This window comes from Flavimobilis soli (genome assembly GCF_002564025.1).
GTDB lineage: Bacteria > Actinomycetota > Actinomycetes > Actinomycetales > Cellulomonadaceae > Flavimobilis > Flavimobilis soli.
The window spans coordinates 1713188-1941812 of the sequence record NZ_PDJH01000001.1 but is presented as its reverse complement, the minus strand read 5'-3'; the positions used below and the strand labels follow the sequence as shown (position 1 = coordinate 1941812).

205 protein-coding genes, 3 tRNA genes, 2 rRNA genes, 1 pseudogene and 1 riboswitch (2 of these 212 cut by a window edge) are annotated in these 228625 nt (G+C 71.5%); of the genes and pseudogenes, 102 read left to right on the top strand and 109 right to left on the bottom strand.

Annotated features, from left to right (window positions below):
• From ATL41_RS08845 to ATL41_RS08835, 3 genes are all read right to left on the bottom strand, one after another.
• Positions 1-1781: ribosomal RNA gene (locus ATL41_RS08845) — 23S ribosomal RNA — on the bottom strand (it extends 1334 nt beyond the left edge of the window).
• Positions 1782-2228: 447 nt separating this feature from the next.
• A 16S ribosomal RNA gene (locus tag ATL41_RS08840) occupies positions 2229-3750 on the bottom strand.
• Together the 16S and 23S rRNA genes form the textbook arrangement of a ribosomal RNA operon.
• A 610-nt stretch (positions 3751-4360) precedes the next feature.
• Positions 4361-6127: an alpha-glucosidase gene (locus ATL41_RS08835; protein ID WP_098458153.1), complete on the bottom strand. Its 1767-nt coding sequence runs from the start codon at positions 6125-6127 to the stop codon at positions 4361-4363.
• A 161-nt stretch (positions 6128-6288) separates the two neighbouring features.
• Between ATL41_RS08835 and ATL41_RS08830 the strand changes: the two genes are divergently transcribed.
• The gene (locus ATL41_RS08830) at positions 6289-6921 is read left to right on the top strand and encodes a hypothetical protein (protein WP_098458152.1); all 633 of its coding nucleotides are present in this window, start codon (positions 6289-6291) and stop codon (positions 6919-6921) included.
• 166 nt (positions 6922-7087) lie between these two features.
• Here the strand turns inward: ATL41_RS08830 and ATL41_RS08825 are convergent, their stop codons facing one another.
• The 4 genes from ATL41_RS08825 to hisC form a co-directional block, all read right to left on the bottom strand.
• Positions 7088-8503, bottom strand: coding sequence for a dihydrolipoamide acetyltransferase family protein (locus tag ATL41_RS08825; protein ID WP_098458151.1), 1416 nt, complete (start codon positions 8501-8503; stop codon positions 7088-7090).
• Between the two features lie 10 nt (positions 8504-8513).
• Complete coding sequence (locus ATL41_RS08820; protein ID WP_098458150.1) at positions 8514-9584, bottom strand: alpha-ketoacid dehydrogenase subunit beta; 1071 nt, start codon at positions 9582-9584, stop codon at positions 8514-8516.
• Positions 9581-10711 (bottom strand): pyruvate dehydrogenase (acetyl-transferring) E1 component subunit alpha, encoded by a 1131-nt coding sequence (gene pdhA / locus ATL41_RS08815; RefSeq protein WP_245854713.1) that lies wholly within the window; start codon positions 10709-10711, stop codon positions 9581-9583. The genes ATL41_RS08820 and pdhA overlap by 4 nt, the downstream gene beginning before the upstream one ends.
• A gap of 215 nt (positions 10712-10926) precedes the next feature.
• On the bottom strand, positions 10927-12021 hold the full coding sequence (gene hisC / locus ATL41_RS08810; protein ID WP_098458148.1) for a histidinol-phosphate transaminase: 1095 nt from the start codon (positions 12019-12021) through the stop codon (positions 10927-10929).
• 39 nt (positions 12022-12060) lie between these two features.
• Between hisC and ATL41_RS08805 the strand changes: the two genes are divergently transcribed.
• On the top strand, positions 12061-12444 hold the full coding sequence (locus ATL41_RS08805) for a phage holin family protein (RefSeq protein ID WP_098458147.1): 384 nt from the start codon (positions 12061-12063) through the stop codon (positions 12442-12444).
• A gap of 6 nt (positions 12445-12450) precedes the next feature.
• Here ATL41_RS08805 and ATL41_RS08800 read toward each other — a convergent pair whose 3' ends face one another.
• Together ATL41_RS08800 and ATL41_RS08795 are read right to left on the bottom strand one after the other, a co-directional pair.
• The gene (locus ATL41_RS08800) at positions 12451-14190 is read right to left on the bottom strand and encodes an alpha/beta hydrolase family protein (protein WP_098458146.1); all 1740 of its coding nucleotides are present in this window, start codon (positions 14188-14190) and stop codon (positions 12451-12453) included.
• Positions 14187-14519, bottom strand: a complete 333-nt coding sequence (locus tag ATL41_RS08795; protein WP_098458145.1) for a hypothetical protein — start codon at positions 14517-14519, stop codon at positions 14187-14189. Before ATL41_RS08795 ends, ATL41_RS08800 begins: the two co-directional genes overlap by 4 nt.
• A gap of 150 nt (positions 14520-14669) precedes the next feature.
• On the opposite strand from ATL41_RS08795, the gene purB reads away from it, so the two are divergent.
• Positions 14670-16124 carry an adenylosuccinate lyase gene (purB, locus tag ATL41_RS08790; RefSeq protein ID WP_098458144.1) on the top strand — a complete coding sequence of 485 codons (1455 nt, stop codon included), beginning with the start codon at positions 14670-14672 and terminating at the stop codon, positions 16122-16124.
• 303 nt (positions 16125-16427) lie between these two features.
• Positions 16428-17900, top strand: coding sequence for a hypothetical protein (locus ATL41_RS08785; RefSeq protein WP_098458143.1), 1473 nt, complete (start codon positions 16428-16430; stop codon positions 17898-17900).
• A 77-nt stretch (positions 17901-17977) separates the two neighbouring features.
• On the opposite strand, the gene ATL41_RS08780 is transcribed toward ATL41_RS08785, so the two are convergent.
• Positions 17978-18901 (bottom strand): Ppx/GppA family phosphatase, encoded by a 924-nt coding sequence (locus ATL41_RS08780; RefSeq protein WP_098458142.1) that lies wholly within the window; start codon positions 18899-18901, stop codon positions 17978-17980.
• A gap of 177 nt (positions 18902-19078) precedes the next feature.
• On the opposite strand from ATL41_RS08780, the gene ATL41_RS08775 reads away from it, so the two are divergent.
• Positions 19079-20869 carry an Ig-like domain repeat protein gene (locus ATL41_RS08775; protein WP_098458141.1) on the top strand — a complete coding sequence of 597 codons (1791 nt, stop codon included), beginning with the start codon at positions 19079-19081 and terminating at the stop codon, positions 20867-20869.
• Positions 20870-20946: 77 nt separating this feature from the next.
• Here ATL41_RS08775 and ATL41_RS08770 read toward each other — a convergent pair whose 3' ends face one another.
• Complete coding sequence (locus ATL41_RS08770; RefSeq protein ID WP_098458140.1) at positions 20947-22689, bottom strand: LGFP repeat-containing protein; 1743 nt, start codon at positions 22687-22689, stop codon at positions 20947-20949.
• Positions 22690-22794: 105 nt separating this feature from the next.
• A complete protein-coding gene (locus ATL41_RS08765) occupies positions 22795-24066 on the bottom strand; it encodes a glutamyl-tRNA reductase (protein WP_169924534.1) in 1272 nt (423 codons plus the stop codon).
• Positions 24067-24105: 39 nt separating this feature from the next.
• Here ATL41_RS08765 and hemE point away from each other — a divergent pair, with 39 nt between their 5' ends.
• Together hemE and ATL41_RS08755 are read left to right on the top strand one after the other, a co-directional pair.
• Positions 24106-25218, top strand: coding sequence for a uroporphyrinogen decarboxylase (gene hemE, locus ATL41_RS08760; RefSeq protein ID WP_098458138.1), 1113 nt, complete (start codon positions 24106-24108; stop codon positions 25216-25218).
• Positions 25215-26705, top strand: coding sequence for a protoporphyrinogen/coproporphyrinogen oxidase (locus ATL41_RS08755; RefSeq protein ID WP_098458137.1), 1491 nt, complete (start codon positions 25215-25217; stop codon positions 26703-26705). Before hemE ends, ATL41_RS08755 begins: the two co-directional genes overlap by 4 nt.
• On the opposite strand, the gene ATL41_RS08750 is transcribed toward ATL41_RS08755, so the two are convergent.
• Both ATL41_RS08750 and ATL41_RS08745 read right to left on the bottom strand, forming a co-directional pair.
• On the bottom strand, positions 26702-27184 hold the full coding sequence (locus ATL41_RS08750) for a hypothetical protein (RefSeq protein ID WP_098458136.1): 483 nt from the start codon (positions 27182-27184) through the stop codon (positions 26702-26704). The genes ATL41_RS08755 and ATL41_RS08750 overlap by 4 nt on opposite strands.
• Positions 27181-27645, bottom strand: coding sequence for a hypothetical protein (locus tag ATL41_RS08745; protein ID WP_098458135.1), 465 nt, complete (start codon positions 27643-27645; stop codon positions 27181-27183). The genes ATL41_RS08750 and ATL41_RS08745 overlap by 4 nt, the downstream gene beginning before the upstream one ends.
• A 263-nt stretch (positions 27646-27908) precedes the next feature.
• Here ATL41_RS08745 and hemQ point away from each other — a divergent pair, with 263 nt between their 5' ends.
• Genes hemQ through ATL41_RS08710 form a run of 7 tightly spaced genes read left to right on the top strand, consistent with a single transcriptional unit; the run spans position 27909 to position 37369 of the window.
• Positions 27909-28646 (top strand): hydrogen peroxide-dependent heme synthase, encoded by a 738-nt coding sequence (hemQ, locus tag ATL41_RS08740; RefSeq protein ID WP_098458134.1) that lies wholly within the window; start codon positions 27909-27911, stop codon positions 28644-28646.
• The gene (locus ATL41_RS08735) at positions 28643-30028 is read left to right on the top strand and encodes a ferrochelatase (protein ID WP_098458133.1); all 1386 of its coding nucleotides are present in this window, start codon (positions 28643-28645) and stop codon (positions 30026-30028) included. Before hemQ ends, ATL41_RS08735 begins: the two co-directional genes overlap by 4 nt.
• A complete protein-coding gene (gene hemC, locus ATL41_RS08730; RefSeq protein ID WP_098458132.1) occupies positions 30025-31032 on the top strand; it encodes a hydroxymethylbilane synthase in 1008 nt (335 codons plus the stop codon). The genes ATL41_RS08735 and hemC overlap by 4 nt, the downstream gene beginning before the upstream one ends.
• Positions 31029-31859, top strand: a complete 831-nt coding sequence (locus ATL41_RS08725; protein ID WP_098458131.1) for a uroporphyrinogen-III synthase — start codon at positions 31029-31031, stop codon at positions 31857-31859. The genes hemC and ATL41_RS08725 overlap by 4 nt, the downstream gene beginning before the upstream one ends.
• On the top strand, positions 31856-32854 hold the full coding sequence (gene hemB, locus ATL41_RS08720) for a porphobilinogen synthase (RefSeq protein ID WP_098458130.1): 999 nt from the start codon (positions 31856-31858) through the stop codon (positions 32852-32854). Before ATL41_RS08725 ends, hemB begins: the two co-directional genes overlap by 4 nt.
• Entirely contained in the window at positions 32851-34203 is a 1353-nt protein-coding gene (gene hemL / locus ATL41_RS08715; RefSeq protein ID WP_098458129.1) for a glutamate-1-semialdehyde 2,1-aminomutase, read from the top strand. Before hemB ends, hemL begins: the two co-directional genes overlap by 4 nt.
• 40 nt (positions 34204-34243) lie before the next feature.
• A complete protein-coding gene (locus tag ATL41_RS08710; RefSeq protein WP_098458128.1) occupies positions 34244-37369 on the top strand; it encodes a glycoside hydrolase family 2 TIM barrel-domain containing protein in 3126 nt (1041 codons plus the stop codon).
• A gap of 212 nt (positions 37370-37581) precedes the next feature.
• Here the strand turns inward: ATL41_RS08710 and ATL41_RS08705 are convergent, their stop codons facing one another.
• The 3 genes from ATL41_RS08705 to ATL41_RS08695 form a co-directional block, all read right to left on the bottom strand.
• Positions 37582-38499 (bottom strand): glycine betaine ABC transporter substrate-binding protein, encoded by a 918-nt coding sequence (locus ATL41_RS08705; RefSeq protein WP_098458127.1) that lies wholly within the window; start codon positions 38497-38499, stop codon positions 37582-37584.
• A 111-nt stretch (positions 38500-38610) separates the two neighbouring features.
• Entirely contained in the window at positions 38611-39474 is an 864-nt protein-coding gene (locus ATL41_RS08700) for an ABC transporter permease (protein ID WP_098458126.1), read from the bottom strand.
• Positions 39471-40832 carry a quaternary amine ABC transporter ATP-binding protein gene (locus tag ATL41_RS08695; RefSeq protein WP_098459010.1) on the bottom strand — a complete coding sequence of 454 codons (1362 nt, stop codon included), beginning with the start codon at positions 40830-40832 and terminating at the stop codon, positions 39471-39473. The genes ATL41_RS08700 and ATL41_RS08695 overlap by 4 nt, the downstream gene beginning before the upstream one ends.
• A gap of 401 nt (positions 40833-41233) precedes the next feature.
• On the opposite strand from ATL41_RS08695, the gene ATL41_RS08690 reads away from it, so the two are divergent.
• The 6 genes from ATL41_RS08690 to ATL41_RS08665 all read left to right on the top strand — a co-directional run bounded on the left by ATL41_RS08690 (position 41234) and on the right by ATL41_RS08665 (position 50148).
• Positions 41234-41536: a metal-sensitive transcriptional regulator gene (locus ATL41_RS08690; RefSeq protein WP_098458125.1), complete on the top strand. Its 303-nt coding sequence runs from the start codon at positions 41234-41236 to the stop codon at positions 41534-41536.
• Positions 41533-44241, top strand: a complete 2709-nt coding sequence (locus ATL41_RS08685; RefSeq protein WP_098458124.1) for a heavy metal translocating P-type ATPase — start codon at positions 41533-41535, stop codon at positions 44239-44241. The genes ATL41_RS08690 and ATL41_RS08685 overlap by 4 nt, the downstream gene beginning before the upstream one ends.
• A gap of 164 nt (positions 44242-44405) precedes the next feature.
• Positions 44406-45533 carry a LacI family DNA-binding transcriptional regulator gene (locus ATL41_RS08680; RefSeq protein ID WP_098458123.1) on the top strand — a complete coding sequence of 376 codons (1128 nt, stop codon included), beginning with the start codon at positions 44406-44408 and terminating at the stop codon, positions 45531-45533.
• Positions 45530-46492: a ribokinase gene (locus ATL41_RS08675; RefSeq protein WP_169924533.1), complete on the top strand. Its 963-nt coding sequence runs from the start codon at positions 45530-45532 to the stop codon at positions 46490-46492. Before ATL41_RS08680 ends, ATL41_RS08675 begins: the two co-directional genes overlap by 4 nt.
• Positions 46493-46543: 51 nt before the next feature.
• Entirely contained in the window at positions 46544-47344 is an 801-nt protein-coding gene (locus tag ATL41_RS08670; RefSeq protein ID WP_098458122.1) for a CPBP family intramembrane glutamic endopeptidase, read from the top strand.
• A 128-nt stretch (positions 47345-47472) separates the two neighbouring features.
• Entirely contained in the window at positions 47473-50148 is a 2676-nt protein-coding gene (locus tag ATL41_RS08665) for a lysylphosphatidylglycerol synthase transmembrane domain-containing protein (protein ID WP_098458121.1), read from the top strand.
• A 116-nt stretch (positions 50149-50264) separates the two neighbouring features.
• Here ATL41_RS08665 and rpmF read toward each other — a convergent pair whose 3' ends face one another.
• Positions 50265-50435 carry a 50S ribosomal protein L32 gene (gene rpmF / locus ATL41_RS08660; RefSeq protein ID WP_098458120.1) on the bottom strand — a complete coding sequence of 57 codons (171 nt, stop codon included), beginning with the start codon at positions 50433-50435 and terminating at the stop codon, positions 50265-50267.
• A 199-nt stretch (positions 50436-50634) separates the two neighbouring features.
• Positions 50635-50916, bottom strand: a complete 282-nt coding sequence (locus tag ATL41_RS08655; RefSeq protein ID WP_098458119.1) for an HU family DNA-binding protein — start codon at positions 50914-50916, stop codon at positions 50635-50637.
• A gap of 340 nt (positions 50917-51256) precedes the next feature.
• On the opposite strand from ATL41_RS08655, the gene ATL41_RS08650 reads away from it, so the two are divergent.
• Positions 51257-51634: an ATP-binding protein gene (locus tag ATL41_RS08650; RefSeq protein ID WP_098458118.1), complete on the top strand. Its 378-nt coding sequence runs from the start codon at positions 51257-51259 to the stop codon at positions 51632-51634.
• 129 nt (positions 51635-51763) lie between these two features.
• On the opposite strand, the gene ATL41_RS08645 is transcribed toward ATL41_RS08650, so the two are convergent.
• From ATL41_RS08645 to ATL41_RS08630, 4 genes are all read right to left on the bottom strand, one after another.
• Positions 51764-52336 carry a TetR/AcrR family transcriptional regulator gene (locus ATL41_RS08645; RefSeq protein WP_098458117.1) on the bottom strand — a complete coding sequence of 191 codons (573 nt, stop codon included), beginning with the start codon at positions 52334-52336 and terminating at the stop codon, positions 51764-51766.
• A gap of 115 nt (positions 52337-52451) precedes the next feature.
• Complete coding sequence (locus ATL41_RS08640) at positions 52452-53159, bottom strand: ABC transporter ATP-binding protein (protein ID WP_098458116.1); 708 nt, start codon at positions 53157-53159, stop codon at positions 52452-52454.
• Entirely contained in the window at positions 53156-54286 is a 1131-nt protein-coding gene (locus ATL41_RS08635; RefSeq protein WP_098458115.1) for an ABC transporter permease, read from the bottom strand. The genes ATL41_RS08640 and ATL41_RS08635 overlap by 4 nt, the downstream gene beginning before the upstream one ends.
• A 117-nt stretch (positions 54287-54403) precedes the next feature.
• Positions 54404-55582: a MalY/PatB family protein gene (locus ATL41_RS08630; protein WP_098458114.1), complete on the bottom strand. Its 1179-nt coding sequence runs from the start codon at positions 55580-55582 to the stop codon at positions 54404-54406.
• Positions 55583-55637: 55 nt separating this feature from the next.
• On the opposite strand from ATL41_RS08630, the gene ATL41_RS08625 reads away from it, so the two are divergent.
• The 6 genes from ATL41_RS08625 to ATL41_RS08600 all read left to right on the top strand — a co-directional run bounded on the left by ATL41_RS08625 (position 55638) and on the right by ATL41_RS08600 (position 59229).
• Complete coding sequence (locus ATL41_RS08625) at positions 55638-56486, top strand: Cof-type HAD-IIB family hydrolase (protein WP_098458113.1); 849 nt, start codon at positions 55638-55640, stop codon at positions 56484-56486.
• A gap of 52 nt (positions 56487-56538) precedes the next feature.
• The gene (locus ATL41_RS08620) at positions 56539-56883 is read left to right on the top strand and encodes a PadR family transcriptional regulator (RefSeq protein ID WP_098458112.1); all 345 of its coding nucleotides are present in this window, start codon (positions 56539-56541) and stop codon (positions 56881-56883) included.
• Positions 56880-57467 carry an HAAS signaling domain-containing protein gene (locus ATL41_RS08615; RefSeq protein ID WP_098458111.1) on the top strand — a complete coding sequence of 196 codons (588 nt, stop codon included), beginning with the start codon at positions 56880-56882 and terminating at the stop codon, positions 57465-57467. The genes ATL41_RS08620 and ATL41_RS08615 overlap by 4 nt, the downstream gene beginning before the upstream one ends.
• 46 nt (positions 57468-57513) lie before the next feature.
• Entirely contained in the window at positions 57514-57798 is a 285-nt protein-coding gene (locus tag ATL41_RS08610) for a hypothetical protein (RefSeq protein ID WP_098458110.1), read from the top strand.
• A gap of 68 nt (positions 57799-57866) precedes the next feature.
• Complete coding sequence (locus ATL41_RS08605; protein WP_098458109.1) at positions 57867-58445, top strand: MarR family winged helix-turn-helix transcriptional regulator; 579 nt, start codon at positions 57867-57869, stop codon at positions 58443-58445.
• 124 nt (positions 58446-58569) lie between these two features.
• Positions 58570-59229 (top strand): IMPACT family protein, encoded by a 660-nt coding sequence (locus ATL41_RS08600; protein WP_098458108.1) that lies wholly within the window; start codon positions 58570-58572, stop codon positions 59227-59229.
• A 220-nt stretch (positions 59230-59449) separates the two neighbouring features.
• Here the strand turns inward: ATL41_RS08600 and ATL41_RS08595 are convergent, their stop codons facing one another.
• Positions 59450-59758 carry a hypothetical protein gene (locus tag ATL41_RS08595; RefSeq protein ID WP_098458107.1) on the bottom strand — a complete coding sequence of 103 codons (309 nt, stop codon included), beginning with the start codon at positions 59756-59758 and terminating at the stop codon, positions 59450-59452.
• 63 nt (positions 59759-59821) lie between these two features.
• Here ATL41_RS08595 and ATL41_RS08590 point away from each other — a divergent pair, with 63 nt between their 5' ends.
• Both ATL41_RS08590 and ATL41_RS08585 read left to right on the top strand, forming a co-directional pair.
• Positions 59822-60526: an AzlC family ABC transporter permease gene (locus ATL41_RS08590; RefSeq protein ID WP_098458106.1), complete on the top strand. Its 705-nt coding sequence runs from the start codon at positions 59822-59824 to the stop codon at positions 60524-60526.
• The gene (locus tag ATL41_RS08585) at positions 60519-60845 is read left to right on the top strand and encodes a branched-chain amino acid transporter permease (protein ID WP_098458105.1); all 327 of its coding nucleotides are present in this window, start codon (positions 60519-60521) and stop codon (positions 60843-60845) included. The genes ATL41_RS08590 and ATL41_RS08585 overlap by 8 nt, the downstream gene beginning before the upstream one ends.
• A gap of 64 nt (positions 60846-60909) precedes the next feature.
• On the opposite strand, the gene ATL41_RS08580 is transcribed toward ATL41_RS08585, so the two are convergent.
• Entirely contained in the window at positions 60910-61485 is a 576-nt protein-coding gene (locus tag ATL41_RS08580) for a YdeI/OmpD-associated family protein (protein WP_098458104.1), read from the bottom strand.
• A gap of 106 nt (positions 61486-61591) precedes the next feature.
• On the opposite strand from ATL41_RS08580, the gene ATL41_RS08575 reads away from it, so the two are divergent.
• Complete coding sequence (locus ATL41_RS08575) at positions 61592-62386, top strand: VOC family protein (RefSeq protein ID WP_098458103.1); 795 nt, start codon at positions 61592-61594, stop codon at positions 62384-62386.
• Positions 62387-62390: 4 nt separating this feature from the next.
• On the opposite strand, the gene ATL41_RS08570 is transcribed toward ATL41_RS08575, so the two are convergent.
• The 3 genes from ATL41_RS08570 to ATL41_RS08560 all read right to left on the bottom strand — a co-directional run bounded on the left by ATL41_RS08570 (position 62391) and on the right by ATL41_RS08560 (position 67251).
• Positions 62391-63416 carry an asparaginase gene (locus ATL41_RS08570; RefSeq protein ID WP_098458102.1) on the bottom strand — a complete coding sequence of 342 codons (1026 nt, stop codon included), beginning with the start codon at positions 63414-63416 and terminating at the stop codon, positions 62391-62393.
• 34 nt (positions 63417-63450) lie between these two features.
• The gene (locus tag ATL41_RS08565) at positions 63451-65988 is read right to left on the bottom strand and encodes a glycoside hydrolase family 31 protein (RefSeq protein WP_098458101.1); all 2538 of its coding nucleotides are present in this window, start codon (positions 65986-65988) and stop codon (positions 63451-63453) included.
• Between the two features lie 72 nt (positions 65989-66060).
• Positions 66061-67251 (bottom strand): acetyl-CoA C-acetyltransferase, encoded by a 1191-nt coding sequence (locus ATL41_RS08560; protein WP_098458100.1) that lies wholly within the window; start codon positions 67249-67251, stop codon positions 66061-66063.
• An 83-nt stretch (positions 67252-67334) separates the two neighbouring features.
• On the opposite strand from ATL41_RS08560, the gene ATL41_RS08555 reads away from it, so the two are divergent.
• The 3 genes from ATL41_RS08555 (at position 67335) to ATL41_RS08545 (ending at position 70543) form a co-directional block, all read left to right on the top strand.
• Complete coding sequence (locus ATL41_RS08555; RefSeq protein ID WP_098458099.1) at positions 67335-67886, top strand: GNAT family N-acetyltransferase; 552 nt, start codon at positions 67335-67337, stop codon at positions 67884-67886.
• An 80-nt stretch (positions 67887-67966) separates the two neighbouring features.
• Positions 67967-69250 (top strand): M18 family aminopeptidase, encoded by a 1284-nt coding sequence (locus tag ATL41_RS08550; protein ID WP_098458098.1) that lies wholly within the window; start codon positions 67967-67969, stop codon positions 69248-69250.
• A 546-nt stretch (positions 69251-69796) separates the two neighbouring features.
• On the top strand, positions 69797-70543 hold the full coding sequence (locus ATL41_RS08545; protein WP_098458097.1) for a hypothetical protein: 747 nt from the start codon (positions 69797-69799) through the stop codon (positions 70541-70543).
• 90 nt (positions 70544-70633) lie between these two features.
• Here the strand turns inward: ATL41_RS08545 and ATL41_RS08540 are convergent, their stop codons facing one another.
• From ATL41_RS08540 to ATL41_RS08530, 3 genes are all read right to left on the bottom strand, one after another.
• Positions 70634-71050: an NUDIX hydrolase gene (locus ATL41_RS08540; RefSeq protein ID WP_181010237.1), complete on the bottom strand. Its 417-nt coding sequence runs from the start codon at positions 71048-71050 to the stop codon at positions 70634-70636.
• Positions 71051-71516: 466 nt separating this feature from the next.
• On the bottom strand, positions 71517-72323 hold the full coding sequence (locus tag ATL41_RS08535; protein ID WP_098458096.1) for a hypothetical protein: 807 nt from the start codon (positions 72321-72323) through the stop codon (positions 71517-71519).
• A complete protein-coding gene (locus tag ATL41_RS08530) occupies positions 72320-73219 on the bottom strand; it encodes an ABC transporter ATP-binding protein (protein ID WP_098458095.1) in 900 nt (299 codons plus the stop codon). Before ATL41_RS08530 ends, ATL41_RS08535 begins: the two co-directional genes overlap by 4 nt.
• Positions 73220-73375: 156 nt before the next feature.
• Between ATL41_RS08530 and ATL41_RS08525 the strand changes: the two genes are divergently transcribed.
• On the top strand, positions 73376-74632 hold the full coding sequence (locus ATL41_RS08525; RefSeq protein ID WP_098458094.1) for a sensor histidine kinase: 1257 nt from the start codon (positions 73376-73378) through the stop codon (positions 74630-74632).
• A gap of 47 nt (positions 74633-74679) precedes the next feature.
• On the opposite strand, the gene ATL41_RS08520 is transcribed toward ATL41_RS08525, so the two are convergent.
• Complete coding sequence (locus ATL41_RS08520; RefSeq protein ID WP_098458093.1) at positions 74680-75330, bottom strand: TetR-like C-terminal domain-containing protein; 651 nt, start codon at positions 75328-75330, stop codon at positions 74680-74682.
• 83 nt (positions 75331-75413) lie between these two features.
• Between ATL41_RS08520 and ATL41_RS08515 the strand changes: the two genes are divergently transcribed.
• The gene (locus tag ATL41_RS08515; protein ID WP_098458092.1) at positions 75414-76127 is read left to right on the top strand and encodes a response regulator; all 714 of its coding nucleotides are present in this window, start codon (positions 75414-75416) and stop codon (positions 76125-76127) included.
• 33 nt (positions 76128-76160) lie between these two features.
• On the opposite strand, the gene ATL41_RS08510 is transcribed toward ATL41_RS08515, so the two are convergent.
• The 4 genes from ATL41_RS08510 to ATL41_RS08495 all read right to left on the bottom strand — a co-directional run bounded on the left by ATL41_RS08510 (position 76161) and on the right by ATL41_RS08495 (position 77960).
• On the bottom strand, positions 76161-76643 hold the full coding sequence (locus ATL41_RS08510) for a DUF421 domain-containing protein (protein ID WP_098458091.1): 483 nt from the start codon (positions 76641-76643) through the stop codon (positions 76161-76163).
• A 48-nt stretch (positions 76644-76691) separates the two neighbouring features.
• Entirely contained in the window at positions 76692-77204 is a 513-nt protein-coding gene (locus ATL41_RS08505) for a hypothetical protein (RefSeq protein WP_098458090.1), read from the bottom strand.
• Between the two features lie 7 nt (positions 77205-77211).
• The gene (locus ATL41_RS08500) at positions 77212-77385 is read right to left on the bottom strand and encodes a CsbD family protein (protein WP_098458089.1); all 174 of its coding nucleotides are present in this window, start codon (positions 77383-77385) and stop codon (positions 77212-77214) included.
• A gap of 74 nt (positions 77386-77459) precedes the next feature.
• Complete coding sequence (locus ATL41_RS08495) at positions 77460-77960, bottom strand: GNAT family N-acetyltransferase (RefSeq protein ID WP_098458088.1); 501 nt, start codon at positions 77958-77960, stop codon at positions 77460-77462.
• Positions 77961-78038: 78 nt separating this feature from the next.
• On the opposite strand from ATL41_RS08495, the gene ATL41_RS08490 reads away from it, so the two are divergent.
• The 4 genes from ATL41_RS08490 (at position 78039) to ATL41_RS08475 (ending at position 82027) form a co-directional block, all read left to right on the top strand.
• Positions 78039-78659 carry a 1-acyl-sn-glycerol-3-phosphate acyltransferase gene (locus ATL41_RS08490; protein WP_098458087.1) on the top strand — a complete coding sequence of 207 codons (621 nt, stop codon included), beginning with the start codon at positions 78039-78041 and terminating at the stop codon, positions 78657-78659.
• Positions 78660-78784: 125 nt separating this feature from the next.
• Positions 78785-80194, top strand: coding sequence for a glucuronate isomerase (gene uxaC, locus ATL41_RS08485; protein ID WP_098458086.1), 1410 nt, complete (start codon positions 78785-78787; stop codon positions 80192-80194).
• Positions 80191-81309, top strand: a complete 1119-nt coding sequence (locus ATL41_RS08480) for a mannitol dehydrogenase family protein (RefSeq protein ID WP_219810377.1) — start codon at positions 80191-80193, stop codon at positions 81307-81309. Before uxaC ends, ATL41_RS08480 begins: the two co-directional genes overlap by 4 nt.
• 148 nt (positions 81310-81457) lie before the next feature.
• Positions 81458-82027, top strand: a complete 570-nt coding sequence (locus tag ATL41_RS08475; protein WP_098458085.1) for an NADPH-dependent FMN reductase — start codon at positions 81458-81460, stop codon at positions 82025-82027.
• A gap of 177 nt (positions 82028-82204) precedes the next feature.
• Here ATL41_RS08475 and ATL41_RS08470 read toward each other — a convergent pair whose 3' ends face one another.
• From ATL41_RS08470 to ATL41_RS08460, 3 genes are all read right to left on the bottom strand, one after another.
• Positions 82205-82969, bottom strand: coding sequence for a PKD domain-containing protein (locus ATL41_RS08470; protein WP_169924532.1), 765 nt, complete (start codon positions 82967-82969; stop codon positions 82205-82207).
• Positions 82970-83139: 170 nt separating this feature from the next.
• Complete coding sequence (locus ATL41_RS08465) at positions 83140-83787, bottom strand: DUF6318 family protein (protein WP_143556595.1); 648 nt, start codon at positions 83785-83787, stop codon at positions 83140-83142.
• A gap of 240 nt (positions 83788-84027) precedes the next feature.
• Positions 84028-84855, bottom strand: coding sequence for a LacI family DNA-binding transcriptional regulator (locus tag ATL41_RS08460; RefSeq protein ID WP_098458082.1), 828 nt, complete (start codon positions 84853-84855; stop codon positions 84028-84030).
• Between the two features lie 17 nt (positions 84856-84872).
• Here ATL41_RS08460 and ATL41_RS08455 point away from each other — a divergent pair.
• A pseudogene (locus ATL41_RS08455) lies at positions 84873-85085 on the top strand (bifunctional D-altronate/D-mannonate dehydratase); the annotation flags it as partial.
• 79 nt (positions 85086-85164) lie between these two features.
• Here the strand turns inward: ATL41_RS08455 and ATL41_RS08450 are convergent.
• Positions 85165-85932: a hypothetical protein gene (locus tag ATL41_RS08450; RefSeq protein WP_143556594.1), complete on the bottom strand. Its 768-nt coding sequence runs from the start codon at positions 85930-85932 to the stop codon at positions 85165-85167.
• Positions 85933-86096: 164 nt separating this feature from the next.
• On the opposite strand from ATL41_RS08450, the gene ATL41_RS08445 reads away from it, so the two are divergent.
• From ATL41_RS08445 to ATL41_RS08435, 3 genes are all read left to right on the top strand, one after another.
• On the top strand, positions 86097-86405 hold the full coding sequence (locus ATL41_RS08445; RefSeq protein WP_143556593.1) for a hypothetical protein: 309 nt from the start codon (positions 86097-86099) through the stop codon (positions 86403-86405).
• Positions 86406-86472: 67 nt separating this feature from the next.
• Entirely contained in the window at positions 86473-87720 is a 1248-nt protein-coding gene (locus ATL41_RS08440) for an MFS transporter (protein WP_219810376.1), read from the top strand.
• 20 nt (positions 87721-87740) lie between these two features.
• Positions 87741-88724, top strand: a complete 984-nt coding sequence (locus ATL41_RS08435; RefSeq protein ID WP_169924531.1) for a glycerate kinase — start codon at positions 87741-87743, stop codon at positions 88722-88724.
• 256 nt (positions 88725-88980) lie between these two features.
• Here ATL41_RS08435 and gtfA read toward each other — a convergent pair whose 3' ends face one another.
• Positions 88981-90465 carry a sucrose phosphorylase gene (gene gtfA / locus ATL41_RS08430; RefSeq protein ID WP_098458078.1) on the bottom strand — a complete coding sequence of 495 codons (1485 nt, stop codon included), beginning with the start codon at positions 90463-90465 and terminating at the stop codon, positions 88981-88983.
• A 92-nt stretch (positions 90466-90557) separates the two neighbouring features.
• Between gtfA and ATL41_RS08425 the strand changes: the two genes are divergently transcribed.
• Positions 90558-91589 carry a LacI family DNA-binding transcriptional regulator gene (locus ATL41_RS08425; protein ID WP_098458077.1) on the top strand — a complete coding sequence of 344 codons (1032 nt, stop codon included), beginning with the start codon at positions 90558-90560 and terminating at the stop codon, positions 91587-91589.
• A 216-nt stretch (positions 91590-91805) separates the two neighbouring features.
• Here the strand turns inward: ATL41_RS08425 and ATL41_RS08420 are convergent, their stop codons facing one another.
• Together ATL41_RS08420 and ATL41_RS08415 are read right to left on the bottom strand one after the other, a co-directional pair.
• The gene (locus ATL41_RS08420) at positions 91806-92522 is read right to left on the bottom strand and encodes a hypothetical protein (protein ID WP_098458076.1); all 717 of its coding nucleotides are present in this window, start codon (positions 92520-92522) and stop codon (positions 91806-91808) included.
• 269 nt (positions 92523-92791) lie between these two features.
• Complete coding sequence (locus ATL41_RS08415) at positions 92792-93313, bottom strand: ASCH domain-containing protein (RefSeq protein ID WP_245854711.1); 522 nt, start codon at positions 93311-93313, stop codon at positions 92792-92794.
• A 62-nt stretch (positions 93314-93375) separates the two neighbouring features.
• Between ATL41_RS08415 and ATL41_RS08410 the strand changes: the two genes are divergently transcribed.
• The 3 genes from ATL41_RS08410 to ATL41_RS08400 all read left to right on the top strand — a co-directional run bounded on the left by ATL41_RS08410 (position 93376) and on the right by ATL41_RS08400 (position 97849).
• The gene (locus tag ATL41_RS08410; RefSeq protein WP_098458075.1) at positions 93376-94278 is read left to right on the top strand and encodes an EamA family transporter; all 903 of its coding nucleotides are present in this window, start codon (positions 93376-93378) and stop codon (positions 94276-94278) included.
• A 354-nt stretch (positions 94279-94632) separates the two neighbouring features.
• Complete coding sequence (locus ATL41_RS08405) at positions 94633-96912, top strand: exo-beta-d-1,3/1,6-glucosidase (protein ID WP_245854709.1); 2280 nt, start codon at positions 94633-94635, stop codon at positions 96910-96912.
• Positions 96913-97162: 250 nt separating this feature from the next.
• Positions 97163-97849 (top strand): DNA alkylation repair protein, encoded by a 687-nt coding sequence (locus tag ATL41_RS08400; protein WP_098458074.1) that lies wholly within the window; start codon positions 97163-97165, stop codon positions 97847-97849.
• Between the two features lie 177 nt (positions 97850-98026).
• On the opposite strand, the gene ATL41_RS08395 is transcribed toward ATL41_RS08400, so the two are convergent.
• Positions 98027-98389, bottom strand: coding sequence for a winged helix-turn-helix transcriptional regulator (locus ATL41_RS08395; RefSeq protein ID WP_098458073.1), 363 nt, complete (start codon positions 98387-98389; stop codon positions 98027-98029).
• 105 nt (positions 98390-98494) lie between these two features.
• Here ATL41_RS08395 and ATL41_RS08390 point away from each other — a divergent pair, with 105 nt between their 5' ends.
• The gene (locus ATL41_RS08390) at positions 98495-99139 is read left to right on the top strand and encodes an NAD(P)-dependent oxidoreductase (RefSeq protein WP_098458072.1); all 645 of its coding nucleotides are present in this window, start codon (positions 98495-98497) and stop codon (positions 99137-99139) included.
• A 159-nt stretch (positions 99140-99298) separates the two neighbouring features.
• Here ATL41_RS08390 and ATL41_RS08385 read toward each other — a convergent pair whose 3' ends face one another.
• From ATL41_RS08385 to ATL41_RS08345, 9 genes are all read right to left on the bottom strand, one after another.
• Positions 99299-99958 carry a pentapeptide repeat-containing protein gene (locus ATL41_RS08385; RefSeq protein ID WP_169924530.1) on the bottom strand — a complete coding sequence of 220 codons (660 nt, stop codon included), beginning with the start codon at positions 99956-99958 and terminating at the stop codon, positions 99299-99301.
• Positions 99959-99981: 23 nt separating this feature from the next.
• Entirely contained in the window at positions 99982-100317 is a 336-nt protein-coding gene (locus ATL41_RS08380) for a YnfA family protein (protein ID WP_098458070.1), read from the bottom strand.
• A gap of 137 nt (positions 100318-100454) precedes the next feature.
• Entirely contained in the window at positions 100455-102476 is a 2022-nt protein-coding gene (locus ATL41_RS08375) for an FtsX-like permease family protein (RefSeq protein ID WP_098458069.1), read from the bottom strand.
• On the bottom strand, positions 102473-103165 hold the full coding sequence (locus ATL41_RS08370; protein ID WP_098458068.1) for an ABC transporter ATP-binding protein: 693 nt from the start codon (positions 103163-103165) through the stop codon (positions 102473-102475). The genes ATL41_RS08375 and ATL41_RS08370 overlap by 4 nt, the downstream gene beginning before the upstream one ends.
• Positions 103162-103734: a PadR family transcriptional regulator gene (locus tag ATL41_RS08365; protein ID WP_098458067.1), complete on the bottom strand. Its 573-nt coding sequence runs from the start codon at positions 103732-103734 to the stop codon at positions 103162-103164. Before ATL41_RS08365 ends, ATL41_RS08370 begins: the two co-directional genes overlap by 4 nt.
• A gap of 58 nt (positions 103735-103792) precedes the next feature.
• Positions 103793-104623, bottom strand: a complete 831-nt coding sequence (locus ATL41_RS08360) for an ABC transporter ATP-binding protein (protein WP_098458066.1) — start codon at positions 104621-104623, stop codon at positions 103793-103795.
• Positions 104620-105684 carry a FecCD family ABC transporter permease gene (locus ATL41_RS08355; RefSeq protein ID WP_098458065.1) on the bottom strand — a complete coding sequence of 355 codons (1065 nt, stop codon included), beginning with the start codon at positions 105682-105684 and terminating at the stop codon, positions 104620-104622. The genes ATL41_RS08360 and ATL41_RS08355 overlap by 4 nt, the downstream gene beginning before the upstream one ends.
• A complete protein-coding gene (locus ATL41_RS08350) occupies positions 105681-106721 on the bottom strand; it encodes a FecCD family ABC transporter permease (protein ID WP_169924529.1) in 1041 nt (346 codons plus the stop codon). Before ATL41_RS08350 ends, ATL41_RS08355 begins: the two co-directional genes overlap by 4 nt.
• On the bottom strand, positions 106718-107776 hold the full coding sequence (locus ATL41_RS08345) for an iron-siderophore ABC transporter substrate-binding protein (RefSeq protein WP_098458063.1): 1059 nt from the start codon (positions 107774-107776) through the stop codon (positions 106718-106720). The genes ATL41_RS08350 and ATL41_RS08345 overlap by 4 nt, the downstream gene beginning before the upstream one ends.
• Before the next feature lie 216 nt (positions 107777-107992).
• On the opposite strand from ATL41_RS08345, the gene ATL41_RS08340 reads away from it, so the two are divergent.
• A complete protein-coding gene (locus ATL41_RS08340) occupies positions 107993-108442 on the top strand; it encodes a DoxX family protein (protein WP_098458062.1) in 450 nt (149 codons plus the stop codon).
• Positions 108443-108557: 115 nt separating this feature from the next.
• Here the strand turns inward: ATL41_RS08340 and ATL41_RS08335 are convergent, their stop codons facing one another.
• The 15 genes from ATL41_RS08335 to ATL41_RS08260 all read right to left on the bottom strand — a co-directional run bounded on the left by ATL41_RS08335 (position 108558) and on the right by ATL41_RS08260 (position 126597).
• Entirely contained in the window at positions 108558-109601 is a 1044-nt protein-coding gene (locus ATL41_RS08335) for a zinc-binding dehydrogenase (protein ID WP_245854706.1), read from the bottom strand.
• An 82-nt stretch (positions 109602-109683) separates the two neighbouring features.
• Complete coding sequence (locus tag ATL41_RS08330) at positions 109684-110259, bottom strand: hypothetical protein (protein WP_098458060.1); 576 nt, start codon at positions 110257-110259, stop codon at positions 109684-109686.
• 26 nt (positions 110260-110285) lie between these two features.
• Positions 110286-112199: a PfkB family carbohydrate kinase gene (locus tag ATL41_RS13670; RefSeq protein ID WP_342744430.1), complete on the bottom strand. Its 1914-nt coding sequence runs from the start codon at positions 112197-112199 to the stop codon at positions 110286-110288.
• The gene (locus tag ATL41_RS08315) at positions 112196-113431 is read right to left on the bottom strand and encodes an AGE family epimerase/isomerase (protein WP_098458059.1); all 1236 of its coding nucleotides are present in this window, start codon (positions 113429-113431) and stop codon (positions 112196-112198) included. Before ATL41_RS08315 ends, ATL41_RS13670 begins: the two co-directional genes overlap by 4 nt.
• Positions 113431-115938: a glycoside hydrolase family 2 protein gene (locus ATL41_RS08310; RefSeq protein ID WP_098458058.1), complete on the bottom strand. Its 2508-nt coding sequence runs from the start codon at positions 115936-115938 to the stop codon at positions 113431-113433. The genes ATL41_RS08315 and ATL41_RS08310 overlap by 1 nt, the downstream gene beginning before the upstream one ends.
• Complete coding sequence (locus tag ATL41_RS08305) at positions 115935-116696, bottom strand: carbohydrate ABC transporter permease (protein WP_245854913.1); 762 nt, start codon at positions 116694-116696, stop codon at positions 115935-115937. Before ATL41_RS08305 ends, ATL41_RS08310 begins: the two co-directional genes overlap by 4 nt.
• Positions 116697-116809: 113 nt before the next feature.
• Positions 116810-117586 (bottom strand): carbohydrate ABC transporter permease, encoded by a 777-nt coding sequence (locus ATL41_RS08300; protein ID WP_342744429.1) that lies wholly within the window; start codon positions 117584-117586, stop codon positions 116810-116812.
• A 230-nt stretch (positions 117587-117816) separates the two neighbouring features.
• A complete protein-coding gene (locus tag ATL41_RS08295; RefSeq protein WP_098458055.1) occupies positions 117817-119130 on the bottom strand; it encodes an ABC transporter substrate-binding protein in 1314 nt (437 codons plus the stop codon).
• A gap of 157 nt (positions 119131-119287) precedes the next feature.
• Entirely contained in the window at positions 119288-120301 is a 1014-nt protein-coding gene (locus ATL41_RS08290) for a LacI family DNA-binding transcriptional regulator (protein ID WP_098458054.1), read from the bottom strand.
• A 124-nt stretch (positions 120302-120425) separates the two neighbouring features.
• Positions 120426-120959: a methylated-DNA--[protein]-cysteine S-methyltransferase gene (locus ATL41_RS08285; RefSeq protein WP_098458053.1), complete on the bottom strand. Its 534-nt coding sequence runs from the start codon at positions 120957-120959 to the stop codon at positions 120426-120428.
• On the bottom strand, positions 120956-122590 hold the full coding sequence (locus ATL41_RS08280; RefSeq protein WP_098459002.1) for an AlkA N-terminal domain-containing protein: 1635 nt from the start codon (positions 122588-122590) through the stop codon (positions 120956-120958). Before ATL41_RS08280 ends, ATL41_RS08285 begins: the two co-directional genes overlap by 4 nt.
• Positions 122591-122714: 124 nt before the next feature.
• Positions 122715-123470 carry an iron ABC transporter ATP-binding protein gene (locus ATL41_RS08275; RefSeq protein WP_098458052.1) on the bottom strand — a complete coding sequence of 252 codons (756 nt, stop codon included), beginning with the start codon at positions 123468-123470 and terminating at the stop codon, positions 122715-122717.
• Positions 123467-124561, bottom strand: a complete 1095-nt coding sequence (locus ATL41_RS08270; RefSeq protein WP_245854704.1) for an iron chelate uptake ABC transporter family permease subunit — start codon at positions 124559-124561, stop codon at positions 123467-123469. Before ATL41_RS08270 ends, ATL41_RS08275 begins: the two co-directional genes overlap by 4 nt.
• A complete protein-coding gene (locus tag ATL41_RS08265) occupies positions 124554-125561 on the bottom strand; it encodes an ABC transporter permease (protein WP_098458051.1) in 1008 nt (335 codons plus the stop codon). Before ATL41_RS08265 ends, ATL41_RS08270 begins: the two co-directional genes overlap by 8 nt.
• A 49-nt stretch (positions 125562-125610) precedes the next feature.
• Positions 125611-126597 carry a siderophore ABC transporter substrate-binding protein gene (locus ATL41_RS08260; RefSeq protein ID WP_098458050.1) on the bottom strand — a complete coding sequence of 329 codons (987 nt, stop codon included), beginning with the start codon at positions 126595-126597 and terminating at the stop codon, positions 125611-125613.
• Positions 126598-126847: 250 nt separating this feature from the next.
• Between ATL41_RS08260 and ATL41_RS08255 the strand changes: the two genes are divergently transcribed.
• A complete protein-coding gene (locus ATL41_RS08255; protein WP_098458049.1) occupies positions 126848-128071 on the top strand; it encodes an MFS transporter in 1224 nt (407 codons plus the stop codon).
• Between the two features lie 231 nt (positions 128072-128302).
• The gene (locus tag ATL41_RS08250) at positions 128303-129391 is read left to right on the top strand and encodes a magnesium and cobalt transport protein CorA (RefSeq protein ID WP_098458048.1); all 1089 of its coding nucleotides are present in this window, start codon (positions 128303-128305) and stop codon (positions 129389-129391) included.
• 21 nt (positions 129392-129412) lie between these two features.
• On the opposite strand, the gene dnaB is transcribed toward ATL41_RS08250, so the two are convergent.
• Positions 129413-130777, bottom strand: coding sequence for a replicative DNA helicase (dnaB, locus tag ATL41_RS08245; RefSeq protein WP_098458047.1), 1365 nt, complete (start codon positions 130775-130777; stop codon positions 129413-129415).
• A 325-nt stretch (positions 130778-131102) separates the two neighbouring features.
• On the opposite strand from dnaB, the gene ATL41_RS08240 reads away from it, so the two are divergent.
• Positions 131103-132443, top strand: a complete 1341-nt coding sequence (locus tag ATL41_RS08240) for an MATE family efflux transporter (protein WP_098458046.1) — start codon at positions 131103-131105, stop codon at positions 132441-132443.
• A gap of 203 nt (positions 132444-132646) precedes the next feature.
• On the opposite strand, the gene rplI is transcribed toward ATL41_RS08240, so the two are convergent.
• From rplI to ATL41_RS08215, 5 genes are all read right to left on the bottom strand, one after another.
• Positions 132647-133096, bottom strand: a complete 450-nt coding sequence (gene rplI, locus ATL41_RS08235) for a 50S ribosomal protein L9 (protein ID WP_098458045.1) — start codon at positions 133094-133096, stop codon at positions 132647-132649.
• A 28-nt stretch (positions 133097-133124) separates the two neighbouring features.
• Positions 133125-133361 (bottom strand): 30S ribosomal protein S18, encoded by a 237-nt coding sequence (rpsR, locus tag ATL41_RS08230; protein ID WP_098458044.1) that lies wholly within the window; start codon positions 133359-133361, stop codon positions 133125-133127.
• 83 nt (positions 133362-133444) lie between these two features.
• Complete coding sequence (locus ATL41_RS08225; protein WP_098458043.1) at positions 133445-133942, bottom strand: single-stranded DNA-binding protein; 498 nt, start codon at positions 133940-133942, stop codon at positions 133445-133447.
• A gap of 70 nt (positions 133943-134012) precedes the next feature.
• Complete coding sequence (gene rpsF, locus ATL41_RS08220) at positions 134013-134369, bottom strand: 30S ribosomal protein S6 (protein WP_098458042.1); 357 nt, start codon at positions 134367-134369, stop codon at positions 134013-134015.
• A gap of 228 nt (positions 134370-134597) precedes the next feature.
• A complete protein-coding gene (locus ATL41_RS08215; RefSeq protein ID WP_098458041.1) occupies positions 134598-136958 on the bottom strand; it encodes a penicillin-binding protein in 2361 nt (786 codons plus the stop codon).
• 243 nt (positions 136959-137201) lie between these two features.
• Here ATL41_RS08215 and ATL41_RS08210 point away from each other — a divergent pair, with 243 nt between their 5' ends.
• The 3 genes from ATL41_RS08210 to ATL41_RS08200 all read left to right on the top strand — a co-directional run bounded on the left by ATL41_RS08210 (position 137202) and on the right by ATL41_RS08200 (position 140358).
• Positions 137202-137870 (top strand): PadR family transcriptional regulator, encoded by a 669-nt coding sequence (locus ATL41_RS08210; RefSeq protein WP_098458040.1) that lies wholly within the window; start codon positions 137202-137204, stop codon positions 137868-137870.
• Positions 137867-138961, top strand: coding sequence for an inositol-3-phosphate synthase (locus ATL41_RS08205; protein WP_098458039.1), 1095 nt, complete (start codon positions 137867-137869; stop codon positions 138959-138961). The genes ATL41_RS08210 and ATL41_RS08205 overlap by 4 nt, the downstream gene beginning before the upstream one ends.
• Before the next feature lie 86 nt (positions 138962-139047).
• Positions 139048-140358, top strand: coding sequence for an MFS transporter (locus tag ATL41_RS08200; protein WP_098458038.1), 1311 nt, complete (start codon positions 139048-139050; stop codon positions 140356-140358).
• A 124-nt stretch (positions 140359-140482) separates the two neighbouring features.
• On the opposite strand, the gene ATL41_RS08195 is transcribed toward ATL41_RS08200, so the two are convergent.
• Positions 140483-141925, bottom strand: coding sequence for a CCA tRNA nucleotidyltransferase (locus tag ATL41_RS08195; protein ID WP_245854912.1), 1443 nt, complete (start codon positions 141923-141925; stop codon positions 140483-140485).
• A gap of 147 nt (positions 141926-142072) precedes the next feature.
• Here ATL41_RS08195 and ATL41_RS08190 point away from each other — a divergent pair, with 147 nt between their 5' ends.
• The 6 genes from ATL41_RS08190 to trxA all read left to right on the top strand — a co-directional run bounded on the left by ATL41_RS08190 (position 142073) and on the right by trxA (position 149914).
• Complete coding sequence (locus tag ATL41_RS08190) at positions 142073-142666, top strand: NUDIX hydrolase (protein ID WP_098458036.1); 594 nt, start codon at positions 142073-142075, stop codon at positions 142664-142666.
• On the top strand, positions 142663-144756 hold the full coding sequence (locus ATL41_RS08185) for a DUF6049 family protein (protein ID WP_098458035.1): 2094 nt from the start codon (positions 142663-142665) through the stop codon (positions 144754-144756). Before ATL41_RS08190 ends, ATL41_RS08185 begins: the two co-directional genes overlap by 4 nt.
• Positions 144753-146405, top strand: coding sequence for a murein biosynthesis integral membrane protein MurJ (gene murJ, locus ATL41_RS08180; RefSeq protein ID WP_098458034.1), 1653 nt, complete (start codon positions 144753-144755; stop codon positions 146403-146405). The genes ATL41_RS08185 and murJ overlap by 4 nt, the downstream gene beginning before the upstream one ends.
• 176 nt (positions 146406-146581) lie before the next feature.
• Positions 146582-148534, top strand: coding sequence for a protein kinase family protein (locus tag ATL41_RS08175; RefSeq protein WP_098458033.1), 1953 nt, complete (start codon positions 146582-146584; stop codon positions 148532-148534).
• Positions 148535-148613: 79 nt separating this feature from the next.
• A complete protein-coding gene (gene trxB, locus ATL41_RS08170) occupies positions 148614-149591 on the top strand; it encodes a thioredoxin-disulfide reductase (RefSeq protein WP_098458032.1) in 978 nt (325 codons plus the stop codon).
• The gene (trxA, locus tag ATL41_RS08165; protein ID WP_098458031.1) at positions 149591-149914 is read left to right on the top strand and encodes a thioredoxin; all 324 of its coding nucleotides are present in this window, start codon (positions 149591-149593) and stop codon (positions 149912-149914) included. Before trxB ends, trxA begins: the two co-directional genes overlap by 1 nt.
• Positions 149915-149975: 61 nt before the next feature.
• On the opposite strand, the gene ATL41_RS08160 is transcribed toward trxA, so the two are convergent.
• From ATL41_RS08160 to rpmH, 8 genes are all read right to left on the bottom strand, one after another.
• Positions 149976-151106, bottom strand: a complete 1131-nt coding sequence (locus tag ATL41_RS08160) for a ParB/RepB/Spo0J family partition protein (protein ID WP_098458030.1) — start codon at positions 151104-151106, stop codon at positions 149976-149978.
• Positions 151103-152134, bottom strand: coding sequence for a ParA family protein (locus ATL41_RS08155; RefSeq protein WP_425432666.1), 1032 nt, complete (start codon positions 152132-152134; stop codon positions 151103-151105). Before ATL41_RS08155 ends, ATL41_RS08160 begins: the two co-directional genes overlap by 4 nt.
• Before the next feature lie 82 nt (positions 152135-152216).
• Positions 152217-152927, bottom strand: a complete 711-nt coding sequence (gene rsmG, locus ATL41_RS08150) for a 16S rRNA (guanine(527)-N(7))-methyltransferase RsmG (RefSeq protein ID WP_342744428.1) — start codon at positions 152925-152927, stop codon at positions 152217-152219.
• Positions 152928-154280: 1353 nt separating this feature from the next.
• Positions 154281-154784 (bottom strand): Jag family protein, encoded by a 504-nt coding sequence (locus tag ATL41_RS08145; protein ID WP_169924527.1) that lies wholly within the window; start codon positions 154782-154784, stop codon positions 154281-154283.
• A 42-nt stretch (positions 154785-154826) separates the two neighbouring features.
• Positions 154827-155777: a membrane protein insertase YidC gene (gene yidC / locus ATL41_RS08140; RefSeq protein ID WP_098458028.1), complete on the bottom strand. Its 951-nt coding sequence runs from the start codon at positions 155775-155777 to the stop codon at positions 154827-154829.
• A gap of 54 nt (positions 155778-155831) precedes the next feature.
• Positions 155832-156152, bottom strand: coding sequence for a membrane protein insertion efficiency factor YidD (gene yidD / locus ATL41_RS08135; protein ID WP_098458998.1), 321 nt, complete (start codon positions 156150-156152; stop codon positions 155832-155834).
• A complete protein-coding gene (gene rnpA, locus ATL41_RS08130) occupies positions 156149-156505 on the bottom strand; it encodes a ribonuclease P protein component (RefSeq protein WP_098458027.1) in 357 nt (118 codons plus the stop codon). The genes yidD and rnpA overlap by 4 nt, the downstream gene beginning before the upstream one ends.
• Position 156506: 1 nt before the next feature.
• Entirely contained in the window at positions 156507-156644 is a 138-nt protein-coding gene (gene rpmH, locus ATL41_RS08125; protein WP_050347370.1) for a 50S ribosomal protein L34, read from the bottom strand.
• Positions 156645-157136: 492 nt separating this feature from the next.
• Between rpmH and dnaA the strand changes: the two genes are divergently transcribed.
• The 12 genes from dnaA to ATL41_RS08070 all read left to right on the top strand — a co-directional run bounded on the left by dnaA (position 157137) and on the right by ATL41_RS08070 (position 169956).
• On the top strand, positions 157137-158612 hold the full coding sequence (gene dnaA, locus ATL41_RS08120) for a chromosomal replication initiator protein DnaA (RefSeq protein WP_098458025.1): 1476 nt from the start codon (positions 157137-157139) through the stop codon (positions 158610-158612).
• Positions 158613-159191: 579 nt separating this feature from the next.
• Positions 159192-160322, top strand: coding sequence for a DNA polymerase III subunit beta (dnaN, locus tag ATL41_RS08115; RefSeq protein WP_098458024.1), 1131 nt, complete (start codon positions 159192-159194; stop codon positions 160320-160322).
• A 19-nt stretch (positions 160323-160341) separates the two neighbouring features.
• Complete coding sequence (gene recF, locus ATL41_RS08110; protein ID WP_098458023.1) at positions 160342-161559, top strand: DNA replication/repair protein RecF; 1218 nt, start codon at positions 160342-160344, stop codon at positions 161557-161559.
• Positions 161549-162301, top strand: a complete 753-nt coding sequence (locus ATL41_RS13530; protein WP_245854702.1) for a DciA family protein — start codon at positions 161549-161551, stop codon at positions 162299-162301. The genes recF and ATL41_RS13530 overlap by 11 nt, the downstream gene beginning before the upstream one ends.
• 340 nt (positions 162302-162641) lie before the next feature.
• Positions 162642-164672, top strand: a complete 2031-nt coding sequence (gene gyrB / locus ATL41_RS08100) for a DNA topoisomerase (ATP-hydrolyzing) subunit B (RefSeq protein WP_098458022.1) — start codon at positions 162642-162644, stop codon at positions 164670-164672.
• An 82-nt stretch (positions 164673-164754) separates the two neighbouring features.
• Entirely contained in the window at positions 164755-167436 is a 2682-nt protein-coding gene (gene gyrA, locus ATL41_RS08095) for a DNA gyrase subunit A (protein WP_098458021.1), read from the top strand.
• Positions 167433-168146, top strand: coding sequence for a DUF3566 domain-containing protein (locus ATL41_RS08090; RefSeq protein ID WP_098458020.1), 714 nt, complete (start codon positions 167433-167435; stop codon positions 168144-168146). The genes gyrA and ATL41_RS08090 overlap by 4 nt, the downstream gene beginning before the upstream one ends.
• Before the next feature lie 123 nt (positions 168147-168269).
• Positions 168270-168343: transfer RNA gene (locus ATL41_RS08085), tRNA-Ile, on the top strand.
• 27 nt (positions 168344-168370) lie between these two features.
• Positions 168371-168490 carry a DLW-39 family protein gene (locus ATL41_RS13380; protein ID WP_219810375.1) on the top strand — a complete coding sequence of 40 codons (120 nt, stop codon included), beginning with the start codon at positions 168371-168373 and terminating at the stop codon, positions 168488-168490.
• 25 nt (positions 168491-168515) lie between these two features.
• A tRNA-Ala gene (locus ATL41_RS08080) sits at positions 168516-168591 on the top strand.
• 76 nt (positions 168592-168667) lie between these two features.
• Positions 168668-169423: an HAD-IIB family hydrolase gene (locus ATL41_RS08075; protein WP_098458019.1), complete on the top strand. Its 756-nt coding sequence runs from the start codon at positions 168668-168670 to the stop codon at positions 169421-169423.
• A gap of 44 nt (positions 169424-169467) precedes the next feature.
• Entirely contained in the window at positions 169468-169956 is a 489-nt protein-coding gene (locus ATL41_RS08070; RefSeq protein ID WP_098458018.1) for a hypothetical protein, read from the top strand.
• Positions 169957-170002: 46 nt separating this feature from the next.
• Here the strand turns inward: ATL41_RS08070 and ATL41_RS08065 are convergent, their stop codons facing one another.
• Positions 170003-170923 (bottom strand): carbohydrate kinase family protein, encoded by a 921-nt coding sequence (locus ATL41_RS08065; RefSeq protein WP_098458017.1) that lies wholly within the window; start codon positions 170921-170923, stop codon positions 170003-170005.
• A 161-nt stretch (positions 170924-171084) separates the two neighbouring features.
• Between ATL41_RS08065 and ATL41_RS08060 the strand changes: the two genes are divergently transcribed.
• The 3 genes from ATL41_RS08060 to ATL41_RS08050 are packed head-to-tail and all read left to right on the top strand — an operon-like array spanning position 171085 to position 173776.
• Complete coding sequence (locus tag ATL41_RS08060) at positions 171085-172080, top strand: ABC transporter ATP-binding protein (protein WP_098458016.1); 996 nt, start codon at positions 171085-171087, stop codon at positions 172078-172080.
• The gene (locus tag ATL41_RS08055) at positions 172077-172943 is read left to right on the top strand and encodes an ABC-2 family transporter protein (protein ID WP_098458015.1); all 867 of its coding nucleotides are present in this window, start codon (positions 172077-172079) and stop codon (positions 172941-172943) included. The genes ATL41_RS08060 and ATL41_RS08055 overlap by 4 nt, the downstream gene beginning before the upstream one ends.
• On the top strand, positions 172940-173776 hold the full coding sequence (locus ATL41_RS08050) for an ABC-2 family transporter protein (protein ID WP_169924526.1): 837 nt from the start codon (positions 172940-172942) through the stop codon (positions 173774-173776). Before ATL41_RS08055 ends, ATL41_RS08050 begins: the two co-directional genes overlap by 4 nt.
• 73 nt (positions 173777-173849) lie before the next feature.
• Here the strand turns inward: ATL41_RS08050 and ATL41_RS08045 are convergent, their stop codons facing one another.
• Positions 173850-174941, bottom strand: a complete 1092-nt coding sequence (locus tag ATL41_RS08045) for a hypothetical protein (RefSeq protein ID WP_181010236.1) — start codon at positions 174939-174941, stop codon at positions 173850-173852.
• Positions 174942-175052: 111 nt separating this feature from the next.
• On the opposite strand from ATL41_RS08045, the gene ATL41_RS08040 reads away from it, so the two are divergent.
• Both ATL41_RS08040 and ATL41_RS08035 read left to right on the top strand, forming a co-directional pair.
• Positions 175053-175592: a peptidylprolyl isomerase gene (locus tag ATL41_RS08040; RefSeq protein ID WP_098458996.1), complete on the top strand. Its 540-nt coding sequence runs from the start codon at positions 175053-175055 to the stop codon at positions 175590-175592.
• 202 nt (positions 175593-175794) lie between these two features.
• Positions 175795-176493, top strand: a complete 699-nt coding sequence (locus ATL41_RS08035) for a rhomboid family intramembrane serine protease (protein ID WP_245854700.1) — start codon at positions 175795-175797, stop codon at positions 176491-176493.
• 236 nt (positions 176494-176729) lie between these two features.
• Here the strand turns inward: ATL41_RS08035 and ATL41_RS08030 are convergent, their stop codons facing one another.
• Positions 176730-177035: a cell division protein CrgA gene (locus ATL41_RS08030; protein WP_245854699.1), complete on the bottom strand. Its 306-nt coding sequence runs from the start codon at positions 177033-177035 to the stop codon at positions 176730-176732.
• A gap of 126 nt (positions 177036-177161) precedes the next feature.
• Here ATL41_RS08030 and ATL41_RS08025 point away from each other — a divergent pair, with 126 nt between their 5' ends.
• Genes ATL41_RS08025 through ATL41_RS08010 form a run of 4 tightly spaced genes read left to right on the top strand, consistent with a single transcriptional unit; the run spans position 177162 to position 179507 of the window.
• The gene (locus ATL41_RS08025) at positions 177162-177914 is read left to right on the top strand and encodes a DUF881 domain-containing protein (protein ID WP_098458012.1); all 753 of its coding nucleotides are present in this window, start codon (positions 177162-177164) and stop codon (positions 177912-177914) included.
• Entirely contained in the window at positions 177911-178660 is a 750-nt protein-coding gene (locus tag ATL41_RS08020) for a class E sortase (protein ID WP_098458011.1), read from the top strand. The genes ATL41_RS08025 and ATL41_RS08020 overlap by 4 nt, the downstream gene beginning before the upstream one ends.
• Positions 178657-178845, top strand: a complete 189-nt coding sequence (locus ATL41_RS08015) for a hypothetical protein (protein ID WP_342744427.1) — start codon at positions 178657-178659, stop codon at positions 178843-178845. Before ATL41_RS08020 ends, ATL41_RS08015 begins: the two co-directional genes overlap by 4 nt.
• A gap of 35 nt (positions 178846-178880) precedes the next feature.
• On the top strand, positions 178881-179507 hold the full coding sequence (locus ATL41_RS08010; RefSeq protein WP_098458010.1) for an aminodeoxychorismate/anthranilate synthase component II: 627 nt from the start codon (positions 178881-178883) through the stop codon (positions 179505-179507).
• An 81-nt stretch (positions 179508-179588) separates the two neighbouring features.
• Here ATL41_RS08010 and pknB read toward each other — a convergent pair whose 3' ends face one another.
• Genes pknB through ATL41_RS07975 form a run of 7 tightly spaced genes read right to left on the bottom strand, consistent with a single transcriptional unit; the run spans position 179589 to position 189134 of the window.
• Positions 179589-181685: a Stk1 family PASTA domain-containing Ser/Thr kinase gene (pknB, locus tag ATL41_RS08005; protein WP_098458009.1), complete on the bottom strand. Its 2097-nt coding sequence runs from the start codon at positions 181683-181685 to the stop codon at positions 179589-179591.
• Positions 181685-183574 carry a serine/threonine-protein kinase gene (locus tag ATL41_RS13375; RefSeq protein ID WP_098458008.1) on the bottom strand — a complete coding sequence of 630 codons (1890 nt, stop codon included), beginning with the start codon at positions 183572-183574 and terminating at the stop codon, positions 181685-181687. The genes pknB and ATL41_RS13375 overlap by 1 nt, the downstream gene beginning before the upstream one ends.
• Complete coding sequence (locus ATL41_RS07995) at positions 183571-185019, bottom strand: peptidoglycan D,D-transpeptidase FtsI family protein (RefSeq protein WP_098458007.1); 1449 nt, start codon at positions 185017-185019, stop codon at positions 183571-183573. The genes ATL41_RS13375 and ATL41_RS07995 overlap by 4 nt, the downstream gene beginning before the upstream one ends.
• Complete coding sequence (locus ATL41_RS07990) at positions 185016-186554, bottom strand: FtsW/RodA/SpoVE family cell cycle protein (RefSeq protein ID WP_098458006.1); 1539 nt, start codon at positions 186552-186554, stop codon at positions 185016-185018. Before ATL41_RS07990 ends, ATL41_RS07995 begins: the two co-directional genes overlap by 4 nt.
• A gap of 16 nt (positions 186555-186570) precedes the next feature.
• Positions 186571-187935 (bottom strand): PP2C family protein-serine/threonine phosphatase, encoded by a 1365-nt coding sequence (locus ATL41_RS07985; RefSeq protein ID WP_098458005.1) that lies wholly within the window; start codon positions 187933-187935, stop codon positions 186571-186573.
• A 7-nt stretch (positions 187936-187942) separates the two neighbouring features.
• A complete protein-coding gene (locus ATL41_RS07980; protein ID WP_098458004.1) occupies positions 187943-188413 on the bottom strand; it encodes an FHA domain-containing protein FhaB/FipA in 471 nt (156 codons plus the stop codon).
• Positions 188414-188423: 10 nt separating this feature from the next.
• Entirely contained in the window at positions 188424-189134 is a 711-nt protein-coding gene (locus tag ATL41_RS07975) for an FHA domain-containing protein (protein ID WP_098458003.1), read from the bottom strand.
• Positions 189135-189350: 216 nt separating this feature from the next.
• On the opposite strand from ATL41_RS07975, the gene ATL41_RS07970 reads away from it, so the two are divergent.
• The 7 genes from ATL41_RS07970 (at position 189351) to ATL41_RS07940 (ending at position 197174) form a co-directional block, all read left to right on the top strand.
• Positions 189351-189433: transfer RNA gene (locus tag ATL41_RS07970), tRNA-Leu, on the top strand.
• Positions 189434-189522: 89 nt separating this feature from the next.
• Entirely contained in the window at positions 189523-190455 is a 933-nt protein-coding gene (locus ATL41_RS07965; RefSeq protein WP_098458002.1) for a hypothetical protein, read from the top strand.
• 369 nt (positions 190456-190824) lie between these two features.
• Positions 190825-191529, top strand: a complete 705-nt coding sequence (locus ATL41_RS07960) for a succinate dehydrogenase cytochrome b subunit (RefSeq protein WP_245854696.1) — start codon at positions 190825-190827, stop codon at positions 191527-191529.
• A complete protein-coding gene (locus ATL41_RS07955; protein WP_098458001.1) occupies positions 191526-193484 on the top strand; it encodes a fumarate reductase/succinate dehydrogenase flavoprotein subunit in 1959 nt (652 codons plus the stop codon). The genes ATL41_RS07960 and ATL41_RS07955 overlap by 4 nt, the downstream gene beginning before the upstream one ends.
• On the top strand, positions 193481-194230 hold the full coding sequence (locus ATL41_RS07950) for a succinate dehydrogenase/fumarate reductase iron-sulfur subunit (protein WP_098458000.1): 750 nt from the start codon (positions 193481-193483) through the stop codon (positions 194228-194230). The genes ATL41_RS07955 and ATL41_RS07950 overlap by 4 nt, the downstream gene beginning before the upstream one ends.
• Positions 194231-194394: 164 nt before the next feature.
• Entirely contained in the window at positions 194395-195852 is a 1458-nt protein-coding gene (gene aspA / locus ATL41_RS07945; protein ID WP_098457999.1) for an aspartate ammonia-lyase, read from the top strand.
• On the top strand, positions 195849-197174 hold the full coding sequence (locus ATL41_RS07940; RefSeq protein ID WP_281253863.1) for an anaerobic C4-dicarboxylate transporter: 1326 nt from the start codon (positions 195849-195851) through the stop codon (positions 197172-197174). Before aspA ends, ATL41_RS07940 begins: the two co-directional genes overlap by 4 nt.
• Positions 197175-197724: 550 nt before the next feature.
• On the opposite strand, the gene ATL41_RS07935 is transcribed toward ATL41_RS07940, so the two are convergent.
• Complete coding sequence (locus tag ATL41_RS07935) at positions 197725-199302, bottom strand: aspartate:alanine exchanger family transporter (protein WP_245854695.1); 1578 nt, start codon at positions 199300-199302, stop codon at positions 197725-197727.
• Between the two features lie 164 nt (positions 199303-199466).
• On the opposite strand from ATL41_RS07935, the gene ATL41_RS07930 reads away from it, so the two are divergent.
• Positions 199467-200288 (top strand): YwiC-like family protein, encoded by an 822-nt coding sequence (locus tag ATL41_RS07930; RefSeq protein WP_245854692.1) that lies wholly within the window; start codon positions 199467-199469, stop codon positions 200286-200288.
• 1 nt (position 200289) lies between these two features.
• The gene (locus tag ATL41_RS07925; protein ID WP_098457997.1) at positions 200290-201435 is read left to right on the top strand and encodes an FAD-dependent oxidoreductase; all 1146 of its coding nucleotides are present in this window, start codon (positions 200290-200292) and stop codon (positions 201433-201435) included.
• Positions 201436-201796: 361 nt separating this feature from the next.
• On the opposite strand, the gene ATL41_RS13180 is transcribed toward ATL41_RS07925, so the two are convergent.
• On the bottom strand, positions 201797-201946 hold the full coding sequence (locus ATL41_RS13180; RefSeq protein WP_169924525.1) for a hypothetical protein: 150 nt from the start codon (positions 201944-201946) through the stop codon (positions 201797-201799).
• 109 nt (positions 201947-202055) lie between these two features.
• Between ATL41_RS13180 and ATL41_RS07920 the strand changes: the two genes are divergently transcribed.
• Positions 202056-202961: a LysR family transcriptional regulator gene (locus tag ATL41_RS07920; protein WP_098457996.1), complete on the top strand. Its 906-nt coding sequence runs from the start codon at positions 202056-202058 to the stop codon at positions 202959-202961.
• 171 nt (positions 202962-203132) lie between these two features.
• Here ATL41_RS07920 and ATL41_RS13175 read toward each other — a convergent pair whose 3' ends face one another.
• Together ATL41_RS13175 and ATL41_RS07915 are read right to left on the bottom strand one after the other, a co-directional pair.
• A complete protein-coding gene (locus tag ATL41_RS13175) occupies positions 203133-203300 on the bottom strand; it encodes a hypothetical protein (RefSeq protein ID WP_169924524.1) in 168 nt (55 codons plus the stop codon).
• 108 nt (positions 203301-203408) lie between these two features.
• The gene (locus tag ATL41_RS07915; protein ID WP_219810374.1) at positions 203409-203750 is read right to left on the bottom strand and encodes a VOC family protein; all 342 of its coding nucleotides are present in this window, start codon (positions 203748-203750) and stop codon (positions 203409-203411) included.
• A gap of 330 nt (positions 203751-204080) precedes the next feature.
• On the opposite strand from ATL41_RS07915, the gene ATL41_RS07910 reads away from it, so the two are divergent.
• Entirely contained in the window at positions 204081-204635 is a 555-nt protein-coding gene (locus ATL41_RS07910; RefSeq protein WP_245854690.1) for a low molecular weight protein-tyrosine-phosphatase, read from the top strand.
• Positions 204636-204836: 201 nt separating this feature from the next.
• Positions 204837-206015 carry a pyridoxal phosphate-dependent aminotransferase gene (locus tag ATL41_RS07905; RefSeq protein ID WP_098457994.1) on the top strand — a complete coding sequence of 393 codons (1179 nt, stop codon included), beginning with the start codon at positions 204837-204839 and terminating at the stop codon, positions 206013-206015.
• 2 nt (positions 206016-206017) lie between these two features.
• Here the strand turns inward: ATL41_RS07905 and ATL41_RS07900 are convergent, their stop codons facing one another.
• On the bottom strand, positions 206018-207016 hold the full coding sequence (locus ATL41_RS07900; RefSeq protein ID WP_098457993.1) for an ABC transporter permease subunit: 999 nt from the start codon (positions 207014-207016) through the stop codon (positions 206018-206020).
• Entirely contained in the window at positions 207013-208128 is a 1116-nt protein-coding gene (locus ATL41_RS07895) for an ATP-binding cassette domain-containing protein (protein ID WP_098457992.1), read from the bottom strand. Before ATL41_RS07895 ends, ATL41_RS07900 begins: the two co-directional genes overlap by 4 nt.
• 247 nt (positions 208129-208375) lie before the next feature.
• Between ATL41_RS07895 and ATL41_RS07890 the strand changes: the two genes are divergently transcribed.
• From ATL41_RS07890 to ATL41_RS07880, 3 genes are all read left to right on the top strand, one after another.
• Positions 208376-208594, top strand: coding sequence for a helix-turn-helix domain-containing protein (locus ATL41_RS07890; RefSeq protein ID WP_098457991.1), 219 nt, complete (start codon positions 208376-208378; stop codon positions 208592-208594).
• A gap of 51 nt (positions 208595-208645) precedes the next feature.
• Complete coding sequence (locus ATL41_RS07885; RefSeq protein WP_098457990.1) at positions 208646-209083, top strand: (deoxy)nucleoside triphosphate pyrophosphohydrolase; 438 nt, start codon at positions 208646-208648, stop codon at positions 209081-209083.
• Positions 209084-209192: 109 nt separating this feature from the next.
• Complete coding sequence (locus ATL41_RS07880; protein WP_098457989.1) at positions 209193-210470, top strand: hemolysin family protein; 1278 nt, start codon at positions 209193-209195, stop codon at positions 210468-210470.
• 167 nt (positions 210471-210637) lie between these two features.
• On the opposite strand, the gene rlmC is transcribed toward ATL41_RS07880, so the two are convergent.
• The 3 genes from rlmC to ATL41_RS07865 all read right to left on the bottom strand — a co-directional run bounded on the left by rlmC (position 210638) and on the right by ATL41_RS07865 (position 213812).
• Complete coding sequence (rlmC, locus tag ATL41_RS07875; protein WP_098458989.1) at positions 210638-211768, bottom strand: 23S rRNA (uracil(747)-C(5))-methyltransferase RlmC; 1131 nt, start codon at positions 211766-211768, stop codon at positions 210638-210640.
• Positions 211769-211785: 17 nt separating this feature from the next.
• Entirely contained in the window at positions 211786-212223 is a 438-nt protein-coding gene (locus tag ATL41_RS07870; RefSeq protein WP_098457988.1) for a heavy-metal-associated domain-containing protein, read from the bottom strand.
• Between the two features lie 77 nt (positions 212224-212300).
• Positions 212301-213812, bottom strand: a complete 1512-nt coding sequence (locus ATL41_RS07865; protein WP_181010235.1) for an SDR family NAD(P)-dependent oxidoreductase — start codon at positions 213810-213812, stop codon at positions 212301-212303.
• A gap of 136 nt (positions 213813-213948) precedes the next feature.
• On the opposite strand from ATL41_RS07865, the gene ATL41_RS07860 reads away from it, so the two are divergent.
• Both ATL41_RS07860 and ATL41_RS07855 read left to right on the top strand, forming a co-directional pair.
• Complete coding sequence (locus ATL41_RS07860) at positions 213949-214704, top strand: ABC transporter ATP-binding protein (protein ID WP_098457986.1); 756 nt, start codon at positions 213949-213951, stop codon at positions 214702-214704.
• Positions 214705-214733: 29 nt separating this feature from the next.
• Entirely contained in the window at positions 214734-216233 is a 1500-nt protein-coding gene (locus ATL41_RS07855) for a hypothetical protein (RefSeq protein ID WP_169924523.1), read from the top strand.
• Between the two features lie 259 nt (positions 216234-216492).
• Here the strand turns inward: ATL41_RS07855 and ATL41_RS07850 are convergent, their stop codons facing one another.
• Complete coding sequence (locus ATL41_RS07850; RefSeq protein WP_098457984.1) at positions 216493-217365, bottom strand: sugar phosphate isomerase/epimerase family protein; 873 nt, start codon at positions 217363-217365, stop codon at positions 216493-216495.
• An 86-nt stretch (positions 217366-217451) separates the two neighbouring features.
• On the opposite strand from ATL41_RS07850, the gene ATL41_RS07845 reads away from it, so the two are divergent.
• Positions 217452-218291 carry a formate/nitrite transporter family protein gene (locus ATL41_RS07845; RefSeq protein WP_098457983.1) on the top strand — a complete coding sequence of 280 codons (840 nt, stop codon included), beginning with the start codon at positions 217452-217454 and terminating at the stop codon, positions 218289-218291.
• 129 nt (positions 218292-218420) lie between these two features.
• Here the strand turns inward: ATL41_RS07845 and ATL41_RS07840 are convergent, their stop codons facing one another.
• The 6 genes from ATL41_RS07840 to ATL41_RS07815 all read right to left on the bottom strand — a co-directional run bounded on the left by ATL41_RS07840 (position 218421) and on the right by ATL41_RS07815 (position 226568).
• Positions 218421-219608, bottom strand: a complete 1188-nt coding sequence (locus ATL41_RS07840; protein ID WP_098457982.1) for a hypothetical protein — start codon at positions 219606-219608, stop codon at positions 218421-218423.
• A gap of 98 nt (positions 219609-219706) precedes the next feature.
• Complete coding sequence (locus ATL41_RS07835; RefSeq protein ID WP_169924522.1) at positions 219707-220438, bottom strand: DUF2510 domain-containing protein; 732 nt, start codon at positions 220436-220438, stop codon at positions 219707-219709.
• Between the two features lie 146 nt (positions 220439-220584).
• On the bottom strand, positions 220585-223092 hold the full coding sequence (gene metE / locus ATL41_RS07830; protein WP_098457980.1) for a 5-methyltetrahydropteroyltriglutamate--homocysteine S-methyltransferase: 2508 nt from the start codon (positions 223090-223092) through the stop codon (positions 220585-220587).
• A 19-nt stretch (positions 223093-223111) separates the two neighbouring features.
• Positions 223112-224149: a methylenetetrahydrofolate reductase gene (locus ATL41_RS07825; RefSeq protein WP_098457979.1), complete on the bottom strand. Its 1038-nt coding sequence runs from the start codon at positions 224147-224149 to the stop codon at positions 223112-223114.
• A 16-nt stretch (positions 224150-224165) separates the two neighbouring features.
• A riboswitch (SAM riboswitch) is annotated at positions 224166-224270 on the bottom strand.
• 229 nt (positions 224271-224499) lie between these two features.
• On the bottom strand, positions 224500-225033 hold the full coding sequence (locus ATL41_RS07820; RefSeq protein WP_098457978.1) for a PH domain-containing protein: 534 nt from the start codon (positions 225031-225033) through the stop codon (positions 224500-224502).
• An 83-nt stretch (positions 225034-225116) separates the two neighbouring features.
• Positions 225117-226568: a family 20 glycosylhydrolase gene (locus ATL41_RS07815; protein WP_169924521.1), complete on the bottom strand. Its 1452-nt coding sequence runs from the start codon at positions 226566-226568 to the stop codon at positions 225117-225119.
• A gap of 391 nt (positions 226569-226959) precedes the next feature.
• Between ATL41_RS07815 and ATL41_RS07810 the strand changes: the two genes are divergently transcribed.
• Together ATL41_RS07810 and ATL41_RS07805 are read left to right on the top strand one after the other, a co-directional pair.
• Entirely contained in the window at positions 226960-228117 is a 1158-nt protein-coding gene (locus ATL41_RS07810) for an ROK family protein (RefSeq protein WP_098457976.1), read from the top strand.
• A gap of 74 nt (positions 228118-228191) precedes the next feature.
• A protein-coding gene (locus ATL41_RS07805; RefSeq protein WP_098457975.1) for an extracellular solute-binding protein crosses the window boundary here: on the top strand, positions 228192-228625 show its 5' end (the start). It continues 841 nt past the right edge of the window; only the first 434 of its 1275 coding nucleotides appear in the window; the start codon lies at positions 228192-228194; its stop codon lies off the right edge, out of view.

Sequence of the window (228625 nt, the reverse complement as noted above, 5' to 3'; positions counted from 1 at the left end):
TCTAGGCAGCATAGGATCACCGAATCATCCCCCATACGGGGTCACCGTCAGTTCTCAGGCTATGTGAGCAGCGGATTTGCCTACTGCTCGCCCTACAACCTTGGACGTGGTCAACCATCGCCACGCTCGGCTACCTTCCTGCGTCACCCCTGTTAATACGCTCACCTACTACCAGCTCGGGTCGCGGCCTCGCCGCACACCAAGACCCCGAAGGGTCAACAGGTGACGGTCCGGGCGCTTAGCATCACCGGGTTCGGTCTGGGCGGTTCTTCGCCGGTACGGGAATATCAACCCGTTGTCCATCGACTACGCCTGTCGGCCTCGCCTTAGGTCCCGACTTACCCAGGGCGGATTAGCCTGGCCCTGGAACCCTTGGTCATTCGGCGGACGGGTTTCTCACCCGTCATTCGCTACTCATGCCTGCATTCTCACTCGTGTAGGCTCCACCACTGGGTTACCCCGCAGCTTCACTGCCCACACGACGCTCCCCTACCCATCCACATGCCTGGACCACGAAGGCCTAGCGAAAATGTGAATGCCACAGCTTCGGCGGTGTACTTGAGCCCCGCTACATTGTCGGCGCGGAATCACTTGACCAGTGAGCTATTACGCACTCTTTCAAGGGTGGCTGCTTCTAAGCCAACCTCCTGGTTGTCTGTGCAACTCCACATCCTTTCCCACTTAGCACACGCTTAGGGGCCTTAGCTGGTGGTCTGGGCTGTTTCCCTCTCGACTACGGAGCTTATCCCCCGCAGTCTCACTGCCACGCTCTGTCTTACCGGCATTCGGAGTTTGGCTGACGTCAGTAACCTTGTAGGGCCCATCGGCCATCCAGTAGCTCTACCTCCGGCAAGAAACACGTGACGCTGCACCTAAATGCATTTCGGGGAGAACCAGCTATCACGGAGTTTGATTGGCCTTTCACCCCTACCCACAGCTCATCCCCCCAGTTTTCAACCTAGGTGGGTTCGGTCCTCCACGCGGTCTTACCCGCGCTTCAACCTGGCCATGGGTAGATCACTCCGCTTCGGGTCTAGACCCAGCGACTATGATCGCCCTGTTCGGACTCGCTTTCGCTACGGCTTCCCCACACGGGTTAACCTCGCCACTGAGCACTAACTCGCAGGCTCATTCTTCAAAAGGCACGCTGTCACCCCTGCTAAGGAGGCTCCAACGGATTGTAGGCACACGGTTTCAGGTACTATTTCACTCCCCTCCCGGGGTACTTTTCACCTTTCCCTCACGGTACTTGTCCGCTATCGGTCACTAGGTAGTATTTAGGCTTATCGAGTGGTCTCGACAGATTCACACGGGATTTCTCGGGCCCCGTGCTACTTGGGAACACTCTCGGGAGGCTACGCCATTTCGTCTACGGGGGTGTCACCCTCTGTGCCGGCCCTTCCCAAGGCCTTCGACTATGACGAAGCTTTCTGACTCCCTGACCATCCGGCAGAATGATCCAAGAGGTCCCACAACCCCGATGACGCAACCCCTGCCGGGTATCGCACGCCATCGGTTTGGCCTGATCCGCTTTCGCTCGCCACTACTCACGGAATATCTCTTCCTGTCGGTACTGAGATGTTTCACTTCCCGACGTTCCCTCCACACACCCTATATATTCAGGTGCGGGTACCTGGACATGACTCCAGGTGGGTTTCCCCATTCGGACATCCTCGGATCACGGTTCGTTTGCCAACTCCCCGAGGCTTATCGCAGGCTACAACGTCCTTCTTCGGCTCCTAGTGCCAAGGCATCCACCCTGTGCCCTTAAAAACTTGACAACAGCTAAATTGCAGATACCAAAGATAAATCTTTGATGTTACAAAGATGCTCGCGTCCACTGTGCAGTTCTCAAGCTACCAACGACCCCACCCCCTACCAGCGCCGCGCCTACCGGCAACCCGAAGATCACCGGCGGTTCACCCGCCAGGGGCAGTCCGTGAAGGAAACCAGTCCACCCGACGCCGTCACCGGCACCGAGTGGCCTGTTCCCTCAGGACCCAACAGTGTGCTTGAACTCCCCCAGGCCGCCGGCACGTGGCGTTCCCACCCCACAAGGAGGCGTACTGACCGGTGCACCAGCACCCGAGCTCGCACGAAGTCAATGTTCCACCCATGAGCGTCCCACCCCAGGCGCGTTCGGCCCGAGCGTGGCACTTGACCGACCGGCACCGCCACCCGCAAGGCAGGTGAACCAGTGGTAGATCCGATCGGTTGTGGCTCCTTAGAAAGGAGGTGATCCAGCCGCACCTTCCGGTACGGCTACCTTGTTACGACTTAGTCCCAATCGCCAATCCCACCTTCGACGGCTCCCTCCACAAGGGTTGGGCCACCGGCTTCGGGTGTTACCGACTTTCGTGACTTGACGGGCGGTGTGTACAAGGCCCGGGAACGTATTCACCGCAGCGTTGCTGATCTGCGATTACTAGCGACTCCGACTTCATGGGGTCGAGTTGCAGACCCCAATCCGAACTGAGACCGGCTTTTTGGGATTCGCTCCACCTCGCGGTATCGCAGCCCTTTGTACCGGCCATTGTAGCATGCGTGAAGCCCAAGACATAAGGGGCATGATGATTTGACGTCATCCCCACCTTCCTCCGAGTTGACCCCGGCAGTATCCTATGAGTCCCCACCCGAAGTGCTGGCAACATAGGACGAGGGTTGCGCTCGTTGCGGGACTTAACCCAACATCTCACGACACGAGCTGACGACAACCATGCACCACCTGTACACCAGTCCGAAGACGCACACATCTCTGCATGATTCCGGTGTATGTCAAGCCTTGGTAAGGTTCTTCGCGTTGCATCGAATTAATCCGCATGCTCCGCCGCTTGTGCGGGCCCCCGTCAATTCCTTTGAGTTTTAGCCTTGCGGCCGTACTCCCCAGGCGGGGCACTTAATGCGTTTGCTGCGGCACGGAACTCGTGGAATGAGCCCCACACCTAGTGCCCAACGTTTACGGCATGGACTACCAGGGTATCTAATCCTGTTCGCTCCCCATGCTTTCGCTCCTCAGCGTCAGTTGCGGCCCAGTGACCTGCCTTCGCCATCGGTGTTCCTCCTGATATCTGCGCATTCCACCGCTACACCAGGAATTCCAGTCACCCCTACCGCACTCTAGTCTGCCCGTACCCGGTGCAAGCTCAAGGTTGAGCCTTGAGTTTTCACACCAGACGCGACAAACCGCCTACGAGCTCTTTACGCCCAATAATTCCGGACAACGCTTGCGCCCTACGTATTACCGCGGCTGCTGGCACGTAGTTAGCCGGCGCTTCTTCTGCAGGTACCGTCACTTTCGCTTCTTCCCTGCTGAAAGGGGTTTACAACCCGAAGGCCTTCATCCCCCACGCGGCGTCGCTGCATCAGGCTTGCGCCCATTGTGCAATATTCCCCACTGCTGCCTCCCGTAGGAGTCTGGGCCGTATCTCAGTCCCAGTGTGGCCGGTCGCCCTCTCAGGCCGGCTACCCGTCGTCGCCTTGGTAGGCCATTACCCCACCAACAAGCTGATAGGCCGCGAGTCCATCCCCCACCGATAAATCTTTCCAGGCACACCCCATGCGAAGGTGCCTCGTATCCGGTATTAGCCACGATTTCCCGAGGTTATCCCGAAGTGAGGGGCAGGTTACTCACGTGTTACTCACCCGTTCGCCACTGATCCAGCAGAGCAAGCTCCACCTTCACCGTTCGACTTGCATGTGTTAAGCACGCCGCCAGCGTTCGTCCTGAGCCAGGATCAAACTCTCCGTAAATGTTTGACGCCAACCAGGCGAACCCGGTTAACAACCATACGAAGCAGACCACCCCGAAGGACAGCCTGAATAAAACTGGCATCAAGATCGAAAACTTGCGTTTTCAATCCATTATCCAAAGGAATCCTCTACGAGCAACCCGACCCAGCCCAGGAAGGACCAGACCAAGCCACCCGACAGGGATATTTGGCATTGACTATCAAGCACACTGTTGAGTTCTCAAGGAACAGACGCGCATCCCCACCAACCCTTCCGGGCGGCTCGGAGGCAACCGTTCAAACTTACCCGATCCATCCCGCCGTGTCCAACCCGCATCCCGGTTGGACCGGGGATTCGGAGGGGATCGGCTGGTGGGCCGGTCCAGAACACTACCTCAACGCGGCTCTCACCGCGAATCGCTGGTTCTGGGGAGTCTTCCCGCGGGACCGGCCTCCAGAGCGTGAGCTCCGTGTCCGTTCCTCCCTGCTGGGCTGACCTGGAAGACATTACGGGGGCGTCGCGACGCTGGTCAAATCCCTGAACGGTGACCCCCGTCACCGTGCCAGGTCTCTGACCGGAGAACGCAGGCGGGGTCGGGCGCACCGCGCCCGACCCCGCCTGTCATCCAGCGTCACCGCCGCCAGACCACCGCCTCCCACGGGCGCAGCGTGACGTCGGCGCCCAGGCTCGGGACGGCGTCGGGCAGGTTGGTCAGGAGGACCTCCCCCTCCGTCCAACCGAGCGCGGTCGCGTCCACGCGGGCCGGGCGGCCCGACAGGTTCGCGAGCACCAGCAGGCCCTCGTCCCCGAGATCACGGGAGTACGCGAACACCTGCTCGTCGTCCAGGAGGTGCATCGTGAGCGTGCCGTCCGCGACGATCGGCAGCTCGTGGCGCAGCCGCACGAGCTCGCGGTAGTGCGAGAACACCGACGTCGGGTCGTCGACCTGAGCCGCCGCGTTGACCGTCCGGTAGTTCGGGGTCACCGCGATCCACGGCTCCGCGGTCGTGAAGCCCGCGTTCGGCGAGTCGTCCCACTGCACCGGCGTGCGCGAGTTGTCGCGGCCCGCGTACGCGAGTGCCGGCAGCACGTCGGCCGGGGCCAGGCCGCGGACCTCCGTCGCCTCCCGGTAGTAGTTGAGCGACTCGACGTCACGGAAGTCCTCGATGCGCTCGAGCACCGTGTTCGTCATCCCGAGCTCCTCGCCCTGGTAGACGTACGGCGTCCCGCGCATCAGGTGCAGCACCGTGCCGAGCGCCTTCGCCGAGACCTCGCGGTGCTCGTCGGAGTCGTCGCCGAAGCGTGACACCGCGCGCGGACGGTCGTGATTCGACCAGTACAGGCTGTTCCAGCCGTTCTCCGCGAGACCGTCCTGCCACCGCGCGAGCGACCGCTTGAGCTCCGGCAGGTGGATCGGGCGCGGGTCGAACTTGCCGCCCGGGCCCTCGTCGACCTCCATGTGCTCGAACTGGAAGATCATGTCGACCTCGCGGCGCGCCGGGTCCGTGTAGACCTGCGCCTGCTCGACCGTCGAGCCCGGCATCTCCCCGACCGTCAGGAACCGAGCCGCCTCCTCGTCGTCGCCGAACACCTCACGGTTGATCTCCGCGAGGAACTCGTCGAGACGCGGGCCGCCCGCGAAGAACGGGAAGCCGTTGCCGTACAGCGCACCCTCGTGCACCTCGCCGTCGGGCAGGCCGTCGACCTTGGAGATGAAGTTGATGACGTCCATGCGGAACCCGTCGACGCCACGAGCGACCCACCAGCGCATCATGTCGTGGACCGCGCGGCGCACCTCGGGGTTCTCCCAGTTGAGGTCCGGCTGCTTCCGCGTGAACAGGTGCAGGTAGTACTCGCCCGTGCGCTCGTCGTACTCCCACGCCGGCCCCGAGAAGATGGAGCCCCAGTTGTTCGGCTCCGCGCCGGGCTCCCCCGGGACCGTGCCGGGGCGCGCCGGGCGCCACACGTACCAGTCGCGCTTCGGGTCGTCCTTGCTCGAGCGGGACGCCTCGAACCACGGGTGCTCGTCGCTCGTGTGGTTGACGACGAGGTCCATCACGAGGCGGATGCCGCGCGCGTGCAGCCCCGCGATGAGCTCGTCGATGTCCGCGAGCGTGCCGAACATCGGGTCGATGTCCTGGTAGTCGCTGATGTCGTAGCCGTTGTCGTCCTGCGGGGAGCGGTACACCGGCGAGAGCCACACGACGTCGACGCCGAGCTTCTCGATGTGGTCGAGGTGCTCGATGATGCCGCGGATGTCGCCCATGCCGTCACCGTTGGAGTCGGCGAACGAGCGGGGGTAGATCTGGTAGACGACCGCCTTGCGCCACCACCCGCGCTCGGCGGGCAGGCCCGCCCGCTCGGTCGTGATGAGGACGGACTCGTCGGCGGCGGTCATGCGGTGGGCTCCTTCAGGTGCGGTTCAGGCGGCTCGCGCCGCCCGGCCCATTGTGGCATCGGAACGATTCGACTCCAAGGCGGCCCCGGCCTCGCTACCATGGTCCCCGCCAGCACAGGCGCTGGCCCCGGCTTCGTGCCGTGACCCTGGGGAACCCCGCCATGTATCTAGAGATCATCGGATGGATCGGCTCCGCGATCCTCGTCTGGTCCCTCATGCAGACCCGCATCCTGCGACTGCGCATCTTCAACCTCATCGGATGCTTCATCCACATCGGCTACAACTTCGCGTTCTCCGTGTGGCCGATGGTCGGGCTCAACGTCGTGCTCGCCGTCATCAACATCGTCCAGCTCCGCAAGCTGCTCGCCGAGCGCCACTCCGAAGCCTCGTACGACGTCGTGCCGACGGCCACGAACGCGCCGTACCTCGTGCGTCAGCTCACCCGGCACGCCGACGACATCGCGGCGCTCAACCCCGGCTTCGACGTCGCCGACGCGACGTCCTCCGGCGAGGCATACCTCGTCCTCCTCGGCGACGAGACCGTCGGCTACGTGATCCTCGACGAGCCGTCCGACGGCGTCGCGAACATCAAGCTCGACTACGTCGTGCCCCGCTACCGCGACTTCACGCCCGGCGAGTTCGTCTTCCGCCGGTCCGGCCTGCTCTCCGAGCGCGGTTTCCGCCGCGTCGTCTCCCGCCCTGGCGTCAAGGACAACGCGGGCACCTACTACGAGGCCCTCGGCTTCCGGTACGACCCGGCTGCCGACACGTACACCCTCGAGGTTGCGGCCTGACCCGTCCTTCCCGGGGAGCCGCGTCGCCTCCTTGCCCCTGAAGCCCCGACGCCCCCGGATGCAGGAGAGCGCACCCACCGTCTCGCGACGGTCGGTGCGCTCTCTTGCGTATCGGGTCGCTCCCGCCTCGCGCGGGCTGCGCCTCGGGCCCCTCAGCCCCAGCGGCTCACGCCCACACGAGCGCCTGCGCGGGCTCGTGCAGGATCGTCGCGACATCCGCGAGCACCCGGCTCGCGAGCTCGCCGTCGACCAGGCGGTGGTCCACGCTCAGGGCGAGCTGCGTGACCCAGCGCTTCTTGATCTTGCCCTTGTGCACCCACGGCTGCTCACGGATCGCGCCGAACGCGAGGATCGCGGCCTCGCCCGGGTTGAGGATCGGCGTACCGGTGTCGATGCCGAACACTCCCACGTTCGTGATCGTGATCGTGCCGTCGGACATGTCGGTCGGCGTCGTCTTGCCGGCGCGAGCCGTCGCCGTGAGGTCGGACAGCCCCTGCGCGAGCTCCTTGAGCGTCATGCGGTGCGCGTCCTTGATGTTCGGCACCATGAGGCCGCGCGGCGTCGCCGCAGCGATGCCGAGGTTCACGTAGTGCTTGTAGACGATCTCCTGAGCGGCCTCGTCCCAGCTCGCGTTGATCTCCGGGTGGCGGTTGACCGCGATGAGCAACGCCTTGGCCGTGATGAGCAGCGGCGTCACACGGATGTCGCGGAACTCCCGCTCCTCGCGCAGGCGAGCGACCATCTTCATCGTGCGCGTCACGTCGACCGTGTGGAACACGGTCACGTGAGGCGCGGTGAAGGCGCTCGCGACCATCGCCTCGGCGGTCCGCTTGCGCACCGACTTCACGGGGACGCGCGTCTGGCGGCCCTCGGCGACGAGGGCACCCTCGGCCTCCCACGGCTCGTCGTCGCCCGGGTACGTCGCGAGGGAGCGGCCCTCGGCTCGGCTCGCGAACTCGAGGACGTCCTCCCGGGTGACGATCTCGCCCGGGCCCGTCGGCACGACGCTCCCGAGGTCGACGCCGAGGTCGCGGGCGAGCTTGCGGACCGGCGGCTTGGCGAGCACGCGGCCCGCGTGGGCCGCGGGCTCGGGACGCGCCGCGGGTGCGCCGGGCGCGGGGTTCTGCACGACGGCGGTCGGCGCCGGAGGCGCGGCGGAGCTCGCAGCCGGCGCGGCTGCGACGGGCGCAGCCGAGGCGCGGGGACGACGTCGCGACCCCTGCTCGCTCACCCCGTAGCCCACGAGCACCGCTCCCCCGCCGGGGGCGGCGTCCGCTGCCGGCGCGGTCGCGGCGTCGACCACGGGCACCTGGGCGTCGCCCGCAGGGGCGCCGCCCGGGTCCGTGTCGACGACGACGATCGGCTTACCGACCTCGACCGTCGTGCCCTCGGGCGCAAGGATCTCCGCGACGACCCCCGTGTACGGGCTCGGCAGCTCGACGAGGCTCTTCGCCGTCTCGATCTCGACGATCGTCTGGTTGACGGTGACCTCGTCGCCGACCTTGACGTGCCACTGCACGATCTCGGCCTCGGTCAGGCCCTCACCGGCGTCGGGCAGGAGGAACTGCTGGAAGGTGGGCATCGACGTCTCCTCAGAAGGCCAGGGCGCGGTCGACGGCGTCGAGGACGCGGTCGAGGCCCGGCAGGTAGTCGTGCTCGATCTTCGACACGGGGTACGGGGTGTGGAAGCCGCCGACCCGCAGGACCGGGGCCTCGAGCGAGTAGAAGCACTCCTCCGTCACACGTGCCGCGACCTCCGCGCCCGTGCCGTGGAACACCGGCGCCTCGTGGACGACGATGCAGCGGCCCGTGCGACGCACCGACTCGACGACCGTCGCGAAGTCGATCGGCGAGACGGTGCGCAGGTCGATCACCTCGAGGCTCGTGCCCTCCGCCGCGGCCGCCTCGGCGGCCTTGAGCGCGACATGGACGGACGGGCCGTACGCGACGACGGTCGCCTCCGTGCCCGGACGTGCGACGACCGCGCGGTTGAGCGTCTCGGCGCCGAGCGACGCCGGCTGGGCGTCGGGCCCGACGGCGAACGGGACGACGTCGACCGACGCCTTGTCCCAGTAGGCGCCCTTCGGCTCGAAGAACAGCACCGGGTCGGGGCTCGCGATCGCCTCGCGCATCATCCGGTAGGCGTCCGCAGGGTTCGACGGCGAGACGACGCGCAGGCCGGCGGTGTGCGCGAACAGCGCCTCGGGGCTCTCCGAGTGGTGCTCGATCGCGCCGATGCCGCCGCCGTAGGGCACGCGGATGACGACGGGCAGCTCGGTGCGGCCCTTCGTGCGGTAGCGCATCTTCGCGAGCTGCGTCGTGATCTGGTTGAACGCGGGGAAGACGAACCCGTCGAACTGGATCTCGACGACCGGGCGGTAGCCGCGCAGCGCGAGGCCGATCGCGGTGCCCACGATGCCCGACTCTGCGAGCGGCGTGTCGACGACGCGGTCGGCGCCGAACTCGGCCTGCAGGCCGTCGGTCACGCGGAAGACGCCGCCGAGACGGCCGATGTCCTCGCCCATGAGCAGGACCTTCGGATCCTCGGCGAGCGCCTGGCGCAGGCCGGTGTTGATCGCCTTGCCGAGCGTCATCGTCGTCGGGCCCGAAGGGTAGGGCGCGACGGCGGGCGTCGTGCCGGGGCGGGTCGTCGTGCTCGTCATCGTGCACCTCCGTCGGCGAAGCCGGCCTCGTACGTCTCGAACTGGTGGCGCTCGTGGGTGACCTGGGCGTGCTCGGTCGCGTAGACGTCGTCGAACATCGAGGACGACACCGGGCGGCCGAGCGCGCGCACGTGCTCGCGGACGCGCGCGCCCAGCTCGGCTGCCTCGGCGGCGACCTGCTCGGCCCACGCGTCCTCCCACGCGCCCTCGCGGCGCAGCAGGCGCTCGACGCGGTCGATCGGGTCGCGGTCGCGCCAGAACTGCTCCTCCTCGCGGGTGCGGTAGCGCGTGGGGTCGTCCGACGTCGTGTGCGCGCCCATGCGGTACGTGAACGCCTCGACGAGCGTGGGGCCACCGCCCGACCGGGCGCGCTCGAGCGCCTCCTGCATGACGGCGTAGCACGCGAGGACGTCGTTGCCGTCGACGCGGACGCCGGGCACCCCGAAGCCCTCGCCGCGGCGCCCGACGGGCACGCGGAACTGTCGGGCGTTCGGCTCGGAGATGGCCCACTGGTTGTTCTGGCAGAACATGACGAGCGGGGCCTGGTTCACGGACGCGAAGACGAGCGACTCGTTGACGTCGCCCTGGCTCGTGGCGCCGTCGCCGAAGTAGGTGACGACGGCCATGTCCCGCGTCGGGTCGCCCGTGCCGACGAGGCCGTCACGCTGGACGCCCATCGCGTAGCCGGTCGCGTGCAGGGTGTGCGCGCCGATCACGAGCGTGTAGTTCTGGAAGCCGTGCGCCTGCGCGTCCCAGCCGCCGTGGTCGATGCCGCGGAACAGGTGCAGGATCTGCGCGAGGTCGACGCCGCGCGTGTGCGCGACGCCGTGCTCGCGGTACGACGGGAAGACGTAGTCCTGCGGGGCGAGAGCGCGGCCGGAGCCGATCTGCGCGGCCTCCTGCCCGAGGCTCTGCGCCCACAGGCCGAGCTCGCCCTGGCGCTGCAACGAGGTGGCCTCGTCGTCGAAGGCGCGGACGAGGGTCATGTCGCGGTACATGTCGCGGACGTCGGAGAGGGACAGGTGCGCAGCGCGGGCGCGGTACGCGTCCCAGCGAGCGTCGGTCGTCCGCTCGCCCTCGTGGTTCACGAGGCGTACGAGGTCGTCGTCGTCCGTCAACCGGGTCACGTCGTCGCTCAAGTCACTCCCGGGGCTCTGCAGCCACGAGGCCGCTGGTGCCGTGCCGCGGGGGGCCGCGGCAGGCGGCTACGGTTGCGTAACCTACGCCAGCGTAAGCAGGGGGTCTGCACCAAACCATGCGGGCAGAGACCCGGAATCACCCGGTCTTTCTTGTGGGAACCCCACAAGCCTTGCGTGAGGCCTGCGAGTTCGCGCCCGCGGCGTCAGCGCCAGGTCGCGGCGACCTTGAGGAACAGGTCGGTCGCCTCGGCCTCGCCGACGCTGACACGGATGCCCTCGCCCGCGAACGGGCGCACGACGACGCCCGCGGCGGCGGCCTCCGCGGCGCACGTCGCGGTGCGGTCGCCGAGCGGGAGCCACACGAAGTTGGCCTCCGCCTGCGGCACGTCCCAGCCCTGCTCGCGCAGGCCGTCGACGAGCCGCGTGCGCTCGGCGACGAGCGCCTCGACACGCTCCTCGAGCTCATCCGTGACGCGCAGCGCGGCGAGCGCGGCCTGCTGCGCGACGTGCGAGACCCCGAACGGGGTCGCCGCCGCGCGGATCCCGTCCGCGAGGCGCTTGCGCGCGATGACGTAGCCGACGCGCAGGCCGGCGAGGCCGTAGGCCTTCGAGAAGGTCCGCAGCACGACGACGTTAGGGCGCTGCGCGAACACCGCGAGCGCGTCGGGCGCCTGCGGGTCGCGGACGAACTCGAGGTACGCCTCGTCGATCACGACGAGGACGTCGCTCGGGACGCGGGCGAGGAACGCGTCGAGCTCGTCGGCGTGGACGACGGGGCCCGTCGGGTTGTTCGGCGTGCAGACGAGGACGACCTTCGTGCGCTCGGTGATCGCGTCGGCCATCGCGGGCAGGTCGAGCCGGCCGGCCGAGGCACCGCCGTCGTCGGCACCGTCGAGGAGCGGGACGGGGACCGAGACGCCGCCCGCAACGGAGACCGCGATCGGGTACGCCTCGAACGAGCGCCACCCGAAGATCACCTCGTCACCCGGGTTCACGACCGCCTGAAGGATGTGGGAGAGCACGGCGACCGAGCCGTTGCCGACGACGACCTGGTCGGCGTCGACGCCGACGTGCTGCGCGATGGCCGCCGTCAGCTCCGTCGCGTACATGTCCGGGTACCGGTTGGTCTCCTGCGCGGCGTCGATGATCGCGGCGACGATCGACGGCGGCGTCGGGAACGGGTTCTCGTTCGACGACAGCTTGAAGGCCGAGCCGCTCGGGCGGGCCCCGGGGACGTAGGCCGGGAGGGCATCGATCTGGGGACGCAGGCGCACGTGGTCGTTCACGACGCCCAGCATCCCACCCGGCGCGTCAGGCGTGCGTGGCAGTATCACCACATGGCCTTCGTCCTGCGCGTCCTCGTCAGTGCCTTCGCCATCTGGATCACCAGCCTGCTCGTGGGTGGCTTCGAGATCGTCGGCGGCGACACCGCCGGCGCGACCGTCGTCGTCCTGCTGGTCGTGGCGTTCATCCTCGCGGTCGGCAACGCCGGCGTGAAGCCGATCGTCGCCGTCCTGTCCTTCCCCCTGTACGTCCTCACGCTCGGGTTGTTCACCCTCGTCGTCAACGCCCTCATGCTGCTGCTGACCGCGTGGATCACGAGCCACACCGACTGGGGCCTGCGGATCGACGGCTTCTGGACCGCCGTGTGGTCGGCGCTCCTCGTGTCGATCGTCTCGTTCTTCACGTCGCTCGCGATCGGCCGCCGCGACAAGGACTGATCAACCTCACTTCGCCCTCACGTCGAAGATCTGCACCCCGCCGTCGAGCTGCTCGAGCAGCGACGTCGGACTCTGCGCGCCGCGCCCCGTGACGGGGGCCAGCGCACCTCCCGTGAGGTCTTCCGCGAGGCGTGCGGCTGCGTGCCGCAGCGACGGGTCCTGGCTGCGGGCCAGTCGGGCCGCTGTCTCCACGTGTGTGCCCATCGTGTGGCGACCGCTCTGGTCGCTCCCGAGGGCGCGCAGCTTCTCGTCCGCGACCTCGGCGCCGTTGACCATGACGTTCACATGGTTGTGGTCCGCCTGCGCGCTGCGGCCGTCCAGCATTGGCACGATGTCGGCCGTGTCGTAGATGTTGATCACGTTGACGCCGGGCGGGTCCGCCGCGACGTTGCCCGGCTCCGTGCCCGCGAAGACCACGACAGAGCCCACGTCGTAGAGCTTCTGGACCTCAGCGTTCGCCGCGGCCTGCTTGGCGATCGCGCCGCCCTGGCTGTGCCCGACGAACGACACCGAGTCGCCCGGCCGCGCCCCCGCCTTCTGCAGCGCGGCGATCGGAGCCTTGGACGCCGCCAGCACCAGGCCTGACGTCGTGCCCTCCGCGGAGGGCCAGTCGCGCCCGTGGCTGGCCTTCTCGAGATAGTCCGCCTGCGTGCCCGGGACGAAGACCGTCCAGGCGCTCGTCCCGTCGGGACGGCGCACCCGCTGCACCCCGACCGCGCCGTCGGACACCTTGCTGACCGCGTGGAGCGCGACGGCGACGCCCGCAAGATCGCGAGCCGGCGGGATGAACGCGGACCGCGGGCGCTTCGTCACCTCAGCGTCGTGCTGGAGCAGGCCGCCCTTGTCGAGCCCCTTGGCGAGCAGGCGCCCGGCACGGTTCAGCGCACCACGCGGATCCGTGCCCGCGAACGGTCCCGCCAGCGCGAGGCCGTAGTGGTCGACGATCGAGCCGAGCAGCTCCTGGGTATCCGGGAGCACCCCACGCACGTTGGTCTTCAGCCCGGCCCACCCGGCGACCTTGTCGACGGCGTTCGACCATCCCCACGCCGCCGCGAAGCCCGTTCCCAGGCCGAAGCTCGCGCCTCGCATCCCCGCCAGCGTGCCGCGCAGCGCGCTGTTCTCCGGGGTCAGCATGTAGCCCTCGGCCTTCCGCTCCGCCGTCTCGTACTTCTTCCTCGCGCCGTCGAGCGCGGTCGCGACGTCCTCGACGTCACGCGCGAGGCCCGTCGCACGCGTCGAGCACCGATCTGCTGCGAAGAGCGCCGCCGCGAGCCGGGACCGGAACGAGGCCACCGCCTGCTCCGCATAGGCCACCCCCGACGCCTCCGCGCCTGCACGCGACGCCTCGAGGCGGTCCTGGAGCAGCAGGCTCCAGCTCTCGGCATCACGGGCCAGGCCTGCTGCCTGCTCGGCGACCGCCTCGAGGTCCTCGACCTGCGCCTTGAGCATGCCGACGGCGACGTTCATGTCGTCGAGGCGGGCTCTGATACCGCCGACCCCACCCGAGACCGTGATCCCGGGGTCCACGCCGGAGGGACGCGCGTGCTCCGGCGGCTCGAGCACGTCACGCAGGCCCGGCCGTGACGCGACGCGAGCCTCGCGCGCCCGGTCGTCGGCCCAGAGCAGGCCGAAGAGCTCGCCAGCGGTCGGCGCACGCTCCGTCGACGCCGCGACCTCGCCCTGCGCCTCCGCGTAGGACCGGTTGCCGTCCGCGCCGCACGACGGCAGGGCCTCAGGGCCCGTCACGACGCCGCCCCTGCCACGCTCGCGGCCGCGAGCGCGTCGAGGCTCGCCTCCGCCTCCCGCCCGGCGGAGCACAACCACGCCGACGCGTCGCCCAGGTCAGCGATGTCTGCACCGAGCTGGGCGATGTCCGCCTGGAGGTCCTCGATCACGGCGAGGAAGTGGTCCGCCGCGGTCGAGACCCAGCGCACCTCCCGCGCCCCGGCGAGACAAGGGGCGACGACAGCCACGCGGTCGGTGAGGAACAGGGAGCGCGCGACGATGCAGTCGTGCTCCTCGCCCCAGGGGGCGGTGGCACCGGGAGGGAGCGGGGGCGGGATCAGGTCGGTCATGCCGCGACGCTAGGAGGCGCGTGCGCCGCCATGCCCGGGCTGGACGCGGCTCGGCGGGGCGCGCCGTCGCCCGAAGAGCTGTGGGCAGGAGGTGCGGCCGGAGGACGGACAGCCCGGCCTCGCGCCGAGCCACCGTGAAACAATGCGGGCATGTCGAACACGACCCCGCAGACGACCGCCGGAACCCGCGTCATCCTCGCCGAGGCCAACCCGCCCGTCGCCCTCGGGGCGCTCGACGGCCGCTACCGCGCCGCCGTCGCGCCGCTCGTCGACCACCTCTCCGAGGCCGCCCTCAACCGCGAGCGCCTGCACGTCGAGGTCGAGTGGCTCATCCACCTCACCTCGCAGCAGGTCGTCCCGGGTGCCCCCGCGCTCAACGACAACGAGCAGGGCTACCTGCGGGCGATCGTCTCCGACTTCGGGTCGGCCGGCATCACCGAGCTCGGCGAGATCGAGCGGACCACGGTGCACGACGTCAAGGCCGTCGAGTACTACATCAAGCGCCGCATCGCGGCCGCCCCCGGCATGCTCGGCGAGACCGTCCTGCCCGAGGTCGGCGAGCTCGTCCACTTCGCCTGCACGAGCGAGGACATCAACAACCTCTCGTACGCGCTCATGGTGCGCGGCGCCGTCCAGCAGGTGTGGCTGCCCGCCGCGACCGCGCTCGTCGACCAGATCGCCGACATGGCGCGCGAGCACGCCGCCGTCCCGATGCTGTCGCGCACGCACGGCCAGCCCGCGACGCCGTCGACCCTCGGCAAGGAGCTCGCGGTCCTGGCGCACCGCCTGCGCCGTCAGCTCCGCCGCATCGAGAACGCCGAGTACCTCGGCAAGCTCAACGGCGCGACCGGCACCTTCGGCGCCCACCTCGCCGCCGTGCCCGACGCCGACTGGCCCGCCGTGTCGAAGTCGTTCGTCGAGCACCTCGGCCTCACGTGGAACCCGCTCACGACGCAGATCGAGTCGCACGACTGGCAGGCCGAGCTCTACGCCGACGTCGCGCGCTTCAACCGGATCCTGCACAACCTCGCGACCGACGTGTGGACGTACATCTCGCTCGGCTTCTTCAAGCAGATCCCCGTCCCCGGCGCGACCGGCTCGTCGACGATGCCGCACAAGGTCAACCCCATCCGCTTCGAGAACGCCGAGGCGAACCTCGAGATCTCGAACGCGCTGCTCGACACGCTCGGCGCGACCCTCGTCACGAGCCGCATGCAGCGCGACCTGACCGACTCGTCCTCGCAGCGCAACATCGGCACCGCGTTCGGCCACAGCCTCCTCGCGATCGACAACGTCGCGCGCGGCCTCAAGGCGCTCGCGGTCGACGAGACGATCCTCGGCGCCGACCTCGACGCCAACTGGGAGGTGCTCGGCGAGGCGATCCAGTCCGCGATGCGCGCCGCCTCCGTCGCGGGCGTGCCCGGGATGGAGAACCCGTACGAGCGGCTCAAGGACCTCACGCGCGGCCACCGCCTCACGGGTGAGCAGATGCGCGAGTTCGTCGGCACGCTCGGCCTGCCCGACGACGTCGCGGCGCGCCTGCAGGCGATGACCCCGGCGTCGTACACGGGCCTCGCGGAGAAGCTGGTCGCCGACTACCTCTGAGCCGCCCCCGGCGGTCCCGCCCTCCCCCGAACAGTCCCGCCGGCCCGACCAGTCCCGCCTGCTCCCGCCCGCTCGCGCGCGCTCCCGCCCGCGAGGTAGGGCCGTGCACGCGAAACAGGGGCCTGCACGGGCCTACCTCGCGTGGACGGCCCTACCTCGCGTGGGCAGCGCGCGGGACGGCGCGGGTCGCCTACCTGGGCAGACGTCGGAGCGGCGCGAGAGTGCTCAACTCGTGCCCGGTGTGTCCGATATGGGAAGTGCGCGGTCCCGTGGCCTGGGGCGCGCTGTCGACCCGGGAGCAGCATGAGCACGCCGACCAGCCCGACCACGAGCACCGCCCCGAGCCGCACGCGCGCGCGGAGGTCGATCGCGCGCGTGCTCGCGCTCGCCGTCGTCGCCGCCCTCGGCCTCGCCCTGCCCGCGCAGCACACGGACGCGTCGGACCTCCAACAGCTCACCGTCCGCACGACCGGGATCCCCGCAGGTACCGAGGTCGGCCTGTTCCGCCTCGACAGCACGGGCACCCGTCTCGGCTGGCAGGAGTCGGCGTCGACCGACGCCACCGGCGCCGTCACCTTCGCGACCGTGCCCGGCCAGACGTACACGCTCTGGGCTGCCGAGACCGCGACGACGTTCCCGCAGTACCTCGGAGGCGCCGCCTCCCTCGATGCCGCCGCCCGGTTCACCACGCCCGACGCCGCGACGAGCGAGCAGGCCTTCGCCGTCGCCCCCGCTCCGCTCGTCACCGGCGCCGTCACGTGGCCCGACCAGGGCACGACGGCGTACGGCGAGGTCAACCTGCACACGTGGGACGCCGCCGCGAAGACCTGGGCCCTCGCGAGCTACGCCCCGATCACCGACCTGACCGCGACCGGGGGCACCTTCACGGCGAAGGCGCCCGCGGGCGTCGCGGTCGCGCTCAGCGCGTTCGTCGAGCGCGCGGACCGGTCGACCGCCTCCGGCTGGCTCGGCAGCGGCACGACCGCGCCCGCGAGCCTCGCTGCGGCGACGACGGTGACCGCGACGGAGCAGTCGCCCGTGACGGGAGTCGCGCTCGCACTCGTCGACGTCGCCCCCTCGCCCGAGCCCGGCCCTTCGCCCGAGCCGAGCCCGTCGGGCCCGCAGTCGCCGTCGCCCTCGCCGACCACGCCCGCCTCGACGACACCCGCCCCGACCCCGGCTCCCCCGGTCACCGCGCCGCCGCGGTCGACGACCAACACCCCCACGAACGACGCCCCCGCGCGGCCCCCGGCCACCGAGCCGCGCACGGTCCCCCCGGTCGCCGCGAAGATCTCCGGAAAGCCCCGCGTGGGCGCGCGCCTGACCGCGACCGCCGCACCGAGAGGCTGGACCGCGTCATACACGTGGAAGCGCGACGGACGCGCGATCGCCCGTGCGAACGCCCGTGCCTACCGGCCCACGACGTCGGACGCCGGACGGAGGCTGTCCGTCACCGTGTCGCTGCGCAAGACCGGGTACGCGCCCGCCGCGAGCACGTCGAAGGCCGTGCGCGTCGCCAAGGTCGCGAGCAAGGTCCGCGTCGCCGCGGCCAAGCGCGCCGTGCGCGTCACCGTGAAGGCGAAGGGCGTCGCGAAGCCCACCGGCAAGGTCACCGTCAAGGTCGGGAAGACCTCCCGGACCTACACGCTCAAGGCACGCCACCGTGGCGTGCTCACCGTCAAGGCACCGGCTGGCCGCGCCAAGGTGCGCGTGACGTACCAGGGCGACGCGCGCGTCGCGAAGGGGACGACGACGAAGACCGTCCGCGTCCGGTGAACCAGCCGGAGCGCGGCCCGGGGCGACCGACCGGCTGACTCTGCAGGGCCGAGAGGCGACCAGTCAGCCCCGCACGGTCAGCGCCGGTCGAGACGGTCGAGGATCGCGCCCTCGCGCATGGCCCACGGGCAGATCTCGATCTCCTGGACCTTGAGCGCGCGCATCGTCTCCTCCGCGACGATCGCGCCACCGACGATCTGGTACGTCCGCTCAGGGGTGATGCCCGGCAGCTCCGTGCGGCCCTGAGCCGTCAGCCGCGCGAGGCGCGGCACCCAGTCCGCGAGCTGCGAGCGGCGCAAGCGCCAGCGGTCGTCCGGCCCGACCGCCTCGACCTGCATCCCCGCGAGCCGGGCGAGCGACCGGAACGTCTTCGACGTCGCGACGACGTGGTCCGCGCGCGGCCGCTCGTCGAGGACCGCGAGCGCGTCCGCCAGGACAGCGCGCGCATGCTGGCGCAGAGCGTCGACCTGCTCGGGCGTCGACACGTCCGTGTCGAGGAACTGGATCGTCGTGCGGCCGGCTCCGAGCGGGACGGACAGCGCGACGTCCGGCACCTCGCCCTCGCCGTAGGCGATCTCGAGCGAACCGCCGCCGATGTCGAGCAGCATGATCCTGCCAGCGCCCCAGCCGTGCCAGCGCCGCGCGGCGAGGAACGTGAGCGCGGCCTCCTGCTCGCCCGAGAGGATCTTGACCTTCTCGCCGAGGATCTCCTCGACCCGACGGATCACGTCGCCGCCGTTCGGCGCCTCCCGGACCGCGGACGTCACGAGCACCATGAGCTCAGGCACGTCGTGCTCGCGCGCGAGCGCAAGGCCGTCGCGCACGCCCGTGAGCAGCAGGTCCACGCCCTCCGGACCGATCGATCCGTCGGGTTCGAGGAACCGCATGAGCCGGACGACCGAGCGCCGGTTGGCGACGGGCGCGTGCGGCCGTCCGCGCTCGGCGTCGACGACGAGCATGTGCACCGTGTTGGACCCGATGTCCAGAACTCCCAGCCGCATGGGTCGACGGTAGCCCTAGCGAAGCATCCGCGCGGGTCGGCGGGGTGAAACTCACCCGCCCAGCGGTTGCCGACCTTCCCCACCCTCACTAGGTTCGGCGCGGGTCGCTCGCACGACCGCTCGCAGTCTCAGGGATGGCGGCAGCGGCGACCCTCACGGAACAGGGAGAGAACAGGGATGCTCAGCTCAACCACGCCCGCGAGACGCCGCACGACGGCGCTGCTCACCGCGCTCGTCACGCTCGGCCTCGTCGGGCTCGTGCCCGCGACCGCGCAGGCCGCCGTCGCGCAGACCCTCACCGTCACGGTGACGGGCCAGCCCGCCGGGACCACCGTCCAGGTCGACCTGTACGAGCTCAACGCGCGCGGCAGCTCGCTCAGCTACAGGTCGAGCGCGACGACGAGCACGGCAGGCGTCGTCACGTTCGCGACGACGTCGGGCAAGACCTACAGCCTGCGCGCCTCGTCGACGGCCAGCACGTACTCGCAGTTCCTCGGCGGCGGCGACTGGCAGGAGAACGCGACCCTGTTCACGACCCCGAACGCGACGACCGCGACGCGCGCGTTCCCCCTCCTCGGCTACTCGACCGTCACGGGCAAGGTCACCGTGCCCGCCGGCACGACGATCGACTGGGGCGAGGTCCAGTCCCACGAGCTCTCCCGCAGCGCCTCGGTCGACTCGGACGTGTGGATCAACTCGTCCTGGGCCTCGATCGGCGCCGACGGGACGTTCACCGTCAAGACACGACCGAACCGCCCCGTCACGCTGTCCGCCTCCGTCGACCTCACGGACGGCCGCACCCTGCTGACCACCTGGCTCGGCGGCAAGGTCTCCAACCTGCTCAGCCAGCACGACGCGACGGTCTTCACCTCCGCCAAGAGCGGCGGCACCGTGGCCGGCAAGAACATCGCCCTGCGCACCTTCGCGTCCACGCTCGCCGTCAAGGTCACGGGCGCCTCCGCGGCGACGTCCACGTACGTCACCGCGCGCAACATCGGCACCGACTACACGTCGTCGACCACGCTGAGCGCAGGGACAACGGCCGGCGCCATCACGTACCTCGCACCCGGCACCTACCTCGTCAACGCCGAGAACGGTGACAAGCGCGCCTCGACGGTCGTCACCGTCGGGTCCGGCACGAAGAACCTGAGCCTCACGCTCGGCGCCCTGGGCAACCCGCCCCTGACGTACGTCTACACCGACGGCACGGCACGCGTGGGCACGACCATCACCGCGTCGACGAAGGTGATCGGCGCACCGACCGGGGCCAAGGTGACGACCTACTGGACCGACGGCAACCGCGTCATCGGCACCGGCCCGAAGCTCACCGTCCCGGCATCGGCGCACGGGACCCCGATCGTCGTCCACTCGACGGTGGCCGCGCCGGGCCATGTCATCAGCCACGGCAGCGCGTGGGTGGGGCGCACGAGCACGGGCAACCCGCCGCGGGCGCGTGTCGCGCCAGTCGTGTCGGGAACGCCGCAGGTCGGGCGCACCCTGACGGTCAGCACGGGCGCGTGGGACGCGGCCGGGACGACGGTCGCGATCCAGTGGACGCGCAACGGCGCCCCGATCGCCGGGGCGCGGTCGAACCGGTACGCGCTCGTCGGCACCGACGCGGGCGCACGCATCGGCGTGACGCTCGTCGCGACCGCTCCCCGTCAGGCCGCCGCGACCCTCCAGGTGCTGACGTCGAGCAACGTCGCGAAGGCGTCCTCGCGGATCACCGTCAAGGCGGGCAAGCGCAAGGCGACCGTCCGGGTCAAGGCCGCGGGCGTTCCCGCCCCGACCGGCAAGGTCACCGTCCGCTACGGCAAGAAGAAGGTCACCAAGACCCTCCGCGCCAAGAACAAGGGCCGGGTCGTCGTGAAGCTGCCGCGCGGCACCCACAAGGTCAAGGTCAGCTACAGCGGCTCGAAGCAGGTCCTCAAGACCACGTCGAAGAAGCTCAAGATCAAGGTGCGCTGAGCGCCCTCTGTCACGAAACGGCCTCCGTCCTCCCGTGAGGGGGACGGAGGCCGTCGTCGTTCGGGAGCTGCGGCTGCTCAGCGCTTCGAGCGCACGACCTTGGCCGCGCCCTTGCCCTTGTACGTGATCTTGCCCTTCGTGAACTTCTGGGTGCAGGTCTTCACGCCCTTCTTGGTGGTGCACTTGCGGCCACCCGTGGGCCAGCCGATCGACTTGCCGGCCTTCTGCGTCTTGACCCAGGCCTTGCCGATCTTCCCCGTCAGCGCGCGCGTGCCGTAGCGGGGGTGCGAGGCGATCGCGCCGCCGCTGAAGTACTGGTAGCACGCCTTGCCGCCCTTGACCTTCGAGCACTTCTGGTTCTTCGTCGGCCAGCCGAGCGAACCCTTGTTCAGCTTGGCCTTCGCCCAGCGCGTGGCGATCTTGCCGACGACGGCGCGGTTGCCGTACTTGGAGTGCGCGGTCGCGTAGCCGCCCTGGAACTTCTGCGTGCAACGCGTCCCGGCCTTGGTGCACTTGGCGTTCGCACGCGGCATCTTGAGCGCGCCGTTGCGGGTCTTGGAGGCCTTCCACGCCTTCGCGATACCGCCGGAGACGACGCGCGTCCCGGTGGACCTGCCCTGCGCGACGTAGCCGCCGGTGAAGCGCTGGACGCACGTGTCGTCCTTCTTGCGGCAGCTCACGGCCGCAGCGGGCCAGCCGAGGGCGCCCTTCTGCGACTTCTGCTTGACCCATGCGGTGCGGACTGCGCCCTTGGGCATCGCGATGCCCGTGGTCTTGTTCGAGGCGAGGGTGCCGCCGGCGAACGTCTGGACGCAGTAGCGGCCGTTCTTCGAGCAGACCTGCGACTTCGTCTGCTTGCCGAACGTGCCGTCCAGGCCCCCGTTCGCGAGCCATGCCTTCTGCACGGTGCCCGTCACGGCGATGCTCGTCGAGCCGAACCACTCGGTGAAGCCACGCCAGAAGTTGCGGTTGCCGAACGAGGAGCAGTTCGGGGTGTTCTTGTTCGAGAGGTCGCCGTTGCCGTTGAGGTCCTTGAGGGCGGCGGCGTTGGGGACGTAGGGCGTGTAGTAGTACAGGCCGGCCGTCGCCTTGTTCTTGATGAGGACGGTCTGCGTCCCGCACGAGGTGTTCGGGTGGTACTGGATCTCGTGAACCTTGCCTGCGGGCCGCCAGCTGTAGACGTCCTTCGCGACGGCATACCGCTGGAACTGCCGGGCTGCGCCGTAGACCTGGTTGAAGAAGCCCGCGTTCTCGGGGTTGCAACCGCCGTCGTCGGGGCACGCAAAACCGGTCGCGAAGTCGTACTGCCGCTGCGTCGGAGCGGTCGACGTGACGAGCGACTGCTCCTTCTGGAGCAGGACGAGCAGGACCTTGGGGCTCACGCCGCACGCCTTGCCGACCTTCGCGATGATCGCCGACGCCTTCTCGTTCTTCGCCCCCTTGTAGGCCTTGCAGTAGGCGTTCTTCGGGACGGACTTCGTCGTCGTCGTGAAGTCCTTGAGGCACTTGGGGCCGTCGGTCGCGGCGCACTTGGCGACCTTGCTCTTGAGGAAGGCCTGCACCTGCCCCGCGGACAGCGCGGAGCCCGTGAAGAAGACCTCGTCGGTGATGAGGTTGCCGGGGTCGAAGTTCCCGAGCGGCGTCTTCGTGATCGTGTTGGGATCCTTCGCCGCCTCGGCGACGGTCGCGCCGGAACCTGGCACGATCGCGGTGCCGACGGCCACGAGGAGCGCGACGAGCAGGCCGAGCGGGCGCTGCCTGCGTCGTCTCCCCTGGTCAGGCGCTTGGGCGGGCGGGCTCGAGACGGGGTGCTCGTTCACAGCGGGTCCTTCGTGAGGTTCGGGGGACTTGTCCACCCTAACCGCAGGGTCTGAGAGGGCCTCCTCCCAGCCGGCAGGCGGCGTCAGGAACGCACTTTCCCGTGGTCAGCCGCGCACGATCGCTGCGCGCGCCGCAGCCTTCGCCGCCATGATCCGCGCGTGCCGCTCGGCGGCTGCGGCGCGGCGGGCGGCACGCTCTGCGCGACGCTCGTCCGCCCCCTCGACGCCGCGGGCGGCACGGGCGGCGCGAGCGGCGTCGAGCCGGGCCGCGGCGTCCTCGTGGGCGGCGCGGATCTGCGGGAGGGCGGCGAGGTCGACGCGTCGCGCGAGCTCGAGCTGGTCGAGCTCGACGACGCCCGTGCCGACGATCTGGTGCGCGCGCCGCACGGGTTCGGCGCCAGCCGCAGGGGCGTGGGCGCGGATGTTCGCGAGGTCCAGCAGCAGGACCCCGTCGATGTCGGCGACGTCCGCCTCGACGTCGCGCTGGAGGGCGAGGTCGAGGACGACGAGCGGGCGCGGCGTCGGGTCGGGCGCGTGCGCGAGCCGCTCGGCCTGCTCGGCGGCGCGCTCGCGCGCGGTGCGCACGGCGGCGGCGTCGAGGACCGTGCCGATACGGCCTGAGCACGAGACGACGAGGTCGGCGTCGGCGAGCGCGTCCACGAGGCCACCGGGTTCGATCGCGGCGACGCCGCGGGCGCGCGCGAAGTCCGCCGCGCGTCCGGAGCGCGAGTAGACGCGCACGTCGTGGCAGCCGCGGGCGCGGAGCGCCGCGAGGGACGCGCCCGCGTACGAGCCGGTGCCGATGAGGACGGCGCGCGTCAGGCGCCACGGCCCGAGGTGCTCGCCGACGAGGTCGAGCCCCACGCCGACGATCGAACGACCGACGGCACCGAGGCCTGTCGCGGCCTCGATGCGCCGCGAGACGCGGGTGGCGTGGGCGAAGAGCCGCTCGAGGTCGGGGCTCGTCGTGCCGCGCGACCGCGCGGCGCCCAGGGAGCGGCGCACCTGCCCGGCGATCTCCCGCTCGCCGACGACCATCGAGTCGAGACCTGACGCGACCTCCAGGAGGTGCCGCACGGCGTCGTGCCCGGTGCGTGGGGTGAGCGCGGCGCGCACGTCGTCGTGGGAGAGGCCCGTGGCGTCCGCGACGCGGCTGGCGACGAGGGCGGCGACCTCGCCGGGGCCGACGTCGCCGGGTGCGTCGACGTAGACCTCGAAGCGGTTGCAGGTCGCGAGCACGACCACGCCGTCGGCGTGGGACCGGTCTTCGACGAGCGTCTGCCCCAGGTCTCCGGAGGCACCACTGAGCTCCTCGAGCTCGTCGAGCCCCAGGTCGTGGTGGGATGCCGCAAAGGAGAAGATGTTCACGTCAGGCACGATTCAATCACCGACGAGAAATCAGGGCACAATCGCGTGATGAGCGTCTCGAAGAACCACCCGCTAACTGACGGGACGACAGAAAATTCGCGCCTTGTCCGCGCATTTCAGGGCCAGCGGCCCGACGTCACACCGGTGTGGTTCATGCGGCAGGCAGGCCGCTCCCTGCCCGAGTACCGCCGCGTCCGCGACGGCGTCGGCATGATCGAGTCCTGCCTGCGGCCGGACCTCGCCGCCGAGATCACGCTCCAGCCGGTACGCCGCCACCGCGTCGACGCGGCCGTGTTCTTCTCCGACATCGTCGTGCCCCTGCGCCTCGCCGGCGTCGACGTCGACATCGCGCCCGGCGTCGGCCCCGTCCTCGGCGCTCCCGTGCGCATGGCCGACGACGTCGCTCGGCTCGAGGCCCTCGAGCTCACCGAGGAGGCGCTCGCCCCCGTGCGCGAGGCGGTCGAGCTCGCGGTCGCCGGTCTTGCCGCCGACCCGGGTGCGAGCGGCACGGGCGACACCCCGCTCATCGGGTTCGGCGGGGCACCGTTCACGCTCGCCGCCTACCTCGTCGAGGGCAGGCCGTCGCGCGACCACCTCGCCGCCCGTGCGCTCATGCACGCGGACCCCGAGCTGTGGGCACGGCTCCTCACCTGGTGCGCGAGCGTGACGGGCGCGTTCCTCGTCACCCAGGTGCGCGCCGGCGCGAGCGCCGTGCAGCTCTTCGACTCGTGGGCCGGGTCGCTGTCCCTCGCGGACTACGAGGCGTCCGTCGCGCCGTTCTCCGCGCTCGCGCTCGAGGGCGTCCGCGCCCTCGACGTGCGCGTCCCCGTCGTGCACTTCGGGACGGGCACGGGCCACCTGCTCGAGGCGATGCGCGACGTCGGCGCCGACGTCGTCGGTGTCGACCACCGCACGCCGCTCGACGAGGCGTCGAAGCTCCTCGGTCACCGCACTCCGCTCCAGGGGAACATCGACCCGGCGCTGCTGTTCACGCCGCCCGCGACGCTCGAGGCGCACGTCCACGACGTCCTGCGCCGGGGCCTCGCGGCGCCCGCGCATGTCGTCAACCTCGGGCACGGCGTGCCCCCGGACGCCGACCCGGACGTGCTCACGGCGGTCGTCGGCACGGTCCACGAGGCGCGGCCCGAGGAGCTGTCGTGAGCGGACGCGCGGTCGTCGTCGGGGGCGGGGTCGCCGGCCTCGTCCTCGCGCGCGACCTGGCCCGCGCGGGCCGCGACGTCGTCGTCCTCGAGGCGCGCGAGCACGCGGGCGGGTGCGTCGGCCAGGTCACGGTGACGCGCGGCGGTATCGACGGCGCGGAGCCGCAGTGCCCCGCCTCGTCGCCGTTCGCGCAGGTCACGCTCGACGCGGGTGCCGAGTCGTTCGCGACGCGCTCGCCGGCCGTGCCCGACCTCCTCGCCGAGCTGGGCCTCGCCGACGACGTCGTCGCGCCGTCGGCCGCGTCCGCGTGGGTGCGGTCGCCGGACGTCCTGACCCGGCTGCCGCGCTCGGGCGTGCTCGGCATCCCGGGGGACCTGGCCGACGTGCGTCGTGCCCTCGGCACGCGCGCGTGGCTGCGCGCTCGGCTCGACGCCGCCCTGCCCGCGCGCGTCGGCACGCGAGGGGACGCCGGCGTGTCCGTCGGCCATCTCGTGCGGGCCCGCCTCGGCACGCGCGTGCTGCGCACGTTCGTCGCGCCCGTCGCGGGCGGGGTCCACTCGACGTCGGCGGACCTGCTCGACGTCGACGCTGTCGCGCCCGGCCTGCGCGACGGCGTCGCACGGCACGGCTCCCTCGTCGCGGCGGCCTCGGCGCTGCGCCAGGCCGCGCCGGCGGGAGCGGCCGTCGCCGGGCTGCGCGGCGGCATGCACCGGATGGTCACCGCGCTGCTCGCCGACCTCGACGCCCTCGGCGTCGAGGTGCGCACGGCGACGCGCGTCGCGCGGCTCGAGCGGACCGACGACGGCTGGGCCGTGCACGTCGTCGGGCCGTCACGCCCCGGCTCGTTCGAGGCCGCCGTCGGCGCGTCGTCCGCCGCAACGGTCGAGGCCGACGACGTGGTCGTCGCGACGACCTCGATCGACGCGGGGCGCCTCCTCGCGCCCTACGTCCCCGCCGAGACGATCCCGCCCGTGCCGCGCGGTCACGTCAACCTCGTCACGCTCGTCCTCGACGCGCCCGCGCTCGACGCCGCGCCGCGCGGGACGGGCGTCCTCGTCGCCGCGGGGACGAACGCGGCGCACGGCATCCGCGCGAAGGCGCTCACGCACGCGAGCGCCAAGTGGTCGTGGGTCGCCGACGCCCTGCCGCCCGGGCACCACGTCCTGCGGCTCTCGTACGGCCGGCTCGGCGGGGAGCCCGACCCGGGCGACGCCTCCGCGACGTCGCTCGAGCGCACCGCGCTGCACGACGCGGGCCAGCTCCTCGGGGTGCCCCTCACCCCCGCGCACGTGGTCGGGGCGAAGGTGGTGCGGTTCGCGAGCGCGCTGCCGTTCGCGGCCACCGGGCACCGTGCGCGCGTGGCGCGGCTGCGCGACGCCGTCGGGCAGGTCCCGGGGCTGCACGTGGCAGGGGCGTGGGTCGCGGGGACCGGGCTGTCCGCCGTCGTCGCGGACGCGCGGCGCACGGCCGCGCAGATGACCGCCTAGGCGGTCGGCGCGTCCACCGACGGCTGCTCGTCCGACTTCGGCGGACGGGCGACGGGGGTCCACGGCGTCATGCGGCGCCACAGGACGGGGGTGCCCCGCATCAGCTCGCCGCTGCGCCACAGGTGGTCGGTTCCCTCGACGATCGTCACGACCGACGCCCACGCCGCGCTGTCCGACGTCAGCACGACGCCCTCGGCGGCGCGGCCGCGCGCGATCGCGGTGACGTGGTCGATCAGGTCGTCGCCCGAGGGACGGTCGGACGACAGTGGCACGAGGGTCGAGAGGAGCTCGCCGCTCTCGACCCGCGCCGTGTCGGCGTCGTACCAGGTGATGGTCATGCTGTGGCCCGCGGCGTCGGACAGCACGACGCTTCCGGAGCGCGGCTGGGACACGTTCCAGGCGACGCGGGTCGCGAGCGCGTCGAGGCGCTCGACCGCGGAGACCCAGGCCGGGTCGTCGTCAGGGGTCACGGGGATCATGCGGTCGCGTCCATCGGGGTGCGGCCGCTGCGCGGCATGCCCAGGGTGCGGCGCCACAAGACGTGCTCGTCCGGCGTCGGGCTCGCCTCGGTCCACCGGAACGACGGGCTGGAACCTTCCCACACGAGGCGGGACCAGCCGCCGGCGACGTCGCGGACGACGCCCTCGCGCACGCCTCCGGTCAGGAGCGCCTCGACGAACGCGGCGGCCTCGCTGCGCTTGCCGGAGCCCGCGAGCGCGGCGACCTCGACCTTGATCGCGAACCCAGCCTCGACGCGCACCTTGTCGTCGCCGACCCACGTCACCGAGACCTTCTGGCCGAGCGTCTCCATCGACTCGTCGTCGAGGTGCACCGTCAACCACTTGCCGTAGGCGTGGTGAGCACGCGGACCCATGATGAGGTCCGCGCCGAGTCGGTGCGTCAGCTCGTCGAGCTCGTCGAGCAGCTGCGGGGGCAGCATCTGGTCCCATCCTCCGTCCGTGGTCGTGCCGGTCGCGGGTCGTCGTGCCCGGCGCCTGGGCCGGGTGCGGCGTTCATCTTCCTATCGGTCGGTCGAGAACGCGACGTGAGTCTAGCCACTCGGTCAGGTGGTGGTGTCCGCGGTGGGCGCGGGGCCGGCCAGCAGAATGCCAGGTTTTTTCACAACGTGTCAGAACAATCGACGTGCGGAATTCCTGAGCAGCCGTTTCGCGCCTGCCTCACAAAAGGCGCAGACTACTGATCATGACCTCCACGGACGCCTACGGAAATGCAGTCCCGGACACCGACGGGCCCGAGCCCGTCGGGTATACGCTCTGGGCGGTCCTGCGCCGCGACGAGTCGCCCGAAGCGCGCAGCGTCGCAGCCGGCGCTGTCCCGGCCGAGCTCGCCGCCGAGCTCGACGCCGTCGTCGCACGCCTCCCCGAGGAGGTCAGGCTGCGCGGCACGTACGACGCGTCCGGGCTGCGCGCCGACTCCGACGTCATCGTCTGGCTGACGGGCCCCACCGCCGAGGGTCTGCAGGCCGCCCTGCGCACGCTGCGCCGCACCGAGCTGCTCGGCGCACTGCTGCCGACGTGGAACGCGCTCGGGGTGCACCGCCCCGCCGAGTTCACCGCCCGCCACCTGCCCGCGTTCATGCGCGACGTCCCGCCCGCCGCGTGGCTCACCGTCTACCCGTTCGTGCGGTCCTACGAGTGGTACCTGCTGCCCGAGGAGGAGCGGCGCACGATGCTCGCCGACCACGGACGCAAGGGCCGCGACTACCCGCAGGTGCTCGCCAACACCGTCTCCGCGTTCTCGCTCGGCGACTACGAGTGGCTCCTCGGCCTCGAGGCGGACGAGCTCACCGACCTCGTCGACCTCATGCGGCACCTGAGGTACACGGAAGCGCGCAGGCACGTCCGCGACGAGCTGCCGTTCTACACAGGGCGGCGCGTCGGCTCCGCCGAGCTCGCCGAGATCCTGGTGGGTCAGGCATGAGCGCCGCCGACCTCCCCACCCCGGACGCCCGCACGCCCGGCGAGCCCGAGACCGTCGCGCCGGACGCCGCGCCCCACGCCTGCGCGTGCGGCGACGGAGGCTGCGGCGGCGCGCCCGACGACGAGCACGGTCTCGTCGAGGTCGGCCTCGACGACTACCTCGCGGCCCTCCGCGAGGCCCTCCCCACCCCGCAGCCCGCCGAGCCCGTCGCGTACGACGCCGTGCTCCTCGTCGGCTTCGGAGGCCCCGAGGGGCAGGACGACGTCATCCCGTACCTGCGCAACGTCACGCGCGGCCGCGGCATCCCCGACGAGCGCCTCGAAGAGGTCGCCGTGCACTACCGCGCCCACGGCGGCGTCTCACCGATCAACCAGCAGAACCGGGACCTGCGCGCCGCGCTCGTCGCAGAGCTCGAGGCCCGAGGGCTCGACCTGCCGGTCTACTGGGGCAACCGCAACTGGGACCCGTACCTGCCCGACACGATCGCCGAGGCGGCCGAGAACGGCCACACGCGCCTGCTCGCCGTCGTGACCGCGGCGTACTCCTCCTACTCGGGCTGCCGGCAGTACCGCGAGGACCTCGCCGCCGCGATCGAGGAGGCCGGGCAGACCGGTCGGGTGACGATCGACAAGGTGCGCCAGTTCTACGACTCCCCCGGCTTCGTCGAGCCGTTCGTCGAGGGCGTGCGCGGGGCGCTCGAGCGTCTGCGCGCCCAGGACGGCGTCGCTCCCGACGGCGTGCGCGTCCTGTTCGCGACCCACTCGATCCCGACGGCTGCGGCGTCCGCGACCGGCCCGCAGACCGGGACGGACGACGAGGGCGAGTACGAGATCCCGTGGGCCGAGGGCGGCGCGTACGACGCGCAGCACTACGCGGTCGCCGACGCGATCATGGAAGCCGTCGACACGACCGTGCCGTGGGAGCTCGTCTACCAGTCGCGCTCGGGCAACCCGCGCACGCCGTGGCTCGAGCCCGACATCAACGACCGCATCGAGGAGCTCGCCCGGCCGGTCGCCGAGCGGGAGGACCCGGAGGACGACCAGGCCGTCGATGCGCTCGTGATCGTCCCGCTCGGCTTCGTGTCGGACCACATGGAGGTCCTGTGGGACCTCGACAACGAGGCGATGACGACGGCGCGCGAGCACGCGATCCTCGCCGAGCGCGTGCCGACGCCGGGCGTGCACCCGGCCTTCGTGCGCGGGCTCGTCGACCTGGTCGCCGAGCGCACCCTCGTCACGACGGCGGACGGGTCGACCGCCCCGGCGGGCGGACGCTGCGGCTCGGCGACGGCGCTCGGCCCCTGGTACGACGTCTGCCGTCCCGGCTGCTGCCTCAACCCGGTCGCGGAACCGCTGCCCGCGGTCGCGGGTGAGGCGCCGTGACCGCCACGACCGTCCGGATCGGCACGCGTGCTTCGGCGCTCGCGCGCACGCAAACGGGGCACGTCGCGGACGCGCTCACGTCGGCGGCCGCGGCAGCGGGCGTGGACGTGCGCGTCAAGACCGTGCCGGTGACGACCGAGGGCGACCGCAGCCGTGCCTCGCTCGCGCAGCTCGGCGGGACGGGCGTGTTCGTCACGGCCTTGCGCGACGCGCTGCTCGCCGACGTGTGCGACCTCGCCGTGCACTCGCTCAAGGACCTGCCCACAGCGCCCGCGCCCGGGCTCGAGATCGTCGCGACGCCCGAGCGGGTGTCGCCGCTCGACGCGCTGTGCGCGCGCGACGGGCTCGACCTCGCGGGGCTGCCGCGCGGGGCTCGGGTCGGGACCGGGTCGCCGCGCCGCAAGGCGCAGCTCCTCGCAGCGCGCCCCGACCTCGAGGTCGTCGACATCCGCGGCAACGTCGAGACGCGCCTCGCGCGGGCCCTGGGTGCGGACGCCGACCTGCACGCCGTCGTCCTCGCTGCCGCCGGGCTCGCCCGGCTCGGGCGCTCCGACGTCGTCTCCGAGGTGCTCGCACCCGACGTGATGATGCCCGCGCCCGGCCAGGGCGTGCTCGCCGTCGAGCAGCGCGCGGGGGCGTCGTTCCCCGGTGTCGCGGCGCTCGACCACATCCCGACCCGCCTCGCCGCGACCGCGGAGCGCACGCTCCTCGCCCGGCTCGAGGCCGGGTGTGCCGCGCCCGTCGGCGCTCTCGGCACCGTGTCCGACGACGGCCGCACCCTCGAGCTGCAGGCCGTCGTCGCGTCCCTCGACGGGACGCGCGTGCTGCGCCACGGCGCCTCCTCCGTCTGCAGCGCCGCCTGGCTGCCCGGCGAACCACGTCCGACGGACGAGGAGCTCACCGCGAGCCTCGTGCACGACGTGCAGAGCGCGGCGACCCTCGGTGCCGACCTCGCCGACCTGCTCCTCGACCTGGGCGCGGCAGACATCGCGCCGCTGCGATGAGCGAGCCGTCGACCGACGAGGCGGCCCGGCGCGTGCGCGTCCTCGTCCCGCGCGGTGGCCGCCCGGGCCGCGAGCTCGCCGACGCGCTGACGGCGGCGGGGCTCGAGCCGGTCGTCGCACCGCTCATCTCCTTCCGCGACCCCGACGACGTCGCGCCGCTGCGCGAGGGCCTGCGCCGCCTCGCCGACGGCGCGTACGGGTGGCTGGTCCTCACGTCGGAGCGGACGGTCGACGCTCTCGTCGACCACGGCCTCGGCGAGGTCCCGGAGCGCACGCGGGTGGCCGTCGTCGGGCCGTCGACCGGGCGACGCGCCCGCGCCGCGGGCCTGCGCGTGGACGTGACTCCCGAGTGGGACCGCACCGCGACAGGGCTGCTCGCTGCGCTGCGCGGCGAGGAGCCCGCGGCCGCGTTCGCGCCGCGCTCGTCGATCGCGCGGCCTGAGCTCGTCGACGGCCTGCGGGCCGCCGGCTGGACGGTCGACGCCCCGGACGCGTACGTCACCGAGACCGCGACTGGCCTGCCCGACGACGCGGCGGACGTCGACGTCGTCGTCCTCACGTCGTCGAGCACCGCCGAGACGTGGACGCGCGTCGCGCCCGACGGCGCGGCCCCCCTGCTCGTGTCGATCGGGCCGCGCACGACCGAGACCGCTGCCGCGCTCGGCCAGACGATCACCCACGAGGCCGCGACGCCCGACGTCCCGGCGCTCGTCGCCGCCGTCCGGACGGCGGTCGCACGAAGCACAGCCGACGCACGCCCCTGGCAGGCTGGTCCTGGGCCCGCAGGGACCGCTGCACCCGACCCCGACGAGAGGCACACGCCATGAACGCCGCTCCCACCCCGTTCCACCGTCCGCGCAGGCTGCGCCGCACGCCCGCGCTGCGGGCACTCGTCGCGGAGACGCGCGTCCACCCGCGTGAGCTCGTCCTGCCCGTGTTCCTCAAGGAAGGCCTGGACGAGCCTGCGCCGATCGGGTCGATGCCGGGCGTCGTGCAGCACAGCCGCGACTCGCTGCGCCGCGAGGCGGCGCGCGCGGCCGAGGCGGGCATCGGCGGGATCATGCTGTTCGGCGTGCCGCTCGAGCGCGACGCCGTCGGCTCGGGCGCGACCGCACCGGACGGCGTCCTCAACGTCGCCGTCGAGGACGTCGTCGCGGAGGTCGGTGACGCGCTCGTCGTCATGACCGACGTGTGCCTCGACGAGTTCACCGACCACGGGCACTGCGGCCTGCTCGCCGCGGACGGCTCCGTCGACAACGATGCGACGCTCGGGCGCTACGCCACGATGGCGGTGCAGCACGCGGAGCGCGGGGCCGACGTCGTCGGGCTGTCGGGGATGATGGACGGCCAGGTCGCCGCCGTGCGCGAGGCCCTCGACGAGGCCGGCTTCACGAGCACGGCCGTGCTCGCGTACGCCGCGAAGTACGCGTCGGCGTTCTACGGGCCGTTCCGCGAGGCCGTCGAGTCGACCCTCGAGGGCGACCGCCGCGCCTACCAGATGAACCCCGGCAACCGCCGGGAGGCTGCGCTCGAGGTCGGGCTCGACATCGCCGAGGGCGCGGACATCGTCATGGTCAAGCCCGCCGGCCCCTACCTCGACGTTCTCGCCGACGTCGCTGCAACCTCCGAGGTGCCCGTCGCCGCGTACCAGGTGAGCGGCGAGTACGCGATGCTCGAGGCGGCCGCCGCGATCGGCTACATCGACCGCGAGCGCGCGATCGCCGAGTCGCTCGTCGCGATCCGGCGTGCGGGCGCCGACACGACGCTGACGTACTGGGCCGTCGAGGCGGCCACGAACCCTGCTATCCAGGAGCTGCTGTGACCTCCACGTCCGACGCCACGACCAACGAGGCCGCGTTCGCGCACGCCCGCAGCGTGCTGCCCGGCGGGGTGAGCTCGCCCGTGCGGGCGTACGGATCGGTCGGCGGGACACCGCGGCTCATCGCCTCGGCGCGCGGCGCCTACGTGACCGATGTCGAGGGACGCGAGTACGTCGACCTCGTCGCGTCGTGGGGGCCTGCGCTCCTCGGGCACGCGCACCCGGCGGTCGTCGCCGCGGTGCAGGAGGCCGCGGCGCGCGGCCTGTCGTTCGGCGCGCCGACGTGCGCGGAGGCCGAGCTGGCCGACGCCGTGATCGCCCGGGTGCCCGCCGTCGAGAAGCTGCGGCTCGTCTCGACGGGGACCGAGGCGACGATGACGGCCGTCCGCCTCGCGCGCGGCGTGACCGGGCGGCCGCTGATCGTGAAGTTCGCGGGCTGCTACCACGGTCACGTCGACGCGCTCCTCGCATCGGCGGGATCCGGGCTGGCGACGCTCGCGATGCCCGGCTCCGCGGGAGTGACTGCCGCGGCGGCCGCGGAGACGATCGTGCTGCCGTACAACGACCTCGCCGCGGTCGAGGCGGTCTTCGCGGCGCGCGGCAGCGACATCGCCGCCGTCATCACGGAGGCGGCACCCGCGAACATGGGCGTCGTCGCGCCGAACCCCGGCTTCAACGCCGGGCTGCGCACCATCACCCAGGCGCAGGGCGCGCTGCTGATCCTCGACGAGGTGCTCACGGGCTTCCGCGTCTCCGCGAGCGGTTGGTGGGGGCTCGAGGGCGCCGCCGAGGGCTGGGCGCCGGACATCTTCACGTTCGGCAAGGTCATCGGCGGCGGCATGCCGGTCGCCGCGCTCGGCGGCCCGGCGGCGATCATGGACCACCTTGCGCCGCTCGGTCCCGTCTACCAGGCGGGCACCCTCTCGGGGAACCCGGTCGCGGTCGCGGCAGGCCTCGCGACGCTGCGGGCGGCCGACACGGCGGTGTACGAGCACGTCGACCGCGCCGCCGACGTCGTGTCCGAGGCGGTGAGCGCCGCCCTCGCCGGGGCCGGCGTGGCCCACACCGTGCAGCGGGCCGGCTCGCTCTTCTCGTTCGCGTTCGGGGAGCCGACGGCTGATGCCTCCGGGATCCCGGGCCCGCGCGACTACGCGGCCGTGCAGGCACAGGAGGCGTGGCGCTACCCGCCGTTCTTCCACGCGATGCTCGACGCCGGCGTCGCTCTCCCGCCGTCCGTCTTCGAGGCGTGGTTCCTCACGGCCGCGCACGACGCGGACGCGGTCGGGCGCATCGTCGACGCGCTGCCGGCAGCCGCTCGGGCTGCCGCCGACGCGACGCGCCCGGCAGGCTGACGCTCGAGCACCCTGACCCACGCACCTGCCATCGACGGAGATGACGCACGTGACCGAACCGACGTACCTGTCCGACCGCACCCCCAACGCCGGACGCGTCCTGCCCGCACGCGCGTGGCTCCCGACCGACGCACCGTCGCTGCAGCTCGACGGGACCTGGCGGTTCCGGCTGCACGACGTCGCCGACCCTGCCAGCGACGCCACGGAACCACCCTGGGACGTGCTCCTCGACGACTCCGGCTGGGAGACCATCACCGTCCCCTCGCACTGGGTCCTCACCGGGGAGGGCACCCGCGGGCGGCCCTGGTACACGAACGTCCAGTACCCGTTCCCGGTCGACCCACCGCACGTCCCCCGCACGAACCCGACCGCCGACCACCGCCGCACCTTCGACCTCCCCGACGAGGACGCCTGGCGCGACGCCGAACGCGTCCTCCTGCGGCTCGACGGCGTCGAGTCGGCCTGCCGCGTATGGCTCAACGGGTCCGAGGTCGGCGTCGTCAAGGGCAGCAGGCTCGTCCACGAGCTTGATGTCACAGGCCTCGTCCGGCCCGGCCGCAACGTCCTGGTCGTGCGCGTCCACCAGTGGTCCGACGCCACCTACCTCGAAGACCAGGACCAGTGGTGGCTGCCCGGGATCTTCCGCTCGGTCACCCTGCTCGCCCGGCCGGTCGGCGCGCTCGACGACGTGTGGGCTCGCACCGGCTACGACCACGTCGCCGGCACCGGCGAGATCGACCTCGACATCGCCGCGAGCCCGAGCGCCTGGCCCGTGACGCTCACCGTTCCCGAGCTCGGCGTGGACGTCCGCTGGGACGCGCCCTCCGACGTCGCCCCCGTCCGCGTCCCGGCGGAGCCCTGGACCGCCGAAACTCCCCGCCTCTACGACGCCCAGGTCTCCTCGCCGGGCGAGACCGTCAGCCTCAGGCTGGGGTTCCGCACGGTCCGCATCGACGGGGCGCGCTTCACCGTGAACGGCCAGCGCATCGTCATGCGAGGCGTCAACCGGCACGAGACCCACCCGGTACGGGGCCGAGTCTTCGACGAGGCCCATGCCCGCGCCGACATGGCGCTCATGAAGCGCCACAACATCAACGCGATCCGCACCGCGCACTACCCGCCGCACCCGCGCGTCCTCGACCTCGCGGACGAGCTCGGCTTCTGGGTCGTCGACGAGTGCGACCTCGAGACGCACGGCTTCGAGCTCGTCGGCACGCTCGACACCGAGAGCGACGACCCTCGCTGGCGCGACGCCTTCCTCGACCGTATCCAGCGCACGGTCGAACGCGACAAGAACCATCCGTCGGTCATCATGTGGTCGCTCGGGAACGAGTCCGGCACCGGATCCAACCTCGCGGCCATGTCGAGCTGGGTGCACGGCCGCGACCCGTCCCGCCCCGTCCACTACGAGGGCGACCGCACCGGGGCGTACACCGACGTGTACTCCCGGATGTACCCCACGCTCGAGGAGGTGCGTGCGATCCTCGGTGAGTCCGGCGAGATCTTCGGCGTCACCGCCCCCGCGCAGGCCGCCCGCCTGCGCGCGCAACCCTTCCTGCTGTGCGAGTACGCGCACGCGATGGGCAACGGGCCAGGCGCTCTCGAGGCATACGAAGAGCTGTTCGACTCCTCGGACCGCTTCCACGGCGCGTTCGTGTGGGAGTGGCGTGACCACGGCATCCTCACGACGACCGGTGACGGCGTGCCGTTCTACGCGTATGGCGGCGACTTCGGGGAACCCGTCCACGACGGCAGCTTCGTCATGGACGGCCTCGTCAGGTCCGACGACGTGCCGTCGCCCGCGCTCGCAGAGCTCGCCGCCGTCATCGCACCAGTGCGGCTGTCGTTCGACGCCGGTCAGGCGACCCTGCGCAACCGTCGCGCGTTCGCGTCGACCGCGGACCTCGACGTCACGTGGACCCTCGAGGTGGACGGGCACGAGGTTGCCGACGGCGCTCTCGACCTGCCAGACGTCCCCGCGGGCGAGGCGCGCAGCACCACCTGGCAGCCACCCGCTCTCGACGCACGACGCCACGAGCCGGGCTCCGAGGTGTTCCTGACGCTCACGGCTGCGCTCCGTGAGGCCACGCCCTGGGCCCCCGCCGGGCACGTCGTCGCCTGGCACCAGGTGGCGATCGACCCGCACCTCGTCGGGCTCGATCCGGCGCCCGCGCCGCGGCGCCGGCACGGCACGGCGGCGCCTCAGGTGGTCAGCGCCACCGACATGCCCGCCGGGATCGACGCCCCCGGAGGTGCGCTGCGCCTCGGAGAGGCGTGGTTCGACCGCGACACCGGCGCACTCCTGCGCATCGGATCCCTCGACGTCGACGGTCCGCAGCCCGAGCTGTGGCGCGCACCGACGGAGAACGACTCCGCCACGGGAGGGCCAGGCTACGAGGTTGTCGACCCTGCCACCTCGGGAGACGTTCCCTCCCCGGAGTCGCTCGCCCAGCCGTCAGCCGCCGCGCGCTGGCGCGAACGCGGCCTCGACCGGCTCGAGCATCGCGTCCGCGACGTCGAGACACGAGACGACGCCGTCGTCGTGCATCTGCGTTCCGGGGCGGCGGGTACCGCACTCTGGCTGGGGACGACCCTCACCTACCGCTGGCTCGACGACGAGCTCGAGGTCCACATCAGCTTCGAAGCGTCGAACGGGTGGGACTGCACGTGGCCTCGCATCGGCGTGCGCCTCGACCTGCCCCTCGGGTTCGACGAGGTCGCATGGTTCGGCAGCGGGCCTGGTGAGGCATACGCGGACTCCCGCTCCGCTGCGCGCATCGGCCGGTTCGCGTCGCTCGTCGACGAGCTCGCCGAGCCGTACGCGGTCCCCCAGGAGACAGGCCACCGTCCCGACCTGCGCGAGCTCGTCACCTCCGGCGAGCACGTCCCGACGCTCCGGGTCCGGACGATCGCCGACAGCTCAGGCGCACGACCTGGCACCCTCGGGACACGTCCCGGGTTCACGCTGGTACGCCACACCGCCCAAGAGCTCGACGTCGCCCGGCACCAGCACGAGCTGCCGTCACCGAGCCGCACCTACCTCTACCTCGACGCGGCCCAGCACGGCCTCGGGTCGCGCACGTGCGGCATGGACGTGCGGCCCGAGCACGCGCTGTGGCCCGGCAGCCATGCGATGACGGTGCTGCTGCGAGTCACGGACGCCTAGACGGTCGAGCTGCCAGCAGAGAGCTGCTTGGCCGCAGACCGGGCGGCGAACGCGAACGCGCAGACGCCGTTGATCCCGTTGGCCCCAGATCTGGCCTACCTGGGCACGCAGGTCAGCCTTCGCCGCCGGACGTGCAGACGGTCCCCGTGGCGTCCGCTTCTCGGACGCGACGGGGACCGTCTCGTTTGTCGCGCGGCGCCGCGCCGGAGGTCTCAGACCCCCGCAGCGGCCTTGAGGTCGTCGACGAACGTCGGGTTCGCCTCGAGCCACGTGCGCACGGACTTGTCCGGGTCGGCGCCCTCGTCCTCGTTGAACATGATGTTCTCGAGGGAGAACAGCTGCTCGTCCGTCAGCGTGAACGCCTTGATGAGCGCCGCGACGTCCGGGTGGTCCTCGGCGAAACCGCTGCGGCCCACGGTGTGGATCTCCTCGGCACCGCCGAGCGCGCCCTCCGGGTCCTCGAGGTCGCGAATCGGGAACGCGTCGTACGCCCAGTGCGGGCGCCACAGCGTCACGGCGACGTTCTCACCGGCGTCGGTGCGGCTCTTGAGCTCAGCGAGCATCGCGGGCGTCGACGAGATGACGAAGTCCATCGAGTCGAGGCCGTACGTCGGGACGACCTCGTCCTGCGTGATGCGGGTCAGGCCGGCACCCGCCTCGATGCCGACGAGCCGGTCGCCGAACTGCTCGGCCGCGTCGCCGAGCTCGGCGAGCGACGTGATCGGGGCGTCCTCGTTGACCGCGATGGTCAGGCGCGCGTCGTCGTACCAGACGCCGAGCTGCTCGAGGTCGTCGCCGTACTTCTTGAGGTAGTCCGCGTGGGTCGCGGGCAGCCACATGTCGAAGTTGAGGTCGTAGCTGCCGCCGGCGAGGCCCGTGTAGACGACGCCCGGGTCCGCGGTCTCCTCGTCGACGGTGTAGCCGTCGTCCTCGAGCATCGCCTTGAACAGGTGGGAGACGGCGATGCCCTCGTCCCAGCCAGCGTGGACGCCGATGCTGATCTTCTTGTCGTCCGAACCGGTCGAGCCGGACGTGCTGGCGTCGTCGGACGAGCAGGCGCCGAGCCCGAGGGCGAGGGCGGCCGTCGTGACGGCGGCGAGGGCGGTGCGGGGCGTGCGTGAGCGGGTCATGCGTTCCTCTCGTGGGCGCGAGGGCGCCCGGGTAGGGGTCTGGGGCCCGGCCTCAGCGGGCGGGCGGGGCGGCGCTCGCGCCGGGCCGTGCGGCCCGGCGGCGCGGTGTGATCAGGCGGCCTTGAGGGCCTTGGCGACGGGCGCGCGGTCGGAGAGCGCCGCCGTCGTGCGGTCGAGGATCATCGCGAGGATGACGACGGCGAGGCCTGCCTCGAAGCCGAGCGAGACGTTGACGCGCTGGAGCGCGGAGACGACCTCGCGGCCGAGGCCCGCCGCGCCGGTGAGGCCTGCGATGACGACCATCGACAGGGACAGCATGATCACCTGGTTGACGCCGGCCATGATCGTCGGCAGTGCGAGCGGGAGCTGGATCTGCCGCAGGATGCGGCCCTCGGTGGCGCCGAACGCGTGCCCGGCCTCGACAACCTCGGAGTCGACCTGGCGGATCCCGAGCTCGGTGAAGCGCACGCCCGGCGCGAGGGCGAAGATGATCGTCGCGACGAGCCCGGGCACCACGCCCGTGAGGAAGATGACGACCGTCGGGATCAGGTAGACGAACGCCGGCATGGTCTGCATGAAGTCGAGCACGGGCCGGACGACACGGGACACCTTGCGGTTGCGTGCAGCCCAGATGCCGAGCGGGATCGCGATCAGCAGGGCGATGCCGCTCGCCAGGATCACGAGCGCGAGCGTGTCCATCGCGTTGTCCCACTGGTCGACGGCGCTGATGACTGCGAGGCCGACGGCGGAGCCGAGGGCGAGGAGCCAGCCCTTCGCGAACCAGGCCAGCGCCGCGATGACCAGGATGATCGCCCAGGCGGGCGGTGCGGCGAGGGCGGTGTCGAGGACGTCGTACACGGCGAGCAGCCCGTCCTTGACCGCTGTGAAGAAGCTGGCGCCGGCGACGGTCACCCAGTCGACGAAGCTCTCGACGGCGTCGCCGAGGTGGACGCGGGGCACCATGGTCTCGCTCATCGGTAGCCTCCCTCGGTCGTGGCGTGGTCGTGCAGGGCGGGCCCGGCTCCCGCCTCTGCGGACGGGGCGTCAGGCAGGACGTCGGGCGCGAGCCCGGGGACGCCGTCGTCGGGTGGCAGGGGCTCGTACCCTTCGGGGGCGGACGCGACGGTGGGCTGGTCTGCGAGGACACCGTCGACGTCCGTCTCCGGCGGGACCATCGCCTCGAGGAGCGCGACGCGCGGGACGACGCCGAGCAGGCGACCGCGGTCGTCCGTGACGGCGACGGGCAGGGAGGACTCGGCCGAGGGGGCGAACACGTCGGACAAGGGGGTGCTCTCGTCGACCGTGAGGGCCGCGTCGAGCAGCGCCGGGTCGAGCCGGGTCGCCCCGGCGCGCGCGGCGGCGACCACGTCGGAGTCCCGGACCGCGCCGCGCAGCACGCGGTCGCGGTCGACGACGAACGCGGCGGAGGCGTGGGCTTCGCGCATCGCGCGAGCGGCTTGGCGCGGCCCTGCGTTCGTCGCGAGGACGACGCCGGGGCGCACCATCACGGAGCCCGCCGTCAGGACGCGCGTGCGGTCGACGTCGGCGACGAACTGGGCGACGTACTCGTCGGCGGGCTCGGAGAGGATCTCCTCTGCGCTGCCGATCTGCACGATGCGTCCGGCTCGCATCACTGCGATCCGGTCGCCGAGGTACATCGCCTCGTTGAGGTCGTGGGTGATGAAGATGATCGTCTTGCCGAGCTTCTGCTGGATCTCGACGAGCTGCTCCTGCATCTCGCGGCGGATCAACGGGTCGAGCGCCGAGAAGGCCTCGTCCATGAGCAGGATGTCGGTGTCGGCGGCGAGCGCACGGGCGAGCCCGACGCGCTGACGCATCCCGCCGGAGAGCTGTGACGGGAGCGAGTCCTCCCAGCCGGAGAGGCCGACGAGCTCGAGCGCCTGGAGGGCGCGCTCGCGGCGTGCCGGCTTCTTCATGCCCTGGATCTCGAGCGGGTATGCGGCGTTGTCGAGGACCGTGCGGTGCGGAAGGAGCGCGAAGTGCTGGAAGACCATGGAGACGGTCGAGCGACGCAGGGTGCGCAGCCGCCCAGCGCTCACGGTCGCGAGGTCGTCGTCGCCGAGCATGATGCGCCCGGCGGTCGGCCGCCAGAGCCCGTTGAGCATGCGGATGAGCGTGGACTTGCCCGAGCCCGACAGGCCCATGACGACGAAGATCTCGCCCTTCGCCACCTCGAAGGAGGCGTCGATGACTGCAGCGGTGCCGTGCTGCTTGACGTCGTCCCTCGCTGCGCCGTCACGCAGGCGACGCACGGCCTCCTGGGGTCGTCGGCCGAAGACCTTATAGACGTTCTCTACGCGTATCGCCGTCATGCTGAACGGGCTCGCCACCTTCTGTCGGGTGAGTGCGCGAGGGGGCGATCCCCTCGTCCGCTGTTCGTGCGCGGCCGCCCGCCGGCTCAGCCCTTGCGGGCGGCCACGGCTGCCCGGACTGTGGGCGGCGTCGGAGCGGCACCAGGGCTCGGCCCTGCACCAGGACCTGTCAAAGTCCCCGGACCACCTTGCCCCACTCTCGATCATTCTGCTGCCTGAACACCCACACTTCTGGCGGTTTCTTTACCCTTACTTTACCCCGATCCTCGCGTGACCTGCGGAAACGCATGACGAGCGATCGTTATAGCAACGTGACTTTTACTCAAGTGTGGCAGTTCACAAACCGTACATCTCGCACCGGCGCCTAGCGAACGGTTACCCCTGGGGGGTATTGTCAACCCATGGCACACAACGACCACCCCCGGACCCATGGATACGTCCAGGACAAGGACGCCTACCTCAAGCGCCTGCGCCGCATCGAAGGCCAGGTCCGCGGCATCGCCCGCATGGTCGACGAGGACACCTATTGCATCGACGTCCTCACCCAGGTCGCCGCCGTGACCAAGGCGTTGCACGCCGTGAGCCTCGGGCTCGTCGGTGACCACCTCGGCCACTGCGTCGTCGACGCCGCCAAGGAGTCCGACGAGGCGGCAGCCGCCAAGGTCGAGGAAGCCACCCAGGCGATCGGAAGGCTCCTGCGATGACCACCGACCACACCGCCGTCCCCGACACGATCACCGTCGACCTCGCCATCTCCGGCATGACCTGTGCGTCATGCGTCGCCCGCGTCGAGAAGCGCCTCGCTCGCGTCCCCGGCGCGACCGCGACCGTCAACCTCCCGCTCGAGTCCGCACGCGTCACCCTCCTCCCTGTCGACGGCCACGTCGCCGACGACACAGAGCTCGTCGCCGCGGTCGAGCGCGCCGGATACACCGCGCGCGTCACCAGGACCACGCGCCCGGCCGAGCCGGCCGCAGCGACCCTGCACTCCCCGGCGCACGACTCCCACACCGCGAGCGCAGGCGACAGCCTGGCGGACGACGCCGCGCCGTCGGGCCTCACCGACCACTCAGCCCACGTCGCCGACGCGACCGAGACCGTCGCGCACGCGCTCTCCGCGCACGGCGCAGGTCACGAGCACGACCCTGACGCCGACACGTCCGCACCCGAGCCAGACCGCGGCGTCGACCTGCGGCGTCGGCTGCGCACGTCCGCGGTGCTCGCCGTCCCCGTCGTCGCCCTGTCGATGATCCCCGCGCTCCAGGTCACCGGCTGGCAGTGGGTCGTGGCGGCGCTCTCGCTGCCCGTCGTCACCTGGGGTGCGCGGCCGTTCCACCGCGCCGCGCTGCGCGCAGGCCGCCACGGCGGTTCGACGATGGACACGCTCGTGTCGATCGGCGTCATCGCGGCGACAGGGTGGTCGTGGTGGGCGCTGCTCCTCGGCGGCGCAGGCAGGCTCGGCATGACCATGGAGCCCACCCTGATCCCCCGGCGCGCCCACAGCGCCATGCCCGAGCTCTACTTCGAGGTCGCCGTCGTCGTCACGACGTTCCTCCTCGCAGGCCGCTACGCGGAACACCGGTCACGGCGCCGCGCGGGCGACGCGCTCCGGGCCCTGCTCGAGATGGGCGCGAAGACCGCGATCGTGCGCCGGCCCGACGGCGCCGGCGCGTGGACCGAGCACGAGGTCCCGACCGTCGCGCTGCAGGTCGGCGACGAGATCGTCGTGCGGCCGGGCGAGAAGATCGCGACCGACGGCGTCGTCGTCTCCGGCAGCGCAGGGATCGACACGTCCCTGCTCACGGGCGAGCCTGTGCCGGTCGACGTGTCGGTCGGCGACTCCGTGACGGGCGCGACGATCAACACGGACGGCCACCTCGTGGTGCGCGCCACGCGCGTCGGCGAGGACACGACCCTCGCCCAGATGGGCCGCCTCGTCGCGGACGCCCAGTCCGGGAAGGCGCCCGTCCAGCGGCTCGCCGACCGGATCTCGGCCGTGTTCGTGCCGGTCGTCCTCGTGCTCGCGGTCGGCACGCTCGTCACGTGGCTCGTCGTCGGCGGCACGGACGCGGCGAACGTCCAGGCGGCGTTCACCGCCGCGGTCGCGGTGCTCATCATCGCGTGCCCGTGCGCGCTCGGGCTCGCGACGCCGACCGCCCTGCTCGTCGGCACCGGCCGGGCTGCGCAGCTCGGCGTCGTCATCAAGGGCCCGGAGACCCTCGAGTCGACGCGCCGGATCGACACGGTCGTCCTCGACAAGACCGGGACGGTCACTGCGGGCGCGATGGAGGTGGCCGACGTCGTGCCGTTGCGGCCCGGCGTCACCGCCGAGGAGGCGCTGCGGTACGCGGCGGCGATCGAGGCTGGCAGCGAGCACCCGATCGCCCGCGCGATCGCAGCCGCGGGTGGCGGCACCCGAGCCGTCGCGCTCTCGTCGGCCCCCTCCAGCCCTGCTCCCTCCAGCCCTGCCCCCTCCGCCGAGGTAGGGGTTTCCGCGCGAGGTAGCGCCTTGCAGCCCCCTACCTCGCGTGCACGCACCTACCTCGGCGACGAGTCTGTCGCCGCGGGCGAGGGCGAGGGCGGCGAGCCCGCCGTCGGGGCGGACGGCGTCGTCATCGGGAGCCTGCAGGCGCTCGACTTCACGACGTCGCCGGGCGGCGGCGTGTCCGGGACCGTGCGCACGGCACACTCGGGGCCGCACGTGTCGCGGCGCGTCGTCGTCGGCAAGCCCGACTGGGTCGCGGAGCAGACCGGCGCGCACGACGACGCGGCCGAGCAGGCAGTCCTCGCCGCGGAGGAGGACGGCGCGACGGCGGTCGTCGTCGCGTGGAACGGCCAGCCGCAGGCGGTCGTCGTGCTGCGCGACCCGGTGAAGGAGTCCTCGGCCGCCGCGATCGCGGAGCTGCGCGGCCTGGGGCTGCGGCCGTTCCTCGTCACGGGCGACAACGCCGGTGCAGCGCGCCGCGTCGCCCGCGAGGTCGGGATCGATCCGGCGGACGTCGTCGCAGGCGTGCTCCCCGAAGGGAAGGTCGACGTCGTCGCCCGGCTCCAGGACGAGGGGCGCGTCGTCGCGGTCGTCGGGGACGGCGTCAACGACGCCGCAGCGCTCGCGCAGGCGGGCAGGCAGGGCCTCGGCATGGCGATGGGGACCGGGACGGACGTCGCGATCCAGGCGAGCGACATCACCCTCGTGCGCGGAGACCTGCGCGCCGCGGCCGCAGCCGTGCGCGTCTCGCGGGCGACGTTGCGGATCATCAAGCAGAACCTGTTCTGGGCGTTCGCGTACAACGTCGCGGCGATCCCGCTCGCAGCGACGGGCCTGCTCAACCCGATGATCGCGGGGGCCGCGATGGCGCTCAGCTCGGTCCTCGTGGTGACGAACAGCCTCCGGCTCCGGCGGGCTTCCTGAGCGTCCCTCAGGACCAGGCAGTCAGGACGGGCCCCCGAAAGGTGCCCGTTTTGGCTGCTTGTGGTGGGAGCGCTTCCTGACCTAGCGTCATGTAATCGATTCTGCGCGATCGGTCCAGAGGCTCCCGCCCGCGGCCGTGAGGGTGGAGAGCGAGGAGGCCGACGATGCGACCCGTCACTCTTCAGGACGTCGCGAAGTTCGCGGGCGTCTCGGTAGCCACCGCCTCCCGTGTCCTCTCCGGCCACCCCTCCACGTCCGTCGACGCCCGCACGCGCGTCGCCGAAGCCGCGACGGAGCTGGGCTTCCGCCCCAACGCGCAGGCGCGCGCCCTGCGCAAGACGCGGACGGAGTCGATCGGTGTCGTCGTCTCCGACATCCGCAACCCCTTCTTCGCCGAGATCGCGCACACGGCCGAGCAGACCGCAGGCGGGGCAGGCCTCGCGATCATACTGTGCAACGCGAACGAGTCGACGCAGCAGCAGGACAGGTACATCGACCTGCTCATCGCGCACCGAGCGGACGGCATCGTCATCGCCCCGCAGGGAGACGGGTCCGGCGCGCTGCGCGAGATCGTCAGGCTCGGCATCCCGACCGTGTTCGTCGACCGCACCATCGACGGCTTCGACGTCCCCTCGATCACGTCGGACAGCCTCGGCGGGATCGCCCAGGCTGTCGAGCACCTGGTCAACCTCGGGCACCACCGCATCGGCTGCATCGCCGGCCCTCAGTCGACATCGACGGGCCGTGAGCGTCTCGTCGCGTTCAGCGACGCCGTCAAGAAGCACGGCGCGGACCAGGACACGGCGCTGGTCTACGAGGGCGACTTCCAGGTCGCGAGCGGTGTCGCGGGAGCCCGTCGTCTGCTCGACCTCGCCTGCCCACCCACCGCGCTCATCGCAGCCGACAGCCTCATGACGCTCGGCGCGCTGCACGTCTGCCAGGACCGTGCGATCTCGATCCCGGACGAGCTGTCGATCGTCGGCTACGACGACATCGAGGCGTTCCGGCTGATCGACCCGCCGGTCACGGTCGTCGCCCACGACCCGGCACGCACGGGTGAGCTCGCGGTCGAGCTGCTCACCCGGATGTTTGACGGCGAGACGCCGGAGAGCGTCGTGCTGGACGCGCATCTCGTGGTGCGCGGGTCCACCGGACCGGCCCCGCTCAGGCGCGACGTACCGGCTCCCGCCGCCCTCGAGCTGGAGGCCCCGTCGAACGTGCGCGACCTGCCGCCCCCGCAGCTGCCTGTCCATCCCATGCACGTGGACGACGTCGCCAGGCTCCTGTCGTGACGGGCGCCCCGCGGCCGTCGTCAGCCGCGGTCGGTGCCGCGTCCCTCGACGTGGTCGTCGTCGGGTCGACGAACGCTGACCTGCTCGTCCAGGTAGCCGCGCACCCAGCGCCCGGCGAGACCGTGCTCGGGCGCTCGATGGCCGTTCTCGCGGGGGGCAAGGGCGCGAACCAGGCGGTCGCGGCGGCGCGCTCGGGCGCGCGCGTCGCGTTCGTCGGGTCGGTGGGCGACGACGAGTTCGCCGACGCGGCCCTCACGGGGCTGCGCGCCAACGGCGTCGACCTGTCAGGGCTGCGCGTGGTTCCCGGCAGCACAGGCATCGCGATCGTGACCGTCTCGGCGGACGGCGAGAACTCGATCGCCGTGATCCCCGGAGCCAACGCCGCGACGGATGCCGACGCCGTGCGCGCCCAGGCGGACCTGCTCGCCCGGGCGCGCGTCGTCGTCGTGCAGGGCGAGATCCCGCGCGGCGCCGTCGAGAAGGCCGCGGGGCTCGCCCGCGAACGCCTGATCGTCAACCTCGCGCCGGTGATCGCGCTCGCCACCCAGGTGCTGCGGCAGGCCGACCCGCTCGTCGTCAACGAGCACGAGGCTGCTCTCGCTGCGCGCGCCCTCGGCGTCGCGCTCCCCACTGGCGCGTCGGACGCGGACGTCGCCCGCGCCCTCCTCGACGCGGGCGTGCGGTCCGTCGTCGTGACGGTCGGCGCCGACGGCGCGCACGTCGCCGAGACAGTCGACGGCGCACCCCGAGTCATGCACGTACGTTCGCCGCGCGTCGACGCGGTCGACACGACCGGCGCCGGCGACGCGTTCGTCGGGGCGCTCGCCCAGCAGCTCGCTGCCGGCACTCCCCTGCCCGACGCCGCGCAGCACGCGGCCCGCGTCGGCGCCTACGCCGTCACGTCCGTGGGGGCGCAGGCGTCCTATCCCGGGCCTGGGGACGAGCTGCCGCACGTCTGACGCGCACCCCGGTCGACCCACGGCCGAGCACAGCCTGCTATAAAGCAGCACATGACCGACCCCACGCTCGACGCCCCGCTGTCGCGCTCCGCGCGACGGCGCCTCGGCGTCGAGATCTGGATCGTGCTCGGGCTGTCGCTCGGCAAGAGCGCGGTCTACGCGGTCGCGAACATCCTCGAGCGGCTCTCCGCACCCGTCGCTCTCGGCGAGCAGGCGGCGTCGATCAACAACGCGATGTCGGAGCGACCATGGGTCGACCTCGCCTATCAGCTGCTGTCGATCTTCTTCGTGCTCGTCCCCGTCGCCCTCGCGCTGTACCTCCTGTCCGAGCCGGGGCGGTCGGCGCTGACGCGGCTCGGCCTCGACCGGGCTCGTCCGCTGCGCGACATCGGCTGGGGCTTCGCCCTCGCCGCCGCGATCGGCATCCCAGGTCTCGGCTTCTACGCGCTCGGCCGGGCGATCGGCATCACGGTCGAGGTGCAGGCCGCCAACCTGGCCGAGTACTGGTGGACCGTGCCGATACTGATCCTCCTCGCGCTCAAGAACGCGCTCGTCGAGGAGATCATCGTCGTCGGCTACCTGCTCGAGCGGCTGCGCGAGCTGCGCTGGTCCGTCCCCGCCGCGATCGCCGCGTCGGCGCTGCTGCGCGGCTCGTACCACCTCTACCAGGGCTTCGGGCCGTTCGTCGGGAACGTCGTCATGGGCGTCGTGTTCGGCGCTTTCTACGTCTCCCGCCGCGGCCGACGCCGCACCATGCCGCTCGTCGTCGCGCACACGCTGCTCGACGTCGTCGCGTTCGTCGGGTACGCCCTCCTGCCGGCGAGCGTGCTCGCGGCGCTCGGCGTCAGCTGACGCCCTCCGCCCCGAGACGGAGGACGCAGCAGAGGGTCTACGACCCGGGTATGGAATTGCCCCCAGAGGGGTGTGTACAGCCCAGATACAGCCCGGCGCGGCGCCCCTGCCGCCCTAGACTCGGACCCATGCCGCACACGTTCGACGACCACGGGACGGCCGACGCTCCCGCGCCGGACGTGCCTCGTCCCGCACCCGAGAGGCGCACCCGCACGGTCGGCGACCCTGACCATGACCGCCTCCCCGGAATCGGCGAGCCCGGCTACGTCCGCCTCGTCGACGCCCCGTCCGACCGCGTGCGCCGCCCGCAGGACCTCGTCGCGATCACGCTGTGCCTGCTCGGCATCGGCGTCATCCTGCTCCTGACCGTCTTCGCCCACGCGACGACCGTCGGCGTGCAGCAGGACGTCCAGGGCTTCTCGCGGCTCCTCGGCCGCATCCTGCTCTTCCCGGTCGCGATCCTCGAGAGCATCGTCATCCTCGTCGTGCCGCTCGCCGTCGTCGTCGACCTGTCGGTGCGGCGGCTCGGGCGTCAGCTCGTCGAGTCGCTCACCGCCGCCGGCGTCAGCCTCGTGCTCGCGCTCCTCGCGTACGTCCTGCTCGAAACCCTCTCGTCGGACGAGCTGCGCTCCGGCCTGTCGATCATCCAGGGCGGCGTCGCGACGCTCTCCCTGCCCGCGTTCGTCGCCGCGATCTCCGGCCTGCTCACGGGCTCCGGCCCGCGCACCCGACGCCGCACCGTCGGCTGGTCGTGGAACCTGCTGTGGGTCACGATCATCGTCTTCCTCATCACCGCGCAGGTCTCCTTGCCGGGCGTCGCGATCATGCTGCTCGTCGGCCGCATCGGCGGCCTCGGCGTCCGCTACGTCTCGGGCGTGCGCTCCGAGCGCGCGCACGGCGCGGAGCTGGTCGACGGCGTGCGGCGCGCCGGGTTCGACCCGCTCAGCATCGTGCGCGTCCGCGACCTCACGGACGCCCCCGACGACGTCGAACGCTCCGTCAGCCCGCAGGGCACCGTGTCCGAGCCGCAGCCGATCCCGCGGTCGGGCCCGTGGTGGTCCGGCAGCGCCGTCGGCACGGTCGTCGGCACGCCCGACGCGTCGTCGTTCGACCCGTCGGCGCTCGCGCTCCTGCGCTCCGCCGACCACCGCGTCTACGCCCTCACGACGGCCGACCGCGACCGCCTCGACGTCGTCGTGCTCGACGGCGAGCGGCAGGTCCTCGGCTTCCTCACCCGGGCGTGGCGTTCCCTGCGCATGCGCGGCCTCGAGGGTCGCTCGGCGATCTCGCTGCGCTCCGTCGCGGAGCGCGCCGCCCTGCTCATGCACGCCGCGCGCGCGGCAGGCGTCCGCACGCCCGAGCTGCTCGGCGTCGCCGAGTCCGCCGACTCGATGCTGCTCGTCCAGGAGCACGCCGCCGGCACGGTCTCGCTGCGCGACCTCGAGTGCGAGGCGCTCACCGACGAGGTCCTGCACGAGTGCTGGCGCCAGCTCCTGCGCGCGCACTCCGTCGGCCTCGCCCACCGCTCCCTGACCGCCGACGTCGTCCTCGTCGCGCAGACCGACGGTGAGCCCCAGGTGTGGCTCACCGGCTGGGAGAACGGCGACATCGCGTCATCGACGCTCGCGCGCCGCATGGACCTCACGCAGATGCTCACGCTGCTCGCGCTGCGCGTCGGCCCCGAGCGCGCTCTCGCCTCCGCGGGAGAACTCGTCGACGACGCGCTCATCGAGTCGCTCGGCCCTCTCCTGCAGACCGTGGCGCTTCCGCGCTCCACACGCGAGGAGATCCGCTCCTCCAAGAGCCCGGTGCTCAACGAGCTGCGGACCGAGATCGCGCAGCGCCTCCCGGAGGCGAACCTCGAGCCGGAACGGCTCGTGCGCTTCGGGGCCCGCACGATCATCACCGTGACGCTCACGCTCGTCGCCGTGATCGTCGTCGTCACGAAGCTCAACTTCCAGCAGATCACCGAGGCCGTCGCGACCGCGAACCCCTGGTGGGCGCTCGTGTGCTTCGCCGCCGGCACGATCACCTGGCTCGGTGCCGCCCTCGGCTTCCTCGCCTTCTCGCCCGTGCGCATCGGCGTGTGGCGGGCGACGCTCACCCAGGCCGCGTCGTCGTACGTCGCCCTCGCCGCCCCCGCGGGCATCGGGTCCGCCGCGCTCAACCTGCGCCTGCTGACTCGCCGAGGGGTGTCAGGGGCGCTCGCCGGCGCGACCGTCGCGCTGGTGCAGGTGTCGCAGGTGGTCGTCACCGTCGTGCTGCTCGCCGTGCTCGCGGTCGTCAGCGGCGACCGCGGCCTGCTGCGCGCCCTGCCGTCGGCGCCCGTCCTCGTCGCTGTCGGGATCCTCGGCGTGCTCATCGCGGCCGTCATGCTCGTGCCGCAGCTCCGCCGGTGGATCCTCGCCAAGGTCGAGCCCCTGTGGGCGCAGACGTGGCCGCGCCTGTCGTCGGTGTTCTCCGACCCGAAGCGTCTCCTCGTCGCGCTGCTCGGCAACTCGATCCTGACGCTCGGCCTCGTGTTCGCCTTCGACGCCGCCCTGCGGGCCTTCGGACAGTCGGTCTCCCTGATCGACGTCGCCGTGATCTACCTGATCGGCAACACCGTCGGTGCGGCCGCACCCACCCCGGGCGGTGTCGGCGCGATCGAGCTCGTGCTCGCGGGCTCCCTCACCGCCACGGCAAGCGTTCCCGCCGGTATCGCCGCGACCGTCGTCATGCTGTTCCGCTTCATGACGTACTGGGTGCGCATCCCGATCGGCTGGGTGGCCATGCACCACCTGCAGAAGAAGGGCGACCTCTAGGCGCGGCCCCTGCCAGGTCCCGCGGCCGCAGCGGCGGTCGACCCTCCCGACATGACGAAGGCCCCCGATCCATACGGATCGGGGGCCTTCGACGAAGACTGTTCGGTGCGCGAGGCTCAGGCCTCGACGGCCACCAGGCCACGCTGCGCGCCCTTGACCAGACGACGCGGGATACGGACGGTCTGGCCGTCGACGCGAGCCTCGACGAGCTGCGTCTCGGTCGCCTTCCACTGCGAGCGGCGGGCACGGGTGTTGGAGCGGGACATCTTCCGCTTCGGAACTGCCATGATCGTCCTTTCTCGGGTTGAAACCTTGCTCCGGCACAGCGAGCTAAGGGCCCGGGGAGCGGTCACTGATCGCCTCATCGTACGGGGGCCGCAGAACCACGGTCAAATTGCGCGGACCGTGACCTGCACGACTGTCCCGGCACGCAGAGGCCCCGCCACCGGTCAGGACCGGGGACGGGGCCTCTGGCGGTTGCGTGCCTTACTTGGCGACGGCCTTCTTCAGCAGCGAGCCGGCCGAGATCTTGACGCCGTAGCCAGCGGGGATCTGGATCTCCTCGCCCGTGCGCGGGTTGCGGCCCGTGCGAGCGGCGCGCTCGACGCGCTCGACGGAGAGCAGGCCGGTGACCTTGACGGCCTCGCCGGCGGCGAGCGACTCGATCAGGACCTCCTGCAGCGCGGCGACGGCCTTGTCAGCGTCAGCCTTGGTCAGGTCAGCCTTGGCGGCGATGGCCGAGACGAGGTCAGAGCGGTTGAGCGACATGCGATTCCCTTCATCGGGTCACGCCACGGCAGGGACGTCGCGGCGAGCTGTGGACTAACTGTGCCTGCCGTTCGGCGGGACATGGTCAAGCGTAGGGAATCATGCCTGAAATCGCGGGATCCCGCGAAATCTGGCCCCTTCGTGTCACCACGGTACGTCACGGGGCCCGTCAAGCCCGCCGACGCGCCGACCGTGACGCGCCCGCCCAGGGCCTCCTCCGATGTCTCGAGTTGCGGCGGCACCCTCGCCACGAAACCCTGAGGGCACGAAAGCGAGGCGCCCACGGTTAGGATCAGCCAGACCGCAGGCGGCGCCGCACGGCGCGGAAGGGAGGCACCGCATGCAGCACGCGCTCGAGATCGAGCCGCACTTCGCAGCGATCGCGCCCGCACGCCGATGGGCCCACGACCTCCTGTCGGAGGCCGGGATCGAGGGCGAGACCCTCAACGTGATGATCCTGCTGGTCAGCGAGGTCGTGACGAACGCGGTAGCGCACGCCGTGCCTCCTGTCTCCCTCGTCATCGACGTCGACGACGAGCGCGCACGCGTCGAGGTGCGCGACTGCGCCCGCGACCTGCCGATCATCAAGCACCCGCCGCCCACGCAGCCGGGCGGACGCGGGGTCGCCCTCGTGGACATGCTCGCGACACGCTGGGGCGTCGCCTACGACGAGCTCGACGGTCAGCTCAAGTCCGTCTGGTTCGAGGTCGCTCGCTAGACATCGCTCAGAGCACCGACGGCCGGTGCCGGCTCAGCCGGCACCGGCCGTCTCGTGCTTCCGAAAGGTCGCGCAGGTGCGGCCGAGAGGCCCTAGCGCCTACGCGGCGCGGGCCACGGCAGCGGGACGTCAGCCGCGCGCGCTGAGCGCGAGCACGGCCTCGACGCGAGTCATGACCGCGCCGACGCTCTCCCCCGCGTCCACCTGCTTCGAGGCGGCCAGCACGACGGCGTTGACGAGCTCCGCCGCACGGTCGGGGTCGCTGATGCCCATCTGGTCGAGCGTGCGCGCGAGCGGCTCGAGCATCTCCCGGTGCATCGCGGCGCTGCGCAGCGCCACGACAGGCTGCGGGGCGATCGCGCTGAGCGCGGCCGCGATCTCGTGCTCGCCGCCCGACACGAGCTCGAGGTTGGCCCGTGCGTAGGCGAGGACGGCGTCGCGCGGGCTCGCAGCGGCCGCGACGACCTGGGCGATGCGGGCCGACCACCGCGGGAACACGTCCGCGACGACAGCCTCGACGAGCTCCTCGCGCGACTTGAAGTACTGGTAGAGGCTCGGCCGTGCGAGCCCGGCCCGTGCAGCGACCTGCGCGAGCGTGAAGTTCGCCCCGTGCTCCGCCACGAGCTCACGGGCGGCGTCGAGCAGCGCCCGCTGCTGTGCCGCGCGGTGCTCTGCAAGCGTCGCGGCGTTGATCCTCGGCATGTGCCCTCCTTCGGGGCTATTGGACCATGCACGACGCCGACCACCCCGAAGGGCGGTCGGCGTCGGCCAGGCGAGCTGGCGGCCTGGGGGCCGTCAGCGGTCGGCGTGGGAGCCGTCAGCGGGCGGCAGGCGCTCCGAGCGACCCGTCGACCATCTCGAGGACCCGCGAGCAGTGCTCGAGGACGTCGTGGTCGTGCGTGACCATGAGCGCGCCAGCACCGAACGAGCCGACCTCCCTCGCGAGGAGCTCGACGACCTCGTGGCTGCGCGCCCGGTCGAGGGCCGCGGTCGGCTCGTCGACGAGGAGCAGCGCCGGGCTGGTCATGAACGCACGGGCGATGCCCACGCGCTGACGCTCTCCACCGGACAGCTCGTGCGGGCGGCGGTCGGCCTTGTGGCTCATGGACACCGCGTCGAGGAGCTCGCGCGGGTCGCGGGCCCGCGGGTCGTCCTCCTTCATGCCCGCGATCTTGAGCGCGAGCCTGAGCTGGTCGAGGCACGTGAGCGCGGGGATGAGGTTCCCGGACTGGAACACGAAGCCGATGCGCTCGCGGCGCAGGCGCGCCTTGGCGCTCGCGTCGGACGTGCCGAGGTCGACGCCGTCGAGCCGGACCTCGCCCTGGTCGGGCGTGATCAGTGCGCCGGCGACGGCGAGGAGCGAGGACTTGCCGGATCCGGAGGGACCAACGACGGCGACGAGCTCGCCGGTGGCGACGTCGAGGTCGACGTTGTCGAGCGCCGTGACGGTCGAGTCGCCGTCACCGTGCTGCAGGGTGACGCCCCGCAGCTCGAGGACGGAGCGGGACTGGGTGGAGTCGTTCATCGCTGCCCTCCCAGGGCGGTCAGGGGGTCGACGGAGGTGATGCGGACGACGGCGGCGGCGGCGCCGATCATGCCGAGCACGGCCAGGAGGACCGCGGCGATCGTAAGGTCCGGTGCCTGGAGCGCGAACGGCATCGACGTGCCCTGCAGGAGAGCGCCGAGCCCGATGCCGACCGCGAAACCGATGCCGATCGCGCCCACGAGGAGCAGCGCGGCCTGGCCGAGGCTGTCGGCGAGGAGGAACTTGCGGTTCGCGCCCATCGCACGCATGACGGCGATCTCGTGGCGGCGCTGGATCGTCCAGACGGTGAAGAACGCGCCCACGACGAGCGCCGAGATCGCGTACAGGAACACCTGGATGAGCATGAGCGTGGCGGTCTCGGCCGAGTAGCCCGGCGAGGCGCCGAACGAGGCCTTGAGGGTGCGGGTCACGGTGCCGACGGCGGCGTCGGCAGCCTCGGCGTCAAAGTCGTCGGTGACGCGCAGCGCGGCTGCGGTCGTGACGTCCGGGACCTCGGCGTCAGCTGCGACGGTGACGTCGCCGCCTGCGTGCAGCGCCTGCCAGGTGGACAGCGGGAGGTACGCGATGTCGACGTGGCCGAACGTGTGCTGCTCGGGCAGGATGCCGACGACGGTCAGCGTGCGGTCGAGACGCTCGAGGGTGACCTGGTCACCGAGCTCGAGGCCGACGTCCTTCGCGGTCGAGGAGACGACGATGCCGTCGGCCTGGCCGACGAGCTCGCCCTCGGCGACGGCGGTCGGGGCGACGAACGAGCCCGGCTCGACGCCGACCAGGGTGAGGTCGACGGGCTGGCCGCCCTCGTCCTCCTTGGCGTTGGCGAGCATGAGGCCGTAGGGGGCGGCCTCGGCGACACCCGGCTGCTGGGCGATCTGGTCGACCTGCTCGACATCGATGATGGAGCGGGTGAAGGCGGCGTCCGTCTTGGTGCCTCCTGCGAACGAGAAGTGCGTGACGGGGAGCTGCTTGAGACCGGAGACGCCGTCGTTGACGAGGCCGGCGGAGAGACCGGACAGAAGGACGACGAGGACGGAGACGAGCGCGATGACCGCGCCCATGAGCGCGAAGCGGGTGCGCGCGAATCGTAGCTCGCGCAGTGCGAGGAACATGGAGGACCCTTCGGGTTGCCGACGTGGTGTTGTCAAACTTACCAACGCCTCGTCGGCACCGGGAGCGGAAGCGGGTGACTCCTCCGTCACACCCCGTCCGGGACGGGGCCGCGACCGTCAGGCGCGGTGGGCCGCAGCCACCTCGCCCATCCGCTCGAACGCCTCGGTGAGCACGTCCACGCGCGTCGCACAGTTGACCCGCACGTGCCCCTCCCCGCCCGGGCCGAAGTCCAGGCCGCGCCCCAGCGCGACGCGCCCCTCCTTGAGGAATGCGTGCGCCGGGTCGTCCCCGAGCCCCGCACCGTCCGGGCCTGCGGCCCGCAGGTCGACCCAGCCCAGGTACGTCGCCTCGGGCACGCGGACGCGCGCCCCCGGCAGGTGCTCGCCCACGAGCCCGACGAAGAGGTCACGGCGCCGCGCGAGCGCGGGCAGCAGCTCGTCGAGCCACGCCCCGCCGTCCCGGTACGCGGCCGCGTGCGCGACCATGCTCACGTGCCCGACGGCGTCGCCCAGGTGCGTCGGGACGCGGCCCAGCACGTCCCGGGCCTCGTCGCCCGCGACGAGCAACGCGGACTTGAAGCCCGCGAGGTTCCACGTCTTCGCAGCGGAGTGCACCGCGAGCCCACGCGGGTCCACCTCGAGGTACGGCACGTAGGCGGGCGAGCCCGGCAGGACGAGCGGCGCGTGCGCCTCGTCCGAGACGACCCGCACGTCGTGACGCGCGGCGACGTCCGCGAGCGCGGCGAGCTCCGCGCGCGTGTGCACGACGCCCGTGGGGTTGTGCGGGTTGCACAGCAGCAGGGCGATCCCTTCACCGGGCCCCACCTCGGCGCGCACGCGCGCGGCCGTCGCGTCGATCGCGTCGACGTCGAGCCGACCCTCGCGCAGCAGGACGGTCTCGACCCGGCGGCCGGAGCCCTCGGTGTACCAGCGGAAGGGGCCGTAGACGGGAGTCGGGACGATGACGACGCCGCCGGGCGGCGTCACGGCTGCGACGGCGGTCTGGACCGCCGTCATGACGTCGGTGAGCTGCCGCACCGCCGTAGCGTCGACCGTCCAGCCCCAGCGCCGCATCGCGAAGCCGGTGAACGCCGCCGTGAGCGCGCCGTCCTCTGGCGGGTAGCCGACGTCGTGCGCGTCGAGGAGGGCGCGGACCGCCTCCCGGACGGGCTCCGCGACCGGCACGTCCATCTCAGCGACCCACAGGGGGAGCACGTCGTGGGGGTAGTGGCTCCAGCGGACGCTCGCCCGCGCACGGAGCTGGTCGACGGTGAGCACCTCGAGAAGGTCGTCCATGGCCTCGACGGTATCGCGCGACCCGGCCGCGGCCGCGAGCAGGCATGCTTGAGGCATGCCCGGCACCACCGCACCCGTCCGCCTGATCGCCTCCGACGTCGACGGGACCCTCCTCACCCCCGACCACCGCATCTCCCCTGAGGTGAAGGCAGCGGTCGCCGAGGCGACGTCGGCGGGCGTCTCGGTCGTGCTCGCGTCGGCACGCGGACCGCTCGCGATGCGGCACCTCGTCGAGGAGCTCGGCCTGCTCGACGTCCCGGGAGCGCCGCTCGCAGGCTGCGTCGTCGCGTTCCAGGGGGCGCTCGTCGGGCAGTTCCACGCCGACGGGACGTTCACCGAGCTGCACTCGACGCGGCTCGACCACGAGGTCGCGCGGACGATCGTCGAGCAGGTCGTCGCGGCGGAGCACGTCGCCAACTGGTACGACGGCGCGGGCTGGTTCCCGTCCCGTTGGGACGGGTACGGCGAGTGGGAGCAGAAGGCGACCGGGCAGGCCCCGGCCGGACTGCTGGGCGCGGCGCAGCTCGCGCCGGGCTCCCCCGGGCCGCACAAGCTCATGGTGCCGCCCGCGAAGGGGCTGCCGGACCTGGTGCCCGGGCTCGCGGCGGCGCTGCCCGAGGGCTGCGACGCGTTCCTGTCGGGCGAGCACTACCTCGAGGTCGTCGCGCCGGGGGTCGACAAGTCGACGGGGATCGACCAGCTCGCCGCCGACCTGGGGATCGCGCGTGACGAGATGGCGGCAGTGGGCGACGGCCCGAACGACCTCGGGATGTTCGCGCACGTGGGCACGTCGGTCGCGATGGCGAACGCGTCGGCCGCGGTACAGGCGAAGGCGACGTGGGTGACGTCGTCGAACGTCGAGGACGGGCTCGCCGCGGCGATCCGCCGGATGCTCGCGGGCTGAAGCACCCAGGACACCCTTGTGGGCTCTCTCGCGCCCGGCTACCTTGTGACGCATGGAACCCGGTGACGAATCCATCCTGTCGCACCTGCGACGCGGGAGCGTCGAGTACTGCGTGCTCGCCCTCCTGCGCGACGGCGAGGCCTACGGCCTCGACATCGGCGCACGCCTGAGCGCCGACGGCGTCCTCATGAACGGCGAAGGCACCCTCTACCCGCTCCTCGCACGCCTGCGCCGCCAAGGTCTCGTCGAGACCTCGTGGCGCGAGTCGCCGTCGGGCCCGCCCCGCCGCTACTACTCGCTCACCCCCGCCGGCCAGCAGTCCCTCCACCAGTTCACGACCGTCTGGAACCAGTTCCGCGACGCGGTCGACTCCGCACTCCTCGGGAGCCACACATGACCGAAGCCCAGCAGCACCCGCTCGAGCCCGCGCTCGCCGCCCGCGTCGACCGGTACCTCGACGACCTCGGCCGGATGCTCGCCACCGCATCACCGGTCGACCGCGCCGACGCCCTCGGCTCCGTCCGCGAGCACCTCGACGACGCCCTCGCGTCGCTCGGGCGCCCCGCGACCGACGACGACATCACCGCGATCCTCAGCCAGCTCGGCACCCCCGAAGACGTCGCCGCAGGGCTGCTCGAGTCCGGCATCGTCGACGCTACGCCGCCCGCACAACCCGCGCCCAGGCCGACGCGCGAGCCCGGCGACAACAGCGCCGTCGGCTCCCTCGTCGCCGGCATCGCCGCCCTGCTCCTGCCGTTCATCGGCGTCGCGTTCGGCGCGGTCGCGATCATCCTCGGTCGGTCCGCCCGCCGCGACGGCACGAGCCGCGGCGGCTCCGCGACCGCCGGCATGTGGCTCGGCGGCATCGCGATCGCCCTCAACGTCCTCGTCGTGCTCGGCCTCGTCGGGACGATGACGCTCCGCTCGAGCGGCGCCAACGAGATCACCGGCCAGGAGATCGTCCTCCAGGACGAAAGCTGACAGGCACCTCTTGCCGCGAGGGCCGTCAGGCACCAAGGTGGGGCGCATGCCCACCACCCCGGAGCCGACGACCCTCGCGCACGGCCGCAACCGGACCGACGAGCGGCTCGCCGGTGCGACGGTCGCCGTCGGAGCGCTCGCGGGAGCGACGAGCCTCCTCACCGTCGTGCCCCTCGCGCTCGCGGCCCTCGCCGTCGTGCTGTGCGTCGTCGTGCGCCACCGCAGCCGCGCCCTCGGGGCGCGACGCACCGCGCTCACCGGAGCGCTCGTCGGCGGCGCCGGAGCCGCCGTGAACCTGCTCCTCGTGGTGCTCCCCCGCCTCGCCGCCTGATCTCCACCGTTCCTCCCAGCGACCTCACAGGCCTTCGTGCCACGCTCGTGAGCATGGACAGTGACACAGTGGCCACCTCCCAGAACGAGCTGCACCTCGCGCCGGGCACCGTCGCCCTCGTGCGCGACACGGTCCGCAGCGAACCGACCTCCCCGCACGGAGACTTCGCGACCACGCTCGCGATCCTCGACCGCGTCGACCGTCTCAAGGCCCTCGGGGACACGCTCCTCCAGCTCGTCGAGCAGGAGTCCGGCCTGCGCCGCAGCGAGCTCGCGCTCCTCGACGCGCTCCAGGCCGTCGACAGCGAGCACGACGACCACCCGCGCCGCCTCGGCCGCGCCGTCGGCATGACGACCGACGCCGTCGTCGCGACCGCCGAGTCCCTCGCCGCGCGCGGCCTCGTCGGCATCGTGCACGACGACGCCGGACGCGCCGCCGCGATCCACCTCACCGACGCAGGCCGCGCCGTCCTCACGCAGGCCGAGGCCGTGCAGATCCGCGCGACCGACGCCGCCGTCCGCGAGGTCGGCCCCGAGGGCAGCCGCCGCGCGCTCGCCGTGCTCGACCAGATCATCGGCGCCATGTCGCCGCTCGCGCCCGCCGTCGAGCTGTGCGCACCCGAGAACCGGATGCTGCCCGGAGCCTGAGGCTCGGCGCGCGGGACGGCCCGCAACCGCGCGCGTCACCGGTGCGCCCGGCCGTGTCGCCCCCAACGCCGCCTCAGCTGCGCGCACGCGCAGGGCGGCCCGCGGCGGCTGGGATGATGAGACGGTGACCGGCACGAGAGAACCCGAGGCGCTGCCCTCGACCGTCGCCGGGACCACCGTCCACGAGCTCGTCATCAAGAAGTCCCGCTTCATCGCGCGCGCCGTGCACGTCGCCTCGGTCGCGGAGGCCGACGCGGTCGTCGCCGCCGTCCGCAAGGAGTTCTGGGACGCGCGGCACTCGTGCGTCGCGCTCGTCGTCGGCACGCACGCCGACCAGCAGCGCTCCTCCGACGACGGCGAACCCTCCGGCACCGCCGGCATCCCCATGCTCGAGGTGCTGCGGCACCGGAACATGACCGACGTCGTCACGGTCGTCACGCGCTACTTCGGCGGGATCCTGCTCGGTGCGGGCGGGCTCGTGCGCGCCTACTCGTCGGCCGTCTCCGAGACGCTCGACCGCGCGCCGATCGTCCGACGCGCGCTGCTCGACGAGGTGCTCGTCGACGTCCCGCACGCCGAGGCCGGCCGCATCGAGCACGTCCTGCGCGACTGGGTGACGCACCACGACGCGGTGCTCGACGACGTCGCGTACGCCTCGTCGGTGACGTTCACCCTGCTCGTCCCCGCCCGGTCGCGCGCCGCGCTCGACACGACGCTCGCGACCGCGAGCGCGGGGACGCTCGAGGCGCTCCACGTCGGCACCCGCGTCGCCGACCTGCCCTGACCGCGTCGCCAAGAAGCACCCGTCGCCGAGAAGCACCCATCGCCGAGGTAGGGGCTTGCGCGCGCGGTAGGTCCCTGCAGGGACCTACCTCGCGTCGAAGGCCCTACCTCGCGGAAGCTGGGCCCCCTCCCGGGCCGGGCCTGACGAGAAGAGGACGCCCCTCGGGAACGGGAGGCCCTACCTCGCGGGAAGGGCCCTGCCTCGCGGGCGACGTCGTCCGCTAGTACGTGTCGCGGGGCGGGTCGACCGGGTAGAAGCGGCCGCCGTAGCGGCGCGTGACCGTCGTGCCGCGGGCCTGGGCGACGAGATTCGTGCGCGCCCGCACGAGCTCGGCGACGCGGAACGCCTCGGCATCGTCGTCGGCGATGTAGCGCACGGTGATGCGCGGCATGCCGTGCCGGATCGCGAGGTCCCACGACTCCGCCGTCGTGAGCTCGCGGGCGGCGTCGACCGCCGCTGGCAGCACGTCCTCGGGCGAACGCCCGACCCGCATGTCGCCGATCAGCAGGGTCACGCGGTAGGAGGGCACGCCTCACCCTAACGAGCGTGGAACGTGCCCGACGGCGCGGCCCGGCGGAGGTAGCGTGACCGCATGTCCGCCGACCCCGCCCCCGCCTACCCGGCGTGGCGGGCCGCCCTCGGCGACACCGCCGCCGTCGGCTTCGGGCTGTTCCCGCTCGGCGTCGCGTTCGGCGTCCTGCTCGTCCAGTCGGGCTTCGCGTGGTGGTGGGCGCCGATCTTCTCGTTCACGATCTACGCCGGCTCGCTCGAGTTCCTCGCCGTCGGGCTGCTGCTCGCGGTGACGCCGCTCGCGTCGATCGCGGTGACGACGTTCCTCGTGAACTTCCGGCACGTGTTCTACGCGCTGTCCTTCCCCCTGCACCAGGTCCGCGGTCCGCTGCGCCGCCTGTACGCGATGTACGCGCTGACCGACGAGACGTACGCGGTGGTCGCGACGCGCGCACCGGGCAGCCTGTCGGGCGCGCGCATCCTGTGGATCCAGGTGCTGTGCCAGGCGTACTGGGTCGGCGGCGGCGTCACCGGCGCCCTCGTGGGCGGCGTGCTGCCGGACGTCCCCGGCATCAGCTTCGCGCTCACCGCGCTGTTCGCGGTGCTCGCGATCGACGCGTTCCGCGCCCACCGGGACGTGCCCGCACCGATCATCGCCGTCGCGTGCGCGCTCGGCGCGCAGCTCGTCGCCCCCGACTACATGCTCGTCGTCGCGATGACGACGTTCGTCGTCGTGCTCGGGCTGCACTTCCTCCTCGCCGGACGGCGGGAGGTGCCGGATGCCTGACGTCGGCTACATCGCCGCCGCGCTCGGCGTCTTCCTCGTGGTGACGTTCGCGCTGCGGGCCGCGCCGTTCCTCGTCGTCGAGCGGCTGCGCGAGTCGCGCGCCGTCGGGTGGCTCGGCGCCCGCATGCCGGTGGGGATCATGGTGATCCTCGTGATCTACACGCTCCGCGACCCTGCCGGGACGACGGCGCCGCGGGGCCTCGTCGAGGCGGTCGCCCTCGCCGTCACGGTCGGACTGCACCTGTGGCGGCGCAACGCGCTGCTGAGCATCGTGGGCGGCACCGCCGTGTACGCGGCGCTGCTGGTCGCCCTCGGCTGAGGCGGGTACGGCCGCGAGACGTGCGCGACGGCGGCGACGACCGCGCAACGACACGCACCGCGCCTCACACGGGCTTCTCGCCCGACGCCGTCCGCTCGACGAACTTCGCGATCTTGCGCGCCCGGGACGCCTCGCCGCGCAGCATCGCGAGCTCCGTGAGCGCCATCTTCCGCACGCTGCGCGAGCACGCGTCCCACGTCGCACGCGCCTCGGGGACGGCGTCGAGCGCGACCGCGAGCTCGGGCGGCTCCTCGAGCCGCTCGGGCCCGTCGAGAACCGTCCACATCCCCGACAGCTTGGCGGCCGCGATGACCGCGCGACCGGCGTCGGTCATGAGGCCTTCGGCCTCGAGCATCTCGACGCGCGCCTTGTTGGAGGCTGCCCACATCGAGCGACCCTTGCGGGGCGTGAACCACTGCAGCGACCTCTCGCCCTCGTACGGGCGGGCGCGGCCGTCGATCCAGCCGAAGCAGAGCGCCTCGAGGACGGCAGCCTCGTAACCGAGGCCCGTGCTCGCCGACGCGCCGCGCGCGAGGACGACCCACACGCCGTCGGACACGGCGTGCTGATCCTCCAGCCAGGCACGCCATGCCGCGCGGCTGCCCGGGTCGATCATCGGAGCGGCATCGAGGTCGGCCATGCCCGTCACGCTAGCCGGGCCCGCCGACAGCGCTGAGGTGCAGCCCCCTACGCCGTCGTGCCGTGACCCTCGCAACGTGAGAGGTCTCCGAGCAAAGGCGCCTCCCATGACCGTGCGCACGACCTTCCACACCGGCTCCCCCGTCTGGATCGACCTCGACACCTCCGACCCCGACCGGGCGCGGGCCTTCTACTCCGCGCTCTTCGGCTGGGACTACGAGATCGGCGGGCCGGAGTACGGCGGGTACACGCAGATCCTCAAGGACGGGCACCGCATCGGTGGGGTCATGCAGCACCAGGGCGACGGGCCGGCGGACACGTGGTCCGTGTACCTCGCGGTGACCGACGTCGGCGCGGCGGCCTCACGTGTCGCGACCGTCGGCGGGGAGGTCATCGTCGAGCCCATGCCCATCCCGGGCATGGGAAGGTTCGCATTCTTCGTCGACCCTGGCGGCGGCGCGATCGGCGCGTGGCAGGCCGACGGTCTGCAGGGCTTCGACCTCGAGGAGGTGCACGGCGCCCCCGCGTGGTGCGAGGAGATGAACCGCGACTTCCGTCGCTCGCTCGACTTCTACCGGCACGTCTTCGAGTGGAACGTCGACCTCATGTCCGACACCGACGACTTCCGGTACGCCCGCCACATGGTCGACGGCGAACCGCAGGCCGGTCTCATGGATGCCGCCCGCTGGCTGCCCGACGGCGCGCCGAGCGCCTGGTACGTCTACTTCCTGGTCGACGACGCGGACGCCGCAGTCGGGACCGTCGTCGAGCACGGCGGCTCGGTCGTCAAGGAGCCCGAGGAGACCGGCTTCGGGCGGCTCGCCGTCGTGCGCGACCCGCTCGGCGCCGAGATGAAGCTCGTCGCCCGCAACGCCGAGGGCCAGGAGCGCATCCCGACCTGACGAGTCAGGACTCGGCGTAGCGTGCGAACGCCCGCTGCAGCTCCGTCCCGGTGAGACCCGTGGCGACGAGGAGCATCAGGAGCAGCCTCGCCTTCGCGGGCGTGAGCACGCCAGCCGGCATCACACCGCGCTCGATCAGGTCGATCTCGCCGCCCTCGTAGCCGTACGTGTGCGTGAACACCGGGCCCACGCCGGTCCGCGAGCACAGCACCACGGGCAGCCCCTCGGCTGCCATCGCGACGTTCTCGACCGCGGCCGCCGGCACGTGACCGGCGCCCATCGCGACGAGCACGACGCCGTCGTACCCCAGGTCCGCGAGCGCGGGCAGGACGGCGAGGTCGTCGCCGAGACCGGCCGTCACGACCGCGACCCGCGCGGGCGGCCCGGACGGGATCTCGAACGGCGGCAGCGGGCGCGGCGCCGAGCCGAGGCGCACCCGACCCTCCGCGACGACACCGACCGGCCCGAACGGCTCGGACGTGAACGCATCGACCCGGAAGGTCGACGTCTTGGTGACCCAGCGCGCCGCATGCAGGCGGTCGGCGAAGGCGACGAGCACCCCGCGACCGCGCACGTCGTGGCTCGCCGCGGCCCGCAGCGCCGCGACGACGTTCGCCGCGCCGTCGGGCCCCGGCGCCGAGCGGTCGCGCATCGCGCCCGTCACCACGACGGGCACCTCGTCGGCCGCGCCGACGAGGTCGAGCGCGAACGCCGTCTCCTCGATCGTGTCGGTGCCCTGCGCGACGACGACGCCGTCGACCCCGTCACCCTCCTCGACGAGGGCGGAGATGCGCGCCGCGAGGCCGCGCACGTCCGCGACCGTGAGCGACGGCGACGGCACCATCTGCGCCTCGACCGGCACGACCTCGATCCCGGGCACGAAGCGCGCGACCTCACGTGCGAAGGTCTGCGCCCCCGACACGGGCACGACGCCGCCGCCCCCGGCGTCAGGGCCAGGCGACGACGGCCCCTCACCGTCGAGCGGCTCCGAGCTGATCGTCCCGCCGAGGGTCACGAGTGCGATGCGCATGCGCCCATCTTCGCGCGCGGCGGCGCCGACGGCGTCACGCCCGCGCGAGCAGGACCTCCGTGATCGCACCCTCGAGCGCCGGCTCGAGGCCGAGCGCCTGCAGGTGCGAGACGCGCACCGAGAGCGGCTGATCCGACGTCGCGACCGAGCGCACGAGGTCCTTGAGGTCGTACTCGATGCGCGCGGCGTCGAGGATCTCGAAGACGAGCCGCGCGACGTCGTTCGCCGCGAGCGCCACCGGCCCGCCGTCGGCCGGGTGCAGCGTCACCTCGAGGCGCGCGTCCACGGGGACGTCCGCGACGGTCACCGCGAGGCCCCAACCACCAGCATCGCCCAGCAGGGGCGCACGAGCGTCGAGGCGGACGGGCACGTCGACGCCGTCGACCGTCGCCGTCGCGCTGCCGCCCCAGCCCAGGTCGACCGACGGGAACGTGAGCGTCCAGTCGCGACGCGCCGGCACGGCGCCGCGCGCGGCCTCCTCGTCGCCCGACACGGCCACGGGCCCGACGACGGCGCGCCCCTCCCCCTGCGCCCACGCGATCGGCGTGCGCACCGTCGGGAGGTCCGCGCGCTCGAGCGAGCCGTCGTCCTCCACGAGCTCGAACGAGCCGTCCGCACCGACGACGACGAGCACCTCGAGCGCCGCCGGCGCGGACGTGTCGTTGCCCGGGACGCGCGCGGCGTCGAGCGGCACGATCGCTCCCGACGGCGCGAGCACCGGGATCGAGCGCAGGTCGCGGTGCAGGCGCGCGACCCGGCCGCCGTCGTACGCGACGCCCGTCATCAGGTCGACCCACGTGCCGCCCGGCAGCCACGTGCTCGTCCGGCCGAGCCCCGTGCGCTGGTCGAGCTTCTCGGTGACCGGATGGACCATGAGCTGCGTGCCGAACGTGTACTGGTTCGGCGACGCGTACGCCTCGGGCGAGCGCGGGAACCGGTAGTACAGCGGCTCGACGAGCGGAGCGCCGTCGTACGCCGCGCGATGGTTCATCGTGTGCAGGTACGGCACCAGGCGGTGCCGCAGCCGCAGGAACTGCGTCTGCACCTCGCGCGCCTCGGGACCGAACGTCCACGGCTCCTTCTGGATGAACGGGTTCGCACCCGAGTGCAGGCGCATGATCGGCGAGAACACCCCGAGCTGCACCCACCGCGTCGCGAGCTCGTCGTCCTTGACGCCGTGCATGTGGCCGCCGATGTCGTGGCTCCACCAGCCGTAGCCGATGTTCGACGCGCACGCCGTGAAGTACGGCTGGAAGTCGAGCGACGCCCACGTGATCGACGTGTCGCCGCTGAAGCCGACCGGGTAGCGGTGCGAGCCCGGGCCCGCGTACCGCGAGAACGTCAGCGGGCGCACCTCCCGGCCGGAGCGCCGCCCGGCGGAGTCGAGGAAGTGGAAGTGGTTGAGCATCCACAGCGGGTCGATGCCCGGCACGCGCGAGTGCGGGCCCGACTGCCAGTCGAGCCACCAGAAGTCCACGCCGTCCGCCTCGAGGCGCCGGTGCAGGATGTCGAAGTACGCCGTCAGGAACTGTTCGTCCGTGACGTCGAACGCGATCGCGTCCTCGTTCGTGGTGTCCCGCCCGAGGGCCGCCGCCATCTCCGGGTACGCCTCCTCGAACGCGCGCACGCCGTCGGCCGGGTGCACGTTGAGCGTCACGCGCAGGTGGTGCTCGTGCAGCCAGTCGAGCAAGCCCTTCGGGTCCGGGAACAGGCCGCGGTTCCACGTGTAGCCAGTCCAGCCGGAGCCGAAGCGCTCCGGGATGTCGACGAGGTGCCAGTCCATGTCGATGACCGACACCGAGAACGGCAGGCCCTCCGCCTCGAACCGCTCCATGAGCTCGCGGTAGCCGTCGGCGGTGTACGGGTAGTAGCGGCTCCACCAGGAGCCGAGCGCGAAGCGCGGCAGCAGCGGCGTCGGCCCCGAGACCGCGTAGAACGCGCGGAGCGCCGCGGGGAAGTCGTCGCCGTACGCGAAGACGTACAGGTCGGTGCGCGAGCCGTCGCGCGGCGCGACCCAGCCGTCGTCGGTCAGCAGGAACGACGCCGAGTCGTCGAGCACCGCGAAGCCCGTCTGGGAGACGACGCCGTCCTCGAGCGGGACCGCGCCGTCAGCCGCGTCGAGCGTGCGGGCCGTCCCGGGCAGGCGCACGAGCCCAGCGGTGTTGCCCTCGTAGTCCCACGGCTCCTGGCCGTAGCGCCAGATCGAGTGGTACTGCGTCAGAGCGCCGCGCACCTGGACGCTCAGGCCCGCGGTCGTCAGGGGGCCGCGGTCGTAGACGAGGTGCAGGCGGTCGGTGATGACCTCGACGTGCGTGTCCGTCTCGACGACGCGGTAGTCCGGGACGGGCAGCGCGCGGTTGACCGCGAACGTCGACGCGCGGTCCTCGAACACGCCGTCCTCGGCGCGCTCGATCCGCACGAGGCCGTCCGTGAGGACGGTGATGCGCCACCGGTCGCCCTGCACGACGGCGTCCGCGTGGGCGACGGGCGACGTCCCGAGGGCGCGCAGCCCGGTCGGGTCGAGGGACTGCAGCGCGGTCGGCGTGCGGCGGGCGTCGGGGGTCTGCGGCATGGCTCTCTCCGGTCGGTCCAGGGTTCCGACCAGGCTAGCTGGCGCGTGCAGGGTGGGCCTGGTCGCGAGGTCCTACGCCTCGAGAAGCAGAGCCGTGCCTTGGCCTGTGCCGCCGCAGAGCGCGGCGACGGCGCGGCCCGAGCCGCGGCGGGAGAGCTCGTGCGCGAGATGCACGACGAGGCGCGCGCCCGAGGCGCCGAGCGGGTGCCCGAGCGAGATCGCGCCGCCGTGGACGTTGACCTTCTCGAGCGGGACTCCGAGCTGGCGCACGGAGTGCACGGCGACGGCGGCGAACGCCTCGTTGATCTCGAGCAGGTCGAGGTCCTCGACCTGCCAGCCCTCGGTCTCGAGCGCGCGCAGGACGGCGTTGCCGGGCTGCGGGGCGAGCGCGGGCGACGGGCCTGCGACCTCGGCGGCCGCCCGGAGCGTCGCGAGGACGGTCCAGCCCTTCTCCTCCGCGACGGAGCGGCGCGCGAGGACGACGGCGGCCGCGCCGTCGTTGATCGTCGACGAGTTGCCCGCCGTGAGCGTGCCGTCGGGGGCGAACGCGGGGCGCAGGCGGGCGAGCTTCTCCGGCGTCGTGTCGGGGCGGATGCCCTCGTCCTCGCTGACGACCGTGTCGCCGCCACGACCGGGCACGGCCACGGGGACGATCTCCTGGGCGAGGATGCCCTCGTCGCGGGCCTGCGCGGCGAGGCGGTGCGAGCGCGCGGCCACCTCGTCCTGCTCCTCGCGCGACGCGGGGTGGTCGGCGGTGCGGCGCTCGGTGTCGAGGCCCATGGCCTCGTGGCTCCACGCGTCGGACAGGCCGTCGTGCGCCATCGAGTCGACGGCGGTGACGTCGCCGTAGGTCCACCCGGCGCGCTGGCCGCGCAGGAGGTGCGGCGCCTGGGTCATGGACTCCATGCCGCCGGCGACGACGACGTCGACCTCGCCGCTGCGGATGCGGCGGGCGCCGTCGACGATCGCCGTGAGGCCGCTCAGGCACACCGTGTTGATCGTCACAGCGGGCACGTCCCAGCCGAGCCCCGCCGCGATCGCGGCCTGGCGGGCGGGCGCCTGACCGAGCCCGGCCTGCAGCACGTTGCCCATGAGGACGATGTCGACCGCGCCCGGGTCGATCGCTCCCTGCTCGAGCGCGCCGCGGATCGCTGCGGCTCCGAGGTCGATCGCGGTCAGGCTCGCGAAGGCGCCCTTGAGGCGTCCGTGGGGCGTGCGGGCTGCGGCGACGAGGACGACGTCCTCGGGTGCGGTCAGGGTCATGTCGTCTCCGGGGGTGGGGAGGGAACGTGGGCCGAAGGAGCCAGGTTGCCACGTCTGCGCGCGGTCCGTCGCATAATTGTCCGGTGCTCGTGACCCTCCGCCCCTGGACCTCGGACGACGCCGCCGACCTCATGGCGGCCCGTCAGGCCGACCCTGACCTGGACCGCCAGTTCGGTGACCGGCCGCAGTCCCTCGACGAGTACGAGCGGTTCATCGAGAACGAGCTGACGGTCGAGCCGGGCCAGGAGATCAGCCTCGCGATCGACGTGGACGGGCGCGCGATCGGCTGCGTCGGTGTCGCGTGCGAGCGTGGCGACAAGCCCGCCGACGGCGACCGCCGTGCGTGGGTGCACTACTGGACGGCCCCGGAGCACCGCGGCTCGGGCCTCGCGTCGCGGGCGTGCGCGTCCCTCGTCACCTACGCGTTCTCGCAGATGGGCGTGACGCGCGTCGAGCTCGGTCACCGGGCGGACAACGTCGCGTCGCGCCGGGTCGCGCTCAAGTCGGGGTTCACACCGTCGGACGACGGCGCCCCTGCACCGCGCAACAGCCGCGAGCGCTTCGCCGTCGAGTCGCACCAGCGCCACGCCTCCGACCCGGCGCCAGACCTCCGACCCATCCCGATCCTGCTCTGACGCCTCCTCGGCCCCACCGCCGCGTTCCGGCGCCCCACTGACATACCGGACACGAGGGACGCGAGTGCTTGGATAGACGCATGACCTCGCAGAACCTGGACGCGCACATCGACGACTTCGCCCGCTTCATCTCAGCGTCGCCGTCGTCGTTCCACGCCGCCGCCGAGGCGGCCCGCCGGCTCGACGACGCGGGCTTCACGCGGCTCGACGAGGCGGACGCGTGGGACCTCGGCGCGCACGTGCGCGCGTACGTCGTGCGCGACGGCGCGATCGTCGCGTGGGTGCGTCCCGCGTCGTCGGGCCCGACGACGCCGCTGCGCATCCTCGGCGCGCACACCGACTCCCCCGGCCTCAAGCTCAAGCCCTCGCCGACGACGACGTCGCACGGCTGGCTGCAGGCCGCCGTCGAGGTCTACGGCGGGCCGCTCCTCAACTCGTGGCTCGACCGCGAGCTCGAGCTCGCGGGCCGCATCGTCACGCGCGACGGCGCCGAGCACCTCGTGCGCACGGGCCCGTGGCTGCGCGTCCCGCAGCTCGCGATCCACCTGGACCGCTCGTCGAACGACGGCCTCAAGCTCGACAAGCAGCGCCACACGCAGCCGGTGTTCGGCGTCGAGAGCGACGGCGGCCCTGCCGCCGAGCGGGACGTCCTCGAGCAGCTCGCGAGCCTCGCGGGCGTCGCGGCGAGCGACGTCGTCGGCCACGACGTCATCACCGTCGACACGGCGCCGCCCGCGCGCTTCGGCGCAGGCCGCACCCTGTTCGCCGCGCCGCGCATGGACAACCTCACGTCCGTCCACGCAGGCCTCGTGGCGCTCCTCGACGCGCCCGACGACGCGGGCCACATCAGCGTCCTCGCCGCGTTCGACCACGAGGAGATCGGGTCGGAGTCCCGCTCGGGCGCGGCCGGACCGTTCCTCGCCGACGTGACCGCTCGCCTGTCAGGCGGCACGACGGAGGAGCTCGCGCGCATGTACGCCGCGTCGTGGTGCGTGTCGAGCGACGTCGGCCACGCGGTGCACCCGAACTACTCCGAGCGGCACGACCCGACGCACCACCCGCTGCCGGGCGGCGGGCCGCTGCTGAAGATCAACGCGAACCAGCGGTACGCGTCCGACGCGCACGGCGCCGCCCTGTGGTCGCGTGCGTGCGAGGCGGCGGGGACGACGGCACAGCCGTTCGTCTCGAACAACACGGTCCCATGCGGCTCGACGATCGGCCCGATCACCTCGGTCCGCCTCGGCATCCGCACGGTCGACGTCGGTGCTCCGCTGCTGTCGATGCACTCGGCGCGCGAGCTGATCCACGTGCGCGACGTCGTCGCGCTCTCGGGCGTGATCGCGGCGTTCTTCCGGGGCGTCTGACGGGGCCTTGCGCGAGGTGGCCGACTCCTCGTCAGGCCCCAGTCGCCCCCCGACGTCACCGTCGCCCCGCGAGGTCACCGTCGCCCCGTCAGGCCGCCGTCGCCCCGTCAGGCCGCCGTCGCCCCGCGAGGTAGGGGCTTGCACGCGAGGTAGGGGGCTGCACGCGAGGTAGGGCCCTGGACGGCCCTACCTCGCGTAGATGGCCCTACGTCGCGAGTCGGCACCGGGCCAGGAGCCGGGACCGAGCGACCGCTTTCGCGGCGGCGCGGCCCTCCTGCCCCCTGCCCCCTGGCACCCGCCCCCAGGTCCACAGGGAGCCACGGAGGGCTCCATCGGTACCGGAGCCATGAGCATCGTGGGTGCATGACCTCAGGCTCGTACGCCGTTCCGACCGTTCTCTTCAGCCGCGACCACCTGCCTTCCGACGTCGCCGCACGACGACGGACCGGCGAGTGGGTCCGCATCCGGCGTGGAGCCTCCATCGCGGCCCACCCCGCCGGAACCGACGCACACGAGCGCCGTGACCGCGAGCTTCGTGCAGCCCTGGTGGCACTGAGCGCTACGCTCGGCCCGCACGCGTGCTTCTCCCACACCACGGCCGCACTGCTGTGGGACCTCCCCACGTGGGGTACGTCGTCCAGGATTCACGTGACGTCAAGGAGCAGGTCGAGCGTCCGCCGCGGCGCCCCGGTCGCTCGACACGTCGCGCTCGTCCCCGATGACGAACGCACCGAGATCAGAGGGCTTCCCGCCACGACGCTCGCGCGGACCGTCGCCGACTGCGCCATGACGTCGTCGCCCGCGGAAGGGCTCGTCATCGCTGATGCGGCACTTCGATCAGGTGCTGACCCGGCCGAGGTCGCCGCGTTGCTCACCCGCCGGAGCGGGCGACGAGGAGTCCGCCTCGCCCGCGAGATCCTCGCGTGCGCCGACGTCGGCGCAGAGTCCCCGGGCGAGAGCCTCACGCGGCTGATCCTTCTCGCCGCAGGGTTCCCTCGCCCGACGACGCAGCTCGAGGTTCGCACGCATCTCGGCACCTTCCGCGCCGACATGGGGTGGGAGGAGTGGCGTCTCCTCATCGAGTACGACGGTCGCTCGAAGTACGCGGGCGCGGAGCTGGAGACGTTCATGCGGGAGAAGCGTCGAGCAGACGCCCTCGTAGAGGCAGGGTGGCGCCTGCTGCGTGTCACGAAGGAGGACCTTCGGGATCCCGACGTGCTCGTGACTCGGGTCCGTCGCATGGTCCGTGGCCCGATCCCGCACACCTCTCGGCCAGCGCTCCGGCTCCCCTGAGCCCCTCCGTCTCGCCGGGCTCGCCAAGAGTCCGGGAGTGCGGTCGGCTCCCCGCGACGGAGGCCCCCGCATGAGTGGCAGACACTTCTCTCAGTGCTGGGCGGCGCGCCTCGGCAGGACCGGGATGACGTGGTGCTGGAGCAGCGGCGCGAGGTCGTCGCGCTCCGACGCCGTCGCGGGGTCGAGCCACTGGAGCTCGGCGATCTCGGCGGCTGCCTCCGGCGTCGCGCCGTCGGGCAGTGGCGCGAGGTAGACGGTCGACGCGATGCGGGTGTCGGTCTCGTTCGCGGCGTCGGAGTCGAACGTCCCGAGCAGCTCGAGGTCCTCGAGCCGGATGCCCAGGCCGACCTCTTCCGCGACCTCGCGGACGGCAGCGGCGGCCGGGTCCTCACCCGGCTCGAGCTTGCCGCCGACGAGCATGAACTTCGACGTCCCGCTCTTGCGGACGGTGAGGATGCGGCCCTGCTCGTCGCGGAAGCAGACGGCGGAGATGACGAGCGTGACCATCACACCAGCCTACGACCGCCGCGAAGGGCGCTGGCGCTGGTCGGACCGGCGTCGTACCTCTCGCTCGAGCCGTGCCTCGGTGCCCGGCGTCCTACGACGGCGCTTCTGCTCGCTGCCCGCCCAGAGTGCCGCTCCCCTTCACCGAGGTAGGGCCGTCCGCTCGAGGTAGGGCGCTGCAAGGCCCTACCTCGAGCGGACGGCCCTACCTCGCGGGAAAGCCCCTACCTCGCGAGACGGCCCGACGGGGCCGCGCGGGCGGGGCAAAGCGACGCGGGCGGGCCAAGGCGGCGCGGGCGGGGCAAGGCGACGCGGGCGGGCCAAGGCGGCGCAGGCGGGGCAAAGCGACGCGGGCGGTGCACGGCGACGCGGCCGGCGCAGGACGGCGGGACGCCACGCAGCCGGGCGCTCCCCCTGCGGGCGCCCGGCTGCGGTCGGGTGCGGGTGCGCGCCAGGCCCCCGCGATCGGCTACTTGACCTCGCGGCGAGTGATCCGGAAGTGGCCGACGAGGTACGGCACGACAACCCAGATCGTCACCGTGACCGCGATCTTCGCCCACTGCTCGCCGGAGACCGGGTCGCCGCCGTAGAGCACGCCGGTCGCGATGTTGAGGTCGATCCAGCCGGCGATGTCACGCAGCCAGGACACGAGCTGCAGGACGAGCGTCAGCACCTGCGGCAGCACGTAGTAGACGACGAGCGCGAGCGGCGTGCTGAGGAAGAGCATGCCGAACGCCACGCCCTGCGCCACGACGAGCAGCTGCATGAACACGAGCGTGAACATCTCGAAGCCGTCGACCGACCAGTCAGCGGGCGCGAGGTCGAAGCCGATCGCAGCGAGGTGGGCGGCAGCGCCCAGGACGAACAGCGCGGCCGTGCACACGAGCGTCACGATGAACGCCGAGAGCATCTTCGCGACGCTCACCCGGCCGCGCCGCGGCTCCTGCGTGTACGTGGTCATGGCGGAGCGCTGGTTCCACTCGCTCGTCACCGCGATCACGCCGAGCGCGGGCAGGATCATCATCTGGATCGACGATGCACCCGTGACGAGCTCGGAGAACGTGAGCCACTCCGGGTCGGACGTCGCGAGGACGATGACGAAGCCGAGGATCGTCACGGCGGCGATCGCGATGAGCAGCCCGCGCCCGGCCCGGGTGTCGACGAGCTTGCGCAGCTCGGCCTGCATGAGACGGCGGAACGGGACGCCGGGCGCGCCGCTCGGCGGCACGGACCAGTCGGCGTGGGCCGACGGCGTGGTGAGGGTCGCGGCGCTCATGCCGCCACCTCCTCTCGTGCGGTCTCAGCAGTCAGGTTGAAGAACAGCTCCTCGAGCCCATGGTTCTGCGCGAGGGTGAGGTTCGTGAGCGCGATCGCGGCGTCGCGTGCGACGACGCCCACCTGCTCCGGCTGCGCCGACGTCGCGAGGCCGCCGCCCGCGTGGAGCGTGACCTCGAAGCCGCCGCGCTCGAGCGCGGTCGCGAGCGCGACGTCGTCGAGCGACGCGACGACCGAGCCGGGCACGCTCAGCAGCTCCTCCTTGGAACCCTGCGCGACGATCTTGCCGCCGCCGATGACGATGAGGTCGTCGGAGACCTCCTGCATCTCCAGGAGGAGGTGCGAGGAGAGCAGCACGGTGCCGCCCTGCTCCGCGAAGCCCGCGAGGAGCGAGCGCATCCAACGGATGCCCGCGGGGTCGAGGCCGTTGACCGGCTCGTCGAGAATGAGCACCTGCGGGTCGCCCAGGAGCGCGGTCGCGATGCCGAGGCGCTGGCGCATGCCGAGGGAGTAGTTGCGGACGCGGCGGCCCGCCTCCTTCGGGGTGAGACCGACGAGGTCGAGCATCTCGTCGACGCGCTTGCGGTCGGCGCCGACCATGATCGCGGCGAGGGTGAGCGTCTCCCGGCCCGTGCGGCCGGCGTGCTGGGCGGACGCGTCGAGCAGCACGCCGACGTGACGCGCGGGGTTGGGCAGCGCCGCGTAGGGCTTGCCGAGGACGGTGGCGGTGCCTGCGGTGGGCACGGTCAGGCCGCACATCATCCGCATGGCGGTGGACTTGCCGGCACCGTTCGGGCCGAGGAAGCCGGTGACGCGTCCGGGACGGACGGTGAACGACACGTCGTCGACGGCGGTGAAGCCGCCGTAACGCTTGGTGAGTCTCTCCACGGTGATCATGCGTCTATCGCACCAGTGCAGCGGCGGGGGCCACATCGTCCCGCGGGCGCGGGCGCGTCCTCCCTGCGTCCTTCGCGTGGGTCCACCCACGGTAGGGGGTGCCCGAGACCGGGGTCGCTTCCCCCTGCCCGATGTCGCTCCTAGGGTGGGGGGACCATGTCACCAGTGCCTCCCGCCGTCGCAGCGACGTCCGACCCTGAGTCGCGCCGGGCAGTGTTCCTCCCTGCACCGCTGACGACCTGGCAGGAGACCTGGCGTTGGCTCGTCACGGTGACCGCCTCGCTCTTGCTGCTGGTGGCGGGCTCGACGGATGCGGCGTTCGCAGGCCGCTCGCTCGGGCTCGACGTCCTGCTCGGTGTCGTCGCGTTCGGGGCGTTCGCGGTGCGTCGCCGGTGGCCGCTCCTGGCGGGTGCGGTCGCGTGCCTCGCGGGCAGCTTCTCGATGACGGGCGTGCCGCCGTCGCTCGTCGTGCTCATGTCGGTCGCGACGCGACGCCGTTGGCGTGAGATCGCGGCGCTCGGCGTCGGCTGGGTGTCGCTGTCGGTCGTCTACGACCGGATGACGCCCGACATGACGCCCACCGTCCCGTGGTGGGCGCTCATGATCGTGACCCTCCTCGTCTACGGCATCGTCGTCGCGGTCGGCTCATACGTCGGGGCGCGCCGTGAGCTGGTCGCGACGCTGCGCACGCGCGCGGAGACGGCTGAGCGCGAGCAGGCGGCCCGCGTGGACCAGGCGCGGGCCGAGGAGCGCACGCGCATCGCGCGCGAGATGCACGACGTCCTGGCGCACCGCATCTCGCTCGTCGCGATGCACTCCGGCGCGCTCGCGTACCGCACCGACCTGGGCCGCGAGGAGACGGCGCAGACCGCAGCGATCATCCGTGACAACGCGAACCTCGCGCTCAAGGAGCTGCGCGAGGTGCTGGGCGTGCTGCGCGACCCGAGCGCGAGCTCGTCGTCCTCGGCACCGGAGCGGCCGCAGCCGCGGCTCGGTGACATCCACGAGCTCATCACCGCTGCCCGGTCGGCGGGCACGACGGTTGCGCTCGACATCCCCGCCGAGGTCGAGGAAGCCCTGCCCGGGCTCTCGGGCGCCGTCAGCCGCGCCGCGTACCGGATCGTGCAGGAGGCCCTGACCAACACGCGCAAGCACGCGCCGGGCATGCCGGTCGACGTGAGCGTCGGCCGCACGACGTCGCCTGACGGGACGGACCGCCTGACGATCGAGGTGCTCAACGCCCTCCCCGCTGCCCGCCCCTCGGGCAAGCGCGGGCCGAACGACGGTCCGCCGTCGTCCGGGCTCGGGCTCACGGGCCTCGCCGAGCGCGCGAGCCTCGCGGGCGGCGAGCTGCACCACGGGCCGGACCGTTCGGGCCGCTACGTCGTGTCGGCGTGGCTCCCCTGGTCGTGACGGGCGCGGTCCACGGCGGTGCCCTCGCGCGAGGCCGGGGCGCCGTCCTACTTCACGAGGCGCAGGCCAGGCCCCGGTCCGGGCACGACGGCGAACACGTCGACGATCGTGTGGATCAGGTGCGTCGTCGGCGGCAGCACGACGAGCGGGCGGTCGGCGCGGATCCGGATGAACCCGTGCAGGGCGAGCCACAGCCCGACGGCGAGCTCGCGCGCCACGTCGGGGGTGACGTCGGGCCGGCAGAGCGCGACACCCGCGATGACCGTGTCGAGCGCCTGCGCTGCCGGCGACGCGCCGTCGTCGAGGCCCGCGAGCCCCAGCTCCTTCTCGTTGCGCACCCCGTACGCGAGCGCGTAGCCGCACGGGTCCTCGACCGCCCACGTGACGTAGCCGACCGCGAGCGCCTTGAGCTCGTCGAGCGCCGTCGCGCCGGGTGCCAGCAGCGAGACCTCGAGGTCCATGCGCTCGAGCAGTCGCTGGTAGGCGGCTCGCAGAAGATCGTGCAGCAGAGCGTCGATGTCGGCGTGATAGAGCCTGATGATCTCCGGGTCGAGACCCGTCCGGTCGGCGAGGGCGTCGTGCGTGAGCGCAGCCGTGTCACCGGCGGCGACCACGATGTCTGCCGCTGCCGCGCGGATCTCATCGGCTGCGGGGTCGTGCTTCCACCCACGCCTCGCACCAGTGCTCGGGCCCGACATACCGTCACGCTAACGGACGAATCCGGCACGTGCCATGCGCTGCTCCGCGCGAGCGGCACGGCCTCCGTGAAAGGCTTGCGCCCATGACGACCGACGCGAACTCCCCGTCCGCACCGTCTGCCCGCGTCGTCCTGGTCGACGACGATCCGCTGGTCCGCGCCGGGCTGCGCATGATCCTCGGCGGTGACCGCTCGATCGAGATCGTCGGCGAGGCCGGGGACGGCCTCGAGGCGGAGGAGGTCGTGAGCGCGACCCAGCCCGACGTCGTGCTCATGGACATCCGCATGCCCCGCCGGGACGGCCTCGCGACGACCGAGGCGCTGCTCGCGCAGCGCCCGGACCTGCGGATCATCGTCCTGACGACCTTCGACGCCGACGACATGGTGCTCGGCGCCCTCCGCGCGGGCGCGACGGGCTTCCTGCTCAAGGACACCCCGCCCGAGCGTCTGGTGCGCGACGTCCTCGCCGCGGCGGCGGGCGAGCCGACGCTCTCGCCGTCGGTCACGGCGCAGCTCATCGCGGCGGTCGCGACGCCGAGCGCCCCTGGTGACGGGCGCATCCCCGACGAGCCGTCGGCGCGGCGCACGTGCGCACGCGAGCGTCTCGCGCGGCTCACGGAGCGCGAGCTCGAGGTGGCGCAGGCGATCGGCCGTGGGCTGAGCAACAGCGAGATCGCCGCGACGCTGTTCATGTCGGTGCCTACGGTGAAGTCGCACGTAGGCAAGCTGTTCACGAAGCTCGAGGTGGAGAACCGCGTGCAGATCGCGATCTGCGTGCACGACGCCGAGCTGGACTGAGCCGGGCCGACGGCGCCGGCCAGGGCCGAGGCTTCACCCTGCTTCGGGCTTGCTCTCCGCTCCCGCGTCTCCCCCGCTCTCGTACGGGAAGAACGAGATCTGGCCGTTCGTCTCGAGGACGGCGAGGCGCACGCTCCCGATGCGGTCGATGCCCTGCTGACGCGCGGCGCCGTACAGGTCGTCGAGGGAGAGGCGTTCGGCGCGCATGACGTCGGCCTGCGCTTCGCCGTCGTGCACGACGACCACGGGGACGCCGTGCGTGAACCGCCGCGCTGCGGGGAAGCGCGCGTTGACCCACGACAGGGCGATCGTCAGGAGGGCGAACGTCCCGACGGCGAGCATCGCGCCGGTGACGGAGTAGTCCTGCTGGGTGACGGCCTGCTGCACGAGGTCGCCCATGCAGATGAAGAGGATGAGCTCGAAGGAGCTGAGCGCGCCGAGTGTCGAGCGTCCGACGACACGGGTGATCCCCCACAGGAAGACGAAGACGACGACGGCGCGGACGACAGTCTCCACGGCCACTCCTCAGCAGCGTGCGCCGGGCTCGGCTCGGCGACCTGGTTCTTACGGGACGATGCGGGTGGTGAACTCGGTCGTCGCCACCTGGGTGCCGTCGGCCTCGACGACGGCGACGGTGCCGGTCCGGCCGATCTGGGACGCCGGCTGGATGTACGCGTCGAAGTCGACGACGAACGTGTCGCCGTCGGGGGCGGCGAAGGTGAGGAAGAGCTGAGCGCCGTCGCGCTGCTCCTCGGTGGGCTCCGGGGAGAAGCCCTGGGTCTCGTAGATGTCGAAGTAGTCGCCGGTCACGGCGAGCGTGATCTCCGCGTCGAACCCTCCGGCTCGCTCGACGACGACCTGCCAGGGGACGTCGAGGCCGCTGCGTGCGGTCGCGGCGTACGTGACGGAGACGGTGACGGCCCCTTCGGTCGTGCTCCTGGTCGTGGACCGGACGCCGAGCAGGCCGCTCGCGCCGGCGGCGATGAAGAGAAGGAGCACGAACGCACCGACGCGCCTCCCCCACAGGCCGCGCGAGCGGACCTGCGGGGGATGGACGCGGTCGAGCGTCGAACGCATCAGTCCATCAGTTCTTGAAAGCGTCCTTGACCTTCTCGCCGGCCTGCTTGAGGTTGGCCGAGACCTGGTCGCCCTTGCCCTCCGCCTCGAGACGCTCGTCGTCGGTGGCCTTGCCGGCCGCCTCCTTGCCCTTGCCCTGCAGGTTCTGCGCAGAGTTCTTGAGCTTGTCGTCGAGTCCCATGTCTCCTCCTGGAGCTTGTCGGTATCGCGGTTCTTCGACCGTATGCCGAGGCAGGGACGCCCGCACGACGAGCGTCAGCGGACCATCCGGATGTCGAGGATGTCGTCCCAGTGGGCGATCGTCTTCTCGGCACCGTCGGCGACGAAGCGGTGGCGGGCGTAGAAGCGGCGGGCGCGGGGGTTGTCGCGCGCGACCCAGAGATAGGCCGGCTCGTCGCCGAGGGCTGCCATGACCAGGGCGTCGGCGACGCCCGCGCCCTTGACGGCGTCGAGCACGTACATCATCCCGAGCTCGAGGGGGCGAGGTGCCTCGTCGTCCTGCGGGGTGCGCGCGAGGGTGAAGCCGACGACGTCGCCGCTCACCTCGGCGAGCCACGCCCCCTCGGCGTCGGGTCCGGTGAGGATCTCCCGCCACATCGCCTCGTGCTCGGGGACGGAGAGGTTCGCGAGCAGCTCGTCGGAGAGCAGGCCGGGGTAGGTCTCGCGCCAGGCCTGCACGTGGACGACGGCGAGCACGGGCGCGTCCTCGAGGCGCGCGCGGCGCACGTGCGGCGTGCGGTCGGGGACGTCGGTCATGGTCCGATCGTCGCCGGGGCTGCTCGCCACGGCGGGCGTCGTCTCATGATCCGGCCCGGGAGCCCCTACTGTGTGCGCATGAGGATTCGTCGTGGCATCGCTCGTCTGGGCTGGAAGATCAGCCCGTGGACCCACCGGTCGACGGTCGTCCCCACGGACGGGGTGGGGGTGCTCATCGGGGCGCCGCACACGTCGAACTGGGACTTCATCCTCATGCTCGGCATCGCGTGGGACCTGGGCCTGAAGGTCAAGTACCTGGGCAAGCACACGCTCTTCAAGCCGCCGTTCGGATGGGTCATGCGGCTGCTCGGCGGCATCCCCGTCGACCGGTCGAACCCTGCGGGCATCGTGACGGACATCGTCGATCGGGTGCGCTCGGGCGAGGGCTTCTACCTGGTCGTGACGCCGGAGGGGACGCGGTCGTCGGGCAGGTACTGGAAGTCGGGCTTCCACCGCATCGCCGTCGAGGCGGGTCTGCCGATCACGCTCGGCTACGTGGACCGCGACACGATGACGACCGGGCTCGGCATGACGTTCGTGCCGACGGGCGACGTGCGCAAGGACATGGACGTCGTCCGGGAGTTCTACCAGGACAAGTCGGGCTTCCGTCCGGAGTTCCGCACCGAGCCGCGCCTGCGCGAGGAAGAGCGCGCGGAGGGCGACGGCGGCAGCCCTGCTGAGGGCTCCGACCAGCGGTGATGCTGGCGGGCTGATCGCCTCCAGCACGGGCGGCGCGACGTCGTCGGTCGCCGTTGACGGCCCCGCCGGGGGCAAGTCACGGCAACCGATTGCCGGCCTGAGCGGCCCTGCCGAGACTCGAAGGCATGGACGCCTGGACACTTCACCCCGACCGGCTGCTCCCCGCCGACCCGGCCGCTCGCGGCGTCGCGCGCCGTCTCTACGACCTGACGCGCGACCTGCCGATCGTGTCCCCGCACGGTCACGTCCCCACGGCCATGCTGCTCGACGACGAGCCGTTCGCCGACCCGACCTCCCTCCTGCTGACGCCCGACCACTACGTCACGCGCCTCCTGCACGCCTCGGGCGTGCCTCTCGCCGAGCTCGGCGTCGGGCAAGGACCGCTCTCCGAGGCCGACGCGCGCCGCGCGTGGCGGCACCTGTGCACGCACTGGTCGGCGTACGCGGGCACGCCCGTACGGTTCTGGCTCGAGTCCGAGCTCGTCGACGTCTTCGGCGTGACGGTGCGCCCGAGCGCCGAGACCGCCGACGCCGTCTACGACACGATCGCCGCGCGCCTCGCCGAGCCAGGATTCCGACCGCGAGCGCTCTTCGACCGCTTCGACATCTCCTTCCTCGCGACGACCGACGACCCCGTCGACGACCTCGCCGCGCACGCCGCTCTCGCGGCGGACCCGTCGTTCACGGGTCGCGTCGTGCCGACCTTCCGCCCCGACCGCTACCTCGAGGTCACGGCACCTGCATGGGCCGACGACGTCGCGCGTCTCGGCGAGGTCGCAGGCGTCCCGACAGACACGTTCAGCGGCTGGGTCGCGGCGATGGAGTCGCGGCGCGCCCACTTCAAGGAGCACGGCGCCGTCTCCGCCGACCACTCGCACGTCGACCCCGGCACCCTCGACCTCGACCGCGCCGACGCCGAACGCATCTACGCCGACGCGCTCCGCGGCCACGTCGGCACGGCGGACGGCACTGCGCTGCGCCGCCACATGCTCCTCGAGCAGGCGCGCATGTCCGCCGACGACGGCCTCACCATGACCATCCACCCGGGCGTGCGGCGCAACCACCACACCCCGACGTTCGAGCAGTACGGCGCCGACGTCGGCGCAGACCTGCCGCTCGAGGTCTCCTACACCGACCATCTGCGCCCGATGCTCGAACGCTTCGGCACGAGCCCCGGCTTCACGGTCGTGCTGTTCACGCTCGACGAGACCGCGTTCTCGCGCGACATCGCGCCGCTCGCGGGCTTCTACCCGAGCGTCTACGTCGGCGCGCCGTGGTGGTTCCTCGACGCCCCCGACGCGATCCGGCGCTGGCGCGCCGCCGTCACCGAGACCGCCGGCTTCTCCCGGACAAGCGGTTTCATCGACGACACGCGCGCCTTCTGCTCGATCCCCGCGCGCCACGACATGTCGCGCCGCCTCGACGCCGGCTTCCTCGCGGGCCTCGTCGCCGAGCACCGGCTCGACGAGGACGAGGCTGCCGAGATCGCCGTCGACCTCGTGGTCGGCCGCCCGGCGAAAGCGTTCGGGCTGTGAGCGCCGCGCCGCTGCGCCGCACCCGCCCGGCACCGCCCGTGCGGCACGTGCACCTGGGCCTCGGCGCGTTCTTCCGCGCGCACCAGGCCTGGTACACCGCGCACGCGGACGACGCCGCACAGTGGGGCATCGCCGCCTTCACCGGCCGCTCCCGCGCCCTCGCCGACACGCTGAGCGCCCAGGACGGGCTGTACACGCTCGCCGAGCTCGCCCCGGGTGCGGACCGCGTCCAGACGGTCGAGTCCCTCGTCGCCGCTCACGCCGGCACCGACCACGAGGCCCTGCTGCGCTATGCCGCCGACCCGGCCGTCACCGTCATGACGACGACCGTCACCGAGGCCGGCTACGTCCGCGGCGCCTCCGGGATCGACCACGAGGACCCGCACGTCGCGCGAGACGTGGCGCTCCTGCGCGCCAACCCGCGCGCACCCGTCCAGACCGCCCCCGCCAAGATCGTCGCGCTCCTCCTTGCGCGGCGCGCTGCCGGTGGGGGCGGGCTGACGGTCGTGCCGTGCGACAACCTGCCTGCGAACGGCGAGGTGCTGCGCGGCGTCGTCGACGACCTGGCATCGCTCGTGGACCCGAGCCTGCAGGCCTGGGCCGACGAGCACGTCTCCTACGTGACGACGATGGTCGACCGCATCACCCCGGCCTCGACGGACGCGGACGTCGCGCGAGCCCGCGCCGCTGGCTTCGACGACGCCGCCCCCGTCGCGACAGAGCCCTTCGCCGAGTGGGTCCTCGCCGGCGAGTTCCGCGGGCCCCGCCCCGCCTGGGAGACGGCGGGCGCGACCTTCACGGACGACGTCGTGCCGTACGAGGAGCGCAAGCTCTTCCTGCTCAACGGCGTGCGCATCCTGCCGACGCTGCGCCGCGAGCGCGCGGCCGGACGCATGCCCGACGGCGCCGTGGCCGCCCTCGCGGCCTGGGCCGCCTCCGTCCGGGCGGGTGGCCCGGCGCTCTCGGATCCGCTCGTCGGGCGGCTGCGCCCGCTCATCGGCGCGCCCACGGGCGCGGCCAGCCGCGAGCTCCTGGCCCTCATGGACCCGGCGCTCGTGGACGACGTCGAGCTCGTGGCGGCCGTCGTGCACGCGCAGGTCCTCGTCGTCCGGTAGGTCCCCGGGGGTTCCCGACCGATCGCCCTCGTGCACGCACCACGTGTGGATGCGGGCGATCCGTGCGAGGCGCGCGCCTTTGCACGGGGTGCGGGCGGGCGGGTGCGGTGCGACCGTGAGAGGACCACACCTCGACCGGGAGACAACGATGGCCACGTACAAGGTCGGCTGCTTCGTCGGCAGCCTCTCGTCCACGTCGATCAACCGTGAGCTGAGCCGCGTGCTCGCGAAGGTCGCGCCCGACAACCTCGAGCTCACCGAGATCCCCATCGGGGACCTCCCGCTGTACAGCCCGGACTACGACGCCGACTACCCCGCCGAGGGACGTGCCCTCAAGGACGCGATCGCGGCGTCGGACGCGGTCCTGTTCGTCACGCCCGAGTACAACCGCTCGATCCCGGGCGTGCTCAAGAACGCGCTCGACTGGGCGTCCCGGCCGTGGGGCCAGAACTCGTTCGACCACATGCCCGCCGCCGTGATCGGCGCGTCCGTCGGCAAGATCGGGACGGCGGTGGCGCAGCAGTCGCTCCGCGGCGTCCTGAGCTACTGCAACGCCCGCCAGATGACCTCCCCGGAGGCGTACATCACCGTCACACCCGACCTGTTCGACGGCGAGGGCGGCGTCACCGACGAGTCCGTGGGCGAGTTCCTCACCGAGTTCATGAAGGAGTTCGCGGAGCACATCCAGCGAGTGCTGACGGTCCTGCCGCGCGACTGAGCTGCGTACTCCCGGGCTCCTCGCCGGGCTCCTCGTCTAGGAGGCGCGCCCCCGCTCCCCCCTCCTCTCGGCCCGCGTCCTGCTCGACGGATCGCCCGGATGCACACGTGACGTGTGCATCCGGGCGATCGATCACGACTGGCCGCCTTGGGGCGCTCGCCTCGATGCCTCCTGCGTCTAGCCGGGTGGTGTGACGAGGCGGGTGCGGATCTCGTGGGTGGTGAAGGGTTCGGAGGTGCTGGTGGTGGTGTTCTGCCCGTCGACGTCGCGCCACTGCGTTTCGCCGACGAGGCGCCATTGGCCTTGCCAGGTGGTGGTGAGGGTGACGGTGTAGGTGCCGAGGCGGGTGTAAACGTGGGTGACGGTCTTGTCGGGGTAGGGCCCGCCCGGCTTGGTGGTGGTCAGCGGCTTGGTCTTGTCGCCGAAGTCCCAGCGCCACTCGACCGGGGTCGCTCGGATCTCGACGGGCGTGCCGCCGACGGTCGTGGTGAGGGTCTGGGGCGTGTCGTCGGAGTAGACGATGGTGTCGATCTGTACGAAGGTCCACCCGCGCCCGTCGATCACGGTCACCGGCGGCGCGGTGATGGTCATCTCGGCGAAGGCGCGGCGCACGTCGTCGATGAGGTCGCCCTCGCCTGGGATCACGCAGGTCGCGGGCGACAGCGGCTGCCAAGGCCCCCATTCCGCGTCCCCAGCGGGACGCGAGCGGGTCTCGCGCGCGGGCTGGAGAACCTCGCCCTCTGGGCATTCCTCGACGGGGTCGAGACAGAGCTGGATATACGCGGTGGCGAAAGCCTGCGGAGATCCCGGCTGGCAGAAGTTCGGATCAAGAACACGAGTTTCGGTGAGCGGCGGTCCAGTGGCGGGGCGTCCAACGGGCCTTGGCGAGAGGTCCGCGTCCCGGACCGTTCCTTCGATCTCGATCTGACGGGGGCTCTTCACGGAACTTGTGAATCGTGATGTGCCCTTTTGGTCGCCCGCGTCGTGTTGAATTGCCGCGTCGACTACACCAGGCCGAGGAGAGTTGCGTCCGACATACGCAGGGGCGCCTGGCGTCGAAAAGAGACTGAGTGAAAGGGCAAGGACCAGGTGGACCTGTCCGGGGTACCCCATCACGAGCTGCGATCCAGCTCGACCACGTCGACATAATCCGCTACTCGCCACCGGGTCCCATCCCATGCTGCGACAAGCCCGAGGGTCTCTTCACGGGGACCTTTGCTCTCCACGGAGGCGCCGTCTGCGGCGAGAGTCTCGTAGGGCGCGAAGTGAAGTTCCATCAGCCAAACGTGCTCACTACTGGTCGACTCGCCTTCGTGCTGTCTGATCACGTTGATGGTGGCAGCGTCGCCCGCTGTCTGAACGCCCGAGTCGAACTCTGCGTCGATGCCGTCGGCGAGGCTCCTGCAGTAGTCGCAGGTCTCCGTCGATGCCGCACGCAGCAGCGAGGTGTCGCCCGTGTTCAACGTGTAGCCGTACAGCGCTACGAAGTACTCGACGGCCGCCTTCGAACCGACCTTGCCCGGCGTCTTGAGGTCCACGGGCACCGCTGGCGGCGTCGTGATCTTCTCGATCTCCGGCTCCGCGGTCGACGACGCGGTGGGCGCCTCCGTCGGCGAGCCGCTCGCCGCAGGTGTGCTCGCGACCGGCGTCGTCGGGGCCGCAGTCGGCGACGGCGCCTCCTCCCCGGTACACCCAGCAAGGAGCACGGCTGCGAAGACGGCGGTGGCGCAGCGCAGGACGAACGAGGAGGTCGCGGGCATGGTGAGCAAGGTAGCGATCCGCCACGCACGCCGCCACATATGTCCCGAACCTGTGGATCAACCCGCCGGCAGACCACCGATCGCCCGGATGCACACGTCATGGGTGCACCTGGGCGATCAGTGCATCCGAGGCGCAGTCGCGTCACCCGACAGATCGCCCTGCTCCACGCTTCGCATGTGCAACGAGGCGATCTGTGGCGCGGCTGGGGGCGAGGGACGGACAGTGGCGCGTAGCTCCGCTCAGGCCGGGGGCGGCGTCCAGGCGCGCTGGCGGCGCGGGCGCGGGCCCGTCGACTCGCGGACCCGCAACGCCGCAGGCAGCAGCGCCGGCCGGCGCGGCACGACCGTCCGGGCGCCCCGCAGCCCCACCGTGCTGAGCCGCTCCGCGAGCACCGTGACAGCGTGCTTGCCGAGCGCGGCGAGCGGCGCCGCGACCGTCGTCAGGGCTGGCGAGCAGAAGTCCGCGCCGAAGATGTCGTCGAACCCGACGACCGATACGTCGCCGGGCACGGAGACGCCCCACGACTGCACCTCCTGCATGAAGCCGATCGCGAGCAGGTCGTTATACGCGACGACCGCCGTCGTGCGCGACCCGGCGAACGCGCGTGCCGCCGCGCGCCCGCCCTCCCGCGTGGGCGCGAACGGTCCGAGCCTGCGCACGCGCAGTCCCACCTCGTGCCCAGCCTCCTGCGCCGCACGCCACCGCATGCCGTCCGCCCAGGAGGCCTCCGGCCCGGCGAGGTACGTGATCGTGCGGTGGTCGAGCTGCGCAAGGTGCTCGACGGCGCGGCGCATGCCGCGCGCGTTGTCCGTCACGACGCTCGGGACGTCCGTGACCACGCGGTTGAGCACGACGGCGGGCTGGCGCCGCGCGATCGCGCGGATCGACGTGTCGGAGAGGCGCGACGTCGCGAGCACGATCCCCTCGACGATGCCCGCCGTGCGGTCGAGCGCCTGCCGCTCGACCTCGGTCGACTCGTTCACGTCCGCGACGAGCAGCGTGTAGTCCTGCTCAGCGGCCGCGCGCTCGGCGCCACGGATGATCTCGAAGAAGAACGGGTTGGTCAGGTCCGACGCGACGAGCCCACAACTTCGGGATCCAGGAGTACATGCAGCACGGCGAGCGGACCAACGAGGTGTTTCAGCAGTCGTTCACCTTCACGGACGGCTACCTGCACCCGGGCGACAAGCCCGGTCTCGGCGTCGAGCTCGACGTCGACGAGGCGGGCAGGTACCCGTACGAGGTCGCCTACCTCCCGTACAACCGGCTCGCGGACGGTACGGTCCACGACTGGTGACCGGACAGGGGGTTGCGTGCGGGCGCCGCCGCACCCGAGTGGTGTGCGGCGGCGCCCGGCGTCGTCCTGGTGCGGCGCGTCAGCGCGGGTCGGGGATGTCGACCGGCTCGCCCCAGCGGTAGAAGGTCTGCGTCGTCGTGACCGACTCGCCGCCCATCGAGGCCGTCGCGACGGACTCGACGCCGAGGAAGTCCTCGTCGACCGTGAACCAGACGTCGCTCATCGTCGCTCCGGCGAACTCGAACGTGTCGGTGCAGTCGTAGCGGGCCTCGCCGGTGCGCAGGCCGTCTGTCGTCCACGTGTCGCACGTGGCCAGGTAGGTCTTGATCGCGAGCGGGTCGCTGAAGACGCGGACGAGGCCGATCGTGGCGTCGACGAGCTGGTCGCCCGAGCCCTCCTCGACCCACTCGGCGCCCTGACGCAGCCAGCCGGTCTTCTCCTCGAGGATGACGCCGAGCTCGCCCTCGGCGCCGCCCGTCACGTAGGCGCTGTACTTCGGGTCGAAGCGGAAGGCGACGTTGCTCGAGCTGGTGCCGTCCTCGACGACCATCGACCCGGTGCCGACGGCGGTCATCGCGTCGACGATGCACGTGCCGAGCGCCTTTCCGCTGACCGTCGCGTCCTTCTGCGTCGACACGTCGGCGCACGACTCGGGAACCTGGACCGCGGGCTCGGCCGGCTCGGTGGTGGTCGGGGCGGGCTCGGTGGTCCCGGTGGCGTCGGAGGGGGTCGCGGCGCTCGAGGTGGTCGCCGCGGCGGCGGGCTCGGGGGTGTCGGACGAGCACGCTGCGAGGCTGGCCACGAGGGCAGCCGTGAGGACAAGAGAAGAGACGGGGTTGAGTTTCACGCCCCAGAAGGTAACGAAATCCTGGTGCTTGTGCAGGTCGGGGGCTACCGCACACCGGGTGAACGTCGACATAAGACTTCCGTCCTGACCATGCAGGGAGTGATTCATGACACTTTCACCCTGTGTGCTTGACGCTTTCTTTACTTAGCGCCATGCTGGTGCGCATGACGATCACGACAAGCCTCGACGGACGTACCCACGCCCCGGCCTCCCATGTTCGTCGGCCCGCAACCGCCGCGACCCCGTTCGTGAGCCTCCGCCTCGCCGACGGCGGCGCCGCCCACGGCGCTCTCTCCGGCGCCGTCCGCCACGCGATCGAGGCGCACGCGAGCCTCACGCCCAGCCAGCGGCTCTCGCTCGCCGCCCCTTCCGACCTCCCGCGCCTGTACACGCAGACCGAGGCCTCACTGCTCGTCGACGCCCTCACGGCCGCCGGCGCGACCGTCACGGTCGTCGCTCCGAGCCCCCTCTGACGCAGGCCTTCTCCGGCAGGGCGCCGCACCCGGGTGCCGTGTCCGCCCGCGGTGACAGACTGCGACGGTGGCCATCGCACCCGAACAGCCCGAGATCGCGCACGCCCAGCGCCGCACGCTGAGAGTCCTCGTCGGGGCCCAGCTCCTCTCCGGGGCCGGGCTCGCCGCGGGCGTCACCGTCGGCGCCCTCCTCGCTCAGGACCTGCTCGGCTCGACCGCGCTCTCCGGCCTGCCGACCGCGCTGTTCGCTGCGGGCGGGGCGCTCGCCGCCGCGGGCGTCGGCCGCGTGTCGCAGACGCGCGGCAGACGCCCCGGCCTCGCGCTCGGCTACCTCGCTGGCGCGCTCGGCGCGGTCGGCGTCATCGTCGCTGCCGTCCTGGGCTCCGGCGTCCTCCTCCTCGCTGCGTTGTTCGTCTACGGAGCGGGCAACGCGACGAACCTCCAGGCGCGCTACGCGGGCGCCGACCTCGCGACGGCCGCGAGCCGCGGCCGCGCCGTCTCGACCGTGCTCGTCGCGACGACGCTCGGTGCCGTCGCGGGCCCGAACCTCGTCGAGGTGATGGGCGACGTCGCCGACGCCGTCTCGATCCCGCACCTCGCCGGGCCCTTCCTCCTCGCCGCGGTCGCGTACGGCGCTGCGGCGGCGATCCTCGCCGTCGCGCTGCGACCCGACCCGCTCCTGCTCGCCCGCGAGCGCGCCGCGGCGCAGCCTGCACAGCCCTCACCCGGCGACACCCAGGACGACGGCGCTCACGGATCTGCGCCGGGCGTGCGCCTCGGCGCGACGACGATGGTCGTCACGCAGGTCGTCATGGCGGCGATCATGACGATGACGCCGATCCACATGAAGGCACACGGCCACGGCCTGGGTGCGACCGGCCTGGTCATCGCGATCCACGTCGGGGCGATGTACCTGCCGTCGCCGTTGTCGGGGTCGCTCGTCGACCGGCTCGGGTCTCGCGTCGTGGCCGGGCTGGCTGGGCTGACCCTGCTGGCGGCGAGCCTCGTCGCGTGGCTCGCCCCGGAATCGTCCGTGCCGTGGCTCGCGTTCGCGCTCGCGCTGCTCGGTCTCGGGTGGAGCCTCGGCCTCGTCGCAGGCACGACGGCGGTCGCCGAGAACCTCCCGCTCGAGCGGCGCGCCCGGACGCAGGGATCGGTCGACGTGCTCGTGTCGCTGGGCGGGGCGGGTGCGGGGGTGCTCTCGGGTGTGGTCGTGTCAGCGTGGAGCTACGGCACGCTGTGCGTCCTCGGTGGCGTGGTGGCGATCATCCTCGTGGCGTTGCTCGCCCTGTTCCGCCCGCGCCCGACGCGGTAGCTGTCCGGGAGGATGGACCCGTGCACATCCTGATCTGCCCCGACAAGCTCAAAGGCACCGCGACCGCGCCGGAGGTCGCCGCGGCGATCGCGGCCGTCTGCGCGGAGCGCGGCCACACGACCGAGGTTCTGCCGCTGGCCGACGGCGGCGACGGCACTCTGGACGCGCTCGGCGGCCCGAACCGCACGACGGTCGTCACCGGACCGCTCGGCGCTCCGGTCGAGGCGGGCTGGCGACTGGACGGCACGACGGCGGTGATCGAGTCCGCACGAGCGTCCGGTCTGGCGTTGCTCGAGGGGCAGCGGCTGCGGCCTCTCGACGCGACGAGCGCCGGCACGGGCCAGCTCGTCCGCGCGGCGGTCGAGGCGGGCGCCACGCGCGTCCTCGTGACGGTCGGCGGCTCGGCCATGACCGACGGTGGCGCGCCCGCGGTCGAGGCGATCGGCACCCTGCCCGACGGCGTCGCGCTCACCGTCGCGTGCGACGTCACGACCCGCTTCGAGGACGCGGCCCGGGAGTTCGGGCCGCAGAAGGGCGCGACGCCCGACCAGGTCGAGAACCTCACGCGCCGGCTCGGCGCCCTGCGGCGCCTCTACGTGCGCCGCTTCGGCGTCGACGTCGGGGATATCCCCGGCGCAGGCGCGGCAGGCGGTCTGGCGGGAGGCCTCGCGGCGCTCGGCGCGCGGCTGGTGCCGGGCTTCGACCTGGTCGCGGACGCCGTCGGGCTCGACGCCGCGATCGGTCGTGCGGACCTCGTGGTGACGGGCGAGGGGCTGCTGGACGCGACGTCGTTCGCCGGGAAGGTCGTCGGGAGCGTCGCCGAGCGCGCCCGCGCTGCGGGCGTGCCGGTCGCGGCAGTCGTGGGCGACGTCGCGCCCGGGACGCACGCGCCGTTCCCGGTCGTGAGCCTCGTCGAGACGTCCGGCCGCGACCGGGCGCTCACGGACACGCTCGCGGCGGTCCGCGAGGCGACAGCCCGCCTCCTCGCCGCGCCGACCGCCTGAGGTCGTCCGCGCTTCCTGTCGCCCGGCCCCCGTCTGCGCCTCATCCCCGATCGCGGCCGGGTCCTCTCCCGCGAGGCGGCCCCACATGAGTGGGCCCTGTAAGGAGGCTCCCGTGAGGAAGCCCTGTGCACGAGGTAGGGCCTTCCACGCGCGGTAGGGCCCTCCATGGGCCTACCTCACGTGCAGCCCCCTACCTCGGCGAAGGGAGCGGCGCAGACGCCAGGCCGAGAGCGCGGCAGCTCGACCCGATCGCGGCTCAGGCGGCCGTCGAGCTCCACGCCCGCGGCGTCGGGCCGGTGACCTCGACGTCCGCCTCTCCCGTGGCGAGGTCGACGCGCAGGGTCGCGACGGCGTCGGGCACCTCGACGCCGCGGCGCACCATCGTCAGGACGCTGCCGTCGAGGCTCGCCTCGACGTCGCCGTCGAACGCAGGGACCTCGTTGCGCAGGCGGAACAGGTCGAGCTGAGCGCGCACGACCGGACGCTCGAGCGCCTCGTCGATCTCCGCGAGCGTGTAGTGGTGGCGGTTGATGTCGCGGCCGACGCCCGTGCGCTCGAGCAGTTCGACGTCGTTGCCGCCCGCGAGCGCGCCGACGTAGTAGACCTGCGGCACGCCGGGCGTGAACACCTGGATGGCACGGGCCGCGAGGTACCGGCGGTCGTCCCCGCCGAGCGCGTCGTAGAACGTCGAGTTGACCTGATACAGGTCGAGGTTGGACGCCGCGGCGCCCGTCGCGAGCCGGCTCGTGCCGCCCGTGCGCTCGTGGATGCCCTCGACGAGCTGGTCGATCTGGGTGGCGTCGAGCAGTCCCGGCCGCGGCGCCTCGCCGGGGCGGACGGTCTGGTCGGGGCCGACGTCGATGACGCCGATGCCGTCGTGCGTGTCGAGGACCGTCACGGCGTTGCGGGGGCGGATGCGCATCCACTCGGCGAGGACGGAGCCGTCGCCCGTGTACAGGGCGTGCAGCACGAGCGGCGGCAGCGCGAAGTCGTAGACGAGGTCGACGGACCGACCGATCTCGATCTGCCGCTGGTAGTACGAGTGCACCTCGACGAGGACCTCGACGCCCTTCGCGCGGGCCTCGGCGGTGAACTCCTCGATGAAAGCGAACGTCTCAGGGGTCATGAAGCTCGTGGTGCCGGGCGTCTTGACGGCGTACCCGACGGCGTCGAGCCGGACGAGGCTCACGCCTGCGGCGGCGACGGCGTCGAGGATGCTCGTGAGGTAGGCGCGGCCCTGTGCGGAGCGGACGTCGATGTCGACCTGCTGCGGCGTGAACGTCGTCCACACGTATCGCAGCTCGTCGCCGAGGCGCATCGCGGTGAAGGGCAGGCCGGGGCGGGGCCGGTAGATGCGCGCGAGCTCGGCCTCGGTCGCGCCGTCGGGGAAGACGGACGACATGGTGAGGAACATCGGGAAGTGCGGGGACGCCGTGCCGTGGCGCACGACGTCCTGGAACGCGGCGGAGTCGGCGGACACGTGGTTCACGATGAGGTCGACGACGGTGTCGTGCGTCTGGGAGAGGTCGCGGACGTCGTCCCACGTGCCGAGGCGGGGGTCGACGGCGGTGTGGTCGACGGGGTCGAAGCCCGCGTCGGCGCCGTCGAACGGCGTGAAGAAGGGCAGGAGGTGCACGCCGCCGAACGCGCCCGCGAGACGGTCGCGGAGCAGGCGCGCGGTACCGCCGAGGTCGCCGCCGAGACGGTCGGCATAGGTGATGAGCTGAACCTGGTTCTTCATGCTCCCAGCATGATCGGAAGCGCTTCCAAGGTCAAGGGCCGCCCCTCCGGAAGCGCTTTCTTCTCGGCACTTGGCGGGCATACGATCGGCACATGCCCTCTGGAAGCACGCCGAGCCTCAACGACGTCGCACAGGCCGCCGGAGTATCCCTCGCCACGGCCTCGCGCGCGCTCAACGGCGCCTACGGCGTCGCCCCCGCCACCCGGGCGCGCGTCCTCGAGGCAGCCAGCCAGCTCGACTACGTCGCGTCCCCCGAGGCGCAGCGCCTCGCGGGCGGCGCCGCCCGCCGTGTCGCGCTCGTCGTCCCGCACATCAACCGGTGGTTCTTCGGCGAGATGGTCTCCGGGATCGAGCGCGTGCTCTCGCGCGCCAACATGGACCTGCTTCTCTACCACGTCGACGGCCCCGAGGACCGCGCCACCTTCCTCACGCGGCTGCCCGCGCGCCGCAAGGTCGACGCCGTGATCGCCGTCGCCTTCCCCGTCGACGCCGCGGAACAGAAGCGCCTCGAGCTGCTCGGCGTCCAGGTGGTCGCCGCCGGCGGCCAGACGGCCGACTACCCGAACGTCCACATCGACGACTGCGCGGCGGGGAGGCAGGCCGTCCAGCACCTCCTCGACCTCGGCCACCGTCGGATCGCGATGATCGCCGGCACCGACCCGCACCACCCCGACTGGCCCGACGCGTCCGGCCGGTCGCGCGCCTGGCACGAGGCGCTGCGCGACGCCGGCGTCGCCGCCGACGGCAACCTCGTCCGGAACATCACCTGGGTCGGCACGGAGGCCGCCGCCGCGATGGACTCGATCCTCGACGGCTGCGCCGAGCGGGGCGAACCGATGCCCACCGCGGTCTTCGCACACAGCGACGAGCTCGCCTACGGCGCCACCCAGGCGATCGTCCGGCGCGGCCTGCGCATCCCGGAAGACATCTCGATCGTCGGCATCGACGACCACCCCGTCTCGTCGTTCGTCGACCTCACGACCGTCAATCAGCAGGTCGCGCTCCAGGGCGAGCTTGCAGCACAGCTTCTCCTCGACACCCTCGCCGGGCGCCCGGCAAAGCACGAGACCGTCGTCGAGACGACGCTCGTCGAGCGCAGCTCGACGGCCCCACCCGCCCGCTGAGAGCCCCGTCAGAGCGATGACACGCTCGGTCGAGACCGCGCCGTCGGGACGACCGGGGCGCAGCGGGAGGTCCCGAACCTTCGGCCAGGACGACGAACGCCGAGGTAGGGCCTCGCACGCGAGGTAGGGCCTTCCATGGCCCTACCTCGCGCGGATGGCCCTACCTCGGCGCCCGCAGACAGCAGGGGCCGGGCGCTCAGCGCCCGGCCCGCCGCGTCACTTCGTGGTGATCGTGAGGGTCTGCGTCGACTTCTTGGTCTTGACCTTGGACCAGACCTTCTTCGTCGTCTTGACCGACACCTTGAGGGTGCCCACCGGGATGACGTAGGACTCCTGCGACTTGGTGCGGTGCAGGTCCTCGAAGGCGATGGCGTTGCCTCGGGCGTCGGCGCCGTACCAGGCGCGGTCCTGCTTGTTGTAGCCGAAGTACACGTCCGAGTACCTCACGGTGCCCTTCGACTTGGGGTCCGTGCAGGCGACGTCCGCCATGTGCGTGATCATCTCGAACTTCTTGATCTTCTTGACCTTCGAGGTCTTGCACATCATCGGCGCCATGCCGTCCTCGAGCGCGACCTTGACCTTCTTGTTCGTGCGCTTCGTGGTCGCCGTCTTGTACTTGACGGTCGTCGTGACCGTGTAGGTGCCGGCGCCGAGCTTCGCGGACTTCTTGTTCTTGGCGACGGTCTTGCCGTCCTTCGTCACGGTGACGGTCTTGCTCGTGACCTTGACGTTGCCCTTCGTCTTGACGACCGGCTTGATCGTCGCGGTCGCGCCCTCGACGACGGAGACGGAGGCGATCTTGCCGATCGTGACGGTCGGCTTGGCGGTCGCCGCGCCAGCGGGGGCGGCAGCGACGGCTGCGCCCGTGAGGATGAGCGCGGAGGTCGCGGCGGTGGCGACGAGCTTGCGCGCGCCGGAGGTGATGACAGACATGGTGATTCTCCCTGAGTAGGTGTCCGAGCGCGGCGCGGCCGGACCCCTCAGATCCCCCTGCGCGCACCGCCGCACCACCATCGGCACCCCGGAGGCCGAACATGAGGCCCAGAGGCACGCGAGCTTTCCCGAGCCAGCGGATCCTTGCAGGTCACCGGGCCGGACGGTCACCCTGCCTGGTCTTCTCGTACGACCAGTCCTTGACGGTGCGCGTGGTCCCTGGTCGTGCTCGACATGGACGGCCTGGTCAGCGGCCGCGCACGAGCACCCTAGCGGTCGGCGACGGCGGCGGGCCAGACCACCTCGAACCGCTCGAGGACGACCGGGGTCGCGTCCGTGAACACCTCGCCGCGCGAGGCGCAGATGCGCGTCCAGTAGCGGCGGTGGACGTCGCGCCACTCGTCGAGCGTGCCGTCGCCCTCGGCGGCGGCGAACGCCTCGTCAGCGCTCCAGATCGTGCCGAGGCGCAGCGACAGGGTGCGCAGCACGTAGCGCGGCTTGCCCTCCCCGTCGCACACGACCCAGTGCGCCCCCACGCGCGGGAGCGGCACCCCGCGCTGGAGGAACGTGTCCACGAGGTCCGACGTCGCGCGCTTGTCCCGCGTCTCGACCCACTCGACGATCTCGGTCGCGTAGTCGGCGGTGTCCGCGAAGCGGTCAACCTCCCACTCGGGATGCTCGGCGACGATGTCCGGGTTCGCCGCGGAGTACTCCTCCCACATGGCGCGTGCGGCGGCCATGTCGAAGGGCGCGGCGGGTCTGCCCGCGGCGTCGTGCGTGTCGTCGTCCACGACCTCATGATCCCCCGACGACAGGCCCCTGGCCTGTCCAGCGCGGGTGAGACAGTGGTCACGTGAGAAGCGCCCGACCGTCGTCCGCCCCTGCGCTCGGGCTCGTGCTCGGGTCGTGCGTCTCGCTGCAGCTCGGCGCGGCGGCTGCCGCGCACCTGTTCGACGACGTGTCCCCTGCCGGGGTGTCGTTCCTGCGGCTCGGCGTCGCCGCCGTCGTGCTGGGGCTGATCTTTCGTCCGCGCGTGCGCGGGTGGACGGGCGCGCAGTGGCGCGCGGCGGGCGTCTTCGGGGTGACGCTCGCGGCGATGAACGGCATGTTCTACGAGGCGATCGCGCGGATCCCGCTCGGGGTGGCGGTGACGATCGAGTTCGTGGGGCCGCTCGCGCTGTCGGCGGTGCTGACGCGCAGGGCGAAGGACCTCGTGTGGGTGCTGCTCGCGGCCGCGGGGGTCGCGGCGCTCGGGCTGTCGTCGGACGACGTCGGTGGTCGCCTCGACCCGTGGGGGGTCGCGTTCGCGCTCGGTGCGGGGGCGTTCTGGGCGGCATACATCCTGGCGAGCTCGCGCGTCGCGCGGACGGTTCCCGGCCAGGGCGGTCTCGTCGTCGCGACGGCGGTCGCGGCGGTCGTGCTCGCGCCGTTCGGGGCGGCGGACGCCGTCGTCGTACGGGGCGACGCGTCGATGGTCGGGCTCGCGCTGGTCATGGGCCTGCTGGCGTCGGTCGTGCCGTACACGCTCGAGCTCGCGGCGCTGCGGCGGCTGTCGCCCCGTCCGTTCGGGATCATGCTGAGCCTCGAGCCGGCGATCGCGATGCTGTTCGGGTGGCTGCTGCTGAGCCAGGCGGTCGACGCGCTGCACCTGGTCGCGGCGGGGGCGGTGATCGCGGCGAGCCTGGGTTCGGCGGTCACGGCGCCGGAACCGCCTCGTCCGGCCGACGCTGATCGCGTGGCCGCGCCCGCTCCCTGAGCCGCGCGCCCTCCCCCGGGAGCCCTGCCGCCTCGCTCCGCCGCGGTCCGCCCGGCCCGGTCCGCCCCGGCCCTTTCGACCGATCGCCCGGATGCACAACTCACGTGTGGACCCGGGCGATCGGTGGAACTCCCCCTCGGCCCAGCTCAGCCAGACCGGCGGACAGCCCGGATGCACGGGTCACGTGTGCATCGGGGGGATCGGTCGGCGAGACGGAGCGCGCAGAAGGGCTGGTGAGCGGCCCTGGCCGCGTCGGAACGATTCGACTATGCTCTTCCGTGCCGGTGTGGGAGCGCTACCACACCAACCGGGCCACCGCCCGAGACGCCGACGCCGCCGTGAGAGGACCCTCCCGTGACCCTGCCCTACCTCGACCCGACCCTCCCGGTCCCCGACCGCGTCGCGGACCTCCTCGGGCGCATGACGCTCCCCGAGAAGGTCGGCCAGATGCTCCAGCTCGACGCGAGCTACGGCGTCCGCCACCTCATCGAGGAGAAGCACGTCGGCTCGATCCTGCACACCTCGCCCGAGCTGGTCCGCGAGGCCCACGAGATCACCGAGACCACGCGCCTGCGCATCCCGCTCCTCATCGCCGAGGACTGCATCCACGGCCACTCGTTCTTCAAGGGCACGACGATCTTCCCCACCCAGCTCGGCATGGCCGCGTCCTGGGACCCCGAGCTCGTCGAGCGCGCCGCCCGCATCACCGCCGTCGAGGCCGCCGCGACCGGCATCCACTGGACCTTCTCCCCCGTCCTGTGCATCGCCCGCGACCTGCGCTGGGGCCGCGTCTCCGAGACGTTCGGCGAGGACCCGTTCCTCATCGGCGAGCTCGCGTCCGCGATGGTCCGCGGCTACCAGGGCGCAGGCCTCGACGACCCGACGGCGATCCTCGCGACCGCCAAGCACTTCGCCGCGTACTCCGAGACGCAGGGCGGCCGCGACGCGAGCGAGGCCGACGTCTCGCGCCGCAAGATGCGCTCCTGGTTCCTGCCGCCGTTCGAACGCGTCGCCCGTGAGGGCTGCCGCACGTTCATGCTCGGCTACCAGTCGACCGACGGCGTGCCGATCACGCTCAACGACTGGCTGCTCAACGACGTGCTGCGCGGCGAGTGGGGCTACACCGGCACGCTCATCACCGACTGGGACAACGTGGGCCGCCTCATCTGGGAGCAGCACCTCATGCCCGACCACACGCACGCCGCCGCCGCGGCCGTGAAGGCCGGCAACGACATGATCATGACGACGCCCGGCTTCTTCGAGGGCGCGCAGGACGCCGTCGCGCGCGACATGCTCGACGAGTCGCTCATCGACGCCGCCGCCGCTCGCATCCTCACCCTCAAGTTCGAGCTGGGCCTCTTCGAAGACCCGCGCAGGCCCGACGACGCACGCCAGAAGGCCGTCATCGGCACCCCCGAGCACACGGCCGTGAACCTCGACGTCGCGCGCCGCTCCATCACGCTCCTCACGAACGACGGCGTGCTGCCGCTCGCCGGCGGCTTCACCGCCGGGGCCGACGGACGCGCCACCGGCGGCGACACGACGCCGCGCCGCATCGCCGTCGTCGGCCCGAACGCCGACGACCCGCACACGACGCTCGGCGACTGGGCCGGCGCGTCCGGCCAGGCGCCTTGGCTCATGGACGGGCACCCGCGCGAGATGGTCACGACCGTCCTCGACGGGCTGCGCAACCACGTGCCCGCCGACTGGGAGGTCACCTACTCGCGCGGCGCCGACATCATCACGCTCGCCGACGACCCGGACGGCGCGTTCTTCCCCGACGGGCAGCCGCGACCGAAGGTCGCCGCGCCGACCGGGCCGGACGAGGCGCTCATCGCCGAGGCCGTCGCGGCCGCGCAGGACGCGGACTACGTCGTCGCCGTCGTCGGTGACCGCATCGAGCTCGTCGGTGAGTGCAAGTCCACGGCGACGCTCGAGCTGCTCGGCGGGCAGGTCGCCATGCTCGAGGCGCTCGCCGCGACCGGCAAGCCGCTGGTCGTCGTGCTCCTCGCGTCCAAGCCGCACGTGCTGCCGCAGGTCGTGCTCGACGCCGCCGCGTTCGTCTGGGCGGCCAACCCCGGCATGCAGGGCGGGCGGGCGCTCGCCGAGATCCTCCTCGGCATCACCGAGCCGTCGGGCCGCCTGCCGATCTCGTTCGCGGTGCACGTCGGCCAGCAGCCGACGTACTACAACCAGCTCCGCGGCCAGCACGGCTCGCGGTACGCCGACCTCACGCAGCGCACAGCGTTCGCGTTCGGCGAGGGCCTGACCTATACGACCGTCGAGTACGCCGACCTCACGCTCGCCGAGTCCGCGCTCAGCGCGGACGGCACGATCCGCGGCACCGTGACCCTCACGAACACGGGCACGCGTCCGGCGCGCGAGGTCGTGCAGGTCTACGTGAGCGACGTCGTCACCTCAGCGAGCTGGGCGGACCAGGAGCTCAAGACGTACCGCGTCGTCGAGCTCGCACCCGGGGAGACGCGCGTCGTCGACCTCGAGCTGCCTGTCGCGGAGTGCACGATCGTCAACGCGGCCGGTCAGCGCGTCGTCGAGCCGGGCGACTTCGAGCTGCGCGTCGGCCCGAGCTCCCGCACCGAGGACCTGCTCACGGCGGCCTTCACGGTCGCCTGAGCCCACGTCTGCCTCGGCGCGCCCGCCCCCGAGGGCGCGCCGGGGCGGGTTCGGCGGGCCCGGCGGAAGTGCGTCGAGGTAGGCGGTTCCACGCGAGGTAGGGGTCGGTACGTCAGGTAGGGCGCTCGACAGCCCTGACTCACGCGCAGGGCCCTACCTCGGCGGAGGCGATCGCCCACTCTGGTGCCGCTCCCTGTTCGGCACCGGCCGGAGGCTCGCTTTGCCACGCACGCCGGGTGAGGATCGACGCATGACGACGCACGCACAGACGGCCGCGACCGTCGCCGAGATCCAGGCCGAGCTCGCCGCGCTCGAGGACCCGAAGATCCGTGCGGTCAACGAGCGGCACGGCGACGAGCACGGCGTGAACCTGACGAAGCTGCGGGCGGTCGCGACCCGCCTCAAGACGCAGCACGAGCTCGCGCTCGAGCTGTGGGCGACCGGGGACGCCGCCACCCGCCTCGTCGCGCTGCTGGTCTGCCGGCCCAAGGCGTTCTCGGCGGCCGAGCTCGACACGATGATGCGCGAGGCGCGGGCGCCGAAGGTGCTCGACTGGCTGCTCAGCTATGTCGTCAAGAAGAGCCCGCACGCCGAGGACCTGCGCGCGGAGTGGTTCGACGACGCCGACCCGGTAGTCACGGCCGCCGCTTGGGCGCTGACGTCGGTCCGCGTCGCGAAGAAGCCCGAGGGGCTCGACCTGCCCGCCCTGCTCGACCTGGTCGAGACGCACATGAAGGACGCCCCGGACCGCCTCCAGTGGGCGATGAACGAGTGCCTCGCGACGATCGGCATCCACCACCCCGAGCTCCGCGAGCGCGCGGTCGCGATCGGCGAGCGCCTCGAGGTGCTCAAGGACTACCCGACAGCGCCCGGGTGCGTCTCACCGTTCGCGCCGATCTGGATCGACGAGATGGTCCGCCGTCAGGGCGCCCGATAGTCGGTCCCACGACCGGGCCGTCGCGGCCAGAGCGCCACCACGAACGCCGCGGCACCGGCCGCGAGCGCCAGCGGTAACGCGATGCCCCGTCCGTGCGACGGGCCGAGCGCGTCCTCGAGGATCAAGGCGGTCCCTACCCACGTTCCTGGGGGTCCGCGACGTCGGACGGGGGTGCATCTACGTCACCGCGTCGAACTGCTCGCGCGCCACGACGATGTCGTCCATGTGGTCGACAGCCCATGCGGTGAGCGCACTGAGCGGGCCGAGGAGGGAGCGCCCGGCGTCGGTCAGCTCGTAGTCGACGCGCGGCGGGACGACGGCGTGGACCGTGCGGCGCACGAGGCCGTCGCGCTCGAGGGAGCGGAGCGTCTGGGTGAGCATCTTCTGCGAGATGCCGTCGACGTCGCGTGCGAGCTCGCCGAACCGGCGCGGTCCGTCAGCGAGCGCGCCGACGAGGAGGACGGTCCAGCGGTCGCCGATGCGGTCGAGGACGACGCGGGACGGGCAGCCCCGCGCGTAGGGGTCCCAGGGCTGTGTCATGGTCGCTCCTCGGTTACCGGAAAGTGCGTACTTTCGCATGGAGAGTGACTCTCCTATGGTGAGGATAGCCCCGGCGCGCAGCGCCCACCAGACCCAGGAGGACCCATGACCCGCATCACCGTGCTCGGCGGAACCGGCTACACCGGCAGCAACATCCTCCGCGAGGCTGTCGCCCGCGGTCACGAGGTGACGTCCATCAGCCGCACCCTCCCCGCCGACCAGATCGACGGTGTCACGTACCGGACGGGCGACGCGCTCGACGCCGACACCCTCGCGCACGTCGCAGACGGGGCCGACGTCGTCGTGCACTCCCTCGCCCCCCGCGGCCCGCTCACGGACACCTTCCAGGACGTGGTCCTCGCCGCTGCTGCGGCCACCGCGCAGGCCGGCGCCCGCTTCGGGATCATCGGCGGCGCAGGTTCGCTGCACGTCGTCGAGGGCGGTCCACTGCTCGTCGACGGCCCCGAGTTCCCGGAAGCGTTCCGCGCCGAGGCGCAGACCATGGTCGGCGTCCTCGACGCCCTGCGCGACTCGGCCGAGGACCTCGACTGGTTCATGGTCAGCCCGGCCGCCGGCTACGGCTCCTACGCTCCCGGCGAGCGCACGGGGTCGTACCGCGTCGGCGGTGACGTCCTGCTCACCGACGACGACGGCACGTCCTTCATCTCGGGCGAAGACTTCGCGATCGCGGTCGTCGACGAGATCGAGCGGCCGGCCCACCGCCGCACCCGCTTCACGGTCGCCTACTGACAGATCGCCGTCACCGGCCCGAGCAGGGTTTGCCGAGGTAGGCCCGGGCACGCGAGGTAGGCCCCCTTACGCAAGGTAGGGCCGTCCAGGGCCCTACCTCGAGCGCACTCCCCTACCTTGCGTGCACCCACCTACCTCGATGGAAGGCTGTGCAGCGCGTCACTCGACGCGCAGGCCCACCTCCCGCGCGAGCAGCGGCGCGAGGCGGACGAGCTGGTGCCCGTCGATCGTCGCTCCGCGCAGGGACGCGACGCCGTCGATACCGTCGAGCTCCGCACCGCGGAGGTCGACGTCCGTGAGCCGCGCTTCCCGCACGTCGAGCCGGCCGACCGTCGTGTCGGCGAACGCGACCCGGTCGAGCTTCGCCTGCACGAGGTCGAGCTCGTCGATCGTGCAGTCGGTGAACATGACGTCGCGCAGGTGCGCGCCGCGCAGGTTCACGTAGCCGAGCTTGCAGCCGACCACGTGGACAGAGCGCCACGAGCTGTCGTAGAGCTCGGACGCACCGATGCGCCCACCTTCGAGGACGACGTCGTACCACGAGCCGCGAGCGCCCCGCAGCACGGGGATGTTGGGCCGCTCGATGCGCGTCTCGAGGAGCCGCGCGGAGCGCAGCTCCGCTTCCCCTGCCGCGAGCGCGACCAGGCGGGACTCGCGGATCGTCACTCCGGTGAGGTCGAGTCTCTCGACGGCCACGCCCTCGATCTCGAGCGCCTCGACATCGTCGCCGGTCTGCAGGTCCGCCGCACTGCCGGGCTCGAGGTGGCCGAGGGTGAGAGGACTGAGGTGCGGTGCAACGACAGGACGCTTCGGAGGCATGAACCGATTCTCCCGCGCCGGCCTCACGCCGACCGCGGCGCGTACATGATCAGGGCGACGCCCACCAGGCAGACGAGCGCACCGAGGACGTCCCACCGGTCGGGCCGGAAGCCGTCGACCGCCATGCCCCATACGAGCGACCCGACGATGAACACCCCGCCGTACGCGGCGAGGATCCGGCCGAAGCTCGCGTCCGGCTGGAGCGTCGCGAAGAACCCGTAGAGCCCGAGGCTGATGACGCCCGCGCCGATCCACAGCCAGCCGCGGTGCTCGCGCACGCCTTGCCATACGAGCCAGGCGCCGCCGATCTCGAAGAGCGCGGCGACGACGAACAGGATGATCGATCGGGCGAGGGTCACGTGCTCATCCTCCCCGGGGTGGGCCGACTGGTCCACGGGCGGCTGCCTCGCAGTCTCCGCGCGCCCTGGGCGCGCGTCGTGGCCACGTGTCGTGGCCACGTGTCGTGCCGGCCCCCTGCCCCGGCACGACACGCGCCTCACTCCTCGCGGAGGAGCTCTGGGGTGAGCCGGGTCGTCGCGGCAGGCAGCGTGAGGAGCGGCACGAGGGTGACGACACTCGCGACGACGCCGAGGAAGAGCGGCACCCCCGCGCCGATCACACCGAGCCCCGTGCCGGTCGACCAGGCGACCGCCCCCACGAGGATCAAGCCGCAGCTGGCAGCGAGGACGACTCCGGCACCCAGCGGCAGGAGCACCTGCACGGCCTGCGCGGCGAGGAGGGTCCGCGGCGGCACACCGACGGCGACGAGCCGGGCCACCGTGCGACGCCGCTCCTGCTGACGGTCGACTGCCGCGAGCACGATCCCCAAGCACCCGAGGCCGACGAACCACGCGACGAACGTCAGCAGCAGCGAACGCTGCGCCTGCACGGACGCGTACGTCTCGAGGTCGGGCAGGTGTGCGGCGACACCGAGCGTCGCGAGCTCGTCCGCAACCTCCTGCGCTGCCTCGGGGCCGCCGTGCGCGAACAGCGTGGCCATCATGACGGGCGGCGGATCCGCCCCCAGGAGCGCGGTCGGCACGAAGAGGCCGAACGGCACGGGTCCGATGCTCCCCCCGCCCCCGACGACGCCCTCCCACAGCTCGCCCGTCGCGTCGGCGTCAGCCACGATCGGGGCGTCGGAGACGTCGACGGTGATGGCGTCCTGATCCTCGATGCTCACGTGGCTCATGAGCGTGACCGATGTGTCGGCAGCCCGCTCGTGGCCCCGCCCGACGATGTGCGCCGCCCGGTCATCCCGGCACCCCGTCACCACGACGAGGCGAGCGAGCTGCTCGCACGTGCCGACGAACACCTCGCTGCCCTGGACGGGCAGTCCGTCGTCATCCAGCCGCATGTAGGACGGCGCGACAGCCAGGACCTGCGGCAACGCAGTCGCAGCCCTGATGTCCCCCGCCGTCAGGCCGTGCGGACGCCCGACCTCCGAGACGGCCGCGCTCTCGTCGTCCTCGCCCGCACCCTCCACCTCGAGCAGGATGCTGATCGGCCCACCGTCCGCCGCGAGCTTCTCGAGCCGGTACTGCTCGTCGTACGTCAGAGCTCCGAGGTAGCCCGCCGCACACGTCGTCAACAGCACGACCACCGACACGCTCGCCACGACGCGCGAGACCGACGTCGGCTCCGTCTGCATCCCCCGACCTGCAAGGACTGCGGCCGTGCGGCGGGTGCCCACGAGGATCCCCGCGCACCACGACGCGACGAGCGACGGCACATAGGCGGAGCCCACGGCGAGCAGCACCACGCAGCCAGCGATCACGAACCCGACCGGGACGTCCGACTCCTGGATCTGGGCGAGACGTACCGCTCCCCCGACAACGGCGCCGTCAGGCTCCAGCGTCTTGATGGTCCCGGGCATGCCCGCCGCGAGCCACGCGGTGAGCGCGAGTCCCGCGCCGAGCGGCGCGAGCGCCCACGGCAACGGCAGGCGACGCGTGCTCGCGGCACGCCGAACAAGGGGGGAGGACGCGAGCCGCCACGTCCCGGCCACGGACGCGAGGCCCGCGGTCGCAACGAGCACGACGACGACCCCTGCGGCGAGTGATGGAGTGACACGGAGCGGCTCCGGCAACCCGTGATAGGTGCCTGCGACCGTGTACCGCCACCCTGCGCTCAGCGGTGCCACGGGGATCGCGAGGAGCACGCCCGCGACCGCACCCGCCGCGGCCAGCAGGCCGGCTTCGAGCGCGCCGACGGTGCGCGTCCGCGCGGGAGTGAGTCCGAGGACCCGCAGAGAGGCGAGCCGACGGTCACGCGTCGCGGCAGACAACCGGCCGACCGTGACGAGCAGGATGACAAGGGGCAGGAGCACAACACCCGTCCCGCCGGCGAGCACGAGGCGCGCGGAACCGGAGGTGGTGTCGGTCAGGGCGGCGCCCTGCAGAGCCGCGGCGAGTGCGAGCACGAACCCACCCAGGACGTTCGCGCCGAGCTGCGCGCCGACTCGCAGCCGACCTCCGGCCCGGGCCAGCCGCCAGGCGAGGTCGACGAGGGATGTCATCGCGGCTCGCCGACGTGTGCGGCCTGGTCGACGATGCGACCGTCTCGCACGAGGACGTCACGGCTCGCGTAGGACGCGACGCGCAGGTCGTGCGTGACGAGGACGACGGCGGTGCCCTGGTCGCGCGCCGCATCGACGAACGCTTCGAGCACGAGCTCGCCCGTGAGCGTGTCGAGCGCGCCGGTCGGCTCGTCGGCGAGGACGACGGGCGGTGCGTGCACGAGCGCGCGGGCGACCGCCGCCCGCTGGGCCTGTCCCCCTGACACCTCGGAGAGACGACGGTCAGCCTCACCGGCGACCCCGAGCCGGTCGAGAGCCTCGAGCGCGCGGACCCGGGCTGGTCGCGCGCTCACGCCCGTGAGGCGCAACGGCAGCTCGACGTTCTCGACGACGGTGAGCTCCGGGACGAGCTCGCCGTGCTGGAAGACGAAGCCGAGCTGCCGCAGCCGGACGTCGGAGCGCTGCCGCTCCGACATCGTGTCGATCCGTACGCCTGCGATCTCGACGGTGCCGGCGTCCGGTCGCAGGAGACCGGCGAGGAGGTGCAGGAGTGTGGACTTGCCCGAGCCGGACGGTCCCATGATCGCGACGATCTCCCCGGGTGCGACGGCGACGCTCGCGTCGACGAGCGCAGTCGTCGCGCCGAAGGCCTTGGCGAGGTGGGTTCCTGTGAGGACGGGCGTGGTCATCGGTCGTCCTCGGTGCTCGTGCTGGCCGGCACGGTCGGGCTCGCCGTGCTGCCGCGGACCTGTTCCGCGAGCGTCTCGAGGCGTGTGCCTGCGAGCTCGATCCAGCGGAGATCGGCCTCGAGGTGCGCGATCTCGTAGTCGGCGGCCAGCCGGTCGACGACGTCGCCGTCGCGCCGGGCGGCGGTGAGCTCGCGCATGCGCGCAAGGTAGGCGCGGCGCTGGGTGTCGAGGACGTCGTCGGCGGCGCGGCCTGCGACGAGGGCGAGGACGACTTTCGTGAAGAGCTCCGAAGGCCTGCCTGTGGGGACGTGCGGCGAGCTCAGCCAGGCGTCGAGCTCGCCCGCGCCTGCGGGGGTGATCGCGTAGACCTTCCGATCGGCGCCGTCGCCGTGCTCGATGCCCACTCCGCCAGCGAGGCCGTCGCGCTCGAGCCGCGCGAGCGTGGCGTAGACCTGGCCGTACTTGAGCTCCCGGCCGTGACCGAGCAGCTCGTCGTACCGACGCTTGAGGACGAATCCGTGCGTCGGGCCGCTGTCCAGGAAGGCGAGGATCGCCATCGGAACTGTCATGGCCAGGAGACTACACGCGATGTATACACTGCGTGAACATCCCTCCCGGACCGCTGGCTCAGCGCGCCGCCGCACCGCCCACGCCGGTCGGCGCCACACGATGCCGCCCGAGCGGCAGCATCATCGGTCGGCCGGACGTCGGGTCCTCGATCACCCGGCTCTCGAGGCCGAACACGGTCCGCACCGTGTCCTCGGTCAGCACGTCGCCCGGGGCGCCGGCCGCGTGCACCGCGCCGCCGACCATTGCGACGAGGTGGTCGGCGTAGCGGGCTGCGAGGTTGAGGTCGTGCAGCACCATGATGACCGTCGTGCCGCGAGCGCGGTTGAGGTCGGTCAGCAGGTCGAGCACCTCGACCTGGTGCGCGACGTCGAGGAACGTCGTCGGCTCGTCGAGCAGCAGCAGGTCCGTCTGCTGCGCGAGCGCCATCGCGATCCACACGCGCTGCCGCTGGCCACCCGAGAGCTCGTCGACCGGCCGGTCGATCAGGTCGGCCGTGCCGGTCGTCTCGAGGGCTTGCGCGACGGCGACGTCGTCGGCTGCGGTCCACCGCGACATGAGGCCGTGGTGCGGGTGCCTCCCGCGGCCGACCAGGTCGCCCACGGTGATGCCGTCGGGCGCGACGGGCGACTGCGGGAGCAGCCCGAGGGTGCGTGCCAGCTGCCGGGCGGGCGTCGCGTGGACGGCGCGGCCGTCGAGCAGCACGTGCCCCTGCTGCGGGGCGAGGAGCCGGGACATCGACCGCAGCAGAGTCGACTTGCCGCACGCGTTCGCGCCGACGATCGCCGTCACGGCTCCGGGCGGCACGGTGAGGTCGAGCCCTTCGATGACGACCCGGTCGCGGTAGCCGACGGTCAGGCTCGTCGCGGCGAGCGTGTGGGCGGCGGTCATATCGACCCTCCTGCACGGTGGGAACGGATGATCAGGTAGACGAGGAACGGCGCGCCCAGCACGCCCGTGACGACACCGACGGGGAAGCGCGTGCCCACACCGTGCTGACCGACGAGGTCGGCGAGGAGCACGAGCAGCGAGCCCGTCAGCGCGGCCGGCAGGAGCAGCGAGCCGTTGGGGCCGACGAGCCGCGCTGCGATCGGCCCCGCGAGGAACGCGACGAACGCGATCGGCCCGGTAGCCGCCGTCGCGAACCCGATGAGCCCGACGGCCGCGACGACGACGCCGAGGCGCGTGCGGCCGACGCGCGTCCCGAGGGCCGACGCCGCGTCGTCGCCCAGGCGCAGCGTCTCGAGGTCGCGTGCGAGCGCTGCGAGCACGGGTCCGAGCACCGCGAGCGCGACGGCCACGGGCACGACCTCGCTCCAGCGCGACCCGTTGAGGGACCCGGTGAGCCACCGCATGGCCTCGTTGACGTCCCACTCGGAGGCCCGCTGCAGCAGGTAGGTCGTGACTGCCTCGAGCATGGCGGTGACGCCGATCCCCACGAGGACGAGCCGCGTTCCCGCGACGCCGTCCTTCACGGACAGCACGTAGATGAGCAGGGCGACGCCGAGCCCGGCGACGATCGCGAAGAGCGACACCTGGGCGCCGTCGAGGCCGAGCACGACGATCGCGAACGTCGCGGCGACGCTCGCACCGGAGCTGATGCCGATGATGTCGGGGCTGGCGAGCGGGTTGCGGAGCATCGTCTGGAAGGTCACGCCGGCGAGGCCGAAGCACGCTCCGGCGAGCAGCCCGAGGGTCGCGCGCGGGAGTCGCAGGCGGCCGACGGCGAACGTGGCACCGTCCGCGTCACGTCCCAGCAGCACGTCGAGGACGGTTCCGGGGCCGTAGAACGTCCTGCCGATCATGAGGCTCAACGCCCACACAACGACGATCGCGGCGACGAGCGCGAGGGTCACGCCGGTGCGCCGCCGGGCGCGCCGACGGCGCTCGGCAGCGACCTTCGCGACGAGCGCGGGCCCCGCGAGCGCGGGCGGGACGACGGTCGCGGTCACAGCTCGCGCACCTTCCTGCGGCGCACGATCGCGATGAAGAACGGTGCGCCCACGATCGCGGTGATGATGCCGACCGCGATCTCCTCCGGCCGCGCGACGACACGTCCGACGACGTCGCCCAGCAGCAGGAGGCACGCGCCTGCGAGCGCGGAGAACGGCAGGAGCCACCGGTGCGCGGGCCCGACGATCAGGCGGCACGCGTGCGGGACGACGAGCCCGACGAAGGCGATCGGGCCTGCGACCGACGTCGCCGCGCCGCACAAGACGATCGCGCCGAGGGACGCAACACCGCGCGCGACGGCGACGTTCTCGCCGAGGCCTGCGGCGACGTCGTCCCCGAGGGCGAGGGAGTCGAGGCTGCGCGCGCACGCAAGGCACACGACGAGACCTGCCGCGAGGAACGGCAGCACGGGAGTCATGGTCGCGAAAGTCGCTCCGCCCACGCCGCCGACCTGCCACGAGCGGACGGTGCCGGAGATGTCGTTGCGGCCAAGAACGACACCCGCGATGAAGGACGAGAGGGCCGCGGACGTCGCGGCGCCCGCGAGCGCGAGCTTGAGGGGCGTCGCTCCGCCGCGGCCGAGCGACCCGATGACGTACACGAACACCGCGGTCACCCCGGCGCCGAGGATCGCGACCCACACCTTGCTCGTCGCGGTGGTCAGCCCGAACCAGGCGATCCCGACGACGACGGCGAGCGACGCTCCGGTCGTCACGCCGAGGATCCCCGGGTCGGCGAGCGGGTTACGCGTCACGCCCTGCATGACGGCGCCGGCGAGGCCGAGCGCCGCCCCGACGAGGGCGGCGAGGGCCGTGCGCGGCACGCGCACGGCGACAGCGGCGTGGTCGAGCCCGTCACGTGCGCCACCGAGGGCGGCGACGACGTCGTGCCACGCGACCTGGCGCGAGCCGACGGCGAGGGACGTGACCCCTGCGGCGACGAGCAGCGCGACGAGCACGGCGAGCCACAGGAGGCGCACGCGCGCCGACCGTCGCACGAGGGCGACGGTCGGCGCGGGGGTGGCGGTCGCGGTCACTTCACCTTGGCGGCGGCGTCCGCGAGCATCGTCACGTACTCGTCGAGGACCCACGAGATCGCGAGGGGCGTGGGGTTCGCGGCCGTGCCGATCGGGTCGGAGCCGGGCAGCGAGACGATCGCGCCGGCCTTGACGGCGGGCATCTGCGACAGCAGCGGGTCCTTCTCGAGGGCCGCGACGATCTCGTCGCCGCCGTAGGTGACGATGAGCTCGACGTCGTCGAACGTGTCGACCTGCTCGGCGGAGACGGTGCCGGAGAACGCGTCGGGGTCCTTGCTCGCCGCCGTCACGGACGCGGGCGTGGTCAGTCCGAGGTCCTCGAAGAACGCGGCGCGCGTGTCCTTCGGCGTGTAGAACGACACCTGGCTGAGGTCCGCGGTGTCGACGTGGGTGAGGAACATCGTCGACGTGCCGGCGAGGCCATCGTGCTTGGCGACCGCTGCGGTCATCTGCGCCTCCAGGTCGGCGACGAGAGCGTCCCCCTCAGCTGCGAGGCCCAGGGCCTTCGCGTTGAGGCGGATCATGTCGCGCCACGACGTGACCCACGGCCCTTCGGGGTACGCGACGACGGGGGCGATCTCGCTGAGCGTGTCGTAGTCCTCCTGCGTGAGGCCGGAGTAGGCGGCGAGGATGACGTCAGGCTCGGTCTCGGCGACAGCCTCGAAGTCGATGCCGTCGGTCTCGTCGAACAGCACCGGGGTCTGGGCGCCGAGCTCGGTGAGCTTCTCCTCGACCCACGGCAGGGTGCCGTTGCCGTCGTCGTCGCCGAAGTTGGCGGCGGCCATGCCGACGGGGACGACGCCGAGCGCGAGCGGCACCTCGTGGTTCGCCCAGTTGACGGTCGCGACGCGTTCGGGCTTCTCGTCGATCGTCGTCGTACCGAGAGCGTGCTCGATCGTGACGGGGAAGGTCGCGGCGGGTGCCGTCGTCGACGGGGCTGCGCTCGTCGGCGCTGCGCTCGTCGGGGTGGAGGGCTCGGTCGTCGAGCCGCACGCGGCGAGCGTGAGAGCGAGGGTCGAGGCCGCGAGGGCGGCGAGGATCCTGGTGGGACGCATGGGGGTGCTCCGGTCTGCGGGGAGGGTGACGTGGGGCAGATCGTCATCCACCCATTAGGCAAGCCTTACCTCACGGAAAGGTAGCGGACGTGGGATGACCTGCGCAACGGGCGCGTCACCTCGCGAGACGGCCGCTACGGGCAAGCCGGTCTCCGCCCGGTCGGAGCGGGCGCTTCCCTGCTCGCGCGAGACCGCGCCGACCCCCACGATGGAGGTATGCGCACACTGCTCACCGCCGCTCCGCCCGCCGACACGATGCCCCGCCGGCTCGCCCGCGTCGGCCTCGGGCTCGCCCTCCTGTTTGCAGGGATCAGCCACCTGACGTTCGCGCGCGACGAGTTCAAGGCCCAGGTGCCGAGCTGGTTCCCCGCGAAGGACTTCACCGTGCTCGCGTCGGGTGCGGTCGAGATCGCCCTCGGCTCGTCGCTCGTCGTGCTGTCACGCTGGCGAGTCGCCGTCGGGCTCGTCGTGGCGGCGTTCTTCGTCGTGATCTTCCCCGGCAACATCGCGCAGTGGGTCGAGCACAAGGACGGCTTCGGGCTGGACACCGACGAGAAGCGGTTCGGCCGGCTGTTCTTCCAGCCGGTGCTCGTCGCGTGGGCGCTCTGGTCGACGGGGGCTCTCCAGGCCGTCCGCGGTCAGGGCGCACGGCCGGAGCCGCGCTGAGGTAGGTGCTTGCACGCAAGGTAGGCCCCTCCAGGGCACTACCGCGCGTGCAAGCACCTACCTCGCGTCCAACGCCCTACCTCACGGCGCGACCGGGCGCGGGGCGCGGCCGGGCTCAGGGCTTGACCATCACCTTGAGCGCCTCGCGCGAGTCCATGAGCCGGTAGCCCTCGGCGACGTCGTCGAGGGTGACCGTCCGGTCGAACACGCGGCCCGGGTTGATCGCCCCAGACAGCACGCGGCCGACGGCGTCATCCAGGTAGGCCCGGACGGGCGCGACGCCGCCGGTGAGGGTGACGTTCTGGCCGAACAGCGACGGGAAGCCGACCGGCGCCTCCTCGTACTGCGGGACCCCGACGCGCGAGATCACGCCGCCCGGGCGCACGACCTTGTACGACTGCTCGTACGCGGGCATGTACCCCACGGCTTCGAGCACGACGTGCGACCCCTCGCCGTCGGTCAGGTCCATGACGCGCGCGATGCCCTCGTCGCCGCGCTCGGCGACGACGTCGGTCGCGCCGAACTCCCGCCCGAGGTCCGTGCGGGCCTGGTGGCGGCCCATGAGGATGATGCGCTCGGCGCCCATCTCGCGCGCCGCGAGCACGGCGCTGAGCCCGACGGCGCCGTCACCCACGACCGTGACGATCTGTCCGGGCCGCACGCGGCCCATGTGCGCGGCGTGATACCCGGTGAGGTACACGTCGGAGAGCGTCAGGAGGGAGGCGAGCATCGCGTCGTCGGCGTCCTCGAGCGGGATGCCCGTCTTGACGAGCGTGCCGTCCGCCTGCGGGATGCGCACGGCCTCGGCCTGCGCCCCGCCGACGCCGTTCGAGCCGTAGTAGCCGCCGTGCTTGCACGACGTGTGGACACCCTCACGGCAGAACGTGCACGTGTTGTCCGAGTACGTGAACGGCGCGATGACGAAGTCGCCCGGGGCGACGGTCGTCACGTCGGAGCCCACGGCGTCGACGACGCCGATCATCTCGTGCCCCATGGGCCGGCCGCGGCCCGCGGGCAGCGACCGGTAGGGGTGCAGGTCGGAGCCGCACACGCACGCGCGCACGACGCGCACGACGGCGTCGGTCGGCTCGACGATCGTCGGGTCCGGCACCTCCTCCACGCGGACGTCTCCAGCGCCGTACATGATCGTTGCTCGCACGTCGTCTCCTCAGGTCTGCGGGCGGTCGGACGCACGCCCGACCTGGTCCATCATCGCGCGTCCGCGGCGGTCGGGCCGGATGTCAGCCAAACCCGAGGTGCGCGACCTCGACGCCCGCTGTCCAGCCGGGTGCGGAGCCGCCGTCGGGCGGCGGCACGTCGGTCGGCAGGCCGACCACGGCGAGCAGCCACGACACGAACGAGTTCGAGCTCCAGATGTCACCCGAAGGTCCGGCGGCACGCCCCCACACGAGCAGCGGTACCTGCGGTGCCGTCGCGAGGACCTGCGCGACGACGTCCGGATCCCGGCTGAGCTCGTGGACCGTGCCGGAACGCGACGGCCGGTCGGGCCAGGTGCGCACCTCGTAGCGGAAGAACCGTGAGCGCCCGAGCCAGCGCGCCCCCACAGGCCCCTGCGCGACGGCGCCGCGGTCCCGCTCGCTCGTCCCCCAGGCGGGGACGAGCTCGACGTCGTACCGGCGCCCCGCCGTCGTGACCTGCAGGCTCGCGTGGAACAAGTGCTGCGGCGCGCGTCCCTGGACGCGGGCGCAGGCGACCTCCCACCACCAGGAGGTCCTGCGCGCCACGCGGCCGCCCTCGCCGACGGGCGACCACCCCAGCACGACGGCGTCCGTCTCGTCACCCGGTCGAGGAGCCACGGGATCACGGTAGACCGCGGACGCGCCTACCTCAGCGGAGGCGGTGCGGAGGTAGCAACGCGCGCGCCCGCGCGCAGCGTCGCGTAGGCGTCGCGCACGACCGCCGCACCTGGCTTGGCGTACATGCAGTAGTCACCGTTGGTCGCAGCGTCCTCGGGCGCGTACAGCTCGGCAGGCCAGTCCCACAGGAAGAAGCCGGAGACCCATGGCCGCCGCGCGCACGCCTCGAACATCTCCGCCAGGTAGGCCGCCTGGGCCTCCCCTGACGGCGCGCCGGACAGGGACCAGTCGTTCGGTCGCGCAGGCGATCCTTCGCGGCTGGGGCAGCCCGCCTCGAGGAACACGAACGGCTTGTCCTCCCTGGCGATGACGGTCTCGATGCGGTCGAGGTTCGCCTCCCACGCGCCCGCCGGGTAGTAGCCCGACGACGAGATCACGTCGACGGCGTCCCACCAGGTCAGGCGGTCTTCCTGGTACTTGTCGCAGTTGTACGTGACGAGGCCGGGGTACACGGCGCGGACCTGTGCGATCAGCTCGCGCCACTCGCGTTCGCGCCCGTCCGCGCGCACCATCTCGCAGCCGACGGAGAGCATCTCGGCGCCTTCCTCGGCGGCGATGCGGGCGTGGTGGACGATGAACCGCGTGTAGGACTCGAACCACTGCGTCCAGGAGGGTTCGCCGGGGACGTCGTCGTCGAAGAAGCCGATGAACGCACGCCAGGTGCCGTCGGCCGAGTCGACGGCGGGCTTGAGGCAGACCCGGTGCCCGCGCGCCTTGGCGGCACGGACTGCGGCGCGCACCTCGTCGTCGGTGACGGTGGGCTCGGCGGTGAAGTCGATCTCGGTCGAGGTCGGCGTCGCCTGCTGGGCGACGAACGCGATCGCCACCCAGCCGACGTTCAGCGGCGCGAGCTCGTCCATCGACCGGTCGGCGGCCGGTCCCGTCCACGTGCCGCGCACGCCCGTCCAGCCCCAGGTCATGCCCGTGACGGGCGCGCCCGGGAACGACGGCGGCGCGACAGGCCCGAGGGCGGCGTCGAGCTCGGCGCGCGTCGGCGGGTTCGCGCCGGCACGCGAGACGGTGACCGACGCCGCAGCGGCGGCCGCCCGGGCTGCGGTGACGATCGCGGCGTCGGACAGGTGTCGCAGCCGTGCGGCGCCGTCGGCGCCGTGGACGCCGCGGGCGTCCAGCGCGTCGAGCAGGGCGCCCATGAAGGTGTCGCCTGCGCCGACGGTGTCGACGACGTCGACGCGCCGACCCGGGACGTCGAGGACGCGCCCGTCGTGACGGACCAGGACGGCACCGTCGCCTCCGCGGGTGACGACGACGAGCGCCGGGCCCCAGGCGGACCACCGGTGCGCGACCTCGACAGGGTCGGTACCGGGCGCGAACCAGGCGAGGTCCTCGTCGGACACCTTGACGACGTCGGCGAGCGCCACGAGCTCCTCGATCCGGTCACGGACGGCGCGCGGATCGGTGACGAGCGCGGGCCGGATGTTCGGGTCGAGGCCGACGACGGCACGTCCGCGGGCGCGGCGCACGGCGTCGCGGACCGCCGAGCCGCCCGGTGCGAGGATCGTCGCGATCGAGCCGACGTGGACCACGTCCGCGCGGGTGACGTCGACGAGCCCCAGCTCCCACGCGAGGTCGAACTCGTAGGACGCGACCCCCCGCGCGTCGAGCGTGACGGCGGCGGTCGAGGTGCGGCCGGTCGAGGGCGCGTGCGCATCGACGGTCACGCCGGACGCCTCGAGCCAGCCCCGCACGGCCGCGCCGCGCGCGTCGTCGGCGAGCGACGTCACGAGCGTGACGTCGCGCCCCAGCCGCCCGAGCGTCAGCGCGACGTTCGCGAGCGAGCCGCCCGGGAGCTCGCGGGGCGTCCCGTCGGCGCCCGGGACGATGTCGACGAGCGCTTCACCGATGACGAGGAAGCGAGTCATGACGCCACCTCCGCGTCCGCGACGGCGCGCGCGATCGACGGGCCGAGCGGGAGGCGCGGCAGGAGCGTTGCCTGGACGGCGTGGTAGAGGTCCGGCTTGCCCGGCCAGACCGTGCCGGCTGGCGCGAGCGTCGGGTCGAGCTCGTGGTGCCACGAGCCGCGCTCATGGTCGACGACGTAGGTGACGATGTGGTCCCACCACGTCGCGTAGAGGTCGGCGTAGCGCTGCTCGCCGGTGCGGCGGTGGAGCGCGTCGGCGGCGGCGGTGGCCTCGGCGGCGACCCAGTGCATGCGGTCGCGCACGACGGGCGTCCCGTCCCAGCCGGTCGTGTAGACGAAGCCGTCGGCGCCGTCGACGGCCCACCCGTCGGCGACGGCACGGTCGAAGAGCGCGACGGCGGCAGGCAGCAGGTCGTCCGGCGCGTCGTCGCCGAGCGCGCCCTCGACATGCAGGAGCAGCCGGGACCACTCGAGGCCGTGCCCGATCGTCGCGCCGTAGGGCTTGAACTGGTCGCCGGGGCGGTCGGCGTTGAGCTCGAGGTCCGCGGTCCACGTGGCGTCGAAGTGCTCAGGCAGGCGTCCGTCGTGCTCGGCCGCGAGCTCGACGACGAACGCGGCGATACGCGCGGCACACTCGCGCCACGCGGGGTCACCGGTCGCGTCGGCGACGGCGAGCATCGCCTCGACCGAGTGCATGTTCGCGTTGATGCCGCGGTACCCGTCGAGCTCGGAGAAGGTCACGTCCCACGTGTCGACGGCGCGGCCGGCGTCGTCGTCCCAGAACCGGTCGAGGTAGACGGCGCACGCCTCGTCGAGAAGGTCGCGCGCGCCGGGCAGCCCGGCGAGAGTCGCGCTCGACGCCGCGAGCAGCACGAACGCGTGGTCGTAGCAGGACTTGCCCGAAGCCCTGTCGGGGACGCCCGCTGCGTCGACGGAGTGCAACCAGCCGCCATGCTCGTCGTCGTGCAGCACCCCCGTGAGGCCCGCGAGCGCACCCGCCGCGACGGGAGCGCAGCCGGGCACGCCGAGCAGCGCACCGAGCGAGTACACGTGGACGGTGCGGCAGGTGATCCACGCCTGGACGCCCTGGCTCGGGTCGGGACGGCCGTCGTCGTCGAGGTAGGCGGCCCCGCCACCCGGTGCGACGAGGCCGGCGCGGCCGAAGTCGAGGAGGTCACGGGTGTGCTGCTCGAGCCACGCGAGGTGGGTCGGGCGCGAGGTCCAGGGCAGCATCAGATTCTCCTGTCGACGAGCTGGCCGGCGTGGCGGAGCACGCGAGGGTCCGCGAGCGCCGCCGCGTCGAGGGCGATCGGCGCCGTGACGGTGAAGGTCACGGACTCGCCCGGGAGCAACGTCACGAGCATGTCATCCACGCGGGCGTCGGGGTGGATCTTGTCGACGAGGAGGGCGAGGTCGACGACGAGCGCGTCCGTGGTCACGGTGACCATCGTCGCGCCGGGCCGGGTAGCCGTCGTCACGTCGAAGGCCGGCTCAGGGAGGCGTGCCTCGCGGGGCTCAGCGAAGAACCAGGTGGCGCGGTCGTCGCCGAGGCTCGCGACGATCAGCTCGGCGGCCGGGTCGGACGGCGTCGCGACGTCGTCCGGCACCTGGAGGGTGACGATGCCCCGGGCGGGGACCTCGACGTCGTGCGTGTGCTCGGCGAGGACCTGGCCGTCGAACGTGAGACGCCGAACGGTCAGCGTGCCGATCCACGGCACGGCACTGTCGTCGTGCAGGGCGACGACGAGACCGTCCTCACGCGGCTGCACCGTCACGAGCCGGTCGGCGTGCTGGTGGGCCAGCTCGTAGAACAACGGCTTCGGTCGACCGTCACCGTCGACCGCGGCCCAGGACGTGACGGGCCAGCAGTCGTTGAGCTGCCAGACGACCGAGCCCATGCACACGGGCGCGTGCGAGCGCAGGTGCCCGATGCCCACGCGCAGGGCGCGTGCCTGGTTGAGGGACATGGCCCAGTGCCACAGGTCCATGTCGGTCGGTAGCGGGAAGTGCGGGACAAGCCCGAACGCGAGCTTGTCGTTGCCCTGGGCCGCCTTCTGGTGCACCACCATGCCCGGCGAGTCGGGCGTCAGCGGCGAGTCGCTGATCGCGCGGGTGAGGGTCGCCCAGGTGGGCGGGCCCTGCCAGCCGTACTCCGCCATGAAGCGCGGCACGTCGTCGCGATAGACGCGCATCGGCTGACGGTTCCACGCCTCCCACGAGTGCATCGCGCCGTGCGAGGGGTCGTTCGGGTGCACGTCCATGCTCCCGGACCACGGGCTCGACGGCGTGTACGCGGTCCCGGGAGCCAGCTCGGCGACGATCGCCGGCAGGAGCTCCAGGTAGTAGCCGATCCCCCAGCTCCGCCCGTCGAGCCGCTCTTCCCAGCGCCAGTCCGCGTAGCCCCAGATGTTCTCGTTCGACCCGTTGAGCAGGGCGAGGGACGCGCGGTGCGCGAGCCGCGCGACGTTCTCGCGAGCCTCCGCCTCGACCTCGCTGCGCAGCGGCTCCTCCTCGGAGTACGCGGCGCACGCGAAGGGGAAGTCCTGCCACACGAGCAGGCCGCGCTCGTCGCACGCGTCGTAGAAGTCCTCGGACTCGTAGATGCCGCCGCCCCAGACCCGCAGCAGGTTCATGTTCGCGGCGGCTGCCTGGTCCACCCGGGCGGCGTAGCGCTCACGCGTGACGCGGTGCGGGAACGCGTCGTCGGGGATCCAGTTGGCTCCGCGGATCCAGACGGGCTCGTCGTTGACGACGAACGTGAAGCTGGTCCCGTCGGCGTCGGGCTCCATCTCGAGGCGGACGGTGCGGAACCCGACGCGGCGGTGCGCCGCGTCCAGCGCCGTGCCGTCGGCCGTCTCGAGCGTCACCGCGACGTCGTACAGCGGCTGCGCCCCGTGGGTGCGCGGCCACCACAGCGCGACGGCCTCGAGCATGACGTCGGCGCTCGCCGTCGTCTCCCCCGCCGGGACCTCGACGCTCGTCCGGGCGCTACCGACGGCGACGCAAAGCTGGAGAGGCGCGTCGGAGACGCGCTCGACCTCCACGCTCACGCGCACGACGCCGCGCGCACCCTCCGTTGCGCCGTCGGGCAGGAGCGCTTCGGTGCGGACGGTGGCGAGCCGGGCCGTGGACCACGAGCGGAGCCGCACGGGCTTCCAGATGCCGCTCGTCGCGGTGTCGATCCCCCAGTCCCAGCCGAACGAGCACGCCATCTTGCGCACCGCGTTGAACGGGTGCGTGTTGCCCGTCTGGGGGCGGTACCCGAGAGCGAGGGACTGCGCGTCGGCATACGGCACGGGCGCCGCGAACGTCACGACGAGCTCGTTGTTCCCCTCCCGAAGCGCTTCGCGGACGTCGAGCGTGCACGAGCGGTGCATGTTCGCCGTCGTCGCCACGTGGACACCGTTGAGGGTCACGGTCGCGAACGTGTCGAGCCCTTCGAAGACCAGGTCGTGGCGGTCGCGACCGTCCGGTGCCCACGCGAACGTGGTGCGGTACTCCCAGGAGGTCCGGCCGATCCACGCGAGCACACGCTCGTTGTCGTCGAGGTACGGGTCGGGGATGCGTCCGGCGGCGAGCAGGTCGGTGTGCACGGATCCGGGCACGGTGGCCGGGACGTCGTCGGTGGCGACGTGCTCCGGCACGGGTCCGGACACGGCCCGCAGCCGCCAGCCGTCGTGGAGGTCCCGTACGCGCTGCGCCGAGAGCGCCGGGGTCGGGAAGGTCGAGCTGTGGGTCACTTGGTGGCTCCGGAGGTCAGGCCTGAGTAGATCTGTCGCTGCAGCGCGAGGAACGCGATCAGGGTGGGGACGATGACGAGGACGGTGCACGCCGCGATCAGCTCCCAGTCGGAGCCGTTGGGGCCCTTGAAACGGAAGAGCGACGTCGAGATCACGCCGAGATCTTGCGACGGCATGTAGAGGAACGGGAGGTAGAACTCGTTGTAGATCGCGATTCCCTTGATGATGATCACCGTGGCGATCGCGGGCCTCAGCAGCGGGAAGATGATCCGCGCATAGATGGCGAACCGGTTGGCGCCGTCGAGCATCGCCGCCTCGTCGAGAGAGCGCGGGATCGACTTCATGAACTGCAGGAAGATGTAGATCGCGACGATGTCCGTCCCGAGGAACAGCACGATCACCGATCCCCGCGTGTTGAACAGGGACAGGGCGTTGATGATCTTGAACGTCGCGACCTGCGTCGTCACGGCAGGCACGAGGGTTGCGGCGAGGAACAGGCCCATGACGAGTCGCTTGCCGCGAAAGCTGAACCGGTCGACCGCATAGGCGGTCATCGTCCCGATGATGATCGTGCCGGTGAGCGCGACGACCAGGATGATCGACGTGTTGAGGAAGCCCTGGAGCATCTTTCCCTCGACGAACACGGTCGCGAAGTTCGAGAGGTTCAGCCAGTTCTCCGGCATGTCCAGCGGTCCGGTGCGGGCGAACTCCTCGCTCGTCTTGAGCGCCGCGAAGAGCAGCGTCACGAGCGGGATGATCGCAGCCGCGCTCGCGACCGCGAGCGAGAGGTACTTGAGCGTCTTGCCGAGCGGTCCAGCGACGGGCGCGACGCTCCGGCTCCAGCGGGCAGCGGCGGTGGTGGTCCCGGTGCTCACACCAGGTCTCCCTTCTCCTCGGGGAACAGCTTCTTCTGGACGACGGAGATGATCACCACGAAGAGCAGCAGCACCACGGCCATCGCGGACCCGAGCCCGAACTTCCTGAACTTGAAGGCCGTATCGACCGTCTTGATGACGAACGTCTCGGTGCCGTTGGCGCCGCCGGTCATGATGAAGGGGATCTCGAACACCGAGAGCGCGCCGGAGATCGCGAGGATCAGCGACAGGCCGATGATCTGGCTGATGGCGGGGACGATGATGTGCCGCACCTTGTGCCAACCGGTGGCGCCGTCGAGGTCTGCGGCTTCGTAGATCTCCTCCGGGATGGACTGGATCGCCCCGAGGAAGAGCACGAAGTTGAGTCCCATGTAGCGCCACACGGACGTCGCGGCGAGCGAGTAGTTCGCCACCTCGCGATCGCCGAGCCACAGCGGGGTATCGGTGAACCCGAGGATCCCGAGCAGGACGTCGAGCGTGCCGTCTGGGCGGAAGAAGAACAGGAACGCGATGCCGATCGCGACGCCGTTGACCAGGTAGGGGAAGAAGAGGATTCCCTTGAAGAAGTTCCTGAACCGCGTGCTGAAGCTGAGGATCACCGCGAAGTACAGGGCGAGGACGAGCTGGAGGATGGCACCAGCGAGGTAGTAGGTGCTCACGAGGAACACGCGGAGGATCTCGGGCCGCGTGAAGATGCGGACGTAGTTGTCCCATCCGACGTTCTTCATCTCGGGGTCGAGGCCGTCCCACGAGGTGAAGCTGTAGCTGATCATGTTCACCACCGGCAGGTACGTGAAGGTGATCAGGAGAACCAGCGGCACGAGGAGGAACAGCCAGGGCGTGACGCGCCATCCTCGGCGGGTGCGTGGAGCGCCTGAGCGCGTTCCGCGTCGTGTGTTCAGTGCCAGCAGGGCCATACGTTCGCTCGTCTCCGGGGTGCGTGCGGGTGGGGGTGCGTGCGGGGCCCTGCTGGCGGCAGGGCCCCGCACGTCGGGCGGCTCGGTCAGCCGATCGCGGCGCGAGCGTCAGCCCAACGCTGGTTGAGGTCGGCAAAGTAGGACGCCTTGTCGCCCTTCTCCGCACCGCGTGCGATGTCGACGAGCTTGCGGCGATAGCTGTCGCCCCAGAGGTCGATCTCTGCCTCGTTGTAGATGTCGGAGTCGAGCGACTCCTGGCCCGGGGTCCCGGGGTTGAGGTCGACCCACTCGGCGCCGACCTCCTCGAAGGCCTTGAGCGTGTCCGGCGTGTCGCCGTCGAGCCGCGGCGAGACGCCGCCCTGGTCGAACGCGTAGCCCGACTTGTCGACGAACCAGTCGAGCCAGGCCCGGGCGGCCGCCTTGTTCTTGGAGTGCTTGTTGATGCCGATCTTGTAGTCACCCGAGACGGTTGAGCGGAGCTTGCCGTCGGTCTCGAAGGGCATGGGCCAGAAGGAGATGTCGTCGGCCGAGGCACCGTTGGCCTCGGCGGCGTCCTGGATCTGGGTGACGGCCCAGGACCCGAGGACCATCGCGGAGATCTCCCCCGTGGCGAGCTTGACCTTGGACTCTTCCCAGTTGGTGGTGGTCGGGTCGGGCTCGGAGAGGCCGCTCGCGACGATGTCGAAGAGCAGGCTGTCGAGGGCGTACATCTCCTTGCCCTCGGTCCACGGCGCGTCGTCGGCGTCGCGGAGGGCGACCGTGTCCGGTCCGGCGACGACGCCCTGGTTGCCCTGCCACTGCGAGAGCGGCCAGCCGTCCTTGTAGTTGGTGTAGTACGTGGCGCCTGTCTTGGTCTTGACGGCGTCGAGGGCCGCGAGGAACTCGGCGGGGGTCCTGGGCGGGGCGGTGATGCCGGCCTCTTCCATGACGCGCGTGTTGACGACGTAGCCGCTCGCGTTGCCCGTGATCGCGATGCCGTAGAGGGTCCCGTCGAGGGACCCCTCGCTGCGCACGAAGCGGTAGGTGTCGACGTAGTCGTCGACCTGGCCGAGTGGCTCGAAGTAGGTCGGGAACTTGTCCTTGGTGACCTCGTTCGGCAGGAGCAGCACGTCTCCGTACTCCTCGGTGTTGAGGCGGATCGACACCTCGCCCTCGTAGTCGGTGTGCGCCTCGAACTTCACGGACACGTCCGGGTACAGCGCGTTGAAGTCGGTGACGTAGTCCTTGAGGACGGTGTCGACGAGGTCGGTCCGGTTGGTCAGGACCGTGATCTCCCCGGAGATCTTGGTGGGGTCGCCGGCGGAGGTGGTGGTCGCGGAGGTGTCGCCGCCTCCTCCGCAGGCGCTGAGGGTGAGCGCGGTGACTGCCGCGAGCGCGGCCACCGTGTGCGTCTTTGCCATGGTGCTTCCCGTCTGTCGTCGTTGACTGCGCCGGCCCATCCCGGCTCGTTCACGTTAGTGAAGCGGTTAAGTTTGCGTAAGTAAACAGGGCCAGGTAACGAAGTGGTATCGATGGAATCTCGGCGCTGCGGCGCGCACGAGCGCTTAAGCGACCGTGCTAGCCGCAGCGACCGGTCGTGCCCCGAGGCCTGAGCGCCGGCGTCGAGTCCAGGAAGCTCCCTCGCGGCGCCCCGTCCATCTGCTCGAACAGACGGCGCGCCACATGACCGCCGTACCGCACGACGTCGTGGCTCAACGCCGACAGCTGCGGGTACGTCGCCTCGCACAACGGCGAGTCGTCCCACGCGATGACCGAGAGATCACGCGGTACCTCGAGCGCCAGCTCGCGCGCCACACCGAGGCCCGCGAGCGCCATCACGTCGTTGTCGTAGACGATCGCGGTTGGCCGCTCCCCCGCCGTCAGCAGGTTGCGCGTCGCCGTCGCCCCCTGCACCGCCGTGTAGTCCGTCCGGGCGATCGTCCCGTCCAGCCCGAGCTCCTCGACCTCCGCCCGGAAGGCCTCGTCACGGATGTGCGTGTGCCCAAAATCCCGCAGACCCGCGACGCGCGCGATCCGGCGGTGCCCCATCGCGCTGAGGTAGCGGACGCTCTCGCGGATCGCGCCAGCGTCATCCGTCCACACGTTCGTGAGACCACCCGCGAGCGCCGTGTCTCCGACGACGACGACCGGGAGCTGGTCTGGCCCTGCCAGCAGGTCGATGCGTGGGTCGCTGATCCGAGGGTCCACGAGCACCACGCCGTCCACACGCCGCGCCGCCCGCCAGTGCCGGAGCGTGTGCATCTCCGTCTCGAGATCGGGCACCACCTGCAGCAGCAGCGCGTAGCCACGCTCGGACAGGACCGTCTCGATACCAGCGATGAACTGCATGTAGAACGACTCGAAGCCGAGCGTCGCCGGATCACGGGCGAGGACCAGTCCGACGGTCTCGGAGCGGGCCCCCGAGAGGGAGCGCGCCGCCGAGCTCGGCGCCCAGCCGAGGTCCGCAGCGATCTTGACGATGCGCGCCCGGGTCTCGTCGGAGACCCCGGGACGATCGTTGAGCGCGTACGAGACGGCGCCCGTCGACACGCCTGCCTGGCGCGCGATGTCCGCGATCGTGATGCGTGCCAATCCGGGCCTCCTTCGTGCGGCTCGACCCTACCGCGCGAGCGCGCGCCGCCCCTCGCGGTCTGCGTCCGCGTCCCCCATCCCTTGTCCGGTCGGTGTGCCCGGCAGGCGTCGAGCGGTGCGGGCATCAGCCCGCGGCACCCCGCGCCTCCCGGTCGAGCAGGCTCCGCTTGATCGGCAGGCCGTAGCGGAAGCCGCCGAGGCTGCCGTCGGTCCGCACGATGCGGTGGCAGGGCACGAACAGGGCGGCGGCGTTCATCGCGCAGGCGCCGGCGGCGGCGCGGACGGCGAGGGGGCGTCCGGCGCGCGCGGCGTACTGCGTGTACGTGATCGCCTCACCCGGCGCGACGGCGCGCAGTGCGTCCCACGCGTGCATCCGGAACTCGCCGGACGCCTGTCGCACGGGCACGCGTGCGGGCGCGTCGAGGTCGCCCTCGTAGTAGGCGGAGACTGCCGCGACGACGTCGGCGACGCGGCCGTCCGTCGTCGGGACCGGCTCGACGGCGGCCGGCCGCAGGGTCGGGTGGACGAGCGCGACGAGGTCAGCGATCCCGTCGGTCCAACCTGAGGCGAGGACCGCGCCGTCGCGCACGAGCGCGGTGAACGGCCCGTCGGGGGTGGCGAGCGTGGTGGCGGTGGCGGGCGCAACGGTGGCGGTCATGACGGGTCCTTCCGGGTTGCGGAGCTCGTGGTCGCGGCGTGCTGCGTGGCAGCGCGCCAGAGGTGCACGACGGCGTACGAGCGCCACGGCGCCCACTGTTCGCTGCGCTCGACGAGCGCACGGTGCGCGGCGGCGACGCTGACGCCGCCGTCGAGGAAGCCGACGGCGCGTGCCCCGGCGACGAGCGCGACGTCCCGCGGGAGCCACACGTCGGGGTCGCCGAGGACGCGCATGACGATGTACGACGCCGTCCAGTCGCCGATGCGCGGCCGCGTGAGCAGGTCGGCGTGCAGAGTCTCGGCGTCGGCGCCGACGTGGACGGCGAGCTCGCCCTCCACGAGTGCGCGGGCGGTCGCGAGGACGGCGCGGACGGCGTCGGCGGGCAGGCGCAACGGGCGGTCGGGGTCGAGTGTCTCGCCCGGGACGGGCTCGGGGACGCTCGCGACGATCTGTGCGGCGGTCGGGAAGAGCGTCGTGAGGCCGTCGATGCTCGACGCGTACGGGGTGCCGACGGCGGCGGCGAGCCGGCTGAGGTGGGTGCGTGCGGCGGCTACGGAGATCTGCTGGCCGACGATCGCGCGGACCACGAGCTCGTGCGGGTCGACGGCGCCGGGCACGCGGATCCCGGGAGTCGCCGCGACGAGCGGGGCGAGGTCGAGGTCTGCGCCGAGCGCGGTGTCGACGGCGACCGGGTCGGCGTCGAGGTCGAGCATGCGGCGCACGCGCGCGACGGCGGGGGCGACGTCCGCGAGCGCGGTCAGCTCGAGACGTGCGGCCAGGCGCCAGCCGGCCGGTCCGCGCACGGCGCGGACCTCGACCGCGCCGGGGCCGTGCGGGAGGGTGAGGGTGCGTGCGTAGGTGAGGGCGTCGTCGTCGGCGACGTCCGCCGTCTCGACGCCCGCGACCGCACGCGCCGCGAGGAAGCGGAAGGTGCCGACGGCGTCGAACGGTTCGCGGACGGGCAGCTCGACGTCGAGGCGCACGTGGGGGTCCACGCTCCCCGGGGCGTGGGGCGTGACCGGGCGGCGCGCGCGGGCGCGCAGCTCGGTGGGGCTGACGTCGAACACCGCGCGGACGGTGTCGTTGAACTGCCGCACAGAACCGAAGCCGGCGGCGAAGGCGACCTGCGTGAGCGGGAGGTCCGTGCCGACGAGGAGTGCCCGCGCGGACTGCGCCCGCCGGGCGCGGGCGAGGGGCAGCGGCCCCGCGCCGAGCTCGGAGACGAGGACGCGCTGCACGTGCCGCGGCGTGTAGCCGAGGCGGGCGGCGAGGCCGTCGACGCCGTCGCGGTCGACGACGCCGTCGGCCACGAGCCGCATCGCTCGTGCGGCGAGGTCGCGGCGCAGGTCCCACTCGGGGGTCCCGGGCGTGGCCTCGGGCAGGCAGCGCTTGCACGCGCGGAAGCCTGCCTCCTGAGCTGCGGCGGACGTGAGGTAGAAGCGGACGTTCTCGGGTCGCGGCGTCCGGGCGGGGCAGGACGGGCGGCAGTAGATGCCGGTCGACGTAACGGCGGTGAAGAACTGCCCGTCGAAGCGCACGTCACGGGCGTCGATCGCGCGGTAGCGCTCGAGGAAGTGCGGGTCCTCGAGGCTCGTGCGGCCTGGCGTGCGGGGCGCCTGGGTGATGCTCATGGCCTCAGTCCACCACGTCAGCACGACGGCGTCTGGCGGGTTTCGGACACGAGCGTCGAGCAGGTGGGGGTTCCTGAGCGCGCCGGGGTCACGGCGCGCGGCGGGATACCGGCGTCGGGCGACTTCAGCAGTAGCAGGCGACAGGGCCGTGCGGTCCGTCGACCACGGCGACCGGCGTCTCGAAGATCCGCGTGAGCACGTCGTCGCGCATGATCTCAGCCGGCGGTCCTTGTTCGACGACGACACCGTCCTTGAGCGCGAGCATGTGGTCGGAGTACCGGGCGGCGAAGTTCACGTCGTGCAGGACGACGACGATCGTCCTGCCGAGCGTGTCGGCAGCGCGACGCAGGTGGGTCATCATCGCCACGGCGTGCCGCATGTCGAGGTTGTTGAGCGGCTCGTCGAGGAGGACGTACGGCGTCTCCTGAGCGAGGACCATCGCCACGTAGGCGCGTTGCCGCTGGCCGCCGGACAGCTCGTCGAGGTGACGCCGCTCGAGGTCGCGGAGGTCGAGGAAGTCGATCGCGTCGCTGATCACCTGCTCGTCCTCGGTGGTGAGCCGGCCTGACGAGTGCGGGAACCTCCCCAGGCCGACGAGCTGACGGACGGTGAGCCGCGTGACGAAGTGGTTCTCCTGCCGCAGGACGGAGACGACGCGCGCGAGCTTCTTCGACGGCGTGCGCGTCACGTCGTGCCCTGCGATCGTGACGGTCCCGGCGTCGAGGCCGAGGAGCCGGCCGACCATGGTCAGGAGCGTCGATTTGCCGGCGCCGTTGGGACCGATGAGTGCGGTGACGCCCCCCTCGGGGATCGTGACGTCGAGGGGTCCGATGCGGACGTCTGTCGCGTAGTCCTTGCGGACGTTGTCGAGGGTGATCACAGGCGGCCCTTTCGCAGCAGGACGACGAGGAAGACGGTGCCGCCGACGAGCTCGACGATGATCGAGACCGCGCCCTGGGCGGCGAACACGTGCTTGAGCACGACGTAGGCGCCGGTGAGCGTGACGAAGGCGGTGAGGGCGGCGACGGGCATGACGTGTCGGTGGCTGAACGTCCCGACGGCCTGGTAGGCGAGGGTTGCCGCGAGGAAGCCGAGGAACGTCATGGGACCGACGAGCGCGGTCGAGACGGCGACGAGGACCGCGACGAGCGTCAGGACGATGCGGCTCTCGCGCTTCTGCTCGACGCCGAGCGCGGTCGCGACGGCAGGCCCGAGCGCGAGGACGTCGAGGCGGCGGGCGCGCGCGAGGAGGAGAGCACCCGCCGTGAGGGCGAGCGGGACGACGACGGGCAGGTAGGACGCGTCGGCGTTGGCGACGGACCCGAACATGCGGGCGGTGAGCACGTCGAACTCGGACGGGGTGAGGAGGCGCTGCATGAAGCTGGAGACGGAGCGCAGCCCGGTGCCGATGACGACCCCGACGAGCAGCATGACGTGCAGGTTCGCGAGGCGTCCGGAGAGGAGCCAGCTGAACAGGCCGACCGCGAGCGCGACCATGACCGCGATCTGGAGAAGAAGCTGCGGCACACCCTGGAGGGCGACGACGCCGGTGATGCCGAGGAGGTACACGGCTCCGGTCTGCACGGTGACGTAGAGCGCCTCGACGCCGAGGATCGCCGGCGTGACGATGCGGTTGCCCGTGACGGTGTGGAACGCGACGGTGGCGAGGCCCTGGCAGAGGGCGACGACGGCGATGACGGCGATGCTCGCTGCTCGCCGCTGGGTGACGAGCGCGTGTCCGGTGGTGCCGGGGCGGCCTGGGTTGTCGAGGAGCAGGTACCCGACGGTGAGTGCGACGGCGACGACGACGAGCCCGGTGACGAGCGCGGCGTAGCGGCGTGCGGCGCGCGGGGTCGCGAACGCTCCTGCGCTGCGCGGTGCGGCGTCGCCGGGCGGCTCGACCGCGGGTGCGGACAGGACGGTCCGGTCGCTGCCGCGTGCGTTCTCGGGGCGCGTGACGAGGTCAGCCACGGCGCCTCCCCCGCAGGATCATGGCGATGAAGACGACGGCGCCGACGATGCCGAGGACGAGGGAGACGGGCACCTCGAACGGCGCGATGACGATCCGGCCGACGAGGTCGCACGCGGTGACGAGCCCGACGCCGAGGACGCAGACCCACGGCAGGTTGGAGCGCAGGTCGTCGCCGCGCAGGAGCGCGACGACGTTGGGCACGACGAGCCCGACGAACGGCAGGTTGCCGACGACGACCGTGACGACTCCCGTGGCCACAGCGACGAGCGCTGCCCCGAGGAGCACGACCCGCTCGTAGGAGACGCCGACGTTGGTCGCGACGTCCTTGCCGAGGCCGGCGACGGTGAACCTGTCGGCGACCACGACGATCACGGCGACGACGCCCGCGACGATCCACAGCGGCTCGTACTGGCCTCGGAACACCGAGGTGAACGATCCGGCGAACCACACGGAGAGGTTCTGCAGGGTGTCGGTCGCGAGCGCCAGGTAGCTCGAGACGGCTCCGACGACGGCGCCGAGCATGATGCCGACGATCGGCACGACGAGCGAGCTGGTGAGCGTGAGCCTGCGCAGGATCAGGAAGAAGATCATCGTCCCGACGAAGGACGTGACGATGGCGACGCCCATGCGGGTCGCGATGGTCGCGGTGGGCGCCACGATGGTCACGGCGAGCAGCCCGAGGCCTGCCCACTCGGTCGTCCCGGTGGTGGTCGGTTCGACGAAGCGGTTCTGCGTGAGCATCTGCATGACGAGCCCGGAGACCGCCATGGCCGCACCGGCGAGCACGAGCGCGGCGGTGCGCGGGACGCGGGTCAAGGCGAACATCCATGCGCCGTCGTCGGCTCCGACGACGTCGTAGGCCCCGGTGAGCAGAGAGGCGACGAGGAGAATCGCCGTGAGTGCGACCGCGACCGTGAGGCCGAGCGCACCCGGACGCCGCCGCGCGGGGGTCGCGGCGGCGTCGGGCGGGCCCGCGGTGCGGGCGAGGGTGGTGCTCATGAGACGTCTCCCACGGGTGCGCGGCACGGCGGCCGCGCACCCGTGCGGGTCAGGACGCGGCTTCGAAAGCGTCGGCGAGCGTGTTGAGGTACTCGGTGTAGGTCTGGATGCCTTCGTTGGTGTACGTGTCGGCGGGCATGTAGACGAGCTGCTTCTGGGCGACGGCGGTGACCTTGCTCAGGGGTGCAGAGGCTTCGAGGACCTCGGCGGCCGGGCTGTAGGCGGGGTCGTCGGCCGCGATCGCGGCGTCGCGGTCCATGACGAGGATCCAGTCCGGGTTGGAGTCGGCGATCGCTTCGACGGAGATGTCGTCGCCCTGGTGGTCGTCGGTCGCGCCCTCGACCTCGAGGGCCGGGGTCAGGCCGAGGAGGTCGAAGAGGGGGCCTAGCGTGCGGCCGACCTTGGGAGCGATGTATCCGATCTCGCCGCCGGACGTGGTGACGGCCATGACGGTCTGGCTGGGGTCGTAGGCCGCCTTGACGCGTGCGACGGCGGCGTCGAGGTCGTCGGCGAGCTTCTTGGCCTCGGCCTGCTTGCCGAAGACCTCGCCGAGGACGGTGACCTGGCGCTTGAGCTCGGCGTCAAGGGGCTGGCCCTCACGTGGGTCGAGCTCGAGGACGACCGCGTCGGGCGCGAGCTTGGCGATGTCGTCGTGGAACTGCGTGAACCGCTGTCCGTTGACGACGAGCTGGGGCTCGACGGCGACGAGCGCCTCGAGGTCGGGCTCGTTGTGGTTGCCGAGGTCGATGATCGAGTCGTCCTTCTTGTACCCGATGGTCGAGGGCATGAGCGCGACGGCGGCGGCGCTGAGCTCGACGCCCCACGACTCGAGCGTCTCGAACGTGCGGTTGTCCGTCGCGACGACGGAGGTCAGCGGGAGGGAGATGGTCTGCGAACCGTTGTTGTCCTCCACGGTGACGGATGACGTAGAGGGCTTGGTCGTCTCGTTCGCGGAGCTCTGGCTGGTGGCGCAACCCGTGAGCGTGAGGGCGGCAACGGCGATCGCCGCGAGGGCGCGGGGACGGGCGCGTGACATGAGTGTCTCCTCCTGAGGAATGATCATGGTAGGTAAGCCATACCTCAGTACGGCCACGAAAAGGAAGGTTAGCCTTACCTGTGCGGCGTGGCTAGTCGCGGGCGCAGCCGTGAGACGGGACGGACCGCGCCAACCGCCCGCTTGACCCCCGTCAAATCGATTCGACCCGGGTCGGAGGCGCTGGTTACGCTCCTCCTTGACGCGGCCTCGAGTGAGACCGCGTACCCCCGTGCGAAAGGCAGGACCCGCTGTGTATGCGGCCCTTCTCTCGATCATCTACGTCGCCTTCGTGAGCCTCGGTCTCCCCGACTCGCTCGTCGGTGCCGGCTGGCCCGTCATGCACAAGGACCTCGGGGTGCCGCTCGCGTTCGCGGGCATCGTCACTATGGTCATCGCGAGCGGCACGATCCTCTCGAGCCTCGCGTCCGACCGTCTGACCCGCCGGTTCGGAGCGGGCCTGGTGACCGCGACGAGCGTGGGCATGACGGCTGCTGCGCTCATCGGGTTCTCGCTGTCCGACCAGTTCTGGATGATCTGCCTGTGGGCGATCCCCTACGGCCTGGGCGCTGGCGCGGTCGACGCGGCGCTCAACAACTACGTCGCCCTGCACTACGCGGCGCGTCACATGAACTGGCTCCACAGCTTCTGGGGCGTGGGCGCGTCGATCAGCCCGTTCATCATGAGCTACGCGCTCACGTCCGGGCAGGGATGGTCGGGTGCCTACCGCACGGTCGGGCTGATCCAGGTCGTCCTCACGGTCGCGCTCGTCGCGACGCTCCCGCTCTGGCGTCGTGTCGACACGCTACGGGCGCCCGACGCTGCCGACGTCCCGCCTGAGCCGCAGGCCGACGACGCAGCGCCGCTCTCCCTCGCCCGTGCGCTGCGCATCCCGGGGGTTGCGCCCGTGCTCGTCGCTTTCTTCGCGTACTGCGCGCTCGAGACGACGGCGATGGTGTGGGCGTCGACGTACCTCGTGACGGAGCGCGCCGTCGACCCCGCAACGGCTGCCGCGTTCGCGTCGCTGTTCCTGCTCGGCGTGACCGGCGGACGGTTCCTCGCAGGCTTCGTCGCGGACCGCATCGGGGACCGCCTCCTCATCCGCTGGGGCTTCACGACGGTCGGGCTCGGCACGGTCATGGTGCTGCTCCCCCTCGGTACCGACGTCGTCGCGCTGGCCGGGCTCGTCATCGCGGGCCTCGGTTGCGCGCCGATCTACCCGGCGATCATCCACTCGACGCCCGCGAACTTCGGCCGCGAGAACTCGCAGGCGATCATCGGCGTCCAGATGGCGGCCGCGTATGTCGGGTCGACCCTCGCGCCGCCCCTGTTCGGCCTGCTCTCGAGCGGCGTCGGCACCTGGACCTTCCCCGTCTTCCTCACGGCGCTCGCCGTCCTGGGTCTCGTCATGTCGCAGCGGCTCAACGCCGTCGTCGACCAGCACCGCCGGCCCGAGGCCACGCGCGCGACCGCCTGACGTCGCCGCACCTCACCTGATCCCGAGGCGCCGCAGCCGAGGCCGGACGAGCCGGAGGGGAGCCATGAGCTTCAGTCACCCGCGCGGGATCCGCGGCGGCGCGATGCCGCGCTTCACGAAGTACGAGGAGAAGACGGACCGCGCCATCCCGGTGGTCCGGCTGCGGCGCCGCGGCTGATCGGCGGGCAGCGGCTGACTAGGCTCGAAGGGACCACCTCCCGAGGAGAGCACATGCCTGCGAGATTCACCCGTCACGACCGTTCGCGGCGTCTCCTCGACCTCGTAGCACGGCACGACGCAGCCCCTGCCGAACCGCGCCTCCCGGCGTTGCGCGTGTCCCGGCTGCGCGACGGGCAGGTTCTCGAGTCCCAGACGGTTGGCGTCGAAGCATCCGACGACGCGGCTGAGGCAGCGTTCGCGACAGCGGCGACCGAGCGGGACACGCTGGTGGTCCTGGAGTACGACATGCCCACGGCGGAGCAGGTCGCTCACCTTGGCCAGGCGTGGGACCTGCACCCGCTGGTGGTGGAGGACCTGCTCAAGGCGGGTCAGCGACCCAAGCTCGAGCGTTACGGAGACGTGCTGTTCGTGGTGGCGCGCCTCGCGTCGTACGACGACCCCACCGAGGATGTGCAGGTCACCGAGTTCCACCTGCTGCTGCGCGACAACACGGTCGTCATCCTGTGCCAGGCGCGCGACGGCGAGTCTGTGGGGGATGTCCAACGGCTGGCGCGCGATCCCGCCGTGCTTCGCCTGGGCGCAGAGTCGATCGTCCACTCCTTCCTCAACACCGCCGTCGACGGGTATGTCCAGGTCGTCGCAGACCTCGAGGTGGACCGGGAGGCGATCGAGCGGCAGGTCTTCGACGGCGACGACGCGGTCGCCGAGCGCATCTACCGACTCACGCGCGAGATCATCGACCTGCAGCACGCGGCCGTCCCCCTCATGGACGTCGTCGAGGCCCTGCAGGCGGGGTCCGGCCACCTCGAGATCCACCCGGGTCTGCATGCGTACCTGCAGGACGTTCTCGACAACTTGACGCGGGTCACTGGTGCGATCGCCGAGCTGCGTGAGGCGCTCACGCAGATCCTCAACGTCAACGCGACTCTCGTCAACCAGCGGCAGAACGAGAACATGAAGAAGATCTCGGGGTGGGCCGCCATCCTCTTCGCGCCGACTCTCGTCGGCGCGATCTACGGCATGAACTTCGACCACATGCCCGAGCTCCACTGGGCTCTCGGGTATCCCATGGCGCTGGGGCTCATGGTCGCCCTCGGTGTGAGCCTGTGGCTGCTCTTCCACCGCAACCGCTGGATGTAGGTCAGCGCCTCGCCAGTGCGCTCACGCCTGCATGTCGACGAAGCGTGAGTAGTGCCCCTGGAACGCGACGGTGATCGTGTCCGTGGGGCCGTTACGGTGCTTGGCGACGATCACGTCGGCCTCGCCCGCGCGCGGGGACTCCTTCTCGTAGGCGTCCTCACGGTGCAGCAGGATGACCATGTCGGCGTCCTGCTCGATCGACCCAGATTCGCGAAGGTCGCTCATCGCGGGCTTCTTGTCGGTGCGCTGCTCCGGGCCACGGTTCAGCTGCGAGAGCGCGATGACCGGGACCTCGAGCTCCTTGGCGAGCAGCTTGAGCGCACGCGAGAACTCTGAGACCTCTTGCTGGCGCGACTCGACGCGCTTGCCGGAGCTCATGAGCTGCAGGTAGTCGATGACGACGAGCTTGAGGTCGTGACGCTGCTTGAGCCGGCGGCACTTCGCGCGGATCTCCATGAGCGACATGTTCGGCGAGTCGTCGATGAAGAGCGGCGCCTCGGAGATCTTGCCCATGGTGTTCGCGAGCTTCTGCCAGTCGTCGTCACCGAGCGAGCCGTTGCGCAGCTTCTGCAGGTGGATGCGCGCCTCGGCCGCGAGCAGACGCATCGTGATCTCGTTGCGCCCCATCTCGAGCGAGAACACGCACGTCGTCGCGTTGTGCCGGATCGCCGCCGACCGCGCGATGTCGATCGCGAACGTCGACTTACCCATCGCGGGTCGGGCCGCGATGACGATCATCTGGCCCGGGTGCAGACCGTTGGTGAGGCGGTCGAGGTCCGCGAAGCCTGTCGGCACGCCGACCATGCCCTCACCACGGTGACCGGCAGCCTCGATCTCGTCGACCGTGCCACCGAGCACCTCGCCGAGCACGACGTAGTCCTCGCTCGCTCGTGTTTCCGTGACCGAGTAGACCTCGGCCTGGGCGTTGTTGACGATCTCGTCGACGTCGCCGCCGTCGGCGGCGTAGCCGAGCTGGACGATGCGCGTGCCGGCCTCGACGAGGCGGCGCAGGATCGCACGCTCGCGCACGATGCGGGCGTAGTACCCGGCGTTCGCGGCCGTCGGCACGGATGAGATGAGCTCGTGGAGGTAGGGGGCGCCACCCACCCGACCGGCCTCGCCGCGCTTCGTCAGCTCCGCGAGGACGGTGATCGCGTCAGCGGGCTCGCCGCGGCCGTAGAGGTCGAGGATCGCGTCGTAGATCGTCTCGTGAGCGGGACGGTAGAAGTCGTTGCTGCGCAGCTGCTCGATGACGTCAGCGATCGCGTCCTTGGAGATGAGCATGCCGCCGAGGACGGACTGCTCGGCCGCGACGTCCTGCGGCGGGGTCCGGTCGAATCCGCCCGAGGACGGACGTCCGAACTGCTCGAGCTCTTCGACCGACATGGGACTCCTCAATCATCGTGCTCGCCGCGCCGTGGGGGCTCTGCCCACCCACGGACTTTCTACCTCCCACCTCTGACATGCGCCGCGCGGTGGGAGGGCGTCGAGAAGAGGGTGGGGTCCAGCGCAGCGTACGCTCCGGGGAGTGTGGGGTCGAATGCCCCGTCCACCGAGTTATCCACAGCCCTGGACAGTGCTGTGGGAATCGCAGGACAGGCCGTGCACAGACTGTGGACAGAGCCGGGGATAACATGGTGGCGAGCGTTAACACCGGCGAGTTTTCCGCAGGATTCCAACGATCCGGCCTGTGGACAGAAGATTGGTTTCCATGCGTCCACAGGGTGAGTCACCCAGGGGTCAGTCCCTGGACCGGCAGATCGTCTCGCTCGCGCTCCCCGCTCTCGGCGCACTCGTCGCCGAGCCGCTCTTCGTCCTCGTGGACTCGGCCGTCGTCGGCCGCCTGGGCACCTCGGAGCTGGCGGGGCTGTCGCTCGCCTCGACCCTCCTGATGACCGTCGTCGGGCTGTGCATCTTCCTCGCCTACGCCACGACGGCCGCCGTCGCCCGCCGCACGGGCGCCGGCAAGCGAGCCGAAGCCCTGCAGGCCGGCATCGACGGCCTGTGGCTCGCCGTCGCCCTCGGCACGGCCCTCGCCGTCGCGCTCCTGGCCGCAGCCCCCTGGGCCGTCAGCGTCCTCGGGGCCGACGGCCACGTCGCCACGCACGCCGTCTCCTACCTGCGCTGGTCTGCGCCCGGCCTGCCGGGCATGCTGCTCGTCCTCGCCGCGACAGGCGTGCTGCGCGGCCTGCGGGACACACGCACTCCCCTATGGGTCGCCGCCGGCGGCGCGCTCCTCAACGCGATCCTCTCGGTCACGCTCGTGCACCTCGTCGGTATGGGCATCGCCGGTTCCGGCCTCGGCACAACCGTCGCCCAGCTCGCCATGGCCGTGGTCCTCGGCGCCGTCGTCGTCCGCGGCGCACGTCGCGCCGGCGCCTCACTGCGCCCGCACCGTGCAGGCATCTGGGCGCAGGCCCTCCAGGGCCTGCCGCTGTTCGTGCGCACCCTGTCCTTGCGCCTCGCGATCCTCCTGACCGTCTACGTCGCGACGGGCCTCGGCGCGCTCACGCTCGCCGGGCACCAGGTCGTCAACGCGATGTGGGGCCTGACGGCGTTCGCCCTCGACGCCCTCGCGATCGCCGCCCAGGCGCTCGTCGGGACCGCGCTCGGCGCGGGTGACGTCGCGCGCACGCGCGCCGTGCTGCGCCGCTGCCTGCAGTGGGGAGTCCTCGGCGGTGCGGCGCTCGGCGTCGTCGTCGCGGCCCTCGGGCCGCTCCTCGCGCCTCTCTTCACGTCCGACGCCGCAGTGCAGGACGCCGTCGTCGCCGGCCTGGTCGTCGCGGGCGTGCTCATGCCGCTCGGCGGCTGGGTCTTCGTCCTCGACGGCGTGCTCATCGGCGCGGGCGACGGCCGCTACCTCGCGTGGGCGGGCATCCTCACGCTCGTCGTCTACGCGCCTTGCGCCCTCGCCGTGCGCGCCCTCGCGCCCGGCGGCGCGGCCGGCATGGTCTGGCTGTGGGTCGGGTTCGCGGGCGTCTTCATGCTCGCCCGCGCGCTCACGACGGGCCTGCGCGCCCGCTCGACCGCCTGGATGGTCACGGGCGCCTGACCAACAGCCTCGATCCACATGAGCCGTGCGCCCAGGCGATCTGCCGTGCCCACCAACCGGGAGCAGGCGACCGATCGCCTTCCTGCACAAGTGAGATGTGCAGGAGGGCGATCCGTCGGGCGGGAGAGGACTAGCCCGGCGCCGGACAAAGCACGAGGCCCGGCTCCCCCGCAGGGGAACCGGGCCTCGTCAGGACGACACCGTCAGCCGGCGACGACCTTGAGCTTGATGTTCGCCGACACCTCAGGGTGCAGGCGGACGGAGACCGTGTAGTCACCGGTCGACTTGATCGGCTGACCGATCTCGACCTTGCGACGGTCGATCTTCTGCGCGACGGACGCCTCGACGGCCGCGGCGATGTCCGCGGTCGTCACGGCGCCGAACAGACGGCCGCTCTTGCCGGACTTCGCCTTGACGACCACAGCCTTCGACTGCAGCGAGTCGCGGATCGCACGGGCGTCCTCGAGCGACGCGATCTCACGGGCCTTGCGCGCCTTGCGGATCGCGTTGACCTCGGACTCGGCGCCCTTGGACCAGGCCGTGGCCAGGCCGCGGGGGACCAGGTAGTTACGCGCGTAACCGTCCTTGACGGTAACGACGTCGCCAGGCTCACCGAGACCGGTGACCTCGTGGGTGAGGATCAGCTTTGCCATGTTCTTCTGCCTTTCTGTCTCAGCGCGCTCAGCGAGCCGAGGAGGAGTAGGGCAGCAGGGCCATCTCGCGCGCGTTCTTGACGGCACGGGCGATCTGACGCTGCTCCTGGACGGAGACGCCGGTGACGCGACGCGCACGGATCTTTCCGCGGTCGGAGATGAACTTGCGCAGCAGCGCGGTGTCCTTGTAGTCGACGACCTCGATCTTCGCGGTCTTCAGCGGGTTGGACTTCTTCTTGGGCTTGCGAACAACGGCCTTGGCCATCGTGTGCTCCTTGTCAGGTGCTCTGCCCCGCTCGCCTCCCGTGAGGAAGGACGGGGCTCGTCTTGTCTAGGTTCCGGTGCGGATCAGAACGGGGGCTCGTCGGAGAAACCGCCCGAGCCGGCCGCCGGGCCGGAGGTGGCCCAGGGGTCGTTCTGCTGGTACCCGCCACCGGAGGGGGCACCGCCGCCGCTGAAGCCGCCGCCACCGCCACCCGAGCGCTGGGCTCGGGTGACCTTGGCGGAGGCGTAGCGCAGGGAAGGACCGATCTCGTCCACCTGCAGCTCGACGACGGTGCGCTTCTCGCCCTCGCGGGTCTCGTACGAACGCTGCACGAGGCGGCCCTGGACGATCACGCGGGTGCCCTTGGTGAGGGACTCGGCGACGTTCTCAGCGGCCTCGCGCCAGATCGAGCAGCGCATGAACAGCGTGTCGCCGTCCACGAACTCGTTCTTCTGGCGGTCGAAGGTGCGCGGGGTGGACGCCACCGTGAAGTTGGCGACCGCGGCACCGGACGGGGTGAACCGCAGCTCCGGGTCAGCGGTGAGGTTGCCGATCACGGTGATGATGGTCTCGCCAGCCATGCCTGCTCCTTCGAGTTTCGTAACGGTCCGTCAGGCGATCGCCCGACGGCGCGGGGGTGAGGTGTCGACGTCAGGAAGCGTCGGCAGCAACCTCGGCCGGAGCCTCGTCGGCAGCGGCGACGGCCGCGACCTTGGACTCCTCGCGGCGCAGGACCTTGGTGCGCAGGACGACCTCGTTGAGGCCGAGCTGGCGGTCGAGCTCCTTGGCGGTGGCCGGGGTGGCGGTGAAGTCGATCACCGCGTAGATGCCCTCGGACTTCTTGTTGATGTCGTAGGCAAGACGACGGCGGCCCCAGATGTCGACCTTGTCGACGGACCCGCCCTCGGTCGTGACGACCTTGAGGTACTTGTCGAGCGACGGGGCGACGGTGCGCTCCTCGATCTCGGGGTCAAGGATGATCATCAGCTCGTACAGACGCATGCTCATACCCACCTCCTATGGACTCAGTGCGGCCACGGGACTTCCGTGACAGGAGGGTTGTGCGTCGCTGCGTTGTTCCCGGGCCTCGTCTCGATGGCGAGCGTCACCAGGGCACAGCAAGATGCCAGCGTACCGGGTGGAGCACCTGCGGACCAAGCCTGTGGACTGACGTCACAGCCCGGGCACGACGACGGCGGCGCACCTGCGTCGTGCAGGTGCGCCGCCGTCGTGGTGTCAGTCCTCCTCGCGGGACTGCTGCGCGGGCTCGGTGGTCGGCGCAGCGGGCGGGGTCGGGTCCGCGGGCGGGGGCGTCGTCGGGTCCGGCTTGGCCGGCGGGCCGCTCGACACGACGAGCACGATGCTCGACTTCACCGGCACCTGCGTGCCCTCGCCCGGCTGCACCGCGACCACGGTGCCCTTGGGCTGCTCGCTCTCCTGGTAGCTGATGACGGGCTCGAGCCCGGCGTCGCGCAGAGCCTTGCGCGCCGAGGCCTCGTCGGCGCCGACGAGGCCGCCCGGGACGGTCGCGTTGTCCGGCTCCTGCGTCGGCTCGTTGGTCGGCTTCTCCGTCGGCTCCTTCGTCGGCTCCTCGGTCTCCGTCGCCGTCGGCGTCTGGGTCGGGGTGCTCTTGACCACGGGCTTCGTGCGCTCGGGGAACTCCATCACCGGCTCGCCGTCGAGGGCGGCGGTCATGTAGTCCGTCCACACGTCGAGCGGCGCGGAACCGCCGGTGATCTCCGTGTAGCCACGGAAGGGCTTGATCCGGTCTGCCTTGATCCCGTCCTCGCCGATCTGGTACATCGCGACGGCGGTGACGAGCTGCGGCGTGTAGCCGACGAACCACGCGGAGCGGTTCGAGTTCGAGGTTCCGGTCTTGCCGGCGACGGGGCGGTCGAGCGCCTTCGCCGTCTGGCCGGAGCCCTTCTCGACGACCTGCGTCAGGGCGTACGTGGTGTCCGCCATGATGTCCGCGTCGAACGCGCGCTTCGGGACGCTGCCGCCCTCGTAGACCTGGTCGCCGTTGAGCTCGGAGATCGACTGGACGAGATAGGGCTCCGTACGCATGCCCTCCGCCGCGAACGTCGAGTACGCGGCAGCCATGTCGAGAGCGCGGACCGAGGAGACACCGAGGACGTTGGAGGCGACGTCGAGGCTGTCGGTCTCCGACGGGATGCCGGCACGGAGCGCGACGTCGCGGGTCGCCTCGGGGCCGAGCTGGAGGTTGAGGTCGACGTACGCCGTGTTGACCGACTGCTCCGTCGCCTTGAGGAGCGAGATCCAGCCCCAGTTCCCGTTCGCGAAGTTGCCGACGGGGTCCTTGATGCCCTCGAACTTGCGCATGTTCGAGCCGTTGAGACGGTAGTCGAGCGTCTTGCCGGCCTCGAGCGCGGCGACGAGCGTGAACGGCTTGAAGGTCGAGCCGGCCTGCGCCTTGTCCTGCGTCACCCGGTTGCGCTGGACCTTGACGTAGTCCTTGCCGCCGTACATCGCGCGGATGGCGCCGCTCGTCGGGTCGACCGACACGACCGCCGTCTGCATCCGCTTCGAGGAGCCCTCGAAGAGCTCCTTCTTCTTCATCGTCGCCTGGACGGCCTTCTGGTCGTCGACGTCGATCGTCGTGACGACCTTGAAGCCTGCGGTGTCGAGCTCCTCGGTCGTGAACGGCGTCTTCTTGACGATCTCCTTGCGGACCTCGTCGAGGATGTAGCCCTTGGGGCCCGAGAGCGTGTTGCTCTGCTTGAACTCCTTGGTCTCGGGGAACTCGAGCGTCGTGCGTTCGGCCGGGTCGAGGGTGCCGAGGAGGACCATGCCGTCGAGCACGTAGTTCCAGCGCTCCTTCGCCTTCTCCGGGTCGAAGCGCGGGTCCCACTTCGTGGGGCTCGGGATGATGCCGGCGATCAGCGCGGCCTGCGAGACGTCGAGGTCCTTCGCGTCGATGCCGAAGTAGGCGCGCGCCGCCGTCTGGATGCCGTTGGTGCCGCGGCCGAAGTAGATGGTGTTGATGTAGTTGGCGAGGATCTCGTCCTTGTCCTCCTTCTGCGCGAGCTTGACTGCGAGGAGGGCCTCCTTGAACTTGCCCACGTAGTCCGAGGTGGTTCCGGAGGTGTAGTAGCGCTCGGCGTACTGCTGCGTGATCGTCGAGCCACCCTGGCGGGTGCCGTGGCGGAGGTTGGTCCAGAACGCACGGGCCATGCCGGGCACGGAGATGCCGGCGTTCTCGTAGAAGGAGCGGTCCTCGGCGGCGACGATCGCGTCGCGGACGACCTGCGGGATCTCCTCGGCGGGGATGAGCTCACGGTTCGCCTCGTCGACGAAGCGGCCCATGACGGTCTTGCCGTCCGAGTAGTAGACGGTCGTCGTCTGGCTGACCGCGATGCTCGCCGGCTCGGGGATGGTCGTGGTCGCGTATGCGGTGACGACGACGCCGACGACGACGGCGAGCACGAACAGGAAGCTGCCGAGGAGGAAGCGCCAGGACGGCAGCCAGCGGCGCACGGACCCCTTGCCCGCACGCGGATAGTTGACGAACCTGCGCTTGGCCGGACGAGCCGCCGTGCGGCTCGTGGTGGCGCTGCGCTTCGTGGATGAACCCACGACACACCCTTCTGCTGACTGGACGACGACTTGAACCCTAAGCCGCTCATCGGCGGCATCTGGGAATCAAGCATGCTTCAGCCCAGTGTTTTCGCTCGCCGGACCCGAGGCCTGTGCGGAAACTTCACAGTTGCGCGCGCTGGCGGGGGGTCCGGTGCTTGCATGTCCGGGTCGACGGTCCTAGCCTGGCGATGTATCGATCCGATACATCGACATCAGACATGAGCGGGATGGGGGCAGGTCGTGCGTGCACGTTCCGAGGTCCTCGAGACCGCCATCCTCGGCCTCCTCAACGAAGCCCCGATGCACGGGTACGAGCTGCGCAAGCGGCTCAACGTCCTGCTCGGCTCGTTCCGGGCGCTGTCGTACGGGTCTCTGTACCCGTGCCTGAAGTCGATGCAGGCACGTGGGCTGATCGCTGGCACGGAGGGTTCGGGCGCACCGCCGCACGCGCTCTCGGGCAAGCGGGCACGCATCGCGTACGAGCTCACTGCCGAGGGCAAGGAGCGCCTCCAGACCGTCCTCGCGTCGTCGGGGCCTTCGGCCTGGGAGGACGAGAGCTTCGACGTCCGGTTCGCCTTCTTCGGGCAGACCGACGCCGAAACTCGCCTGCGCATCCTCGAGGGGCGGCGGACCCGCCTCGCCGAGAGGCTCGAGAACGTCCGGGAGGGTGCGGCTCGCACCCGGGAGAGGCTCGACGAGTACACGCTCGAGCTTCAGCGGCACGGTCTCGAGCAGGTCGAGCACGAGGTTCGCTGGCTCGACGAGCTCATCGACACCGAGCGTGGCCGTGGCCGCGCCCGTGCCAGATCGACGGCCCCGGGGCGTTCGACGCGCACCGTAGCCGCCACCAACGAAACAACCGCCGAGGACGACAAGCGTCCCGGCACTGACCACAAGGAGCGAGGATGACCTCCATCCGCGTCGGGATCGTCGGCGTCGGCAACTGTGCCGCGTCGCTGGTCCAGGGTGTGCACTACTACCGCAACACCCCCGCTGACTCGACCGTGCCCGGACTCATGCACGTCAAGATGGGCGACTACCACATCTCGGACATCGAGTTCGTCGCGGCGTTCGACGTCGACGCGAAGAAGGTCGGCTTCGACCTGTCCGAGGCGATCGTCGCGTCCGAGAACAACACCATCAAGATCGCTGACGTCCCGCCGCTCGGCGTGACCGTCCAGCGTGGTGTCACGAACGACGGACTCGGCAAGTACTACTCCGAGACCATCGAGGAGTCGACGGCGGAGCCCGTCGACGTCGTCCAGGCGCTCAAGGACGCGAAGGTCGACGTCCTGATCTGCTACCTGCCCGTCGGTTCCGAGGTCGCGGCCAAGTACTACGCGCAGTGCGCGATCGACGCGGGCGTCGCGTTCGTCAACGCCCTCCCGGTCTTCATCGCGTCCGACCCCGAGTGGGCCGCGAAGTTCGAGGCTGCTGGTGTCCCGATCGTCGGCGACGACATCAAGTCGCAGGTCGGCGCGACCATCACGCACCGCGTGCTCGCCCGTCTCTTCGAGGACCGCGGCGTCATCCTGGACCGCACGTACCAGCTGAACGTCGGCGGCAACATGGACTTCAAGAACATGCTCGAGCGTGAGCGCCTGGAGTCCAAGAAGCTGTCGAAGACGCAGGCCGTGACGTCGAACCTCCACGACGGCCCCCTCGCGGGCAAGAAGGAGGACCGCAACGTCCACATCGGCCCGTCGGACTACGTCGCCTGGCTCGACGACCGCAAGTGGGCGTACGTCCGCCTCGAGGGTCGCGCGTTCGGTGAGGTTCCCCTGAACCTCGAGTACAAGCTCGAGGTCTGGGACTCCCCCAACTCGGCCGGCATCATCATCGACGCGCTCCGCGCGGCGAAGATCGCCAAGGACCGTGGCATCGGTGGCCCGATCCTCTCGGCTGCGACCTACTTCATGAAGTCCCCGCCCGTGCAGATGGAGGACCAGGAGGGCCGTGCGGCTCTCGAGGCCTTCATCGCTGGCACGCGCGAGCGCTGACCACAGCTCGGCTTCACGGATGCACCGTTCGTCGCGACACGCGACGGGCGGTGCATCCGCGCTTTCCGGGCACCTAGGGTGAGGCGATGATCGTCGTCCAGGACCTACGCCGCCTCGTGCGCCTGCCCGGGTTCCGGCGCCTGTTCACGGTGCGGCTCGTGAGCCAGTGCTCGGACGGCATGTTCCAGATCGGACTCGCGACGCTGTTCTTCTTCTCGCCCGAGCGGGCGAGCTCCGCGGGCCAGGTCGCGGTCGCCTTCGGGGTCCTGCTCGCGCCGTTCACGATCGTCGGGCCGTGGGCCGGGGTGTTCCTCGACCGGTGGCGACGGCGCCAGGTGCTGCTCGTCGGCAACTCGCTGCGCGCGGTCGTCGCGCTCGTGATCGTCGCGCTCATGGTCACGACCCCGCCCGACGACGAGCTGGGCGTCGCAGTCTACCTGCTGGCCCTCGTGAACCTCTCGGTCAACCGGTTCCTGCTCGCGGCGCTGTCGGCCGGTCTGCCGCGCGTCGTCGACGGACCGCAGCTGCTCACGGCGAACTCCCTGCTGCCGACGCTCGGCGCGGTCGCCGCGGGCGTGGGCGGGGGCGTCGGCCTGGCTCTCGGTCTCGTCCTCCCTGCAGGACGCGCGCAGGACGCCGGAGCCGTCACGGTCGCCGCGGTGCTCATGGTCGTCGCGGCCGCGGCCGCCCTGCGCCTGGGGCCCGACAGTCTCGGGCCCGACGACGCGGCGTCGGCTCCTCCGTTCCGCCGCGCCGTGGCGCGGCTCGCCGTGTCGCTCGCCGACGGCGCGACGTACCTCGCGCGGCGCGGCACCCCGGGACAGGCGCTCGTCGTCATGGCGGTGCACCGGTTCCTCTTCGGGACGACGCTCGTCGCCGCGATCCTCGTCAGCCGCAACCTGCTCGCCGACCCTGCCGACGCCGACGCCGGACTCGCGACATTCGCGGCCATCTCCGCTGCGACCGCTCTCGGCTTCGGGCTCGCCGTCGTGCTGACCCCCGCGCTGTCGCCCTACACCGGGACGCACGGCTGGATCGTGGCGTGCCTCGTGCTCGGCGCCGTCGCGCAGGCCCTGCTCGCGGTCGACGTCTCGCGGTGGACGATGCTCGTCGCGGGCGCGGCGCTCGGGCTGTCCTCGCAGGGCGCGAAGATCGCCGTCGACACGATCGTGCAGCGCGACACCTCCGACGCGTTCCTCGGGCGCGCGTTCTCGCTCTACGACGTCCTCTACAACTCCGCGCTGCTCGGCGCGGCCGCGCTCGCCGCGGTCGCCCTCCCGGACACAGGCGCGTCGCGCGCGCTCTTCCTGACGCTCACGGTCGTGTACCTCGCGACCGCAGGCGTCTACGGGCTCCGGGGCGCGCGGGCCCCCCGCGACGTCGCCGCCGCACGCTGAGCCGGGCAGGGCGTCTGCGGGGTCATCCGGGCCGAGCCGGGCCGGGTGCCCGCGGGGCCATCCGGGCTGAGCTGCTCCGCCAGCGAGGTCACCCGGCCGACGTTGCTCCGCCCGCGAGCGCCGCTCAGTCCTGCTGGGTCGCCCACCAGGCGAGGAGGTCGGACTTCGCCGTCTCCGCGTCGACCGGGCCGCGCTCCATGCGCAGCTCGAGCAGGTGCTTGTACGCGCGGCCGACCAGGGGTCCTGGCTTGATGCCGAGGATCTCCATGATCTGCTGGCCGTCGAGGTCAGGGCGGATCGACGCGATCTCCTCCTGCTCGGCCAGCTCGGCGATGCGCGCCTCGAGCGAGTCGTACGCGCCCGACAGGCGCTGCGCCCGACGGCGGTTGCGGGTCGTGCAGTCGGCACGGGTGAGGCGGTGCAAGCGCTCGAGCAGGGGCCCGGCGTCCGTCACGTAGCGGCGCACCGCGGAATCGGTCCAACCGCCGTCGCCGTACCCGTGGAAGCGCAGGTGCAGCTCGACGAGGCGGGCGACGTCCTTGATCGTGTCCTTGTCGTAGCGCAGCTCCTTGAGCCGCTTGCGCGCGAGCTTCGCGCCGACCAGCTCGTGGTGGTGGAAGCTCACGCCGCCGCCCGGCTCGAAGCGGCGCGTCGCGGGCTTGCCGCAGTCGTGCAGCACGGCCGCGAGGCGCAGCACCAGGTCCGGGCCGGGGACGGGGCCCTCGGGGCCGGTCTCGAGGTCGATCGCCTGCTGCATCACGGTGAGCGTGTGCTGGTAGACGTCCTTGTGCCGACCGTGCTCGTCGACCGTCTCCTTCATGAGCATGAGCTCGGGCAGCACGTGCCGCGCGAGTCCCGTGTCCGTGAGCACCTCGAGACCGGCGCGCGGGCTCGCGGACAGCAACAGCTTGTCGAGCTCGGCGCGCACGCGCTCCGCCGAGACGATCGACATGCGGTCCGCCATGTCGACGATCGCCTGACGTGTCGCCGGCTCGATGCCGAAGCCGAGCTGCGCGGCGAAGCGGGCCGCGCGCATCATGCGCAGCGGGTCGTCGTCGAACGACATCTCGGGCGCGATCGGCGTACGGAGCAGGCCGGCAGCGAGGTCGACGAGGCCGTCGTGCGGGTCGACGAACTCGAGCTGCGGCAGCCGCAGCGCCATCGCGTTGACCGTGAAGTCCCGGCGTGACAGGTCCCCCTCGAGCGTGTCGCCGAACGTCACGACCGGCTTGCGCGACGTCGGGTCGTACTCGTCCGCGCGGTACGTGGTCACCTCGACGACGATCTCCGTGCCGCTCCCCCGGCCCGCGCGCGCGAAGCGCTTGGCGCCGATCGTGCCGAACTCCTTGCCGATGTCCCAGTGCGCGTCGCCCCACTCCTTGAGGAGGGCGATCGTCTCGTCGGGTCGTGCCGACGTCGTGAAGTCGAGGTCCGCGCTCGCGCGGCCGAGGAAAGCGTCGCGGACCGGCCCACCGACGAGAGCGAGCTCGTGACCCGCAGCAGAGAACACCTGGCCGAGCTCGAGCACCTCGGGCGGCAGGCCGGTGATGACGTCGAGCGCGCGCATGCGCAGCTCGGTCAGCGCGGCGACGTCGGGCTGACCGGCGGCAGGGGTCGAGTTCTCGGGGCTCACGTCGTCCAAGCCTGCCAGACCGCCGGGCCGCCTGGGCGGTTCGGGCCGCATCCGAGCGGTGCGCTTCGTTACAGTGGTGTGATGAAACCCGCAGCCGCTCCGCAGGGACGCCACCGCGTCCCCGCGCCGCCTGGCGGGCACGCGCTGCGCATCGACCCTGACGAACGCGCACGTCAGAGCGTCCCCGTGACGCCCTCGCAGCTTCCCGTCGTCGAGGAGACGTCGGCCGGCGGCCTCGTCGTCTCGATGATCGACGGCGTCCCGCACGCCGCCGTGATCGCACGCCGCAACCGCGCAGGCCGGCTCGAGTGGTGCCTGCCCAAGGGGCACCTCGAGGGCGAGGAGACCCCGGAGGAGGCCGCCGTCCGCGAGATCGCGGAGGAGACCGGCATCACCGGCGAGATCCGCACGCGTCTCGGCGTCATCGACTACTGGTTCTCAGGCGACGGCCGTCGCGTCCACAAGGCGGTCCACCACTTCCTCCTCGAAGCCGTCTCCGGCGAGCTCACCGTCGAGGGCGACCCCGACGGTGAGGCGGAGGACGTCGCGTGGATCGCCCTCGAGGACCTCGGCTCGCGGCTGTCCTACCCGAACGAGCGTCGCCTCGCGTCCGACGTCCTCGCGTCGTTCGGCCCCGGCGACCCCTTCGCCTCTCCGGACGATCGACCGCGGTGAGCACACGCGACGTCGTCCACGGCTGCGGTCCGGTCCACAAGGGCCGGGCCGTACTCACGCGTAGCCTGGCCGCGCTCGGCGCGGCCGCCCTCGCGCTCGTCACGTCGGTGGCGACGCTCCCGGCCGCGACGGCTGCCACCGCAGCCAGCCCGGCGACCGTGTCGCCCGTCGTCGTCGAGCCGAGCCCCGTCACGATCGAGGACGTCGCTCCCCTGACGGTCGCACCGTCGGACACGGTGACCGTCCGCGCGACCGTGCGCAACACCGGCACCGAGACGATCGAGGACCCGACGGCGTCACTGTCGATCGTGCGCTACCGCCTGCAGTCGCGCACGCAGCTGCGCGCCTGGTTCGCCGACGAGCTCACGCTCCCCGCCGCCACACTCCTGACGACGACCGAGCTCGAGGACCCGCTCGACCCCGGCGAGTCGCGCGAGGTCGAGCTCTCCGTCGCCGCCGAGGAGCTCCGTCTGCTGCCGTACCCCGAGGCATCCGGCCCGCGCGGCATCGTCGTCGAGCTCGGCAGCCGCAGCACCGGCACGGTCGCGTCCGCCCGCAGCTTCCTGCTCTGGTTCCCCGAGGGCGCCACGCAGGCCGCACGCCTGAGCATCCTCGTCCCCGTCACGGGACCGGCAGCGACGCCGTCGGACCCAGACGAATGGTCCGCGACGATGTCCGCAGCCGTCGGTCCGACCGGCCGCCTCGCTCGCGTCCTCGACGCGACGGCAGGCGTGCGCGAGGTCTCCTGGGTCGTCGACCCCGCGCTCGTCGACGCCGCTGCCGCCGGGATCGGCGACGGAGAGGCGTGGGCGTCGACCCTGATCACGAGCGCGGCGAAGCGCGAGGTGTTCGCGCTCGACCCGTTCGACCCTGACATCGCCGCGCTCGCCGCGGCCGACGTCCTGCCCTTCCAGCGCGGAGCGTCGGCGACGAGCGCCGCGCCCGTGCGCGGCTGGCGCGACGACCTCGCGCTGCCCGCACCGGGCACCGCGAGCGAGCGCACGCTCGCAGGCGCGGCGGCCGCCGGTGACACCCTCGCCGTCGTCGACGGGGGCCTCGAACCCAGAGGCTCGAGGACGACGAGCGGCGTCGTCCCCGTCGGCACGGACTCGGGCACGGTCCGCGCGCTCGTGCCGGACGACGAGCTCAGCAACCTGTTCTCGACCGCGTCGTCGACCAACCGCCAGCTCATGCTCGCCGAGCTCGCCGTGATCGCCCAGGAGCAGCCGGGCCGCACGGCGCACGTGCTCGTCGCGACCGACCGCGGGTGGGACCCCGACGTCAGCGCGACGACAGCCCTCCTCGCCAAGCTCGCGGACGCGCCGTTCGTCAACCTGCAGCCCGTCGCGACGCTCGCCGGCGCCCAGCCCGACGACGTCACGCGTGCGGACCTGCCCTCCCCGGACGTCGCGCGCTCGAGCCTCTCCCCCCGCCTCCTGCGCACGGCCGCAGACCAGCTCGCGGCCGTGACCGCGCTGTCCGACGTCGTCGCCAACCCTGCGACGCTCACGGCCACGTACACCCGTGACCTCGCCGCCGCGACGTCCGTCGCGGCCGCCCAGACCCGCGGCCTCGCCCGCAGGCTCCTCGAGGTCGCGACCGTGCAGGGCGAGGCCCTCCTCGGCGGGATCACCGTCCTTCCGGGCAGCACGGTCAACCTCATCAACGAGTCGGGCGCGATACCGATCACCGTCCGCAACGACCTCCCGCAGGCGGCGACCGTCACCGTCGCCCTCGTCTCCCAGGAGAGCCGCCTCAGCGTCGAGGACACGCGCGAGACGACGATCGAGCCCGGCGCGACGGCGGACGTCCAGATCCCCGTCCGCGCGATCGGCTCGGGCGACGTCCGCGTCGACGTGCAGATCCGCGCGGCCGACGGCACGGTCGTCGCCGCGCCGTCCGAGATGACCGTGCGCGTACGTGCCGGCTGGGAGACCGTCGGCACCGCGATCATCGGCGGGCTGCTCGTGATCCTGCTCGTCGGCGGTATCGTGCGCACGGTCCGACGCGGCCGCTCCTCGCGCCGCATGGAGCCGATCCGGCCCTCGGACGCGGACAAGGACGAGCAGGACGAGACGGAGGCACGATGAGCGACGAGGCGGCGTCTGGCGGCAAGAGCCTCGGACGCAGCTCGGCGGTCATGGCGGCCGGCACCGCCGTGTCCCGGCTCCTGGGCTTCGTGCGGAACTGGCTGCTCGTCGGCGCCGTGGGCGCGACCGGCATGGCCGCGAACACGTTCGACCTCGCCAACAAGCTGCCGAACATGGCGTTCGCGATCATCGCGGGCGGCGCGCTCAACGTCGTCCTCGTCCCGCTCATCGTCAAGGCATACCGGCACTCCGACGCCGAGGACCGCGTCAACAGGCTGCTGACCCTCTCCGGCGTGCTGCTGCTCGGGATCACGGTGCTCCTGACCGCGGGATCCGCCGTGATCGTCACGCTCGCCTCCGGCTCGGCGTGGAGCCCCGCGCAGAAGGCCCTCGGCGTGACTTTCACGCTCTGGTGCATGCCGCAGCTCTTCTTCTACGGCGTCTACACGCTCCTCGGGCAGGTGCTCAACGCCCGCGAAAAGTTCGGCCCGTACATGTGGGCACCCGTGCTCAACAACGTCGTGTCGATCGTCGGGTTCAGTGCGTTCATCGCGCTGTGGGGCTGGCACACCCCCGAGAGCACCCTGTCGGACCCGACGTCGTGGACCGTCCCGCAGATCAGCCTGCTCGCCGGCACGGCGACGATCGGTGTCGCCGCCCAGGCGCTCGTGCTGCTGTGGCCGCTCGCCCGCATGGGCTTCCGCTTCCGGCCCGCGTGGGGCGCCCGCGACCTCGGGCTGCGGACGTCCGGCAAGGTCGCGCTCTGGACGCTCGCGGGACTGTGCCTCGACCAGCTCGGTGTCTTCCTCACGACGCGCGTCGCGGCGTCGGCCGACGACGCCGCACGGACCGTCGGCGACGTCGCCGGCAACAGCGCCTACTCGCAGGCGCTCATGATCTACCTGCTGCCGCACTCCCTCGTCACGGTCTCGATCCTCACCGCGATGTTCACGTCGATCTCCGCATCCGCCCAGGCAGGGCGGCGAGACCTCGTGCGGCGAGACCTGTCCCACGGCGTGCGGACCGTCGGTACGTTCACCGTCATCGCGTCCGCCGTCCTGATCGTGCTCGCCGAGCCGCTCGTGCGCTCGCTCGTCCCCTCGATGACGCCCGGCGCCGTGGACGCCGTCGGCAACGTCCTCGTCGCGATGGCGGTCGGCCTCGTGCCGTTCGGCGCGATGGTCCTGATGAAGTGGGTGTTCTACGCCTACGAGCAGGGCCGCACCGTCTTCATGCTGCAGGTTCCGGTCGTCCTCGTGCTGGTCGGCGGGTCGTTCGTCTCGATGTGGCTGCTGCCCGGCGAGTGGTGGGTCGTCGGCATCGGCCTGTCGATGTCGCTGTCGAACGTGGCGGGCGTGCTCGCGCGGTCGCGCTCGCTGCGCCGCCTTCTCGGCGGGGTCGACGGCGCACGCATCGTCCGCATGCACGTGCGGGCGGTCGTCGCTGCGGTCGTCGCTGCGGTCGCCGGCGTCGTCGTGCGCAACGCCGTCGGGGGCGGGGCCGGGGGCGGCTGGCTCCAGGCCGTGCTCACCTGCTGCGTCGTCGGTGCCGTCATGGCGGTCGTCTACTACACGGGGCTGCGGATCATGCGCGTGTCGGAGGTCGACGCGCTCGCCAAGATCGTCCGCCGGGTGCTCCGTCGCCGCTGAGGCCCCCTGCCGCCGCCGTGCTGCGCTTCGCGCCTCGCGTCCTGGGCAACGACGTGCACAGGTCCTCCCCAACGTGCGCCGGCCTCGTCCCCGGACGAACCGTCCGTCCCGCATAGCATGGAGCAGGCGATCTGCGCCGTCGAGCCTCGTCGACCGTGCCCACCGGAGGGAGCCTGGTGACCGACCTGACCCGCGGGGATGTCCTCGCTGAGCGCTACGTGCTCCAGGACCCCGTGCCGTCCGACGTCCACGCACTCACCTGCTGGACCGCCGACGACCAGATCCTGGGCAGGCCGGTCCACGTCTCCCTCGTCTCCGGCCCGCACCGCTCGGCCGCGCTCGACGAAGCACGCCGCGCCTCCCTCGTCTCCGACGCCCGCCTGACACGCGTCCTCGACGTCGGCGACGTCGACGAGCTCGGTTACGTCGTCACCGAGCCGCACGTCGGGCAGTCCTTGAGTGCCGTCCTCGCCAGCGGGCCCCTCGACCCCGAGCAGGCACGCGCCGTCGTCGGGGAGATCGCGACCGCGCTCGCCGTCGCCGAGCGCCGCGGCGTCCACCACGGCCACCTGCGACCCGAGGCCGTGCGCCTCAAGGACAACCGCGTGCACCTCACCGGCCTCGGGCTCGACGGAGCCCTCGTCCCTCACGAGGGCGAGCTGACCCGCTCCCGCGCCGACGCCGTCGGGCTCGCCCGCCTCCTCGCGTACATGATGCTCGGCCGCTGGACGACGACGCCGCCCGTGCCCGAGGCCGAGCTCGCCGACCTCGACACGATCGAGGGCACGGACCCCCACCTGGTCCTTCTCGTCCGCGACACGCTCACCACCCGCACCGGCGGGCTGCGCGACGCCGAGCAGGCGGCCCGCGACCTCGCCCCCTGGGACGCGATCGACGTCCCCGAGCCCCAGCTGTTCGCCCCGACCGGCCTCACCGAGGCCACCGAGGACGACCCGACCGACACGAAGGTCACGACCGACATGACGCCTGACACGCCCCCCAAGCCGCCCGTGCGCCAGTCCGTGCGCGCGGTGCCTGGTTCGACCGGGGGCCGTCCCCCAGGCACCCCGCCGCCCGCGACGCCGCCCGCTCCGCCGCGGATCCCCGTGCGGCGCACGAGCGTGCGCGGGGCTGCAGGCGCGGCCGCGGGTGGCGCAGGTGCGGGTGCGGGCGCGGCTGCTGCAGCAGCCGGGGCCGCGGCCGCCGCTGCTACGGGCGTCGCCGTCGGCGGATCCGCTCCTGCGGGCGCCGGTGCCGCCGTGGGTGGCGGGTCGGCCGCCAGTGCCGCCTCGGGCTCTCCGTCCGCTCCCCCGGCCTTCGCGCCCACGGGCGCCAACGCTGGCACGGCGCCCGTCCGCGTGTCCTCGCGCCCCGCGACCACCGACGCCGCCGGTTCGCGCCCGGCCGCGGCGTCGTCCGCGCCTCGCGCCGGTGCCGCGGTCGACGACCGGCCCGCGCTCTCCTTCGACGAGGTCCGCAAGAATCCGCAGGAGCTCAAGCGGTTCCGGTTCAACCCGACGGCCTTCACGCTGTGCATCGTCTTCGTCCTCGTCGTCCTCGGCGTGACCTCCGCGCTCTCCGAGCTGCGCGGCGGCTTCCCCAACCCGTTCGGGCAGGCGACGGGCGAGCGTCCGCTGCCCACCGCCGCCGAGCCGTCGCCCGGTGCAGCGGCCGGACCCACCGCGACGCCGAGCGCCGTGGCGCCGGTGATCGCGTCGGCGCGCCAGCTCGACCCCGACGGTGACGACAACGAGCACCCCGAGGCCGTCGACCGTGCGATCGACCTCGACCCGACGACCTTCTGGTTCACGCGGACCTACAAGTCCAACGTGTACGCGGGCCTGAACAAGCGGGGCGTCGGCTACGCGGTCAAGCTCGAGCAAGCCTCTCTCGTGTCCTCGATCTACCTGAGCACGAACAACACGGGTGGCAAGGTCGAGATCCGCGCCGTCGACCCGGATACGCCCGACAAGGGCAAGGCGCTGTTCAGCGGTGCGCTCCAGGAGGAGCTCGAGATCACGCTCGACGCCCCCGTCGAGACCGAGTGGATCGTTCTCTGGTTCACGCAGCTCCCCGCGACGGCCGACGGCCAGAACCGCGTCGAGCTCCGCGAGATCTCACTCACCTGACCCTTTCCCCCGTGGGAACAGACCCGCGCACGGCGGCGTTGACCGTGCAGGACCATCACCGACAAGACCTGGAGAAAGCGTGAGCCTCGCGTCGAACGACGACGTCCTGGACGTCGTCATCATCGGATCCGGCCCCGCCGGCTACACCGCCGCCATCTACGCGGCACGCGCCGGCCTGGCGCCGCTCGTGCTCGCCGGGTCCGTCACCGCAGGTGGCGCCCTCATGAACACGACCGAGGTCGAGAACTTCCCCGGCTTCCCGAGCGGCGTCATGGGTCCCGAGCTCATGTCGAACATGCAGGAGCAGGCAGAGAAGTTCGGCGCGAAGGTCGAGTGGGACGACGCGACGTCCGTCGACCTCGCCGGCCCGGTCAAGGTCATCGTGACTGGCAACGGCGACACGTACCGTACCCGCTCCGTGATCCTCGCCACGGGCTCGGCGTACCGCCGGCTGGGCCTGCCGGACGAGGACCGCCTCTCGGGGCGCGGCGTCTCCTGGTGCGCGACGTGCGACGGCTTCTTCTTCAAGGACCAGCACATCGCCGTCGTCGGCGGTGGTGACTCGGCTGTCGAGGAGGCGACGTTCCTCACACGCTTCGGTTCGAAGGTCACGATGATCCACCGTCGCGACGAGCTGCGCGCCTCGAAGATCATGGCGGACCGCGCGCTCAACGACCCGAAGATCTCCTTCGCCTGGAACTCCGAGGTGGTGCGGATCGTCGGCGAGAACCGCGTCGAGCAGCTCGTGCTGCGCGACACCATCACGGGTGAGGAGTCGACGCTCGACGCGACCGCGCTGTTCGTCGCGATCGGCCACGAGCCCCGCACCGAGCTGCTCGTGGGCCAGGTCGACCTCGACGAGAACGGCTACATCCAGGTCGAAGGGCGCAGCACCCGCACGAACCTTCCCGGCGTCTTCGCGTGCGGCGACGCCGTCGACCACACGTACCGCCAGGCGATCACCGCCGCCGGTACCGGCTGCTCGGCTGCGCTCGACGCGCAGCACTACCTCGCCGCTCTCGACGACGCGGCTCTCGCTGTCGCTCAGGAGGTCTGATGCCTACCACTCCCGTCACTGACGCGACGTTCGACGCCGACGTTCTCGGCTCGGACGTCCCCGTCCTCGTCGACTTCTGGGCCGACTGGTGCGGCCCGTGCCGCCAGGTCGGTCCGATCCTCGAGGAGCTGTCGGACGTCTACGAGGGGCGCCTGCGCATCGTGAAGCTCGACACCGATGCCAACCCTGGGATCACGGCCCGCTACGGCATCGTGTCGATCCCGACGATGAACTTCTACCAGGGCGGCGAGCTCGTGAAGTCGATCGTGGGCGGCCGGCCGAAGCCGGCTCTGGTCCAGGAGATCGACTCGATCCTCGGCTGAGCCCGCGCGCACGAAGGAGGCCCGGACACCACGCGGTGTCCGGGCCTCCTTGTTGCCGCCCTCAGCTCTTGCGCAGCACGCCTGGGTCATCAGGAGCCAGGACGTCGAGAATCCGGTTGAGGTCCTCGACCGAGGCGAACTCGATCGTCATCTTGCCCTTGGACCGACCGAGATCGACCTTCACGCGGGTCTCGAACCGGTCGGAGAGACGGGCTGCGAGCTCGTCGATCGCGGCCGAGCGTGTGCCCGGACGAGGCTTGCGAGGCTTGCGCTCCTCGCCGTCGAGCCCACCGAGCGCGACGACCTCCTCGGTGGCGCGCACAGACAGCCCCTCGGCGACGATCCGCTGAGCGAGGCGCTCGATCGCGGCTGCGTCCTGGAGGCCCAGGAGCGCGCGGGCATGCCCTGCGGACAGCACCCCGGCCGCGACGCGGCGCTGGACGAGGGCCGGAAGCTTCAGCAGACGCAGGGTGTTGGAGATCTGCGGGCGCGACCGCGAGATGCGCGTCGCGAGCTCTTCGTGCGTGCAGCCGAAGTCGTCGAGGAGCTGCTGGTAGGCAGCTGCCTCTTCGAGCGGGTTGAGCGCAGCCCGGTGAAGGTTCTCGAGGAGGGCGTCACGCAGGAGGTCGGTGTCCTCGGTGTCGCGGACGATCGCGGGGATCGTCGTCAGGCCGGCCTCCCGGGAGGCGCGCCAGCGGCGCTCACCCATGATGAGCTCGTACTCGTTCGTGCCGCTCGGGTCGGGGCGCACCACGATCGGCTGGAGCACGCCGATCTCGGCGATCGACCCGATGAGCTCGTTGAGCTCTTCCTCGGCGAACACGGTGCGCGGCTGGCGGGAGTTCGGGCGGATCGAGTCGAGCGGGATCTCGGCGAAGGTCGCGCCCGGGACAGGGACGAGCTCCTCCCCTGTGCCACGCTGGCGCGCACGGCCCTTGTCGGCCTTCGGCGATGCGCTCGGACTGCCGGTCGCTTCCGCGGCCTTCTGGGGGCCGCGAGCGGTCTCAGAAGCGGCACCGGTGGGCGCTTCAGCGTCCGCCGTGTCGACGGCGGATCGGGGCGTGAGCACGTCGCTCGCCACACCGGTGCCGGCACCGCCGGCGAAGAACACGTCGACCGGACGCTCGTTGTCCGACGTGGTGGGGATCAGTGCACCCAGGCCTCGGCCAAGGCCTCGCCGCTTCTCGCTCATGCGTTCTCCTGGTGGTGGTGCTCGGCAGCGCGGTCAGCGGCCGCGACGCGCTCGGTGATCTCTCGGGCGGCCTCGAGGTAGGCGAGGGCGCCCGTGGAGTTGGGGTCGTAGGTCATCACGGTCTGGCCGTAGCTCGGCGCCTCGGAGACGCGCACGGAGCGGGGGATGCTCGTGCGCAGGGTCTGCGCCGGGAAGTGCTCGCGCACCTCGGCTGCGACCTGCTGAGCAAGGTTCGTCCGACCGTCGTACATCGTCAGGAGGATGGTCGAGACGTGCAGACCGCGGTTGAGGTGCGACTGGATCATCTCGATCGTCTTGAGCAGCTGGCTCAGGCCCTCGAGCGCGTAGTACTCGCACTGGATGGGGATGAGCACCTCGCGACCTGTGACGAAGGCGTTGACTGTCAGAAGTCCGAGGCTCGGGGGACAGTCGACCAGGACGTAGTCCAGGCGCGGCTCCCCTACCGCATCGCGGTGCGCGAGGTAGTCGTCGAGTGCACGGCGGAGCCGCGTTTCACGTGAAACGAGCGAGACGAGCTCGATCTCAGCGCCGGAAAGATCCAAGGTCGCGGGCACGCACCACAGCGACGGGATCTCAGGGCTGACCTGGACGGCCTCCGCCATCGGCATCTCGTCGACGAGTACCTCGTAGACGGACGGCGTGCCCGTGCGATGGTCGATACCGAGGGCCGTCGACGCGTTGCCTTGGGGATCGTTGTCGATGACGAGAACGTTGAGGCCGGACTGCGCGAGGCTGGCCGCGAGGTTCACCGTGGTCGTCGTCTTGCCGACGCCACCCTTCTGGTTCGCGACGGTGATGATCTTGGTCGTGGCCGGCTTGGCAAACTTGCGGCCTCGGAGCTCGATCCGTCGACGCGAGTCGAGGGCAAGCTGGGCCGCGAGCGGGGTGTCTTCGGAGAAGTCCGGCACCACGTCGAGGAGCGCCGCACGTCGGACGTCGTCCGGGGCCGTTTCACGTGAAACCGAGCCGACCTCACCGTCGCCGGGAACTGGTGCACCGAGCGTCACGAATGTGTCCTCTCTTCGCAGCATCGCGCTGCCCTAGTCGTACGTCGTCCTGCGATGAGGTGGCTACCGCACCGATCGCGACTCACCGGGTGCGGGTTGCGCGCACCACGGTCGTCGTAGGCACCCCCGGAAGCGTACCTGCCGCGAGTACCTCCGCGTCAGTCGCCCCGTAGCGCCGAAGCACCTTCGTCGCGGTCTCGATCTCGTCTGCAGCCGACCGTCCCTTGAGTGCGACCAGGACTCCCCCGCGCTCGAGGAGCGGAAATGCCCAACGTCCCAGCTTGTCGAGCGCAGCCACGGCGCGTGCGGTGACGGCGTCCGCCTCGAAGGCGCCGTGGAACTCCTCGGCGCGCCCGCGGCGGACCTCAGCATTCTCCAGCCCGAGCCTCTCGATGACCTCCGAGAGCCACGTGCACCTGCGCTCCATGGGTTCGATCAGCACGACCTGCGCCTCCGGCAGCATCGCGGCGACGACGATGCCGGGAAGCCCCGCGCCAGAGCCAAGATCGACGATCGACCCGCTGGCCGGAAGGAATGGCACGACGGCCGCGGAGTTCAGGAGGTGTCGCGTCCAAAGTCGGTCAAGCTCGCGTGGTCCGATGAGCCCGCGCTCTTCGCCGTGCTTCATGAGCATCTCGTGGAACTCGGCGACCGCCGCAAACGCGGAGCCGAAGTACGTCCGGACCGCACCCATGTCGAGGTCCGCATCGGTCGCATCTTGCGCCGGAACGATGACGTGGGCGGATGCCGTTTCACGTGAAACAGCGTCCTGCGGGCCTCGATCTTCGGTCACGGTGCAGTCCTCCATCGCTCACCCGACAACGCTCCAAGGCTATCGTGAATCCGCCACCGCTCCGGCGTCACAGGTGCCCCGTGGAAGACTCCGCGCGCGGGCACCGCCGGCGGGCGCCTGCCGGAGAGGCGAAGCGTGAGGCTCCGCGTCCTTCCCCGCCCGGGCCGACGCCCAAGGACTTCGTGACGGCCGACCTTGCCACGCAGCCACCAGTCCCTGGGCGGGGGCACTCCGCTTGAGAGCGCGAGATGGACATGCTGACGTGATCAGGCCACGGCCCCGCTCGCCCCGGTCGGTCGTGCACGACGGGCCTTCGAGGGCCTTCGGCCAGCCTGCTCCACCGCTCCAGGGCCGCGGACCCGGTCCCCCCGCTGGTCGGTCACTTACGACCGACCTTCGGCCACGTCGAACGTCGGCCTGCTCCTCCACCGATCCGAGCCCGCACCCGGCTACCAGTTGGTCGGTCACTTACGACGGCCCTTCGGCCACCCCTAACCTCGGCGTGCTCCACCTCTTCGGGCCGCGCCGACCCAGTTATCTGCAGGGTCAGTGACGTACGTCTGCCCGTCGAGCAGTTGTGGCCGTGACCGGTGGCGGCCTGGCGCGACTAGGAAGCGCTCCAGAAGCCTCGCGCGTCCGGGGCCCGAACGTCGATCATCGGGTGCTGCGAGGCGGCGGTAAGCACGGCGGCGATGCCGAGCACCATGCTTGGGGGGACGTGAGCTCAGCGTCGCCTGTCCCGCCATGTGCGTGCATTCGCGCGACCATGCGATGCACGGGCATCGGGCACGGGCTGGCCGAGCTCCCAGCGACGAACAGGCGGCACGATGGAATCCCGTTCGGGCGCCGTGCGGAGTGGAAAGCGAGCAAACCGGCCTACCCGGGCGCCGCCGCGACCTCCTCGTGAGCCCGCGCAGGCCACTCCCCCGCCGCCGCCGAAACCCCCTTGACGCGCGAACCCCGAGGCGCGAGCGACATGGAAGCGACGCAGCGCGGCACAAATCTTGAAGAACGACGAGCGGACACTGAGCGACACAACAGGCGCAAGCCTCACGTGGGCTACGCCTCCGCCCCGGCAATCGGCCCCTCCGACCGGCGCACAACAGCGAGGAGTCCGAGTGGCCTCGGGCTCAGCCCACACCAGTCGCAATCCACACCGAACTCACGGCGCACCGGTCTCGGACCGCGTCGAGCCACGGCCCCCCTGGCCCCGCGACCTCGGCGTGCTCGAACACTGTGCGAGCTGCACGCACGTGTTTCACGTGAAACAGCAGGAGCAACCCGCACCCCACTCGACAAGAAGAGCCGCCGCACACCCTGGGTGTGCGGCGGCTCTCGCGAGGCCGGAGCGGCTCAGTCAGCCGGCTGGATCTCGATGTACCGCTCGGGGTCGACGCCGTAGGACACGCTCGTCAGACCCGCAGCCGTGACAACATCGTGCACGACCTTGCGCTCGAAAGCGTTCAGCGGGTCGAGCGCGACCGCTTCACCGGTCGAGCGAACCTTCTCGATCGCCTTCTCCGCGACGACGGTCAGCTCGGCGCGGCGCTTCGCGCGGTAGCCGCCGATGTCGAGCATCAGCCGCGACCGCTCGCCCGTGCGTGCCTGGACCGCGAGCCTCGTCAGCTCCTGGAGAGCGTCGAGCACCTCTCCGTTCTTGCCCGCGAGGTGCGCGAGCGAGCCGTCGTGCTCGGTCACGATGTCGACGGTCGCACGACCGTGGTCGATGTCCATGTCGATCTCGCCGTCGAGGTCGGCGATGTCGAGAAGCTCTTCGAGGTAGTCCGCGGCGATCTCGCCCTCGTCCTCGAGCCGCTGGGTCGCCGAGCGAGGCTCCTCGTTACGCGTCGTAGTCACGTCATGCTCCTGTGTCTGTGTGGGCCGAGGCCGAGGTCACGATCACTTCTTCTTCTTGCGCTTCTTGGACACGGGCTGCTGGCGCTGACCCGTCGTCGGCTTCTCGTCGACGGCCGTCGTCGTGGTAGTCGTCGTGTCCGGAGCAGGCAGCTGGCCCTTAGCCTTCTTGCGGGCCTCCAGACGCTTCGCGGCCTCCGAACCGGGCGTCGGCATCTTGCGGATCGTGTAGAACTGCTGGCCCATCGACCACAGGTTCGAGACGGTCCAGTAGACGAGGACACCGATCGGGAAGTTCACACCCGAGATCGCGAAGATCAGGGGCAGGAAGTACATCATGTTCTTCTGCATCGCGGCGGTCGGTCCCTCGAGGGCCGACGGCGGCATGTTCTTCATGGTGAGCTGACGCTGGGTGAAGAACTGCGTGACGCACATGATGACGATGAGGATCGCCGTGACGATCTTGACCTCGTTGACGTCCGTGTTGAGGAACGTCTCCGACAGCGGCGCACCGAAGAAGCGCGACGACTCGATCTGCCCCGCGACCTCACGGTTGATCGGGCCGATGCCGCCGCTCGTGCCGTCCGCGATGCCAGGCAGACCGTTGAGCACGCGGAACAGCGCGAAGAAGATAGGTGTCTGCAGAAGGATCGGCATGCACGACGCGAAGGGCGTCGTCTTGTGCTGCTTGTACAGCTCCTGCATCTCGCGAGCCATCGCCTCGCGTGAGGCCGGGTCCTTGCGGTTCGCGTACTTGTCCTGAAGCTTCTTCATGTCCGGCGCGAGCAGCTGCATGCCGCGCGACGCGTGGATCTGCTTGAAGAACAGCGGGATCAGCGCGGTGCGGATCACGAGCGTGAGGCCGACGATCGACAACACCCAGGTCACGCCACCCGTGGCGGACATCCCGAGGTTCTCCAGGAGCCAGTGGCACCCGTACATGATCCAGGCGACGACCCATTGGATCGGCAGTAGCAGGTCGTACAGGGAATCCATCGAGACGGCTCCAGAGCGTGCGGTGGGTTGGCGGTGTGCCGGGAAGGTCGAAGGTCAGTGTGCGTGCTGGTGACGCTCGCGCCGTGAGCCCGACACGGGAGGAACGTCGTCGACGCCACCGTAGTTCCAGGGGTTGCACCTCAGGACCCGCCAGATCGCGAGCCCACCACCCCGGAGGACTCCATGCCGCCGGACCGCGGTGATCGCGTAGGACGAGCACGACGGGTAGAACCGGCACGTCGGTCCAGTCATCGGTGACAGGACGATCTGGTAGAGGCGCAGGAGGCCGACGAGCGCCGTGGCCGGCAAGCCAAGGATCACAGAGCGGGCGGACCGGCGCTGCTGCGTTCGCGGAGCCGCCGTGCTGGTCGTCATCGCGGCGTCCGTCCACGCGTGCGTCTCGCGCGCGCGACGCACGCGGACAAGTCCTTGCTCAGCTCCTGGTAGGAGCAGTCGACAGCGCCAGGGAGGGCACGCACGACGACGGTCGTCCCGTTGGGCAGCGACTCGACGACCGAGCGCGAGGCGTGGCGCAGGCGACGCTTGACGCGATTACGCGTGACCGCGTTGCCCACGGCCTTGGAGACGACAAAACCGACCATGGCGGATTCGTCGCTCTCCTGGGAGAGCAGATGAACCACCATGGTCGATCGTCCGGCGCGCGCGCCCTTCTTTACCGTCCGTCCGAAGTCGGCCGAACGGCGAAGGCGCTGCGCCGCAGGCAGCACCTCAGGCGGAGAGCTCGGCGCGGCCCTTGCGGCGGCGGGCAGCGAGGATCGCGCGACCGGCGCGCGTGCTCATGCGAAGACGGAAGCCGTGGGTCTTGGCACGACGCCGGTTGTTCGGCTGGAAGGTCCGCTTGCTCACGAGTAACTCCAAGGAGGTTGGGGAGTACTACCTCCCACGGGCAGGAGACAGTCACGAGGTTGTACCAAAGCAATGATCCGGCGTCCGCTCGCTGCCCTGTCGAGGGCATGGCGAAGGTGCCGAATGGCTTGACAACGCTACGTCGAGAGCGGGGCTCTGGTCAAACCAGCACTACCACGTCCTGGCGCAGTTCGAGCGCACCACGACACGAACGACTGCCCCTCTGCAACGTGCCGCTACACCCACATCCTGTGAAACTCGGATCCCCACGCTGTGGAAATCGGCACAGTCACGTGGCGCGAGAGCCGTGGCCCTGCGACGGGGCAGCCCGAGCCTTATCCCCCGCGAGACGCATGATCCAGCCGATCTGGCGCATCAGACGAGCGACAAGACCTTGCACGAGACCTGGACGCACAGGCTGTGGACAACTATGTGGATCGTCGTCCACCATGACAGACTCACCAGGCACCTACCGTCTACGAAGGATCCGGGATGTCCAGCCCTGACGACTCCGTCACAGCCGTATGGAGCTCCGCCCTCGCGGAGCTCGAGGCAAGCCCGGACATGACTCCGCGCCAGCTCGCTTTCATCAAGCTCGCTCACCCGCTCGCGCTCGTCGAGGGCAACATGATCCTCGCCGTGGCCAACGAGTGGACCCGCGACTACCTCGAGAGCCGGGTACGTCTCGAGCTCACGCAGGCTCTCGTCAACGCGACCGAGCGGGACGACGCACGCTTCGCGATCACTGTCGACACGACTCTCGAGGACGGCTCCGAGCCTCCACTCGTGCGCCCCTCGAACCCGTCGACGGGCCAGGTCCCCGTCGTCGCGCCTGCGGGCTCTGCACCGCAGTCGGCGCCGACACAGCTGATCTCCGAGAGCGACGTCTTCAACCCGAACCGTCGTCCGTCGTCGAACCCGTCGTCCTTCGAGCCGACGAGCCTCAACGCGCACTACATCTTCGAGACCTTCGTCATCGGTGCCTCCAACCGCTTCGCGCACGCCGCTGCGGTCGCGGTCGCCGAGGCCCCCGCCAAGGCCTACAACCCGCTGTTCATCTACGGCGACTCAGGCCTGGGCAAGACGCACCTGCTCCACGCGATCGGGCACTACGCGCAGAGCCTCTACCCGGGCGTCCGCGTGCGGTACGTGAACTCGGAGGAGTTCACGAACGACTTCATCAACTCGATCGGTGAGGGCAAGGCCGGCGCCTTCCAGCGTCGCTACCGCGAGGTCGACGTACTCCTCATCGACGACATCCAGTTCCTGCAGGGCAAGGAACAGACGATGGAGGAGTTCTTCCACACGTTCAACACCCTGCACAACGCCAACAAGCAGGTCGTGATCACGTCCGACCTGCCGCCCAAGCAGCTCAACGGCTTCGAGGACCGCCTACGTTCCCGGTTCGAGTGGGGTCTGATCACAGACGTCCAGCCGCCGGACCTCGAGACGAGGATCGCGATCCTCCGCAAGAAGGCCTCGGGCGAACGCCTCGCAGCGCCCGACGACGTGCTCGAGTACATCGCCTCGAAGATCACGACGAACATCCGCGAGCTCGAGGGTGCACTCATCCGTGTCACGGCGTTCGCCAACCTCAACCGCCAGCAGGTCGACCTGGGGCTCGCGGAGATCGTCCTCAAGGACCTGATCACGGACAACGACACATCCCAGATCACCGCGGCGAGCGTCATCGCGCAGACAGCGACCTACTTCGGCCTGACGATCGAGGACCTGTGCGGCAGCTCGCGCTCGCGCGTCCTCGTGACCGCCCGTCAGATCGCGATGTACCTGTGCCGCGAGCTCACGGACCTGTCGCTGCCGAAGATCGGTCAGCAGTTCGGCGGTCGTGACCACACGACGGTCATGCACGCGAACCGCAAGATCGGGGCACAGATGGCCGAGCGCCGCTCGATCTACAACCAGGTGACCGAGCTCACGAGCCGCATCAAGCACGAGCACCGTAGCTGACACGTCCTCGGCCCACGGCGTGGCAGATGACCACACCGTGACCTCGACGTGACCTTCAACAATGCATGGGACGACTGTCCACACCTGTGGGGAAGGCTGTGGATAGACGTGGACGACAGCCCGAAAACTGTGGACGGCACGGTGGAGTCTCGTGGACGCCGCTGAGGCCCGATAACGACATCCACACGCGGGCGCCTCGATCCACAGGATCTGCAGCTCCCGCACCCACACCCGAAAATCGCCGCCGACCTCGGTGAACACGCCCGATCCACCGAATCCACAGCACCGATGACGACGACGAACCCTTCACCACAGAGAAATCCACACACCTTCATCCAGTGACTCTGGCGGCCCACAAGCCCATCCCCAGAACGACCCTTCCGGGATCCGCCCCTCCACAACGAGGGCCCTGACGAGCACACGAGGTGACGCCGGTCGGACCACCGGCATGCCAAGAGACACCGACGTGACTCTCAAGCCTTGGCTCGCGTAGTGTGGGGCAGATCCGTGACCACTCGTGCGTCCTCGCACGCTGGCTCCGGACTGATCTCATGAGCTCGACGTCCTGGAGGGTGGCCGATGAAGTTCCGCGTCGAACGCGATGTCCTCGCCGAGGCGGTCACCTGGACCGCTCGCACGCTCCCGGCACGGCCGCCGGCGCCCGTCCTCTCCGGCATCCGGATCGAGGCGGACGAGGTGGGCATGCTCAAGCTCTCGACGTTCGACTACGAGGTCTCCGCCCGCTCGGAGATCCCTGCCGAGGTCTCGCAGGGTGGCGAGGTCCTCGTCTCGGGTCGCCTGCTCGCCGAGATCTCGCGCGCGCTGCCCAACAAGCCGGTCGACGTGACCCTTGACGGCAACAAGGTCACCGTGACCTGCGGCGCGAGCCGCTTCACGCTCCTGACCATGCCGGTCGAGGACTACCCCGCACTCCCTGCGATGCCGGCGACCGTCGGCACCGTCTCGGGCGACGAGCTGACGTCCGCCGTCGCCCAGGTTTCCGTCGCGGCGAGCAAGGACGACACGCTCCCGCTGCTCACGGGTGTCCGCCTCGAGATCGAGGGCGAGCAGATCACGCTCCTCGCCACGGACCGCTACCGCCTCGCGCTGCGCGAGCTCACGTGGAAGCCGTCTCGCCCCGACATCTCGGACGTGGCCCTCGTCCGTGCGCGCACGCTGTCCGACGTCGCGAAGTCGCTCGGCTCGTCCGGCGAGGTCACCGTCGCGCTGTCGACCGGCACGGGCGTCGACCTCATCGGTTTCGAGGCCGGCGGCCGTCACACCACGTCCCTGCTGGTGGACGGCGACTACCCGCCCGTCCGCCGACTGTTCCCGGACGAGACGCCGATCCACGCCGTGGTCCCGACGCAGCCGCTCATCGAGGCGACGAAGCGTGTCGCCCTCGTCGCGGAGCGCAACACCCCCATCCGCCTCACCTTCAGCGACAGCTCTGTGGTGCTCAACGCCGGTCAGGGCGACGACGCTCAGGCGTCGGAGGCGCTCGAGGCGCTGCTCGTGGGTGAGGACATCTCGGTCGCGTTCAACCCGACGTTCCTCCTCGACGGCCTGGGCGCGCTCGGCACGGACTTCGTCCGCCTGAGCTTCACGCACCCCAACAAGCCGGTCGAGTTCACCGGGCAGGAGTCGCTCGACGGCGAGGACCTGACCCACTACCGCTACCTGCTGGTCCCGATCCGCTTCGCCAGCTGACGAGGGCGGTGCGCGTCGCATGTACGTCTCGCACCTCTCGCTGCACGACTTCCGGTCGTACGCCGAGGTGGACCTCGAGCTCGAGCCGGGGGTCAACGCCCTCGTCGGGCCGAACGGCCAGGGCAAGACAAACCTCGTCGAGGCCATCGGCTACGTCGCGACCCTCGGTTCCCACCGTGTCGCGACTGATGCTGCGCTGATCCGCGCAGGCCAGGAGCGTGCGCTCGTGCGGTCGCGCGTCGTCCGCGGCGACCGAGCGAGCACGATCGAGATCGAGATCAACCAGGGGCGTGCGAACCGTGCGCGCATCAACCGGGCGGTCACGACCAAGGTGCGTGACGTCGTCGGGATCCTGCGCACCGTGCTCTTCGCGCCTGAGGACCTGGTCCTCGTCAAGGGGGACCCGGACGCGCGGCGGCGGTTCCTCGACGACCTGACGGTCCTCGTGACGCCGCGCATGTCGAGCGTCCTGAGCGACTACGACCGGGTGCTGCGGCAGCGGTCGGCGTTGCTGAAGTCCGCTGGGTTCGCGCGGCGCACCCGTGGCGCTGCTCCAGACCTGTCGACGCTCGACGTCTGGGACGCCCGCCTCGCCGAGCTCGGCGCGGAGATCATCGCGGTGCGTCACCGGCTGGTCCAGGCTCTCGCGCCGCACGTGCAAGAGGCGTACGAGCAGGTCAGCGCCGGGCAGGGCGAGGCCGTCGTGACGTACCGGTCGTCGCTCGCGGTCGCGCTCGAGAAGGACGTCGCGCTCGTCCCGGCTGCGCAGCCGAGCCGCGCCGAGCTCGAAACCCAGATGCTCGAAGCGCTCGCACGCGTGCGCCCGAAGGAGCTCGAGCGCGGCGTCTGCCTGGTGGGCCCGCACCGTGACGACGTGACCCTGGTGCTCGGCGGGCTGCCGGCGAAGGGGTACGCGAGCCACGGGGAGTCGTGGTCCTTCGCGCTCGCGCTGCGGCTCGCGGCTTACCGCTTCCTCGCGTCGGGGACGTCGGGAGGTCTCACGACCGTGGAGGACGACGATCTCTGGGTCGCGGACTCGCGCGAGGACGGTGAACCGGTGCTCATCCTCGACGACGTCTTCGCCGAGCTCGACGTACGGCGTCGGGAGCGGCTCGCGGAGCTCGTGGGCGGCGCGCGGCAGGTGATCATCACGGCCGCGGTGCCGGACGACGTCCCGGCGAGCCTGAGCGGCACCCGGCACGACGTGCTGCAGGGACGGGTGAGCCGTGTCGTCTGACGACGTCGCACCCGCGGCGCAAGAGCGTCCCGACCCGGCTGCTGCGGCGGCGGAGGCCGTCGCGAAGGCGAGGGCCGCGGCGCGACGCGCGGCCGCGCGCGCCGAGGCTCTGCGCGCGGAGCACGAGGCGAAGGCCTCGACCGACGACGCCGACGCCCCGCCCGGGGTGACGAGCACGTGGGACGGTTCGGCCGTCGTCGTGCGGGACGACGACGCTCTCGAGCCTCCGGGGACCGTGCGTGACGTCGTCGAGCTGCCGTCGCCGGCGCAGGTCGCGCGCGAGGCGCTCAACCGCGCGAAGGCTGCGGCACGCGAGCGTGGGTTGCGTCCGGGTATGCCGCGCAAGCGCGCAGACTTCACGGTCCGGTCAGGTCCGGGCCGCGATGGCCGGGACCCGCAGCTGTTCGGGTCGACGATGTCTGCGCTCCTGCGTGAGCGTGGCTGGGAGGAGGAGGTCTCGGTCGGGGGTGCCATCGGGCGGTGGCGGGAGGTAGTCGGCGACGAGATCGCGGATCACTGCACCCCGGAGCACTTCGAGGACCACGTGCTGCACGTGCGGGCCAGCTCGACAGCGTGGGCGACCCAGCTCAAGCTGCTGACCCCTCAGCTCCTCACCCGGCTCGCGGCCGAGCTCGGCGAAGGGGTCGTCTCGGAGGTGCGCGTCCAGGGCCCTGTCGGACGGTCGTTCAGCCGTGGCCAGCGTTCGGTCAAGGGCCGAGGGCCGCGCGACACGTGGGGCTGACAGGACCTGTGCGCGAGCCTCGGTGGCGCACTGTGGGAAAGGCTGTGGAAAAGTCGTGTCAGGCCGACGATTCTGCCGTTTCCAGGTAGACTGGGGAAGTTGGCTGGTATGACGTCGACGAGGGGCACGAGAAGCTGCGCGGTCTGCGGCCTCCGAGGTCCCTCGGTTCGTGTCAGGACGCCGACGCCGCATCGCGCCAGGCGCAGCCCAGGACTTCCCCAGGCTTCCCTCGTGCGTCCTGCCGCTCACGCGGAGGGCGGTCGTTCGTTCAGTTCCGGGATGCCGGAGAGGACGTTGACCTGCGGGAACATGAAGCACAACGTCGAGGAGCACTTCTTCAGTGACTGAGCAGCCGACCAACGCCGGACCCGCAGGGCCGGTGGACCCGGACACCTCCTACGACGCAAGCGCGATCACGGTCCTCGAGGGCCTCGAGGCCGTGCGCAAGCGCCCGGGCATGTACATCGGCTCGACCGGTGAGCGCGGTCTTCACCACCTGGTGTACGAGGTTGTGGACAACTCTGTGGACGAGGCCCTCGCCGGGCACTGCGACCACATCGAGGTGACCCTCCTCGACGACGGCGGCGTGCGCGTCGTCGACAACGGTCGAGGCATCCCTGTCGCGATCCACCCGACCGAGGGTCGCCCCACCGTCGAGGTCGTCATGACGATCCTCCACGCTGGCGGAAAGTTCGGCGGGTCGGGCTACGCCGTGTCGGGTGGTCTGCACGGCGTCGGCATCTCGGTCGTGAACGCGCTCTCGACGCGCGTCGAGACCGAGATCAAGCGTGACGGTTTCACGTGGAACCAGAGCTTCGCCGACGGCGGCAAGCCGGTCGGCGAGCTCCGCAAGGGCGCACCGACGGAGGAGACCGGCACGACGCAGACGTTCTGGCCGGACGGGTCGATCTTCGAGACGACGCACTTCGACTTCGAGACCCTCCGCGCTCGCTTCCAGCAGATGGCTTTCCTCAACAAGGGACTCGCGATCACGCTCATCGACGAGCGACAGCACGTCGACACCGAGGACGACATCGAGGCTGCTCCCGAGGAGTCGGAGAACCTGCAGCGCCGCGTCACGTACAAGTACGACAACGGCCTGATCGACTACGTGCGTCACCTCAACAGCGCGAAGAAGCGCGAGCTGATCCACCCCGAGATCATCGACGTCGAGGCCGAGGACTCGGAGAAGCGCATCTCCGTCGAGATCGCGATGCAGTGGACCGACGCCTACTCGGAGTCCGTGCACACCTACGCCAACACGATCTCCACGACCGAGGGCGGTACCCACGAAGAGGGCTTCCGCGCCGCCATGACCTCGCTCATCAACCGGTACGCGCGTGCCAAGGGCATCCTCAAGGAGAAGGACGACAACCTCACGGGTGACGACATCCGTGAAGGCCTCACCGCCGTCATCTCCGTCAAGCTCGGAGAGCCCCAGTTCGAGGGCCAGACGAAGACGAAGCTCGGCAACACCGAGGCCCGCACCTTCGTCCAGTCGGTCGTCAACGAGCGGCTCGGCGACTGGCTCGACTCGCACCCGAACGAGGCGAAGGACGTCATCCGCAAGGCGATCCAGGCCGCACAGGCCCGTCTCGCGGCACGCAAGGCGCGCGAGGCCACCCGCCGCAAGGGCCTGCTCGACTCGTTCTCGATGCCCGGCAAGCTCAAGGACTGCCAGTCCAACAAGGCCGAAGAGTGCGAGATCTTCATCGTCGAGGGTGACTCCGCAGGCGGCTCCGCCGTCCGCGGCCGCAACCCCTACAACCAGGCGATCCTCCCGCTGCGCGGAAAGATCCTCAACGTCGAGCGGGCACGCCTCGACCGCGCCCTCGGCAACGCCGAGATCCAGGCGCTCATCACGGCGTTCGGCACCGGCATCGGCGAGGACTTCGACGCGGACAAGGTCCGGTACCACAAGATCGTGCTCATGGCCGACGCCGACGTCGACGGCAAGCACATCTGCACCCTGCTGCTCACGTTGCTCTTCCGGTACATGCGACCGCTCATCGAGCTCGGCTACGTGTACCTCGCGCAGCCGCCGCTGTACCGCCTCAAGTGGTCGAACGCCCCGCACGACTACGTCTACTCGGACCGGGAGCGCGACGCGTTCCTCGAGGCCGGGCAGGCGGCCGGCAAGCGCCTCCCCAAGGAGAACGGCATCCAGCGCTACAAGGGTCTCGGCGAGATGGACTACACCGAGCTGTGGGACACGACGATGGACCCGGAGCACCGCACGCTGCTCCAGGTCTCGCTCGACGACGCCGCTGCAGCCGACGAGATCTTCTCCGTGCTCATGGGCGAGGACGTCGAGCAGCGACGATCGTTCATCCAGCGCAACGCCAAGGACGTGAGGTTCCTGGACATCTGAGCCGACCGGGCACCCGCCCGGCCAGCCCCAGCAGGAACCACGACAAGAACCGGCGTCAGCGCCGAGCGAAGGAACCAGGACCGTGAGCGACGAGACTCCCGACACCACCACGCCGCAGGCGCTCGAGGCGAGCGCCCTCAACGGCGTCAACCACGGGCGCATCGACGAGATCGACCTCAACCAGGAGATGCAGAGGTCGTTCCTCGACTACGCGATGAGCGTGATCGTGTCGCGCGCCCTCCCGGACGTGCGTGACGGCCTCAAGCCTGTCCACCGGCGCGTGCTCTACGCGATGTTCGACGGCGGCTACCGCCCCGACCGCGCGTTCTCGAAGTGCACCCGCGTCGTCGGCGACGTCATGGGCAAGTTCCACCCGCACGGCGACACCGCGATCTACGACGCGATGGTCCGCCTCGTGCAGGACTGGTCGATGCGCTACCCGCTCGTCGCCGGCCAGGGCAACTTCGGCTCCCCCGGTAACGACCCTGCGGCAGCCCCGCGATACACCGAGTGCCGCATGGCGCCGCTCGCGATGGAGATGGTCCGGGAGATCGACAAGGACACGGTCGACTTCCAGGACAACTACGACGGTCGTACCCAGGAGCCGACGGTCCTGCCGTCGCGGTTCCCGAACCTGCTCGTCAACGGCTCTGCCGGCATCGCCGTCGGCATGGCGACGAACATCCCGCCGCACAACCTCCGCGAGGTCGCGGAGGGTGTCCGGTGGCACCTCGCCCACCCCGACGCCCCCCGCGAGGAGCTGCTCGAGGCGCTCCTCGGCATCATCAAGGGCCCGGACTTCCCCACCGGCGCGACGATCCTCGGCCGCAAGGGCATCGAGGACGCCTACCGCACGGGCCGCGGCTCGATCACGATGCGCGCCGTCGTCAACGTCGAGGAGATCCAGGGCCGCATCTGCCTGGTCGTCACCGAGCTGCCCTACCAGGTCAACCCCGACAACCTCGCCGCCAAGATCGGCGACCTCGTCAAGGACGGCAAGATCCAGGGGATCGCCGACCTGCGCGACGAGACCTCGGGCCGTACCGGTCAGCGCCTCGTCATCGTGCTCAAGCGCGACGCCGTCGCGAAGGTCGTGCTCAACAACCTCTACAAGCACACCCAGCTGCAGGACACGTTCGGCGCGAACATGATCGCGCTCGTCGACTCCGTCCCGCGCACGCTCTCGATCGACGCGTTCATCCGCCACTGGACGACGCACCAGATCGAGGTCATCGTCCGCCGCACGCGCTACATGCTCCGAGAGGCGCAGGAGCGTGCGCACATCGTCCTCGGCTACCTCAAGGCGCTCGACGTCCTCGACGAGGTCATCGCGCTCATCCGCGCCTCGCAGACCGTCGACGACGCCCGCACCGGCCTCATGGAGTTCCTCGATGTCGACGAGCTCCAGGCCCGCGCCATCCTCGCGCTCCAGCTGCGTGCCCTCGCCGCGATGGAGCGCCAGCGCCTCGCGGACGAGTACGCCGAGCTCGAGCGGAAGATCGCGGACTTCAACGAGATCCTCGTGACGCCGCAGCGTCAGCGCGACATCGTCGGCGAGGAGCTGGACGAGCTCGTCGCGAGCTACGGCGACGAGCGCCGGACGCACATCCTGCCGTTCGACGGCGACGTGTCCATGGAGGACCTCATCGCCGAGGAGGAGATGGTCGTGACCATCACCCGCGGCGGCTACGTCAAGCGCACGAGGACGGACAACTACCGGGCGCAGAAGCGCGGCGGCAAGGGCGTCCGCGGCGCGCAGCTGCGCGAGGACGACATCGTCGACCACTTCTTCGTCACGTCGACCCACAACTGGCTGCTGTTCTTCACGAACCTCGGCCGTGTCTACCGGGCCAAGGCGTACGAGCTGCCCGAGGGCGGGCGCGACGCCAAGGGGCAGCACGTCGCGAACCTGCTCGCGTTCCAGCCGGACGAGAAGATCGCCCAGGTGCTCGCGCTGCGCAACTACGACGACGCCGAGTACCTCGTGCTCGCGACCCGACGTGGCCTCATCAAGAAGACCCGCCTGTCCGAGTACGACACGAACCGTTCCGCCGGCCTCATCGCGATCAACCTGCGTGAGGACGAGGACGGCCGGCCCGACGAGCTCGTCTCGGCGCGGATCGTCGAGTCGACGGACGACCTCATCCTCGTCTCGCGCAAGGGCCAGTCGATCCGCTTCACGGCGAACGACGAGCAGGTCCGTCCCATGGGCCGCTCGACCTCCGGTGTGACGGGCATGAAGTTCCGCGACGACGACGACCTGCTCGCGATGGACGTCGTGCGCGACGACGCGTTCCTGTTCACCGTGACCGAGGGCGGCATCGCGAAGCGCACCCAGCTCACGACCGACAACTACCGCGTCCAGGGTCGCGGCGGCCTCGGCATCCGTGTCGCCAACCTGCCCGAGCGCAACGGCGACCTCGTCGGAGCTCTCGTCGTCGACGAGGGTGACGAGGTGCTCGTCATCATGGAGCGCGGCAAGATCGTGCGCTCCGCCGTCGCCGAGGTGCACCCGACAGGACGCACCTCGCAGGGCGTCATCTTCGCGAAGCCCGACAAGAACGACCGGATCATCGGTGTCGCGCGCAACCAGGACACCGGTGACGACGCGGACACGGCTGGCGAGGACGTCGAGGCCGGTGAAGACTCTGTGGACACCTCCTCCGCGAGCCTGACGGAGCGTGACGGGGCGGACGAGGCCGGACAGACTGTTCCTACCGCCGCGCCCGACGACGAGGCCGGCAACGAGGAGGACGCGCAGTGACCGAGAAGGACAAGAAGGGCGCCGGCGCCCCCCCGGCCATCGCACCGCGCAAGCGCGTCCCCCGCCCGACGACGGACAAGGCGAAGGCGACCAACCCGGTCCCGGCCCCGCCGTCGGACGACACCGCCTCGGCCAGCTCGGTCGAGACGAGCGGCACGACGTCCAGCCCGGCCGAGGCCGCTCCCGCCTCGGTCCCGTCGGCACCCGAGGCGACAGCGCCTGACGCCGCGAGCACGACGTCGTCGGATGCGGAGGCATCTGCGGCCGACGCGAGCCAGCCCGCCTGGCAGCCCTCGGCCGCTTCGGCCGAGCCGGCCGTGGACCCCGAGGCTTCGGCCGTCGCAGCCGGCCCACGCAAGGTGCGCCTGAGCCTGTCGCGCGTCGACCCGTGGTCGGTCATGAAGCTCTCGTTCCTGCTCTCGGTCGCCGCGGGCATCATGCTCATCGTCGCGGCGTGGGTGTTCTGGTACGCCGTCAACAGCATGGGTGTCTTCACGCAGATCGACGAGATGGTCCGCGACATCGTGGGCTCCGAGTCGACGCTCGACGTCCTGCAGTACGTCGAGCGCGACAAGGTCCTGTCGATCGCGACGCTCATCGCCGTCGTCGACGTCGTGCTCCTCACGGCGCTCGGCACGATCGGCGCCTTCCTCTACAACGTGACGGCGGCCCTCGTGGGTGGTCTGCACGTGACGCTCACCGACGAGTGAGCGCTCAGACTCCCTCGGCTGGCGCCGGAGCTCGTCGTTTTGGATCATCGCCGCCGCTGAGGTAGTCTCATCACCGCTGCTTGTCGCGGCCCCCTCACCAAGGCGGGTCGTCGAGCGCGGAACGGGCCCATAGCTCAGGCGGTTAGAGCGCTTCCCTGATAAGGAAGAGGTCGGAGGTTCAAGTCCTCCTGGGCCCACGACACACCTCACCGATGGAGGATGCGATGAAGAAGCTTCTGGTTCTCACGCTCGTCGCAACGGCCGGCTACGTCGCCTGGCGGAAGTACTCCGAGGAAGCCGCACGCCGTGACGTGTGGTCCGAGGTCACCGACACCTTCGAGTGAAACCCTGCGGGCAGCTGCCCGTCACGGGGCCATGGCGCAATTGGTAGCGCACCTGCTTTGCAAGCAGGGGGTTGGGGGTTCGAGTCCCCCTGGCTCCACCAGAAGTTCCCGCACCGGCCGGCCGATCACCGGTGACCGACGATCGGGACGGCTTCCCGACGACGTTGGAGCCTTCCTGTGACCATCCCGCGCCTCGTCGCGTTCGACCTTGACGACACACTGGCTCCCTCGAAGTCCCCGCTCGACCCCCGTATGAGCGAGCTGCTCATCCGCCTCCTCGAGAAGGTCGAGGTGTGCATCATCTCCGGCGGTCAGATCGCCCAGTTCCGCAGCCAGGTCATCGAGCGCCTCCACGGCGCCGACGCAGCCGCGCTCGCCCGCCTCCACCTCATGCCGACGTGCGGCACGCAGTACTTCCGCCACGCCGACGGCGAGTGGCAGCAGGTGTACGCCGAGACGCTCAGCGACGACGAGAAGACCCGCGCGCTCGCCGCTGTCGAGCAGGAGGCTCGCCGGCTCGGCCTGTGGGAGCCCGAGACGTGGGGACCGATCCTCGAGGACCGCGGCTCGCAGATCACCTTCTCGGCGCTCGGGCAGGCCGCCCCTGTCGCCGCCAAGTCCGCCTGGGACCCGACCGGGAAGAAGAAGTCGACGCTCCGGGCCGCCGTCGCGCAGCTACTCCCGGACCTCGAGGTGCGCTCGGGCGGCTCGACGTCCGTCGACATCACCCGCAAGGGCATCGACAAGGCGTACGGCATGCGCAAGCTCGCGGACGCGTCGGGCATCCCCCTGGACGACATGCTCTTCGTCGGCGACCGTCTCGACGAGGCTGGCAACGACTACCCCGTCCTCGCGATGGGCGTCACGTGCCACGCGGTCGAGGGCTGGGAAGACACCGCTGTGTACCTCGAGGGCCTCATCCCCGCCCTGTGAGACCCCGACCGCCCGGACGCCCGCAGCGTTGTTAGGGTGGAGCGATGCGGTCACCGAAGCCCACGCTGAGCCTCAACGACTCGCGCAGCGTGCCCCACCTCGTCGCGTCGAGCGCTGCGACCTGGGCGATCACCCTGGTCGATCCTCGTACTCTCGACGGGACCGGCCTGCGCGCCTATCGCGCGGCGAACGCGGCATTCGCGGCGTGGATGACATGGGCCGTCCTGAGCACCGAGAACGCCGACATGTCGCGCGGCGCACGCATCGGGCTGACGGCGGGTGGTGCGGCTCTCGGGCTCGCCAGCGCTCGGTGGAGCGAGCGGTGGGACGGCCGGCTGCACGACGCCCTCGAGCGTCGGGGAGCACGCCGTCCGCGCCTCGTGCTCGCAGCAGGGAGCACTGCCCTCGGCGTGCTCGGCTGGTGGCGAGCTCGCCAGGACGCAGCGCAGGAGGCTGAGGCGCGAGGCTTCGTCGGGTCTCCGGCGTCCGAGGGCGCGGGCGTCCCGGCCGAGGCCGAGAGCGACGGAGCCTGAGCAGCTGACGGCCGAGCCCCAGCCCCCGCCAGGGCGGGTCTCCCCCTCAGGACCGTGAGGCGACCAGCTCAGCCAGGTGCGCGGCGTCGGTCAGGCCGGACGAGGCGCCCGAGGCGCCGACCTTCCAGCCCGCGAACGTCGTCGCGACGACGAGCGCCTCGCGCGGCGCGGCTCCGCCGAGGACGGCGTGCACGTAGCCACTGAGCAGCGCGTCGCCCGCCCCGACCGTGTTGACGACGCCGCGAGGCGCCACGGCAGGCACGTCGTGCACCTCGACGTCGTCGCCCTGGCGGTGACGGACCGTGGCGCCGGCCGCGCCACGGCCGAGGATCGCCGTCGTGGCGGGGTAGATGTCCTGGATGGCGCGGAGGTAGCCGTGCGGGTCACGGCCGTCGAGGCCCTCGTCGCTCACCATGACCGTGTCGGCGCCCGCGAGGAACTCGCGGTCGTACGCGTCGTGCAGGTCGTGCAGCACGTGCACGTCGACCGCCGTCGGGATGCCCTGCGCGCGGACGCGGCGCAGGACGTTGCGGCACATGTTCATGTTGCCGATCACCGCGAGCTCGCAGCCGTCCATCGCCTCGGTGAGAGCGGCGGCGGGGTAGACCGTCGTCGGCTCCTGGAGGTCCTTGAGGTCGGTGTGCACCTGCCGGCGGCCATCCGGGTCGACGAGGATCACGGACTGCGCCGTCGCACCCGGGACGGTGAGGACGAACCTGTCGTCGATTCCGGCGTCGCGCACGTCACGGCGCGCGAGCCTCGCGAGGTCGTCGTCACCGACGAGGCTCACGAAGCGGACCTCGTGCCCGAGTCTTGAGAGGGCCTTGCCGACGTTCCAGGCCGCTCCCGAGACGTTCGTCGTCACGCCGTGGAACGGGTAGGTGACCGGGTGGTAGCCGAGCGGGAACCCTTCGATCCGCAGGTTCGTCTCGATGTTGATCATGCCCGCGACGAGCACCCGTGCCATGTCCAGCTCCGTTCCCGCGGCCCGCCCGGGCCCGGGTCGAGACTAGCGTGCAACCTTGCAGCAATTTTGCTCGCTCCGTGTCGGTGGCGACCGCTAGGTTTCTCCACGACCGCACGGAGGGGCCGCGCCGGCGCTTGACCTGCAGATACGAGAGGATCACCATGATCGTCGTCGACGACCTCGTCCGGGAGTTCGAGGTCACCGTGCGCGAGCCAGGTCTCAAGGCCGCGCTGCGCTCGATCGTCCACCGCGAGCATCGCACCGTCACGGCCGTCGAGAACGTCTCGTTCACCGCAGGCGGGGGCCAGGTGCTCGGCTTCCTCGGTCCGAACGGCTCGGGAAAGACGACGACGCTCAAGTGCCTCGCCGGCCTCCTCACGCCGACCTCGGGTCGGGTCGAGGTGCTCGGGCACACGCCGTCGCGGCGCGACCCCGAGTTCCTCCGCCAGCTCGGGTTCGTCATGGGCCAGCGCTGGCAGCTGCACATCGACCTGCCCGTCATGGAGTCGTTCGACCTGCACCGTGTCACCTACGGGCTCGGGAGCCGCGAGTACGAGGACAGCCGCGACGAGCTGATCGAGATGCTCGGGCTCGAGCCCTTCGTCATGCAGCAGGCACGCAAGCTCAGCCTCGGTCAACGCATGCGCTGCGAGTTCGCGGCGTCGCTCATGCACCGGCCGCAGGTCGTGCTGCTGGACGAACCGACGCTCGGTCTCGACTTCGAGGCGCAGGTGCAGATCCGGGAGTTCGTCGCCGAGTACGTCGCGCGCACCGGTGCGTGCGTCCTGCTGACGTCCCACTATCTCGCGGACATCGAGGCGCTGTGCCAGGAGGTCATGACGATCTCGGCGGGGCACCTCACCTACCACGGCCCGCTGCGCGACGTGCAGGCGATGGCGAGCGACACCAAGCGGCTGCGCGCCCAGCTCGTGCGGCCGCTGCCGGAGAACGAGCTGGCGGCGCTCGACCTCGACGGCGACGTGAACGTCGTCGAGCACTCGACGACCGAGCTCGTGCTCGAGGTGCCGCGCGGCCGGACCGGGCACGTCGTCGGGCGGCTCGAGCAGTCCGACGCCGTCTCCGACCTGACCATGGTCGACCCGCCGCTCGAGGAGACGCTGCGCCAGCTGTACCAGCGCACCGGAGCGGACGCGTGAACGCGCACACCGCTCTCGCCGCCGTCGAGGCACGGCCTGCTCGACCGCCCGAGCAGGCCGAGGTCCGGGGCGTGCGCTACCTCGCGCGAATCACCGGGGCACTCCTGCGCACCGAGGTCCAGGCGCGCGCGGCCTACCGGGCGCAGATCATGATCGGTGCGTTCGGCTGGGTCGTCCCGCTCGCCTTCATGGCGCTCTGGCGCGGCGCGTCGGACGACGGTGCGGTGGGCGGCGTGACGCAGGCCCAGTTCACGACGTACTTCGCGATCGTCCTCGTGACGACCAACCTGTCGGTCGGTGGGGAGATCATCTTCGGGCTCTCGGACCGCCTCCACGACGGCAGGCTCTCGGCGATGCTCTTGCGCCCTTTCCACCCGGTGCTCGTGCCGGCCGCTGAAGGTCTCGCGGGAAACCTCTACCGGCTCCCCGTGCTCGTGGTCGCGGTGCCCACGATCATCCTTGCCGCGGGCGGAGAGACGACAGGGCGTCCGAGCGACGTCGCCCTCGCCGTCGTGGTCTCGGTGCTCGGCGTCGCGGCGGCGTCCTACCTCAGTGCCATGGTCGCGACGGTCGCGTTCTGGATGACGAAGGCCCAGGGCGTGCAGGGCCTGCTCTTCGGGGCCGAGTGGGTGCTCGGCGGGATGATCTCGCCGATCGCCCTGCTTCCCGGCGCTCTTCCGGCGATCTTGGCCCACCAGCCGCTCTGGTACGCGTGCGGTGCACCCGCCGAGATCATCGCGGGCATGGGCGACCACTCGTGGTGGCTCGTCGCCGAGTGCGCGGCATGGATCGTCGTCCTGCACCTGATCTTCCGGCAGGTCTGGAGACGGGCCCTGCGCAAGCACGAGGCGGTGGGAACATGAGTACGCAGACCAGCGTCACGAGCCCGGAGCGGCAGCAGGTCGGCACGCTCCGCCACACGCTCGCGGTCGTGTGGTGCGGGTGGCGGGCGGCGCTGTCCGGCGCCGCCGAGTACCGCGGCGACCTGATCACCGGCACCGTGGTCTCGCTCGTCTGGCTCGGCGTCTCGGCCGTGCCCTCGATCGTCCTGACGCTGCACACCGACGGGGCAGGTGGCTGGACGCTCCCGCGACTGATGTACCTCCTGGCGATCTGGTACCTGATGGACGCGGTGATGTGGATCATCATCGTGCCGAACATCGGCCAGTGGGGCAGGCAGGTGCAGACGGGCGCGCTCGACGCCGTCCTGCTGCGCCCCGTGCGGTCGCTCATCATGTGCTCGCTCGGCACGCTCGGCGTCCAGGACCTTCCGAAGATCCTGCTGGCGGTCGTGCTCGCGGTCGGGGCGGTGGTCACGGGTGGCGGGCCGACGTCGCCCGCTGCTCTCGTCGCGAGCCTCGTCTGCCTCGTGTGCGGGCTCGTGCTCATGTGGGTGTTCGGCGTGCTCACGAGCTACAAGGTGCTCACGCAGGTCCAGTTCGACGCGAGCTTCCTGCTGCACGCCGGCCACAACCTCGCGCGCGTCCCGACGCCGCTGTACGGCCGCGTGCTCCAGGTGCTGCTCACCTGGGTCGTCCCCGTGTCGTTCGTGGCCACGGTCCCCGCCCAGGTCATGTTCGGGATGACGTCGATGTGGATGGTGCTCGCCGCTGTGCTTGTCACGGCCGCGGTCGTGCTGCTCGTCGTCGTCCTGTGGAACAGGGAGGTGCGTCGTTATTCCGGCGCGATGAGCTGAACCTCAGGGCAGGGACGACGACGGCGCCGCACCCCGACGGGTGCGGCGCCGTCGTGGCGTCAGGGGACGAGCGTCAGGCGTCGTCCGTGAGCTTCGCGGGAGCGTCGGCAGTGGGGTCGGTCGTCGCGACGTCGGGGCTCGCAGAGGTGGCCCCGCCCGTCGCGCCCTCGCTCGCCGGTGCGGCGTCACCCGCGGGCGGCGTCGGCTTCGGCTTCGGCTTCGCCGGAGCCTTGGGCTTCGGTGCCGAGGAACGGACCTTGTCGGCAGCCTTCTTCGCGGAGGCCTTGACCTCGTCGACCTTGTCCGCGAGCTCCTCACGGGCCTCCGCCGCCTTCTCCGCGAGCTCCTCGGCCGTCTCCTTGGTCTTGGCGACGGTCACGCCCGCAGCCTCCCCGACGACCTCGGCGGCGTTGCCGACCGCGTCCTTCGTCTCCTCGACGAAGTCCTCGAACGTGCTGCCCTCGACCTTCTCCCAGGGCTCCGCCCACGGGTCGACCTCGGGCTGCGACTTCTTCCAGACGACGTACGCGCCACCGGCGGCGGCCGCCGTGCCGGCGACCCACCAGAACGCCTTGCCCTTGCCGCTCTTGCCCTGCGCCTTCTCGGCGCTCTTGGCGGCCTGCTCGGCGATGCCCGCAAGCTTGTCCGCGTTCTTGGCCACGCGCCCGCCCGCGGCGGCCGCGACCTTGCTGCTGCTGCTGCCCGCCTTGTCCGCGACGTCGTCGGCCACGCGCGAGAGCACGTCCGCGGCGCTCTCCGCCGCGTGTCCCGACTTCTCCGCGGCCGACGCCGCTGCCGCGTTGAACGCGGCGACGAGTCGCGGCAGATAGTCCTCGACGAGCTTGTCGTGCGCCGTGTCGATCACCGGCGCAGCCTTGAGAGCGGCCTTCTCGACCTGGGGGGCCGCCGCCTGGACGCCCTCGTCCCACGCCTTCTCGATGCGCGGCTGCAGCCACTCGCGGAACGCCTCGAGACGCGGCTGGCTCCAGTCGAGCGCCGCAGCGGCGGCGTCCTTCGCCTGGTTCGCGAGGTGCGCGGCTACCTGCGAGGCCTGCGCGCCAGCCTCGCCGACTGCCGCCGCAGCGGCTGCGGCCTGGTCCTTGACCTTCTCGGAGTCGATCGACTCGAGGGCTTCCCGGGCCGAGCTGCGGATGCCGTGCGACATGTGTCCTCCTGAGCGGTGACGTGCCTGTGCGTGGTGGTCCTCACTACTCTGCCACCAGAGCGACCCTCCCGCAGCGGTCCCGACGAGGATGTTCGTGGGAGAATGGCGCACATGTTCGCAACCCTGCACACCACTTCTGGTGACATCCGCATCGAGCTGTTCCCGAACCACGCTCCGAAGACGGTCGAGAACTTCACGGGTCTCGCGACCGGCTCCAAGACGTGGACGGACCCCAAGACCGGCGAGTCCTCCAACGCGCCGTTCTACGACGGTCTGGTGTTCCACCGCGTCATCGACGGCTTCATGATCCAGGGCGGCTGCCCGCTCGGCACGGGTACCGGCGACCCGGGCTACAAGTTCAACGACGAGATCCACCCGGAGCTGCAGTTCTCCGAGCCCTACCTGCTGGCCATGGCCAACGCGGGTACGCGCCGCAACCCGATCACGGGTGAGGCCGAGGGCACGAACGGCTCGCAGTTCTTCATCTCCGTCGCCCCGACCCCGTGGCTCAACGGCAAGCACACGATCTTCGGCAAGGTCGCCGACGACGCCTCGCGCGCCGTCGTCGACGCGATCGCCAGCACGCGCGTGCGTCCGGGCGACCGTCCCGTCGAGGACATCGTGATCAGCTCGGTGACCATCGAGAACTGATCGTCGACAGCAGCGACCACGAGGGCCGCCGCAACCCCAGGAGAGCGAGAGCATGACGAGCGCGAACGACGGGGCTGCGGCGGCCCCTGTCTGTCCCCGGCACCCCGACCGGGTGTCCTTCGTGACCTGCCAGCGGTGCGAGCGCCCCGCCTGCCCGGAGTGCCAACGGCCCGCGGCGGTCGGCGTCCAGTGCGTCGACTGCGTGCGGCAGCAGCAGAAGGCGGCGCGGCCCGAGCGCTCGGCGCTCGGCGCGCGCGTGCGGACGACGAAGCCCGTCGCGACGATCACGATGATCGTGCTGTGCGTCGTCAGCTACGTGCTGCAGAACGTCCTTCCGTTCGGCGACTGGACGGCGCGCTGGGTGTTCACGCCGTGGATCGGTGACGTGGAGCCCTACCGGTTCCTCACGACGGCGTTCCTCCACTCGAGCTCGATCTTCCACATCCTGCTCAACATGTACGCGCTCTGGATGGTCGGCCCGATCCTCGAGCGTCTGCTGGGAATCGGTCGGTTCCTGTCGCTCTACCTGCTCACGGCGATCGCGGGGTCGGTCGGCTACCTGCTCCTCGCGTCCCCGGGCAGCACTTCGTGGGAGACGCTCGTGCCCGGCGCCTCGGGCGCGATCTTCGGCCTTTTCGGCGCGTTCATGGTCGTGCTGCGACGCTTCGACGCGAGCAGCGCACAGCTCTACGGCGTCATCGCGATCAACTTCGTGCTCGGGTTCATCCTCCCGGGGATCGCCTGGCAGGCGCACCTGGGCGGGTTCGTGGTCGGCGCGATCATGGGTGCCGGCTACGCCTACGCGCCGCGGGAACGGCGCACCGCCTGGGCTTTCGCGATCCCTGTGCTGACGGCTGCGGTGCTTGCGGCGATGACGATCGTCAAGTACTCGATGGTGTAGCGCCTGTGGACAACTTGCGTTGTCCACAGTTCTCCACAGGGTTGCTCACAGATGTGGAATTACATCGCTGTAGTTATCCACACCCTTGTCCACCACTGGGGACAGGGCGCTGGGGAAGACCGTGAACTGTGCACAACCCCGGGGACGGCGCCCTCCAGCACGCTCCTGCCCTCGGCAGAGACGACGAACGGCGCCACCCCCGAAGGGGTGACGCCGTCGCGACGAGGCTCCCGCGGCTACTTCCAACGCGTCGTCAGGCCGAAGCCCGCGATCATGAGCGCGAAGCCCACGACGAGGTTCCAGTTCCTGATCCCCGGGATCGGGTACTGCATCTGGGCGAGGTAGGCCACCACGACATAGACGAGGCCCGCGATCATGAGCCCGAGCATGGTCGGCACGAGCCAGCGCGGGTTGACCGTCGACGCGGCCTTCACCGGCGCGCTGCTCGACTTGGCCTTCTTCGCCCGCTCCTTCTTCACGGAAGGTGGCAGGACGACCTTCTCGCCCGCGTTGTCGTTCTCGGACGACTTGGATTCGGTCACGGAGACGGCTCCTGTCCTGCTGCTGTGTCGGTCGGGCGGACCATGACGATCCGCGTTTCAAGCCATAGCCTAGTGGTCCTGCCGTAACATGCCCCGCAGGTCGAAGCCGTGGAAGGGAGCGCCGCCATGCGTGACGTCGTCGCGGGCGGCCAGCGGCCTGTGCGGGCGACCGTCGCCGTGACCCTCGTGCTCGCCCTCGCGGGCTTGCTCTTCACGGCCAACGCCCGTCTCTCGCGCAGCGGGGGCGAGCGGCACGCCACCAACCTCGCGGAGCTCGTCGAGATCGAGAACGACCGCGTCCGCGAGCTCGGCGAGCAGGTCGACCAGATCACCGCAGAGATCGACACGATCCTCGCCAACCCGACGGACGTCGACGCGCCGGGGGAGACCGCCGTCGCGCAGCGCGACGCGATCGTCGCGGGGACTGTCGCCGTGACGGGTCCCGGGCTCCGGGTCACCCTCGACGACGCCCCGGCGTCGACGCCGTTGAGCGCGACCGTGCGGCCCGACTCGCTCGTCGTGCACCAGCAGGACCTCGAAGCCGTCATCAACGCCCTGTGGGCGGGGGGAGCCGAGGCCATGACCCTCCAGGGACAGCGCGTGACCGTCTCGACGGCCTTCCGGTGCGTCGGGAACGTGCTCTCCCTCGGTGGCCGGGTCTACTCGCCGCCCTACCGCGTCGAGGCGATCGGCGACCCGAACGCCCTCACGGCCGCCCTCGACGCGTCGCGTGAGATCCAGGTCTACCGCCAGTGGGTCGACCAGGTCGGCCTCGGCTGGAGCGTCGACGTCGTCGACACGCTCCAGGTCCCCGCGGGCAGCCTGCCCGCCGAGCTCGCCCAGGCCGACGTCCCCTCCGGCGTCGACGTGCTGCCGTGACGCGGACGGAAGAGCGGCGGACCGCGCCACGACGGCGAGCGAGCGACGTCGCGTATGCGGTCGTCGGCGTCGTCGGCGAGCTCCTCATCACGGTCGGCGTCGTGCTCGGCCTCTTCGTCGTCTGGCAGCTGTGGTGGACCGACGTCCAGGCGGGCCGCGTCCAGGAGCAGATCGTCGCCCAGCTCGACTGGGCCGACCCACCCGCCGACGACGCACCCGTCGCGCAGCTGCGCACCGACGCGCCGCCCGCGCTCGAGGAGCCCGCGGCCGACGGCGACACGATCGCGCTCCTGTACGTCCCGCGCTGGGACGGCCACGACCCCGTGACGGTCCGTCAAGGCGTCGACCGGCCGACGATCCTCGACACCGGCTCAGGCGGGCACTACCCAGGAACCGCGATGCCGGGCGGCACCGGCAACTTCGCCGTCGCCGGCCACCGCACCACGTACGGCAAGCCGTTCAACCGCGTCGCGGAGCTCGAGACTGGCGACGCCCTCGTCGTGCGCACCCCCGAGGCCTGGTTCGTCTACCGCGTGACCAGTCACCAGATCGTCCTGCCCGAGCAGGTCGACGTGATCGCGCCCGTGCCGGGCGAACCCGAGGCGGCACCGGAGCGCGCCATGATCACGCTCACCGCCTGCCACCCCATGTTCTCGGCACGCGAGCGCTACATCGTCCACGGCGAGCTCGAGGGATGGATGCCCGTCGCGGACGGAGTGCCCGCCGCCCTCACGGAAGGCGCATGATGTACGCAGCGTTGTGGCGGGCACTGCCCGGGCCCGCGTGGGCGAAGATCCTCGTCCTGGCGGTGCTCGCGGTCGCGGCCGTCGTGATCGCCTTCGAATGGTTGTTCCCGCTCGTCGCGGAGCACATGCCCTTCAACGAGCAGACCGTCGAGCAGGCCTCGGCGGGCCTGCCGCGCCGAACCTGACCCAGCGAGACCCGGAACGAAGCACGAGGCCACCTATGACGCGCATCCTTGTCGTCGACAACTACGACTCTTTCGTCTACACGATCGTCGGCTACCTCGACCACCTCGGCGCCGAGACCGTCGTGGTCCGCAACGACCAGGTGCCCGCGCCCGAGGACTGGCAGGGGGTCGACGGCGTCCTCGTGTCGCCCGGTCCGGGAACCCCTGCTGAGGCGGGGCGCAGCCTCGACGTCATCCGGCACTGCGCGGAGGCGCGCGTGCCGATGCTCGGCGTCTGCCTCGGCCACCAGGCCCTCGGCGAGGCGTTCGGTGCCACCGTCACGCACGCTCCCGAGCTCATGCACGGCAAGACGAGCCAGATCGAGCACGACGGCCACGGTGTGCTCGCCGGCCTGCCCGTCCCGTTCACCGCGACGCGCTACCACTCGCTCGCCGTCGTCAGCGACACGGTCCCGGCGGAGCTCGAGGTCACGGCCACGACCGGCTCCGGCATCATCATGGGCCTGCAGCACCGTGAGCTGCCGCTGCACGGTGTGCAGTTCCACCCCGAGTCCGTGCTGACCGAGGGCGGGCACCGCCTGTTCGCCAACTGGCTCGAGCTGGCAGGCCTCGAGGGCGCGGTCGAGCGCTCGGCAGGGATGGCGCCCCTCGTGCGCATGTAAGGCCCCGACGAACGCGGAGAGCCCCGGACCACCGTGAGGTGGTCCGGGGCTCTCGTCCGTCAGCGTCAGGCGACCGTGAGGTCAGCCCTCGTCTTCGCCCTGGTCGTCACCAGCGGGCGGGTCCTGGGTGGGCGGCTCCTCCGTCGTCGGCGCGGGGCCGGGGCCCTTCGAGACGAACAGGGTGATGACCGTGCCCTCGTCGACCGTCGTGCCGCCTCGCGGCGCGACCGCCATGACGATGCCCGCGACGAACTCGGTCGAGCTCTCGGTCTCGATCTCGACGTCGGGGAAGCCGGCCGAGCGGAGCGCCGCACGAGCCTCGGCCTCGGTCATGCCGACGAGGTTGGACGGGATCGTGAGCTGCGCCGGGGGGATCTCCTCGGCAATCGTCAGCGTGACCGTCTGACCGTGCTGGACCGGGCCGGCCGACGGCGACTGGTCGATGACCGTGCCCGGGTCTGCCGGGTCGGGCTGGTAGCGGGTCTCGACGTTGACCTTCGTGCCGGCGACCTCACGGATCTTGGCCTTCGCGTCCTCGACGTCGAGGCCGGTGACCTTGGGGATCTCGACCGTGCCGTCCGACAGGAACAGCTTGATGACCGTGTCCTTGGGAAGGGTCTCGCCGGCCGGCGGGTCCGTGCGCGTGACGCGATCCTTGTCGATCTGGCCGCCAGGCTCGGACTCGGTCGACGTCGCGATCTGGAAGCCGGCCTCGGTGAGCTTCTGCCGGGCCGAGTCCTGGTCGAGGCCGGAGACGTCGGGGACCTTCGCGGCGTCCGGGCCGCTCGAGAACCAGACGGAGACGGTCGAGCCGGGCTCGACCTCGGCGCCAGCACCGGGCTCAGAACGTGTGAACAGGCCCTCCTCGACGGAAGACGCCTCGGTGCCCTTCTTGATCTTGAGGTTGACGGCGTCGAGCTTGGCGGTCGCCTCCTCGGCGTTCATCCCCGTGAGGGTCGGCACCGTCACCATCGGGATCTCCTTGTCCTTGTTGAAGAACAAGATCGCGAGGATCGCGACGACGGCCACGACGGCGATGGTGATGAGCGTCCACAGGAGCGTCTTGCGCTTGCGCGCGTCCTTCTCCGCGTCGACGTCGGTCCCGGGACCGTCTGCCGGATCGGCCGGGGCTGCGAGCCCGGTCGGGGCCCAGCCGGACGGGCTCGCGGCTGCGGGGGCTGCCGCGCCGACGGGTGCGAACGCCTGCGTGGCGGCGTCGTTGCCGCCGAGGACCTGCGTCGTCTGGTCGCCGAGCGAGGGCAGCGCGGACGCGGCCGCAGCGGCCATGACCGTGCCGAGCGGGCCGGCCTGGAGGCGCCCGCCGTGCTGCGCCGACTCGAGGTCGGAGCGGAACTCGGCCGCGGTCGAGTAGCGGGCCTCGCGCTCCTTGGCGAGAGCCTTGAGCGCGATGCGGTCGAGGACCTCGGGCACGTCGCCAGCGATCGCCGAGGGACGCTGCGGCGCCTCCCGGACGTGCTGGTAGGCCACGGCCACGGGCGAGTCACCCGTGAAGGGCGGGCGGCCGGTGAGCAGCTCGTAGAGGAGGCAGCCGGTCGAGTACAGGTCGGAGCGGGCGTCGACGGACTCGCCGCGCGCCTGCTCGGGCGAGAGGTACTGCGCGGTGCCGATGACGGCCTGGGTCTGCGTCATCGTCGCTGCCGAGTCGGCGACCGCGCGGGCGATGCCGAAGTCCATGACCTTGACCGCGCCCGTGGGCGTGAGCATGACGTTCGCAGGCTTGATGTCGCGGTGGACGATGCCGGCCTGGTGCGAGTACTCGAGCGCGGAGAGCACGCCCGAGACGATCTCGACGGCCTCGTCGATCGGGACGGCGTGGCCGTCGCGCAGGATGTCGCGGACGGTGTGGCCCTCGACGTACTCCATGACGATGAACGGCACGTGCGAGACGGCGCCCGAGGGCTCGGTGTACGTCTCCTCGCCCGTGTCGTAGACAGCGACGATCGCCGGGTGGTTCAGCGCGGCCGCGGACTGCGCCTCACGGCGGAACCGGGCCTGGAAGCTCGGGTCCCGTGCGAGGTCCGACCGCAGGATCTTGATCGCGACCGTACGGCCGAGCCGGGCATCGTGGCCGATGTGAACCTCGGCCATGCCACCGCGGCCGATGAGCTCACCGACCTCGTAGCGGCCGGCGAGGATTCGGGGTGCGTCGTGCGCCACTACTCGTCCTTAGGAGTCGTCGGGATGAGGAGCTCGTCGTCCGACGACGGCTCCACGTGTGCAATCTTGTCATCTTCGAGGGTCGCGCTGCTCGCCACGACCGTTCCGCGGCCGGCGAGAGCCGCCGCGGCCTGAGCGTCCCCGGCGCCCACGGCCGCCTTGACGATCAGGGCGACCAGGATGATCACGCCAACGGCGATGAGCCCCAGGAGCGGCCATGACAGGTTGCCGAGCCGCAGGCCGGTGCTGGTCGAGAAGCGGTGCACCTCGTGCGGGCTGACGTCGGCGGGCGGCGGCGGGACGGGAGCGTGCGGCCGCTGGACCGAAGCTGGCGCGACGGAGGGCGGCGGAGGCACGGGCGAGCCGCCCGCGGGACTGGAGGACGCCGGGACGGCGCGTGGCTGCCAGGCCTGCGCTGCCCGCAACGGAGGTACCGAACCGGTGCGTGCGACGTCGGGCGCGGAGCGCGCCGAGGGCACGCCGGGGGACGACGAGACGGACGGCGCGGCGGGCGACGGCACCGCCGGAGGCGCCGCAGAGGGTGGGGGCGGCGGGACCGCGAGGCTCGCGCGCGCGGGGACCGGCGCCGCGGGCGCCGGTCCGGGCACGGACGACGACCGGGTCGGCGTCCTTGCTGCGGACGGGGCCGACGGCGCCGAGGCGGCAGAGGGCGCGGGTGCAGACGGGGCGGAGGGCGCAGGGACGGACGCGGACCGTGCCGACGGCGCCGAGGCGGCCGAGGGCGCGGGTGCAGACGGGGCGGAGGGCGCAGGGACGGACGCGGACCGTGCCGACGGCGCGGACCCGGCCGTTCCCGTGGCACCGTGGCCGTGCAGCTCGCGACGGGTCATCGGGCGCTGCTGCGGCGGGAACGACGGCGGCATGTCGGTACGGGCACGTCGCGCAGAGCGCGACTGAGGCACCGGGGGCTCTTCCGGGGAGAGCGCCGTGCGCGACGAGTACGTCGTGTGGACGGTCGCCGCGAGGTGCGAACGCTCGGGCTTGCTCGCGTCGCCGCGCTGCCCGTGGCGGCTGCGGCTGGCGGACAGGTGGCCGAACGGGTCCTCGTCGACGCTCTCCGCGATCTCGTCGAGCAGGCGGGCGAGCGTCGCCGCCGAGCGGGGGCGCTTGACCGGGTCCTTCTCGAGCATCTGCATGACGAGCTTCGCGAGCTCCACGTGCACCGTCGCCGGGAGCGGCGGGACGGGCTCGTTGACGTGCGCGACCGCGATGTCGACCGCCGTCGCGCCGGTGAACGGCCGGTGCCCGACGATCGCCTCGTAGGCGACGATGCCGAGCGCGTAGATGTCCGAGGCGCCCGTCGCGGGCTTGCCGATCGCCTGCTCGGGCGACAGGTACTGGGCGGTGCCCATGACCATGCCGGCCGCCGTCATCGGCACCTGGTTGGCACCGAGCGAGACGCCGAAGTCCGTGATCTTCACGGTCGAACCTTGCTCGAGCAGGATGTTGCCCGGCTTCACGTCGCGGTGCACGACACCGCCGACGTGCGCGGCGTGCAGGCCGCGCGCCGTCTGCGACAGGATCGGTAGGAGCCGGCGCAGCGGCAGGATCGGCTCGCGCTCGAGCAGGTCGCTCATCGGCTCGCCGACGATGAGCTCGAGGATCAGGTAGCCGGAGCCGTCCTGCTCGCCGTAGTCGAAGAGCTGCGCGATGTTCGTGTGGGAGAGACCGGCGGCGTTGCGCGCCTCGGTGCGCAGACGCTCGAGGAAGTCCTCGTTGCCCGCGTACTCCTCCTTGAGGACCTTCGCAGCGACGTCGCGGGCGAGAGCGAGGTCGTGGGCGACCCACACCTCGCCCATGCCGCCGACGGCGATGAGACGCACGAGGCGGTAGCGACCGCCGAGCACGAGACCTGCGACCGGCTTCACTTGATCACCGCCTGCATGATCGCGCGGCCGATCGGCGCGGCGACGGCGCCGCCGGTGCCCTCGGAGCCGAGGTTGCCGCCGTTCTCGACGATGACGGCGACGGCGACCTGCGGGTCGTCGGCGGGTGCGAAGCCGACGAACCACGCGTGCGGAGCGGCGTCGGAGGTGGTCTGGGCGGTGCCGGTCTTGCCGGCCACCTTGACGCCGGAGATCCGTGCGGCCGTGCCGGAGCCGCTCTCGACGACGCCCTGCATCATCTCGTTGAGCGTCGCCGCGGTGCCCGTGCTGAGCGCGCGGTCGAGCGCCTTCGGCTCCGTCTGGGAGACGAGCTCGAGGTCGGCGTCGCGGACGCGCTCGACGCTGTACGGCTGCATCGGGACGCCGTCGTTCGCGATCGTCGCGGCGAGCATCGCCATCTGCACGGGCGTGGAGCGGACGTCCTTCTGCCCGATCGAGCTGAGCGCGACCCCGGGGGAGTCGATGTCGCTCGGGAAGACGGACGGGGCGACGCGCAGCGGGACGCTCCACGACTCGTTGAAGCCGAGCTTCTCGGCGGTCTCGCGGATCGCGTCCTGACCGACGTCCATGCCGAGCTGGGCGAACGCCGTGTTGCAGGAGATCCGCAGTGCGTCAGCGAGGGTCATCTCGCCGGTGGGGGAGCACGCGACGCCGCCGAAGTTGCCGAGCGTCGTGCTCGTCTGCGGGAGCGGCAGCTCCTTGGGCGCGTCGATGACCGTGTCGGCGTCGACGGCCCCGGACTCGAGCGCGGCGGCCGCGACGACGAGCTTGAACGTCGACCCGGGCGGGTACGTCATCGACGTCGCGCGGTTGACGAGCGGGCTGTCCGGGTCCGCGAGCAACGCCTGGTACGCCTCGTTGACGGCCTTCGACGAGTGCCCCGCGAGATCGTTCGGGTCGAAGCTCGGCTTCGACACCATCGCGAGGATCGCTCCGGTGCGCGGGTCGATCGCGACAGCGGCGCCCTTCTGCTTCCCGAGCGCGTCCCACGCGGCCTGCTGCGCCTTCGCGGAGATCGTGAGCTCGACCGAGGAGCCCTTCGGCTGGCGGCCGGTGATGAGGTCCTGGACGCGGCGGATGAACAGCGAGTCCGCGGTGCCGTTGAGGACGTCGCTCTCGTACTTCTCGATGCCCGACGTCCCGAACACGATCGAGAAGTAGCCGGTCATCGGGGCGTAGAGCGGGCCCTTGCTGTAGGAGCGCTGGTTGCCGAACGCGTCGTCGGACGGCTTCGAGGAGGCGATCGCGGAGCCGTCGACGACGATCGGCCCGCGGGGCAGCCCGAACTCGCGGTAGATCGTGCGGATGTTGCGGCTGTCGGCGTTGAGCGACGGCGCCTGGAGCACCTGGATGTTGGTCGCGGCGATCATCACGGCCATGAGCAGCACGAACGCGACGACGGACAGACGGCGGATGGCGGCGTTCATCGGCCCTCCTCCGTGCGGTCGGCGTCCTCGGCCGTACGCGGCACGGGCACGACCTCGGTCGCGTCCGTGCCGGGGTGCCCGTCGGCGGGCGGCGCGGGAACCGGGGGCGCGGGGACGGGCGGCGCGGGCACGGGGAAGGGCACCGCGTCGTCGGGCTCCTCGTCCCCGACGTCGTCGTGCATCGAGACGGGGCTCGCACCACGGACGGGCAGCGGCGTCGGGCGCCGCGCGTTGTCGGAGATGCGCAGCAGCAGCGCGACGATGAGCCAGTTCGCGAGGAGCGACGAACCGCCGTACGCGAGGAACGGCATCGTCAGGCCGGTCAGCGGGATGACGCGCGTGACGCCGCCGACGACGACGAACACCTGCCACACGAGCACGAACGCGAGACCGGACGCGAGGAGCTTGCCGAAGCCGTCGCGCACGCCGACGGCGATGCGGAAGCCGCGCTGCACGACGACGCCGTACATGACGAGGATCGCGAGCAGGCCGGTCAGGCCGAGCTCCTCGCCGAGCGACGTCGTGATGAAGTCCGACTCGGAGAAGACGACGAGCGTCGGGTGCCCGTGGCCGAGGCCCGTGCCGAGCAGGCCGCCGGACGCGAGCCCGAACAGGCCCTTGACGAGCTGCTCCGAGCCCGGCAGGGCGGAGTAGACCTCGGGGTCCATCGCGTCGAGCCAGATCGTGAAGCGCGCCGCGACGTGGGAGAACGACTTCGCGGCGAGGACGGCCCCGCCCGCGAACATCATCAGGCCGATGATGATCCACGAGACGCGCTCGGTCGCGACGTAGAGCACCGCGACGAACAGGCCGAAGAAGAGCAGGGACGTGCCGAGGTCCCGCTCGAGGACGAGGACGGCGATCGACACGGCCCACACGACGAGGATCGGGCCGAAGTCGCGCAGGCGCGGCAGCTGGAGGCCGGCGACGCGCGGGCCCGCGAGGGCGAGCGTGTCGCGGTTCGTGACGAGGTAGCCGGCGAAGAAGATCGCGAGGGCGATCTTCGCGAGCTCGGCCGGCTGGAACGAGAAACCGCCGAGGTTGATCCAGATGCGCGCGCCGTAGATCGACGTTCCGAGGCCCGGGACGAGCGGCAGCAGGATGAGCACGAGCGCCGCGATCATCGCGGTGTACGTGAAGCGCCGCAGGAAGCGGTGGTCCCGCAGGAGGACGAGGAGCACGGCCGCGACGACGACGCCGAGCGCCGTCAGCCCGAGCTGCTTCGTCGCGAGGGACGAGTCGCCCTTCGCGAGGTCGATCCGGTAGATCATCGCCAGACCGATGCCGTTGAGCGCGACGACGACGGGCAGCAGCACCGGGTCCGCGTAGGGCGCGACGAACCGCACGATGAGGTGCAGCACGGCAGCGAGCAGGACGAGCGCGCCGCAGTGCAGGTAGAAGTCCGCCGGCAGCTCTTCCGTCACGGCAAGGCTGACCTGCGCGTACGCCCCCATCCCGACGGCGATCGCGAAGACCAGCAGGAGAAGCTCGCGACCCCGGCCCGGAGCGGTCTGGCTCGGTTCGACGGTCGCCATCACGTCAGCCTCACGGTCACGGGGCCCCCGTGGTGGTCTCGGGAACCGGCGGGGTCGTCTCCGGGGGGAGCGTGGGCGTGGTGGAGGGCGTCTGCGTCGGGGCGGGCGCGAGCGACCCGTCCGCGGCGACGGCGGCGAGCGAGAGGGCGCGGCTGCGCGCCTCCGTGAGCGACCCCTCGGGGATCGTCTGCTCGAGCCGCTCGACCATGAACTCGTCGAGCGACGTGATCTCGATGTTGGTGCGCTCGATCTCGGTCGACAGCTGGATCGGTCCAGCCGTCTGCGGGATGCCGCGGAAGATCGCGACGACGCCGTCGGCGATGCCGACGTAGTACTGCGTCTGCGTCCACCGGTACCCGCCCCATGCGCCCCCGCCGAGGAGGACCAGCACGACGAGCAGGCCCAGCACGCGGCCTGCGCGGCGCTTCTTGCGGCGGGCGGGCAGCGCGGACAGGTTGGCCTCCTCCTCGGGAGCCTCCTCGTCCTCGGCCGTCTCGTCCTCGTCGTCGTCCGCGGTCTCCTCCGCGCTCGCGACGAGCGCGGCCGCGCGGGCCGCAGGCCCGTCCGCGGCGGCCGAGGGGACGTTGCGCTCGATCGCGGCGGCGCCCGCGACCTGCACGGACGACGTCGGCTCGACGCCCTCGGGCAGCTCGTCCGGGTCGAGCACGTCGGCGACGATGCACGTGATGTTGTCGGGGCCGCCCGCGCGCAGCGCGAGCTGCACGAGGCGCTCGGTGCACAGGTCCGGGTCGTCGACGTCCATGAGCGTCTGCTGCATCGTCTGCTTCGAGACGTAGCCGCTCAGGCCGTCGGAGCACAGGAGCCAGCGGTCGCCCGGTCGCCCTTCGCGGACGGAGACGTCGGGCCGCAGGTCGAGGCCGAAGTCGCACAGGACGCGCATGACGACGGACCGCTGCGGGTGGACCTCGGCCTCCTCGGGCGTGATCTTGCCCGTGTCGACGAGGTGCTGGACGAACGTGTGGTCGGTCGTGACCTGCGTCAGCTCGCCGTCGCGCAGCAGGTAGGCGCGAGAGTCGCCCATGTGCGCCATCGCGAGCTTCGTGCCGGTGCGCAGGATCGCCGTGACGGTCGTGCCCATGCCCGCGAGGTCGGGCTCCTCCGCCGTCCGCGCGACGAGCGCCTCGCGCGCGGAGACGAGGGCACGCTCGAGCTCCTCGACGGCGTCGTCCGAGCCGAACGAGTCGTCGTTGAGCGGAGCGAGGGTCGCGACGGCGATCGACGACGCGACGTCACCGCCCGCGTGCCCGCCCATGCCGTCGGCGACGACGAGGAGGTTGGGCCCCGCGAACCCGGAGTCCTGGTTGTTGGAACGGACCAGGCCCACGTCGGAACGGAGGGCGTAACGAAGGGTGATCGACACGGGCCGGTTACCTCTGCAGTTCCAGGACGCTCTGGCCGATCCGCACGGGGGTGTCGATCGGAAGGATGGTGGGTTCGTTCAGGCGGTGCCCGTCGACGAACGTGCCGTTCGTCGAGCCCAGGTCCTCGACCACCCAGTGGTCGCCCTGGGGGAAGATCCGGGCGTGGCGCGACGACGAGTAGTCGTCGTCGAGCACGAGGGTGCAGGCCGGCGCGCGGCCGATGAGCACGGCCGACGTCGACAGCGGGATGGTCGTCCCGGACAGGCGGCCCTCGGTGACGACGAGCTTCGTGGCCTGGGGGGCGACGGGCTGGCTCGGGCGGACCGCGTTGCGGCGCGGGGCGGGGCGGTCCGTCGGGCGTGCGGTGATGCGCGTGCCGTAGATGTCCTTGCGCAGGACGCCGATCGCAGCGAACACGAAGAGCCAGAGCACCGCCAGGTAACCCAGCCGCAGCAGGGTGATCGTCAGCTCGCTCATGGTTGTCGCGTCACCGGTCCGTGGCGTCGTCGTCGGTCGTGCCTGTCCAGAACATGATGCGGGTCCGGCCGATCGTCAACGAGTTGCCGTCCAGGAGCGTCGCCGCGGGAACCTGGTGGCCCTCGACGAACAGGCCGTTCGTCGAGCCGAGGTCGGACGCGATCACGCCGTCGGGCGTGATGCGTATCTCGAGGTGCTTGCGGCTCACGCCCGGGTCGTCGACGACGATGTCTGCCTCCGAGCCGCGGCCGATCACGGTGACGGGCCCGGTGAGCAGGTAGCGCTGACCGTCGATGTCGACGAGGGGGTGGCGTGCGCTCGGGTTTGCGGACGCCGGCGCGACGGAGCCGCGCGTCGTGCGCGAGCGCAGCTCGAAGCGGCCCGGCTGCAGGTCGTCGTACCGCTCGAACGTGACGGTGACAGGGCCGGCGAAGGCGTAGTGCTGCGACGCGGCGTAGTCGGTGACGTTGGCGGCGAGCTCGTCGGCCATCGTCTCGGCGCCCCACGAGTCGACCTGCTCGAAGTCCTGCGCGGCGAGCTGGATCGTGAACTCGTTCGGCACGATGGTGCGCTCGCGGTCCACGACCGCCGCACGGTCGTCCACCTCGCGGCGCAGGGCGCTGGCGAGGTCGACCGGCTTGAGCTCGCTGCGGAAGACCTTGGCGAACGCCGTGCTCACCGCGCGCTCTACGCCCTTCTCGAATCTGTCAAGGACGCCCATGCCCACCTCCTTCGTGCTGTCGTCGGCTCGTCGCCCGTGCTGGTGTGCACCGCCGTCCCGGGTGATCCGGGGGGCGACAGGCGCAACGATCCCTTGTGATCGTATCGGTCAACCTCCTCGTCACGGGTCTGGACGTGTGTGAACACGGTGCGGATCGCGCGATTGGCCGGGCACTTCCGGCGCGTGTTAGTCTTCGATGCGCTCTTCGGAGCGCATGCGTGAGTGGCGGAATGGCAGACGCGCTGGCTTCAGGTGCCAGTGCCCGCAAGGGCGTGGGGGTTCAAGTCCCCCCTCACGCACGCAGACTAGGCCTCGGACCTCCGGTCCGGGGCCTTCGTCTTTCCCCTGAGCTCTCGCCGAGACTTCCCGCCGCCTGACGAGGAGCCTGATGACGACGTCGGAACTGCTTCGCCTTGCTGCCGCCGCAGCCCTTGCGAGCGTCGTGTACGCGACGATCTGGGTGGGGTGGGTGCCCTGGGCGCTCCTCGGCCGGGACCACCTCGCCGCGCGGCGCCAGGACCTGGTGCGCGACGACGTCGAGCGGGAGCTGGGTGGGCCCGTCACCCGTCGCGTGGCGCTGCTCGGATCGCTGCGCGGGATCGTGCGGTCGACGGTGCGGCCGTTCGAGCGGGAGCACATGACGGCGATCCTCGCGGGGGACACCCCGACGTGGGCGCGCGGGGTGTCTCGCGGGCGCGCGCTGCGTGCACGTCGCGAGGAGCGGGCGCAGCGGCGCGGACGGTCCCCGCGGGCGCTGTACGAGGCGGCTGCGGTCGTCGTCGCGCGGACGCACGCCGACCGCGAGGGGGCGCGGACGCGCGCCCTCGACGCCGTCCACGCGCGGCACGACCGGCACCTCCGTGCGCTCGAGGCGGGCATCGCCGCGCTGCCCGACGGCGGGAGGCGGCTCGAGGCGCTCCGCCGGCTCGAGCAGCGCGACGACACCGTGCGCCGCTCGCTCACCGAGCTCGTCACCGACCGCGAGCTGCGCGCCCTGTGGATCCCCTACGTCGGCAGCACCGTCGACCTGCTCGGGCGCGGCGTCACGCTCGGCTTCGTCCTCGGCGTCGCCCTGACCGGCGCGATCGTCCCCGACCTCGTCGTCATGGCGGGGTGGGGCGGCGTCGGCTCGCTCGTCGGGCTCGTCGGGGCCGCCGTCGTCATCGTGTGGCTCGACCTGCGCGCAATCGCGAACGCGTTCGGCGGAGACTCGCCCGAGGCCCTGCGATTCGTGACCGCCACGCGCGTCGGCCCATGGGTCGGGGCCTTCGCCCCGGTTCTCACGGTCGCCCTCGTCGCGGCGGGCGCGGGGCTGCGCTGACGCGACCGCTCCGGCCGTCGTCCGTTGCCCCGGCCGACCGCCGCTCCGACGACGAGCGGCGCCACCGTCCGCCCTGGGGACGCCCGCACGACCCCTCGAAGGCCCGGGACCGCTCGGCTCGGGGCCTCCGTGCATCTGCACAGAACGTCGGGATCGTCACGACATTGGTCCCGTTTTCACCGGCGGCGTGTGAAGCAATCGGGGGCCGGAAGTCCCAACGAAGTGTGATCCACGACACCTAGCGTGGAGGCAACTTCAAGGGAGAGACCAGTGGACGACGCGCACCCCCAGACGACTGCTCCGGTTGACCTACCACGCCAGCCGAGGACCCTTCCTGGAGCCGATGCGTCGGCCCTCGCCCTCGGGCACGTGACCGACCAGCGGATCCGCAAGTCCCCCAAGATCCCCTCGTGGGCCCTGAAGGTGACGATGGCGATCACCGGCACGATCTTCGTGCTGTTCGTGTTCGTCCACATGGTCGGCAACCTCAAGGCGTTCATCGGCCCCGAGGACTACAACCACTACGCGCTGTTCTTCCACACGGCCCTCTACCCGCTCCTGCCGGTCGACGCGATGCTCTGGATCCTGCGCATCGTCCTCTCCGTCAGCCTCGTCCTCCACGTCGGAGCAGCGGTCACCATCGCCCGGCGCGCCAGAGCCTCCCGGGGCAGCTTCCGTCGTAAGAAGCTCAACCTCCGCTCGTTCGGCGCCCGCAACATGCTCGTCAGCGGGTTCGTGATCCTCGGCTTCCTCGTGTTCCACCTGCTCGACCTGACGGCCGGCAAGGTTGTCGCGACCGACGACTACCGCCACGTCACCCCGGAGACGTCGTACGCCTACGAGAACCTCGTCGCGAGCATGCAGCGGCCCTGGTCCGCAGCGATCTACGCGATCACCCTCCTGATCCTCACGGTCCACCTCGCGCACGGGATCTGGACGGTCGTCTCCGACCTCGGTGGCACCGGGCGACGACTGCGGAAGATCGGCGTGATCGTGGCAGGTCTCGTCGCGCTCGTCGTCCTCGTCGGCAACATCCTCCTGCCCATCGCCATCACGACCGGAGTCCTGTCATGACGTTCGAGGCCCCCGACAGCTCCGTCCCCGGCGTCGAGCCCGGATCGATCCTCGACGGCCGCGTCCCCGAGGGCGACCCCCGCACAGCGTGGGAGCGACGCCGCCTCTCCTACAAGCTCGTCAACCCGAACAACCGCCGCAAGTTCCGCGTCATCGTCGTCGGCACCGGCCTCGCCGGCGCTGGCGCGGCCGCCGCCCTCGGCGAGCTCGGCTACGACGTCCACGCGTTCACGTACCACGACGCCCCGCGGCGCGCGCACTCCGTCGCAGCCCAGGGCGGCATCAACGCCGCCCGCGCCCGCAAGGTCGACAACGACTCCGTCGACCGGTTCGTCGTCGACACCGTCAAGGGCGGCGACTTCCGCGGACGCGAGGCCGACGCCTACCGCCTCGGCGAGGAGTCCGTCCGCGTCATCGACCACATGAACGCGATCGGCGCACCGTTCGCCCGCGAGTACGGCGGCCAGCTCGCCACCCGCTCGTTCGGCGGCGTCCAGGTCTCCCGCACGTACTACACGCGCGGGCAGACGGGCCAGCAGCTCCAGATCGCCTCCGCGCAGGCCCTCCTGCGCCAAGTCGACGCCGGCACCGTCACCCTGCGCACCCGCCACGAGATGCTCGACCTCATCATCGACGACGGGCGCGTCCAGGGCGTCGTCATGCGCAACCTGCTCACGGGCGAGATCACCGCCCACACCGCGCACGCCGTCATCCTCGCGACCGGCGGCTACGGCAACGTCTTCTACTTCTCGACCCTCGCGAAGAACTCCAACGCCTCCGCCGCCTGGCGCGCCGTCCAGCGCGGTGCGCTCCTCGCGAGCCCGAGCTTCATCCAGTTCCACCCGACCGCGCTGCCCGTCTCGAGCAAGTGGCAGTCAAAGACCATCCTCATGAGCGAGTCGCTGCGCAACGACGGCCGCATCTGGGTCCCCAAGAACCCCGACGACACGCGCGCACCCGGCGACATCCCCGAGGACGAGCGCGACTACTACCTCGAGCGGAAGTACCCCGCGTTCGGCAACCTCACCCCCCGCGACGTCGCCTCGCGCAACGCCCACGAGCAGATCCGCGCAGGCCGCGGCGTCGGCCCGCTCAAGAACTCCGTCTACCTCGACTTCCGCGACGCCATCGCGCGGATCGGGAAGAAGAAGATCGCCGAGCGCTACGGCAACCTCTTCGAGATGTACACCCACGCCACCGGCGAGGACCCGTACACCGAGCCCATGCGCATCGCCCCCGGCGCCCACTTCACGATGGGCGGCCTCTGGTCCGACTACGACCAGATGACCTCCCTGCCCGGCCTGTTCGTCGGCGGCGAGGCGGGCTGGGGCTACCACGGCGCCAACCGGCTCGGTGCGAACTCGCTGCTCTCGGCCTGCGTCGACGGCTGGTTCACCCTGCCGTACTCCGTGCCGAACTACCTCGCGCCGCTGCTCGGCAGCCAGCGCCTCCCCGACGACGCACCCGCCGTCACCGAGGCCCTCGACCGCACCCGCGACCGCGTCGACCGCCTCATGTCCGTCCAGGGCGAGCACGGTCCCACGTACTTCCACCGGCTCCTCGGCGACATCCTCTACGAAGGCTGCGGCGTCGAGCGGACCCGCGAGACCCTCACGACCGCGATCGAGAAGATCCGCGCCCTGCGCGAACGGTTCTGGACAGAGCTCCGCGTCCTCGGCGACGACGACCGCCTCAACCAGGAGCTCGAGAAGGCAGGTCGCGTCGCGGACTACCTCGAGCTCGCCGAGCTCATGTGCGTCGACGCCCTCGACCGCGAGGAGTCCTGCGGAGCCCACTTCCGCGCCGAGCACCAGCAGGACGGCGAGGCCGTGCGCGACGACGAGCGCTGGGCGTTCGTCTCCGCGTGGGGCGTCCCCGGCGACGGCCGGCACGTGCGGCACGCCGAGCCCCTGACGTTCGACGCGGTCCCGCTGACGAGGAGGAACTACAAGTGAGGCTCGTGCTCGAGGTCTGGCGACAGGCCCACCCCGCAGATCCCGGACGGTTCGAGACCCACGAGGTCGACGACGCCACCCCCGAGATGTCCGTCGTCGAGCTGCTCGACCGCCTCAACGAGCGCCTCGTCGAAGAAGGACGCGAGCCCTTCGCCTTCGAGTCCGACTGCCGCGAAGGCATCTGCGGCGCGTGCGGCGTGACCGTCGACGACCGCCCCCACGGCCCCCAGAAGAACACGCCGTCGTGCCACCAGCGCCTCAGCTCGTGGACCGACGGGCAGACCATCCGCATCGAGCCGCTGCGCTCGCGCGTCTACCCCGTCGTCCGCGACCTCGTCGTCGACCGCTCCGCGCTCGACCGCGTCGTCAAGGCCGGCGGCCACGTCGCGATCCAGGCGGGCACCGCGCCCGACGCCGACACGACCCCCGTCGACCACGCGCTCGCCGAGATGGCCCTCGACTTCGCGGCCTGCATCGGCTGCGGCGCGTGCGTCGCCGCATGCCCCAACGGGGCCGCGCACCTGTTCGTCGGCTCCAAGCTCGCGCACCTCGCCGCCCTCCCCGGGGGCAAGAAGGAGCGCGGACGGCGCGCCCGTGCCATGGTCGACGAGATGGAGCAGGACTTCGGCCCGTGCTCCTCCTACGGCGAGTGCGCCGACGTCTGCCCCGCAGGCATCCCGCTCGCGGCGATCGCCGTCGTCAACCGCGAGCGGATGAGGGTGGTGCTGCGCGGAAAGAACGACTGACCCACGCACCCCGGGCGGAGCGCACGCTGCCGCCCGGCAGCCCCCAGGGCGCCGTCCGCGCCCGAGAACCACCACACGCGGCGACAGCGCCGCCGACCGGCAAAGACGCCGGCCGCGCCTAGCGTGGGCAACGAAGCCCACGCGAGACGGACGGAGAAGAGACGATGACCCAAGAATTTCGTACAGAGGTCGACCTGCTCGGCCCGAAGGACGTTCCCGCTGACGCCTACTACGGCGTCCACACCCAGCGCGCGATCGAGAACTTCCCCATCAGCTCCGCGAGGATCGGCGACGTGCCCGAGTTCGTGCGGGCGATGGTCATGGTCAAGAAGGCGTCCGCGCTCGCGAACAAGGACATGTTCACCCTGCCCGCGGACGTCGCCGACTCGATCGTCGAGGCGTGCGACCTGATCCTCGACGAGGGCCGGTGCATGGACCAGTTCCCCGTCGACGTCTTCCAGGGCGGCGCCGGGACGAGCGTCAACATGAACACCAACGAGGTCGTCGCCAACCTCGCGCTCGAGCTGCGCGGGCTGCCCAAGGGGACCTACGACGTCATCAACCCGAACGACCACGTCAACCAGTGCCAGTCGACCAACGACGCCTACCCGACGGGATTCCGCCTCGCCGTCCACGCCGTCGTCGAGGACCTGCGCGAGGAGCTCGGCCGCCTGGCCGAGGCCTTCGAGAAGAAGGGCACCGAGTTCGCCGACGTCCTCAAGATGGGCCGCACCCAGCTGCAGGACGCCGTCCCCATGACGGTCGGCCAGGAGTTCGGGGCGTTCGGCCTCCTCATGCGCGAGGAGATGCGCTACCTCGCCCGCCAGATCGAGCTGCTGCTCGAGGTCAACCTCGGCGCGACCGCGATCGGCACCGGCATCAACACGCCCCTCGGGTACCCGGAGAAGGCGGTCGCCCGTCTGCGTGAGGTGACCGGCCTGCCCGTCGTGACTGCCGAGAACCTCATCGAGGCCACCTCCGACACGGGCGCCTACGTCGCCGTCCACGCGGGTCTCAAGCGTGTCGCCGTGAAGCTCGGCATGATCTGCAACGACCTGCGCCTGCTGTCTTCCGGACCGCGCGCCGGTCTCAACGAGATCAACCTTCCCGAGCTGCAGGCCGGGTCGTCCATCATGCCCGCCAAGGTCAACCCCGTGCTGCCCGAGGTCGTGAACCAGGTCTGCTTCAAGGTCATGGGCAACGACGTCACCCTCACCATGGCCGCCGACGCCGGACAGCTCCAGCTCAACGTGATGGAGCCGGTCATCGCGCAGTGCGTGTTCGAGTCCGTGAGCCTCCTGCGCAACGCCGCCCGTGCGCTGCGTGAGAAGTGCATCGACGGCATCACCGTCAACGCCGACGTGTGCCTGCGCTACGTCATGAACTCCATCGGGATCGTGACCTACCTCAACCCGATCATCGGCCACCGCAACGGCGACCTGGTCGGCAAGGAGTGCGCCCGCTCCGGACGGTCCGTGCGAGAGGTGGTCCTCGAGATGGGGCTCCTCGACGAGGAGACGCTCGACGAGATCCTCTCGCCGGCCAACCTCATGAGGCCGCACTACAGCGGCCACCTGTACAAGTCCGACGACGACGTGACAAGGCAGGTTGACGCACGATGATGATCGCAGTGCAGTTCCTGGTCGTCCTCGCGGCCATCTTCCTCGGTGCTCGCCTCGGCGGCATCGCGATCGGTTTCGCCGGTGGTCTCGGCGTTCTTGTCCTCGCCATGCTCGGTGTGACGCCGGGAGCCATGCCTCTCGACGTCGTCTCGATCATCATGTCCGTGATCGCGGCGATCGCCGCGATGCAGGTCGCCGGAGGTATGGACTACCTCGTCGACCTCGCGGACCGGGCGTTGCGGAAGAACCCGAAGCACCTCAACTTCCTCGCCCCGGTCATCACCTACCTGATGACGATCATGGCGGGCACCGGGCACACCGCGTTCTCCACGATGCCCGTCATCACCGAGGTCGCCAAGGAGAACAACATCCGCCCCGCGCGCCCGCTGTCCATCGCGGTCGTCGCGTCGCAGATCGCCATCACGGCCTCACCGATCTCTGCGGCCGTGGTCTTCTTCTCCGGGATGCTCGAGGAGGGCAGCACCGGCGTCGACTACATCGGCCTGCTCGCCGTCGCGATCCCCTCGACCTTCCTCGCCTGCATGGCGACCGCCGCGATCATGATGGCGATCGACAAGATGCGGGGCACGACGAAGCTCGACACGCTCCCCGAGTACCAGAAGCGCCTCGCCGAGGGGTCGGTCGCGGCTCCCACGGGCCGCAAGGAGCGTGAGCTCACGCCGGGCGCGAAGCTCTCCGTGCTCATCTTCTGCATCGGCCTCGTCGCGGTCATGACGTACGCGACGATCATCTCGGACAAGGTCGGCCTCATCGAGGAGCCCGTCATGGGCCGTGACGCCGCGATCATCTCGATCATGCTGTCGATCGCGACGATCATCGTCGTCTGCTGCAAGGTCAACACCTCGGACATCCTGGGGGCGTCGACGTTCAAGTCCGGTATGAGCGCGTCCATCTGCGTGCTCGGTGTCGCCTGGCTCGGCACGACGTTCGTCAAGGCGCACGAGGAGGCGATCATGACGGCGTCCTCCGACATCCTCAAGGAGAACACGTGGCTGCTCGCGGTCGTGCTGCTGTTCGCTGCGGCGCTGCTCTACTCGCAGGCGGCGACGTCGAAGGCCCTCATGCCGACCGCGCTCGCGATCGGCGTCTCGCCGCTCGGCATGGTGGCGGCGTTCCCGGCGGTGTCCGCACTGTTCATCCTCCCGACGTACCCGACGCTGCTGGCGGCCGTCGAGATGGATGACACGGGATCGACGAGGATCGGGAAGGCGGTCTTCAACCACCCGTTCCTGGTGCCGGGTCTCGTGAACATCGCGATCGCGGTGGGCCTCGGCTACCTGTTCGGTTCCGTCATCCTCTGACCCCTCAGCAGGCAGGTCCCCGCACGGCGACGTGCGGGGGCCTGCCTGTGTCTGCGCCGAGGTCTGCCTGTCTCGGCCTCTGCGCCGGGGCCTGCCTGTCTCGGCCTCTGCGCCGGGGCCTGTCTGACTCGGCCTCTGCGGGGGGCGTCCCTGTATCCGCCTCTGTGCCGGGGCCGCGCCTGCGTCAGGGCCTGCGTCACGCCGCCGAGCCCGTCACGCCAGCGACTCGTCACGCCGCCGAGTCCACCACGCCGCCGAGTCCGTCACTCCCGGAGCGAGTCCGTCAGTCGCAACCGACGGACTCGTGCTGGAACTGACAGACTCGGGGCTGGTGCTGCCGGAAGCTGGCGGCGGGCGGGAGCGCGGGGGCGGCAGGCGGGTGGCAGCCGGGCGGGAGCGAGGAGCCGGCTGCGGCTGGCGACGTCCGCGCGGTCGGCGCTCGAGGCTGGCGCGGGCGGCCGGTGTGAGCAGGCCTCGGCGGGGCGGGGCTGGGCGGCCGGCGCGGGCGGACGGCGGCAGGCGGGCCGCGGGAGCCGCGGCACGCGCCGGGTCAGGTGACGACGAGGATCTGCACCAGGAGGATCTTCACGACGATGCCGAGCGCGAAGGTCGCGGCGTAGCCCGCGTCGATGCGGTCGTCCATGACGCGGGAGTTGGCGTCGGCGAGGATGACGGGCTGGCCGAGCAGGCCGGCGAACGCGCCGGACGTGCGCTGGGCGCTGATGCCGAGGCGGTTCGCCCCGGCGTACAGGACGAGCGCGCCGACCGCGACGACGGCCGCCGCAGACGCCCCGACCGCGAGGCCCTCGAGCGAGAACGCGCGGGCGGCGAAGTCCTGGCCGGACGACAGCCCGACGGCGGCGAGGAACAGCACGAGCCCGAGCTGGCGGATCGTGAGGTTCGCGGCGTGGGGCATGCCCCAGACGACGGGGCCGGTGCGCTCGAGGCCGCCGAGGATCATGCCGACGAGCAGCGGGCCTGCGGCGGAGCCGAGGGAGAAGACGACGCCGCCCGGCAGCGGGATCGACACGAGGCCGGCGAGCAGGCCGACGGCCATGCCGATGCCCATCGTCAGGGCGTCGACCTCGGAGACGCGACGCTCGGAGTCGCCGAGGAGCTTGCGCACCTCCTTGAGGCGGTCGCGCGGCACGACGGGCAGGACGCGGTCGCCGAGCTCGAGGACGAGGTCGTCCTTCGCGAGGAGGTCGGCGTCGCCGCGGCGGACGCGGGTGATGACGCCGCCGTAGCGGCCGGGCATGTCGAGGTCGCCGACGGTGCGGCCGGCGATCCGGCGGTTGGAGACGACGACTCGGCGGTAGTCGACCGAGCGGCGGTCGTCGGCGAGGTGCAGCTCGACCTCGCGCCCGAGGTGCTCGACGGCGAGCGCGACGGCGTCGGCGGGGCCGACGACGACGACCTGGTCGCCGGGGCGGAGCTCGTCGTCGGGCGCGACGACGCGGGTGCGGCCGCCGCGAGCGAGGTACGACATGCGCACCTCCTGCTCGTCGAAGCCGGGGATCTCGGCGAGCCAGGTCTGACGCTCGACCTCGACGGTCGTCGCGTAGAGCCCGGCGCCGGAGGCTGAGGCGGGGTCGCGGCGGGAGTCCCAGGCGCGACGTACGGTCGCGGCGACGATGAGGATCGCGACGGTGACGCCGACGGGGTAGCCGAGCGAGTAGCCGACGGCGGGCGTGTTGTTGCCAGCGGCCTCGGTCGCCGCGGCGAGCGCGGGCGTCGCGGTGAGCGCGCCGGTGAACATGCCGGCGGCGACCTCGCCGCCGAAGCCGAAGACCCTGCCCGCGACGCCGGCGACCCCGGCGGAGGCGACGATCGCGACGATGCTGACGACCATGAGCGGCCACTGGCGGCGCAGGTCGCGGAAGAACGTGGATCCTGCCGCGAGGCCGACGCAGTAGACGAACAGCGCGAGCCCCAGCGTGGACAGGAACCCGAGCCCCTCGCCGAGCCGCGGGTCGGCGGCGCCGACGGCGAGCCCGACGAACAGCGCTCCCGCTGCGCCGAAGCGCAACGGACCGAACGGCACCGACCCGAGGGCGGTGCCGAGGGCGACGACCAGGAAGACCGTCAGGACGGGGGACTGTGCGAGAAGGTCCAGCACGGCGGACACGGTGAGCTCCGTTGAGGTGTGGGGGATCTGCCCTCAACGGTAGAGGTCGGCAGAGGCGAATCATAGGACGTTTCGGCTGGCTGTGAGCGAGGAGACACGAGGCCCGAGTCACAACGTCCCATAACCGTTCTGACGCATCGTGAGATCATGTCGTCATGATGTCGGTGGCGACTCCACCTGCGACGCGACGACGCCGTCGCAGACCCACGCGCGGCTGGGTGCCGGACCAGCACGGCGCCTGGGCGATGCTCGTCGTCCCGCTCGTCGTCGGCGTCGTCGCCTCAGGCGGCGCCTGGGTGCACGTCCCCCTCGCGCTGCTGTGGATCGTCGGCTACCTCGCGTTCTTCGCGACCGGTCAGTGGCTGCGCTCGCGGCGCAAGCCGCGATACCTCCCGCCCGTGCGCGCCTACGCGCTCGCGTGCGCCCCGCTCGGCGCCGTCGTCGCGCTCGCCGAACCACGGCTCCTACGGTGGGTGCCCGTCTTCCTGCCGCTGCTGGTCGTCTCGCTCTGGTGCTCCCACCGCCGCAAGGACCGCTCGCTCGTCAACGACGCCGTCTCCGTCACCGCCGCGTGCCTCATGCTGCCCGTCGCGTACGACGCCGGACGCGCCCCGACCGACGGGTGGCCCGCCGTCTGGCTCGCGACCGCCCTCGTCCTCGCGTACTTCGTCGGAACCGCGTTCTACGTCAAGACGATCATCCGGGAGCGCGGCAACCGCACGTATCTCGCGCTGTCGCTCGCCTACCACGCCGCGATGGTCCCGCTCCCGCTCGCAGCCGCCGCGATCATGGGCCGGATGGTCCCGGGTACGAGCGGCTCCCCGGTCGCTACGCTCGACATGGGGCCGCTGGTAGCTCTCAACGCGCTCCTGCTGCTCCGTGCGCTGGCCGTGCCCCGGACCGGCGCGACGCCCAAGCAGGTCGGGGTCGGCGAGATCCTCGTCTCGACGACGTTGACCGTCCTTCTGCTCGTAAAGGTCGTCTGAGATGTCCGACGTCGCACCCGCCACCCCGTCCGTACCCTCCGACGCACCGCGCGAGCCGCGCGTCGTCGTCGTCGGCGGAGGCTATGCCGGCGCCACGGTCGCCCGCGAGCTCGACGCCGTCGCCGACGTCACCGTCGTCGAGCCCAAGGACCACTTCGTGCATGCGGTCGCGACGCTGCGCGCGACGGTCGACGAGGCGTGGGAGGCGAAGGTCTTCCACTCGTACGACAAGCTGCTCACGCGTGGCCGCGTCATCAACGACACGGCGCGACGCGTGACGCCGACGCAGGTCCAGATCTCGCCCGTCCAGGTGCTCGACGCCGACTACATCGTCCTCGCGACCGGCACCTCCTACCCGTTCCCCGCGAAGTACATCGAGCAGCATGCGTGGGTCGCGCGGTCGCGTCTCTCCCGGCTGCGCGAGGCGCTCGGGGTGACGCGCGACGTCCTGCTCGTCGGCGGCGGGCCCGTGGGGGTCGAGCTCGCCGGAGAGCTGCTGCACGCGTTCCCTCACCTGGGCATCACGATCGTCGAGCGTGAGTTCGACATCCTGCCGAGCCCCGAGTACCTGCCCGAGTTCCGCAGGGCGCTGCACGAGCAGCTCGAGGCTGCGGGCGTGAACTTCATCCTCGGCCGCCAGCTCGCCTACTGGCCGTCGGGCGACGTCGGCACGCTCCACGACTTCACCGTCCACACGACCGACGGTCAGCGGATCGACGCGCAGATGTGGTTCCGGTGCTTCGGCAACCAGCAGGAGTCTGACTACCTCGACAGCGCGTTCGCGAACGTGCGGCGCGGCGACGGCCGCCTCGCCGTCCAGCCCACGATGCAGGTCGAGGGCTTCGAGACGGTCTTCGCGGTCGGAGACGTGACGGACGTCCCCGAGTCGAAGCGCGCGCAGGCCGCGGTGGCCCACGCGCGCGTTGCTGCGGCCAACATCCGCTCGCTCATCGCGGGCGAGAAGCCGACCGCGACCTACACGGCGGCGCGCGAGCAGATCGTGCTCCCGCTCGGCCCGACGGGCGGCGCGTCGCAGCTGCAGCAGCCTGACGGCACGCGCGTCGTCCTCGGGAGCGAGGAGACCGCGCGGATCAAGGGCGCCGACCTCATGACCGGCCCGGTCGAGGAGATCCTGGGCCTCTCCTGACTCTGGCGGGCGGCGCTCACCGGCGCCGCCCGCCCGGGTGCGACCGACGCTCGCGCGGGGCGCCCCTGTCCGGGCGCGACTGACGCGCCCGCAGGCGCCCCCCCGGGGGACCGATGCTCCCGCCGAGGCCGAGGCCGAGGCCGAGGCCGTGCCTGTCTGCCGGTCGCCAATGGCGCCGCCCCGCGCCCGTCGTCCGCCGAGGTAGGCCCTTGCGCTCGACGTAGGGCCCTGCAGGGCCCTACCCGGCGTGCAAGGCCCTACCTCGCGAGGTGCGTGAGGGTACGAAAAAGCCGCGACCTCGTTGGTCGCGGCTCTCGTGGGCGGCGCGGGCGGGGGTCCCGCGGCCCTGAGGATGTGCGTCTCAGCGCACGTTCATACCGGTGAACGGCTCCTGGTGCATCGTGATGGCCGGGCTGATCCGCGTGTGCTCTCCGTGGACCCACGACTTGGTCGTGGCCCGGCGCTTGAACCAGCGTGCGGCCTTGGCGATGGAGTGCTGTGCGGCGGTCATCTCTCTGCTCCTTTTCTTTGTCGTCCCGGTGGAGGAACACCTCTATCTTGGTGACGAATCTGCTTAAGCACAATTGAATCTTCTTTGATCCCCGATGTAGTGTTGCTACATGACCGCGGACCCGAAAAGACTTGCCTTCCTCTTGGCTGTGCACAGGGCTGGAGGCGTCCTCGCGGCCGCAGATCTGCTGCATGTGACCCCTTCTGCGGTCTCCCAGCAGATCGCCCGGCTCGAGGCTGAGGAACGCGTCACAGTCCTCGACCGCGGACCGCGCGGCGTCACCCTCACGCAGGCGGGGCGCATCCTCGCGGAGGCCGCCGAGCACATCGAGGCGGAGCTCGTCACGGCCCGCAAGCGCCTCGCCGCGGCGGGCGACGGAGCGAGCGGTACGGTCACGGTCGCGTCCTTCCAGACCGTGACGATCGCGGCGCTCGTTCCGGCGATCCTCAAGCTGCGCGAGTCGTCGCCCGGCGTCGAGCCCCACGTCCGGGAGATGGAGTACGCGGAGGCGCTGCGCGCGCTGCGCGCGGGCGAGGTCGACGTCGTCCTCCACGAGCGTGACGAGGACACCGCGCCGAACATCCCGCGTGGCCAGCGCGAGATCCCGATCCTCGACGAGCCGTGGCGGCTCGTCATCCCGTCGTCGTTCCCGACGCCGACGTCGCTGCACGACCTCGCGGGGGTGCGCTGGGTCGCGCCCGACCCGTCGACGGCGGCCGCGCGAGCCCTCGGCCGTGTGGCTCAGGCGCTCGGCGTCGAGCTGCAGATGCGGCACACGTTCTTCGACTTCGACATCGCGCTCACGCTCGTCGCCGCGGGCGACGGCCCGGCGCTCCTGCCGGCGCTCGCCCTGCAGTCCGGCATCCCCGAGGGCGTCGAGGTCGTGGCGCTCCCCGGCCTCGGCAGCCGGCGCATCGTCGCGCGTCACCGCGTCAGCCGGCACGAGCCGGGCGCCGCCGTCGAGGCGCTGCTCGAGGCGCTCGTCGAGGAGGCTCGCGGGCTCGAGCTCGCCTGAGCGGACGGTCGGCGCGCGGCCCGCTTCGCGCGAGCGCCGTAGCTGCGGGCGGGGGCCGTGCGCGGGGGGTCCTGTCCTCCCGGGCGCGCCGCGCCGTCGTCCCCCGGAGAACGATGAAGGGGCCGACGGTCTGTCGGCCCCTTCATGGGTGGGTGGTGCAGCGCTTGCCGCTCATCGGATGATCAGGTTCGGCATCGGGCGGGTCGCCTGGTAGATGTCGACCGCGGTGCGCTGGTCGTGCGACATCGGGTCGCCGTCCGGCGCCGCAGCATGCCTGAAGCGCTGGTTGACCGAGGTGGCGGGAGCCCTGTGCGAGCGCCCGCTGTGGAACACGGACATGATGTATCTCCTGGTAGATGGGACGGAGCCCTCGCTTCTCGAGGACTCTTCGATTGTGTCCGGGCCGGTTCGGCCCGGACCACTCATTTATCGGTGGAAAGCCTCGCTTCAGGCGAGGCAGAACTGGTTCCCGTCCGGGTCGGCGAGCGTGGTCCACGTGAAACCGCCTTCCTCGCGGTGCCCGACGAGCGTCGCGCCGCCCTCGATGAAGCGTGCTACCTCGGCGTCGCGGTCCTCGGCGTGGAAGTCGAGGTGCACGCGGTTCTTGCCCGGCGTCGGGTCAGGGACCTTCTGGAAGCCGAGGTTCGGACCCGCGCCGTCGTAGGAGACGACGGTGAACCACTCGTCCTCGCTCTCGATCGACCCGCCCGTGATCCCTGCCCACCAGCGGGCGAGAGCGACGGCGTCGGAACAGTCGAACGTGACCATGGCTGCTGTGATCTGGCTCATACCGAAAACCTAGACGCGCCCTCTGACACTCGGGCGGGCGCACAGCGGCGTACGGGCGAAGGCCCGGTGAAGACCACGTCAGGGCATGAAAGAACCCGTGGGTCGCGCTCGGTGCGCTGGTGCGGTGGACTACGCCGCACCCCCACGGGTCCCGGTGGTCGCCTGGGATTGGCGGACCGTCCGGTCGGGCCGGCAGTCAGCCGGCGACCACCTCGAGAGTCCTGGAGTACTTCATCTCGTGGACCACCTCCTTTCCCTACGTGACCGCGACGCTACGCCTGCGCCCGAGCCCGCGCACGGCTTTATTTCGCATGGGCGAGGATGGTGACCATGACCAGCACGAACCCTCTCCCGGCCGACGCCCCTGCGCCTACCGCGGGGAGCCCGCTGCGCGTGATGATGGTCTGCACGGGCAACATCTGCCGGTCCCCCATGGCCGAGATCGTCCTGCGCGCCCGCCTGAGCGAGGAAGGTCTCGACGACCGCGTCGTCGTCGACTCGACCGGCATCAGCTCGGAGGAGCACGGCAACCCGATCGACCGCCGCGCGCGCACCGCGCTCGCGCGCCGCGGCTATGCGGGCGACGACGTCGCCAGGCACCGCGCGCGTCGCGTGCGCCCCGACGAGATCGGCGACCGCGACCTCGTCCTCGCGATGACCGCGCACCACGCGGCCACGCTGCGCCGGCTCGCGCCCGAGGACGCGGACCGCGTCCGCATGTTCCGGTCCTTCGACCCGGCCGCGCCGACGCCGCGTCGCGACAGCGACCTCGACGTCGCCGACCCCTGGTACGGCGGGCCCGAGGACTTCGAGCTGTGCCTCGACGAGGTCGAGGCCGCGGTCGATGGCCTCATGGCGGAGATCCGAGCCCGCGTCGTCGGCTGACCGGCGCCGCGCAGGCCTCCCGGGCGACGGATCGCCCCGGTGCACACGTGACGTGCGGAAAGGAGCGACCGGCGGACGGGCGGGTAGAGCCACCACCGCGGTCGGTGCCGGGTACGTCGAGCCCCGGGCGACGGATCGCCCCGGTGCACACCTCGCGTGTGCACCGGCGCGATCGGAGGCGGAGCCGGGCAGGATGAGGCCATGAAGATCGCACGCCGGGCCGCCGTCCCCGCCTTCGCCGTGATGGAGATCGTCGCCGCGGCCAACGCCCGCCGCGCCGCCGGTCAGTCGATCATCAACCTGTGCGTCGGCGAGCCGACGACGGGCGCGTCCGATGCGGTGCGCGACCTCGCCCAGGAGATCCTCGCGACGGGCAGCCTCGGCTACACCGAGGCGATGGGCTCGCCCGCCCTGCGGCGCGCGATCGCCGCGCACTACGACCGCTGGTACGGGGCTGACGTCGACCCGTCGCGCGTCGCCGTGACGACCGGCTCGTCGGGCGGGTTCATGCTCGCGTTCCTCGCCGCGTTCGACGTCGGCGACCGCGTCGCGCTCGTCCGCCCCGGCTACCCCGCCTACCGGAACATCCTCGCGTCGCTGGGCTGCGACGTCGTCGAGATCGGCTGCGGCCCTGCCGAGGGATACGTGCCGACGGTCGCACAGCTCGACGCTGCGCACGCCGCGGCGCCGCTCGAGGGCCTCGTCCTCGCGAGCCCCGCCAACCCGACGGGCACGATGGTCGACGCCGCCGCGCTCGCCCAGATCGCCTCCTGGTGCACGTCGCACGGCGTGCGCCTGATCAGCGACGAGATCTACCACGGCATCGTGTACGACGACGCGCGCTGGCCTGGCGCGAGCGCTGTGCACCACCTGGACGGGGGCGCCGTCGTCGTCTCGTCGTTCTCGAAGTACTGGGCGATGACGGGCTGGCGGCTCGGGTGGCTCGTCCTGCCTGACGACCTCGTCGCGCCCGTCGACGCGCTCGCGGGCAACGTCGCGCTGTGCCCGCCCGCCCTCGCGCAGGGTGCGGCCGTGGCCGCGTTCTCCGACGAGGGCTACGCCGCGGCACAGGAGAACGTCACCCGGTACGCGCAGTCGCGCGCGCTCCTGCTCGACCGGCTGGGTGAGCTCGGCTGGCTGGAGGTCGCTCCCGCAGACGGAGCCTTCTACCTGTACGCCGACGTCTCCGGCTCAGGCCTCGACTCGGTGACGTGGTGCGCGCGTCTCCTCGACGAGGCCGGCGTCGCCCTGACGCCCGGCTCGGACTTCGACGACGTCGACGGCGACCGGTGGGTGCGCCTGTCCTTCGCGCAGGACCCGGCGCTGATCGGCGAGGCCGTGGACCGGATCGTCGCCTGGCAGGCGACGATCCGGTCCTGACGTCAGGACACGTCCCGCCGACGGAACACGAGCCACGTCACCAGGACGATGGCCGCCGCCAGCGCACCGAGGTAGAGCGCACCGTCGGCCTGCGTGAGCACCTTCGTCACGTCGGCGCACACCTGCTCGCCGGTGCTGCGGTCGACCTTGCACTCGATCCACGACAGCTCGTGCCGACCGTCGATGACGGCGCTGATGTTCGGGACGAGCATCCACCGCCGCATCGACCCGGCGTTGAACCCGAGCATGAGCTCGAACACGAAGAGATACCCGAATGCCGCCCCGAGTGCTGCGGCCGTGTGCCGCAGCAGCAGGCCCAGCGCTCCGCCGACGACGCCGACGACGACGGCCAGGATCGTCGAGCGCACGGCCATGAGCGTGAGGTCCCGCCACTCCAGGGGGCTCAGGTCGAGCGTGCCGTTGATCGCCGCCGGGCCGGCGAGCGCGGCGAGCGCCACGGCGGCCCCGAGGGTCGCGTACACGAGCGACGTCAGCGCGACGGCGACGAGCTTTGACGCGAGGACCGTGGTGCGCCGGGGCGCGAACGTCAGCCACAGACCGAGGTTCCCGGAGGCGACTTCCGCTGCGAGCAGGCTCGCGCCGATCACGAAGGAGCCGGCGAGCAGGGTCTGGAGGAGCCCGCCGACCGTGTACGGGGCGATGTCCCGCGCCGTCGGGTTGTAGAACCAGTCTTCGAGCTTCGGGGCCTCGTTGTTGTCCTCGCACGCCCAGTCGATGGTCGGGTCGTCGAGCGCCTCACGCTCCTGGGCCTCGCTGTCGAGACAGTCCTGGTACCACGCCTCGTGGTTCGCCTCCCAGTCCTGGTAGGCCTCGTTGAAGAACTTCGTCTGCTCGGCGACCTCCTGCTCGCTCGGCGGGGCGGTCGTCGAGAGGGTGTTGAAGGCGACGACCCCGCAGATCACGAGGGTCGCCGCGACCGTCGCCCACACGAGGAGCCGCGACCAGGAGCGTAGGAGCTCAGCGCGTACGAGCCGCATCATCGGGTGCCTCCCTCGGCGCCGGCGGACCCGGTCTCGTACGGGTTCGACGGTGGTGGTGGCGTAGCCAGGTCCGGTTGCTGGTCGGGCTGCGGCGGGACCGCGTGCTGCGGACGGGGTACCGCGAGCGGGTCGGCGCCCGCCGTCGTGCCAGGTCCTTCTCCGGCGGTGAGCTCGAGGAACACCTGCTCGAGGCCCGCCTTCACGGTGACGAGCTCGTTGACCCAGACGTCGTGGTGCCCGAGGCGGCGCGCGATCTCGGACGCGTCGTCCACGCCGCGCACGAGCAGGTGGGTGCGGTCGTCCGTGAGGTCGAGCCCGGCCTCGTACAGCAGGCGTGCGGCGGTCGCGTGGTCCTCGGGCCGCACGGCGACCCGGACGGCCGCGGCGCCGGCCGCGCCGATGATGTCGGCGACGCGTCCCTCGGCGAGGAGGCGGCCGCGGCCGATGATCGACACGGTGTCGGCGACCTGCTCGACCTCGCCGAGGATGTGGCTCGAGACGAGGACCGTCTTGCCGGCCTCGGCGAGCTGGCGCATCGTCTGGCGGATCTCGTGGATGCCTGCCGGGTCGAGGCCGTTGGTCGGCTCGTCGAAGATCAGCAGGTCGGGGTCCTTGAGCAGGGTCGCGGCGATCGCGAGGCGCTGCTTCATACCGAGGGAGTAGGTACGGTACTTGCTCTTCGCGCGGTCGGAGAGGCCCACGTCGGCGAGCACCTGCCCGACGGCGCGGTCGGGAGCGCCGATCGCCGTCGCGAGCAGCTCGAGGTTGCGGCGAGCCGTGAAGTTCGGGAAGAACTTCGGCGACTCGACGATCGCGCCGACGCGTCCGATCACGTCGGGCAGCGCCTTGGGCACCTCCTGCCCGAAGAGGTGCATCGTCCCCGAGTCCGCCCGGGCGAGGCCGAGCAGCATGCGGATCGACGTCGTCTTGCCTGAGCCGTTCGGGCCGAGGAACCCGTGCACGCCCCCGTAGGGCACGTGCAGGTCGAGGTTGGCGACGGCAACGGAGCTGCCTCTGATGCTGCGGTACGTCTTGCGAAGACCCGAGGTGCAGACCGCGAACTCGCGCGGGTCGATGCCGCCCGACGGCGGCGGAGGTGTCGCTGTGGTCATGATTTCCCCTGCTTTTCCTGTGCTGACGCTCAGACCTTAGCGGCGCGTGTCGTCGCTGCTAGGAGGGCCACGCCGCACCGGGGAGAGCGCGTGGCCAGGCGGGATGTATCACCTGGTCCGAAAGAAGTTCCTCAAAGCTGCGTCATGGTTCGCGCGGGGACCCCTCTCATCAGGTGTCCGCAGCAACGCGGACGACGACGAGCAGCTGGCCGGGGAGGCTGGCTCGCGTGAGCATGAGGAGATCGACATGACGATGATGGACACGATGACCCGCCCGGTCCTGACGCGGCGCGAGCAGGTGGTGCTGGCACGCCTCGACGAGGACGTCACGCTCGAGCAGATCGCGCGGGAGCTCTACGTCACGCGCAACACGGTGAAGTCGCAGGTCCGCAGCGTCTACCGCAAGCTGGGCATCTCGTCGCGCGCCGAGGCCGTGCAGGCGAAGAAGGGCCTCGACCTGCGCTGACCTTCGTCACAAGTCATGGGATCTCTTCGGAGGTCCTGGCAAGATGGGGGGATGGAACGCAAGCTCGTGGTGGCAGCAGCGATCGTGGACGACCTGTCCGCACCGTCGGTGCTGCTCGGAGCGCGGCGTTCGCGCCCCGAGCATCTCGTGGGTATGTGGGAGTTCCCCGGCGGCAAGGTCGACCCGGGCGAGACGCCTGAGCAGGCGCTGCACCGCGAGCTGTGCGAAGAGCTCGGCGTGAAGGTCGAGCTGGGCTCGGAGTTCGTGGGCCCTGACGACGGCGGCTGGATCATCACGGACCGGCACGTCATGCGGTTGTGGTTCGCGCAGGTGCGCGAGGGGGCGCCCGAGCCGCTCATCGAGCACGACCTGGTGCGCTGGCTCGCACCCGAGGACTGGGACTCGGTCCCGTGGCTGCCGGGCGACGTGCGGATCGTCGAGGAGCTGCGGCTGCACGTGGGGGCGGGCTTCCGCGGGGCTGGCACCTGACGGGGCTCGTTTGACGTGGCGGACCGTCGTTCCGTGTACTTGTCCGCATGGATGACAGCTGTAGTCCCGACGACCTGCTCCCCGACGACTGCCGGCGGGAGCGGGTCTGATGGACCAGGACACTCTTGTCTCTGCCGGCCTCGTCCTGGTGTTCATCCTCGTCGGCGGCGTGTTCGCCGGCACGGAGATGGCCCTCGTCTCGCTGCGCGAGTCCCAGGTGGACCGCATGGCCACGGAGGGCGGCCGCAAGGCGCGCACCGCGCAGCTGGCCCGTGACCCGAACCGCTTCCTCTCGGCCGTGCAGATCGGTGTGACGGTCGCCGGGTTCTTCTCGGCGGCCTTCGGCGCCTCGACCCTCGCCCCGGACGTCGCTCCGCTCTTCGAGAGCGCCGGTCTGTCGAGATCGGCCTCGGAGACGACGGCGCTGATCGTCCTCACGCTCGTGATCGCGTACCTGTCGCTCGTCCTGGGCGAGCTCGTGCCCAAGCGCATCGCGCTGCAGCGCACCGAGCAGTTCGCGACGCTCGTCGCGCCGCCCCTCGACCGCTTCGCGCGGCTCATGCGCCCTGCGGTGTGGACGCTCTCGCGCTCGACCGACGCCGTCGTGAAGCTGCTCGGAGGCGACCCGAAGGCGCGCAACCAGGAGATGAGCGAGGAGGAGCTCCGCGGGATCGTCGCCGGTCACGGCGGGCTCGAGGACGTGGAGCGGCGCATCCTCGACGACGTGTTCGACGCCGCGGACCGCTCGCTGAGCGAGGTCATGCGTCCGCGCGGCGAGGTGGCGTTCATGGAGGCAGATCTCACGGTCGCCCAGGCGCTCGCGGTCGTCGCGGACGCGCCGTACTCGCGCTATCCGGTGATCGACGACAGCTTCGACGACGTCCTCGGGTTCCTGCACGTGCGCGACCTGCTCGGCGCGGAGCCGACGCTGCTCGTGCGTGACCTGACGCGCGAGATCCTCATGCTGCCGTCGACGAACCGCCTGCTGCCGTCGATGACGCGGATGCGCGCCGAGCGGGTGCACATCGCCGTCGTCGTCGACGAGTACGGCGGCACGGACGGCATCGTCACCCTCGAGGACATGGTCGAGGAGCTCGTCGGCGACATCCGCGACGAGTACGACACGGACGAGCCGGCGTTCGAGAGCGCGGTCGACGGCGTATTCACCGTCGACGCAGGCCTCACGATCGAGGAGTTCGCAGAGCAGACGGGCATCACGCTCGTCGACGGCCCCTACGAGACGGCGGCGGGCTACGTGATCGACCGGCTCGGCCGCCTCGCCGAGGTGGGCGACGTCGTGCACGTGGGCGACGACGAGCTGCGCGTCGCGGAGGTCGAGTCGAGGCGCATCAAGGTGCTCGAGGTGCACCTGGCCGACCGCGCCTGACGCGCGTCAGGCGCGCCGCGCCTGACCAGCCGCCTGGCCGATCGCGCCCGGCCAGCTGCCGCGGCCCGCCGGCCCTGCCTAGCCGCCCCGGCCCGCCGACCGAGTTGTCAGACGAGATGCACCACTTAGGCGTGCATCCGGTCTGACAATCGCGCGGGCGGCGCGCGTCAGGCGCGCGTCAGCCGGGTGATGACCTCGTAGTGGGCCGTCTGCGGGAACATGTCGAGCACGCGCGCTTCCGTGACGCGCAGGTTCGGCATCGCGGCGAGGTCCCGCGCGAGGGACACGGCGTTGCACGACGAGTAGACGACGTCGCGCACGCCCGAACGCTCGAGCCAGCTCGCGACGTCGGCGCCGATGCCGCGCCGCGGCGGGTTGACGATCACGAGGTCAGGCGCGGCGTCAGCGGAGAGCGCGAACGCCGTCGCGTCGCCCGCCTCGAAGCGGACGGCGAGGCCCGCCTCGGCAGCCGTGCGCCGCGCGGACCCGATCGCCTCCGCGCTCAGCTCGATGCCGAGCACGTCGCGGCCGGGCGCGGCGACGTGCAGCGCGAAGCCACCGACGCCGCAGTACAGGTCCCACACGGACCGGGGCGCGGCGGCGTCGACCCAGGCGGCGCCCTGCGCGTACAGCGCCTGCGCGATCGCCGTGTTCGTCTGGAAGAACGACTGCGGCAGCAGGTGCAGGTCCAGGTGGTTGACGCGCATGCGCAGCGAGTCGTCAGGCGTCAGCACGATCTCTTCGGGGCCCTCGAGTACCGCCTTGTGCTCGGGCTGGATGTTGGCCGAGACGACGCGCAGCCCCGGGATCGCCGCGAGGAGCGTCGGCAGGTGCTTGCGCAGGCGGGGCACCGCCTCGGTCGACCGCAGCACGAAGCGCGCCATGATCTCGCCGTCGGGCGAGAGCGTCAGCAGGACGTGCTTGAGCTCGCCGCGCCGTGACGGCACGTCGTACGGCGTCAGGCGCGCGGCCGAGATCGCGTCGGCGACGGCGGGGAGCGCCGCCCGCAGCGGCGCCTCGTGCAGGCCGCAGCCCTGCAGGTCGACGCCGCGGCCGAGCTCGTCGAGGATGCCGAGCGTCGGCGCCTCGACGGTCCCGCCGACGACCATCTTCGCCTTGTTGCGGAAGCCCTCATCGGGGCTCGCGACCGGCTCGTGCCAGACGGCGTCGGCCGCGCTCGGCACCTTGCTCAGCAGCGTGCGCGCGTGCGCGTCCTTCGCGGCGAGCTGGTCGAGGTAGGGCTCACCCAGGTGGGTGCAGGACCGGCACACGCCAGCCGCGTGGTACGCGCAGCGCACGACGGTCGACGGCGCGCTCAGGCGCCGCAGCCGCACCCGCCGCAGCCGCAACCGCCGGACTGCGGCGCCTCGGCCTCGGCGAGCGCAGCGGCGTCCGCGTCCGCGCGCGAGGTCAGGGGGATGCCGACCGGGCCGACGGCGACCGGCGAGCCCGAGCCGATCATCCCGGTGCCCGCGTAGACGCGCTCGCGGGTGCCGGCGAGCTGGCTGAACTCGTCCTCCGAGGAGTGCGTCGAGACGCCGGCGAGCTCGTAGCCCGCCTCGTCGATCGCCTCGCGCAGCGCGTCCTCGGGGAGCGGAGCGTCGGAGACGACCGTGACGGTCGACGCCTCGCCCACGTTGAGGTCCACGCTGACGTTCTTCACGCTGGGGACGGCCTCGAGCTCACGGGTGACGGCGGAGACGCAGTGTCCGCAGGTCATGCCGGTGACGTCGAGCGTGGTGATCGTAGACATCGCGGTTCCTTCGGGCTGGGCAACGGGTCCGGTGCCATTCTCGCACCGGACGGCGGGGTGCAGCAGTGACTCCTGCGTCACCACGCCGACGGACGGTAGTCCTTGAGGAACGCGCCGAACACATCCTCGCCGGCCTCGCCGCGCACGATCGGGTCGTAGACGCGGGCGGCGCCGTCGACCAGGTCGAGCGGGGCGTGGAAGCCCTCCTCGTGGAGGCGGGCCTTTGTCGTGTGCGGGCGCTCGTCCGTGATCCAGCCGGTGTCGACGCTCGTCATGAGGATGCGGTCCGTCTCGAACATCTCGCGCGAGCTGGTGCGCGTGAGCATGTTGACGGCAGCCTTCGCCATGTTGGTGTGCGGGTGGCCGGGGCCCTTGTAGCCGCGGGAGAACTGCCCCTCCATCGCGGAGACGTTGACGATGTACTTGCGGCGCGCGGGCGACGCGGCGAGCGAGGCCCGCAGGCGCGAGATGAGGATGAACGGCGCGGTCTCGTTGCAGAGCTGCACCTCGAGCATCTCGAGCGGGTCGACGTCCTGGACCTTGTCGACCCAGGAGTTCTGCGACACGAGGTCCGGCACGAGACCGGCGGCGTCGATCGCCGTGCCGGTCGCGACGCGGTCGAGCGACGACGAGCCCGCGCGCAGCGCCAGATCGGTCAGCAGGCCGGGGGCGGTGACGGACTCGTCGACGACGGTCGACACGGGCTTGCCCTCGTCGCGCCCACCCGCGCGCACCGACGCCTCGAGCGCAGCCGGGTGCGCGTCGTGCGAACGACCGTACGTCGTCACGGGCGGCAGGAAGCCCGACGGCAGCGGCGCGTCCTCGGCCTTCGCGAGCGGCGCGTAGGCGCCGGGCGAGCGGCGCACGGTCTGGGCCGCGTTGTTGATGAGGATGTCGAGCGGACCCTCCGCCGCGACGTCGTCGGCGAGTGCCATGACCTGCGCCGGGTCGCGCAGGTCGATGCCGACGATCTTGAGGTTGTGGATCCAGTCCGCCGAGTCCTCCATCGCCTTGAAGCGACGGATCGCGTCGTTGGGGAAGCGCGTCGTGATCGTCGTGTGTGCGCCGTCGCGCAGGAGGCGCAGCGCGATGTACATGCCGATCTTCGCGCGGCCGCCCGTGAGCAGGGCGCGCTTGCCGGTGAGGTCTGTGCGGGCGTCGCGCTTCGCGCGGTTCTCGGCGGCGCAGCGCGGGCAGAGCTGGTGGTAGAAGACGTCGATGTCCTGGTACGGCTCCTTGCACACGTAGCAGCCCTGCGGCTTCGACAAGCGTCCCGCGAACGGGCCCGTCGCCGTGCCCGGACGGATGTCGACGCCGGCCGTCTCGTCGTCGATGCGCGTCGGGGCGCCCGTCGCGGTCGACTCGATCACCGCGCGGTCCGCCGCCTGGATCGCCGCCTTCGCCTCGTCGCGGCGCTGCTTCTTCACAGTCTTGTAGAGCTTCGCCGTCGCACGCTGGAGCGCCACCTTGTCGGGGTGCTCGGGCGGGAGGGCGTTGGCGGCCTCGAGGATCTCGAGAGCGCGCGCGAGCTCGTCCGGGTTCACGCCCGCGGGCACGTCGTCGACGGAGGGGGAGGCTGATTCAGGCACGTGCTCCAGTATCTCAGGCGCTGCAATGACGGGGACCACACCCGCGATCGCATACCTGGGTCGGTTCCGCCCCTACCGACGTCGCAGGTAGCGTCGCGGGGACGCCGCCCACCGGGTGGCGCAGAGGGAGGAGCAGATGGACGTCGCGCTCGGAATGCAGGGGCTGCGCAAGAGGTTCGGCGACAAGGTCGCGGTCGAGCACGTCGACCTCGCGGTGCCCGCGGGGTCGTTCTACGGGCTCGTCGGCCCGAACGGCGCAGGGAAGACGACGACGCTGTCGATGGCGACCGGCATGCTGCGGCCCGACGCTGGGCGCGTCGACGTGCTCGGCGTCGACCTGTGGGCAGACCCGGTCACCGCGAAGGGCCTGATCGGTGTGCTGCCCGACGGCGTGCGACTGTTCGACCGGCTCACCGGACTCCAGCTCGTCGTCCACGCCGGCATGCTGCAGCGGCTCCCGCGCGCGACCGCCGTCGAGCGCGCCCAGTCGCTCCTTCGGGCCCTCGACCTCGAGCAGGACGCCGACACGCTCGTCGCCGACTACTCCGCCGGCATGACGAAGAAGATCGCGCTCGCGTGCGCGCTCGTGCACGCCCCCCGGCTGCTCGTCCTCGACGAGCCGTTCGAGGCCGTCGACCCGGTCTCCGCGGCGTCGATCCGCGGTATCCTTGCGGACTTCGTCGCGACGGGCGGCACCGTCATCGTCTCCTCGCACGTCATGGACCTCGTCGAGCGCATGTGCGACCACGTCGCCGTGCTCGCTGCCGGTCGCGTACTCGCGGCCGGCACGGTCGACGAGGTGCGGGCCGGGGCGTCGCTCGAGGACCGCTTCGTCGAGCTCGTCGGCGGCCGTCGCACGGGGGAGGGCCTCGAGTGGTTGCACCGCTCCTGAGCCTGCGCTGGCAGGTGTACCGCGCCACGATGCGGCGCAGCATCTGGCAGCTGATCGGTTTCGTCATCTCGGCGCTCTACGCGCTCGGCTTCGGCCTGCTCGCGATCGTCGGGCTGCTCTTCCTCGGCCTGCGCGACGACATCTCCGACGACGTCGTCGCGCTCGGGTCGCTCCTCGTCGTCGTCTGGACGGTCGGGCCGCTCGTCGCCTTCGGCGTCGACGACACGTTCGAGCCGCGGCGCCTCGCCCAGTTCCCGTTGAGCACGCGCGACCTCATGCTCGGCACGGGCGTCGCCGCGCTCGCGGGCCCCGGTGGGCTGGTCACGGTCCTCGTCTCCCTCGGCTTCGTCGCCGCGTGGGTGTCGCAGCCCGTCGCGCTCGTGGCCGCTCTTGTGGGCGCGGCGCTCGGCCTCGTCACCGCCGTCGTCGGCTCGCGCGCGACGACGTCGGCTGTGCGGCCCCTTCTCGAGGGGCGCCGCGGGCGCGACCTCATGCTCGGCGCGACTGTCGTCGGTGTCAGCCTCGTCGGACCCGCCATCGTGCTGTTCTCGGGTGCCGAGATCGAGGTGACCGCGCTCGCCCACCAGACCGCCCCGGTGCTCGCGTGGACGCCCTTCGGCGCTCCGTACGCCCTGCCCGCCGCCGTCGCCGCCGGGAGCTGGGGCGCGGCCCTCGCGCACCTCGCGATCGCCGTCGCGAGCCCCGTCCTGCTGATCCTCTGGTGGCGTCGCTCGCTCGAGCGCACGCTCGTGCGGCCGAGCCGCGTCTCCGCGGGTCGTGGGCGCGGCCTCGGGGTCCTCGGTCGCGTGCCCGACTCGCAGCTCGGCGCGGTCCTCGCGCGCTGCCTCACCTACTGGGTGCGCGACCCGCGCTACGTGACGTCGCTCCTGTCGATCCCCGTCGTCGTCATCCTCCTCGTGCTCTTCGCGGGGAACGGCACGTGGCTGCTCGTCGGCGGGCCGCTCATCGCGTGGTCGCTCGGCTGGGCCATCTCGACGGACGTCGCGCTCGACTCGACGGCCTTCTGGACGCACGTCGCCGCGCCCATGGGCGGCGCGCCCGACCGGTGGGGCCGCGCGCTCGCGATCGGCGTCCCCGGGCTCGTCCTCAGCCTCGGCGTCGCGGTCGGGACGCTCGCTTACGCCGACCGCTGGGACGCGACCGCCGCCGTGGTCGGCGCGACCGTCGGCACGCTCCTCGCGGCGCTCGGCCTCGCGTCGATCGTCTCCGCGATGGTCGTCTTCCCCGTCACCGCGCCGGGTGAGAACCCGTTCGCCTCGAAGCAGGGCGGCTCGTTGGCCGCGCTGCTCTCGCAGACGGTCGGCTCCCTCGCGCTCCTGCTCGTGCTCTCGCCGACTCTCGTCGTCGCGGTCGTCGCGATCGTCAAGACCTCCGCCGTCCTGTCGGCAGTCTCGGGCGTCCTCGGTCTCGCGACCGGCGTCGTGGCGCTCATGGTAGGCATGAAGGTCGGAGCGCGCCGACTCGAGGACGGCGCCCCCGAGCTCCTCGCGCGCCTCAGGTCCTTCTGAGGCGCGCGGGCGCGCTCACCCGCGCTGCCGAGAGGTGTCCAGCCCGGTCCATGCGTCACCCGCGATGGCTGCGACGACGGCAACGATCGCGGTGGCCGCGAGCCCTCGGCTCAGAGGCTTAGGGGTTCCGTTGTTGTCGCTCACGAGGGTGAACCTACCGCTGACGGACGAGATCCGGGCTTTCGAGATGTACCCGCCGATGCAAGGAGCGAGGGCTCTGAGCGCACTTGTGGGCAGACGCCTCGGCGCGCGGGCGCGCTCAGGTCCAGGCGTCGTCCGGCAGGTGGTGCGGGGCGCCGGGCGTCTCGTGCGGCGTGAAGTCCGGGTGCGGGCCGCGCTGCAGGTAGGTGCGCGCGAAGAGCAACGACTGCTCGACGTCGTCCCGGCGCTCCTGCGCGGACCGCGCCTTGCGCGTCCCGATCTCGACGACGACGTCCCCGGCGAAGTCCGACCGCGCGAGCCGCTCGAGCAGCTCCCGCACGGGCTGCGTGCCGCGCCCCGGCACGAGGTGCTCGTCGAAGCCCGACGACGTCCCGTCCGTCAGGTGCACGTGCGCGAGCCGCGAGCCGAACTGCTCCGCGAGCGTCAAGCACGACTGCCGCGACGTCGCGGCGTGCGAGACGTCGAGCGTCACCTTGTCGTAGTCGTGCTCCGTCGGGTCCCACCCCGGCAGGTAACCCGTGATCTCGCGCTTGCGGCCGCGCCACGGGTACATGTTCTCGACCGCGATCGTGATGCCCATGTCCTCGGTGAGCTCGTGCACCTGGTCCGCGAACTGGCGGGAGTACTTCCGGTGCCACGCGAACGGCGGGTGCACCACGACCGTGCTCGCACCGAGCGTGAGCGCCATGTCGACCGTCTTCGCGAGCTTGCTGCTCGGGCGGGCGCCCCACACCTGCTGGCTCACGATCAGCGTCGGCGCGTGCACCGAACGGATCGGCACGCCGTACTCCTGGGAGAGGCGGCTCAGAGCCAGATCGTCCTGCGACATCTTGTCGCCCCACACCATGACCTCGACGCCGTCATACCCCAGCTCCGCCGCCAGCTCGAACGCGTACGGCACCTTGCGCGGGTACACCGACGCGGTCGAGAGCGTGACGCTGACCTGCTTCACCGCTCCGTCATCAGGCATATCAGCACGATAGTCGGGTAACGCCGGAACGGCAGCGGACCAGGAAGTCCCGCAGGACGACGCCAGACGCCATGAATAATCGAGCCATGGCCGCCGACCCCCAGACCCTGTTCCCGGGCAAGTACTTCATCTCGACCGTGCTCGGGTCGCTCGACACCAAGACCGAGATGTCGGGGGCGCTCCGGCGCCGGTACCTCATGCGCGCCGGCATGGCCGGCATCATCATCGGCGTCTTCTACTCGGCGAGCTTCGCCGTCGCGTCCGCGTTCGCCGTCGTCGGCGACGGGCAGCTCAGCCAGGTCGGCAAGATCGCAGGCGCGCTCACGTTCGCGTGGGCGCTCGTGTTCATCTACTACACGCGGTCCGAGCTGCTGACGTCGAACATGATGATCGTCAGCGTCGGCCTGTACCACCGGCGCATCCGGTGGAGCCGCGCGATGCGGCTGCTCGGCCTGTGCCTGTTCGGCAACTTCCTCGGTGGCCTGCTCGTCGCCGTCCTCGTGCGGTTCTCCTCGATCCTCGACGGCGCCGCAGGCGTGCAGGCGCAGGCGTCGCTCGACCACAAGATGGAGTTCATCACTGCAGGCGCGTCCGGCTGGGGCGACCTGTTCGTCCGCGCGATCCTGTGCAACTTCCTCATCAACATCGCGATGCTCGTCGTCTACAACGGCTACATCAAGGAGGACCTGATGAAGGCCCTCGTCATGGTGGTCGCGGTGTTCCTGTTCGCCTACCTGGGCTTCGAGCACTCCGTCGCGAACACGGTGCTGTTCACGATCGCCGGGCTCGACGGCGGCCTCCCGCTCGGTGAGGCGCTCGCGAACGTGGGGCTGGCGCTCGCGGGCAACTTCGTCGGGGGTGGGCTGCTGATCGGCTGGTATTACGCGTACTGCAACGACGACCGGAAGTACGTCGCCGCGAGCTGACGCGGTTGCCGCGGGTGACGCCTCTGGGGCCGGTGTCGGCGCTGGCGCCGGGCTGGCGGAGCCGGGCTCGGCGGGCGGTGTGCCGCCCGCCGCAGCGGCATGGGCGGGAAGTCCCGGTAGCGGCCCCGCTCAGCCGTCTTGAGCGGCGGGCTCCTCGGTAGCGCCGGACGAGCCCTCGGTGCCAGGCGTGCCCTCCGCACCGGGCACGCCGTCGGTGACGGACTGCTCGGACGTGTCGGGCGTCGGGGTCACGGGCGGGGCGGTCTGCGTCGGGGCGTCCGTCGGCGACGGCGTGCTGGTCGGCGGTGCCGTGGGCGCGGGCGTCGTCGGGGTCGGGCTCGGCACGTCTGTCGGCGTGGGCGTCGGCTCGGGCGACTCGGTCGGCTCCGTCGTCGGCTCGTCCGTCGGCGCAGGCGCCTCCTGCGTGGGGGTCGGGGTCGGCTTCTGCGCGGGCGTGCCGCGGTTGGGGCGCACGCCGGAGATGGTCGTGCCGGACCCTTCCTGCCCGCGGACGACGTCCGACAACGGCTTGCCGAAGCCCAGCTCGACCGCGGTCACCGCGGCGATGACGATCACGAACGTCACGAGGGCGGTCACGACGTACGGGCGGCGCGAGCGACGCGCGGGCGCCATGAGCGCCTCGGGAGACCTGGCGGCGCGCTGCGCCGCGGCAGCGGGAGCGGCGGCGTCAGGCGCTGCGGCGACCGGTGCCGTCGGCGGCGTCGCCGCCGCGGTCGGAGCGTCGGGAGTGGACGTTGCCGCCGGGACGGCCGCCGTCTCCTCGGGCGTCCGCGCGCTCGGCGTCGACGCGGCGGACGCCGTCGCGGACGGTGACGACACTGTCGGCGACGGCGCAGGCGTGGCCTGCGCGGCGTCGTCCTGGTGCGCAGCCTGCGTCTCGCGGACCTCGTCGACGATGACCGTCTGCTCGACCGCCGTCGTGCGTGCACCGCGGACAGCGGGCAGGACGGCGGTGTCGCCGACGCGCACGACGCGCGGCGCGAGCGTCGTGACGACGTAGCGCGTGCGCACGAGGGACCGCGTGTACAGGTAGTTCGCGACGGCGGTGAGGACGGCCGCGACGGCCGCGCCGATGAGCGTGCCGGCCACACCGAGGTAGGACAGGGCGACGGTCGACGTGATCGCCGTCAGCACGGACGCGGCGATCTGCACGAAGGAAGGCTTGGGGACGTCCGCGACGGGTCGCGGGGTCTGCGCCTCGGCGTGGTCACCGTTCGCGGGGGTCGACGACGACCCCGCTGCGGGCACGGCGGGCTCGGACGGCGTGGAGTCAGGGGTGCGAGAGGGCAGAGTCATGTCCTGTCCACGGTAACCGGCGCCCGTGCAGCGGGGGTGAAGGGGCCGTGAGAGGGCGGCGTGACTCTGCGCCTCCTGGTGCCGCCCGGAGGAACGGATCAGCCCGCGTCGCGCGGAGGCAGCCCTGCCACGGACGCGACCTTCCACCCGAGGAAGGCCTTCTCGACCGTGATCGTCAGGCGCGCGGTCTGCTCGCTCAGCGCGGCGTCCGGGTGCTCCGGGTCCGTGACCTCGCGGAACGTCACGTCGTAGACGCCCGACGGCGAGCCGTCCGTCGCGCGTGTGACGACCTCCGCGCTCTCGAAGGCCAAGCCCTCGGCGGCGCCGCAGCCCTTGACCTCCCGGAAGCGGGCGACCTCCGGGGAGGACGGGTCGACGAGCATCCGATCCGTCGTCGGGCAGCCGCTCTTCGCGGGGTCCGCGGACCCGACGCCGCGCGGGGCCCGCAGGAACGCCGTGATGCGCTCGCCGGGGGTCGTGCGTTCGAGCGCGGGGAAGCGCTCGGCTGCTGCTTGGAAGGCCAGCGCACCGACGACCCACAGCACGATCGCCGCGACGATGCCCCTGAGGATCCGGCGACGGCGACGGTCCCACGCGCGGTCCCGCTCGTCCTCAGCCGCCTGCTGGGGCGTCGCGGGTCGGGCGGCCTTCCGTACTTTGTCCCCGAACCGCTCGGAGTCGGTCCACGCGGTGCCGTCCCACCAGCGTTCGCCTCCCTCCGGGTGCCGGTACCAGCCGGCAGGGCCGACGAGGACCTCGCCGCCGCCGTCGGGCGCGGTCACCGTCTTGCGGTGGGGCGGGTCCGGGAGCGGGGGTGGGGTCGTAGTCACACGCGGCAGCGTATCGGCCGGGCTCCAGACTTTCCTGGGGTGCGACCTGCGCTCCGACGCACGGCCAGCCCGGCGCGCTGACGCCCAGCACCCGTCGAGGGTGCCGGGCGCCGACGCTCGAGCGCGGAAGCGAGGCGCGCTCCCTGTCAGGCGCGGACGAGCGCGCCTCGTGCGGAACGCGTCGCCTCAACCAGGTGGGTCAGCGCAGGGACGACCTCCGCGTAACCGCGCGTCTTGAGGCCGCAGTCCGGGTTGATCCACAGCAGCCCCGGGTCGACGTCAGCCGCCGCGAGGCTGATCAGCTCTCCGAGCTCGTCGACCGACGGCACCCGCGGCGAGTGGATGTCGTACACACCCGGCCCGACGCCGCGGCCGAAGCCCGCGTCGCGCAGTTCACCGAGTACCTCCATGCGCGAGCGCGCCGCCTCGATCGACGTGACGTCAGCGTCGAGCGCGTCGATCGCCCCGATGACCTCGCCGAACTCGGAGTAGCACAGGTGCGTGTGCACCTGCGTGTCCGCACGGACGCCCGACGTCGCGAGCCGGAACGACGCCACAGACCAGTCCAGGTAGGCGGCCTGGTCCGCGCGCCGCAGGGGCAGCAGCTCACGCAGCGCAGGCTCGTCCACCTGGATGATCGCGACCCCCGCCGCCTCGAGGTCCGCGAGCTCGTCGCGCAGCGCGAGCCCGATCTGCGTGGCGGTGTCCGCGAGAGGGAGGTCGTCGCGCACGAACGACCACGCCATGATCGTCACCGGGCCCGTGAGCATTCCCTTGACCGGCTTGGGCGTGAGCGACTGCGCGAACCGCGTCCAGCGGACCGTCATCGGGGCGGGCCGTGAGACGTCGCCCCACAGGATCGACGGACGCGTGCAGCGCGTGCCGTACGACTGCACCCAGCCGTTGCGCGTCACCGCGAAGCCGTCGAGCAGCTCGGCGAAGTACTGCACCATGTCGTTGCGCTCAGGCTCGCCGTGCACGAGCACGTCGAGCCCTATCTCCTCCTGCAGCGCGATCACGCGCGCGATCTCGGCCTCCATGGCGGCGTCGTACTGCGCGTCGTCCAGCTCGCCGCGCGCGTGCGCGGCCCGGGCGACGCGGATGTCCGTCGTCTGCGGGAAGGAGCCGATCGTCGTCGTCGGCAGCGGCGGCAGCCCGAGGCGCGCCGCCTGGGTGTCGCGGCGCTCGGCCGCGGAACCGCGCTCGAGGTCCGACGGCGCGACCCCGGCCGTGCGGGCGCGCACCGCCTCGACGCGGACGCCGGCTGCGGTCGCGCGGGCGGCGAGAGCGGCGCTCGCGGCGGCGATCTCTGTCTCGACGGCATCGCGGCCCTCGACCAGGCCGCGTGCGAGCGTGACGACCTCGAGGACCTTCTCGTCGGCGAACGCGAGCCACGAGCGAAGGCCCGCGTCGAGCTGCGGCTCGGCGGCGGTCGTGTGCGGGACGTGGAACAGCGACGTCGACGTCCCGACCGTCACCCGGGCGCCGAGCGTGGTGAGCTTCTCCACCTGCGCGAGCCGCGCGCCGAGGTCGGCGCGCCACACGTTGTGCCCGTCGACGACGCCCGCGACGAGCGTCTTGCGCGCAAGCCCGGCCACGACGTCGGCGGGCCGGACCTGCTCGGCCGGCGAGTCCGTCAGTCCCGGCGTGAGTCCGTCAGTTCCAGCTGACTCAGTCGCGCTGGAGGTGACGGACTCGCTGGAGGTGACGGACTCGCTGGAAGGGGCGGGGAGGGCGGCCGGGCTGGGCAACGCGCCCTTGACCAGGTCGAAGGCCACGGCCTCGACGTCCGACGCCGCGACGACCGGGAGGTTGTCGCCGAGGTCCCCGTAGGGGGCCGCGAGCAGGATCGCCGGGCGCTGCGCGCCCACGGCGAGGTCGGACGCGAGCGCGCGGTACGCGTCCGTCACCGCCGTGCGCACCCGCTCGCCGGGCACGTCGAGCGTGTCCGTCACGAGGGCCGGCTCGTCGAGCTGGACCCACGGCGCACCTGCGGCCGCGAGGCGGCCGAGGAGCTCCGCGTACACGGGCAGCAGGTCGGCGAGCCGGTCGAGCGGGCGGAACCCTGCCGGGGCGTCGTCGCTCGGCTTGCTGAGCAGCAAGAACGTCACAGGCCCGACGACGACGGGCCGGGTCACGACGCCCGCCTCGCGAGCCTCGACGTACTCCGCGACGATCCGGTCGCTCACGAGCCGCAGCTCCGTCTCGGGACCGATCTCCGGGACGAGGTAGTGGTAGTTCGAGTCGAACCACTTCGTCATCTCGAGCGGCGCGACCTCGTCGTCGCCGCGGGCGAGCGCGAAGTACGCGGCGAGGTCGAGCGAGCCGTCCGCGGCGCGCAGGTGCGCGAACCGGGGCGGCACCGCCCCGACCGTCGCGACGACGTCGAGCACCTGGTCGTAGAACGAGAACGACGACGGCACGGCGGCCGGCTCGGTCAGGCCGAGCGCGACGAGGTGGTCGCGCGTGCGAGCCCGGAGCTCGGCGGCCTGCTGCTCGAGCTGGGACGCGCTGACGCGGCCCGCCCAGAACGACTCGACCGCGCGCTTGAGCTCGCGGTTCGGACCGATGCGCGGGTAGCCGAGGACAGTCGCCGCCGGGAATGCGAAGTTTGTGCCCTGGACGAGGGCAGGGCTGTGCTGCTGGTTGGTCATGGTGCGTCTCTCTTCGGGGTCAGTCGACGGCGACGGTGTCGCTCGTCGAGCTCAGCTGTGCGTGTGCTGCCCCGACCCACGGCCCGCTGGCCAGGTCTGGCTCCGCCAGCCCGGCCGGAGCCGGGCCCGTGGAACCGCCGCCGAGGTGGACACCCTCGAGCAGGTCAAGTGCTGGGCGTGACTTGTTGAACGTATAGATGTGGAGGCCAGGGGCGCCGGCCTCGAGGACGGCCGAGACGAGTCCCGCCGACGCCTCGATGCCGCGCCTGTGGCGCGCCTCGTCGTCGGGCAAGGACTCGAGCTCGCGGACGAGCGCCGACGGTGCGGGCACCCCCGTGAGCTCCTCGACGCGCCGCAGGCGCGCCGGGTCGGTCGTGGGCAGGACACCCGCGAGGATCGGGATGGTGACGCCTGCCGCGCGGGCGGACTCGACGAACGACAGGTACGTGTCCGCCTCGTAGAAGAGCTGGGTGATCGCGAAGCTCGCACCCGCCTCCTGCTTCGCGAGGAGGTGCTCGACCTCCTGTGCGGGCGTGGTCCCGGCGGCGCGGTTGCCGCCCGGGAAGGTCGCGACGGCGATCGTCAGCGGTCGCGCTGCGCCGCGCAGGGCAGACGCCGCGCTGCGGTCGCAGCGGTTCGCCTCGACCTCGCGCAGGAGGGCGACGAGCTCGATCGACGAGTGCACGCCGTCGGACGGCGGGCGCCAGTCGGGCTGGTCGCGCGGCGGGTCGCCGCGCAGGGCGAGGAACGAGCGCACGCCCGAGGCGAGGAACTCGTCGATGACCTCGGCGACGTGTGGGCGCGTCGCACCGACGCACGTGAGGTGTGCGATCGGCAGGACTGGCGTCTGCCGGGCGAGGGTGGTGACGACGGCGCGGGTCGTCGCGCGGTCCGTGCCCGCCGCGCCGTAGGTGACCGACATGAAGTCGGGGCGGGCCGTGAGGAGCTGGCGCACCGTCGTCCAGAACTTGGGCGCGGCGTCGGGGTTGCGCGGGGGCATCAGCTCGAACGACACGGTCGGGCGGACCGACGAGTCGACGATGTCGGCGATGCTCATGAAGCCTCCATAGGTACGTCCATCGAACCTGGCTTTAGCACCCGCACCCTCAGGAGGCTTCCGTAGTGGGGGGTTGCTGCGGCGTCGACGAGCCAGGACTCTCGACCGCTCTGGATGGTTGTGACTCGAGGTTAGGGCCGCGAGTCACGGCCCCCAAGAGGTGTCCGCATGGCGAGATCGAGTGTCCATGGTTGCCGCAGGCCCCCATCTGCGACGGATCGCCCGGATGCACACGTCACGTGTGCATCCGGGCGATCGGTGTGACGGGCGGCCTGTGCCCCCAATGACGGATCGCCCGTGTGCACATCAGAAGTGTGCACACGGGCGATCGGTCGGCCCGGGCGTCGGGCTCAGCGGCGACGCGGCTCGCCCGGCGGGAACTCGCCGTCGTCCGAGCCGTCGTCAGCCTGGAAGATGAGGTTCGACAGCTCGCGCTGCACCTCGGCGATTCGCGGCACGTCGTAGAGCATGACGCCGGCCTTCTCGGTCGCGTCCGACACGACGATCGTCCCGCAGCCCAGCAGACGGTCGAGCAGGTCGCGCTCGTACGTGAAGTCGTTGATGCGGAACAGCGGGATGTCGCGGCCCACGCGCGTGATGATGCCCTCGCGGGTGATCAGGCGCTTGTTCGTGAACGTATAGCTCGAGTGCCGCCACCGCAGGTACGGCACCAGCACCCACGTCACGAGCGTGACGATCGCGACCGCACCGACGGCGACCAGGACCCACTGCTTCGCGTCGTTCTCCGGGAACCACACGAGCGCAGCGACGAAAGCCGCCACGACCAGCAGGAACAGCAGAAACGGCTTGAAGAGCGCCTTGGGGTGCGTCCGGGTCGTCAGGACCACGAACTCGCCGTTGCCGAGGGTCTTGTCGATGCTCATGGCGGCATCCTTCCACGCGAAGGCCCTGCTGGGCAGGGCCTCCCTCCTGCCGCGCGCCGACCGCGCTGCCGCGCCGCCCGTGGTCAGGACCGCCAGGGCACCTGCGGCGACCGGTGGAACGCGACGCCGTCGCGCACCCACCGCTCGCCGTGCGCGGCGAGCGACTCGAGGAACGTTCCCGTGTCGCGCGGCGACCCCCACGCGACGGACGCGACGGCGGGCAGGCGCGGGAGGAGCATCGTCGTGACGTCGTCCCACGTCCGCAGGGTCTCCGTCCACAGGCACGCCTCGACGCCCTCGATCTTGTCCGCGGGCACCCCCGGGAGCACGCTCGCGGGCTCCCACTCGTAGGCGTCGCGCACCTCGACCGTGCCCGCCCAGGTCAGGCCGAGCTCCTGGCTCTCGTCGTGCTTGAGGTCGAGGTAGGCGTGCGGCGCGGGGGACGCGACGAACCGGACGTCGCGCTCGCGGGCGAGGTCGGCGAGGTGGCTCGTGTCGATGTCGTACGTCCAGAACTGCAGGAGCGTGCCGGCCGGGAGCTGCACGGGGGCGGCCTCCTGCCACATGACGAGCTGCTTGCCGTGCTCCGCGACGACGATGCCGAGCCGCTCCACGAACGCCGCGTACTCCTCGGCCGTGAGCGTGTGCGCCTCGTCGCCGCCGAGGTGCAGGCGCGGGCCGCGGGTGTGGCGCGCGAGCGTGCCGACGACGTCGTCCACGAAGGACCACGTCTCGGCGGACGTCAGGTGGACGTTCGAGAAGCCGACCTCGATGCCGGCGTACGGCTCGCGCGGCTCGCCGTCCGGGCTGATCTCGGGATAGGCCACCTGGGCGGCGTGGGTGTGGCCAGGCATGTCGATCTCGGGGACGACGGTGATGTGCCGCGCTGCGGCGTAGTCCTGCAGGTGCTCGTACTCGGCGAGGGTGAGGTAGCCGCCCGGGCCGCCGTCGACGTCGTTCGCGGACGCGCGCTCGAGAAGCAGCGGACGCCCCTCGATCTCGAGGCGCCAGCCCTGGTCGTCGCTCAGGTGCAGGTGCAGCTGGTTGAGCCGGTAGGTCGCGGCGAGGTCGACGAGCCGTTCGATGTCGGGGACGCCGAAGAAGTGGCGCGCGACGTCGAAGGAGATCCCGCGCAGCGGGTACGTCGGGGCGTCCTCGCACGCGTAGGCGGGGATCGTCGTGATGCCGGCGTCGTGCCGCGAGTCGGCGAGGAGCTGGAGCAGGACCTGCACGGCGTAGAACGCGCCCGCGGCGTCGCCTGCGCGGAGGTGCCAGCCGGCGTCGGACAGGTCGAGGGCATAGCCCTCGCTCGGGAGGGTCGCGTCGAGCGATGCGGTCGCGGGGGTCGCGGCGCTGCCCGACGGCGCGACGAGCGGGCCCACCGTCCGTGCGTCGCGGAGCGCGTGGGCGGCGTTCGGCGCCCAGGGCTCGAGCGCGACGGCGAGCGCGGCGAGCGTGCGCGGGTCGACGACGGTCGTCCCGCGGTCGGGGTGCACGGTGCGGGGGGCGGGGATGACGGCTGGCGACGTCGGCATGGGTCCATCCTTGCTCGTCGGGAGGTCCGGGAGCGGGAGCTGGCCGGACATCTGGGCGACCGATCCCTCTGCTGCACACGTGAGGTGTGCGGTGGGGCGATTTGTCAGGGGGGGGAGGCTGGGTCGTGAGGGTTCAGGCCGACAGATCGCCTTGATGCACACGTGAGGTGTGCATCCGAGCGAAGTGTCAGCGGGTCGGGCTGGTGGCTGGGCGGTGGGGCGAGTGGCTGGCGACGGATCGCTCTGGTGCACAGATCACGAGTGCACGGGGGCTATCGGTCGGGGGGCGGGCCGGGTCGGTGCAACAGGGGCGATGTTCTCGAAGGTCACGATTTGGTCGCGGGGAGCGAGACCTCTTGACCGAACTAAGTAAGTAAACTGTACTAACTACATGGCCAGGACGACACCCCTCACCGACGCCCGCCGCGGGACCACCCGCATCGCCGCGCCAGCCGCGAAGATCCTCCCGGGCGACGCACGCCTGCACCACCGCGCGCTCGTCCTGCAGAACCTCGCGGACCACGGACCGCTGTCCCGCGCCGACCTCGCCCGCCTCACCGGCCTCACCCGCGTGACGATGTCCGACGTCGTCGCCGGGCTCCTCGAGGACGACCTCCTCGTCGACCTCGGGCCCCGCCCCGGCACCCGCATGGGCAAGCCCGCCACCCTCGTCGGCATTAACCCCACCGGCGCCTACGTCGCGAGCCTCGACCTCTCCGGCGAGCACGCCCTGCGCGGCGCCGTCGTCGACCTCGCCGGCACGATCGTCGTCCAGCACGACCTCGAGCTCGGCGAGGACCGCGGCGAGGACGCCGTCGACCGCACGATCGAGCTCGCCCGCCGCCTCCTCGCGGACGCGCCCGGCACCGTCCTCGGGCTCGGCGTCGGCACCCCCGGCGTGGTCGACGCCGAGGGCGTCGTCCGCAACGCCCCCAACCTCAGGTGGTCGCGCCTGCCCCTGCGCGACCGCCTGGCCGACGCGCTCGGCATCGCCGTCCACGTCGCCAACGACGCTGACACCGCCGCCCTCGCCGAGGACTCGACCGGTCGCACCGGCGGCGCGGGGCTCCTCTTCGTCGAGATTGGCCGCGGCCTCGGCGCCGGCATCCTCCTCGACGGTCACCTCCTGCGCGGCCCCCTCGGGACCGCGGGCGAGATCGGTCACGTGACCGTCGACCCGGACGGCCCGGAGTGCTCGTGCGGCCGCCGCGGCTGCCTCGAGTCGTTCCTCGCCGTCCCCCGCCTGCGCGCGGAGATCGCCGACCTCACGCCCGCCGGGGCGAGCGAGGCGCTCGCCGCCGCAGGCCGTCGTCTCGGGCTCGTCCTCGCCCCCGTCGTCCAGGCCCTCGGCCTGCACGACGTCGTCCTGTCCGGGCCCGAAGACCTCGTCGACGGCGCCCTGCGCGAGTCGACCGCCAGCACCCTCGTCGCGCACACCCGCCCCTTCGGCGAGGACGAGGTGCACGTCCGCATGTCCGCCCTCGGGCACGACGGCGTCCTCACCGGCGCCGCCGCGCTCGTCCTCGACGGCGAGCTGGGCCTCGCCTGAAGCCAAAGCCCACCCCCTCGCACGACCTTCACGACAGCCCCAGGCCGCACGCGGCCGAACCGGAAGGAAGATCAATGAAGATCCGCAAGATCGCGTTGCTCGGCGCCGCCGCAGCGCTTGCGCTCACCGGCTGCTCCACTGACGGGTCCACGACGGACCCGACGGCGGCCGCCCCGTCCGACACCGCCTCCGCTCCCGCAGAGGACCGCAGCATCACGCTCTGGCTCGCGGACCAGGAGAAGGACGTCGCTCCCGCGCTGCCCGAGTACCTCAAGAAGGAGTTCGCGGCCGCGACCGGCGCGACCCTCAACATCGAGTTCATCGGCTGGGGCGAGCTGCTGCCGCGCCTGTCGACCGCGCTGTCCAACCCCGACCAGACGCCCGACGTCGTCGAGATCGGCAACACGCAGGCACCGACGTTCACGACCGTCGGCGCCTTCTCCGACCTGACCGACAAGCTCGACGAGCTCGCGGGCGGCGACACGATCGTCCCGCAGGGCTTCGTCGA

Bases quoted from the DNA above. Each gene is read 5' to 3' on its own strand.
- ATL41_RS08835 (WP_098458153.1), bottom strand. From the start codon at position 6,127: ATGACCGCCGCCGACGAGTCCGTCCTCATCACGACCGAGCGGGCGGGC.
- ATL41_RS08830 (WP_098458152.1), top strand. From the start codon at position 6,289: ATGTATCTAGAGATCATCGGATGGATCGGCTCCGCGATCCTCGTCTGG.
- ATL41_RS08825 (WP_098458151.1), bottom strand. From the start codon at position 8,503: ATGCCCACCTTCCAGCAGTTCCTCCTGCCCGACGCCGGTGAGGGCCTG.
- ATL41_RS08820 (WP_098458150.1), bottom strand. From the start codon at position 9,584: ATGACGAGCACGACGACCCGCCCCGGCACGACGCCCGCCGTCGCGCCC.
- hisC (WP_098458148.1), bottom strand. From the start codon at position 12,021: ATGCTGGGCGTCGTGAACGACCACGTGCGCCTGCGTCCCCAGATCGAT.
- ATL41_RS08805 (WP_098458147.1), top strand. From the start codon at position 12,061: ATGGCCTTCGTCCTGCGCGTCCTCGTCAGTGCCTTCGCCATCTGGATC.
- ATL41_RS08795 (WP_098458145.1), bottom strand. From the start codon at position 14,519: ATGACCGACCTGATCCCGCCCCCGCTCCCTCCCGGTGCCACCGCCCCC.
- purB (WP_098458144.1), top strand. From the start codon at position 14,670: ATGTCGAACACGACCCCGCAGACGACCGCCGGAACCCGCGTCATCCTC.
- ATL41_RS08785 (WP_098458143.1), top strand. From the start codon at position 16,428: ATGAGCACGCCGACCAGCCCGACCACGAGCACCGCCCCGAGCCGCACG.
- ATL41_RS08780 (WP_098458142.1), bottom strand. From the start codon at position 18,901: ATGCGGCTGGGAGTTCTGGACATCGGGTCCAACACGGTGCACATGCTC.
- ATL41_RS08775 (WP_098458141.1), top strand. From the start codon at position 19,079: ATGCTCAGCTCAACCACGCCCGCGAGACGCCGCACGACGGCGCTGCTC.
- hemE (WP_098458138.1), top strand. From the start codon at position 24,106: ATGAGCGTCTCGAAGAACCACCCGCTAACTGACGGGACGACAGAAAAT.
- ATL41_RS08750 (WP_098458136.1), bottom strand. From the start codon at position 27,184: ATGATCCCCGTGACCCCTGACGACGACCCGGCCTGGGTCTCCGCGGTC.
- ATL41_RS08745 (WP_098458135.1), bottom strand. From the start codon at position 27,645: ATGCTGCCCCCGCAGCTGCTCGACGAGCTCGACGAGCTGACGCACCGA.
- hemQ (WP_098458134.1), top strand. From the start codon at position 27,909: ATGACCTCCACGGACGCCTACGGAAATGCAGTCCCGGACACCGACGGG.
- ATL41_RS08735 (WP_098458133.1), top strand. From the start codon at position 28,643: ATGAGCGCCGCCGACCTCCCCACCCCGGACGCCCGCACGCCCGGCGAG.
- ATL41_RS08725 (WP_098458131.1), top strand. From the start codon at position 31,029: ATGAGCGAGCCGTCGACCGACGAGGCGGCCCGGCGCGTGCGCGTCCTC.
- hemB (WP_098458130.1), top strand. From the start codon at position 31,856: ATGAACGCCGCTCCCACCCCGTTCCACCGTCCGCGCAGGCTGCGCCGC.
- ATL41_RS08710 (WP_098458128.1), top strand. From the start codon at position 34,244: ATGACGCACGTGACCGAACCGACGTACCTGTCCGACCGCACCCCCAAC.
- ATL41_RS08705 (WP_098458127.1), bottom strand. From the start codon at position 38,499: ATGACCCGCTCACGCACGCCCCGCACCGCCCTCGCCGCCGTCACGACG.
- ATL41_RS08700 (WP_098458126.1), bottom strand. From the start codon at position 39,474: ATGAGCGAGACCATGGTGCCCCGCGTCCACCTCGGCGACGCCGTCGAG.
- ATL41_RS08695 (WP_098459010.1), bottom strand. From the start codon at position 40,832: ATGACGGCGATACGCGTAGAGAACGTCTATAAGGTCTTCGGCCGACGA.
- ATL41_RS08690 (WP_098458125.1), top strand. From the start codon at position 41,234: ATGGCACACAACGACCACCCCCGGACCCATGGATACGTCCAGGACAAG.
- ATL41_RS08685 (WP_098458124.1), top strand. From the start codon at position 41,533: ATGACCACCGACCACACCGCCGTCCCCGACACGATCACCGTCGACCTC.
- ATL41_RS08680 (WP_098458123.1), top strand. From the start codon at position 44,406: ATGCGACCCGTCACTCTTCAGGACGTCGCGAAGTTCGCGGGCGTCTCG.
- ATL41_RS08670 (WP_098458122.1), top strand. From the start codon at position 46,544: ATGACCGACCCCACGCTCGACGCCCCGCTGTCGCGCTCCGCGCGACGG.
- ATL41_RS08665 (WP_098458121.1), top strand. From the start codon at position 47,473: ATGCCGCACACGTTCGACGACCACGGGACGGCCGACGCTCCCGCGCCG.
- rpmF (WP_098458120.1), bottom strand. From the start codon at position 50,435: ATGGCAGTTCCGAAGCGGAAGATGTCCCGCTCCAACACCCGTGCCCGC.
- ATL41_RS08655 (WP_098458119.1), bottom strand. From the start codon at position 50,916: ATGTCGCTCAACCGCTCTGACCTCGTCTCGGCCATCGCCGCCAAGGCT.
- ATL41_RS08650 (WP_098458118.1), top strand. From the start codon at position 51,257: ATGCAGCACGCGCTCGAGATCGAGCCGCACTTCGCAGCGATCGCGCCC.
- ATL41_RS08645 (WP_098458117.1), bottom strand. From the start codon at position 52,336: ATGCCGAGGATCAACGCCGCGACGCTTGCAGAGCACCGCGCGGCACAG.
- ATL41_RS08640 (WP_098458116.1), bottom strand. From the start codon at position 53,159: ATGAACGACTCCACCCAGTCCCGCTCCGTCCTCGAGCTGCGGGGCGTC.
- ATL41_RS08635 (WP_098458115.1), bottom strand. From the start codon at position 54,286: ATGTTCCTCGCACTGCGCGAGCTACGATTCGCGCGCACCCGCTTCGCG.
- ATL41_RS08630 (WP_098458114.1), bottom strand. From the start codon at position 55,582: ATGGACGACCTTCTCGAGGTGCTCACCGTCGACCAGCTCCGTGCGCGG.
- ATL41_RS08625 (WP_098458113.1), top strand. From the start codon at position 55,638: ATGCCCGGCACCACCGCACCCGTCCGCCTGATCGCCTCCGACGTCGAC.
- ATL41_RS08620 (WP_098458112.1), top strand. From the start codon at position 56,539: ATGGAACCCGGTGACGAATCCATCCTGTCGCACCTGCGACGCGGGAGC.
- ATL41_RS08615 (WP_098458111.1), top strand. From the start codon at position 56,880: ATGACCGAAGCCCAGCAGCACCCGCTCGAGCCCGCGCTCGCCGCCCGC.
- ATL41_RS08610 (WP_098458110.1), top strand. From the start codon at position 57,514: ATGCCCACCACCCCGGAGCCGACGACCCTCGCGCACGGCCGCAACCGG.
- ATL41_RS08590 (WP_098458106.1), top strand. From the start codon at position 59,822: ATGTCCGCCGACCCCGCCCCCGCCTACCCGGCGTGGCGGGCCGCCCTC.
- ATL41_RS08585 (WP_098458105.1), top strand. From the start codon at position 60,519: ATGCCTGACGTCGGCTACATCGCCGCCGCGCTCGGCGTCTTCCTCGTG.
- ATL41_RS08580 (WP_098458104.1), bottom strand. From the start codon at position 61,485: ATGGCCGACCTCGATGCCGCTCCGATGATCGACCCGGGCAGCCGCGCG.
- ATL41_RS08575 (WP_098458103.1), top strand. From the start codon at position 61,592: ATGACCGTGCGCACGACCTTCCACACCGGCTCCCCCGTCTGGATCGAC.
- ATL41_RS08570 (WP_098458102.1), bottom strand. From the start codon at position 63,416: ATGCGCATCGCACTCGTGACCCTCGGCGGGACGATCAGCTCGGAGCCG.
- ATL41_RS08565 (WP_098458101.1), bottom strand. From the start codon at position 65,988: ATGCCGCAGACCCCCGACGCCCGCCGCACGCCGACCGCGCTGCAGTCC.
- ATL41_RS08560 (WP_098458100.1), bottom strand. From the start codon at position 67,251: ATGACCCTGACCGCACCCGAGGACGTCGTCCTCGTCGCCGCAGCCCGC.
- ATL41_RS08550 (WP_098458098.1), top strand. From the start codon at position 67,967: ATGACCTCGCAGAACCTGGACGCGCACATCGACGACTTCGCCCGCTTC.
- ATL41_RS08540 (WP_181010237.1), bottom strand. From the start codon at position 71,050: ATGGTCACGCTCGTCATCTCCGCCGTCTGCTTCCGCGACGAGCAGGGC.
- ATL41_RS08535 (WP_098458096.1), bottom strand. From the start codon at position 72,323: ATGAGCGCCGCGACCCTCACCACGCCGTCGGCCCACGCCGACTGGTCC.
- ATL41_RS08530 (WP_098458095.1), bottom strand. From the start codon at position 73,219: ATGATCACCGTGGAGAGACTCACCAAGCGTTACGGCGGCTTCACCGCC.
- ATL41_RS08525 (WP_098458094.1), top strand. From the start codon at position 73,376: ATGTCACCAGTGCCTCCCGCCGTCGCAGCGACGTCCGACCCTGAGTCG.
- ATL41_RS08520 (WP_098458093.1), bottom strand. From the start codon at position 75,330: ATGTCGGGCCCGAGCACTGGTGCGAGGCGTGGGTGGAAGCACGACCCC.
- ATL41_RS08515 (WP_098458092.1), top strand. From the start codon at position 75,414: ATGACGACCGACGCGAACTCCCCGTCCGCACCGTCTGCCCGCGTCGTC.
- ATL41_RS08505 (WP_098458090.1), bottom strand. From the start codon at position 77,204: ATGCGTTCGACGCTCGACCGCGTCCATCCCCCGCAGGTCCGCTCGCGC.
- ATL41_RS08500 (WP_098458089.1), bottom strand. From the start codon at position 77,385: ATGGGACTCGACGACAAGCTCAAGAACTCTGCGCAGAACCTGCAGGGC.
- ATL41_RS08495 (WP_098458088.1), bottom strand. From the start codon at position 77,960: ATGACCGACGTCCCCGACCGCACGCCGCACGTGCGCCGCGCGCGCCTC.
- ATL41_RS08490 (WP_098458087.1), top strand. From the start codon at position 78,039: ATGAGGATTCGTCGTGGCATCGCTCGTCTGGGCTGGAAGATCAGCCCG.
- uxaC (WP_098458086.1), top strand. From the start codon at position 78,785: ATGGACGCCTGGACACTTCACCCCGACCGGCTGCTCCCCGCCGACCCG.
- ATL41_RS08475 (WP_098458085.1), top strand. From the start codon at position 81,458: ATGGCCACGTACAAGGTCGGCTGCTTCGTCGGCAGCCTCTCGTCCACG.
- ATL41_RS08465 (WP_143556595.1), bottom strand. From the start codon at position 83,787: ATGCCCGCGACCTCCTCGTTCGTCCTGCGCTGCGCCACCGCCGTCTTC.
- ATL41_RS08445 (WP_143556593.1), top strand. From the start codon at position 86,097: ATGACGATCACGACAAGCCTCGACGGACGTACCCACGCCCCGGCCTCC.
- gtfA (WP_098458078.1), bottom strand. From the start codon at position 90,465: ATGAAGAACCAGGTTCAGCTCATCACCTATGCCGACCGTCTCGGCGGC.
- ATL41_RS08425 (WP_098458077.1), top strand. From the start codon at position 90,558: ATGCCCTCTGGAAGCACGCCGAGCCTCAACGACGTCGCACAGGCCGCC.
- ATL41_RS08420 (WP_098458076.1), bottom strand. From the start codon at position 92,522: ATGTCTGTCATCACCTCCGGCGCGCGCAAGCTCGTCGCCACCGCCGCG.
- ATL41_RS08400 (WP_098458074.1), top strand. From the start codon at position 97,163: ATGACGACGCACGCACAGACGGCCGCGACCGTCGCCGAGATCCAGGCC.
- ATL41_RS08395 (WP_098458073.1), bottom strand. From the start codon at position 98,389: ATGACACAGCCCTGGGACCCCTACGCGCGGGGCTGCCCGTCCCGCGTC.
- ATL41_RS08390 (WP_098458072.1), top strand. From the start codon at position 98,495: ATGACCCGCATCACCGTGCTCGGCGGAACCGGCTACACCGGCAGCAAC.
- ATL41_RS08385 (WP_169924530.1), bottom strand. From the start codon at position 99,958: ATGCCTCCGAAGCGTCCTGTCGTTGCACCGCACCTCAGTCCTCTCACC.
- ATL41_RS08375 (WP_098458069.1), bottom strand. From the start codon at position 102,476: ATGACATCCCTCGTCGACCTCGCCTGGCGGCTGGCCCGGGCCGGAGGT.
- ATL41_RS08370 (WP_098458068.1), bottom strand. From the start codon at position 103,165: ATGACCACGCCCGTCCTCACAGGAACCCACCTCGCCAAGGCCTTCGGC.
- ATL41_RS08365 (WP_098458067.1), bottom strand. From the start codon at position 103,734: ATGACAGTTCCGATGGCGATCCTCGCCTTCCTGGACAGCGGCCCGACG.
- ATL41_RS08360 (WP_098458066.1), bottom strand. From the start codon at position 104,623: ATGACCGCCGCCCACACGCTCGCCGCGACGAGCCTGACCGTCGGCTAC.
- ATL41_RS08345 (WP_098458063.1), bottom strand. From the start codon at position 107,776: ATGCGTCCCACCAGGATCCTCGCCGCCCTCGCGGCCTCGACCCTCGCT.
- ATL41_RS08340 (WP_098458062.1), top strand. From the start codon at position 107,993: ATGCGCACACTGCTCACCGCCGCTCCGCCCGCCGACACGATGCCCCGC.
- ATL41_RS13670 (WP_342744430.1), bottom strand. From the start codon at position 112,199: ATGACTCGCTTCCTCGTCATCGGTGAAGCGCTCGTCGACATCGTCCCG.
- ATL41_RS08315 (WP_098458059.1), bottom strand. From the start codon at position 113,431: ATGCTGCCCTGGACCTCGCGCCCGACCCACCTCGCGTGGCTCGAGCAG.
- ATL41_RS08300 (WP_342744429.1), bottom strand. From the start codon at position 117,586: ATGATCAGCTACAGCTTCACCTCGTGGGACGGCCTCGACCCCGAGATG.
- ATL41_RS08295 (WP_098458055.1), bottom strand. From the start codon at position 119,130: ATGGCAAAGACGCACACGGTGGCCGCGCTCGCGGCAGTCACCGCGCTC.
- ATL41_RS08285 (WP_098458053.1), bottom strand. From the start codon at position 120,959: ATGACCGCCACCGTTGCGCCCGCCACCGCCACCACGCTCGCCACCCCC.
- ATL41_RS08280 (WP_098459002.1), bottom strand. From the start codon at position 122,590: ATGAGCATCACCCAGGCGCCCCGCACGCCAGGCCGCACGAGCCTCGAG.
- ATL41_RS08265 (WP_098458051.1), bottom strand. From the start codon at position 125,561: ATGAGCACCACCCTCGCCCGCACCGCGGGCCCGCCCGACGCCGCCGCG.
- ATL41_RS08260 (WP_098458050.1), bottom strand. From the start codon at position 126,597: ATGTCACGCGCCCGTCCCCGCGCCCTCGCGGCGATCGCCGTTGCCGCC.
- ATL41_RS08250 (WP_098458048.1), top strand. From the start codon at position 128,303: ATGCCTGCGAGATTCACCCGTCACGACCGTTCGCGGCGTCTCCTCGAC.
- dnaB (WP_098458047.1), bottom strand. From the start codon at position 130,777: ATGTCGGTCGAAGAGCTCGAGCAGTTCGGACGTCCGTCCTCGGGCGGA.
- ATL41_RS08240 (WP_098458046.1), top strand. From the start codon at position 131,103: ATGCGTCCACAGGGTGAGTCACCCAGGGGTCAGTCCCTGGACCGGCAG.
- rplI (WP_098458045.1), bottom strand. From the start codon at position 133,096: ATGGCAAAGCTGATCCTCACCCACGAGGTCACCGGTCTCGGTGAGCCT.
- rpsR (WP_098458044.1), bottom strand. From the start codon at position 133,361: ATGGCCAAGGCCGTTGTTCGCAAGCCCAAGAAGAAGTCCAACCCGCTG.
- ATL41_RS08225 (WP_098458043.1), bottom strand. From the start codon at position 133,942: ATGGCTGGCGAGACCATCATCACCGTGATCGGCAACCTCACCGCTGAC.
- rpsF (WP_098458042.1), bottom strand. From the start codon at position 134,369: ATGAGCATGCGTCTGTACGAGCTGATGATCATCCTTGACCCCGAGATC.
- ATL41_RS08205 (WP_098458039.1), top strand. From the start codon at position 137,867: ATGACCTCCATCCGCGTCGGGATCGTCGGCGTCGGCAACTGTGCCGCG.
- ATL41_RS08200 (WP_098458038.1), top strand. From the start codon at position 139,048: ATGATCGTCGTCCAGGACCTACGCCGCCTCGTGCGCCTGCCCGGGTTC.
- ATL41_RS08195 (WP_245854912.1), bottom strand. From the start codon at position 141,925: ATGCGCGCGCTCGACGTCATCACCGGCCTGCCGCCCGAGGTGCTCGAG.
- ATL41_RS08190 (WP_098458036.1), top strand. From the start codon at position 142,073: ATGAAACCCGCAGCCGCTCCGCAGGGACGCCACCGCGTCCCCGCGCCG.
- murJ (WP_098458034.1), top strand. From the start codon at position 144,753: ATGAGCGACGAGGCGGCGTCTGGCGGCAAGAGCCTCGGACGCAGCTCG.
- trxA (WP_098458031.1), top strand. From the start codon at position 149,591: ATGCCTACCACTCCCGTCACTGACGCGACGTTCGACGCCGACGTTCTC.
- ATL41_RS08160 (WP_098458030.1), bottom strand. From the start codon at position 151,106: ATGAGCGAGAAGCGGCGAGGCCTTGGCCGAGGCCTGGGTGCACTGATC.
- yidC (WP_098458028.1), bottom strand. From the start codon at position 155,777: ATGGATTCCCTGTACGACCTGCTACTGCCGATCCAATGGGTCGTCGCC.
- yidD (WP_098458998.1), bottom strand. From the start codon at position 156,152: ATGACGACCAGCACGGCGGCTCCGCGAACGCAGCAGCGCCGGTCCGCC.
- dnaA (WP_098458025.1), top strand. From the start codon at position 157,137: ATGTCCAGCCCTGACGACTCCGTCACAGCCGTATGGAGCTCCGCCCTC.
- dnaN (WP_098458024.1), top strand. From the start codon at position 159,192: ATGAAGTTCCGCGTCGAACGCGATGTCCTCGCCGAGGCGGTCACCTGG.
- recF (WP_098458023.1), top strand. From the start codon at position 160,342: ATGTACGTCTCGCACCTCTCGCTGCACGACTTCCGGTCGTACGCCGAG.
- ATL41_RS13380 (WP_219810375.1), top strand. From the start codon at position 168,371: ATGAAGAAGCTTCTGGTTCTCACGCTCGTCGCAACGGCCGGCTACGTC.
- ATL41_RS08070 (WP_098458018.1), top strand. From the start codon at position 169,468: ATGCGGTCACCGAAGCCCACGCTGAGCCTCAACGACTCGCGCAGCGTG.
- ATL41_RS08065 (WP_098458017.1), bottom strand. From the start codon at position 170,923: ATGGCACGGGTGCTCGTCGCGGGCATGATCAACATCGAGACGAACCTG.
- ATL41_RS08060 (WP_098458016.1), top strand. From the start codon at position 171,085: ATGATCGTCGTCGACGACCTCGTCCGGGAGTTCGAGGTCACCGTGCGC.
- ATL41_RS08050 (WP_169924526.1), top strand. From the start codon at position 172,940: ATGAGTACGCAGACCAGCGTCACGAGCCCGGAGCGGCAGCAGGTCGGC.
- ATL41_RS08045 (WP_181010236.1), bottom strand. From the start codon at position 174,941: ATGTCGCACGGCATCCGCAGCTCGGCCCGGGAAGCCCTCGAGTCGATC.
- ATL41_RS08040 (WP_098458996.1), top strand. From the start codon at position 175,053: ATGTTCGCAACCCTGCACACCACTTCTGGTGACATCCGCATCGAGCTG.
- ATL41_RS08025 (WP_098458012.1), top strand. From the start codon at position 177,162: ATGCGTGACGTCGTCGCGGGCGGCCAGCGGCCTGTGCGGGCGACCGTC.
- ATL41_RS08015 (WP_342744427.1), top strand. From the start codon at position 178,657: ATGATGTACGCAGCGTTGTGGCGGGCACTGCCCGGGCCCGCGTGGGCG.
- ATL41_RS08010 (WP_098458010.1), top strand. From the start codon at position 178,881: ATGACGCGCATCCTTGTCGTCGACAACTACGACTCTTTCGTCTACACG.
- ATL41_RS07995 (WP_098458007.1), bottom strand. From the start codon at position 185,019: ATGAACGCCGCCATCCGCCGTCTGTCCGTCGTCGCGTTCGTGCTGCTC.
- ATL41_RS07990 (WP_098458006.1), bottom strand. From the start codon at position 186,554: ATGGCGACCGTCGAACCGAGCCAGACCGCTCCGGGCCGGGGTCGCGAG.
- ATL41_RS07980 (WP_098458004.1), bottom strand. From the start codon at position 188,413: ATGAGCGAGCTGACGATCACCCTGCTGCGGCTGGGTTACCTGGCGGTG.
- ATL41_RS07975 (WP_098458003.1), bottom strand. From the start codon at position 189,134: ATGGGCGTCCTTGACAGATTCGAGAAGGGCGTAGAGCGCGCGGTGAGC.
- ATL41_RS07965 (WP_098458002.1), top strand. From the start codon at position 189,523: ATGACGACGTCGGAACTGCTTCGCCTTGCTGCCGCCGCAGCCCTTGCG.
- ATL41_RS07955 (WP_098458001.1), top strand. From the start codon at position 191,526: ATGACGTTCGAGGCCCCCGACAGCTCCGTCCCCGGCGTCGAGCCCGGA.
- aspA (WP_098457999.1), top strand. From the start codon at position 194,395: ATGACCCAAGAATTTCGTACAGAGGTCGACCTGCTCGGCCCGAAGGAC.
- ATL41_RS07940 (WP_281253863.1), top strand. From the start codon at position 195,849: ATGATGATCGCAGTGCAGTTCCTGGTCGTCCTCGCGGCCATCTTCCTC.
- ATL41_RS07925 (WP_098457997.1), top strand. From the start codon at position 200,290: ATGTCCGACGTCGCACCCGCCACCCCGTCCGTACCCTCCGACGCACCG.
- ATL41_RS13180 (WP_169924525.1), bottom strand. From the start codon at position 201,946: ATGACCGCCGCACAGCACTCCATCGCCAAGGCCGCACGCTGGTTCAAG.
- ATL41_RS07920 (WP_098457996.1), top strand. From the start codon at position 202,056: ATGACCGCGGACCCGAAAAGACTTGCCTTCCTCTTGGCTGTGCACAGG.
- ATL41_RS13175 (WP_169924524.1), bottom strand. From the start codon at position 203,300: ATGTCCGTGTTCCACAGCGGGCGCTCGCACAGGGCTCCCGCCACCTCG.
- ATL41_RS07915 (WP_219810374.1), bottom strand. From the start codon at position 203,750: ATGAGCCAGATCACAGCAGCCATGGTCACGTTCGACTGTTCCGACGCC.
- ATL41_RS07910 (WP_245854690.1), top strand. From the start codon at position 204,081: ATGACCAGCACGAACCCTCTCCCGGCCGACGCCCCTGCGCCTACCGCG.
- ATL41_RS07905 (WP_098457994.1), top strand. From the start codon at position 204,837: ATGAAGATCGCACGCCGGGCCGCCGTCCCCGCCTTCGCCGTGATGGAG.
- ATL41_RS07900 (WP_098457993.1), bottom strand. From the start codon at position 207,016: ATGATGCGGCTCGTACGCGCTGAGCTCCTACGCTCCTGGTCGCGGCTC.
- ATL41_RS07895 (WP_098457992.1), bottom strand. From the start codon at position 208,128: ATGACCACAGCGACACCTCCGCCGCCGTCGGGCGGCATCGACCCGCGC.
- ATL41_RS07890 (WP_098457991.1), top strand. From the start codon at position 208,376: ATGACGATGATGGACACGATGACCCGCCCGGTCCTGACGCGGCGCGAG.
- ATL41_RS07885 (WP_098457990.1), top strand. From the start codon at position 208,646: ATGGAACGCAAGCTCGTGGTGGCAGCAGCGATCGTGGACGACCTGTCC.
- ATL41_RS07880 (WP_098457989.1), top strand. From the start codon at position 209,193: ATGGACCAGGACACTCTTGTCTCTGCCGGCCTCGTCCTGGTGTTCATC.
- ATL41_RS07870 (WP_098457988.1), bottom strand. From the start codon at position 212,223: ATGTCTACGATCACCACGCTCGACGTCACCGGCATGACCTGCGGACAC.
- ATL41_RS07860 (WP_098457986.1), top strand. From the start codon at position 213,949: ATGGACGTCGCGCTCGGAATGCAGGGGCTGCGCAAGAGGTTCGGCGAC.
- ATL41_RS07855 (WP_169924523.1), top strand. From the start codon at position 214,734: ATGCGGCGCAGCATCTGGCAGCTGATCGGTTTCGTCATCTCGGCGCTC.
- ATL41_RS07850 (WP_098457984.1), bottom strand. From the start codon at position 217,365: ATGCCTGATGACGGAGCGGTGAAGCAGGTCAGCGTCACGCTCTCGACC.
- ATL41_RS07845 (WP_098457983.1), top strand. From the start codon at position 217,452: ATGGCCGCCGACCCCCAGACCCTGTTCCCGGGCAAGTACTTCATCTCG.
- ATL41_RS07840 (WP_098457982.1), bottom strand. From the start codon at position 219,608: ATGACTCTGCCCTCTCGCACCCCTGACTCCACGCCGTCCGAGCCCGCC.
- metE (WP_098457980.1), bottom strand. From the start codon at position 223,092: ATGACCAACCAGCAGCACAGCCCTGCCCTCGTCCAGGGCACAAACTTC.
- ATL41_RS07825 (WP_098457979.1), bottom strand. From the start codon at position 224,149: ATGAGCATCGCCGACATCGTCGACTCGTCGGTCCGCCCGACCGTGTCG.
- ATL41_RS07820 (WP_098457978.1), bottom strand. From the start codon at position 225,033: ATGAGCATCGACAAGACCCTCGGCAACGGCGAGTTCGTGGTCCTGACG.
- ATL41_RS07815 (WP_169924521.1), bottom strand. From the start codon at position 226,568: ATGCCGACGTCGCCAGCCGTCATCCCCGCCCCCCGCACCGTGCACCCC.
- ATL41_RS07810 (WP_098457976.1), top strand. From the start codon at position 226,960: ATGGCCAGGACGACACCCCTCACCGACGCCCGCCGCGGGACCACCCGC.